The organism is Cellulomonas sp. JZ18 (assembly GCF_009720485.1).
Lineage (GTDB): Bacteria > Actinomycetota > Actinomycetes > Actinomycetales > Cellulomonadaceae > Cellulomonas.
This window is the reverse complement of the sequence record NZ_CP045245.1, coordinates 169,867-400,552: the sequence shown is the minus strand read 5'-3', so window position 1 is coordinate 400,552 and position 230,686 is coordinate 169,867. Positions and strand designations below refer to the sequence as shown.

At 75.6% G+C, this 230,686-nt stretch carries 191 protein-coding genes, 2 tRNA genes, 1 other RNA gene, 10 pseudogenes and 2 riboswitches (1 of these 206 cut by a window edge); of the genes and pseudogenes, 95 read left to right on the top strand and 109 right to left on the bottom strand.

Annotated features, from left to right (window positions below; all coding sequences use genetic code 11):
- Positions 1-300 precede the first annotated feature (300 nt).
- From GC089_RS18700 to GC089_RS01745, 15 genes and pseudogenes are all read right to left on the bottom strand, one after another.
- Complete coding sequence (locus tag GC089_RS18700; RefSeq protein ID WP_230684993.1) at positions 301-699, bottom strand: hypothetical protein; 399 nt, start codon at positions 697-699, stop codon at positions 301-303.
- Positions 663-1,655, bottom strand: coding sequence for an FtsX-like permease family protein (locus tag GC089_RS01810; RefSeq protein WP_230684992.1), 993 nt, complete (start codon positions 1,653-1,655; stop codon positions 663-665). The genes GC089_RS18700 and GC089_RS01810 overlap by 37 nt, the downstream gene beginning before the upstream one ends.
- Positions 1,652-2,398 (bottom strand): ABC transporter ATP-binding protein, encoded by a 747-nt coding sequence (locus tag GC089_RS01805; RefSeq protein WP_230684991.1) that lies wholly within the window; start codon positions 2,396-2,398, stop codon positions 1,652-1,654. Before GC089_RS01805 ends, GC089_RS01810 begins: the two co-directional genes overlap by 4 nt.
- Positions 2,399-2,721: 323 nt before the next feature.
- Positions 2,722-2,817: signal recognition particle sRNA small type (gene ffs, locus GC089_RS01800), an RNA gene on the bottom strand.
- Positions 2,818-4,105: 1,288 nt separating this feature from the next.
- Positions 4,106-4,924 carry an AAA family ATPase gene (locus tag GC089_RS01795; protein ID WP_230684990.1) on the bottom strand — a complete coding sequence of 273 codons (819 nt, stop codon included), beginning with the start codon at positions 4,922-4,924 and terminating at the stop codon, positions 4,106-4,108.
- Positions 4,925-5,024: 100 nt separating this feature from the next.
- Positions 5,025-5,336 (bottom strand): DUF4432 family protein, encoded by a 312-nt coding sequence (locus GC089_RS19580; RefSeq protein WP_155378865.1) that lies wholly within the window; start codon positions 5,334-5,336, stop codon positions 5,025-5,027.
- Positions 5,246-6,034: a DUF4432 family protein gene (locus GC089_RS19575; RefSeq protein ID WP_155376239.1), complete on the bottom strand. Its 789-nt coding sequence runs from the start codon at positions 6,032-6,034 to the stop codon at positions 5,246-5,248. The genes GC089_RS19580 and GC089_RS19575 overlap by 91 nt, the downstream gene beginning before the upstream one ends.
- A 109-nt stretch (positions 6,035-6,143) precedes the next feature.
- Positions 6,144-6,821: pseudogene (locus GC089_RS19820) on the bottom strand (ABC transporter permease); the annotation flags it as partial.
- Between the two features lie 245 nt (positions 6,822-7,066).
- The gene (locus GC089_RS01775) at positions 7,067-8,113 is read right to left on the bottom strand and encodes an ABC transporter permease (protein ID WP_155376238.1); all 1,047 of its coding nucleotides are present in this window, start codon (positions 8,111-8,113) and stop codon (positions 7,067-7,069) included.
- On the bottom strand, positions 8,106-9,623 hold the full coding sequence (locus GC089_RS01770; RefSeq protein WP_155376237.1) for a sugar ABC transporter ATP-binding protein: 1,518 nt from the start codon (positions 9,621-9,623) through the stop codon (positions 8,106-8,108). The genes GC089_RS01775 and GC089_RS01770 overlap by 8 nt, the downstream gene beginning before the upstream one ends.
- A gap of 58 nt (positions 9,624-9,681) precedes the next feature.
- The gene (locus GC089_RS01765) at positions 9,682-10,719 is read right to left on the bottom strand and encodes a substrate-binding domain-containing protein (RefSeq protein WP_196250785.1); all 1,038 of its coding nucleotides are present in this window, start codon (positions 10,717-10,719) and stop codon (positions 9,682-9,684) included.
- Between the two features lie 60 nt (positions 10,720-10,779).
- Positions 10,780-11,529: a hypothetical protein gene (locus GC089_RS01760; RefSeq protein ID WP_155376235.1), complete on the bottom strand. Its 750-nt coding sequence runs from the start codon at positions 11,527-11,529 to the stop codon at positions 10,780-10,782.
- 128 nt (positions 11,530-11,657) lie between these two features.
- Entirely contained in the window at positions 11,658-12,704 is a 1,047-nt protein-coding gene (locus GC089_RS01755) for a LacI family DNA-binding transcriptional regulator (RefSeq protein WP_155376234.1), read from the bottom strand.
- Positions 12,705-12,861: 157 nt separating this feature from the next.
- Positions 12,862-14,025, bottom strand: coding sequence for a hypothetical protein (locus GC089_RS01750; RefSeq protein ID WP_155376233.1), 1,164 nt, complete (start codon positions 14,023-14,025; stop codon positions 12,862-12,864).
- A gap of 150 nt (positions 14,026-14,175) precedes the next feature.
- The gene (locus tag GC089_RS01745; protein WP_155376232.1) at positions 14,176-16,065 is read right to left on the bottom strand and encodes an alkaline phosphatase; all 1,890 of its coding nucleotides are present in this window, start codon (positions 16,063-16,065) and stop codon (positions 14,176-14,178) included.
- Positions 16,066-16,361: 296 nt separating this feature from the next.
- Between GC089_RS01745 and GC089_RS01740 the strand changes: the two genes are divergently transcribed.
- The 3 genes from GC089_RS01740 (at position 16,362) to GC089_RS01730 (ending at position 17,729) form a co-directional block, all read left to right on the top strand.
- A tRNA-Ser gene (locus GC089_RS01740) sits at positions 16,362-16,446 on the top strand.
- A 91-nt stretch (positions 16,447-16,537) separates the two neighbouring features.
- On the top strand, positions 16,538-17,227 hold the full coding sequence (locus GC089_RS01735; RefSeq protein WP_155376231.1) for a hypothetical protein: 690 nt from the start codon (positions 16,538-16,540) through the stop codon (positions 17,225-17,227).
- A 43-nt stretch (positions 17,228-17,270) separates the two neighbouring features.
- Complete coding sequence (locus GC089_RS01730) at positions 17,271-17,729, top strand: hypothetical protein (protein ID WP_155376230.1); 459 nt, start codon at positions 17,271-17,273, stop codon at positions 17,727-17,729.
- A gap of 43 nt (positions 17,730-17,772) precedes the next feature.
- Here the strand turns inward: GC089_RS01730 and GC089_RS01725 are convergent, their stop codons facing one another.
- On the bottom strand, positions 17,773-19,641 hold the full coding sequence (locus GC089_RS01725) for a M48 family metallopeptidase (RefSeq protein WP_155376229.1): 1,869 nt from the start codon (positions 19,639-19,641) through the stop codon (positions 17,773-17,775).
- A 151-nt stretch (positions 19,642-19,792) separates the two neighbouring features.
- On the opposite strand from GC089_RS01725, the gene GC089_RS01720 reads away from it, so the two are divergent.
- From GC089_RS01720 to GC089_RS01695, 6 genes are all read left to right on the top strand, one after another.
- Positions 19,793-20,302 carry a GNAT family N-acetyltransferase gene (locus tag GC089_RS01720; RefSeq protein ID WP_230684988.1) on the top strand — a complete coding sequence of 170 codons (510 nt, stop codon included), beginning with the start codon at positions 19,793-19,795 and terminating at the stop codon, positions 20,300-20,302.
- A gap of 169 nt (positions 20,303-20,471) precedes the next feature.
- Positions 20,472-21,119, top strand: coding sequence for an NADPH-dependent F420 reductase (locus GC089_RS01715; protein ID WP_155376227.1), 648 nt, complete (start codon positions 20,472-20,474; stop codon positions 21,117-21,119).
- Positions 21,120-21,192: 73 nt separating this feature from the next.
- Positions 21,193-21,483, top strand: coding sequence for a DUF1905 domain-containing protein (locus tag GC089_RS01710; RefSeq protein WP_155376226.1), 291 nt, complete (start codon positions 21,193-21,195; stop codon positions 21,481-21,483).
- 46 nt (positions 21,484-21,529) lie between these two features.
- Positions 21,530-22,015: a hypothetical protein gene (locus GC089_RS01705; protein WP_155376225.1), complete on the top strand. Its 486-nt coding sequence runs from the start codon at positions 21,530-21,532 to the stop codon at positions 22,013-22,015.
- A gap of 1 nt (position 22,016) precedes the next feature.
- Complete coding sequence (locus GC089_RS01700; protein WP_155376224.1) at positions 22,017-22,463, top strand: GNAT family N-acetyltransferase; 447 nt, start codon at positions 22,017-22,019, stop codon at positions 22,461-22,463.
- Between the two features lie 50 nt (positions 22,464-22,513).
- Positions 22,514-23,371: an SDR family NAD(P)-dependent oxidoreductase gene (locus tag GC089_RS01695; RefSeq protein ID WP_155376223.1), complete on the top strand. Its 858-nt coding sequence runs from the start codon at positions 22,514-22,516 to the stop codon at positions 23,369-23,371.
- 13 nt (positions 23,372-23,384) lie between these two features.
- On the opposite strand, the gene GC089_RS01690 is transcribed toward GC089_RS01695, so the two are convergent.
- Positions 23,385-24,284: a CPBP family intramembrane glutamic endopeptidase gene (locus GC089_RS01690; RefSeq protein ID WP_230684987.1), complete on the bottom strand. Its 900-nt coding sequence runs from the start codon at positions 24,282-24,284 to the stop codon at positions 23,385-23,387.
- Between the two features lie 309 nt (positions 24,285-24,593).
- Between GC089_RS01690 and GC089_RS01685 the strand changes: the two genes are divergently transcribed.
- A complete protein-coding gene (locus tag GC089_RS01685; RefSeq protein WP_155376221.1) occupies positions 24,594-25,103 on the top strand; it encodes a DUF664 domain-containing protein in 510 nt (169 codons plus the stop codon).
- Between the two features lie 57 nt (positions 25,104-25,160).
- On the opposite strand, the pseudogene GC089_RS01680 reads toward GC089_RS01685, so the two are convergent.
- Positions 25,161-26,233 (bottom strand): annotated as a pseudogene (locus tag GC089_RS01680) (P1 family peptidase).
- Positions 26,234-26,491: 258 nt separating this feature from the next.
- On the opposite strand from GC089_RS01680, the gene GC089_RS01675 reads away from it, so the two are divergent.
- The 4 genes from GC089_RS01675 (at position 26,492) to GC089_RS01660 (ending at position 28,777) form a co-directional block, all read left to right on the top strand.
- Positions 26,492-26,695 (top strand): cold-shock protein, encoded by a 204-nt coding sequence (locus tag GC089_RS01675; protein WP_136517914.1) that lies wholly within the window; start codon positions 26,492-26,494, stop codon positions 26,693-26,695.
- Between the two features lie 137 nt (positions 26,696-26,832).
- A complete protein-coding gene (locus GC089_RS01670) occupies positions 26,833-27,231 on the top strand; it encodes a PadR family transcriptional regulator (RefSeq protein WP_155376220.1) in 399 nt (132 codons plus the stop codon).
- On the top strand, positions 27,228-27,932 hold the full coding sequence (locus GC089_RS01665; RefSeq protein ID WP_155376219.1) for a hypothetical protein: 705 nt from the start codon (positions 27,228-27,230) through the stop codon (positions 27,930-27,932). The genes GC089_RS01670 and GC089_RS01665 overlap by 4 nt, the downstream gene beginning before the upstream one ends.
- A gap of 101 nt (positions 27,933-28,033) precedes the next feature.
- Positions 28,034-28,777: a hypothetical protein gene (locus tag GC089_RS01660; RefSeq protein WP_155376218.1), complete on the top strand. Its 744-nt coding sequence runs from the start codon at positions 28,034-28,036 to the stop codon at positions 28,775-28,777.
- 76 nt (positions 28,778-28,853) lie between these two features.
- Here GC089_RS01660 and GC089_RS01655 read toward each other — a convergent pair whose 3' ends face one another.
- Complete coding sequence (locus GC089_RS01655) at positions 28,854-31,457, bottom strand: rhamnogalacturonan lyase (RefSeq protein WP_196250784.1); 2,604 nt, start codon at positions 31,455-31,457, stop codon at positions 28,854-28,856.
- Between the two features lie 212 nt (positions 31,458-31,669).
- On the opposite strand from GC089_RS01655, the gene GC089_RS01650 reads away from it, so the two are divergent.
- Both GC089_RS01650 and GC089_RS01645 read left to right on the top strand, forming a co-directional pair.
- Complete coding sequence (locus tag GC089_RS01650; protein ID WP_155376217.1) at positions 31,670-31,966, top strand: type II toxin-antitoxin system VapB family antitoxin; 297 nt, start codon at positions 31,670-31,672, stop codon at positions 31,964-31,966.
- 13 nt (positions 31,967-31,979) lie between these two features.
- Positions 31,980-32,642 (top strand): LytR C-terminal domain-containing protein, encoded by a 663-nt coding sequence (locus tag GC089_RS01645; RefSeq protein ID WP_155376216.1) that lies wholly within the window; start codon positions 31,980-31,982, stop codon positions 32,640-32,642.
- A gap of 95 nt (positions 32,643-32,737) precedes the next feature.
- Here GC089_RS01645 and GC089_RS01640 read toward each other — a convergent pair whose 3' ends face one another.
- On the bottom strand, positions 32,738-34,072 hold the full coding sequence (locus GC089_RS01640) for a uracil-xanthine permease family protein (protein WP_155376215.1): 1,335 nt from the start codon (positions 34,070-34,072) through the stop codon (positions 32,738-32,740).
- A gap of 202 nt (positions 34,073-34,274) precedes the next feature.
- Here GC089_RS01640 and GC089_RS01635 point away from each other — a divergent pair, with 202 nt between their 5' ends.
- Together GC089_RS01635 and GC089_RS01630 are read left to right on the top strand one after the other, a co-directional pair.
- A complete protein-coding gene (locus GC089_RS01635) occupies positions 34,275-34,496 on the top strand; it encodes a hypothetical protein (RefSeq protein ID WP_155376214.1) in 222 nt (73 codons plus the stop codon).
- A 179-nt stretch (positions 34,497-34,675) separates the two neighbouring features.
- Complete coding sequence (locus GC089_RS01630) at positions 34,676-36,007, top strand: glycosyltransferase 87 family protein (RefSeq protein ID WP_230684986.1); 1,332 nt, start codon at positions 34,676-34,678, stop codon at positions 36,005-36,007.
- Here GC089_RS01630 and GC089_RS01625 read toward each other — a convergent pair.
- From GC089_RS01625 to GC089_RS01610, 5 genes are all read right to left on the bottom strand, one after another.
- Positions 35,933-38,032 (bottom strand): glycosyl hydrolase, encoded by a 2,100-nt coding sequence (locus GC089_RS01625; RefSeq protein WP_155376213.1) that lies wholly within the window; start codon positions 38,030-38,032, stop codon positions 35,933-35,935. The genes GC089_RS01630 and GC089_RS01625 overlap by 75 nt on opposite strands.
- On the bottom strand, positions 38,029-38,760 hold the full coding sequence (locus tag GC089_RS01620; protein WP_155376212.1) for an HlyD family efflux transporter periplasmic adaptor subunit: 732 nt from the start codon (positions 38,758-38,760) through the stop codon (positions 38,029-38,031). The genes GC089_RS01625 and GC089_RS01620 overlap by 4 nt, the downstream gene beginning before the upstream one ends.
- 35 nt (positions 38,761-38,795) lie before the next feature.
- Positions 38,796-39,320, bottom strand: a complete 525-nt coding sequence (locus GC089_RS18685) for a hypothetical protein (RefSeq protein WP_230684985.1) — start codon at positions 39,318-39,320, stop codon at positions 38,796-38,798.
- Positions 39,275-40,522: a glycosyltransferase gene (locus GC089_RS01615; RefSeq protein WP_230684984.1), complete on the bottom strand. Its 1,248-nt coding sequence runs from the start codon at positions 40,520-40,522 to the stop codon at positions 39,275-39,277. Before GC089_RS01615 ends, GC089_RS18685 begins: the two co-directional genes overlap by 46 nt.
- Before the next feature lie 430 nt (positions 40,523-40,952).
- Positions 40,953-41,897: an LLM class F420-dependent oxidoreductase gene (locus tag GC089_RS01610; protein WP_155376211.1), complete on the bottom strand. Its 945-nt coding sequence runs from the start codon at positions 41,895-41,897 to the stop codon at positions 40,953-40,955.
- Positions 41,898-41,986: 89 nt separating this feature from the next.
- Here GC089_RS01610 and GC089_RS01605 point away from each other — a divergent pair, with 89 nt between their 5' ends.
- Entirely contained in the window at positions 41,987-42,634 is a 648-nt protein-coding gene (locus GC089_RS01605) for a DUF1684 domain-containing protein (protein ID WP_155376210.1), read from the top strand.
- A gap of 44 nt (positions 42,635-42,678) precedes the next feature.
- Here the strand turns inward: GC089_RS01605 and GC089_RS18680 are convergent.
- A pseudogene (locus tag GC089_RS18680) lies at positions 42,679-43,604 on the bottom strand (Fpg/Nei family DNA glycosylase).
- Positions 43,605-43,644: 40 nt separating this feature from the next.
- Here GC089_RS18680 and GC089_RS19815 point away from each other — a divergent pair.
- The 5 genes and pseudogenes from GC089_RS19815 to aztD all read left to right on the top strand — a co-directional run bounded on the left by GC089_RS19815 (position 43,645) and on the right by aztD (position 49,287).
- Positions 43,645-44,786 (top strand): annotated as a pseudogene (locus tag GC089_RS19815) (alpha/beta hydrolase).
- A 321-nt stretch (positions 44,787-45,107) separates the two neighbouring features.
- Positions 45,108-46,130, top strand: a complete 1,023-nt coding sequence (locus GC089_RS01585; RefSeq protein ID WP_155376206.1) for a methionine ABC transporter ATP-binding protein — start codon at positions 45,108-45,110, stop codon at positions 46,128-46,130.
- A complete protein-coding gene (locus GC089_RS01580; RefSeq protein WP_155376205.1) occupies positions 46,130-46,810 on the top strand; it encodes a methionine ABC transporter permease in 681 nt (226 codons plus the stop codon). Before GC089_RS01585 ends, GC089_RS01580 begins: the two co-directional genes overlap by 1 nt.
- Before the next feature lie 80 nt (positions 46,811-46,890).
- Positions 46,891-47,733 (top strand): MetQ/NlpA family ABC transporter substrate-binding protein, encoded by an 843-nt coding sequence (locus GC089_RS01575; RefSeq protein WP_155376204.1) that lies wholly within the window; start codon positions 46,891-46,893, stop codon positions 47,731-47,733.
- A 153-nt stretch (positions 47,734-47,886) separates the two neighbouring features.
- Positions 47,887-49,287 carry a zinc metallochaperone AztD gene (gene aztD / locus GC089_RS01570; RefSeq protein WP_155376203.1) on the top strand — a complete coding sequence of 467 codons (1,401 nt, stop codon included), beginning with the start codon at positions 47,887-47,889 and terminating at the stop codon, positions 49,285-49,287.
- Between the two features lie 85 nt (positions 49,288-49,372).
- Here the strand turns inward: aztD and GC089_RS01565 are convergent, their stop codons facing one another.
- Positions 49,373-49,948 carry a hypothetical protein gene (locus GC089_RS01565; protein WP_155376202.1) on the bottom strand — a complete coding sequence of 192 codons (576 nt, stop codon included), beginning with the start codon at positions 49,946-49,948 and terminating at the stop codon, positions 49,373-49,375.
- 187 nt (positions 49,949-50,135) lie between these two features.
- Between GC089_RS01565 and GC089_RS01560 the strand changes: the two genes are divergently transcribed.
- The 3 genes from GC089_RS01560 to GC089_RS01550 all read left to right on the top strand — a co-directional run bounded on the left by GC089_RS01560 (position 50,136) and on the right by GC089_RS01550 (position 52,756).
- Positions 50,136-51,284 (top strand): glutathione-independent formaldehyde dehydrogenase, encoded by a 1,149-nt coding sequence (locus GC089_RS01560; RefSeq protein ID WP_155376201.1) that lies wholly within the window; start codon positions 50,136-50,138, stop codon positions 51,282-51,284.
- A 5-nt stretch (positions 51,285-51,289) separates the two neighbouring features.
- Positions 51,290-52,213 carry a phosphotransferase family protein gene (locus GC089_RS01555; RefSeq protein WP_196250780.1) on the top strand — a complete coding sequence of 308 codons (924 nt, stop codon included), beginning with the start codon at positions 51,290-51,292 and terminating at the stop codon, positions 52,211-52,213.
- Positions 52,214-52,306: 93 nt separating this feature from the next.
- Positions 52,307-52,756, top strand: a complete 450-nt coding sequence (locus GC089_RS01550) for an iron chaperone (RefSeq protein ID WP_155376200.1) — start codon at positions 52,307-52,309, stop codon at positions 52,754-52,756.
- A 108-nt stretch (positions 52,757-52,864) separates the two neighbouring features.
- Here the strand turns inward: GC089_RS01550 and GC089_RS01545 are convergent, their stop codons facing one another.
- From GC089_RS01545 to GC089_RS01515, 6 genes are all read right to left on the bottom strand, one after another.
- On the bottom strand, positions 52,865-53,698 hold the full coding sequence (locus GC089_RS01545; RefSeq protein ID WP_155376199.1) for an alpha/beta hydrolase: 834 nt from the start codon (positions 53,696-53,698) through the stop codon (positions 52,865-52,867).
- Positions 53,653-53,826 carry a hypothetical protein gene (locus GC089_RS01540; RefSeq protein WP_155376198.1) on the bottom strand — a complete coding sequence of 58 codons (174 nt, stop codon included), beginning with the start codon at positions 53,824-53,826 and terminating at the stop codon, positions 53,653-53,655. The genes GC089_RS01545 and GC089_RS01540 overlap by 46 nt, the downstream gene beginning before the upstream one ends.
- Before the next feature lie 119 nt (positions 53,827-53,945).
- A complete protein-coding gene (locus GC089_RS01535; RefSeq protein WP_196250779.1) occupies positions 53,946-55,055 on the bottom strand; it encodes a right-handed parallel beta-helix repeat-containing protein in 1,110 nt (369 codons plus the stop codon).
- A 100-nt stretch (positions 55,056-55,155) separates the two neighbouring features.
- Positions 55,156-56,103: an NUDIX domain-containing protein gene (locus tag GC089_RS19810; RefSeq protein ID WP_370514047.1), complete on the bottom strand. Its 948-nt coding sequence runs from the start codon at positions 56,101-56,103 to the stop codon at positions 55,156-55,158.
- Positions 56,104-56,127: 24 nt separating this feature from the next.
- Complete coding sequence (locus tag GC089_RS01520; protein WP_155376196.1) at positions 56,128-57,537, bottom strand: NAD(P)/FAD-dependent oxidoreductase; 1,410 nt, start codon at positions 57,535-57,537, stop codon at positions 56,128-56,130.
- A 101-nt stretch (positions 57,538-57,638) separates the two neighbouring features.
- Positions 57,639-57,728 (bottom strand) — tRNA-Ser (locus tag GC089_RS01515).
- A gap of 299 nt (positions 57,729-58,027) precedes the next feature.
- Between GC089_RS01515 and GC089_RS01510 the strand changes: the two genes are divergently transcribed.
- Positions 58,028-58,387, top strand: coding sequence for a hypothetical protein (locus tag GC089_RS01510; RefSeq protein ID WP_155376195.1), 360 nt, complete (start codon positions 58,028-58,030; stop codon positions 58,385-58,387).
- A gap of 18 nt (positions 58,388-58,405) precedes the next feature.
- Here the strand turns inward: GC089_RS01510 and GC089_RS01505 are convergent, their stop codons facing one another.
- From GC089_RS01505 to GC089_RS01475, 7 genes are all read right to left on the bottom strand, one after another.
- Positions 58,406-59,203 carry an SDR family NAD(P)-dependent oxidoreductase gene (locus tag GC089_RS01505; protein WP_155376194.1) on the bottom strand — a complete coding sequence of 266 codons (798 nt, stop codon included), beginning with the start codon at positions 59,201-59,203 and terminating at the stop codon, positions 58,406-58,408.
- 106 nt (positions 59,204-59,309) lie between these two features.
- Positions 59,310-59,759, bottom strand: coding sequence for a type II toxin-antitoxin system VapC family toxin (locus GC089_RS01500; protein WP_155376193.1), 450 nt, complete (start codon positions 59,757-59,759; stop codon positions 59,310-59,312).
- A 107-nt stretch (positions 59,760-59,866) separates the two neighbouring features.
- Positions 59,867-61,747, bottom strand: a complete 1,881-nt coding sequence (locus GC089_RS01495) for a collagen binding domain-containing protein (RefSeq protein ID WP_155376192.1) — start codon at positions 61,745-61,747, stop codon at positions 59,867-59,869.
- Positions 61,748-62,075: 328 nt separating this feature from the next.
- The gene (locus GC089_RS01490; RefSeq protein WP_136517891.1) at positions 62,076-62,687 is read right to left on the bottom strand and encodes an ATP/GTP-binding protein; all 612 of its coding nucleotides are present in this window, start codon (positions 62,685-62,687) and stop codon (positions 62,076-62,078) included.
- The gene (locus GC089_RS01485) at positions 62,668-63,045 is read right to left on the bottom strand and encodes a DUF742 domain-containing protein (RefSeq protein WP_136517890.1); all 378 of its coding nucleotides are present in this window, start codon (positions 63,043-63,045) and stop codon (positions 62,668-62,670) included. The genes GC089_RS01490 and GC089_RS01485 overlap by 20 nt, the downstream gene beginning before the upstream one ends.
- A gap of 10 nt (positions 63,046-63,055) precedes the next feature.
- Positions 63,056-63,505, bottom strand: coding sequence for a roadblock/LC7 domain-containing protein (locus GC089_RS01480; protein ID WP_136517889.1), 450 nt, complete (start codon positions 63,503-63,505; stop codon positions 63,056-63,058).
- A gap of 1,025 nt (positions 63,506-64,530) precedes the next feature.
- Positions 64,531-68,055, bottom strand: coding sequence for an ATP-binding protein (locus GC089_RS01475; protein ID WP_155376191.1), 3,525 nt, complete (start codon positions 68,053-68,055; stop codon positions 64,531-64,533).
- 240 nt (positions 68,056-68,295) lie between these two features.
- Here GC089_RS01475 and GC089_RS01470 point away from each other — a divergent pair, with 240 nt between their 5' ends.
- A complete protein-coding gene (locus tag GC089_RS01470) occupies positions 68,296-69,309 on the top strand; it encodes an NAD(P)H-quinone oxidoreductase (RefSeq protein ID WP_155376190.1) in 1,014 nt (337 codons plus the stop codon).
- A 50-nt stretch (positions 69,310-69,359) separates the two neighbouring features.
- On the opposite strand, the gene GC089_RS01465 is transcribed toward GC089_RS01470, so the two are convergent.
- Positions 69,360-70,592 (bottom strand): AGE family epimerase/isomerase, encoded by a 1,233-nt coding sequence (locus GC089_RS01465; RefSeq protein WP_155376189.1) that lies wholly within the window; start codon positions 70,590-70,592, stop codon positions 69,360-69,362.
- 90 nt (positions 70,593-70,682) lie between these two features.
- Here GC089_RS01465 and GC089_RS01460 point away from each other — a divergent pair, with 90 nt between their 5' ends.
- On the top strand, positions 70,683-71,276 hold the full coding sequence (locus tag GC089_RS01460) for a bacterial proteasome activator family protein (protein ID WP_230684982.1): 594 nt from the start codon (positions 70,683-70,685) through the stop codon (positions 71,274-71,276).
- Between the two features lie 84 nt (positions 71,277-71,360).
- Here GC089_RS01460 and GC089_RS01455 read toward each other — a convergent pair whose 3' ends face one another.
- The 6 genes from GC089_RS01455 to serS form a co-directional block, all read right to left on the bottom strand.
- Positions 71,361-72,242 (bottom strand): DMT family transporter, encoded by an 882-nt coding sequence (locus tag GC089_RS01455; protein WP_155376188.1) that lies wholly within the window; start codon positions 72,240-72,242, stop codon positions 71,361-71,363.
- A gap of 37 nt (positions 72,243-72,279) precedes the next feature.
- Positions 72,280-73,218: a carbohydrate ABC transporter permease gene (locus tag GC089_RS01450; RefSeq protein ID WP_155376187.1), complete on the bottom strand. Its 939-nt coding sequence runs from the start codon at positions 73,216-73,218 to the stop codon at positions 72,280-72,282.
- On the bottom strand, positions 73,215-74,204 hold the full coding sequence (locus GC089_RS01445; RefSeq protein WP_155376186.1) for a carbohydrate ABC transporter permease: 990 nt from the start codon (positions 74,202-74,204) through the stop codon (positions 73,215-73,217). The genes GC089_RS01450 and GC089_RS01445 overlap by 4 nt, the downstream gene beginning before the upstream one ends.
- Before the next feature lie 104 nt (positions 74,205-74,308).
- A complete protein-coding gene (locus GC089_RS01440) occupies positions 74,309-75,688 on the bottom strand; it encodes an ABC transporter substrate-binding protein (RefSeq protein ID WP_155376185.1) in 1,380 nt (459 codons plus the stop codon).
- 165 nt (positions 75,689-75,853) lie between these two features.
- Positions 75,854-76,651, bottom strand: coding sequence for an HAD family hydrolase (locus GC089_RS01435; RefSeq protein ID WP_155376184.1), 798 nt, complete (start codon positions 76,649-76,651; stop codon positions 75,854-75,856).
- Positions 76,648-77,946: a serine--tRNA ligase gene (gene serS, locus GC089_RS01430; protein WP_155376183.1), complete on the bottom strand. Its 1,299-nt coding sequence runs from the start codon at positions 77,944-77,946 to the stop codon at positions 76,648-76,650. Before serS ends, GC089_RS01435 begins: the two co-directional genes overlap by 4 nt.
- Before the next feature lie 262 nt (positions 77,947-78,208).
- On the opposite strand from serS, the gene GC089_RS01425 reads away from it, so the two are divergent.
- Positions 78,209-79,354, top strand: a complete 1,146-nt coding sequence (locus tag GC089_RS01425; protein ID WP_155376182.1) for a diacylglycerol kinase family protein — start codon at positions 78,209-78,211, stop codon at positions 79,352-79,354.
- Between the two features lie 43 nt (positions 79,355-79,397).
- Here the strand turns inward: GC089_RS01425 and GC089_RS01420 are convergent, their stop codons facing one another.
- Positions 79,398-80,735, bottom strand: coding sequence for an MFS transporter (locus GC089_RS01420; RefSeq protein ID WP_155376181.1), 1,338 nt, complete (start codon positions 80,733-80,735; stop codon positions 79,398-79,400).
- Positions 80,724-80,834, bottom strand: a riboswitch (TPP riboswitch). Its footprint overlaps the gene before it by 12 nt.
- Before the next feature lie 54 nt (positions 80,835-80,888).
- Positions 80,889-81,845 carry a prephenate dehydratase gene (gene pheA, locus GC089_RS01415; RefSeq protein WP_155376180.1) on the bottom strand — a complete coding sequence of 319 codons (957 nt, stop codon included), beginning with the start codon at positions 81,843-81,845 and terminating at the stop codon, positions 80,889-80,891.
- Positions 81,846-81,985: 140 nt separating this feature from the next.
- On the opposite strand from pheA, the gene GC089_RS01410 reads away from it, so the two are divergent.
- Entirely contained in the window at positions 81,986-84,211 is a 2,226-nt protein-coding gene (locus GC089_RS01410) for a hypothetical protein (protein ID WP_155376179.1), read from the top strand.
- Entirely contained in the window at positions 84,166-84,411 is a 246-nt protein-coding gene (locus tag GC089_RS18310; protein WP_196250778.1) for a hypothetical protein, read from the top strand. The genes GC089_RS01410 and GC089_RS18310 overlap by 46 nt, the downstream gene beginning before the upstream one ends.
- Here GC089_RS18310 and GC089_RS01405 read toward each other — a convergent pair.
- Positions 84,383-85,204: a glycosyltransferase family 2 protein gene (locus tag GC089_RS01405; RefSeq protein ID WP_370514046.1), complete on the bottom strand. Its 822-nt coding sequence runs from the start codon at positions 85,202-85,204 to the stop codon at positions 84,383-84,385. The two genes, GC089_RS18310 and GC089_RS01405, sit on opposite strands and share 29 nt — an antisense overlap.
- 107 nt (positions 85,205-85,311) lie before the next feature.
- Positions 85,312-86,133: a DUF5926 family protein gene (locus tag GC089_RS01400; RefSeq protein ID WP_155376178.1), complete on the bottom strand. Its 822-nt coding sequence runs from the start codon at positions 86,131-86,133 to the stop codon at positions 85,312-85,314.
- Positions 86,134-86,351: 218 nt separating this feature from the next.
- Here GC089_RS01400 and GC089_RS01395 point away from each other — a divergent pair, with 218 nt between their 5' ends.
- Together GC089_RS01395 and pgm are read left to right on the top strand one after the other, a co-directional pair.
- Positions 86,352-87,323: a diacylglycerol kinase family protein gene (locus tag GC089_RS01395; RefSeq protein ID WP_155376177.1), complete on the top strand. Its 972-nt coding sequence runs from the start codon at positions 86,352-86,354 to the stop codon at positions 87,321-87,323.
- A 378-nt stretch (positions 87,324-87,701) separates the two neighbouring features.
- Positions 87,702-89,387 carry a phosphoglucomutase (alpha-D-glucose-1,6-bisphosphate-dependent) gene (gene pgm, locus GC089_RS01390; protein ID WP_155376176.1) on the top strand — a complete coding sequence of 562 codons (1,686 nt, stop codon included), beginning with the start codon at positions 87,702-87,704 and terminating at the stop codon, positions 89,385-89,387.
- A 164-nt stretch (positions 89,388-89,551) separates the two neighbouring features.
- Here the strand turns inward: pgm and GC089_RS01385 are convergent, their stop codons facing one another.
- The 7 genes and pseudogenes from GC089_RS01385 to GC089_RS01355 form a co-directional block, all read right to left on the bottom strand.
- Complete coding sequence (locus GC089_RS01385; RefSeq protein WP_155376175.1) at positions 89,552-90,973, bottom strand: UDP-glucose/GDP-mannose dehydrogenase family protein; 1,422 nt, start codon at positions 90,971-90,973, stop codon at positions 89,552-89,554.
- A gap of 187 nt (positions 90,974-91,160) precedes the next feature.
- On the bottom strand, positions 91,161-93,122 hold the full coding sequence (locus GC089_RS01380) for a glycoside hydrolase family 26 protein (protein ID WP_230684981.1): 1,962 nt from the start codon (positions 93,120-93,122) through the stop codon (positions 91,161-91,163).
- Positions 93,115-94,680: a glycosyltransferase gene (locus GC089_RS01375; RefSeq protein WP_155376174.1), complete on the bottom strand. Its 1,566-nt coding sequence runs from the start codon at positions 94,678-94,680 to the stop codon at positions 93,115-93,117. Before GC089_RS01375 ends, GC089_RS01380 begins: the two co-directional genes overlap by 8 nt.
- Before the next feature lie 511 nt (positions 94,681-95,191).
- Positions 95,192-96,592, bottom strand: coding sequence for a UDP-glucose/GDP-mannose dehydrogenase family protein (locus GC089_RS01370; protein ID WP_155378859.1), 1,401 nt, complete (start codon positions 96,590-96,592; stop codon positions 95,192-95,194).
- 651 nt (positions 96,593-97,243) lie between these two features.
- Positions 97,244-97,639, bottom strand: a pseudogene (locus tag GC089_RS19570) (glycoside hydrolase family 26 protein); the annotation flags it as partial.
- Between the two features lie 835 nt (positions 97,640-98,474).
- Positions 98,475-99,980 carry a glycosyltransferase family 2 protein gene (locus GC089_RS01360; RefSeq protein ID WP_155376173.1) on the bottom strand — a complete coding sequence of 502 codons (1,506 nt, stop codon included), beginning with the start codon at positions 99,978-99,980 and terminating at the stop codon, positions 98,475-98,477.
- Positions 99,981-100,427: 447 nt separating this feature from the next.
- Positions 100,428-100,718: a GNAT family N-acetyltransferase gene (locus GC089_RS01355; RefSeq protein ID WP_155376172.1), complete on the bottom strand. Its 291-nt coding sequence runs from the start codon at positions 100,716-100,718 to the stop codon at positions 100,428-100,430.
- Positions 100,719-100,869: 151 nt separating this feature from the next.
- Between GC089_RS01355 and GC089_RS01350 the strand changes: the two genes are divergently transcribed.
- Positions 100,870-101,772: a hypothetical protein gene (locus tag GC089_RS01350; protein WP_155376171.1), complete on the top strand. Its 903-nt coding sequence runs from the start codon at positions 100,870-100,872 to the stop codon at positions 101,770-101,772.
- A gap of 49 nt (positions 101,773-101,821) precedes the next feature.
- Positions 101,822-103,141: an MFS transporter gene (locus tag GC089_RS01345; RefSeq protein WP_155376170.1), complete on the top strand. Its 1,320-nt coding sequence runs from the start codon at positions 101,822-101,824 to the stop codon at positions 103,139-103,141.
- A 15-nt stretch (positions 103,142-103,156) separates the two neighbouring features.
- On the opposite strand, the gene GC089_RS01340 is transcribed toward GC089_RS01345, so the two are convergent.
- Complete coding sequence (locus GC089_RS01340; protein WP_155376169.1) at positions 103,157-103,714, bottom strand: DUF2231 domain-containing protein; 558 nt, start codon at positions 103,712-103,714, stop codon at positions 103,157-103,159.
- Between the two features lie 158 nt (positions 103,715-103,872).
- Between GC089_RS01340 and GC089_RS01335 the strand changes: the two genes are divergently transcribed.
- A complete protein-coding gene (locus tag GC089_RS01335; protein WP_230684980.1) occupies positions 103,873-104,919 on the top strand; it encodes a phosphotransferase family protein in 1,047 nt (348 codons plus the stop codon).
- Between the two features lie 21 nt (positions 104,920-104,940).
- Here GC089_RS01335 and GC089_RS01330 read toward each other — a convergent pair whose 3' ends face one another.
- The 10 genes from GC089_RS01330 to GC089_RS01285 form a co-directional block, all read right to left on the bottom strand.
- Positions 104,941-105,852 (bottom strand): cation diffusion facilitator family transporter, encoded by a 912-nt coding sequence (locus GC089_RS01330; RefSeq protein WP_155376168.1) that lies wholly within the window; start codon positions 105,850-105,852, stop codon positions 104,941-104,943.
- The gene (locus GC089_RS01325; RefSeq protein WP_155376167.1) at positions 105,849-106,244 is read right to left on the bottom strand and encodes a metalloregulator ArsR/SmtB family transcription factor; all 396 of its coding nucleotides are present in this window, start codon (positions 106,242-106,244) and stop codon (positions 105,849-105,851) included. Before GC089_RS01325 ends, GC089_RS01330 begins: the two co-directional genes overlap by 4 nt.
- Before the next feature lie 140 nt (positions 106,245-106,384).
- The gene (locus GC089_RS01320) at positions 106,385-107,812 is read right to left on the bottom strand and encodes an endo-1,4-beta-xylanase (protein WP_155376166.1); all 1,428 of its coding nucleotides are present in this window, start codon (positions 107,810-107,812) and stop codon (positions 106,385-106,387) included.
- Between the two features lie 347 nt (positions 107,813-108,159).
- Complete coding sequence (locus tag GC089_RS01315) at positions 108,160-109,053, bottom strand: carbohydrate ABC transporter permease (protein ID WP_155376165.1); 894 nt, start codon at positions 109,051-109,053, stop codon at positions 108,160-108,162.
- A complete protein-coding gene (locus tag GC089_RS01310; protein ID WP_155376164.1) occupies positions 109,053-110,066 on the bottom strand; it encodes a carbohydrate ABC transporter permease in 1,014 nt (337 codons plus the stop codon). Before GC089_RS01310 ends, GC089_RS01315 begins: the two co-directional genes overlap by 1 nt.
- Before the next feature lie 14 nt (positions 110,067-110,080).
- Positions 110,081-111,379: an ABC transporter substrate-binding protein gene (locus GC089_RS01305; RefSeq protein WP_155376163.1), complete on the bottom strand. Its 1,299-nt coding sequence runs from the start codon at positions 111,377-111,379 to the stop codon at positions 110,081-110,083.
- A 163-nt stretch (positions 111,380-111,542) separates the two neighbouring features.
- Entirely contained in the window at positions 111,543-112,724 is a 1,182-nt protein-coding gene (locus tag GC089_RS01300) for a hypothetical protein (RefSeq protein WP_155376162.1), read from the bottom strand.
- 74 nt (positions 112,725-112,798) lie between these two features.
- The gene (locus GC089_RS01295; RefSeq protein WP_155376161.1) at positions 112,799-115,504 is read right to left on the bottom strand and encodes an esterase family protein; all 2,706 of its coding nucleotides are present in this window, start codon (positions 115,502-115,504) and stop codon (positions 112,799-112,801) included.
- Between the two features lie 290 nt (positions 115,505-115,794).
- Positions 115,795-116,820, bottom strand: a complete 1,026-nt coding sequence (locus GC089_RS01290; protein ID WP_155378857.1) for a LacI family DNA-binding transcriptional regulator — start codon at positions 116,818-116,820, stop codon at positions 115,795-115,797.
- Between the two features lie 110 nt (positions 116,821-116,930).
- A complete protein-coding gene (locus tag GC089_RS01285) occupies positions 116,931-118,466 on the bottom strand; it encodes a PQQ-binding-like beta-propeller repeat protein (RefSeq protein ID WP_196250777.1) in 1,536 nt (511 codons plus the stop codon).
- 58 nt (positions 118,467-118,524) lie between these two features.
- Here GC089_RS01285 and GC089_RS01280 point away from each other — a divergent pair, with 58 nt between their 5' ends.
- Positions 118,525-119,982, top strand: a complete 1,458-nt coding sequence (locus GC089_RS01280; protein WP_155376159.1) for a PQQ-binding-like beta-propeller repeat protein — start codon at positions 118,525-118,527, stop codon at positions 119,980-119,982.
- Positions 119,983-119,992: 10 nt separating this feature from the next.
- On the opposite strand, the gene GC089_RS01275 is transcribed toward GC089_RS01280, so the two are convergent.
- Both GC089_RS01275 and GC089_RS01270 read right to left on the bottom strand, forming a co-directional pair.
- Positions 119,993-121,276 (bottom strand): MFS transporter, encoded by a 1,284-nt coding sequence (locus GC089_RS01275; RefSeq protein WP_155376158.1) that lies wholly within the window; start codon positions 121,274-121,276, stop codon positions 119,993-119,995.
- Between the two features lie 66 nt (positions 121,277-121,342).
- The gene (locus GC089_RS01270; protein ID WP_155376157.1) at positions 121,343-122,410 is read right to left on the bottom strand and encodes a magnesium and cobalt transport protein CorA; all 1,068 of its coding nucleotides are present in this window, start codon (positions 122,408-122,410) and stop codon (positions 121,343-121,345) included.
- A gap of 83 nt (positions 122,411-122,493) precedes the next feature.
- On the opposite strand from GC089_RS01270, the gene GC089_RS01265 reads away from it, so the two are divergent.
- The 4 genes and pseudogenes from GC089_RS01265 to GC089_RS18660 all read left to right on the top strand — a co-directional run bounded on the left by GC089_RS01265 (position 122,494) and on the right by GC089_RS18660 (position 125,309).
- Positions 122,494-123,042 carry a gluconokinase gene (locus tag GC089_RS01265; RefSeq protein WP_230684979.1) on the top strand — a complete coding sequence of 183 codons (549 nt, stop codon included), beginning with the start codon at positions 122,494-122,496 and terminating at the stop codon, positions 123,040-123,042.
- Between the two features lie 59 nt (positions 123,043-123,101).
- Complete coding sequence (locus GC089_RS01260; RefSeq protein WP_155376156.1) at positions 123,102-123,746, top strand: hypothetical protein; 645 nt, start codon at positions 123,102-123,104, stop codon at positions 123,744-123,746.
- 103 nt (positions 123,747-123,849) lie between these two features.
- Positions 123,850-125,040: pseudogene (locus GC089_RS19805) on the top strand (PepSY-associated TM helix domain-containing protein); the annotation flags it as partial.
- Positions 125,041-125,090: 50 nt separating this feature from the next.
- Entirely contained in the window at positions 125,091-125,309 is a 219-nt protein-coding gene (locus GC089_RS18660; RefSeq protein WP_230684978.1) for a hypothetical protein, read from the top strand.
- A gap of 82 nt (positions 125,310-125,391) precedes the next feature.
- On the opposite strand, the gene GC089_RS01250 is transcribed toward GC089_RS18660, so the two are convergent.
- Positions 125,392-125,733, bottom strand: a complete 342-nt coding sequence (locus GC089_RS01250; protein WP_155376155.1) for a YtxH domain-containing protein — start codon at positions 125,731-125,733, stop codon at positions 125,392-125,394.
- A gap of 229 nt (positions 125,734-125,962) precedes the next feature.
- Here GC089_RS01250 and GC089_RS01245 point away from each other — a divergent pair, with 229 nt between their 5' ends.
- Both GC089_RS01245 and GC089_RS01240 read left to right on the top strand, forming a co-directional pair.
- A complete protein-coding gene (locus tag GC089_RS01245) occupies positions 125,963-127,372 on the top strand; it encodes an APC family permease (protein ID WP_155376154.1) in 1,410 nt (469 codons plus the stop codon).
- A gap of 6 nt (positions 127,373-127,378) precedes the next feature.
- Positions 127,379-129,094: a sodium:proton antiporter gene (locus GC089_RS01240; RefSeq protein ID WP_155376153.1), complete on the top strand. Its 1,716-nt coding sequence runs from the start codon at positions 127,379-127,381 to the stop codon at positions 129,092-129,094.
- Positions 129,095-129,124: 30 nt separating this feature from the next.
- On the opposite strand, the gene GC089_RS01235 is transcribed toward GC089_RS01240, so the two are convergent.
- The 5 genes from GC089_RS01235 to GC089_RS01215 form a co-directional block, all read right to left on the bottom strand.
- On the bottom strand, positions 129,125-129,772 hold the full coding sequence (locus GC089_RS01235; RefSeq protein ID WP_155376152.1) for a maleylpyruvate isomerase family mycothiol-dependent enzyme: 648 nt from the start codon (positions 129,770-129,772) through the stop codon (positions 129,125-129,127).
- A 49-nt stretch (positions 129,773-129,821) separates the two neighbouring features.
- Complete coding sequence (locus GC089_RS01230; protein ID WP_155376151.1) at positions 129,822-131,048, bottom strand: trans-acting enoyl reductase family protein; 1,227 nt, start codon at positions 131,046-131,048, stop codon at positions 129,822-129,824.
- A gap of 53 nt (positions 131,049-131,101) precedes the next feature.
- Entirely contained in the window at positions 131,102-131,503 is a 402-nt protein-coding gene (locus GC089_RS01225; RefSeq protein WP_155376150.1) for a type II toxin-antitoxin system VapC family toxin, read from the bottom strand.
- Positions 131,504-131,821: 318 nt separating this feature from the next.
- Positions 131,822-136,270, bottom strand: coding sequence for an ATP-dependent RNA helicase HrpA (hrpA, locus tag GC089_RS01220; RefSeq protein WP_155376149.1), 4,449 nt, complete (start codon positions 136,268-136,270; stop codon positions 131,822-131,824).
- 90 nt (positions 136,271-136,360) lie between these two features.
- Positions 136,361-136,768 (bottom strand): RidA family protein, encoded by a 408-nt coding sequence (locus GC089_RS01215; protein WP_155376148.1) that lies wholly within the window; start codon positions 136,766-136,768, stop codon positions 136,361-136,363.
- 111 nt (positions 136,769-136,879) lie between these two features.
- On the opposite strand from GC089_RS01215, the gene GC089_RS01210 reads away from it, so the two are divergent.
- Together GC089_RS01210 and GC089_RS01205 are read left to right on the top strand one after the other, a co-directional pair.
- Positions 136,880-137,251 carry a MerR family transcriptional regulator gene (locus GC089_RS01210; RefSeq protein ID WP_155376147.1) on the top strand — a complete coding sequence of 124 codons (372 nt, stop codon included), beginning with the start codon at positions 136,880-136,882 and terminating at the stop codon, positions 137,249-137,251.
- 154 nt (positions 137,252-137,405) lie between these two features.
- On the top strand, positions 137,406-137,615 hold the full coding sequence (locus GC089_RS01205) for a hypothetical protein (protein WP_155376146.1): 210 nt from the start codon (positions 137,406-137,408) through the stop codon (positions 137,613-137,615).
- Between the two features lie 4 nt (positions 137,616-137,619).
- Here GC089_RS01205 and GC089_RS01200 read toward each other — a convergent pair whose 3' ends face one another.
- The gene (locus GC089_RS01200) at positions 137,620-138,339 is read right to left on the bottom strand and encodes a DUF1361 domain-containing protein (RefSeq protein WP_155376145.1); all 720 of its coding nucleotides are present in this window, start codon (positions 138,337-138,339) and stop codon (positions 137,620-137,622) included.
- A gap of 152 nt (positions 138,340-138,491) precedes the next feature.
- Between GC089_RS01200 and GC089_RS01195 the strand changes: the two genes are divergently transcribed.
- Complete coding sequence (locus tag GC089_RS01195) at positions 138,492-138,683, top strand: hypothetical protein (protein ID WP_155376144.1); 192 nt, start codon at positions 138,492-138,494, stop codon at positions 138,681-138,683.
- An 11-nt stretch (positions 138,684-138,694) separates the two neighbouring features.
- Here GC089_RS01195 and GC089_RS01190 read toward each other — a convergent pair whose 3' ends face one another.
- Positions 138,695-139,933 (bottom strand): serine hydrolase, encoded by a 1,239-nt coding sequence (locus tag GC089_RS01190; protein ID WP_230684977.1) that lies wholly within the window; start codon positions 139,931-139,933, stop codon positions 138,695-138,697.
- Positions 139,934-140,123: 190 nt separating this feature from the next.
- Between GC089_RS01190 and GC089_RS01185 the strand changes: the two genes are divergently transcribed.
- The 6 genes from GC089_RS01185 to GC089_RS01160 all read left to right on the top strand — a co-directional run bounded on the left by GC089_RS01185 (position 140,124) and on the right by GC089_RS01160 (position 147,930).
- Positions 140,124-141,785 (top strand): ABC-F family ATP-binding cassette domain-containing protein, encoded by a 1,662-nt coding sequence (locus tag GC089_RS01185; protein ID WP_155376142.1) that lies wholly within the window; start codon positions 140,124-140,126, stop codon positions 141,783-141,785.
- A gap of 99 nt (positions 141,786-141,884) precedes the next feature.
- Entirely contained in the window at positions 141,885-142,337 is a 453-nt protein-coding gene (locus GC089_RS01180) for a hypothetical protein (RefSeq protein ID WP_155376141.1), read from the top strand.
- A gap of 20 nt (positions 142,338-142,357) precedes the next feature.
- Positions 142,358-142,864, top strand: coding sequence for an aminoacyl-tRNA deacylase (locus GC089_RS01175; protein ID WP_230684976.1), 507 nt, complete (start codon positions 142,358-142,360; stop codon positions 142,862-142,864).
- Positions 142,865-143,062: 198 nt separating this feature from the next.
- The gene (locus tag GC089_RS01170) at positions 143,063-143,416 is read left to right on the top strand and encodes an STAS domain-containing protein (protein WP_155376140.1); all 354 of its coding nucleotides are present in this window, start codon (positions 143,063-143,065) and stop codon (positions 143,414-143,416) included.
- Between the two features lie 84 nt (positions 143,417-143,500).
- Complete coding sequence (locus GC089_RS01165) at positions 143,501-144,682, top strand: exonuclease SbcCD subunit D (protein WP_155376139.1); 1,182 nt, start codon at positions 143,501-143,503, stop codon at positions 144,680-144,682.
- Positions 144,682-147,930, top strand: a complete 3,249-nt coding sequence (locus GC089_RS01160) for an AAA family ATPase (RefSeq protein WP_155376138.1) — start codon at positions 144,682-144,684, stop codon at positions 147,928-147,930. Before GC089_RS01165 ends, GC089_RS01160 begins: the two co-directional genes overlap by 1 nt.
- A 33-nt stretch (positions 147,931-147,963) precedes the next feature.
- Here GC089_RS01160 and GC089_RS01155 read toward each other — a convergent pair whose 3' ends face one another.
- Positions 147,964-148,380, bottom strand: a complete 417-nt coding sequence (locus GC089_RS01155) for a hypothetical protein (RefSeq protein WP_155376137.1) — start codon at positions 148,378-148,380, stop codon at positions 147,964-147,966.
- 175 nt (positions 148,381-148,555) lie between these two features.
- Between GC089_RS01155 and GC089_RS01150 the strand changes: the two genes are divergently transcribed.
- The 4 genes from GC089_RS01150 (at position 148,556) to GC089_RS01135 (ending at position 151,863) form a co-directional block, all read left to right on the top strand.
- Positions 148,556-149,248, top strand: a complete 693-nt coding sequence (locus GC089_RS01150; protein WP_155376136.1) for a DUF2993 domain-containing protein — start codon at positions 148,556-148,558, stop codon at positions 149,246-149,248.
- Positions 149,245-150,048 carry a M50 family metallopeptidase gene (locus tag GC089_RS01145; RefSeq protein WP_370514044.1) on the top strand — a complete coding sequence of 268 codons (804 nt, stop codon included), beginning with the start codon at positions 149,245-149,247 and terminating at the stop codon, positions 150,046-150,048. The genes GC089_RS01150 and GC089_RS01145 overlap by 4 nt, the downstream gene beginning before the upstream one ends.
- 379 nt (positions 150,049-150,427) lie before the next feature.
- Positions 150,428-151,747 carry a threonine/serine exporter ThrE family protein gene (locus tag GC089_RS01140; RefSeq protein ID WP_155376135.1) on the top strand — a complete coding sequence of 440 codons (1,320 nt, stop codon included), beginning with the start codon at positions 150,428-150,430 and terminating at the stop codon, positions 151,745-151,747.
- Positions 151,705-151,863, top strand: a complete 159-nt coding sequence (locus tag GC089_RS01135; protein WP_155376134.1) for a hypothetical protein — start codon at positions 151,705-151,707, stop codon at positions 151,861-151,863. Before GC089_RS01140 ends, GC089_RS01135 begins: the two co-directional genes overlap by 43 nt.
- Before the next feature lie 27 nt (positions 151,864-151,890).
- Here the strand turns inward: GC089_RS01135 and GC089_RS01130 are convergent, their stop codons facing one another.
- A complete protein-coding gene (locus GC089_RS01130) occupies positions 151,891-152,622 on the bottom strand; it encodes an HNH endonuclease family protein (RefSeq protein WP_155376133.1) in 732 nt (243 codons plus the stop codon).
- A 156-nt stretch (positions 152,623-152,778) separates the two neighbouring features.
- A complete protein-coding gene (locus GC089_RS01125) occupies positions 152,779-153,306 on the bottom strand; it encodes a hypothetical protein (RefSeq protein ID WP_230684975.1) in 528 nt (175 codons plus the stop codon).
- Between the two features lie 232 nt (positions 153,307-153,538).
- Between GC089_RS01125 and GC089_RS01120 the strand changes: the two genes are divergently transcribed.
- Positions 153,539-155,095, top strand: coding sequence for an amino acid permease (locus tag GC089_RS01120; protein WP_155376132.1), 1,557 nt, complete (start codon positions 153,539-153,541; stop codon positions 155,093-155,095).
- 28 nt (positions 155,096-155,123) lie between these two features.
- On the top strand, positions 155,124-155,714 hold the full coding sequence (locus tag GC089_RS01115) for a YdeI family protein (RefSeq protein ID WP_155376131.1): 591 nt from the start codon (positions 155,124-155,126) through the stop codon (positions 155,712-155,714).
- A 132-nt stretch (positions 155,715-155,846) separates the two neighbouring features.
- On the opposite strand, the gene GC089_RS01110 is transcribed toward GC089_RS01115, so the two are convergent.
- On the bottom strand, positions 155,847-156,284 hold the full coding sequence (locus GC089_RS01110; protein ID WP_155376130.1) for a nitroreductase family deazaflavin-dependent oxidoreductase: 438 nt from the start codon (positions 156,282-156,284) through the stop codon (positions 155,847-155,849).
- 134 nt (positions 156,285-156,418) lie between these two features.
- Here GC089_RS01110 and GC089_RS01105 point away from each other — a divergent pair, with 134 nt between their 5' ends.
- The 3 genes from GC089_RS01105 (at position 156,419) to GC089_RS01095 (ending at position 160,725) form a co-directional block, all read left to right on the top strand.
- On the top strand, positions 156,419-158,812 hold the full coding sequence (locus GC089_RS01105) for a glycoside hydrolase family 31 protein (RefSeq protein WP_155376129.1): 2,394 nt from the start codon (positions 156,419-156,421) through the stop codon (positions 158,810-158,812).
- Between the two features lie 212 nt (positions 158,813-159,024).
- A complete protein-coding gene (locus GC089_RS01100) occupies positions 159,025-159,297 on the top strand; it encodes a hypothetical protein (RefSeq protein WP_155376128.1) in 273 nt (90 codons plus the stop codon).
- Between the two features lie 150 nt (positions 159,298-159,447).
- Positions 159,448-160,725, top strand: a complete 1,278-nt coding sequence (locus GC089_RS01095; RefSeq protein ID WP_155378852.1) for an alpha/beta fold hydrolase — start codon at positions 159,448-159,450, stop codon at positions 160,723-160,725.
- A gap of 57 nt (positions 160,726-160,782) precedes the next feature.
- On the opposite strand, the gene GC089_RS01090 is transcribed toward GC089_RS01095, so the two are convergent.
- The 4 genes from GC089_RS01090 to GC089_RS01080 all read right to left on the bottom strand — a co-directional run bounded on the left by GC089_RS01090 (position 160,783) and on the right by GC089_RS01080 (position 168,886).
- Positions 160,783-167,049: a DUF11 domain-containing protein gene (locus GC089_RS01090; RefSeq protein ID WP_155376127.1), complete on the bottom strand. Its 6,267-nt coding sequence runs from the start codon at positions 167,047-167,049 to the stop codon at positions 160,783-160,785.
- 107 nt (positions 167,050-167,156) lie between these two features.
- On the bottom strand, positions 167,157-167,291 hold the full coding sequence (locus GC089_RS19565) for a hypothetical protein (RefSeq protein ID WP_255449033.1): 135 nt from the start codon (positions 167,289-167,291) through the stop codon (positions 167,157-167,159).
- A 70-nt stretch (positions 167,292-167,361) separates the two neighbouring features.
- Positions 167,362-167,643, bottom strand: coding sequence for a class Ib ribonucleoside-diphosphate reductase assembly flavoprotein NrdI (locus tag GC089_RS18655; RefSeq protein WP_255449032.1), 282 nt, complete (start codon positions 167,641-167,643; stop codon positions 167,362-167,364).
- A gap of 46 nt (positions 167,644-167,689) precedes the next feature.
- Positions 167,690-168,886, bottom strand: coding sequence for a cobalamin-independent methionine synthase II family protein (locus tag GC089_RS01080; protein ID WP_155376125.1), 1,197 nt, complete (start codon positions 168,884-168,886; stop codon positions 167,690-167,692).
- Positions 168,887-169,076: 190 nt separating this feature from the next.
- Here GC089_RS01080 and GC089_RS01075 point away from each other — a divergent pair, with 190 nt between their 5' ends.
- Positions 169,077-170,711, top strand: a complete 1,635-nt coding sequence (locus GC089_RS01075) for a M20/M25/M40 family metallo-hydrolase (protein WP_155376124.1) — start codon at positions 169,077-169,079, stop codon at positions 170,709-170,711.
- An 89-nt stretch (positions 170,712-170,800) separates the two neighbouring features.
- Here GC089_RS01075 and GC089_RS18305 read toward each other — a convergent pair whose 3' ends face one another.
- The 6 genes and pseudogenes from GC089_RS18305 to GC089_RS01050 form a co-directional block, all read right to left on the bottom strand.
- On the bottom strand, positions 170,801-171,055 hold the full coding sequence (locus GC089_RS18305) for a helix-turn-helix transcriptional regulator (RefSeq protein WP_196250775.1): 255 nt from the start codon (positions 171,053-171,055) through the stop codon (positions 170,801-170,803).
- Between the two features lie 2 nt (positions 171,056-171,057).
- The gene (locus GC089_RS01065) at positions 171,058-171,963 is read right to left on the bottom strand and encodes an ABC transporter permease (protein ID WP_155376122.1); all 906 of its coding nucleotides are present in this window, start codon (positions 171,961-171,963) and stop codon (positions 171,058-171,060) included.
- Positions 171,960-172,193 (bottom strand): hypothetical protein, encoded by a 234-nt coding sequence (locus GC089_RS19800; RefSeq protein ID WP_230684973.1) that lies wholly within the window; start codon positions 172,191-172,193, stop codon positions 171,960-171,962. The genes GC089_RS01065 and GC089_RS19800 overlap by 4 nt, the downstream gene beginning before the upstream one ends.
- 149 nt (positions 172,194-172,342) lie before the next feature.
- Positions 172,343-172,840, bottom strand: a pseudogene (locus tag GC089_RS19795) (ABC transporter ATP-binding protein); the annotation flags it as partial.
- A 99-nt stretch (positions 172,841-172,939) separates the two neighbouring features.
- Positions 172,940-173,353 carry a VOC family protein gene (locus GC089_RS01055; RefSeq protein WP_155376121.1) on the bottom strand — a complete coding sequence of 138 codons (414 nt, stop codon included), beginning with the start codon at positions 173,351-173,353 and terminating at the stop codon, positions 172,940-172,942.
- A gap of 885 nt (positions 173,354-174,238) precedes the next feature.
- Positions 174,239-174,889 (bottom strand): NERD domain-containing protein, encoded by a 651-nt coding sequence (locus tag GC089_RS01050; RefSeq protein ID WP_155376120.1) that lies wholly within the window; start codon positions 174,887-174,889, stop codon positions 174,239-174,241.
- Positions 174,890-175,245: 356 nt separating this feature from the next.
- On the opposite strand from GC089_RS01050, the gene GC089_RS01045 reads away from it, so the two are divergent.
- The 4 genes and pseudogenes from GC089_RS01045 (at position 175,246) to GC089_RS01030 (ending at position 179,796) form a co-directional block, all read left to right on the top strand.
- The gene (locus tag GC089_RS01045; protein WP_155376119.1) at positions 175,246-175,962 is read left to right on the top strand and encodes an alpha/beta fold hydrolase; all 717 of its coding nucleotides are present in this window, start codon (positions 175,246-175,248) and stop codon (positions 175,960-175,962) included.
- Positions 175,963-176,070: 108 nt separating this feature from the next.
- Positions 176,071-176,646, top strand: a pseudogene (locus GC089_RS01040) (hypothetical protein); the annotation flags it as partial.
- 113 nt (positions 176,647-176,759) lie between these two features.
- Entirely contained in the window at positions 176,760-177,386 is a 627-nt protein-coding gene (locus GC089_RS01035) for an MFS transporter (protein WP_155376117.1), read from the top strand.
- A 232-nt stretch (positions 177,387-177,618) separates the two neighbouring features.
- The gene (locus tag GC089_RS01030; protein ID WP_230684972.1) at positions 177,619-179,796 is read left to right on the top strand and encodes a nuclease-related domain-containing DEAD/DEAH box helicase; all 2,178 of its coding nucleotides are present in this window, start codon (positions 177,619-177,621) and stop codon (positions 179,794-179,796) included.
- Positions 179,797-179,809: 13 nt separating this feature from the next.
- Here the strand turns inward: GC089_RS01030 and GC089_RS01025 are convergent, their stop codons facing one another.
- From GC089_RS01025 to GC089_RS01010, 4 genes are all read right to left on the bottom strand, one after another.
- Positions 179,810-180,247 carry a hypothetical protein gene (locus GC089_RS01025; protein WP_155376115.1) on the bottom strand — a complete coding sequence of 146 codons (438 nt, stop codon included), beginning with the start codon at positions 180,245-180,247 and terminating at the stop codon, positions 179,810-179,812.
- A 336-nt stretch (positions 180,248-180,583) separates the two neighbouring features.
- Positions 180,584-181,003, bottom strand: coding sequence for a hypothetical protein (locus GC089_RS18300; RefSeq protein ID WP_196250774.1), 420 nt, complete (start codon positions 181,001-181,003; stop codon positions 180,584-180,586).
- A gap of 525 nt (positions 181,004-181,528) precedes the next feature.
- Positions 181,529-182,176 carry a hypothetical protein gene (locus tag GC089_RS01015; RefSeq protein WP_230684971.1) on the bottom strand — a complete coding sequence of 216 codons (648 nt, stop codon included), beginning with the start codon at positions 182,174-182,176 and terminating at the stop codon, positions 181,529-181,531.
- 233 nt (positions 182,177-182,409) lie between these two features.
- Positions 182,410-183,039 carry a DUF6318 family protein gene (locus tag GC089_RS01010; protein WP_155376113.1) on the bottom strand — a complete coding sequence of 210 codons (630 nt, stop codon included), beginning with the start codon at positions 183,037-183,039 and terminating at the stop codon, positions 182,410-182,412.
- A 66-nt stretch (positions 183,040-183,105) separates the two neighbouring features.
- A riboswitch (SAM riboswitch) is annotated at positions 183,106-183,219 on the top strand.
- A gap of 16 nt (positions 183,220-183,235) precedes the next feature.
- On the opposite strand from GC089_RS01010, the gene GC089_RS01005 reads away from it, so the two are divergent.
- A complete protein-coding gene (locus GC089_RS01005) occupies positions 183,236-183,910 on the top strand; it encodes a hypothetical protein (protein WP_155376112.1) in 675 nt (224 codons plus the stop codon).
- Between the two features lie 105 nt (positions 183,911-184,015).
- On the opposite strand, the gene GC089_RS01000 is transcribed toward GC089_RS01005, so the two are convergent.
- A complete protein-coding gene (locus tag GC089_RS01000; protein WP_155376111.1) occupies positions 184,016-184,498 on the bottom strand; it encodes a hemerythrin domain-containing protein in 483 nt (160 codons plus the stop codon).
- 150 nt (positions 184,499-184,648) lie between these two features.
- Complete coding sequence (locus GC089_RS00995) at positions 184,649-185,410, bottom strand: deoxyribonuclease IV (protein WP_230684970.1); 762 nt, start codon at positions 185,408-185,410, stop codon at positions 184,649-184,651.
- Between the two features lie 180 nt (positions 185,411-185,590).
- Here GC089_RS00995 and GC089_RS00990 point away from each other — a divergent pair, with 180 nt between their 5' ends.
- From GC089_RS00990 to GC089_RS18640, 5 genes are all read left to right on the top strand, one after another.
- Complete coding sequence (locus GC089_RS00990; protein WP_155376110.1) at positions 185,591-187,582, top strand: glycosyl hydrolase family 28-related protein; 1,992 nt, start codon at positions 185,591-185,593, stop codon at positions 187,580-187,582.
- 253 nt (positions 187,583-187,835) lie between these two features.
- Positions 187,836-188,117 carry an isoamylase early set domain-containing protein gene (locus GC089_RS00985; RefSeq protein WP_136517815.1) on the top strand — a complete coding sequence of 94 codons (282 nt, stop codon included), beginning with the start codon at positions 187,836-187,838 and terminating at the stop codon, positions 188,115-188,117.
- Between the two features lie 25 nt (positions 188,118-188,142).
- Entirely contained in the window at positions 188,143-189,168 is a 1,026-nt protein-coding gene (locus GC089_RS00980) for a hypothetical protein (RefSeq protein WP_155376109.1), read from the top strand.
- A gap of 50 nt (positions 189,169-189,218) precedes the next feature.
- Positions 189,219-189,860 carry a hypothetical protein gene (locus GC089_RS00975; RefSeq protein ID WP_155376108.1) on the top strand — a complete coding sequence of 214 codons (642 nt, stop codon included), beginning with the start codon at positions 189,219-189,221 and terminating at the stop codon, positions 189,858-189,860.
- A gap of 80 nt (positions 189,861-189,940) precedes the next feature.
- Positions 189,941-190,558, top strand: coding sequence for a DUF6318 family protein (locus tag GC089_RS18640; protein ID WP_230684969.1), 618 nt, complete (start codon positions 189,941-189,943; stop codon positions 190,556-190,558).
- A gap of 904 nt (positions 190,559-191,462) precedes the next feature.
- Here the strand turns inward: GC089_RS18640 and GC089_RS18630 are convergent.
- Together GC089_RS18630 and GC089_RS00960 are read right to left on the bottom strand one after the other, a co-directional pair.
- The gene (locus GC089_RS18630; protein ID WP_230684968.1) at positions 191,463-192,155 is read right to left on the bottom strand and encodes an excalibur calcium-binding domain-containing protein; all 693 of its coding nucleotides are present in this window, start codon (positions 192,153-192,155) and stop codon (positions 191,463-191,465) included.
- Between the two features lie 251 nt (positions 192,156-192,406).
- The gene (locus GC089_RS00960; protein WP_155376107.1) at positions 192,407-193,126 is read right to left on the bottom strand and encodes a DUF4241 domain-containing protein; all 720 of its coding nucleotides are present in this window, start codon (positions 193,124-193,126) and stop codon (positions 192,407-192,409) included.
- Between the two features lie 235 nt (positions 193,127-193,361).
- On the opposite strand from GC089_RS00960, the gene GC089_RS00955 reads away from it, so the two are divergent.
- From GC089_RS00955 to GC089_RS00935, 5 genes are all read left to right on the top strand, one after another.
- A complete protein-coding gene (locus GC089_RS00955) occupies positions 193,362-193,634 on the top strand; it encodes a type II toxin-antitoxin system Phd/YefM family antitoxin (protein ID WP_155376106.1) in 273 nt (90 codons plus the stop codon).
- 3 nt (positions 193,635-193,637) lie between these two features.
- Positions 193,638-194,030, top strand: coding sequence for a type II toxin-antitoxin system VapC family toxin (locus GC089_RS00950; protein WP_155376105.1), 393 nt, complete (start codon positions 193,638-193,640; stop codon positions 194,028-194,030).
- 219 nt (positions 194,031-194,249) lie between these two features.
- Entirely contained in the window at positions 194,250-196,145 is a 1,896-nt protein-coding gene (locus tag GC089_RS00945) for a DUF2075 domain-containing protein (RefSeq protein WP_230684967.1), read from the top strand.
- Between the two features lie 54 nt (positions 196,146-196,199).
- Positions 196,200-197,165 carry an HNH endonuclease gene (locus GC089_RS00940; protein ID WP_155376104.1) on the top strand — a complete coding sequence of 322 codons (966 nt, stop codon included), beginning with the start codon at positions 196,200-196,202 and terminating at the stop codon, positions 197,163-197,165.
- 65 nt (positions 197,166-197,230) lie between these two features.
- Positions 197,231-197,788 carry a hypothetical protein gene (locus tag GC089_RS00935; protein WP_155376103.1) on the top strand — a complete coding sequence of 186 codons (558 nt, stop codon included), beginning with the start codon at positions 197,231-197,233 and terminating at the stop codon, positions 197,786-197,788.
- A 134-nt stretch (positions 197,789-197,922) separates the two neighbouring features.
- Here the strand turns inward: GC089_RS00935 and GC089_RS00930 are convergent, their stop codons facing one another.
- From GC089_RS00930 to GC089_RS00915, 4 genes are all read right to left on the bottom strand, one after another.
- Complete coding sequence (locus GC089_RS00930) at positions 197,923-199,188, bottom strand: hypothetical protein (protein WP_155376102.1); 1,266 nt, start codon at positions 199,186-199,188, stop codon at positions 197,923-197,925.
- 312 nt (positions 199,189-199,500) lie between these two features.
- Entirely contained in the window at positions 199,501-200,061 is a 561-nt protein-coding gene (locus GC089_RS00925) for a hypothetical protein (RefSeq protein WP_155376101.1), read from the bottom strand.
- 145 nt (positions 200,062-200,206) lie between these two features.
- Positions 200,207-201,145 (bottom strand): ADP-ribosylglycohydrolase family protein, encoded by a 939-nt coding sequence (locus GC089_RS00920; protein ID WP_230684966.1) that lies wholly within the window; start codon positions 201,143-201,145, stop codon positions 200,207-200,209.
- The gene (locus GC089_RS00915) at positions 201,142-201,558 is read right to left on the bottom strand and encodes a RidA family protein (protein ID WP_155376100.1); all 417 of its coding nucleotides are present in this window, start codon (positions 201,556-201,558) and stop codon (positions 201,142-201,144) included. The genes GC089_RS00920 and GC089_RS00915 overlap by 4 nt, the downstream gene beginning before the upstream one ends.
- 153 nt (positions 201,559-201,711) lie before the next feature.
- Between GC089_RS00915 and GC089_RS00910 the strand changes: the two genes are divergently transcribed.
- Positions 201,712-201,924 carry a hypothetical protein gene (locus tag GC089_RS00910; protein ID WP_155376099.1) on the top strand — a complete coding sequence of 71 codons (213 nt, stop codon included), beginning with the start codon at positions 201,712-201,714 and terminating at the stop codon, positions 201,922-201,924.
- 89 nt (positions 201,925-202,013) lie between these two features.
- Here the strand turns inward: GC089_RS00910 and GC089_RS00905 are convergent, their stop codons facing one another.
- Positions 202,014-202,907 (bottom strand): phosphotransferase, encoded by an 894-nt coding sequence (locus tag GC089_RS00905; RefSeq protein WP_155376098.1) that lies wholly within the window; start codon positions 202,905-202,907, stop codon positions 202,014-202,016.
- A 308-nt stretch (positions 202,908-203,215) separates the two neighbouring features.
- On the opposite strand from GC089_RS00905, the gene GC089_RS00900 reads away from it, so the two are divergent.
- From GC089_RS00900 to GC089_RS00880, 5 genes are all read left to right on the top strand, one after another.
- On the top strand, positions 203,216-204,772 hold the full coding sequence (locus GC089_RS00900) for an MATE family efflux transporter (protein WP_155376097.1): 1,557 nt from the start codon (positions 203,216-203,218) through the stop codon (positions 204,770-204,772).
- A 203-nt stretch (positions 204,773-204,975) separates the two neighbouring features.
- Positions 204,976-205,425 carry a hypothetical protein gene (locus tag GC089_RS00895; protein WP_155376096.1) on the top strand — a complete coding sequence of 150 codons (450 nt, stop codon included), beginning with the start codon at positions 204,976-204,978 and terminating at the stop codon, positions 205,423-205,425.
- Between the two features lie 156 nt (positions 205,426-205,581).
- A complete protein-coding gene (locus GC089_RS00890) occupies positions 205,582-206,820 on the top strand; it encodes a globin domain-containing protein (RefSeq protein WP_155376095.1) in 1,239 nt (412 codons plus the stop codon).
- 1,123 nt (positions 206,821-207,943) lie between these two features.
- Complete coding sequence (locus tag GC089_RS00885; RefSeq protein WP_155376094.1) at positions 207,944-208,684, top strand: hypothetical protein; 741 nt, start codon at positions 207,944-207,946, stop codon at positions 208,682-208,684.
- A gap of 52 nt (positions 208,685-208,736) precedes the next feature.
- Positions 208,737-209,603, top strand: a complete 867-nt coding sequence (locus tag GC089_RS00880) for a DUF4190 domain-containing protein (protein ID WP_155376093.1) — start codon at positions 208,737-208,739, stop codon at positions 209,601-209,603.
- Positions 209,604-209,716: 113 nt separating this feature from the next.
- Here the strand turns inward: GC089_RS00880 and GC089_RS00875 are convergent, their stop codons facing one another.
- Both GC089_RS00875 and GC089_RS00870 read right to left on the bottom strand, forming a co-directional pair.
- A complete protein-coding gene (locus tag GC089_RS00875; protein ID WP_155376092.1) occupies positions 209,717-210,523 on the bottom strand; it encodes an ABC transporter permease in 807 nt (268 codons plus the stop codon).
- On the bottom strand, positions 210,520-211,482 hold the full coding sequence (locus GC089_RS00870) for an ABC transporter ATP-binding protein (RefSeq protein ID WP_155376091.1): 963 nt from the start codon (positions 211,480-211,482) through the stop codon (positions 210,520-210,522). Before GC089_RS00870 ends, GC089_RS00875 begins: the two co-directional genes overlap by 4 nt.
- Positions 211,483-211,606: 124 nt before the next feature.
- On the opposite strand from GC089_RS00870, the gene GC089_RS00865 reads away from it, so the two are divergent.
- Both GC089_RS00865 and GC089_RS00860 read left to right on the top strand, forming a co-directional pair.
- Positions 211,607-212,578 carry a TetR/AcrR family transcriptional regulator gene (locus GC089_RS00865; RefSeq protein WP_155376090.1) on the top strand — a complete coding sequence of 324 codons (972 nt, stop codon included), beginning with the start codon at positions 211,607-211,609 and terminating at the stop codon, positions 212,576-212,578.
- Between the two features lie 147 nt (positions 212,579-212,725).
- Positions 212,726-217,408: a lamin tail domain-containing protein gene (locus GC089_RS00860; protein WP_155376089.1), complete on the top strand. Its 4,683-nt coding sequence runs from the start codon at positions 212,726-212,728 to the stop codon at positions 217,406-217,408.
- Positions 217,409-217,759: 351 nt separating this feature from the next.
- Here the strand turns inward: GC089_RS00860 and GC089_RS00855 are convergent.
- Positions 217,760-218,707, bottom strand: a pseudogene (locus GC089_RS00855) (LacI family DNA-binding transcriptional regulator); the annotation flags it as partial.
- 189 nt (positions 218,708-218,896) lie between these two features.
- Between GC089_RS00855 and GC089_RS00850 the strand changes: the two are divergent.
- The 8 genes and pseudogenes from GC089_RS00850 to GC089_RS00810 form a co-directional block, all read left to right on the top strand.
- Positions 218,897-219,820 (top strand): carbohydrate ABC transporter permease, encoded by a 924-nt coding sequence (locus tag GC089_RS00850; RefSeq protein WP_230684965.1) that lies wholly within the window; start codon positions 218,897-218,899, stop codon positions 219,818-219,820.
- A gap of 3 nt (positions 219,821-219,823) precedes the next feature.
- Positions 219,824-220,771 (top strand): carbohydrate ABC transporter permease, encoded by a 948-nt coding sequence (locus GC089_RS00845; protein ID WP_155376088.1) that lies wholly within the window; start codon positions 219,824-219,826, stop codon positions 220,769-220,771.
- A gap of 56 nt (positions 220,772-220,827) precedes the next feature.
- Positions 220,828-222,159 carry an ABC transporter substrate-binding protein gene (locus GC089_RS00840; protein WP_155376087.1) on the top strand — a complete coding sequence of 444 codons (1,332 nt, stop codon included), beginning with the start codon at positions 220,828-220,830 and terminating at the stop codon, positions 222,157-222,159.
- Positions 222,160-222,346: 187 nt separating this feature from the next.
- On the top strand, positions 222,347-224,104 hold the full coding sequence (locus tag GC089_RS00835; RefSeq protein ID WP_155376086.1) for a beta-galactosidase family protein: 1,758 nt from the start codon (positions 222,347-222,349) through the stop codon (positions 224,102-224,104).
- 157 nt (positions 224,105-224,261) lie between these two features.
- On the top strand, positions 224,262-228,434 hold the full coding sequence (locus GC089_RS00830) for a glycoside hydrolase (protein ID WP_155376085.1): 4,173 nt from the start codon (positions 224,262-224,264) through the stop codon (positions 228,432-228,434).
- A gap of 1,038 nt (positions 228,435-229,472) precedes the next feature.
- Positions 229,473-229,988 carry a tripartite tricarboxylate transporter substrate binding protein gene (locus tag GC089_RS18625; RefSeq protein ID WP_230684964.1) on the top strand — a complete coding sequence of 172 codons (516 nt, stop codon included), beginning with the start codon at positions 229,473-229,475 and terminating at the stop codon, positions 229,986-229,988.
- Between the two features lie 121 nt (positions 229,989-230,109).
- Positions 230,110-230,550, top strand: a pseudogene (locus tag GC089_RS00815) (tripartite tricarboxylate transporter TctB family protein); the annotation flags it as partial.
- A gap of 16 nt (positions 230,551-230,566) precedes the next feature.
- Positions 230,567-230,686, top strand: partial view of a tripartite tricarboxylate transporter permease gene (locus GC089_RS00810; protein ID WP_155376082.1) — the start only. 1,407 nt of this gene lie beyond the right edge of the window; 120 of the gene's 1,527 nt are visible here — the first part of the coding sequence; the start codon lies at positions 230,567-230,569; the stop codon falls past the right edge of the window.

Below are 230,686 nucleotides of genomic sequence, written 5' to 3'. Positions count from 1 at the left end.
ATCCGCGGCCCCGGGACGGGCTTCACGCGCGCGATCACGGGGTCACCACAGGCCCGTCCCACCCACCGGGACGGGTCCGGACGGCGACCCGGCGCAGCGGACGGCGGACGGCGGCGCGGGCACGCCGCTCGCGCCCTGGGGTCGGGCGCGTCCGCGTCCGACGCCGGCACCCCGTCCGCACCCGCACCCGTCCGTGCCGGTGCCGCGGGCGCCCCTCCGCGCCCGCGGCACCGCGTCGGCCGGCGGGCGCCCTGCGCCCGCGGCCCCGCTCCGGACGCCCTCCGCGCCCGGCACGGCGGATCAGTCGGCGCGCACCACCGTGTCGGCCAGCACGCGTCGCAGCAGCGGCCGCGCCGACTCGGTCGCGCCCAGCACGAGCGCCGAGCCCACGGTCAGGCTGCCCAGCAGGAGCAGCAGCCCCTGCGGCGCGGTGACCGCGGCGTAGCCGAACAGCGGGAAGAACATGACGAGCGCGGCGAGCGCCGACCCCGCCGAGACGTACACCACGGGCACCAGGACCTCGCGCCGCCGCACCTGGTCGAAGAGCTCGGCCGGCACGCCCGCGAGCGTGGCCAGCGCGTACTCGCGCCGGCGGTCGAGGACCTGCGCGGCCTGCGCGATGCCGGCGGACGCGGCCGCGAGCAGGAACGCGATGCCGAGCGTCAGCAGCGCGCCCGTGAGGACGTCGCGCATCTGCATGACGATCTCCGGGTCGTCGCCCGCCCCCGCGGTGATGACCGGCACGACCGCGAGGCACCCGGCGACGAACGACGCCAGGCCGAGGCCCCGACGACCCGCCACACCGCACGCGGGTCGTCGAGCAGGCGCCGCGCGGCGAGCAGCTGGGCCGGCGTCCGCGCCCGCTTGAGCTGGATGCGACCGATCCGCCCGACGAGCCACGGCCCCACCGCGTTCATCGTCGCGAACGCCACGAGCAGCCCACCCAGCAGGAACGCGACGAGCGCGGCCCCCAGCGCGCCGCCCAGCGCGGACAGCGTCATGAACACCCCGAGCCCGACGAGCGCGACCAGCAGCCGGACGACCTTCATGCCCGGGCGCTGCACCCGCTGCGCCACGCCGAGCGGCGAGACGACGACCCGGCGCAGCGACACCATGCCGCTCAGGGCGGCGACGAGCGGCACCGCCAGCCACGTGAGCAGCAGCGCCGGCACGCCGACCCACAGGTCGCCCACCGTGAACGCCTGCCCCTGGAACGGGATGCGCGACCACACGAGCAGCAGCACGCCGTACAGCGCCGACCCCGCCACCGCGCCGGCCAGCCCCTGCAGGGCGGTCTCGACGACGGTGAGGCCGACGACCTCGCGCGGCGTCGCGCCGAGCAGGCGCAGGCTCGCCAGGCGCGCGTCGCGGCGCGAGACGCCGAGCCGTGCGGCCGCGCCGGCGAGCGTGACGACCGGCACGAGCAGGAGGATCGCGGCCGTCACCGCGAGCGTGACGTAGAACGAGCCGTACTCGCGCTGGTAGGCGTCGGCCGGGTGGGCCGCGCGCTCGACGAAGCCGATCAGCCCACCGAGGACGCTCAGCGCCAGCGCGGTCGCGACCCCGAACGCGGTGACCGCGAGCAGCGTCGTCGTGCGCCCGTCGTGGCCGCCGGCGCGCTGCAGGCGCGGCGCGAGCGCGAGCACCGGGTTCACCGGGCCACCGCCGCCCGGATCGCCTCGAGCTCGCCCTCGCGGGGGCCGACGCCGGCGCCGGTCGTGGTCCCGGCCGGCACGACCCGCCCGTCCAGCATGTCGATGCGCGCGTCGCACCACGCGGCGACCTGCGCGTCGTGCGTCACGACGACCAGCGACGCACCGACCGCACGTGTCGTCTCGACCAGCACGCGCATGACGTCGTGGCCCGTGCTCTGGTCGAGCGAGCCGGTGGGCTCGTCCGCGAACACGACGTCGGGGCGGGTGATGAGCGCGCGGGCGACCGCCACGCGCTGCGCCTGCCCGCCGGACAGCTCGCCCGGCCGGCGGCCCTCCGTGCCCGCCAGCCCCAGGGCCGCGAGCCACTGCTGCGCGGCGGTCTCGGCCTCGACGCGGGACGCACCCGTGAGCATCGCCGGCAGCGCGACGTTCTCGAGCGCGGACAGCTCCGACAGCAGCTGCCCGAACTGGAACACGAACCCGTACTGGCTGCGGCGCAGCAGGGAGCGCTCCTTCTCCGACAGGCCCTGGATCTCGCGCCCGCGCAGGGCGACGACGCCGGCGTCGGGCGTGTGGATGCCCGCGAGGCAGTGCAGCAGCGTGGACTTGCCCGACCCGGACGGGCCCATCACCGCCAGCGACGCGCCGTCGGGGATCGCGACGTCGACGCCCGCGAGCGCGGTCGTCCCGCCGAACCGCTTGATGAGCCCCGCGCGGCCAGGCGCGGGACGTCGGACGACCACGCGGACGTCGCCGGACCCGCGGACGTGGCCGCGGCACCGGCCAGCGGGGCGGGCGGCGCGCCCGGCACGGGGACGGACGTCGCGGCGGGCGGGGTGACGGGCGGAGGAGTCGCAGCGGCCATACGACGATCCTGCGCGGCGGACCCGGCCGTCGTCGTGGGTCCGAGGTCTCGGCCCGGCGCCCGGCACGTCCCACCGGGGACGGACCCCGGGGTGGACGGGGGGACGACACCGGCGCGACCGACCACCGGCGCGGGGACGACCCCGCACGGACGGGCTCCGGACGCGGTTCTCGCACCCGTGCCCGCACCCGTGCCCGGACATGCGAGGACCCCCCGCACACCCGCCAGAGCCCGCCTGCCCTTGCTGCCTTCCGGCCCTGGGGGGTTCAGCGGGATGACGCCGTACGAGGGGTCTGACACCAAGCCTAACGCAGACGGGGCGGGTGGCCGACCGCCCACCCGCCCCGGGCGCACGCGCTCCGACGTCAGCGGTCCACGTGGGGCAGGCGCTGCGTCGGCGGCCCGGCCTCGGGGCACGCCCCGAGGAGCGCCCCGTCGGCGCGGTCCCACGGCGCCCGCGCACCGGCGCGGAGGACACGCTGCGGCGGGGCGGCGCCGGTGTGGAGGGCTCGGGCGCGTCGAGGTCGTCGTCCTCGAGGAGCGGGCCGTCGACGACCATCGTGTCGTCCGCGGCGGAGGGCGGCGGCGTCGCCGACGACGCGGTGCGTCCCGAGGGCCGCACCGGCGCGGGCTCCGCCGCGGCGGGGGCCGGCGTGGCGGGGGCCGGTGCGGCGGGGGCGGGTGCGGCGGGGGCGGGTGCGGCGGGGGCGGGCGCCGCGGCAGGGGCGGGGGCGGCCTCCGCGACGGGCGCGGGCGCGACGTCCGCCGGCGCGGGTCCGGTCCCGGCGTCCCCACCGGCGGGGCCGGACCTGCCGGCGCCCCACTCGGGCCACTCCGCGAGCGCCGGGTCGTCCGCCGCGGCGCGCGCACCACCGGCGTGCGGGTCGGTCGCGGCGTCCGTCGTCGCGGGCCCCGGGGAGGTGACGCCGGGGGCGCGACCCGTCGCGGCGCCGGCGGTCGCGGTGGACGCGGTGCCGGCCGTCGCGGTGGTCGCCGTGCCGGTCGACCGGTCGCGCGTCGACCCGGCGGGCGGGGCGGCCTCGCCGTCCGGCTCGTCGTCGCGTCCCGTCGGACGCGCGTCGGACGCGCCCGGCGGCAGCAGCCACCACGCGACGCCGAGGAGCAGGCCGAACAGCGCGGTCCACGCGCCGCCGACCACCAGCATGACGGCGAGGGCGACCCGCTCGGAGCCCTCGAGCTCGAGCCCCACGACGACGCCCGCGACGATCGTGACGACGCCCCACGCCGCGGCGATCGCGGCGAGCAGGCGGACAGGACGCCGGTCGCGGCCACGGAACGCGATCAGGGCGGCGTAGGCGCCGATCGCGGCGGTCACCAGGGCCGACAGGGCGACCAGCAGCCACGTGGCACGCCCCTGGACGGCGAGCACGAGCAGCCCGACGAGCACGCTGGCGGCGGCGGGGAGCGTCAGCACGGCGATCGCGGCGCCGACGAGCGGGGCGCGCCACTGCTCGGTGGCCCACGGCTCCGGGTGCACGTACGGCTGGGCGCCGGCGGGAGGGGAGGTCTGGTCCATGCGTCCCCACGCTACCCACTCGCGCCCGGTTCGTCCGGGTCGGGCCGGTCAGTCGTCCAGCACGTGACGCAGGTACCGGCGGGGGTCGTCGAGGAAGCCGCGCCAGCGCTGCACGAGGTCCAGGTCCGCCCACTCGCTGCGGCGCAGGCCCCACTCCCCGACCTCCCAGATCACGGCGCCGGGCAGGGCCGCGAGCAACGGCGAGTGCGTGGACAGCAGCACCTGGGAACCGGTGCGGACGAGGTCGTGCAGGTGCTGCAGCAGCGCGAGGCAGCCGGTGAACGACAGGGCCGACTCGGGCTCGTCCAGGACGTACAGGCCGGGGTACATCATGCGGTCGCCGATCAGGGCGAGGAACGACTCCCCGTGCGACATCGCGTGGAACTGCGGCTCCCGCCCGTGCGACGCCGGGTTCTCCTCGAGGTACGTGTAGAAGGAGTGCATCGTCTCGGCGCGCAGGAAGAACCCGCGCCGGCCGGCGCCGACGCCCCGCAGCAGCCGCAGCTCGCGCGCGAGCCCGGACTCGGTGCGGCGGGTGCTGTGGCGCGAGCCGCGGGAGCCACCCTCGGCCCCCATGCCGTACGCGGCGGCGACCGCCTCGACCAGCGTGGACTTGCCGGCACCGTTCTCGCCGACCAGCACGGTCGCCGGCGACAGGTCCCAGCCGTCGGTCAGGACCTGCTCGACGGCGGGCACGCGGCGGTACCAGTCGTCGTGCGGACCCGGCGCGAGCTCGTCGGGCTCCGTGCCGCGGCCGGCGTCCTCGCCCGGCACGAGGTCCCGGGCGGCAGCGAGGTCCGTCGACCCGGCCTCGACCCGCCGGACCGGCAGCGCGCTGCCCATGCCCTGCCCGCTCGTCCGTCCCACGGGTCCAGCCCACCACACGCCGCCGACGCAGGGCACCGGTCAGGGCACCGGTCAGGGCACCGGTCAGGGCACCGGTCAGGGCACCGGTCACGGGCACCCGTCAGGGGCGCACGCGCACCCGCGTCCGGTAGCGCACCTGCTCGCCCGGCGCGAGCACCCGCAGCTCGCCGTCGCGCTCGGCCTCGGCGCGGCCGCCGTCCCGGGACGTCGACGGCTCGACACCGAGGACGTTGACCCCGGGCCGCGGGTCCCGCCACAGCACCAGCAGCGGCCACCCGTCGGTGTCCTGCTCGACCTCGACCGACGGACCGTCGGGTGCGGTCACGGTGACGACGGCGGTCGGGCCCGGCTGCGGGCGGCAGTACAGGACCGTCTCGGGCGCGTGCCCGTCGGGGCGAGGTCCAGCGTCCACGGCAGGGCGACCGGCTCGGCCCCGCCGCGCTCGCCGAACGGCTGCGCGGTCGCCGTGACCACCGTGCCGGGCCGCACGAGCGGGTAGCCGAGGTTCAGGTGGTGGCGGAACATGTGCCCGGCCGGCGCGTACCCCTCGTTCGTCACGACGTCCTCGACCGTGATCTCGGGGCGGTCCGTGCGGGCCACCAGGCGCCGGCGCAGGCGCAGCGGCGGGGCGCCGAGGTCGGCCTCGACGACCTCGCCGAGCACCTCGACCGCGGGGACGCCGTCCACCGTCGTCGGCCCCCAGCGCACGTGCTCGGCGGGGATGTGCCCGACGCGGCCGTGCAGCCCGTGGTGCACACCCCCGACGTCCGAGGGCATGCCCGTCGACGCGAGCCCGCAGGTGGTGAGCAGCCCGCCCCCGAACGTGCGGGTCCAGCCCGCGCCGTGCGGCTCGTACCGCGCCGAGGCGACCGGCCCACGCGCCGAGCGCCACGCGACCGGCAGACCCGGTGCGTCGGCCCAGCCCAGGTCGAGGGCGCGGTCGAGCAGCACCTCGAACGACAGGCCGCGCGGGTTGCGCACCACCAGGACGGGCGCCCCACGGCCCGGTCCGTCGTCGCGGACCAGGCGCTCGACCGACACGAGCTGCTCGGGCGCCCCGACGAGGCGGCGCTCGGCGGCCCCGTCGGTGGCGACGGCGGACGCGCTCACCCGGCCCCCGCACCTCGGCGGCCGCCGAGCGGCGCGCGCCGAGCGCGATCGCCGCGACGAGCACGGCGCCGGTGAGCACGTACTGCCAGTAGGACGCGACGGCCAGCAGGTTGAGGGCGTTCGCCAGGACCGCGAACAGCACGGAGCCGACCACGGTGCCGAACGCGGTGCCGCGCCCGCCCCGCAGCGCGGTGCCGCCGACGACGACGGCCGCGATGACGTTCATCTCGAAGCCCATCGCCATGTTGCCCTCGGCGGACGAGAGCCGGCCGGCCATGAAGACCCCGGCGAGCGCGAAGCACACGCCGGCGACGACGAACACGCCGACCTTCACGCGGTGCACGGGCAGGCCGGCGAGCTCGGCGGCCCGCTCGTTCGAGCCCACGGCGCGCAGCGTGCGCCCGAAGTACGTCCGCTGCAGCACCAGGTAGGTGACGAGCGCGAGCAGCACGAACACCAGGAACGGCACGGGCAGCCAGCCGAGCGTGCCCGTGGTGGCGGCGCGGTAGTTGCTGGACGAGATCGGCACGACGGACCCGGACGTCCAGATGAACGCGAAGCCCAGGAACAGGTACAGCGTGCCGAGGGTGGCGATGAACGGCGCGATCCGCGCGTACGTCACGAGCAGCCCGTTGACGAGGCCGAGGACGGCGCCGACGACCAGCGCGAGCCCGATCGCGGCGCCGATCGTGGTGTGCGGCAGCACGGTCGCCACCGCGATGGACGCGACCGCGATGACGCCGCCGACGGACAGGTCGAGCAGGCCCGTGGCGATCAGGAGCGTCATGCCGCAGGCCGCGAGCCCGACGAACGACGCCTGGAACAGGACGTTCGAGAGGTTGCCGGGCCCCCAGAACGACGGCCGGGCGGCGCCGACGCCGACGCACAGCACGGCGAGCACGACGACGAGGTAGTGCTGCGCGAGGAGCCGGCGCACGGTCGCGCCGAGGGACGCACCCGTGCCCTCCCCGCCGGACGCGCCGCGGCCGGGTCGGCCCGCCGCGGTGGTGCCGGTCGCGGTGTCGGTCGTGGTCACGAGAGCCTCCCTTCGAGCATCCGGCGCACGGCAGCCCGCTGCGCGCCGTCGATGCTCAGCGCGAAGACCAGCAGGCCCCCGAGCGCGACGTACTGGTAGAACGACGGGACGTTGAGCAGGTTGAGGCCGGAGTTGATCATCGACAGCAGCAGCGCGGCGACGAACGTGCCGACGACCCGCGGCCGGCCGCCGGCCATGCTCGTGCCGCCGAGGACGACGATCGCGATGGCCTGCAGCTCGAGGCCGGACGCGACCGACCCGTTGACGACGCCGAGCTGGCTGGCGAGCAGCACGCCGCCGACGCCCGCGGCGGCGCCCGACGTCAGGTAGGCCAGCAGGAGGACGCGGTCCACGCTGATGCCGGTGTCGACGGCCGCCTCGGGTGCACCGCCGACGGCGACGACGTGCTTGCCGAACCGCATCCGGTCGAGCAGGAACCACGCGCCGGCGCCGAGGAGCACCGCGGCGAGGAACGGCACGGGCACGCCGAGCACGGAGGCCGTGGCGACCGACTTGAACCCGCCGGACGCGATCATGATCGGCGCGCCGCCGGTGAACAGCAGGACGAGCCCGCGGAACACGCTCATCGTGCTGAGCGTCGCGACGAAGCCGGGCACCCGCAGCCGGGTCACGAGCAGGCCGTTGACCAGGCCGAGCACCGCACCCACGAGGACGCCGACCACGGCCCCGACCAGCGGGCCGGCGGCGTTGACGGCCGCGGCGGCCACGCACGCGGCGAGCGCCTGCGCCGAGCCGACCGACAGGTCGATCCCGCGCACGGCGATGACGAGCGTCATGCCGTAGCCGACGATCGCGAGGATCGCCGCGTTGACGAGCACGTTCGTCACGTTCGAGCCGGACGCGAAGTTCGGCACGACGGCGAGCCCGGCGACGAGCACGAGCAGGAAGGGGATGAGCACCCCGGCGTTCTGCAGCACCCGCCGGCGCGCGTCGGCACGGCGGGCCCGCTCGGCCGACCGGGCGCGCTCGTCGGCGACGAGGTCGGCCGCGGCGCTCGTCGTCGGGGCGACGGTCTCAGACATGGCTGGTCTCCTGGACGGTCTGGCCCACCGACGCACCGACGATGTTGTCCTCGGTGACGTCGCGCCCGTGCAGCTCCGCGACCTGGCGGCCGGCGAAGTACACGGCGCACCGGTCCGCGATGGCGGCGAGCTCGGGGGCGTCGGAGCTCGAGACGACGACGGCGACGCCGGCCTCCGCGAGCTCCTTGACGAGCTGGTAGATGTCGACCTTGGCGCCGATGTCGACGCCGCGGGTGGGCTCGTTGAGCAGCAGCACCGCGCAGCCGGACAGCAGCGCGCGCCCGAGCAGCACCTTCTGCTGGTTGCCGCCGGACAGGTTGCCGATGAGCTGGCGCCCGTGCGGCACCCGGATGCGCATCTGCTCGCGCAGCCGCTCGAACTGGCTGCGCTCGTCGCGCGGGACCGGCAGGAGCCGCTGCAGCAGCGGCAGGCCGCTGCGGTCGCGCGACACCATGGCGTTCTCGGTGACGTCGAGGTGGGGCAGGATGCCCTCGCCCTTGCGGTCCTCGCTGAGCATGAACACGCCGTGGCGCACGGCCTCGCGGCTCGAGCGCATCCGCACGACCCGCCCGTCGACGCGCATCTCCCCCGCGGTCGACGGCAGGTCGCCGAACAGCGCCCGCGTCAGCTCGGTGCGGCCCGACCCGACGAGACCCGCCAGGCCGACGATCTCGCCCGCGCGGACGGTCAGGTCGAACGGCTCGGCCACCCCGGGCACGCGCAGCCCGCGCACGACGAGCCGCTCCCGGCCCTCGTGCTCGGCCGCGGTGCCCCGCTCGAACGTCTGCGGCGCCCGGCCGAGCATGTGCTCGACCAGCCGCGCCTCGTCGAGCTCGGCCGTCGGCGCGTGCGCGACGAGCGACCCGTCGCGCAGCACCGCCACGTCCTGGCAGATCTCGAAGATCTCGTCGAGGTGGTGGGAGACGTAGACGACCGCCTTGCCCTGCGCGGCGATGCGCCGCACGATCCCGTGCAGCCGGGTGATCTCCGCGCCGTTCAGCGCCGCGGTCGGCTCGTCCGTGATGAGGACGTCGAACTCGCGGGACAGCGCGCGGGCGATCTCGACCATCTGCCGGTCGCCGACCGTGAGGGACGAGACCGGGCGGTCCGGGTCGAGGTCGAGGCCGAGCTCGTCGAGCAGCTCGGCGGTGCGGGCACGGGTCCGGCGCGCGTCGACGACGCCGCCGCGCGTGGTCTCGTGCCCGAGGAAGACGTTGTCGGCGACGGACAGCTGCGGCACCAGGCGGAACTCCTGGCTGACGACGCTGATGCCGGCCGCCTGGGAGTCCGCGGAGCTGCGGAAGCTGCGCTCCTCGCCGCGGACGAGCACGCGCCCGCCCGCCGGCGGCTCGATGCCGCCGAGGATGCGGATGAGCGTGCTCTTGCCCGCACCGTTCTCTCCGACGAGGCCGAGCACCTGCCCGGCGCGGAGCTCGAGGGACACGCCCGTGAGCGCCCGGACCCCCGGGTACTCCTGGACGACGTCCACGACCTGCAGCACTGCCGTCATCGACGACTCCTCGGGTGTGGGGCGGGGGCGGGGCGCACGGCCCCGCCCCCGCCGGGGGTCAGTCCTGCTCGGCGCGCGCCGCGCGGAAGTCGGCGAGGGTGTCGGCGGTGACGACCTCGACCGGGAAGAAGATCGTCTTCTCGGCGGCGTCGTCGTAGCCGGGGTCCTCGCCCTCGAGCAGCGCGAGGACGGTCTCGACCGCCTTGACGCCCTGCCCGTACGGGTCCTGCGCGACGGTCGCGCTCATGAGGCCCTGCTCGATGAGGTCGAGCGCGCCGTCGGCACCGTCGAAGCCGATGAGCATGAAGCCGTCGGCGACGGACTTGCCGGCCGTCTCCATCGCGCGCTGCGCACCGATGGCCGAGTCGTCGTTGGCCGCGTAGATCACGGACAGGTCGGGGTTCGCCGAGAGCATGTCCTGCGCCGCCGCGAAGCCGCCGTCGACCGTGTCGTTGCCGTCGAGGCTGGAGACGATCTCGAAGTTGTCGTCCTCGCTGAGCGTGTCGACGAAGCCCGCGACGCGCTCCTCGCCCACGACCGAGCCGGCGTGCAGCTCGATGACGCCGACCTTGTGCGGGCCGGGCACGTCGCCGAGCTCGTCGATGACGTGCTGCGCGGCCTGCTCGCCGCCGTTGTAGTTGTTCGACAGCACGTAGCCGTCGTAGTCGCCGGCCGTGCCGATGTCGGCGATGACGACCGGGATCTTCGCGGCGTGCGCGGCGTCGATCGTCGACGGCAGCGCGGACGGCTGCACGGGCGTGACGATGAGCCCGGAGATGCCCTGGTTGATCAGGTCGAGGCTGCCGGAGACCTGCTGCTGCTGGTCGGACTTCTGGTCCACCACGACGACGTCGACCCCGGCGGCCTCGGCCCCGGCCTCGACGCCCGCGGCGTAGGACTGCCAGTACGGGTTCTGCAGGTCGTACACCGAGTACCCGATCGTCAGCGGGTCCTTCGCCTCGAACTGCACGTCGGCGCCGGAGCCGCCCGCGGCGGACGTGCCGTCGCCGGCGGGCTCGTCGGCGCCGCTCGCGCAGGCCGAGATCAGCAGGGCGGAGGCGGCGGCGAGGCCGAGCGCCCGGGACAGGTGTCGCACGAGTGTCTCCTTTGACAGGGGTGGGGGTACGAAGGTGGTGCGGGGGTGCTGCGGGCCGCGTCAGCGGATGGCGGTGGTCAGCCGTCCGGTGTTGGCGGCCTCGGCGACGAACGCGTTGTCGTGCAGGCCGGCCCACGAGTCGAGCGGGACCGCCTTGTCGTGCGCGTGCTCCGTGGGCTCGTGGCTGTACGTCGAGACCTCGCGGACGACCAGCGGGGTGTCCGCGTCGGCCGGGCAGCGGAAGGCGTGCAGGTGCTTGCGGTGCATGACGAACTTCGGGTCGCCGGCGCGCAGGCGGACGTAGCTGGTGAGCTGCGCGTAGGACTCCTCGCGCCCGGCGGGCAGCGCCACGTCCTCGGGCCAGGGGCCGCCGGGCGCCATCGGCTGGAACGCGAGCACCGGGTCGTCACCGACGGCGACGGGCTCGGGCGCGTAGAAGACGTCCATCTCGCCCAGCACGACCTCGTAGCTCTCGGTCTTGCGCTGGTGGAAGTGCGGCGGGCAGAACTTGCCCGGGTGGACGATCATCAGCTTGTCGCAGAGCCCGGAGTACTCGGCCCAGGGCGCCCCCGCGGCGGGGAGTCCGTTGACGGCCGGCTCGTTCAGCGACTCGAAGATCACCATGAGCTCGTACGCCTCGCGCGACCACAGCCCGTTCTCGAACGCGGCGTACTGGTCCTCGCCGAACACGATGCCCGCGCTGTCGTTCACCATGTCGGGGGTGATCGGGTAGCGCAGCGCGCGGGCCAGGCTGGCCGCCTCGTTGAGCCACTCGTCGTACTCACGTCGCGTCACGTGCGTCCTGGCCACGTTGCCGTCCTCCGTCGCTCCGGTCGGCGCGCCGACCCTTTGAACCGGTTCATCTGTGAACCGGTTCAAGACTGACCCAGGGGGGCGCCGATGTCAAAACCGGCGGTTCCGGAACCGGCCTGCGACGGTCAGGGCCGAGCCGTCGCCGGCGTCCCGGTCGACGCCCGCACCACGAGCTGCGGCTGGAACTCCACGCGGTCCTCGCCGCCGTGGTCCCCCTCGCGCAGCAGCAGCTCCGCCGCCGCCACACCCATGGCGAACGACGGCTGCCGCACCGTGGTCAGCGGCGGGTTCAGGGCCGGCGCGAAGTCCGCGTCGTCGTAGCCGACGAGGGCCACGTCCTGCGGCACGCGCAGCCCCCGCTCCTGCGTCGCCAGCAGCACGCCCAGGGCGAGCATGTCGTTGACGCACATCACCGCGTCGACCCGGTGCGCGTCCAGCAGCGGCGCCACCGCCGCCCCTCCCTCCTCGACCGTCAGGTCGGTCACCTCGACCTCGACCAGGACCTCGGCCGGGTCGAGCCCGCGGCGCACCAGCGCCGCCTCGGCGCCCTCGCGCCGCTCCGCGCACCACGAGACCGAGACCGGCCCGTTGACCAGCGCGATGCGCCGGTAGCCGGCGTCGGCGAGGTGGCCCATCGCCAGACCCGCACCCAGCACGTTGTCCAGGCTCACCCAGGCACCGCCGGGCCGCGGCGTGCGCCGGTCGAGCGTGACGACGCCGAACCGCCGGTCCTCGAACGCCGCCCACTGCGACGGCCGGTCGGCGATCGGCGCGATCACGAGCCCGTCCACCCCCTGGCTCTCCAGACCGCGCAGCAGGCGGCGCTGACGCCGGGGGTCCTGGTGGGTCGAGCCGACGACCATCGTGAGGCCCGCCCGGTCGGTGACGGACTCGACCCCGCGCAGCACGGCCGCCCAGAACGGGTTGCCCACGTCCGGCACGACGACGCCGATGAGCTCCGAGCGCCGGCTGCGCAGCTGCCCCGCGGCCCGGGACGGCACGAACCCCAGCGCCCGCATGGCCTGCTCGACGCGCTCGCGCGTCTCCGCGGTGACGCGGTCCGGGTTGTTGAGCACGTTCGAGACCGTGCCGAGCGAGACGCCGGCCCGGGCCGCGACCTCGCGGACCCCGACGTACCGACCGGCACGGTCGGCGCCCGACCCCACGCTCATCCGCCGCGCCCCCGTCGTCCACGCTGTGCGCGGCACCGACACCGCCCGCCGCGAACGGATCCTACGACCCGCACCGGGTGCGACCGACCGCCCGTCGGCCCGGCACCGCCGGCACGTCCCCCTGCCGGCCCCGCGGTGCGGCGCCGCCGGGTCCGGCTCAGCGCACCGGCGCCCCGACGGTCGCGAGGGCGTCCGCCCGGGCCCGGGCCACGGCCTGCTCCACACGCGCCCCGGCCCGGCGGCGCGCCGTCCGCACGCCCAGCACGAGCGCGAGGGCGACGAGCAGGAGGGCTGCCTGCGCGTACGGCGGCGTCCACACGCTCGCGCTCGCGGCGGCCGCCGACGGCGCCACCGGCACGACGTCCTCCCCCACCACCGCGGGCTCCGCGGAGACGTCCACGCCCGCGCGCAGGACCGGCCACACGCCCGGGACCACCACCGAGCGCGCGACGGACCCGCCGGGCAGCACCTCGCGCACCGGGTCGCCGGCCGTCGACGCGGACGCACCCAGCCACGGGTCGACGGCGACCGTGGCGTCGGCGCCCAGCCGCACGTCGCCGGTGTTCTGCAGCACGTAGGACACCTCGACCGCGCCGGGGGCGAACGGGTTCCACGAGGGCACGTACCGCGTGGCGACGTCGGTGACGGCGAGCGCGGCGGCGATGTCGCCGGTGACCCGCAGGTGCAGGCGGACGCCGACGCGGGAGTCGAGCACCACGCGGGCGTCGTCGGCCCCGACGGGCGTCGCGAGCGAGGCCACCACGCCCGCGGGGTGGTCACCGGGCCGTGCGTCCGCGGGGACGGTCAGCGTGACGGGCACGACGACGGTGGCACCCGGGCCGACCTCGACCGTCGCCGGGACGTCGAGCCAGGCCCCGGCGGCCCGCGGTGCCGTGCCCGTGGGCGGCAGGTCGAAGTCGCCGGCCGGCGTCACGACGCCGTCGCCGGCCGCGAGCGCGAACGTCTGCGGCGCGTCGGTGTGGTTCGTCAGCGCCAGGTGCTCGGTCACCTGCGCGCCCGGGTCGAGCTCGTGCCGCAGGGAGACGCGCCCGTCGGGCCCCTCGGCGGACGCCGGTACGAGGGACCACGTCGTCGTCGCGGCCTCCGGCGCGTTCACGCCGCCGCGGTCGACGTCGAGCGCGGGGTCGTGGGTGGGGACGGCGGTCGGGGCGTCGGGGTCGGCGAGACCCCCGGACGCGCGGGCGGCGGCGGGGACGACGGCGGGGGCGGCGACGGCGCCGACGGCGGGGGCGGCGACGAGCGCACCCAGGAGGACGGCGGAGGCCGCGACGAGCGCGGCACGGGTACGGACGTGGGGCACGGAGGACCTTCCGGGGATCGGGGGGCCCGCGGGGCGGGGCGGGGCGACAGGGGCGGCGTGCGGTGCGGGTGGACGTGCGGGCGGTGGACGTGCGGTGCCGGTGGCGGGGACCGGACGGCCCCCGCCACCGGCGGGTGGAGCGGTGCGCGGTCAGTCGCGCGCGAAGAGGCTCACCGTGACGGTGCCGCGGTACGTGCCCGCCTTCGCGTCGACGGGCACGTCGAGGCGCAGGTCGGCGGACAGCTCGGTGCGGCCCGTGCGGCCCTCGCCCTCGGCGGTCACGAGCGCCGCCGGGGCCGCCAGGCCCGCACCGCCGTCGAGCACGCCCGCGACGTCCTCACCGGCCGCGACGCCGTCGCGCTGCGTGAGCACGACCGGGTCCCAGCCCAGGTGGCCGGCGCGCAGGCGCGCACCGTCCGACACGAGGTCGGTGGCCTGGCCGGAGACCGACCAGCCCGCGGCGTCCGTGCGCGAGTCGGTCACGGCGACGGTCGGCAGCGCCGCCTGCAGGCGCAGGCGGTCGCCGAGGTTCCTCGCCTCGCCGAGGTCGAGCGCGTCCTGGGCGACGGTCAGCGCGAGGCTGCCCGCCGGGGCCTGCTCGGGCAGCGTCGCGGTCACCTCGATGCCGTCCGTCTCCTCGCTGGGCACGTAGTCCCACAGGTCGTCGAGGAGGACGTTCGCCAGGTCGGTGTTGTCCAGGTACGCACCGCGCACCGGGTCGGTACCGGTCGCGCGGGCCGCGATCGCGTCCGCACCCGGGCCCTTGGCGTACACGGGCACGAGCTGGTTGGTGTGGTTGGTCGAGTGCCACGAGTGGCCCGCGACCTGCTCGGCGGCACCGGGGACGAGGCTCGTCCACGCCGGGTCCGCCCCCGCGCCAGCGAGGTAGCCGGTCTCGTGGTCGGACGTGACGACCACGAGGGTCTCGTCCCAGCTGCTGTTCTCCTCGACCCACTGCACGGCCGCGTCGACCGCGCGGTTGAAGTCGACGGTCTCCTCGATCGTCGTCACGTCGGAGTTCGCGTGGCCGGCCCAGTCGATCGCGCCGCCCTCGACCATGACGAAGAAGCCGTCCTCCTCGCGCTCGAGCACGTTGAGCGCGCCCTGCGTGAGCGTCGGCAGGTCGGGGACGTCGTTCATCGCGCCCGCGAACGGCGTGTCACCGACCGTCGAGCGGCCCTGCTGCAGCGTCGAGCCGACCTGCACGGCGCCGAACACGCGCTCCGGCACGTCGGTGCCGGCGGCGAGCGCCTCGAACTGCGCCTTCTCCTCGAGCAGCGTGAAGCCGGTCTGGCCGTCCTGCAGACGCTGCCAGTCGGACTGCGTGACGTAGCCGAAGCTCGGCGTCGTCAGCAGGCGGTGGCTGTCGTCGTAGTAGGGGTGGCCCGCGCCGATGACGACGTCGAGGTAGTCGGCCTCGAGGTACTCGTGCGTGACGCCGGACAGGTCGTTGCGGTTCGCGTTGTGCGCGGCGAAGCCCGCCGGCGTCGCGTGGCTGAACGGCACGGACGAGACGACGCCCGTCGCCTTGCCGAGCCGGTCGGCGCGCTGCGTGAGGTTCTCGAGCACCGTGCCGTCGGGGGCGATGCCCAGCACGCCGTTGTTCGTCTTGACGCCCGTGGCGAGCGCGGTGGCGGCGGCGGCCGAGTCGGTCGCGCCCTCCTTGATCCAGTCGAAGTCGCTCCACGCGGCCTGCGGGTCGTACTCGGCGCGCCCGCTGGCCGAGTGGTTCGACTGGCCGACCTGGACGGGGAACTGCTGGAACACCTGCGACGGCGTGCTCGGCACCGGCGTGATCGAGCCCGACGACGGGTCGACGACGACCTGGTGGTAGGTCGTGCCGTGCTGGTAGGCGCTGGCGAGGTCGACCGTGTTGTAGCCCATGCCGTCACCGATGAGGACGATGACGTTCTTCGGGGCACCGGCCGGTGCCTCGGGGTTCGCGGCCGCGCCGGTGGCGGGGACGACGACGAGGGCGGACGTGGCCAGGGTCGCGGCTGCGATCCCGGCGCGGCGGGCAGGGGTCCTGCTGCGGCGCATCTGTGGTCCTCTACGGGTCGTGGACGGCCGGGGGTGTCCCGGCCGCACACGACCCTCCCCACCGGGGTTGAACGAGTCATGACGGTCCGGTGCCGTCTGCACGACCTGTGCCCGTCGGTCCGGTTCGTCCCCTGTGCCGCCCCGCAGGGGCGAGGTCCGGCCCCGTCCGGCCCGCCCCGTCCGGCCCGCCGCTCCCGGCCCGGCCCGGCCCGCTCCTCCCGACGCGGTCCGGGTGGCCCGTCCGCTCCGCTAGACTCGTCGCGCGGCTCGTCGGTCCCGACCGGTTGCCGCCGCCAGGAGGATTCGCCTAGTGGCCTATGGCGCACGCTTGGAAAGCGTGTTGGGTTAACGCCCTCGGGGGTTCGAATCCCCCATCCTCCGCCGCACGAGGGCCCGTCACCGCGCACCGGTGACGGGCCCTCGCCGTTCCCGGCCCCTCCCGCGCCGCTCCTCCGTCCGGCAGGATGCGCGCGTGCCCGTCACCGGACCGCCCCTGCTCGGCAGGACGCAGAGCCCCGTCGGCTGGGTCGTGGGGTTCGTCCGGGCTCCCGCGGCCGACGTCCTCGAGGCGGACCTCGGCTGGCGCCGGGGCCTCGGGCAGCGGCTCGAGGTCTCGCCCCCGACGCCGTTCCCCGCGTGCCTGTCGCTCCTGGAGCCGCTCGAGGCGCCGTGGACCACGGAGCTCCTGGTCGACTGCGGCCCGTGGACCGCCTACCTCAACAACCACAAGGACGGCGGCGACCCCACCGCCGCGGCCGGGGAGCTCGCGCGGCAGCTCGGGACGCGGTGCGTGATCGCGGTGCACTCGCCGCCGCACGGCCCCGGGCACGCGTCGACGCAGATGTGGGTGCACGGGCCCGACGGGGAGCCTCCGCTCATGGCCGAGCGCACGCTCGCCGCCTCCCGCCAGGACGGCCGGTGGTCCTGGTACGAGTCCGGGCGACCCCTGCCGTTCGAGGACGTGGCCCGGTACGGCGCCCGCAGGATCCGGGACCGGTTCGACCGCGCGCTCCTCGTCGCCCACCTGCACGCGCTGGGCATCGAGGTCGACGACCCCACGTGGTTCGGCCCGGGGGTGGCCGTCCGGCAGGTCGTCCCGTGGCCGACCCGCCCCGAGAGCGTCGAGGAGGCTCTGGAGCGGCTCGAGGTCGGCAGCCGGTAGACGGTCCTGCGGGACCACGACCGTACGGACGTACCCTGACGACGTGGCGACGTTCTCCTCCGTGACCCGGCAGCACATCCTCCAGGCGATCGCGGAGCACGACTCCCGCGGCGGGGACGCGTTCCTCGCCCTGTACAACTTCGAGCCCGTCCCGGGGTACGCGCTGCTGCACGAGGGGCGCAGCTACGACGCGCGTGCGGTGCTCGGGGTGGCGCACCGGTTCGCGACGGGTCGGATGGCCACGCAGGACGACTTCCACGGCATGGACGCGGCGGTCGCGCTGCTGCGTCGCCGCGGGTTCGAGGTGAGCGAGCCGGCGTCGGCGGTGCGCGCCGCACCGGCCGCCGCCCGTCCGGCACGCACGTCCGCCCCCCGCACGCCCCGCACCACGACGCCGCGCACGTCCACCCGGGCGGCCGCCCGCGAGGAGCGGCCCGTCGCGATCTGCCCGACCTGCTTCCAGGCCCTGCCCGCGACGGGCGTCTGCGACAACTGCAGCTGACGCGCCGCGGCGGTCGGCCCGCCGCGGCGACGGTCGGCCGGGCTCAGCCCACCGGCGCGGCGGTCGGCGCGAGCCGCAGCGCCGCGTCGTGGAGCCGGTCGTCGCTGCCCTTCGCCAGCTGGTCGCTGCTCCACCGCACGCGCAGCGCGACCTGCGACCCGTCGTGCAGGGTGAACGTCACCGTCAGCGGCGTGCGCTTGTGGACCTCGGCGTGCGCGACGTCCTCGAAGGCGACGAAGCGGTGCCGGCGGGCCAGCGCGACGACCGGCGCCGACGCGAGGGCGGTGGCCATCCGCTCGCGGCCGACGCCCTTGCGCGGGTCGCACGGCAGCAGGAGGAGCCCGTTGTCGAGGTGCACGACGTCGTGCGGGGCGCCGTCGACGTCCACGGGCCCGATCCCGCCGAGCACGCGGCCACCGTGCGCGGTGCCGCGCTCGGCGACCTGCCCGACGGCGTCGGCGTCGATGCCGCACCCGGCGAGGCGGGCACGGGCCGCCGCGGCGTCACCGGCGACGGCCGCGTCGACGAGCGCGACCACGTCCGGCGGCGGGCCGTCGGGGCCGACCAGGCGGGCCGGGCCGTCCCACGAGTGCTGCCAGCGCGCGGCGCTCGCCTGCACGGCCGCGGCGCGCACGACGACGTGCAGGAGGTCGCGCAGCGGCGCGTCGCGGTGGTTGCGGTACGCGCCCGTCGGCTCGACGCGGACCTCGTCGGTGAGGGCGCGCCCCCGCCCGGCCGCGACGAGGTCGAGGACGGTGCCGAGCGTGCCCCTCGGCACCCCGGCCGCGCGTGCGGCCGTCCGGTAGACGCTGTCGGCGACCCGCTGCTGGCCGGTCGCGAGCGCACGTGCCGTGAGGGCGTCCCAGTCCAGGCGCTCGCGGTCCTCGAACTCGACGGCCCCCTCCGCGACGGCCGCGGCGGCCGCCGTGAACGTCGGCAGCAGGGCGGTCGCCGGGCGCGTGTCGACGGGGACGTCGCCGGAGGGCATGGCCTGCATCGCGTCGACGCGCGCACCCAGCGAGGGGTGGCTGTCCCACGCGGTCTGCTCGCGCGGCGGCGCCTCGGCCCGCACCGCCGCGAGCTCGTCGCCGCGGGCCGCGAGGAGCTGCACGAAGCCCTCGAAGAACCCGGGGGCGGTCGGGGCGAGGCCCTCCTGCCAGCCCGGGTCGACGTACCGCTGCAGGTAGAAGTCCCACGCGGCGTCGACGACGGGCAGCTCGCGCAGGGCGGCCTGGGCCGTCGCCCGTCCGGCGACCCGCACGGAGAGCGCGTCGGCCTCGAGCTCCTGCCGGCGGCTCACGGACGCGGAGACGAGCCCGTACAGGCGCGCGTACATCAGCAGGACCCAGCCGACCGGGCCGCCGCCGATCTCCTCGAGCGTCGCCCGCATCACCGCGCGGCCGCGGTACGCGATCGGGGCCAGCCGCGTGTGGCTGTGCGAGTAGTGCCCGAGCTCGTGCGCGAGCACGGAGCGCAGCCGGGCCACGTCCAGGCCGGCGACCAGGGGCACGCCGAGGTACAGCCGCCGGGTCCCGGCGACGAGCCCGAGCAGCCGCGCGTCCTCGGCGACGGCCGCGTTGACCACGGGCACGAGCCGGATCTCGTCGGGCGCGCGGGTGCCGGCGGCGTCCGCGAGCTCGCGGACCGTCGCCCACAGCTCGGGGGCGTCCCGCTCCGGCACGACGACGCCCGGCTCGGGTGCGGGGCGGGCCCGTGCGACCTTGACGAGCGCGGTGACGATGGCGACGGCGAGCACGAGCGCCACGAACCCGAGCTTCGTCGCGTTCGCGCCGCTGCCCGTCTGCCGCTCCCACAGCGCCCACGCCGCGACGGCGACGACGATGCCGCCCGCGACGGCGTAGAAGCCGACGAGCAGGAGGACGGACAGCGCTGCGCGCAGGGTGGTGACCATGCCGGGTCCCTTCCGCACCCGCCCACGACGGCGGCCGTGCGCGGGGAGCGTAGCGGTGCGCCACCGGGCCGCGGGCGGGTTCCGGGGACCTGTCCGCAGCGTGGACGACGACGCGACCGCCGACCCGGGCGCGCCGTGGGAGGATCCGGCGGTGACCGACGCGATCGCCCTGACCTGGTCGGCCTGGGACGACCTCACGCCGGTGCAGGCCTACGACGTCCTGCGCCTGCGCGTCGACGTGTTCGTCGTCGAGCAGCGGTGCGCCTACCCGGAGATCGACGGGCGCGACCTGGAGCCCGGCACGCAGCACCTGCTGGCCACGCGCAACGGGCGCCTCGTCGGCTACCTGCGCCTGCTGGAGGACGGGGCGACGGACTCGACGCCCGCACGCGCCCGCATCGGGCGGGTGTGCGTGGCACGGTCGGCGCGCAACGAGGGCCTCGCGTCGCGGCTCATGCGCGTCGCGGTCGCGACGGCGGGCGCGCGCGAGCAGGTGCTCGACGCGCAGGCGCACCTGGCGGGCTGGTACGCGCGGTTCGGCTTCACCGAGGCGTCGGACGTCTACTCGGAGGACGGCATCCCCCACGTCACGATGCTGCGCCCGGCCTCCGCCGCGCCGCTCGCGCCGCCGGCAGCGGGGTCGGGTACGACCCGCCCGTGAGCACGGCCGTCGCGGGCGCGACCGCCCGGGCGACGCAGCGCTGCGAGGGCCGCCCGCGGTCCGCGACGCGACGGCGCCGGGCCTCGCGCGCCGCGACGCGCGGCCCCGGGCACGACGCAGCGCGCTGACCAGGGAACACGGCGGGGCGGGCGGCGTGTTGCACGCCGACATGACGACCATCGGACTCATCGGTGCAGGCAACATCGGCTCGCAGCTCGCGCGTCTCGCGGTGCGGCACGGCTACGACGTGGTGGTGAGCAACTCCCGCGGACCGCACACGCTGGTCGACCTCGTCGCCGAGCTCGGCGACCGGGCGCGGGCGGGCACGCCCCAGGAGGCGGCGGAGGCGGGCGACCTCGTCGTCGTCACCATCCCGCTGAAGGCGATCGAGACCGTGCCGGTCGAGCCGCTCGCGGGCAAGGTCGTCATCGACACCACCAACTACTACCCGCAGCGCGACGGGCAGGTCGCGGAGCTCGACGACGAGTCGACGACGACCGCGGAGCTGCTCCAGCGGCACCTGCCGCAGTCCCACGTCGTCAAGGCGTTCAACCACATCCTCGCCGCCGAGCTGACGACGGACGGCTCCCCCGCCGGGACGCCGGGCCGCCGTGCCCTCGTCGTCGCCGCGGACGACGACGACGCCCGGGCCCGCGTCGTGGCGCTCCTGGACGAGTTCGGCTTCGACGCCGTCGAGCTCAGCCCTCTGTCCGAGGGGTGGCGCATCCAGCGCGACACCCCGGGCTACGGCGCGCGCCGCACCGCGGACGAGCTGCGCGCCGACCTCGCCGCGGCCCGCCGCTACCGGGACATGTGACGGGCCCGTCCCGACTGCTCCGCCGGGCCGGCACCCGCAGCCGGGTGTCGGTCCCAGGCGCTAGCGTCCGCCCGTGGCCGAGTTCGCGTTCGACGCCCCGTTGTTCCAGGAGAGCGCCTGGGTGTTCCTCGCGGTGCCGTTCGACGTCGCGGACGAGGTGGACGACCTGACGCGCGGCCGGCAGGGCGGGTTCGGCTCGGTGCGGGTCGAGGTGACGCTCGGCCCGACGACGTGGCGCACCTCGCTGTTCCCCGACAGGACCCGCGAGACGTTCGTGCTGCCGGTCAAGAAGGCCGTGCGCGCCGCCGCCGACGTCGGGCCGGGCGACACCGTGCCGGTCACGCTGCGGCTCGTCGACGTCTGAGGTCGTCCGGGCGGTGCGCGTCGGCGCGCCCCCGTAGCCTGGCGGGATGGAGCTCACCCTCGCCCTCGACGAGGCCCTCGTCCTCGCCCGCGCCGCCGACGTGCTGCCCACGGCCGTGCGTGACGTCCGCGGGTCCGGCAGCACCGTGCACGCGACGGTCGCGGTGCACGAGCTCCCGGGCGTGCCCGGTGCCGTGCGCATGGCCACGCGCCTGGCCGGTCCGGTCGACGTCCGCGTCGAGGACCGCGGCGTCACCGGCCGCACGTGGCGGGTGGCGGTGGTGGCGCAGCACCCGACGCTGCGCATGGACCTCTCGTCGTTCGTCACGGACGCCGTGCGCGGTCAGCTCGCGAAGCTGCCGGCGGGCGTCGCGACCGCCCGCTCGGAGGGCGGGGCCACGCTCGTCGACGTCGACCTGGACCGTCTCGGCCCGCTCGTCACGTCGTTCCTGCCCGCCGGCCGCGGCGTCGCGCCGCGCGTCGACGACGTCGCCCTCGGCGAGCGGATCCGGCTGCTCGCCTCCGTCGCCTGACGTGCGCGGGCCCGACCCGGACGGGTACGAGCTCGACGACGACCCGGCGCGCGTCGACCTCGACGTCGTGTGGGCGTTCCTCTCCCGGGAGGCGTACTGGGGGCGCGACCGCACGCGCGTGGAGGTCGAGGAGCAGGTGCGCGTCGCCTGGCGCGTGGTCGGCGCGTACGCGCCCGACGGGACGCAGGTGGGCTTCGCGCGCGCGGTGTCCGACGGCGTGCGGTTCGGGTACCTGGCGGACGTGTTCGTGGTCGACGGGCACCGCGGCCACGGGCTCGGCAAGCGCCTCGTCCGCCGCATGATCGACGAGGGCCCGGGTGCGCACATGCGCTGGACCCTGTTCACGCGCGACGCGCACGGCCTGTACGAGCGGTTCGGCTTCGCCCCGCCCGATCCCACGGCCCTGGTGCGTCCCGCACGGGTCGCGGGCGCGGGCGCGGCTCCGTAGCGTCACCAGCGCCGGCGCCGCCGCCCGGGCCCCCGTACCGAGGAGCACGCATGACCCAGGACGCGCAGCAGCCCGGACGGCGCACGGTCGTGGTCACGGGGGCGAGCGACGGGATCGGCGCCGCGGCGGCGCGCGCCCTCGCCGCACGCGGTCACGAGGTCGTCGTCGTCGGCCGGAACCCGCAGCGCACGCGGCGCGTGGCGGACGAGGTCGGCGGACCCGCGTACCTGGCGGACTTCGCGCACCTGGACCAGGTGCGCGACCTCGCCGAGCGCCTGCTCGCGGCGCACCCGCGCATCGACGTGCTGGTGAACAACGCCGGCGGCCTCTTCCCGGAGCGCGTCGTCACGGACGACGGACTCGAGACGACGTTCCAGGTCGACCACCTGGCGCCGTTCCTGCTCACGCGCCTGCTGCTCGACCGGCTCCTCGCCGCTCGGGGTGCGGTGGTGACGACGTCGAGCGGTGCCCACGCGCTGTCCCGGCTGACGGCCCACCAGGTCGGCGTCCTCGGCGGCCCCGCCGACACCCGCCGCTACGTCCCGTTCCGCGCCTACGGGGACGCCAAGCTCGCCAACGTGCTGTTCACGCGCGAGCTGCACCGCCGGTACCACCGGGCCGGCCTCGCGTCGGCGGCGGTGCACCCGGGGGGCGTCGCGACGAGCTTCGCGGGCACGTCCCGGGACCTGTCCGGCTGGTTCTACCGCTCGTCCCTGGGCACGCGGGTCCTGCGCACGCCCGAGGTGGGCGCGCGCGACCTCGTGCGCCTGGCCGACGGGAGGCCCGGGGTGGACTGGCCGTCGGGGCAGTACTGGGCCGACGGCCGCATCGCCCGGGTGAACCGCCGTGCCGACGACCCGGTGCTCGCGCGCGTGCTGTGGGAGCGCAGCGAGCACCTGGTCGGCTGACGTCCGGCCCGCGTCAGGGCGTGGACGCCACCACCCGCACGGTGCCGTCGGCGGGTCGCCGCCCGAGCTGCCCGGTCACGACGAGGACGACGGCGACGACCGCGAGGACGCCCCACGCGACCAGCCCGAGCGGCCCGACGACCGCCATGTCCGGTGTCTCGCCCACGGCGACCAGCACCGCCACGAGCCCGGCGACGGCGTTGAGCGCACCGTGCGCCACCACGGGCGGCCAGAGCGACCCGCTGCGCAGGCGCAGCCACCCGAGCAGCACGCCCCACGCGACGCACCCGCCGACCATGAGCAGCACCCCGACGACGTCGGTCCGGCCGAAGTTGTACCCGAGCAGGATCAGCGGCGCGTGCCACAGACCCCACACCGCGCCGGAGACGAGCAGGGCCGGCCACGTGCCGAGCGGCAGCAGCGCCGGCAGCAGCCACCCGCGCCAGCCGACCTCCTCGCCGAGCGCGGCGAGGCTGTTGACGAGGGCGCCGAACGGGAGGGCGACGAGCTGCGCGGCCACCAGGACCCCCACGGGCGGCAGCTGCGCCCCGGCGGGCAGCGTCCGCTCGAGCTGCGCGGCGAAGCCGGAGAAGCCGGTGAGGTCCAGGTGCACGAGGCCGAGGGCGCCGGCGAGCAGGGTCACGGCGGCCACGAGGACGATCGGCGCGACGAGCCCGACCGCGGTGAGCCCGAGCGTGCGGCGCAGCGGGCGCAGCGGCCGCACGCCGAGCGCACGCAGCCGGTCCCGGGCGGGCACCTTCTGCAGGAGCGTGACGACGAGGACCGCGGCCGCCGGGGTCCACATGACGACGACGGCGAGCAGCGCCAAGAACGGTGACGCGAGCCCGTCCCCGGTCCACAGCGGCAGCGCGACGAGCCAGGCGAGCCCGCACGCGACGAGCACGAACGTCACGACGGCGCGCCACGGCACCCGGGCCGGCCAGGGGTCGCCGCCGGCGGGGACCGCCGCGGCGGGACGGACGGCGGCGGCTCCCGCACCGTCGTCGGCGGCCGGGGGACGGGGGCGGGGACGGTCATCGGGGTCCTCCCTGGGGCGGTGCGGCACGGTGGGGCACAGGATGGTGCGGCGCGACTCCGTCTCGCGCTTGTTATAGATGTTACCAAACAGTTGTCGTCGGGGTGCACGCTCCGGGCGCCCTCCGTAGCGTCGGGGTGCGCACGGTCCCCGCGGTGGGGGACGACGACGAGCACGGGAGGCGCGATGCGCTCGGCACAGGTGCTGGCGGACGGGTTCGGACGGATCGGCGAGGAGCTGCGCGCGGCGCTCGAGGGTGCGGACGAGGCGCTCCTGACCGCACGCCCCGACCCGCGGGCGAACACGCTGGCCTGGCTCGCGTGGCACGTGGCCCGCGTCCAGGACGCGCAGGTCGCGCCCCTCGCCCGCGTCGAGGAGGTGTGGACGGCGCAGGGCTGGGCGGAGCGGTTCGCGCTCCCGTTCGACACGGGCGCGACCGGCTACGGGCAGTCCCCCGACGACGTCGGCCGCGTGCACGCACCCGCCGACCTGCTGCTCGGCTACCTCGACGCGGCGACGGCGGCGACCCTCGCGTACCTCGAGCGCCTGACCGACGACGACCTCGACGTCGTGGTCGACGAGGACTGGGACCCGCCCGTCACGCTCGGCGTGCGCCTCGTGAGCGTCCTGGCCGACGACCTGCAGCACGTCGGCCAGGCGGCCTACCTGCGCGGCCTGCTCGACCGCGCCCGCTGAGCCCGGGGCGGCGACCACGGGCGCCCGCACCGGCGCCCGGCGCGCCCGCCGACCCCGTCAGCACCAGGACGGCAGGTGCACGGCGGGCGTGCGCGCGCCTGCCGCGGAGCGCACCGCGTCCTCCACCGCGGCCTGGACGGCCGTGGCCGCCGCGGCCTGCACCGCGACGAGCGCGGCCACGCGTGCGGCACGGGCGTCGGGCAGCGTGACGGCGCCGGTCGCCAGCGCGAACACGGTGTCGCCGTCCGCGAGCGTGTGCACCGGGTCCAGCGCCCGTGCGAGGCCGTCGTGGGCGGTGCCGGCCGTGCGCGACGCCTCCGCCGGGTCGAGCACGGCGTCGGTGGCGACGACCGCGAGGGTCGTGTTGAGCGGGGCACCGGTGGCCGGACCCGCGCCGGGCGGCGGCGCCCCCGGCGTGGCCGCACCGGGCGCGTCGCCGCGCGCGCCGGGCGGCAGGGGCGTGACCCGGGGCGCACCGTCGGGCGCGAGCGGCCCGCCGGGCGGGGACGCCGGCGCGCCGAGGCCCACCGGCGCCCCGGCCGCGTTGACGACGACGAGCGCGCCGACGACGACCCCGAGCGCGGCGAGCCGGACGGACGCGGTGCCCACGCCGCCCTTCCAGCGCGCCCCCGCGAGCGCGGCGCCCGTCCCCGCCCCACCGAGCCGCGCGCGACCGGTGCACCCGGCCCCGAGGCACCGGCCGCCGCGGCGGCTGCGTACCCCATCGCGACGTCGGGGTGGTGCGTGAACACGCCGCCGCGGCCGAGGTCGAAGACGGCCGCGGCCGGCACGATCGGCACGACCTCGCCCGGCACGTCGGAGACGGGGAAACCGCGCCCCTGCTCGGCGAGCCACCGCTGCACGCCGTGCGCCGCGACCAGCCCGTAGGCGCTGCCGCCGGTGAGGGCCACGGCGTCGACCGTGGGCACGAGGGTCCGCGGGTCCAGCGCGTCGGTCTCGTGCGTGCCGGGCCCGCCGCCGCGGACGTCGACCCCGCCGACCGTGCCCGGCGGCGGCAGGACGACCGTGACGCCGGTGAGCCACCCCTCGCCCACGCGCTGCGCGTGCCCGACGCGCACGCCCGCGACGTCCGTGACCGACCCCGTCGACGCCCGTCCCCGCTCGTCCATGCGCGCCAGCCTGGCACGGGACGCCCCGCCGCCCGGCGCCGGGAACGCACCGTTCCGCCACGGGTGCTGCGATCATGACCGATTTCCCACTCGCCGCGGGGCGTCCGGGCGGCTAGGGTGGTCGCCGTAGTCGCAGTGCATCGCTTGTCGGCCCGACGGTCCTGCCGTGGGGTCTCTCGTTCTCCGGAGCGGACGACGACGCCGTGATTCACCGGTCCCGGTCGTCGGGGTCGTACCAACCCGCATGAGGAGAACACCATGCCCACTGGCATCGTGAAGTGGTTCAACGCCGAGAAGGGCTTCGGCTTCATCGCCCCCGAGGACGGCGGCGCTGACGTCTTCGTCCACTACTCGGCCATCCAGTCGAGCGGCTACCGCTCGCTCGAGGAGAACCAGCGCGTGCAGTTCGACGTGCAGCAGGGCCCGAAGGGCCCGCAGGCGTCGAACGTGCAGCCTGTCTGAGCGACACCACAGCTCATCACGAGGGCGTCCCGGCTTCGGCCGGGGCGCCCTCGTGGCGTTCCCGGGCCGCACCGCGGGCGGGACGGCGTCGCCCAGGTAGGTTGTGCGGCCATCTAGTCAGGCGTACTGTCTAGCCCGTGCCCGCCCCCCGCCCCGCAGCCGTCGCCGCGCCCGTCGCCGCGCCCGGTGACGCGCCCGCCGCCGACTGGCCCGGCGAGTGGCTCCGCGGCGTCCTCACCCTGTGCGTCCTGCGGGTCCTCGCCGACGGCGCCACGTACGGCTACGACATCGCCCAGCGGCTCGACGCCGCCGGGCTCGGCGAGGTCAAGGGCGGCACGCTCTACCCGTTGCTCGGCCGCCTGCACACCGCCGGCCTCGTCCGCGAGGAGTGGCGCCCCGGCGAGGGCGGCCCCGGGCGCAAGTACTACGAGCTCACCGACGACGGCCGCGAGCGGCTGCGCCGCGACGCCGCCGAGTGGGCCCGCTTCGCCGACCTGACCCGCACGTTCGTGACCGGCACGGAGGTGCCCCGATGAGCCACGACCTCGCCGCCCTCGCCCCGCACGTCGACGCCACGTGGCGTGACGACCTCGTCGTCGAGCTGCGCCTGCACGACGTGCCCGGGGACGCGATCGGCGCCGCCCTCGCGGAGGTCGAGGCGCACTGCCTCGACTCCGGGCAGAGCGCGCAGGAGGCCTTCGGCGACGCCCGCGCGTACGGCGCCGCGCTCGCCGCGGCCGCCGGCCGGCGCGACGACGAGCCGGTGCCGCTGCGCACCGTCGTCCCGGCGGCCGTCGAGACCCTCGGCATCGTGGCGACGACCTCCGGCGCGGTCGCGTGGCTGCGCGGCGAGCCCTCCGAGGTGCACCTGGCTGCGCTCGTCGTCCTGCTCGCGGTCGGGGCGGGGATGGTGGCGATCACCCGGTGGCCCACGCCCGTGCTGCGGTACCTGCTCGAGGGCTCGGTCTGGCGGATCGTCCTCGCCTCCCTTCTCGTCCCCGGCACCAGCGTCGCGGCGGCGCTGCTCGCTCCCGAGGTGGCCGTCGAGCTGCCGGCCGCGCCGCTGGCCGTGCTGGGGCTCGCGCTCCTCGTCACCGGGACCGTCCTCACGCTGCGGTCGCGCGCCCGGCTGCACCAGGACCCCGTCCGCTCCCCGACGGCGACGGCGCGCCCGGGCCGCGACCGTGGCAGCTGCGGGCGCTCGACCTCACGCACGTGTGGGGCGCGTGGGTGGTGACCGCCGTCCTGGTCGCCGTGCTCGGCGTGGCCCTCCCGGACTGACGCCCGCCCGCACCCCCCGCTCCCCACCAGCCCGTCGTCGCCCGCCCGGAGGTCCCGATGCCCAGCGACCCGCGCACGATCGCCCCGCACGTCGACGCCGCCTGGCGCGAGCGCCTCGTGCTCGAGCTGCGCCTGCGCGACGTGCCGGGCTCGACGATCGGCGGCGCGCTCGCCGAGGTCGAGGCGCACTGCGTCGACTCGGGGCAGGACGCGGCGACGGCCTTCGGCGACCCGGCCGCGTACGCCGCGACCCTCGCCGAGGCGGTCGCCGCACCCGTCCCGCGTCGGTGGCGGGTGCGCGCGGGGGTCGAGACGCTGGTCCAGGTCGGGGGCGTGGTCGCCACGACGTGGGCGCTGCCGCCGTGGCTGCGCGGCGAGGCGCTGTCGCTCACCGCGGGCTTCGCGACGACCGTGCTGGTCCTGACGGCCCTCGCGGTGGCGGCGGCCGTCGCCCCCGGTCCGCTGCTGCGCTCCGGCCGTCGCCTGCGCGCATGGCAGTCGTTCCTCGTGGGGCTCGCCCCCGTGGCCGTCGTGGCGGCCGCGACCCTGCTCCTGCCGGAGGAGGCGCTGCGCGTGCCGCCCGCACCGTTCGCGGTCGTCGGGCTCGTCCTGCTGGCCGCCGGATCGCTGGCGTTGCTGTCCCAGGGACGGGGCGTCGACCTGCTCACCGCGCCGGGGCGGGACGCGGCGCAGGCGGCGGCCGACGAGCGCCGGTCCCGGCGCCTGCGGCGCAGCGCCGCGCTCGTCGTGCCCGCGCTGACCCTCGCCGCGGTCGCGATGCTCGCGGCGCTGCCGCGCTGACGCCCCCCGCGCGCGGCCGGACGCGACGGGGCCCGGCCGCGGTCGTGCCGCGGCCGGGCCCCGTGACCGGCTCCGGTCAGCGCAGCGCCGCGGTGATCCGCTCGACGTGCGTGACCAGCGTGGTGCGTGCGACCGGGGTGGCCGACGACCACCGGGTGTCCTTCATGCGCTCGAGCCGCTTCGCCCACGCGTCGAGCACCGCGACGACGACCCGCGTCTGCCCGCGGTCCGCCGCGTGGTCGGCCACCTCGACCGCGGCCAGCCCCTCGAGCACCGCGACCCCGCGCAGGTCACCGGACGCGACGAGCCGGCGGAACGTGTCGCGCAGCGCGTCGACGCTGCCCGGCAGCCACGCCTCGGCCACCGGCACGGTGGTCATGTCGGTGTCGGAGGCGAGGTAGAAGCCCGGGTAGGACGGCTGGTTGTACGTCGTCTGCTGGCGTGCGACCTCGGCCCGGTACTGCGGGTCGTGCATGAGCGTGACGAGCCCGCGGTCGGTGACCTCGGTCGACGTGTGGACGCGGATCGCGGACGAGTCGGCGGTCCGCACGAGCAGCTCCTCGCGCCAGTCGCCGAGCACGTCGGCCACCAGGGACGGGTTGCCCTTGGTGCCGTTGTTCGTGCGCGTGCCCTCGGCGGTGAGGAGCGTGCCGCGCGCCGCGTCGTCGATGGTCGGGGTCTGCTCGCCCGAGCCGTTGACGAGCTGCGTCGTGCCGTCGGCGGCCCAGCGGATCGACTGGTTCGTGCCGTAGATCGTCGGCTGGAGGACGCGCCCGTCGGCCGAGTAGAGGCCGGACGCGTCGGTCCCGCCGGGCAGGCTCGCCCACGCCTCGAGCCCCGGCACGTCGGGGCGCACGTCCCCGACCATGCCGCGGCCGGTGTCGCGGCCGGTGTAGACGCCGAACAGCGTCTCGCCCGTCGCGGCGTCGCGCATCGCCATGCCGTAGGGCGCGGAGGCGCCGCCCTCGTGCACCGTGAAGATCTCCAGCCCCGGGCGGTTCGGGTCGATGTCGGTGACGTGCATGGCGTCGCCGTGGCCGAGCCGCGCCTGCTCGCCCGGGTTCGCGGAGCCCTCCGGCATCTCGGCGAACGACGAGTACAGCAGCGAGCCGTCGTCGTCGATCGTGGCGGACCCGTAGACGACCTCGTGCCGCCCGTCGCCGTCGACGTCGGCCGCCGACAGGGAGTGGAAGCCCTGGGTCGTGATCGTGCCGAACTCCGGGTCCGTGCCGTCGCGCCCGTGCGGGCCGTCATTGAACGGGTTCGTCATGGGCGTCCAGCCCGAGTCGACGTACCAGCGCTCCTTCAGGGCCGTGCCGTCCCAGTCGTAGGCGACGAGCGTCGACCGCGTGTAGTAGCCGCGCGCGAAGATGGCGGACGGCCGCTGCCCGTCGAGGTAGGCGGCGCCGGCGAGGAACCGGTCGACGCGGTTGCCCGGCTCGATGCGGGACATCGCGTAGTCGCCCCACAGCAGGCCGTCGTCGGTGCGGCCGGGCTTGTAGTCGACCGTCTGCAGCTCGCGGCCGTCACCGCCGACGACCGTCAGGTACTCGGGGCCGTCGAGCACGAAGCCCTCGAAGTTCCGCAGCACGTTCCGGGCCGACCGGCCGGGCGCGTAGACGTCCATGAAGTAGTCCGTCAGGGCACGGGCGTCGGTGTCGGAGAGCGGGTACGCGTACTGCGGCTCGATGCCGAACGCCTCCTCGAGCGTCGCCGGCCACTGCCCGGAGACGACCTCCTCGCGCGTCGACCAGCCGCGGAACATCTCCACGACGTGCTCGTAGTAGTCGGCCCGGCTCATCCGGTAGTCGTCGGCGTGGGTGACGCCGGCGGCGACGTCGTCCGCGGGCAGGGTGACCGGGCGCGGCTGCGACGGCGTGCCGTCGGGCGCGTAGGTGGTGATGGTCGTGCCGGGCGCGGTCTTGAGCATCATCTCCGCGCGACCGTCGCCGTCGAAGTCCATGACGGGGAACTGCGTGTAGTGGGCGCCGGCGCGCACGTTCACGCCGAGGTCCACGCGCCACAGCTGCGTGCCGTCGAGCTCGTAGGCGTCGAGGTACACGTTGCCCGTGTACCCGACCTGCGAGACGTCCTTGGAGTTCGACGGGTCCCACTTCACGACGAACTCGTACTGCCCGTCGCCGTCGAGGTCGCCCACGCTCATGTCGTTGGCGGAGTACGTGTAGGCCTCGCCGGCGGGCGTGACGCCGTCGGCGGGCTTGTCCAGCGGGATGTCGTGGTGCCCCTCCCACGGCGTGACGTCGGGGCTGACGTCGACCTCGACGCCGTCGACGACCGCGGCCACGCGGTACACGGACGTCGCCGTGCCCTCGGCGTCGAGCAGGTTCGTGGCGCCCTCGACCGTGCCGATCCTCGTGCCGTCGCGGTAGACCGCGAACTGCGGGCCCGTCTGGGTGTCGGCGGTCGCCCCCGTGACCTCGGGTGCGAGCAGGCGCCAGGACACGAAGACGCCCTGGGTGGTGGCGACCGCGACCACGCCGCGGTCGAGGCGCTCGAGCTGCACGGCGTCCGTGCGGTGGCCGTGCTTCGCCGGGCTGCCGGCGGTCACGGGTGCGGCGGCGGCGGGTGCGACGGCACCGGCGAGAGCCAGTGCCGCGACGCACGCGGTCGCGGGCAGGGCGGTCAGGACGGGCACGCGTCGTCGGGTGCGCGGACTCATGGGTTCCCCTTCCGGCGGACGGGCGCCGCGGTCGTCGGTGACCGCCGGTCGGTGCGGAATGCGCTCTCCCGTCCGGTTTGATCGATTCAACGCCCTCGCGGCGACGAGGTCAACACCCCCAGGCCGTCCTGCCGGCCGTGCACGCGGGTGACGCGCGCGTCCGCGTGCCGGAGGTGCCCGGGGCGCACGAGGGCCAGCCCCTACACTCGGGGGTGATCTTCAAGGCGGTGGGCGACGCGCGCCCGTACCCGGACCACGGGCGCGTCACCCCGGCCCAGTGGGCCGACGTCCCGCCGCGGCAGGTGCGCCTGGACGAGCTCGTGACGACGAAGCGGACGCTCGACCTGGACGCCCTGCTGGCCGAGGACTCCACCTTCTACGGCGACCTGTTCGCGCACGTCGTGCAGTACAAGGGCGTGATGTACCTCGAGGACGGCCTGCACCGCGCCGTCCGTGCCGCGTTGCAGCAGCGTGCGCTCCTGCACGCGCGCGTGCTGGTGCTGAGCTGAGGCAGGGGGGCGTATGAGCGAGCAGGACCGGGCCCGGCAGGTGCGCCGGCGCCACATGCACGAGCGGCAGGCGGTGGTCTTCGGCGTGCTGCTCGCCGGGCTCGCGGTCGCGGGCGTCGGCTCCGCCGCGCTGTACACGGAGAGCATCTCGCTGCCGTTCCTCGAGCGCGGCTTCTCGGGCACCGCGGCCCCGACGTCGACGGTGGCGCCCGTCTACTGCCCGCCCGAGGGTGCGCTGCCGGTCGCGGCCGACCAGGTGCAGGTGAACGTGCTCAACGGGGCCGACCGTGCGGGCCTCGCCGCGTCGACCGCGGGCCAGCTGCGCGAGCGCGGGTTCGCGGTGCTCACCGAGGACAACGGGCCGGCGACGACGGGTGTGGGACGCATCGTCTACGGGGTGAACGGCGTCGCCGCGGCGTACACCCTGCACGCGCACCTGCCCGAGGCGCGGCTGACGTTCAGCTCACGCCCGGACGCCGTCATCGACATCGTGCTCGGCACCGACTTCGGCCAGCTCCTGCCGCCGGAGCAGGTCGGGCTCGACGCGGCGACGCCCCTCACCGGGCCCGAGGGCTGCGTGCCCTACGCCGAGCTCGCGCAGGCCGCGCAGGCCCCGGCCGCCGAGCAGCCGGCCGTCGAGCAGCCGGCCGCCGAGGAGCCCGCCGCCGAGGGCTGACCGGCGAGAACGCCGACGGACGGGGCCCGCGCCGGCACGGCGTGGACCCCGTCCGTCGTCGCGGGGGCGGCGGGAAGCCGCAGCCGGACCCCGCGTCAGTGCGACAGCTCGGACCCGCCGGGCACGGACGCCGGCGTGGCGGGCTCGTCGTGCGTGCCGCGCCACCGGGCCACGGCCCGCATGAGGTGGTACAGGCCGATCGCGGCGGCCGTGCCGAGCGCGATGCCCTCGAAGCGCAGCTCGCCCGCGGCCCACGTGTAGTTCGCGATGCCGACGATGAGCGCCACCGCCGCCGGCATGAGGTTCACGGGCGAGGAGAAGTCGACCCGGTTCTGCACCCAGATGCGCGCGCCGAGCAGGCCGATCATCCCGTAGAGCACGGTCGCGGCACCGCCGAGCACGCCGTCGGGGATCGTCGCGACGAGCGCACCGAACTTCGGCGACAGCGACAGCAGCAGCGCCGTCGCCGCCGCCACCCAGTACGCGGCGGTCGAGTAGACCCGCGAGGCGGCCATGACGCCGATGTTCTCCGCGTACGTCGTCGTGCCCGACCCGCCGCCCGTGCCGGCGAGCGTCGTCGCGAGCCCGTCCGCCACCAGCGCGCGGCCCACGTACGGGTCGAGGTCCGTGCCGGTCATCGCCGCCACCGACTTCACGTGGCCGACGTTCTCCGCCACGAGCACGAGCACGACGGGCAGGAACAGTCCGAGGACGGACGCGTCGAACGCCGGCGTGACGAACGGGGGCAGCCCCACCCACGCGGCCTCGCGGACGGGCGCCAGGTCGACCTCGCCCCGCACGAGCGCCACGGCGTACCCGACCAGCACGCCGACCAGGATCGACAGGCGCCCGAGGATGCCCCGGAAGAGCACCGTGACGAGCACGATCGCGAGCAGCGTGACGGTCGCGGTCACGGGCGCGGCGCGGAAGCCCGAGCAGCCGTCGTCGGTGCAGCTGCCCCACGCCGCCGGCGCGAGGTTGAGACCGATCAGCGCGACGATGGTGCCGGTCACGACCGGCGGCATGAGCGCGTCGATCCAGCGCGTGCCGGCCACGTGCGCCACGACGCCCACGACCGCGAGCGCCAGGCCCGTCACGAGGATGCCGCCGACGGCCACCGACTGCCCGCCCGCCGCGGTGGCGGCGCCGATCGGCGCGATGAACGCGAAGCTCGACCCGAGGTAGCTGGGCAGGCGGTTGCGCGTGAGCAGCAGGAAGAGCGCCGTGCCGAGGGCCGAGAAGAACAGGGTCGTCTGCGGCGAGAAGCCCGTGATGAGCGGGACGAGGAACGTCGCCCCGAACATCGCGACGACGTGCTGCATCCCGATGCCCACCGTGCGGCCCCAGCCGAGGCGCTCGCCGGGTGCGACCACCTCACCGGGTGCCACGGACCTGCCGTCCCCGTGCACCGTCCAGCCCCAGCCCGCCACGCGACCACGCTCCTTCGACCCGGTGCCCGGCACCGCGCGCGGCGCACCGCGCCGAGGGTAGTCCGCCCCGGGTCACCGGCGGGTCACACGTCCGGTCGTCCCGCGCCCCGCGCAAGCCCCCGGGGCCGGCGTCCTCGTCGCGCGACGGGCCGCGGGCCGTGGGACGGTGGGCACCCACGCTCCCGAGACGAAGGAGGCCGCGATGACCGTGCCCACGACGCCCGACGAGCACGACGACGCCACCACCGGCACCACCCCCGACCCGGTGCGCGGCACCGCGCCCACCGCGGAGCCCGCCCCCGACGACGTCGAGGTGGACCGGGACGACCCGACCCAGCAGCGCGGCCTGGTCCCGCCCGCCCCGGGGTCCAGCCTCTCCGGCACGCCCGTCGCCCCGCCGCCGCCCCGGGCGCAGCCGCTGTGAGCCGGAGGCCCGGCACCCGCCGACGGGTGCCGGGCCTCGTCCCCTCCGGAACGCCCTCGCGGCGCGGGGCCGTCCCGTAGCCTGACGGCGACGCCCCGTCGCTCCCGGAGGTCACCCTGCACGGCACCACCGCTCCCGCGCGCCCACGTGTCGTCACGGCGGCCGTCTGGGTCGCGTTCGTGCTGGCCCACGTCTGGCTCACCCGGCTCGGGTCGCTCGTCCTGCTGGACGAGTCGTTCGGCGACGTCGACCTGTACCGCCGCTGGATGGACGCCGGTCTGACGAGCGGCTGGTGGCCGGTCCTCGACGACGCCTGGGTCTACCCCGCGGGTGCGCTCGTGCCGCTGCTCGCGCCGACGCTCGTCGCCGGCACCGCACCCGGCGGGGCGTACGTGCTCGCGTGGTGCGTGCTCGTCACGGCGCTCGACGCGCTCGCCGTGGCGGCGCTGCTGCGGCGCCCCGGCGGGCACGTCGCCGCGGGGTGGTGGCTCGCGTTCCTCGTGCTGCTCGGGCCGGTCGCGATCGGGCGCCTCGACGGCGTGGTCGCGCCGCTGTCCGTGCTCGCGCTCCTCGCGGCGCTCTCGGCACCGCGCGTCTCGGCGGCGCTCGTCACCGCGGGCGCCTGGGTGAAGGTGTCCCCCGGTGCGGCGATCGTCCCGCTGGTCCTCGCGGCCCGCCGCCCGTGGCGCGACGTCGTGGCGCCCGCCGCCGCGGTCTGCGTGCTCGTGGTCGGCACGGTGGTCGCGCTCGGCGGCGGACGCCACGTCGCGTCGTTCGTGCTCGAGCAGGGCTCGCGCGGGCTGCAGATCGAGTCGGTGGGCGCGACGCCGTGGCTCGTGGCGGGCCTGTGGTCGCCCGACGTGCAGCGCTACCTCAACACCGAGCTCGTCACCTACGAGGTCGCCGGTCCGGGTACCCAGGGGATGGCGGACGTGCTGGGCGCGGCGCTCGTGATCGGCGTGCTGCTGGCCGCCGGGGTGCTGTGGTGGTGCCGGCGCCGGGACGGCGCGACGTTCTGGACCGACGACGCCGTGCGGGGCGACTTCGTCGTCCGCGGCGCGTTCCTCATGGCGCTCGTGCTCATCGTCGCCAACAAGGTCGGCAGCCCCCAGTTCATGACGTGGCTCGCGCCGCCGGTCGCGGTCGCCCTCGCGCTGCGCCGGCCGTGGTGGGGTCGCACGGCGCTGGCCGTGGCGGGCGTCGCCCTGGTCACGCAGGTCGTCTACCCCTGGTGGTACCTCGACGTGCTGCAGGGGCGTCCCCTGGTGACGCTGCTCCTGGCCGGGCGCAACGTGGCGCTCGTCGTCCTGCTGGTCGTGACGGTCGTGCACCTGCTGCGGCCGCCGCACGAGGAGGACGCGGCGCGCCTCGGCCGGGCACGCCCCCGGCCCACGACCGTGGAGGTCGCGGACGAGGACGGCCCGGCCGAGGACCCGTCAGGCGCCGTGGGCGGCCAGCCAGGCGAGCAGGTAGGCCCGCGAGCTCCCGTCGTCGACCGAGGTGTCGGGTAGGGCGAGTGCCTCCTGCCACGCCGCGGCCGCCTCGTCCGGGCCCGCGAGCGCCCGGTACATGAGCAGGTAGTCCCCGAACATGACGTCGTACCCGTCGGGCGCCGCCTCGTCGACGGCCGCGGTGATCGTCCCCGGCTCGACGCCGACCGCGAGGTAGTCGGACACCGGACCCATGGGGATGAGCAGGATCCCGAGCATCGCGCTCGGCTCGGGGCTGAACCACGTGGCCCAGTCGCGCTTGCCGCCCCAGTTCAGCGAGAGCACGCGGTGCTCGAACCCGTCGAGCACGGGGTCGTCCAGGTCGGGTGCGGTCCAGTACGTGCGCGCGCTCGCCGCCTCGGTCGAGGTGAGCCACGTCGCCTGGGTGAGCAGCGCGTCCTGGCCCGACGCGGCGGCCCACAGCCCGATGCCGTTCCAGGCGTTGACGGCCTCCGACGCGGACTCCTGGTTGTTGCCGTCCGCGAAGGGCGACGTGCCCGACGCCCACGCGTGGCCCGCGTAGGGGTCGAACGTGCGCAGCTGCGGCAGCGCGTCGGACGGCTGCGCGGCGGCGACGTCCTGCACGAGCAGGTCCATCACCGGGCGCAGGTCGTCCACCAGCCCCGGGTCGTCGGCGCCGAGCAGGCCGGCGGCGGACAGCAGGTAGCCGTAGTGGAAGTGGTGGTCGTTGAGCTCGTCCGAGCCGAAGGACGGCGTGCGGCCGATGACCGACCCCGCCTGCTCGTCGTAGACGAAGCACCGGGCGTCCCGCTGCGCGCACCCCTCGGGCTCGGCCCACTCCCGCAGGGCGTCCGCCGTGCGGGTGCGCAGGCCGGCCACGACGTCCTCCGCGCCGAGCGTCTCCCCGAGGACGACGAGCGTCGCCGCGCGGTAGAGGTGCTTGCCGCCGAAGTAGGTGTCCGACGCGAACGCCCCGGTCGCCGCGACGTCGGCCGCGAGCTGTTCCAGGACGGCGGCACGACGCTCCTGCGGGGCGTCGGTGAGGTCGAGGACGCCCGTCGGCTCGACCACCGGCGCGTCCGCGACGAGGTGGGACCCCGCGCAGAGCTCCAGCTCGCCGTACACGCTGCGGTACGTGCCGAGCCCGCACCCGTCCCGCTCGGGCTGGGTGCCCGTGCGGTGGTGCGGCATCAGCACGTGCGCCGTGGGGGCGCCGCCCGCGGTGAGGTACGTGAGGGTCGTGCGCGCGACCCGCTCGTCGACGCCGTAGGCGACCTCCACCCCCGTGACGGGTGCGCGCGCGGCGTCCGCGAGCACGGCCGCCGCGTCGTCGGACGCGTCGTCCGGCAGCGCGTACCAGGAGGCGGCCTCCCCCGCGTCGAGGGCGAGCCGACCGTCGGCGAGCGCACCGTCGGGCGCGGTCAGCGCCCACGTCGTGCCGTCGACGTCCGCCGTCGCCGTGCCGTCCTGCGCGGCGCCGAACCCGGCACCGGCGCCCGTCTCGACGGACGTCGCGGCGGTGAAGGACACGAACGGCGACCCGCCGGCGACCGCCACGTCGCCGAGGGGCTCCCCGGCGCCGTCGAGCAGGCGCACGGTGACCGCGACCGGGTCGGCCGCGACGACCTCGGCGGAGGCGGCACCGACGTCCACGGTGACCGCCGCGACGTGCGGGCCCAGGACCGCCCGCTCGCTCGTCACCGGCTGCGGCAGCCCCGCGGTGAAGCCGCCGCCCGCCAGCGCGAACGACAGCGGGAGCGGGAACACGGGCTGCGGCTGCGCACCGAAGACGAGACCCGAGTACCAGCGGTTGGACGGCGGGACGATCCCGTCGGCGAGCCGCACGGGCTCGACCTTGCCGTCGTCGCCGGGGGTGACGGCGGCGACGAGCGCCGCCGTGTCCACCTCCGGCGGGGCGGCGACGGCGGGGCCGTCCGGCGAGGGAGCCGGGGGCGCTCCCCGCGACCCGGTGGCCCCGCTCGGCGCCGCCCACGGCCGGACGAGGAGCAGGACCGCCGCGAGCGCGACGACGACCGCCGCGGTGCCCAGCAGCCAGGGCAGGCGCACGCGTCGGGTCGCCCTCACGGGCGCAGCCCGTCGACGTAGGACCGCACGTTGTCCGCGACCGTGCTGACGATGCCGTCGTTCTCGAGCTCCATCACGGCGACCACCGGCGTGCCGGCGCTCACGAGCCCGTTCGCGGCGCCGTCGACGAGCTCGTCGCTGCGCACCCGCACGACGGCCTGGGCGTGCCCGCCGACGGTCTGGACGTCGACCTGCTCGACCTCCCCGCGCAGGCGGGCGCGGTTCGGCAGCTCGAGGGTGACGGCGGCGCCGTCCGGCACGCGGGCGTACTCCTTGGCCGAGAGGGTGTACTCGGCCTGCACGTAGAGCGAGTCGGCGCGCTGCACGGTCGCGAGCGTCGTGGAGCCTGGCACGAAGGTGCCGCGCTCGGCGGCGACCTGCGTGACGCGGCCCGGGCCGCTGGCGTGCACGACGAGCCGGCCCTCGGCGTCGAGCGAGGTGAGCTCGGGCGGCTCGGTGACGAGCCCGTTGCGCAGCTCGTAGGCGAGGGCGGCGGAGTCGACGACGAAGAGCGGGTCGCCCTCGGCGACCTCGTCGCCGACCTGGACGAGCTGGTCGGCGACGAGCCCCGCGTACGGGGTGCCGACGGCGTAGGTCTGGCCGAGGATCTGCGCGGAGTCGCTGGTGGCGCGTCCGCGGGTGTCGTTGAGGTGGAACGTGGCGAGCCCGGCGACGACGAGCACGACGAGCGTGCCGGCGAGCAGGCGCAGGCGGCTGGCCCAGGTCATGGGAGTACCTCCGAGCAGTGGGGGTCGACGGCCGGTCAGGCGTCGACGGTGGCAGCGGGGGCGGGGACGGCGGCCGGGGCGGCCGCGGCGTCGGGTGTCCGCGAGGCGGCGCGCAGCTCCGCGCGGGCGCGCCGTCCCTCGCGCCAGGCGGTGACGACGAAGCCGCCGAGGATCAGGGTGTTGGTCGCGTTCCAGGCGAGCGCGAGCGTGACGTGCCCGCTCTCCACGCTCTTCCAGACCGCGACGAGCGTGGTGACGAGCAGGAACTGGAAGAACAGGACCTGCGGCTGCATGAACGCGAACGGCGAGCGGTAGGCGCCCTTGCGCCCGGTGACGTGCCACGCCTGCTCGCGGCGCAGGACCACGTTGAGGAGCGCCCGGACGTAGATCGGGAAGGACACGGACGCGAGCAGCAGGACCTCCCACCGGAACGACCCGAGCGTGTAGAACGCCAGCACCACCTGCATGACGTAGAAGCCCGCGTAGTACAGGAGCCACGTCAGCGGCGTGATCGTCAGGTCCATCGGGGACAGGTCGAGGTAGATCTCGAGCGGCGGCACCAGCAGCAGGAGCAGCGGTGCGATGCCGGTGAGGTAGTGGGTCGCGGTGACGGCGTACTGGATGCGCTGGTCGGTCGTGAGGTTGCGCTTCCGCGAGAACGGGTTGTGGGTGAGCATGATCTCGAACCCGCCGGTCGCCCAGCGCAGCTGCTGCTTCGTGTACGCCTCGACGGTCTCGGGGTGTCGCCGATCGCGAGCGTGGTCGGGATGTAGACCGTGCGCCAGCCCTTCTCGTGCAGCATGAGCGAGGTCCACACGTCCTCGGACTTCGAGTCGGTGTAGATGCCGCCGACCGAGTCGATCGCCGCGCGGCGGTAGATCACGTTCGTGCCGACGCAGAACGCGGCGTTGAACCGGTTCCGGCCCGGCTGCACGTAGCGGTAGAAGACCGCCTGCATGTAGCCCGCACCGCGGCTGATGATCGTGTCGTAGTTGCCGTACGTCTGCGGGGTCTGGACGAACGCGACGTCGGACGAGGCGAAGAACGGCACCGTCTCGTGCAGGAACTGGGGCAGCGGCACGAAGTCGGCGTCGAGCACCACGACGTACTCGCTGCGCGTCAGCGACAGCGCGTGGTTGATGTTGCCGGCCTTGGCCCCGCCGCTCGACAGGCGCCGCACGTAGCGGGCGCCGAGCTCGGCGGCGAGGTCGCGCACGGCGTCCGAGCGGCCGTCGTCGAGGACGTACGTGTCGTGCCTGCCCTGCATCGCGACGGCCGCGGTCACGGTGCGGCGGATCGTCTCGAGGTCCTCGCCGCAGGTCGTGACGAAGACGTCGACCGTCACGGGCGTGCCCTCGAGGTACATCTGCCAGCGGTGCGGCTGGTCCTCGACGCCCTCGCGCAGGATCTCGGCGATGTCGTACAGCCGCTCCTGCGCGTGGTGGAAGGCGAAGCCGCGCGGGTTGTGCCCGCTCGACAGGACGGTCCACATCGCCAGCAGCGCGTGGGCGACGAGCACCGTCTCGGCGACGATCACCATCGTGTAGGGCAGCCAGTCGCCGCGGTTGGCGGGGTTGAGCAGGAAGGCGGCGTACACCACGACGCCGGCGGCGGCGAGGAGCACGAGGAGCATGAGCGAGGGGCTCTGCGCGGCCTCGTTCTCGGGTGAGCGGGCGGGGCGGGGCTGGCGCCGGCCGTGCGGGCCGCGCACGTCGTCGGTGCGGCGCGGGTCGAGCAGGAGTCGGTCGAAGGTCGTGGCCACGGGTCCCCCCAGGGGTCGTCGTCATCGGCTGCGACGGCCCCGTGCGGGTGACGTCGCGGTGGCGACGGCGTCTTCGGCGTCCCGGTCGCACGCCTCGGCGACGGACCCGGGTGACCGGACGCGTCGTCTCCGCGTGATGTCGTCGACCGTAGGGACGCCCTGCGCGGGATGTCACGAGTCCGGGACGGTCCCGGCGATCCGGCACGAATCGGGCGAATCGAATCAGCAACGGGGCCGCGGCGCTGCGACCTGCGGGAACGCTCCCACGTGTCCGGCTCGTGAATTCTCCGGAGGAGTCGTCCCACGTCTTGCGATCCGGACAGGACGCCCGTCCGGTCCGGCCGCGGGGGCACGGCTCGGGGCCCCCACCGGTCGCCCCGGGGACGACGAGGGGCGGGGACCACCGGTCCCCGCCCCTCGTGCTGCGCGCTCAGCCGAGCTGCGGCGCGACCTCCTCCGCCACGAGCTGCAGGTGCTCGAGGTCGTGCAGGTCCAGGACCTGCAGGTACACCCGCTGCACGCCCTGACCCGCCAGGGTGCGCAGCCGCTCCGCGGCCTCGTCGACCGTGCCGGCGACGCCGTGCTCGCGCAGCTCGGGCACCTCGCGGCCGATCGCGGCGGCGCGCCGCGCGACCTCGGCCTCGTCCCGGCCGACGCACAGCACGAGCGCGACGGACTGCACCAGCGTCTGCGGGTCGCGCCCCTGCTCGACGCACACCTCGCGCAGGCGCGCGATGCGCCCCGGCACGTCGGCGAGCTCGGGGAACGCCTGGTTGTACTCGGTCGCGAACCGGGCCGCGAGGCGAGGCGTGCGGGTCGGGCCGTTGCCGCCGACGATCACGGGCACGCCCGCCCGGGACGGGTCGAGCGGCGACTGCTGGACCGGCTTCGGCAGCGCCGGGGAGTCCGTCAGCGTGTAGTGCTCGCCGCGGTGCTCGAACCGCTCGCCGACCGGCGTTCCCCACAGGCCGGTGACGACCTCGAGCTGCTCGGTGAGGATGCCGAAGCGCTTCTCCGGGAACGGGATGCCGTAGGCGGCGTGCTCCTCGGCGAACCAGCCGGCCCCCAGGCCCAGCTCCACGCGCCCGCCGGACATCTGGTCGACCTGCGCGACCTGGATCGCCAGCACGCCCGGGTGGCGGAACGTCGCCGACGAGACGAGCGTGCCGAGCCGGATGCGGCTCGTCTCGCGCGCGAGACCCGCGAGCGTGGTCCAGGCGTCGGTCGGGCCGGGCAGGCCGTCGCCGCCCATCGTCAGGTAGTGGTCGGAGCGGAAGAAGGCGTCGAAGCCCAGGTCCTCGGTGGCGCGGGCCACGGCGAGCAGGTCGTCGTACGTCGCACCCTGCTGGGGCTCGGTGAAGATGCGCAGGTCCATGGCGTCAGCCTCGCACGGCGGGGTGCCGCCGACGCGCGTCGCGAGCTGCCCGACGTGCCGCAGGCCGTCGGGTCGGCCAGGGTGGGTGGGTGCACGAGGCCGCCCCGCTCACCGCCGCGCTGGAGGTCGCCGACTGGCGCCGACGGGTCATCGAGACGTACGCGCAGGTGCGCGCGATCGCCCGCACCGACCCGGCGGGCGCGCACGCGGTGTGGGTGCAGCAGCGCGACGAGCTGTTCGCCACCCACCCGGCCTCCCCGCTCACACCCGACGCGCGCGCCGAGTTCGCCGGCCTCGACGTCGCCCCGTACGACCCCGCCTACCGGTTCGAAATCGCCGTGGAGCCCGCCGCCGAGCAGCGCCTCGACGTCGCGACGGGCACCGACGGCGTCGTCGGCTACAACCGGGTCGGCACGGTCGACCTGCCCGGTCTGGGCCGCGTCGCGCTGTGGTCGCTGCGCGGGTACGGCGGCGGGCTCTTCCTGCCGCTCAAGGACGCGTCGGCCGGCCGGGACGGCGGCACGTACGGCGGCGGCCGCTACCTGCTCGACACGATCAAGGGCGCCGACCTGGGGTGCGACCACGTCGGTCGGCTCGTCGTCGACCTCAACTTCGCGTACAACCCGTCGTGCGCGTACGACGCGCGCTGGGCGTGCCCCCTGGCGACGCGCTCCAACACCGTGGACGTGGACGTCCCGGTGGGCGAGCGCGCACCGTCCGGGGCGCTCGCCGCCTGAGGCCCGGGGCGCCGGGTCGGACGAGGACCGCCCGGCCGCCGCGCTCAGACCTGGCAGACGGGGCAGCGGTACAGGTTGCGCGTCGCCATCTCCTCGACGAGCACCGGGGTGCCGCACACCCGGCACGGCAGACCCGCACGCCGGTACACCCAGTGCCGCACGGCGGGGTCGTGGCGCGCGGCCTCCCGCCCCGCGGCGTCGAGGTCCTCGCGCGTGAGCATCACGCCCTCCCGGATCCCGTCGGCGAGCAGGTCGGCCCAGTCGCACCACAGGGCGCGGACGGTGTCGGCGGGCACGCGGCGGCCCGGCGTCCACGGGTCGAGGCGGGCGCGGAACAGCAGCTCGGCGCGGTAGACGTTGCCGATGCCGGCGACGACCGACTGGTCCATGAGCAGCTGGCCCACCGGCACGGCGCGCCGCGTCACCCGGCGCACCACCTCCTCGCCGGCGGCGTCCACGTCGTCCGCCGTCACCGGGTCCGGCCCGAGGCGTGCGCGCACGGCGTCCGCCTCGTCGGGCGTCAGCACCTCGCACGCGGACGGTCCGCGCAGGTCGGCGACGAACGTGTCGGTCGCGAGCCGCACCCGCACCTGGCCGACCGGCGGCGGGGGCCACGCGAGGCCGTCGGGGCGGGGTGCTCGGACTCCTCCTCGCTCACCCGCAGGCGGGTGGCGGGCCGCACGCGCGGTGCCCCCAGGCTCGCGGGGGCGTCGCCGTCGGTGAGCGGGCTGACCTGGCCGTACAGGTCCCACGCGCCGTACAGGCCGAGGTGGACGCGCAGCACGTCGCCGGAGTCGAACGGGCAGAACAGCTGCTTGCCGACCGCGGTGGCGGCGACCATCCTGCGGCCGTCGAGCCGCGCGGCACCGTCGGCGAACCGTCCCTGCGGGGAGGACACGGCGACCGGGCGGCCCACGAGGTCGAGCGTCAGCTGCCGGGCGATGCGGTGGACGGTATGACCCTCGGGCACGGCCGCCACCCTACGGGCGGGCGTCCGGGTCGGCGCGCGGATGCCGAGGAGCCGCCGGAGGGGCAGGATCGCGGCGGACGTGTGCGCGTCGGGGAGACGGGGGGCAGCGGTGGAGCCGAGCACGGCGCGGGACGGCGGGGCGACGGCGGCGACGCCCCCGGACGGCGCCCGACCCCGGCGCCGGCGCGTGCGCCGCGCGCTCGCGGGGCTCGCCGTCACGCTGCTCGTGCTCGTGCTCGCCGTCGTCGTCGCGTTCCAGGTCAGCTACTGGCCGACCACGCTGCTGCTGCGGTACCAGCCCGACCTCAACGGGACCGCCGCGCAGGAGTCGCTCGCGCGGCACGTGCCCGACGGCGTCGAGGAGGTCCTCGACGAGCAGTACCGGCCCGACGACCCCGACGGCCGCCTGGACGTCTTCCGTCCGGCGGACGCGACGGGCCCCCTGCCCGTCGTCGTGTGGGTGCACGGCGGCGCCTTCGTCGCCGGCACCAAGGACGGGACGGCGTCGTACCTGAAGATCCTCGCGTCGCACGGGTACACCACGGTCTCGGTGGAGTACACCAAGGCCCCGAGCGGCACTACCCCTACCAGGTCGAGCAGGTCGCCGACGCGATCCGCCACGTGGTCCGCCACGCCGACCGTCTGCACGTGGACCCCGGGCGGATCGTGCTGGCCGGCGACTCCGCGGGCGCGCACCTGGCGGCCCAGACCGCGCTCGCCGTCGCGGACGACGACTACGCGCGGGCGGCCGGCCTCCCCCAGGCGGTCGACCGCGCGCAGGTCCGCGGCGTCGTGCTCGCGTGCGGCGCCTACGACCTGACGCTCCCCGACTACGGCGACGGCCTCGCGGGCCGGCTGCAGCGCGACATCCTGTGGGCCTACACGGGGGAGAAGGGGTTCGAGAGCGACCCCCGCGTCGCGTTCGCCTCGCTGCCGCAGCACGTGCCCTCGACGTTCCCGCCGACGTTCGTCACGGCCGGCAACGGCGACCCGCTCGAGCCGCACTCGCACGCGCTCGCGGACGCGCTCACGACGCAGGGGGTCGACGTCGACGCCCTGTTCTTCCCGGCCGACCGGCGGCCGGAGGTGCCGCACGAGTACCAGTTCGACCTCGACGAGGAGCCGGGGCCCGAGGCGCTCGAGCGGATCCTCGCGTTCCTCGACCGCGTCACGGCCCCCTGACGCCGGCACCGGCGTCCGCTGAGCGAGACCGCTGGACGGGCACGACGTCTCGGATCGTGGGACTCTGCCCAGGTGGCCCGTGGACCCTGTGCTTCCATGACCGGCATGGCACGCCCCGACCCGACCTGCACGCGCCCGGCTCCCGCCGTGGCGTGCATGTGTCGCGGCGTCATGTGTCGGCGCTGAGCTGACCCGCGGGCCACGCCCGCCCGGCCGTCCCCCACGGCAGTCCGCGCCCCCCGGCGCCACACACCCACCGGCCGCCGGCCCCGCGGCCCCCGCGTCGCGTGACCCGCGTGCCCCGACGAAGGAACGTCCCCCGTGATCGAGCTGTCCGCCCTGCGCAAGGTGTACCCGTCCGCCGACGGGCCCGTCGTCGCGCTCGACGGCATCGACCTCGCGGTCGGCCGCGGCGTCGTGCACGGCATCGTCGGCCGCTCCGGCGCGGGCAAGTCCACGCTCATCCGCTGCCTCACCGGCCTCGAGCAGCCGACGTCCGGGACGGTGACGGTCGACGGCGTCACGCTCACGGGCCTGTCGGAGAAGCAGCTGCGGACCGCGCGCCGGAACATGGGGATGGTGTTCCAGCACGTCAACCTGCTGGACTCACGCACGGTCGCCGCCAACGTCGCCTACCCGCTCGAGGTCGCGGGCGTGCCGCGCGACCGCCGCCGTGCGCGCGTCGCCGAGCTGCTCGACCTCGTCGGGCTCGGGCACCGCGCCTCGGCGTACCCCGCGCAGCTGTCGGGCGGGCAGAAGCAGCGCATCGGCATCGCCCGCGCGCTCGCCACCGAACCGGCCGTGCTGCTGTGCGACGAGCCGACCTCCGCGCTGGACGGCGAGACGACGCGGCAGATCCTCGGCCTGGTCCGCGACCTGCGCGACCGCCTGGGCATCACGGTCGTCGTCATCACCCACGAGCCCTCGGTGGTGCGCGAGGTCTGCGACGAGGTCACGCTGCTCGAGTACGGGCGGGTCGTCCAGTCGGGGCCCCTCACGGAGGTCGTCACCGCGACCGGCTCGCCGCTGTCGCGGGCGCTCGTGCCCGTGCCGGACCTGCCGCCCGACGCCGGCCGCCACCTCGTGGAGGTCACCTACGCGACGGACGACGTCGCCACCCGGGACGCGTTCGCCGCGGTCGCCGCGCTGGGCGACGACGTCGAGGTCGTGTCCGCGACGGTCGAGCCGCTCGCCGGGCGCCGCGTCGGGCGGCTGCTCCTCGACGCGCCCCGCGGGGGCACGGACGCGGTCGTCGCACGCCTGCGCGCCGCCGGTCTCGACCCCGTCGTCACCGGGCGCGACGGAACCGGGCGTGACGGAACCGGGACGCAGGAGGTGGCCTGATGGACGGGTTCTGGACGGAGCTGACGTCGAACCGCGTCATCACGCAGATGCTCCCCGAGGCGACGGTCGAGACGCTGCAGATGGTCGGGCTGTCGGCGCTCGTGACGCTCGTCGTCGGGCTGCCGCTCGGGCTGCTGCTGCGGTCGGTCGCCCCCGACGGCCTCACGCCGAACCGCACCGTGTCCGCCGTGCTCGGCGTCGTCGTCAACGTGCTGCGCGCGCTGCCCTTCATCATCCTCGCGGTCGCGCTCATCCCGCTGACCCGCGCGATCGTGGGCACCAGCCTCGGCTGGCAGGCCGCCGTGGTCCCGCTCAGCATCGGGACCATCCCGTTCTTCGCGCGCCTGGTCGAGACCGCCGTGCGGGACGTCGCCGCCGGCAAGGTCGAGGCGGCCCGCGTGATGGGCTCGAGCACCGCGAAGGTGGTGTCGCAGGTGCTCGTGCGCGAGGCCCTGCCGTCGATCGTGTCGGCGTTCACCGTCACCGTCATCTCGCTGATCGGCTTCTCCGCGATGGTCGGCGCGATCGGCGCCGGCGGCCTCGGCTTCCTCGCGATCAGCTACGGCTTCCAGCGCTTCGACGCCACCGTGCTCTACACGTCCGTCGTCGTCATCGTCGTCCTGGTCACGCTCGTCCAGGTCGCCGGCGACGCGGTCGCGCGCCGTCTGGACCACCGGTGAGCGCGCACCCCACGGCCGGGACGTCCGGCCCGCAGACCCCGCCCTCGACCCGAGGGCGTGCACCGAGAGGAACCACCCCCATGAAGCGAACCGTCCGCACCGCAGCCGTCCTGTCCGCAGCGGCCCTGGTGATGGCCGGCTGCGCGGGCGGCGGCGGGGAGAGCGAGCCCGAGGGCGGCGCGACCGAGGCCGGGGGCACCACGACCCTCGTCGTCGGCGCCAGCCCCGTGCCGCACGCCGAGATCCTGCAGTTCGTGAAGGACGAGCTCGCGGCCGACGCGGGCATCGAGCTGGAGATCCAGGAGTTCACGGACTACGTCCTGCCGAACACGGCGCTGGCCGAGGGCGAGCTCGACGCGAACTTCTTCCAGCACCTGCCGTACTTCGAGGCGCAGGTCGAGGAGCAGGGCTTCGACTTCGACCACTTCGAGGGCGTGCACATCGAGCCCTACGGGCTGTACTCGGAGTCGGTCGAGTCGGTCGAGGACATCCCCGACGGCGGCACGATCGGCATCACGAACGACCCGGGCAACCAGGCGCGCGCGCTGGACCTGCTGGTCGAGGCCGAGCTCATCACGCTCGCCGACACCGAGGGCGACCCGACGCTGCTCGACATCGAGGACAACCCGAAGAACCTCCAGTTCGTCGAGACGGCGCCCGAGCAGCTCGTCGTGTCGCTGCAGGACGTCGACGCCGCGATCATCAACGGCAACTTCGCGCTCGAGGCGGGCCTGAACCCGGCGGAGGACGCGATCGTCCTGGAGTCGGGCGAGGACAACCCGTACGCGAACTTCCTCGCCGTGCGCTCGGAGGACAAGGAGAACGAGGCGATCGTGACCCTCGACGAGCTCCTGCACTCCGACGAGGTCCGTGCGTTCATCGAGGAGCGGTGGCCCGCGGGCGAGGTGCTCCCCGCCTTCTGACGCCGGCCGCCGTCCCCGCTCGCCTCGCACCGCGTGGGGTGACGACCGCTCCGGACGCCCGTCCCCGCAGCCGCGGGGGCGGGCGTCGTCGTTGCCGGGCGCAACCACGACGGCTTTTTGCAAACGTGTCGCAGTCTCGGTTACGGTCGTGACATGAACCACCCCGTCACCCGACCGCGCCGCGCCGGCGTGCGCCTCGCCGCCCTCGCCCTGCCGCTCGCGCTCCTCGGCGCCTGCGCCGGCGGCTCGTCCGAGCCCGCCGCCTCGTCCACCCCGTCCGCCTCCGCCGAGGCGACGGCCACGAAGACCGAGGCGGCGGCCGTCACGCCGCGCCTCGTCCTGACGTACGACGGCGGCCTGGTCGTCCTCGACGCCACCACGCTCGAGACGGTCGACACCATCGAGGCCGACGGCTTCCTGCGCGTGAACCCCGCGGGCGACGGCCGGCACGTCATGGTGTCGACGGAGGGCGGCTTCCAGGTCCTCGACGCCGGCACCTGGGCCCAGCCGCACGGCGACCACGACCACTACTGGACGTCGGACCCCGTGCTCACCGACACGGTGTTCGAGGCCGACGAGCCCGGGCACGCGGTCGTCCACGGCGACACGCTCGCGCTGTTCGCGGACGGCACCGGCGAGGTCACCGTCGTCGACCCCGCCGCGGTCGCCGAGGGCGAGGACGCCGTGGTCCGCGAGTACCGGGCCCCGTCGGCGCACCACGGCGTCGCCGTCGTGCGCACCGACGACACGATGGTCGTCTCGGACGGCACGGAGGACGAGCGCACGGGCGTGCGCCTGCTCGGCGCGGACGACACCGAGATCGCCGCGACCGACCAGTGCCCCGGCGTGCACGGCGAGGCCGTCGCCGCGAACGACGTCGTGACGGTCGGCTGCCAGGACGGCATCGTCATCGTCTCCGGCCAGTCCGTCACCAAGGTCCAGGCGCCCGACGCCTACGGCCGCATCGGCAACCAGGCCGGCCACGAGGACTCGCCGTACGTGCTGGGCGACTACAAGACGGACAAGGACGCCGAGCTCGAGCGTCCGACGCGCGTCACCATCACCGACACCGCCGCGGGCACCCTGCGCGTCGTCGACCTGCCCTCGTCGTACACGTTCCGCTCGCTCGCCCGCGGCGACGCCGGCGAGGCGCTCGTGCTGGGCACCGACGGGCAGATCCACGTGATCGACCCGGCGACCGCGACGCTCACGCGCTCGATCCCCGTGATCGACGCCTGGGAGGAGCCGATGGAGTGGCAGGAGCCGCGCCCGGCGATCCACGTCCTCGACGGCACCGCCTACGTCACCGACCCGTCGACGGACCGCGTCCTGGCGGTGGACGTCGAGACCGGTGAGGTCTGGAACGAGGTGACGCTCGACGTGACGCCGAACGAGATCACGTCCGCCCCCGGCCGCGCGCCGCACGCCCACGGCGACGAGCACGCCGGCGAGACGGCCGAGGAGCACGCCGAGCACGCGGGCGAGACCGCCGAGGAGCACGCCGAGCACGACCACGAGCACGACCACGAGCACGAGCACGGCACTGAGGGCTGACCGCCCCACCGCGTAGCGGAGCCCGCGCCCGCACCGACCCGACGGCCCCGTCCCCCGCCTGCACCGGGGGACGGGGTCGTCGCCGTCAGGGTCTCACCGCGCGCTCCCTCGCGAGGCGCTCCCACGCACGGGCCCGCAGGGCGGCCGACCACGCCGGCATCTCCGCACGGACCGGCACCCGCGGACGGGGACCGTCGCCGAGCGCGACTGCGAGGGCGACGCCCCGGTGCCGCACCTCGTGGACGTCCTCGGCCCTCACGGCCGCGTCCAGGAGCGCCTCGAGGAGCTCCGGGTCCTGGCGCTCCGAGAGGAGCACGCCGGCCGCCGTCACCGCAGCGCCCTGCACGTCTCCGAACGGGTCCCACCCCGCTCCCGGGAGGACCTCCAGCAGGGTCTCGCGCACGAGGTCGAGCCGACGCCACTGCGTGCCGAGCAGGTGCAGTGCCCAGGCGGCGACGTCCGGGTCCTCGCGCCGGCCGAGGAACCGCGCGAGCAGCGGGGCGTCGCCGGGCCGGCCGGCTCGGCCGACGACGCCCAGGAGCTGCACGAGGTGCGTCCCCGCGGCGCCGCCCTCGATCGCGGCCACCACCTGCGCCATCTCCGCCGCCGTGATGCGGCCCTCCTCGGCCTTCCGCTTCAGTCCGTCCACGTCGCGGACCACGGCCCCTCCTCCGTCCGGCGCACGGCGCCCCGGCCGTGAGGAGCGTAGCGGCGTGCCGTGCGCGACCGGGCGTCCCGGGTGCGCGTCCAGGAGCGCGGGCGCAGGGTGGGAAGGAGGGACGGCACCCGGTGCCGCTCCCGGCGCGTCGAGCGGCGCGCACCACCGACCCCGTGCCCCAGGAGGAGCCGTGCGCGCACTCGTCTACGAAGGCCCCCGCAAGGTCACCGTCCAGGACGTCCCCGACGCCCGCGTCGAGCAGCCGACCGACGCCGTCATCCGGCTCACCACCACGAACATCTGCGGCTCCGACCTGCACATGTACGAGGGCCGCACGGCCGTCGAGGGCGGCACCGTGCTCGGTCACGAGAACATGGGCGTCGTCGAGGAGGTCGGCCCGGCGGTCACCCGCATCAAGGTCGGCGACCGCGTGAGCGTGCCGTTCAACATCGCGTGCGGCACGTGCCGCAACTGCCTGCACGGGTGGACGTCGTACTGCACGCGCACCAACCCGACCGAGGGCATGGACGGCGCCGCGTACGGGTACGCCAACATGGGCCCCTACCCCGGCGGCCAGGCCGAGTACCTGCGCGTCCCGTACGCCGACGTCAACCTGCTCGAGCTGCCCGAGGGCACCGAGCACGAGGACGACTTCGCGATGCTGAGCGACATCTTCCCGACCGGATGGCACGGCACCGCGCTGGCCGGCGTGAGCCCGGGCGACGACGTCGCAGTGTTCGGCGCCGGCCCCGTCGGCCTGATGGCCGCGTACGCGGCGCTGATCCAGGGCGCGGCGCGCGTCTTCGTCGTCGACAAGGAGGCGGACCGGCTGCGCCTCGCCGAGTCGGTCGGCGCGGTCGGCGTCGACCTGTCGGCCGGCAGCCCGGTCGAGCAGATCCTGGACGCGACCCAGGGACGTGGCACCGACTGCGGCGTCGAGGCCGTCGGGTACCAGGCGCACGACCACACCGGCGAGGAGCACCCGGAGCTCGTGCTCGACAACCTCGTGCAGGTCGTGCGCAGCACCGGCGGCATCGGGGTCGTCGGCGTGTACGCACCCGAGGACCCGGGCGCCGCGACCGAGCAGGCGAAGGAGGGGCGCATCCCGTTCCAGTTCGGGCAGCTGTTCGCGAAGGGCCAGCACCTGGGCACCGGGCAGGCGCCGGTCATGCGCTACAACCGGCAGCTGCGCGACCTGATCGTCGCCGGGCGGGCGAAGCCCTCCTTCATCGTGTCGCACCACCTGGGCCTCGACGAGGGGCCGGACGCGTACGCGCACTTCGACGCGCGCGAGGACGGCTGGACGAAGGTGCTGCTGCACCCGCACGGCCGGCCCTGACGGGCGTGGGCGTCCCACCGGCCGCGGTCGCGGCGGCGCTCGACGCGCTCGCACCGGCGGTGCCCGGTCTCGTCCTCGACGACTGGGCGCCGTCGGTGCAGGGCGCGGTCGGGCACGTGGTCGGCGTGCGGGACGGCCGCGGGCGCGCGTTCGTGCTCAAGCTGTACGCGGCGGACGCCACGGACCGCGCGGCGACCGAGATCGCCGCGCTCGGGCGGCTCGCCGGCCGGTCGCAGGTGCCCGTGCCGGTCCCGCTCGCGCTCGGGCGCGTCGGCGCGGCCGACCACCTGCTCATGAGCCGGCTGCCGGGCGTGCGGTGGGCGGACCGGCGCGACGCGAGCACGGTCGCCACGTCGGCGGCGGTCTGGCGGTCCGCGGGCGAGGCGCTGCGCCACGTGCACGCCGTGCGTGGCGAGCGGTACGGCGGCCTCGTGGGCGGGGCGGGGTGGCCGGACGCGTGGTCCGCGGTGCGGGAGCGAGCGCGCGCGACGCTCGCGGAGCACGTCCGCCTCGGCGGCGATCCCGCTCTCGCCCGGGACGTCGACGCGTTCGTCGTCGCCCACCGCGACGCGCTGGCCGCCTGCCCCGGGCCCGTCCTGTGCCACCGCGACGTCACCGGCGGCAACCTGCTGGTCGACGCGGACGACCGGCCGTCGGGGCTCGTCGACTGGGAGCGCGCCGGGTGGGACGACCCGCTGGTCGACCTGGCGCAGACGGTCCGGCACGTGCGCGGCCACCGGCACGACGACGTCGACGCGCTGCTCGACGGGTACGGCGACGCCGGCCCGCGGGCCGCCGAGCGGCTGGCCGTCCACGAGGTGCTGCACGCCGTGCGCGAGCGCGCCTGGGTGGTGCACGACCGGCCGGCGGGCTGGCGGCGGTCGGCGGCCGGTCTCGACGCGTTCGTCGCGCGCGTCGTCCGCGGCTGACGTCGCGTGCAGGTGGTCAGGAACGAAGAAGTCCCAGGTCAACCCGCGTCCCTAGCATGAGGACGTCACGACGAGCCGCCCCGGGAGGACCCCATGACCGACACCCGCACCGACGCGAGCGAGACCGAGAAGGGCGCGTTCAGCGCCGAGGAGCGCGCCGCGATGAAGGAGCGCGCCGCCGAGGTGAAGAAGGCCCGGCGCGGCAGCAAGGCGGACCCGGAGCCCGAGGTCCTCGCGAAGATCGCCGAGATGCCCGAGGCCGACCGCGTGCTCGCCGAGGGCATCCACGCGCTCGTCAAGGAGCACGCCCCGCACCTGACGCCGCGCACCTGGTACGGCATGCCGGCGTACGCCAAGGACGGCAAGGTCCTCGTGTTCTTCCAGGCGGCGGAGAAGTTCGGCACCCGCTACGCGACCATCGGCTTCAACGACGTCGCCACGCTGGACGACGGCACGATGTGGCCGGTCTCGTACGCCCTCACGGCGATGACGGACGCCGAGCGCACCCGCATCGGTGAGCTCCTGCGCCGCGCCGCGGGCTGACGGGCCCTCCCCCTCCCGCCGTCCGCCCCTCCGCCCCTCGCACGACGAACCCGGGCTTCTGCACCGGAACCCGCTCGCGGACGTGCAGAAGTCCGGGTTCGTCGTGGGTCAGGCGTCGGGGTGCGACAGGAGCCAGTCGCCGATGCGCTGCGTCATCGCGCGGCCGTGCGGCGTCGTCGGCTGGTCCAGGACGCCGTGCCGGGCGCCGGGCAGGTCCTCCAGCACGACGTCGACGCCGGCCTCGGCCGCCACCCGGGCCCACTCCTCGGCCGAGAACCGCAGCACGTCGAGCTCGCACGTGAGCACGAGCGTCGGCGGCAGCCCGGTGGGGTCGCCGTTCGCCGCGAACGCGTACGGGTCGCCGATCGCGTCGCCCGCGTAGTTGGCGCAGCACGCGGCCATGAAGTCGTCCGCGAAGGCGTCGCCGGTCACGCGGCGGATGCGGGCGAGCTCCTCCGGCGGGCCGACGGGCCCCGGGTGCACCGCCGTGTAGGCGAGGACCAGCGAGCGCGGCAGCGGCTCACCGCGGTCGCGCAGGCGCAGCGTCAGCCCGGCGACGAGCGCGCCACCGGCGGACGCACCGCCGAGGTGCAGGTCGTCCGCCGCGACGCCCAGCAGGTCGGCGTGCTCCCTCGCCCACGCCCACCCCGCCGCGACGTCCTCGAGCGGCACCGGGTGCCGCACACCCCGCAGCGCCTTGCGGTAGTCGAGGGCCAGCACCCCGACGCCGCGGTGGGCGAGCGCCAGCCCCACGGCGTGGGACTCCGCCATGTCGAGCGTGCCCATCACGAACGCGCCGCCGTGCACCCACACGCACGCCGCCCGTACGGGTGCCGCGTCGGGCCCGCCGGGCCGGTACAGCCGCGCCGGCACGGGCCCGTTCGGCCCGTCGACCGTCACGTCCTCGACGTCGACGGACGCCCACTGCGGGAACGCCGCCACGACCTCCTCGGGTGAGGGACCGTCCCCCGGAACTCGTCGAGGGGCTCGAGCATCGCCAGCAGCCCGGAGAACGGCAGGAGGGGCTCCGCCGGCTGCACGTCGGGGGTGCGGATCACGTCGTCGGTCACGACCGTCATCCTCCCCGACGCGCCACCCCGGTCGGGCCCGGCGGCCGGCCGCGCCGCGCACGCTCACCCGGACGGCGCGGCGGGACCACACCTCGGCACCACGGCCGGTCCCACCGGTGTCAGGACCGGGGACGTCCCGCGCACACCACGCCGGTGCACTGCGGTTCGCGCCCGTTGCCCCACGCGACGTTGCCGCCGAGGTCCACCGCCCGGGGCGCGTGGATGCCCCACCCCGTGCTGCGCGTGGCGACGTTGTCCCGCATGCGGACCTTGGTGTCGACGACGACGGCGTCACCGTTGCGGTCGAGCACGTTCCGCTCCATCGCGATGAGTCCGATCTCCTGCAGTGTGCCGGCCGTCAGCGCGCGCACCCCGACGCCGTTGCGGGTGAAGCGGTTGTCCTGGAGGTGGGCGTTGAGCCGGAGGTCGACCGCGACGTCGTTCCGGTCGAACCGGTTGCGGAACACCTGATTGCCCTCGGACTCGTCGCGGTGCACCGACGGGTACGTCGTCCGCAGGGCCACGCCGTTGCGGACCAGCTCGCTGTCGTGCAGCCGGCTGCTTGTGCACCAGTCGAAGTGGACGGCCGTGGTGTTGCGGACCAGGCGCGTGCCCCTCACCTCGGCGTACGACTCGTCGCACAGGACGGCGGTCGCGTTGCCCTCGAAGACCGACCCGGTCACGGTCAGGCCGCTGTCGGAGCCGGCGGTCACACCCGTGCCGTTGTCGAGGAACCGCGATCCGGTGATCGTCACGCCGCTGAAGAACCAGGCGTTGACGCCCGCACCGCTGCGCCGGACGGTCGAGGACTCGAGCGTGACGCCGGCCCCGTGGAGCCCTTCCACCGCGGACCCGGCGATCCCGTCGAACGTCACGCCCCGCACCGTCGCCTGCGCCTCGTGCACCTGCAGCCCCGCCGCCCACCCCCGCACCGTTCCGCCCACGACCGAGACCGGCCCCGTGCCCGCTCCGGCGTCCACCACCAGCGCCGTCCCCTCGCCGGGCCCGCGAAGCACGTGCCCGCCGAGGTCCAGGGTGGCGCCGAGGGTCAGGACGAGCCCCGGCGTCGTCGTGCAGACGAGGTCGCGGTCGAGGACGACGGTCCCCTCGACCGACGCGCCGCAGGCGAGCGCCGGGGGCGCGGGCGGCGGCGCCGCGACGGCCGGCGGTGCGAGGACGGCGGACGCCACGACGAACGCGGTGGCGACGACGGACGACGAGACGTTCACGGTGCCCCCCCGGCTGCCCGCACCCCGGTGGGCGGGCTCACCGCGACCGTACGAGCGTCCCCGTCGTCCCGGTACGGGCGGCCCGGGTGAACGTCGCGTTTCACCCGTCGGCGTGCTCCGGCGGCCAGACGACGGCGAAGCGCTCCAGCACGATCTCGTCGTCCTCGCTCCACACGGCACCGCGGGCCGCGCACGTGCGCTGCCAGTAGCGCCGGTGCTCGCGTCGCCACGAGTCCAGCGTGCGGTCGTCCTCGCCCTCGTCGTACGCGAACCGCTCGTCGACCGCGCCGAACGTCGCGATCCGCAGGTCGGTGCTGCGCAGCACGAGCCGCGGGCGGCCCGCACCGTCGCACACGACCCAGTGGGACCCGATGCGCGGCAGCGGCTCCCCCCGGGCCGCGAACTCCGCGACGAGGTCGGCCGTCGCGCGCTTGCGCCCCGCGAGGACGACCTCGAGCAGCGCGTCGGACAGCGCGGCGGAGTCGCCGAACCGGTCGACGACGTACTCGTCGCCGGCGACACCGGGGTGCGCGGCGACGTAGTCCGCCCACATCGCGGCTGCGGCGACGCGGTCGAGGGGCGCCGGGTCGGCGGGGTCACGCACCGGGACGGGCGGGTGCGGCAGGGGCAGCCCGGCCATCCGGCGGGCGACGTCGACCAGCGGGACCCGCTCGAGCGCGTCGACGTCCGCCAGCGGCACCCACGCGGCGGCGTCGGTGGACCCGTCGACCTCCGCCGCCAGGGCGCCGCCGACGACGTGCGCGCGGTACACGAGGCAGACGCCGTGCGCGTCCACGCTCCCGCCGTCGGCCCGGTCCGCCGCGCGCACCACGTGCGAGTCGACCCCCAGGAGCCCGTCGAGCACGACGTCGTACCCGGTCTCCTCCCGGGCCTCGCGCACGGCCGCGTCGGCGGGGTCCTCCCCGGGGTCGACGCCACCCCCGGGGAGCGTCCACCGGCGCCCGGCCGTCCAGTGCGCGAGCAGCACCCGCTGCCCCTCGGCGGTCTCGTCGAGGACCACCACGTACGCCGCCACCCGTGTCTGCACCCTGGTGAGGGTAGAGGGGCCGCGTCAGCCGACGGCGTCGCGCGTCGCGGCACCGCGCAGCACCTGCGGCCGCGGCACCGGCGGCCCGTACCCGCGCAGCCGCGCCCGCAGGACGCGCGCGACCAGCGCGGGCCGGTACACCGTCAGCGGCGAGGCCATGAGGTGGTAGACCCCGGCCAGCGTCGTCTGGGCCAGGGTGTCCCCGTGCGTGCCGAGCCGGGCGAGCTCGCGCGTCCAGGCGCTCGCGAGGGCGGCGACCGGCGGGACCCGTCCGTCCGACGTCGGCAGGCGCAGGTCCTCCCCCGTCGCGATCGCCCACGGGAGGGCGCCGACGCGCACGGCACGACGCAGGAACCGCCGCGCACCGCGCGCGGTCGTCAGGTCGTCGCGCCGTGCCGCGTCCCGCAGCGCCAGGGCCTCCAGCGCCGCGACGGCCACCCCCTGCCCGTACACCGGGTCGAACGCGCACAGGGCGTCACCGACGACGACGAGCCCGCCCGGCCACGCGCGCACCCGGTCGTACCGGTGCCGCACGTTCGCGGTCTGCCGGTGGACGACGACGTCCCCCTCCGGCTCGCCCGCGTCGACGACCTCGGCGAGCGCCGGGTCGCGCAGCGCGCCGACGAACGCCCGCCAGGCACCGGGGTCGCGGGGCGGCCGCTGGTCACCCGCGCCGGCGGCCGTGACGAGCCAGCGCCCGCCCTCGACCGGCAGCGTGATGCCGCCGGGGCTGCCCGGCAGCTGCGCGATGACGACGCCCGCCGGGCCCACCGCGTCCACGGGCAGCCGCACGACGCGCGTCGCGTACCCGAGGTGGGCGTCGACCTCCTCGACGTCGGCGGCCGGCACGCCGAGCGCCGCGAGCCACGCGGGCAGCCGTGACGAGCGCCCCGACGCGTCGACGACGAGGTCGGCAGCCAGGGCGTCACCGCCCTCGACCTCCACGGACCACCGGGCACGGCCGCCGGGGTCCCCGGCGCGACGCAGCCCCGCGACGCGGAGGCCGCCTTGCACCGTCACGCCGGGCAGCCGGCAAACGCGCCCCCGCACCACGTGCTCCATGAGCGGCCGCGACGCCGAGAGCACGGGGAACTGCGAGGACTCCGGCGACCAGCCGAGCTCCCCGAGCCACGCGAGCCGGCCCGTGTCGACGGGGATCGCGCCCGCCGCCTGCAGCTCGTCGCCGAACCCGGGCAGCAGCTCCTCGATCGCGACGAGCGACCGGTAGAGCAGCGCGTGCGGCTGCCGCCCCTGCGGGACGCCGCGGCGCGCGACGGGGTCGTCCGGCAGGACGTCCCGCTCGACGACCGTCACCCGCCGCCCCGGCCGCGCGAGCGCAGCGGCGGCGAGCAGGCCCGCGAGGCTCGCGCCGACGACGACCACGTCGTCCGGCGCGTGCGCCTGCGTGCCCCCGGTGCCCCCGCGGCGGGTCATCGCCCCATCATGGCCCGCTGCCCCCGGCACGGGAACCCGCGGGGCGGGGCCGCCGGGAGCGGAGGGCGGCGGCCGCGGAGCGGAGGGCGGCGGCCGCGGAGCGGAGGGCAAGGGATTCGAACCCTTGAGCACGGGGTCACCGCGCTAACGGTTTTCAAGACCGTCGCTTTCGGCCGCTCAGCCAGCCCTCCTCGCCGGTGCGGCGCACCGGCGCGCGGCAGTCTCCCACACGCCGTGCACCGCCGGTCAGGACGGGTGCGCCGCCTCGGCTCGTCCGACCCCGTCGGCAGCAGGCGCTCGGTGGCCGGCGCGAGCAGGCGCCGGACCTCCTGCACACGGCCTCGCGTCGAGGTCGTGGTCCTCCAGCCTGCCCTCCAGCTCCCGGAGCGCCGAGCGCAGCGCCGGCCTCGGCGTGCTGGACGACCGCCGCCGGGGGCGCACTTCGGCGCCTCGGCTGTCGCGCCGTCGCGGGCGTTCCTAGCCTCGGAGGATGACGAAGCCGATCTCCCCCACGGTCCACGCCGCCCTCGACTACGGCGTCGCCGGCGCCCTGCTGACGGTGCCCCACGTGCTCGCGATGAGCACGCGCGCGAAGGTCTTCTTCGGTGCGTTCGGCACGGTCGCCACGGTGGTGAACGCACTCACGCGCACGCCGCTCGGGCTCAAGCCCGTGCTCTCGCTCAAGGCGCACCGCACGGCCGACCTGCTGTCCGACCCGCTCTACGTGCTCCTGCCGGTGGTCACCGGCATCTCGAAGGAGCCGAAGGCACGGGCGCTGTGGCTGACGACGACGGCGCTGCTCGCGGGCTCGGTCGCGCTGACGGACTGGGACGCCCCCGAGCCCGCCTGACCCCGTCGCGGCGTCGGCTCAGGGCAGGATCGCGTCGACGTACCCGCCGTCGACGCGCAGCGCGCCGCCCGTGGTCGCCGACGCCAGCGGCGAGGCGAGGTAGACGACCATGTGCGCGATCTCCTCGGGCTCGATGAGGCGCTGCAGCAGCGACTGCGGCCGGTGCCGGCGCATGAACTCGCGCTGCGCCTCGTCCCACGGCAGGTCGCGGTCGACGAGCGAGTACACGAAGTCCTCCACGCCCCCGGTGTGCGTGGGCCCGGCGATGACGGAGTTCACGGTGACGCCCGTCCCCGCCGCCTCCTTGGCGAAGCCGCGCGACACCGCGAGCAGCGCGGTCTTCGACATCCCGTAGTGGATCATCTCGGCCGGGATCACCACCGCCGAGTCGCTCGCCACGTTCAGCACCCGGCCCCAGCCCTGCGCGGTCATGCCCGGCAGGTAGGCGCGGGTGAGGCGCACGGCCGCGAGCACGTTGACCTCGAAGAAGCGCCGCCACTCGTCGTCCGTGATCTCGAGCGCCGGGCGCGCCTCGAAGATGCCGAGGTTGTTGACGAGCACGTCCACGTGCGGCACGGCGTCGCGCACCGCGGCCACGCCGTCGTCCGTCGTCACGTCCCCCGACGCGGGGACGAACGCGCCCTCCGGCACGTCGGCGCGCAGGGCGTCCAGGGCCGACTCCACCGAGGAGGCCGACCGCCCGTTCACCGCGACGCGGGCACCGGCGCGGGCCAGCCCGGCGGCGATCGCCGCCCCGATGCCCTGCGTGGAGCCCGTGACGAGGGCGGTGCGTCCGACCAGGTCGATGCGCGTCATGACGGCGACGCTAGCCAGCGTCCGGTCGCGGCGCGCGTCACCGGCCCGGCGGCCGGCCTGCCCCGCGCCGGCGGGCGTCACCGACGGGGCACGCGCCGCACGGACGTCAGGACGCCCACCACCCGTCCGGGCGGCCGGGCGTGACGACGGCCAGGCCGAGCTCCGCGGCGACCGCGGCCGTCCTCCCGTCGTACGTCGCGAGGACGCGCACGCCGGGCTCGGCGCGCGTGGCGCCGACGTGCAGAGCCGCGAACGGCGGCAACCGGTCGAGCAGCAGCGCCGCGTGCTCGACCGCGCGGTCGGACAGGCGGACCGCTCCGAGCCGGAGCTCGGCCTCCAGGGCGGCGACCCGTGCGTCGTGCCCGAGCAGGGCGCCCGTGACGCGCAGCTCGACGAGGGAGACGACGGAGACGGCCAGGCCCGCCTCGCGCGGAGCCGCCCACGCCGTCCACGCCCTGCGCTCGGGCGCGCCCGGCAGGTAGCGGGACAGCGCAGAGCCGTCGGCGTAGGCGGTGGCGCGGACGCGGCGCGGGGACGGGACCGTCCTGCCGGGCACCCGCCGAGGGGAGGGCACGAGCCCCCGCGGAGCAGGTGCCGGGTGCGCCGACGGCCGGTCCCACGCGGGGGACCGGCCGTCGGGCGCCGCAGCGGGCCCCGCCGTCGTCACGCGTCCGTTCGGCCGCGCCGGCGCAGGGCGACGAGCACGGCGCCGGCCGCGATGCCCACCGCCGCCAGGCCCGCGCCGGCGGCGAGCTCGAGACCGGTGGCCGCCAACCCGCCGGAGCGCGGCGCCCCCGCAGCGGCGCCGGTGCCCGTGGCCGCGCCGGCCACGGGACCGCCACCGGCCGTCCCGCCGGCGGTACCCGACCCACCCGGCAGGGGCTCGGCGAGGACCGTCAGGTCCGCCCAGCCGATGACCGCGCCGCCCGCGTAGGTCACGACCAGCCGGTGGGCGCCCGGCGTGGTCGCCGTCGGCACGGTCACCTGCACGGTGCCGTCGGCGGCGACCTCGTGGTAGCCGAGGCTGACCGGGCTGGATCCCAGCCACACGTGCACGACGAGGTCGGCCGTCAGGCCCGTGAGCGTCACCGTCCCGCCCGGGCGGGTCGGCGCGACGGGGCCGAGCGGTCCACGGTCCGCGTCGGTGAGCTCGTCGACCGCAGGGGCGGGCGGCAGCGCGAGGTGCGCGGGGTCGAGCACCAGCTCGACGTCGTCGACGATCGCGCCGGCCCGCACGTCGAGGACACGCGCGGTCGCGAGGCTGTTCCCGCCGGCCCACCAGTACGACCCGCCGTCGACCGAGGCGCGCACGCGGTACGCGCCCGGCGGCAGCGCCTCCGTCGCGAAGTCGAGGTCGTCCCTGTCCTCGCCGGCGAAGACCGACGTGACCACGGAGCCGTCCTCCGCGACGACGTCGACCCAGACCCCGACGTTCGCCCAGTCCTCGCCGACGATCCGGCCGCCGACGACCCCGCCCTCGCGCTGCACGAGGTCGTCGAGCGTCACGTCGGCGTCGGCAGCGACCTCGGTCCACCGCGCGTCGCGCACGTCGAGCGCGCCGCCGAGGAACTCGGGGACGACGAACGACGGGTCCGGCACCGCCAGGCCCACGGTGTAGCTCTCGGCCTCCAGCTCGCCGAAGACGTAGGTCCCCGCCTGGTCCGTGGTGGCGACGTCGACGAGCCGGAAGCGGAACGGGCCCGAACGGCCCCACAGACCCACCTGCGTGCCGACGACGGGGGTGCCCGTGGCGTCGACGACCCGCCCGGTCACCGTCGACCCCGCGACGAGGGCGACGTCGACGCCGCTGCGCGCCTGCGCGGGACTGCCCGCCATGAAGCTCACGGACCCGTACGAGTTGCCCGAGCGCTGCCACCACGCCGACGCGAGGCCCGAGCCCGCCGGCGGGACCACGCGCACCGTGTAGGTGCCGGGACGCAGCCAGCGCGCCGTCCACGTGCCGTCCTGCGCCGTCACGACCGTCTGCACGGGCTCGTCGTCGACGAGGGACCGGTAGAGCTCGACGAGGGCGCCCTCGACGCGCGCGCCGCCACCGGTGACGGTGCCGCTCACGGTGTTGTCGACGAACGTCACGCCGACGTCGGTGCGCTCCTCGCCGTCGGCGAGGGTGATCGGGGACGACGCGGTCCACGAACCGTAGGGCGTGCCGTCCCAGTAGAGCGCGTACGGCTGCGTCTCGCCGAGCAGGGTGAAACGCACCTGGTAGCTGCCCGCCGCGAGACCCTCCGCGCGCCACGTGCCGTCCGTGGCGGTCTCGGGTGCGGGGTCGCCGGGCGCAGCGTCACCGACGTGCACCTGCACGCCCGCGAGCGGCGCGCCCGTGCTGTCGGTGACGCGGCCGGACAGGGACGCCGTGCCGACCGCCGCGGCCTGCGCCGCGGGGGCGCGGTCGCCACCCGCGGCCGGCTCGGACGGGGCGGCCGGCTCCTGGGCGGTGGTCGCGTCCGCAGCAGCGGGCTCCGGCTCGGCGGCCGGTGCCGCTGCGCCGGCGGCGGGCTCCTGGACGGCGGCGGGGGCGGCCACGGCGCCGACCGCCGTGACGGGGAGCAGGAGGGCCGCGGCGAGCAGCGCGGCGGCGGACGTGCGGAGGGGCGGAGGGTCCGACGGCGGCGCGGCCCGAGGGCGGGAGGGCGGTTCACGGGGCCTTCTCAGGGGGGCGGGACGGACGACCCGGCGTCGGGGTCCGCCGGCGGCGACGGCGCCGGGAGCCCGGCGGTCGCCCGCACAGTACTGGGACGCGGGGCGCCGTGAGAGGGGTTTCCGGCGGCAGTTCGGACACGGTCCGTGACCGGACGCGCCGACGGCCGGCTCCCGGGGCGGGGAACCGGCCGTCGTGCGGTGCGGCAGGGCGTCAGCGGGAGCGCAGACGCTCCATGGCGAGCTGCACGAGCGCGATCAGCGCCTGCTTGGTCGCGGCGCGCGACCGCGCGTCGGTGTACAGCACCGGCACGTGGGCGGGGATCGCCAGGGCCTCGCGCACGTCCTCGAGCTGGTGCTTCGCGATGCCGTCGAAGCAGTTCACGCCGACGACGAACGGGATGCCGCGGCTCTCGAAGTAGTCGACGGCCGGGAAGCACTGGTCGAGGCGGTCGGTGTCGACGAGCACGACGGCACCGATGGCGCCGCGGACCAGGTCGTCCCACATGAAGAGGAAGCGGTCCTGGCCCGGCGTGCCGAACAGGTACAGCCACAGCTGGCCCGGCAGCGCGATGCGGCCGAAGTCCATGGCGACGGTCGTGGTCGTCTTGCGGTCGCTCACGCCGCCGGCGTCGTCGACGCCGACCGAGTGCTCCGTCATCGCGGCCTCGGTGTTGAGGGGCTCGATGTCGGAGATGGAACCGATGAACGTCGTCTTGCCGACGGCGAACCCGCCGGCGACGACGATCTTGACGACGGTGGGGGCAACGGCGCCCGCGGTCCCCGCCGGAGCGGCGACGGCGGCGTCAGAGGGCGGAAATGCCATTGAGAACACTCTCCAGCACGCTCAGGGACAGGGCGGGGGACTCACCGGTGTTGACCTCGACCGGCTGAGAGGTGTGCACGCGCACGTAGTTGGCGTCGGTGAGGTCGGACACGAGGATCCGGACCACTCCGAGCGGCAGGTGGAGGAGCGCCGACAGCTCGGCGACCGAGATGTACCCGGCCGACGCGTGCTGGATGATCGCGCGCTTCTCAGGCGTCAGGCCCGTGCTGGCCACGGCACCCGGCATGACCTCGACCAGCGCCTCGAGGGGCAGGTCGGAGCGAGCCGAGCGCACGCGACCGCCGGTCACGGCGTAGGGCCGGACCGTCCTGGCCTCGTACTCGACGTGTTCGCTCATCGTCGACGCCTCAGGCGACCGGGGCCCGGGTCGCGCCGTCGACGGGGAGCTGACCGCGCATCTCGGAGATGAGCTGCGGGGTCAGCGTCGCCTCCGTGCGCGAGACGAGCATCGCCATCTCGTAGCCGATGAGACCGACGTCGCAGGTCGACTCCGCGACCACGGCGAGGACGGAGCCGTTCGAGACGCTCATGAGGAACAGGAACAGGTTGTCCATCTCGATGATCGCCTGACGCACCTCCCCCGCACGCAGCTGGCGGGACGCGCCACGGGTCAGGCTCGACATGCCCGAGACGATCGCCGCGAGCTGGTCGCCGCTGGTGCGGTCGAGCTGCTCGGACATCGCCATGAGCAGACCGTCGGCCGACACCACGAGCGTGTGGCGAGTGCCGGGCACGGTCCGGACGAAGTTGTCCAGGAGCCAGCCGAAGTTGGCTGCCTCGGTGCTGAGCGCGGTCACACTTCCTCCTTCATGGTGCAGTCAGGGCCGACTGCGGGCTGGGGCGTCTCGGTGGCGCTGCCACCGGGAGTCGGGGGTCGGGTCATGCCTCACCGCCGGGATCGCCGGCGGCACGCCGCCCGCGGGACGTGCCGGTCTGGAAGCTCGAGAGGCGCGAGCGCAGCTGCTCGGCGTCACGCTGCACGGGGCGCTCCTCGGTCGGTGCCGGCGCCGGGGGGACGGCCGACGGCACACGCTTGGTGAGGCGCTCGGAGCCCGCACCCACCGCGCTCGGGCGGTAGGCCGACAGCTGGCTCAGCTCGGACAGCGCCTGCTCCTGGATGTCGGAGCGCAGCGCGAGCATCGCGGCGACCTCGTCGTCCAGCGTGCCGATCCGCGGGGCGACCGACGGCGGGACGGACGGCTGCGGCACGGTGGCCACCGGCTGGGCGGGAGCCGCCGGACGGGCGGACCACTCGGGCGGCGACCAGGACGGTGCGGGCCGCTGCTCCTGCACGGGCGCGGGGGCGGGGGCCGACCAGGAGGGCGTCTGCCGCGTGCTCTCCGCGGGCGGCGCCACGGGGGACGGGCCCCACGCGGACGACCGCACGGGCGCACCGGCGTCGGCCTGCGGCGTCTCGGGTGCCGCGTCCTCGTCCTTGCGACGGCCGAAGAACGCGCCCCACCGCCGCTTCGGACGCTCGTCCTCGCCACGCACGAGGTCCCCGAACCCGGGGGCGGGCTGCGCCGTGCCGGCCGTGGGCGCACCCGGCGCCGCGGGGGCCGCCGCCGACTGCCACGCCGGTGCGGGCGCGGGTGCCTGCGGCGCGAACGCCTGCGCGGCCGGTGCCTGCGGCTCCGGGGCGGGGGCGACCGCCTCGGCGGCCTCGACGGGCGAGAAGACCTGGGTCGGCTGCTCGACCGGCGCCTGCCACCCCTGGCTGGGACGGCTCCACGCGGGTGCCGTGGGACGCCACTCCTCCGTGGCCGGGGCGGGTGCGGCCGGGGCGGCGGGCGCCTGCCCCTGCGGCTGCGGTGCCTGCCACTCAGGGGTCGGCGCGGCGGCCGGTGCCCACGCGGGCTGCTCCTCGACGCGCGCGGCCGGACGCTCCGCCGCCGGGACGGGCGCCCACGGTGCCGGGGCCTCCTCCTCGTCCGGCTCGAGCAGGACGGGCGCGACGGACCGACGGGTCGGGAGCTCCTGCGGGGCGGGCGCGACCGCGACGGGCGCGGGCTCGGGCTCCGCCGCCGGAGCAGCCGGCTCCGGGACCACCGGGATCGCGCCCGTGTGCCAGGCGCGCGTCTCGTCGAGCGTGCGCTCGAACGGCACGTAGGGCGCGGTGTAGTCGAGACCCGGGCGGTCGGCGCTGCCGGCCCAGCCGGAGTAGCCGCTGTAGGCCGTGAACGACGACTCCTCGGGCGCCTCCTGCTCCTCGCGGGAGGGCTGGGGGTGGCCTCGCCCCACGGGGAGGACGTCGCGGACGCCGCGGCCCAGGAGCGGGACTCGTCCTCGGTGCCGGACTCCGGCGCCGCGGGAGCCCAGGGCTCCGGGTCGGACTGCGCCCAGGAGGCCGCCTCCGGCTGCGCCGGTGCCCACGGCTCCGCCTCGGCCTGGGCAGGAGCCCACGGCTCCGGCTCGGGCCGGGCGGGGGCCCACGGCTCCGCCTGCGCCTGCGCCGGTGCCCACGGCTCCGGCTGCGCGGGGCCCATGGCTCCGGCTCGGGCTGCGCGGGTGCCCACGGCTCCGCCTGCGCCTGCACCGGCGCCCACGGCTCCGCCTCGGGCTGCGCGGGGCTCCACGGCTCCGGCTCGGCCTGCACGGGCGCCCAGGGCTGGTCCTCGGCAGCCGGCGCCCAGGGGCGCTCCTGCTCGGGCTGGTGCTGCTCCGGCTGGTGCTGCTCGGGCTGGTGCTGCTCGGGCTGGTGCTGCTCGGGCTGGTGCTGCTCGGCGGGCTCCTGCGCCCAGGGCGCGATCGCGCTCGCCGCCTCCTCGGGCGCGGCCGACGTGCGCGACGGCAGCCCGCCGCGCGACGGCAGCGGCGTCGGCTCGTCGGCGGACTCCTGCCACGACGGCACGGGCCAGCCGGAACCGGCCGGCGCCGTGGGGGTCGCCTCCTCCTCGTCGGGCACGAGGCCCGGCACGTGGAAGGTCGGCGCGGCGTCCTCGTCACGCTGCGCCGGGGCGAGCGCCTCGCGGTTGCGGAACCCGGAGAACAGCCCGGCGCGCGCGGCGGGGTCGGCGGGCGCGGCCTGCGGCGCCTCGTCCTGCGCGTCGGGAGCCGCCCACGCGGACGTGGCCGCGCGCGTCCGGCTCGGCAGGCCCGTGGAGCGCGGCGCTGCCACGACCGCGGGGGCCCACTCCCCCGTGCTCGCCGAGAGCTCGGGGGCGAGGGTGGCGTCGGGCGCCTCGGGCAGGACGATGTTGTCCTCGTCGAACGTCTTGCGCGAGCGGGTCGGCAGCGCGTCGGACCCGAGCGTCGGCACCGGGATCGGCGCGTCGTCGGCCACGGGGGCCGCAGCGGCCGGGGCGGGGGCGACCGGGGTCGCGGCGCTGTCGTCCGCGCGGCGGCGCCGCGGCAGCCCCAGCGACGTCTGGCCGTCGGTCAGCTCGGTGAGGTCGACCTCGCGCACCGTCGGCGCCTCGATCGCGGCGACGGCCGCCGGGGCCGGCTCGACCGGTGCGATCGGCGTGGGGCCGAACCCGCCGACCTCGTTGGCGGAGAACAGCGTGCTCGGGAAGAGCACGAGCGCGTCGGTCCCGGTGCCCGAGGCCCGCTTGCGCAGCGTCACCTCGGCGCCGAGGCGCTGGGCGAGGCGGCCGACGACGAAGAGGCCGAGACGCTGGGCACCGAGGGCGTCGCTCGCCGAGACCGACGCGATCTTGTGGTTGGCCGCCTCGATCTCGGCGTCCGTCATGCCGAGGCCCTGGTCGGTGATGCGCACGACCACCGAGGCCCCGCTGACGCCGGTGGAGACGATGACCGGGGTCTCCGGCTCCGAGAAGACGGTCGCGTTCTCGAGCAGCTCGGCGATGAGGTGCGCGGCGGACAGCGCGTTGAACCCGAGCATGTGCGGGTCGACCTGCAGGTCGAGCTCGACCCGGTCGTACTGCTCGATCTCGGAGGACGCGGTCCGGATGACGTCGGAGAGCGGCATCGCGTCGCGCAGGCGCCGGCCGGAGTCGATGCCGGCGAGCACGAGCAGCGACTCGGCGTTGCGGCGCATCCGGGTGGCGAGGTGGTCGAGACGGAACAGGTTCGCCAGCGTGCCGGGGTCCTCCTCGGCCCGCTCGAGCGAGTCGATGAACGACAGCTGGCGGTTGAGCAGGACCTGGTCGCGGCGGGCGACGTTGACGAACATCTCCGCGATGGAGCCACGCAGGGCGGCCTGCTCCTGCGCGACGGCGACGGTCTGCGCGTTGACCGCGTTGAAGGCCTGCGCGAGGCGGCCGACCTCGTCGTTCGAGGTGACGGGGATCGGCGCGAGCGTGATCTCCGGGCCCTCGCCGGGCACGGCCACCTGCTCGACCAGGCGGGGCAGCTGCTCACGGACGTCGGCGGCCGCGCTCGTCAGGCGGCGCAGCGGGACGACGATGCCGCGGGCGACGACGGACGCGATGAGGATCGACGCCACGACACCGAGGATCGCGATCGCGATCGTGAGCAGGGCCTCGTCGCGGGCGGCCGCCACGGCCGAGCCGGCCTGCGCGTCGGCGGCCTCGAGCACGCCGTCGGTGACGGACTGCAGCATCTCGAGCTGCTCGGTCGTCTGCTCGGTCCAGGCGGCCGGGTCGATCGACGTCACGGCGGCCGTGTTGCCCTGCGTGAACAGGGCGCGCTGCGCGAGCAGCGTGGGCGTCGGGTCGCCGCTCGAGATCGCGAGGCCGTCGACGCCGAGGTTGGCGACGGCGAGGCGGGCGCGCTCGCGCGCGTTCTCCGTGCCGAGGTACAGCGCCTGGAAGTTGCGCGACGCCGCCGGGCTGTTCTCGGTGGCCTGCAGGAGCTCGACGCCGGCGACGTACTCGGTGACGAGGGCGTCGACGAGGGCGGCGCTCTCCCGGTTCGCGGTGAGGAACTGCGCCAGCTCGCGGTCCTGCAGCGCGTTCGACACGCCCTCCATGACGCGCAGCTGCCCGTCGACGATCTGCTGGAAGCCGTTCTTGATGATCGTGCGGTTCAGGCTCTGGTCGATGCGCGCGCGCAGCTGCGGCAGACCCTCGCGGAACGCGGTCTGCGTGTCCTGGAAGTCGCGCACCACGTTGTCGGGGAACTGGGTGAGGTCCAGGTCGGCCGTCACCTCGCGCACCTCGGCGAGCGCGTCGTCGGTGGCCTCGCGGGCCGGGCCGAGCTGGGTGGGGTCGGCGACGGTGAGCGAGAGCGTCCGCTCCTGCTGCAGCGCGGCGGACAGCGGGGCCATGGCGTCCAGGGCGCGGACGACGGTCTGGGTGGCGCGCGCGTAGCGCAGGTCGCGCAGGGCCTCGACGGAGATGAACGAACCGGCTGCCAGGAGGACGATCACGGGCACGGCGAGGACCGCCAGGACCTTGGCACGGATTCCGAGCCGTCGCAGCATGCTGATCCTTTCCTCCCGCCCGTCGTCGGCGCGCTGCCGCGCTCCGCCGGGCGAGCCGCGCCGGCCGTCGGGTGACTGCCGTCTGCGTCTCATCGGTACCTGGACACCGGACCATTAGCCCGGCGCAGAGTTTGCCACGGGAGTCACCCCCTCCGATACGTCGCGTACCGCGCGAAACGGGCGCGGCCGCGGCGGGCGTCCACGGGGCGGACGCGGTCGGGCGCTCCTAGGGTCGTCGGTGTGCGCGCGGTCGTGGTGACGAGGCCCGGTGGTCCGGAGGTGCTCCGGGTCGAGGAGGTGCCCGAGCCGGTCCCCGGCCCGGGCGAGCTGCTCGTCCAGGTGGTGGCGGCCGGGGTCAACCGGGCTGACCTGCTGCAACGCGAGGGTCACTACCCTCCGCCGCCGGGTGCGCCGACGTGGCCGGGCCTCGAGGTCTCGGGCGTCGTCGTGGGGGTCGGCCCGGACGTGGCGGACGCCCCCGCGGCCGGCGGCGCGGGGTCGGCGGGGCCCGGACCACGGGTCGGCGACCCGGTCGTCGCGCTCCTGGCCGGGGGAGGTTACGCCGAACGGGTGACCGTGGCCGCGTCCCACACCCTGCCGCCGCCGGACGGGGTAGCGCTGACCGACGCGGCCGCCCTCCCCGAGGCCGTGGCGACCGTGTGGTCGAACCTGCGCGCCGCCCGCCTGGCGCCCGGCGAGACGCTGCTCGTGCACGGCGGCTCGGGCGGGGTCGGCTCGGTCGCCGTCCAGCTCGGCCGGGCGCTCGGCGCCCGCGTCGTCGCGACCGCGGGCGGCGCCCAGCGGTGCGCGCGCGTCGCGGCGCTCGGGGCGGACGTCGTCGTGGACCACCGCGAGGAGGACGTCGCGCCGCGCGTGCGGGAGGCGACCGGCGGTCGCGGTGTCGACGTGGTCCTCGACGTGCTGGGCGGCCGCGCGCTCGGGACGAACGTGTCCCTGCTCGCCGAGGGGGGCCGGCTCGTCGTGATCGGGCTGCAGCAGGGACGTCGCGGGGAGCTCGACCTGTCCGCGCTCATGGCGCGGCGCGGGTCCGTCATCGGGACGACCCTGCGCGACCGGCCCGCGGCGCAGAAGGCGGCGATCATGGCCGAGGTCGCCGAGCACGTGTGGCCGCTGGTCGCCGCGGGGCGGGTGCGTCCGGTCGTGCACGCGCGGCTGCCGCTGGACCGGGCGGCCGAGGCGCACCGGCTGCTCGCCTCCGGCGAGGTCCTCGGCAAGCTCCTGCTCGAGCCCTGACGCGCGAGCCCTGACGTGCCGACGCCGGCCGGACCGCGGGCGCGGCGACCTCAGCGCAGCAGGCCGGCGGCCAGCGCGGGCGCGATCACGGGCGTCAGCGGCAGGCGGGGCACGAGCGTCGCCTGCACCGCGTGGTACAGGTCGGCCTTGCCGGCCCACACGGTGCGCGAGACGCGGTTGTCCGGCCCGAGCTCGTGCCACCACGACCCGCCCTCGCGGTCGAGCAGGTACGTGCCCACGTACTCCCACCACGTCGTGTAGAGGTCGTCGAACCGGGCGTCACCGGTCGCGGCGTGCAGCGCGGCGGCCGCCGCGACCGCCTCCGCCGCGACCCAGTGCATGCGCTCGCGCACGACCGGGCGCCCCTCCCAGTCGACCGTGTAGACGAAGCCAGGAGCGCCGTCGACCGCCCAGCCCTCGCGCACGCCCGCGTCGAACAGGGCGACCGCGTCGTCGAGCATCCACGCGGGTGCGTCGTCGCCGCGGGCGGTGAGCGCGGCGCGCGCGTGCAGCGTGAGGCGCGCCCACTCGAACCAGTGGCCGATCGTCGCGCCGTAGGGGCGGAACGGGTGTGCCGGGGTGTCGGCGTTGTACTCCAGGTCCGGCGTCCACGTGGCGTCGAAGTGCTCGGGGATGCGCCAGTCGTGGCCAGCGGCGAAGCCGTGCACGACGCGCTCGACGACGCGTACGGCCCGGTCGAGCCAGCGGCGGTCGCCCGTGACGTCGGCCGCGGCGAGGTACGCCTCGACCGTGTGCATGTTGGCGTTCACGCCGCGGTAGGGGTCGAGCTCGGTGAACGTGCGGTCCCACTGCTCGACGGCCATCCCCGCGTCGTCGTCCCAGAAGTGCCGCTCCTGCACGGCGAGCGCCGCGTCCAGCAGCTCGCGGGCACCGGGCCGGCCGGCCGCGACGGCGCTCGACGTCGCGAGCACGACGAACGCGTGCGGGTAGGCCGCCTTGTCGGCGTCCCGCGGCGTGCCGTCGCGCTCGACCTCGGCGAACCAGCCGCCGTGCTCGGCGTCCCGGAACGGCCCGGCGAGGGCGGCGAGGCCGTGGTCGACGAGGTCGGCGGACCCGGGACGACCGGCGAGGTGCGCGAGCGCGTACACGTGCGTCATGCGGCACGTGACCCACAGCTCGACGGGCCCGTCCTCGGGGCGTCCCTGCTCGTCCAGGCGCGCGAACCCGCCCGAGGCGAGCCGCGCCGCGCGCCCGAACTCCCAGAGCCGGTCGGTCTCGGCCTCGAGCCAACGGTGATGCGCCGGGGTGCTCAGCCACGCCATGCCGGCCAGCGTAGCCACGCGGTGCCGCCCGGGTGGGCGGCACGGTCTGCCCACGCTGCGCCGCCGTGGCCCCTCGGCGAGAATGCCCGGGTGGACCAGACGCAGCAGGACGAGGACCGCAGCACCGACGACGGCCGGCCCCGGGTGGTGGTCCTGCCCTCCGGCGAGGACGCGCCGGACGGCCAGGACGAGCAGGAGGGGCGGCGCGAGGACGTCGGCGGCATGGTCGAGCAGCCCGCGAAGGTCATGCGGATCGGCACGATGATCAAGCAGCTGCTCGACGAGGTGCGCTCGGCGCCGCTCGACGACGCCGCGCGCGCCCGGCTCGCGGAGATCCACGAGCGGTCGCTGCACGAGCTGGAGGAGGGGCTGTCGCCCGAGCTCGTCGACGAGCTGCGGCGCATCGCGCTGCCGTTCGGCGAGGACGCCTCCCCCTCGGACGCGGAGCTGCGGATCGCGCAGGCGCAGCTCGTCGGGTGGCTCGAGGGCCTGTTCCACGGGATCCAGACGGCGCTGGTGGCGCAGCAGATGGCCGCCCAGGCGCAGCTGACGCAGATGCGCCGGGCTCTGCCGCCCGGGGCGCGCCCGCCGGGTCCCGGGGGTCCTGGTGGGCCGTTCGGGATGCCGGCACAGCAGGGTGAGCCCGCCCACGACGCGCGCCCGACCCCCGGCCAGTACCTCTGACGCCCGTCCCGCACGTCCGGCCACGGGGCCGGGGCGCGCGGGGCCGGGGCGCGCGGGACCGGGGCGCGCGGGCCGGGTGCGCGGTCAGGGCGCGGGCGGGGACGGCGCCGCGTCGGGCGGGGTCGGGGCGTCGGCCTCCGACCGCGCCGTGAGCGCGATCGCCCCGGAGACCAGCACGAGGCCGACGACCTCGAGCCCGTGCGGCCACTGCCGCAGCACGACGGCCCCGACGACGGCGGCCGTCGCCGGCAGCAGCGCGAGCAGGACGGCGAACGTCGCGGCGCTGACCCGGCGCAGCACGACCTGCTCGAGCGCGTAGGGCACGACCGAGGAGCACACGGCGATCGCGACGACGAGCGCGGCGAGCCGCACGTCGACGAGGGCGGGACCTGCTCCCCCGGCGAGGAACGGCGCGAGGACGAGCGCGCCGGCGGTCATGGCGACGGCGAGCCCGCTCGCGCCCGGCCCGCCGGACCGGGCGACCCGTCGCCCGAGCACGATGTACGCCGCCCAGCAGGCCGCGGACACGCCGATCGCGACCAGACCGGTGACGGCGCCCGGCCCGGTGTCGAGCGTGATGCCCGCGAGCAGCGCGACGCCGACGGCGGCGACGGCGATCGCGGCCCGGTCGCGCCAGCCCCGGCCGGTGACGGCGGCGACGGCGACGGGTCCGAGGAACTCGAGCGCGACCGCGGTGCCGAGCGGCAGGTGCTCGATGGCGACGTAGAACGCGACGTTCATGAGCGCGAGCACGACCCCGAACGCGGCGGTGACCGCCAGTCGGCGCCCGCGCCACAGCTCGGCGGTGCGCCACGGCCGCCGCCACGCGAGCAGCACGAGCGCCGAGACCGCGATCCGCAGCCACGCGACGACGCCGGCCGGGAGCACCGCGAACAGCCCGACCGCGAGCGCGGCCCCGACGTACTGCGTCAGCCCGGAGACGACGAACAGCAGCGGGGCGGGCACCGCGTCAGGCTACGCGCGGTGCCCGCCCCGGCCGCCGTCAGCCCTTGACCGAGCCGGCGAGCAGCCCGCGGACGAAGTAGCGCTGCAGCGCCAGGAACACGACCAGCGGCACGACCATCGCCACGAACGCGCCGGCGGACAGCAGGTGCCACTGCGACCCGCGCGTGCCGGCGAGCTCGGCGATGCGGACCGTCAGCGGCGCGACGTCCGTGGTGCCGCCCACGAACACCAGCGCGACGAGCAGGTCGTTCCAGACCCACAGGAACTGGAAGATGCCGAACGACGCGATCGCCGGCGTGAGCAGCGGCAGCAGCACCCGGAAGAACACCGTGACGTGCCCGGCGCCGTCCACGCGGGCCGCCTCCACCAGCGAGGACGGGATGTCCTTCATGAAGTTGTGCAGCAGGTAGATCGCGAGCGGCAGCGCGAAGATCGAGTGCGACAGCCACACGACCCAGAACGACCCGGCGAGCCCCCACGAGACGTACTGCTGCAGCAGCGGCAGGAGCGTGACCTGGATCGGCACGACCTGCAGCGCGAAGACCGCGACGAACAGCACCTCGCGCCCCCGGAACGGGATCCACGCGAACGCGTACGCCGCGAGGAGCGCGAGCGAGATCGGGATGACGACCGCGGGCAGCGTGATGACGAGCGAGTTGACGAAGAACGTCGCGAAGCTCGTGGAGGAGCCGAACAGCACCTCGCTGTAGTTCTCGAGCGTGGCGGCCGGGGCGGCGAAGAACGTCCACCACCCCGACGTGCGGATGTCCGACCGCGGCCGGATCGACGTGACGAGCAGGCCGAACGTCGGCACGGTCCACAGGATCGCCAGGACGATCGCGATGCCCGACGCCCACGGGGAGCTGAGGCGGCCCTTCGCGGCGATCGCCCGCTGCTCGGCCCGCGTGAGCCGCGGGACCTTGCGGGTGTCGACCTCGGTGCGGTCGGTGAGCGTCGTCGGCGGGATGGCGGTCATCGGATCTCCTCCGCGAGCTTCAGCTGCCGCACGTTGTACGCGATGATCGGGATGACGAGCACGAAGAGGATCACCGCGAGCGCGGCACCGAGGCCCTGGTTCCGGGCCGTGAAGCTCTGCGTGTAGAACTCGTACGCGACGACCGACGTGTCGAAGTTGCCGCCGGTCATCGTCCGGACGATGTCGAAGACCTTCAGGGTCGCCATCGCGATCGTCGTCACGACGACGACGAGCGCCGGGCGGATCGACGGCACCGTGATGTAGCGGAACATGGACAGCCCGTGCAGGCCGTCGAGCCGCGCCGCCTCGACGATGTCGTCCGGGATGGCCTTGACCGCGGCGGACAGCACCGTCATCGCGAAGCCGGCCTGGATCCACACCATGACGGCGATGAGGAACAGGTTGTTCCACGGCTGGTCCTGCAGGAACTGCTGCGGCTGCATGCCCAGCCACACGAGCAGCTGGTTGAGCAGGCCGGTCTGCTGGATGTTGCCCTGGACCGGCTTGTACTCGTAGACGAACTTCCAGATGATCGACGCCCCGACGAGGGAGATCGACATCGGCAGGAAGATCAGCGTCTTCGCCAGGTACTCGAAGCGCGTGCGGTCCACGAGGACGGCGTAGACGAGGCCGAAGAACGTCGCGGCGAGCGGCACGAGCACGACCCACAGCGCGGTGTTGCGCAGGACGACCTGGAACTGCTCCTGCGTGAACGCGGTGACGTAGTTGTCGAGGCCGATGAAGTTCCGTCCACGGCCGTCGTGGAACGAGCTCCAGATGGTGCGCAGGCCGGGGTAGAAGAGGCCGAACGCGAGGAACAGCAGGGTCGGCCCGAGGAAGCCCGCGACCACCACCCACGTGGGCGTGCGCCTCAGGCGGTCGATCCCCAGCAGGATCGCGCCCATCACGACGACGAAGAGCACGATGGCGATGACCATCAGCGCCAGCTTCTCGGGCGTCGTGTCGGGTCGGAGCAACCAGTCCATGGTCATCCCCTCGTCGTGCCGGTCGTCGTCGACCGGTCAGCGGGTACGGACGCCGTGGTGGGGGCCACCGGGACCGGTGACCCCCACCACGTGGTGCGGCGACGTCAGCTCGAGGGCCAGGAGGCCTCGATGTTCGACAGCGTCGTCTGCGAGTCCTGACCCGGGCTGATCCACGAGACCATCTCGCGCCAGAACGAGCCGGCACCGACGGAGCCGGGCATCTGGTCCGAGCCGTCGAAGCGGAACGTGTACGTCTCGTCGGTCAGCAGGTCGAACGAGAGCTGGTCGATCGGCGACTGCAGCAGCTCACGGTCGAGGCCGTTGTTCGCGCTGATCCAGCCCTGGCCGGTCACCTCCGCCTTGGCGTTCGCCCACTGCGGGCTCGACAGGTACGCGTGGAAGGCCTGCACCTCCTCGCGGTCCGAGAACGCCGTCACGAACTCGCCGCCACCGAGCAGCGGCTTGTCCTCCTCCGACTCGCCCGGCAGGTAGAAGGCGTAGACGTCGCCGTCCTCGGCGACCTCCAGGCCCTCGTCCCAGTTGGCCTGGTAGAAGTTCGCGGCGCGGTGCAGGAAGCACGTCCCGTCGGGGATGCCGTTGCCGGCCTCGTTCCACGGTGCCGACGCGATGGACGCGACGTCGCCGAGGCCGCCGTTGACGTAGTCCTCGTTCTTGAGGATGCCGCCGACCGCGTCGAGGGCCTCGACGATCTGCGGGTCGTCGAAGGGGATCTCGTGGTTGACCCACTGGTCGTAGACCTCGGGGCCGGCGGTCCGCAGGACGACGTCCTCGAGCCAGTCGGTGGCCGGCCAGCCGGTGGCGTCGCCGGACTCGATGCCCGCGCACCACGGCTTGATGTCGGGGTGGTCCTCGACCATCTGGTCCGTCAGGTCGAGCAGCTCCTGCCACGTGGTCGGGACCTCGTAGCCGTTCTCCTCGAACGCGGACGGCGAGTACCAGACGAAGGACTTCACGTTGGCGCCGAGCGGGGTCGCGTAGAGCGTGCCGTCGACCGTGCCGTACTCGACCCAGCCCTCGGTGTAGTACTCGTTGGCGTTGTCGATGACGGACTGCGGCGCGGGCTGCACGGCGTCCGGGAAGTCCTGGACGAGCGAGCGCAGGAATCCGGGCTGCGGGATGTAGGCGATGTCGGGCGGGTTGCCGGCCTCGAGGCGGACGGGCAGCTGCGCCTCGAACTCACGGGAGCCCTCGTACTCGATCTCGGCGCCCGTGCACTCCTCGAACGGCTCGTACGAGGCCTCCTGCTCCTGCGCCTCGGGGTCGACGATCGAGGTGTAGACGGAGATGGTCTTGCCCTCGAGGTTCCCGTACTGCTCGTAGTCCGCGCAGTCGAACGTGGCCGCCGCGTCGTCACCGCCGCCACCGCCGCCCTCGCCGCCGTCGGAGCACGCCGTGAGCACGAGCCCGAGCCCGGCGACCGAGGCGGCCAGTGCCAGCCCGCGACGCCTCTGCATGCGCTTCATGTGACCTCCACGTCGTCGTGGTCCAGGCCCTCGGTCAGCCTGGCCTGCGACGATGCAAGTGCGTTTCAGCAAGGCTTGCAACCGCGAAACACTGACAGAGCGGTCACGATCCGGTCACGGCAGGCAGATCCGGGCATGTCGCCCGGCGCGCCGCCGGGCAGGGGCTCAGGCGAGCACGCGGCGGAGCACCGCCACGGCGCCGTCGTCGTCGATCGTGCCCGTCACCTCGTCGGCCGCCAGCCGCACCCGCTCGACGGCGTGGCCCATCGCGACCCCGCACGCCGCCCAGGCGAGCATCTCGACGTCGTTCTCGCCGTCCCCGACCGCGAGCGTGGCGAACGGCTCGACGCCGAGGTCGCGGCGGACCTCCTCGAGCGCGCTCGCCTTCGTCACGCCGCCCGGGGTCAGGTCCAGCCAGGCGCTCCAGCCGACGGCGTACGAGACCTGGTGCAGCCCGACGCGCTCCACGAGCTCGTGGAACTCCTCCGGCGTGCCGCCGGGGTTGCGGATGACGACGCGGGTCGCGGGGGTGGCGAGCAGGTCCTCGAACGGCTCGACGCGCTGCTCGCCGGTCAGCTCCCCCGGCGGGAAGGGCCGCGAGACGCGGAACCCGACGCCGAGGTCCTCGACCGCGAAGAGCACGTCGGGGATCTCCAGCGCGATCGCGCGCAGGGCCGGGGCCGGGTCGAACGTCACGGCGTGCGCGACGGCGTACCCGCCGGGCTCGTCCGGGTCGAGCCGGGCCGTCACGGCGCCGTTCGAGCCCACGACCCACCCGTGCGTGAGCCCGAGGTCCGCCGCCACGTCGGTCGCGGAGTGGATCGAGCGACCCGTCGCGAGCACGACGTGCACCCCGGCGGCGACGAGGTCGGCGACCGCCGCGCGCACGTCCGCCGAGATGACGCCGTCGTAGCTCATCAGCGTGCCGTCGACGTCGAGCGCGACCAGCCGCGTGCGGCTCACCGCGCGGCACCCCGGCGGGCGACCGGCTCCAGCACCTCCAGGCCGCCGAGGTACGGGCGCAGCCCCTCCGGCACGCGCACCGAGCCGTCGGCCTGCTGGTGGTTCTCGAGGATCGCGACGATCCAGCGCGTCGTGGCGAGCGTGCCGTTGAGCGTCGCGACCGTCCGCGTGCCGTCCTCGGTGCGCTCCCGGACGCCGAGCCGGCGGGCCTGGAACGTCGTGCAGTTGGAGGTCGACGTGACCTCCATCCAGCGCTGCTGGCTGGGCAGCCACGCCTCGCAGTCGAACTTGCGGGCCGCGCTCGACCCGAGGTCGCCGGCCGCGGTGTCGATCACGCGGTACGGCAGGTCGACCAGCGCGAGCATCTCCTTCTCCCACGCGAGGATCCGGCGGTGCTCCTCGGCGGCGTCCTCGGGGCGCGCCCACACGAAGGCCTCGACCTTGTGGAACTGGTGCACGCGGATGATGCCGCGGGTGTCCTTGCCGTACGAGCCGGCCTCGCGCCGGTAGCAGGCGCTCCAGCCGGCGTACCGCAGGGGCCCGGCCGACAGGTCGAGGATCTCGTCCTTGTGGTAGCCGGCGAGGGCGACCTCGCTCGTGCCGACCAGGTACAGGTCGTCGGCCGGCAGGTGGTAGACCTCGTCCGCGTGGGCGCCGAGGTACCCGGTGCCCGCCATGATCTCGGGCCGCACGAGCGTCGGCGTGATCATCGGCGTGAAGCCGTTGCGCAGCGCGAGATCGGTGGCCGCGGTGAGCAGCGCGAGCTCGAGCCGCGCGCCGATGCCCGTCAGGAAGTAGAAGCGCGCGCCCGACACCTTGGCGCCGCGCTCGGTGTCGATCGCGCCGAGGCCCTCACCGAGGTCGAGGTGGTCCTTCACGACGAAGTCGGGGCCGTACTCGGCGGCCAGGTCGCGAGGCGTGCCGACGTGCTCCAGGACCACGTAGTCGTCCTCGCCGCCCTCGGGCACGCCGTCCTCGACGACGTTGCCGATGCGGCGCGCGAGCTCGGCGGCACGCTCCTCAGCGGCGGCCGCGTCGGCCTGCAGCGCCTTGACGCGCTCCGCGAGCTGCTTGGTGTGCGCGAGCAGCGCCTGCTTCTCGTCCCCGGACGCCTGCGCGACCTTCTTGCCGTGCGCCTTCTGCTCGGCGCGCAGCGTCTCGAACTCCGTCAGCGCGGAGCGACGCCGGGCGTCGGCCTCGAGCACCTCGTCGACGAGGTGCGGGTCCTCACCGCGCGCCACCTGGCTGGCGCGCACGACATCGGGGTCCTCCCGCAGGAGCCGCAGATCGATCACGCGTCGACCCTACCGACCGCACGGCCACCCACCCGGCGCACGCCCACGGACCCGCCCCGCACCCGTCGCCGAGTCCGCCGCTTCCGTGCCGACTTCTCGACCCGTAGCCGTCGGACTCGCCGCAGCACCGGCGGACTCGGCGGCATGGGGCGGGGCGGGGGGGGCGGGGTGGCGGGCGGGACGGGGTGGGACGGGGGCGGGGCGGGGTGGGACGGGGGGCTCCCGGATCGCCGGAGGGTCGGGGCGCCGGTACGTTCGCGACATGTCGTGGGTGGAGTGGGTCTCGGTCGTGGCCGTCGTCCTGGCGGTGCTGGCGCTGGCCCTGGCCGGGACGGTGTTCGTGCGTCAGCGCCGGGTCCGTGAGGACGACGACCTCGTGCACGCCGAGGCCGTGCAGCACGTGGCCGAGGCGCCCCGCGAGGGGCGGCTCGTCGCGTTCGTCGCCAACCCCTCGAAGCCGGACGTGCCGGCGCTGCGGGCCGCCGTCTACAAGGCCGCGTCGGAGCGCTACCTGCCGGAGCCGGTGTGGCTCGAGACGACGGTCGAGGACCCCGGGGTCGGGCAGGCCCGCCAGGCGGTCGAGATGGGCGCCGACATCGTCATCGCGGTCGGCGGCGACGGCACGGTGCGCGCCGTCGCCGAGGCGCTGGCCGGCACGGGCGTCCCGATGGGCCTCATGCCGCTCGGCACCGGCAACCTGCTCGCGCGCAACCTCGACATCCCGCTCAACGACCCGATCGCCGCCATGGGCATCGCGATCGACGGTCAGGACAAGCCGATCGACGTCGGCTGGCTGCGCGTCCTGAAGTGGGAGTCGCAGATGGACGACGACATCGCCGAGGCGGCCGACGACATGCCCGCCGACACCGACCACCCGCGCGACCACGTCTTCCTCGTCATCGCGGGCCTCGGCTTCGACGCCCAGATGGTGGCCGACGCCGACGAGGAGCTGAAGGCGAAGGTCGGCTGGATGGCGTACTTCGTCGCCGGCGCACGCCACCTCAACGGACGCCGCCTGCGCCTGCGGGTCCGGCTCGACCAGAAGCCCGCCGAGACCGTGCGCGTGCGCAGCATGCTCATCGGCAACTGCGGCAAGCTCCCCGGCGGGATCACGCTGCTCCCGGACGCGATCATCGACGACGGCGAGCTCGACGTGGCGCTCATCGACACGCGCGGCGGCATCGCCGGGTGGGCCCAGCTCTTCGGCGAGGTCGCGCTGCAGGGCATCGGGGCGCGCAACGACCTGCCGGGCAAGATCGGCCGCATCGACCACACCCGCGCCCGCCGCGTGCACCTCGCCGCCGGCGTGCCCGAGCCCGTGCAGGTCGACGGCGACATCGTCGGGCGCGCCACCGAGGTCGAGGCGCGCGTGGACCGGCAGTCCCTGGTCGTGCGCGTCCCCGCCTGACGTCCCGCGGCGAGCCGGCACCCCCGGGTCCGGGAGGCGGGCGTCAGTCCCGCGCCATCGCCTCCCCCGGCGACGCCGCCGCCCCCACCGCCACGAGCACGCCGCCCAGGGCGAGCACCGCCGCGACGGGCGCGACGTCGCCCCACGCCTGCTGCAGCGGCGGCAGCCAGAACGGGTAGAGCGCGGGCAGCACGATGGACAGCGAGTACGCCGTGCCGTACCCGCTGGACCGCACCGCGGGCGGGAAGCGCTCGGCCAGGTGCGCGCCGATCGGCCCGTACGCCGAGACGGTGACGACCTGCAGCACGGTGACGAGCGCGACCAGCGCCGGACCCGAGGCCGGCGCGCCGAACGCGGCGAGGTACGTCGCGGGGGCCAGCACGGCCGCGCCGGCACCGAACGCGACGAGGAACCGCCGGCGGCCGACGGGCGTCGACGCGTGCCCGCTCGCGACCATCGCGACCGCCGACACCGCGGTCGCGACGAGCATCGTCAGCGTGACGGCCCGCCCGTCGAGCCCCGCGACGACGTCCAGCTGCGACGTCACCACGGCCACCGCCATGTTCGTGAACAGCCACAGCCCCGTCATGAGCACCAGCAGCCGCCACAGCCGGTGCCGCTCCGCACCGACCAGCACGGACGTCAGCGGACGGGCCGCGGGCGCCGCCGCCGCGCGCTCCGGCGTGTCCCGCACGTGCCGGCGGAAGTGCACGACCGCGACGAACGCCAGCACCGCGCCGACGACGAACGGCACGCGCCACCCCCAGGCGGCGTACCCGTCGCTGCCGAGCGCGCCGAGCAGCACGAGCACCAGGGTGGCGATGGTCGCGTTCGCCGCCGGCGACATCGCCATGACGAGCCCGCTGACGAACCCGCGCCGGCGCGGCGCCGACCACTCGATCGCGAGCGGCACCGCCGAGGTGTACCCGCCGCCGATGAGCACGCCGCTGACGAACCGCAGCGCCACCACCGCGAGGAGCACCACCTCGTGGCTCATCGCCGCGACCGGCAGCGCCGCGATGAGCAGCGTGGTGACCCCGAGACCGAGCATGCTGGCCCGGGCGACGGCGGCCCGGCCGACGCGGTCGGCGAGCGAACCGAGCAGCGCGGCGCCGAGCGGGCGGCCGACCAGCGTCGCGACGAAGACCAGCCCGGCGTACGTGACGACCGCGCGGGTGCCGTAGAGCTCCGCCGCGACCGGCGCGAGCGCGAGGACGGGCAGGAAGATGTCGAACTGGTCGACGTAGTTGCCGAGGACGCCGCCGCGCACGGCCGCGCGGGCGGGGTCGGCGGCCGCCGCGGTGCCCGCGGAGGGCGGGGCGGGCGACGTCGCGGCCTCAGCCGCGGGCTCGGTGGGCAGGACAGGACGCACGTCAGGCATGGCACTCCCTACGCCGGCATGACCCGGACAGGTTCGAACGGTCGACGGCCCGACAGCCGTCCTCTCAGCCCGCTGGTGCGGGCTCCCGTGTGGTGGTGCCGGCGATGCTAGCGGCGGGTCACGGGCGGGCCGCGACCTGTCCACGGCGGGACGTCAGACCGCGCCGCCGGAGCGCAGGCGGGCGAGCCAGGCGCGTGCCTCGACGAAGTCCTCGTCGGCGGTGCCGACGTGCACGGTCGGCGCGACCGCGTCGGCGCGCGGGTACGACCCGAGGAAGCGCACGTACGGGCAGCGCCGGTGCAGGCCCATGATCGCCTCGCCCATCCGCTCGTCCGTGATGTGCCCCTCGGCGTCGATCGAGAACGAGTACCGGCCGAGCGCGTCGCCGATGGGCCGCGACTCGATGCGCGAGAGGTTCACGCCGCGCACCGCGAACTGCTCGAGCATCGCCAGCAGCGCGCCCGCCTCGTTGTCCGGCAGGTGCACGACGAGGCTCGTCTTGTCCGCACCCGTGCGCGCCGGCACCTCGCCGGGGTGCCCGACGACCACGAACCGCGTGAGCGCCGACGGGTTGTCCGCCACGTGCTCCGCCAGCGGCGTCAGCCCGTACGTCGCGACGGCGGACGGCGGCACGAGCGCCGCGTCGAACGGCAGACCCGCGGCGTCACCGGACGCGAGCGCCTCCACCAGCAGCGCCGCGGGCGCCGTGTTGCTCGTCGCGGGCACGTGCACCGACCCCGGCAGGTGCGCCGCGATCCACCGCCGGCACTGCACCCACGCGTGCGGGTGCGCCGAGACGCGGCGCACGTCCGCGAGCGCGGTCCCGGGTGCGGCGACGAGCGTGAACTGCACCGGCACCAGCACCTCGCGCAGCACGACGAGCGGGTCGCCGGTCGCGAGCGCGTCGAGCGTCGCCGTGACGCCGCCCTCCACCGTCGACTCGATCGCCACCACGGCGTAGTCGGCGTCGCCCGCCCGGACGGCGGCGATCGCCGACCCGACGTCGGTCTGCGGCAGGTACTGCGCCGCGTCCGGGGACGCGACCCGCCGCAGCGCCTCCTCGGTGAACGTCCCCGCCGGCCCCAGGTACGCGTAGCGCGGCACGCCCATCGCCCCTCCCGCTGCTGCCCGGCGGTCGCGCCGCACCGGTCCGCGTCCGGGGCGCACCCGCGCCCCGACGGACCGCTGCACGCGTCCGCGGCCGCCCGTGCGGCCCCGGCGAGCCTAGTGCGCGCACGTAGGCTGAGGCGGTGCCCCGGTCCCTGCGCGCCCTCGTCCCCGCCCTGCTCGCGGCGCTCGCGGCGGTGCTCGTCGCGGTGCTCGGCGTCGGCGTCGCGGCACCCGCGACCGCGGTCGGCACCGACCCGGCCGGCACCGACCCGGCCGGCACCGACCCGGTCCGCGCCGCGCAGGCGCCCGTCCCGGGGCCCGTCGTCCTCGTCGGGGTCACCGGGCTGCGCTGGGACGACGTCGGCTCCCTGACCACGCCCGCGCTGTGGGAGCTGTCCCGCGGCGGGTCCGTCGGGACCGTCGCCGCCCGCTCGGTCGGGTCGCGCGCCTGCCCCGCGGACGGCTGGCTCGCGGTGTCCGCGGGTGCGCGCGCGGCGGACCTGCCCGCCGAGGACCGCACGTGCCGCACCCTGCGGGACCCCGGCGAGGCCGGCACCGTGCCGGGGTGGGACGACTACCTCGCTGCCGCCGCCGGGGAGTCCTACGGCGCGCGGCCCGGGACGCTCGGCCGCGTCCTCGCCGCCGCCGGGACGCCCGCGGTCGGCATCGGGCCCGGCGCGGCGATCGCGCTCGCGGACCCGGACGGCGTGCCCGTCGGCGAGCACCTGCGCGGGCCGTCGACACCGGCGGCGCTGCGTGCGCTCGTGCGCGAGTCGGCCGCCGGCGGCGCCGCGCTGCTGGTCGTCGACGCCGGCCAGATCCGCGACCCCGGGTACGCCACCGCACCCCGCCTGCCCTCGAGCGGCCCGACGGCCACCGCCGGGCCGGCACCGGTCGAGGAGGAGGCACCGCTCGGTGGGGCGCCCACCGTCCCCGACCTGCCGGGCTCGGAGTCCATCGTCGAGCCGTCACGCGCGCAGCAGGCCGTCTCGGTCGACGAGCGCGTCGCGGCGGTCCTCGAGGGTCTCGGCAACCGTGACGCGACCGTGCTCGTCGTGTCGCTCGCCGACTCCGGGCGGGTCGTCCTGCAGCTCGCGGCCGCCACCGGCCCGGGGCTCGACGGCACGGTCTACGACGAGAACCTGCTGGCCTCGGGCTCCACGCGCCAGGCGGGCGTCGTGCAGAGCACGGACGTGACACCGACGGTGCTCGCGCTGCTCGGCCTCGCGGACGACGCCCCCGCGCTGCCGGGCGCCAGGATCCGGCCCGTCCCCGGCCCGGACACCGGCGCGGCACGCGTCGGCGCGCTCCTCGACGCGCAGCAGGAGGCGTCCGCGGTCACGCGGGTCTCCGGCACGTTCTCCGCGCGGCTGGTGCTCTCCCAGGCCGCCCTCTTCGTCGCCGCCGCGGTCGTGCTGACGCGGCGCGCGCGCACCGGCGGTGGTGGCCCCCTGCGGCCGTCGCTGCGCGTCCTCCAGGTGGTCGCGCTCGCGCTCGGCGCTGCACCGGTCGCGTCGTTCCTCGTCGGTCTGCTGCCCTGGTGGCGGGCGGACCGGCCGGTGACCGCGTTCTGGTGGGCGCTGGTGGGGTGGGTCGCCGTCATCACCGCGCTCGCGCTGGCCGGACCGTGGCGCCGGCACGTGCTGGGCCCGGCGGGCGTCGTCGCGGGCACGACCGTCGGCGTGCTCGTCGTCGACGCCCTCACGGGCTCGAACCTCGTCATCGACGCGCCCATGGGTGCCCACCGCATCCTGGCGGCGCGGTTCTACGGGCTGAGCAACCAGGCGTTCGCGCTGATCACCGCGGCCGGCGTGCTCGTGGCCGTGGTGGTCGCCGACGCGCTGCTGCGCCGCGGCCGCCGGGGGCGGCGGTGCTCACGGTGGTGCTCGTGGGTCTGGTGCTCGCGGTGGTCGACGGCGCGCCGATGTGGGGCGCGGACTTCGGGGGCCCGCCCGCGATCCTCGTGGCGTTCACGATGCTGGCGCTCGCGGTGGCGGGGCGGCGCGTGTCCTGGCGGCTCGTGCTGGTCGTCACCGCCGCCGGCACCGCAGCGGCGCTCGGCCTGGCCTACCTGGACTGGCTGCGGCCCGTCGCCGACCAGACGCACCTCGGCCGGTTCTTCGCGACCGTGCTCGAGGGCGGCCTGTGGGACGTCCTGTGGCGCAAGCTCTCGGTCAACCTGCGCGTGCTCACCTCCTGGCGCTACCTCGTGCTGGCGATCGGGGGTGTCGCGCTCACGTGGCTCGTGCTCGCCGGACCCCGCTCCCGGCGCGGCGCGATCCTCGGCGAGGGCTCCCCGCTCGAGGGCCTGCAGCGCGCGGTGCCCCTGCTGCGGCCGGCGATCGCCGCCACCGGCGTGGCCCTGACGATCGGGTTCCTCATGAACGACTCGGGCATCGTGGTCCTCGCGCTCGGGATCGCCGTGTCGGTGCCGTGCCTGGTCGCCGCGGCGGCGCAGTGGCGGCTCGAGAACGACGCCCTCCCGCCGGTCGCCGACGGCGGGGGGACCGTGGGGGCGACCACCGCCCCCGGCACCGTCAGCCCCGCGGACGCACCTCGGGCGTGAGCGTGCGGCGCACCGACCCCGCGGCCGCCCGCGCGCGGCGCGCGTTCACGGCGATCTGCACGTCGCGGTACTGCGCCGCACGGTGCAGCTGGCCCTTGAGGTCGGTGCCCGAGGGCCGGTGCCGCAGGTCGCAGGGCACCTCGAGGACGCGGTAGCCGCGCCGCAGCAGGTCGATGGTCATGCCGACCTCGACGCCCCAGCCGCGCGCGAGCGGCGTCGCCGCCTCGAACGCCTCACGCGTGAGGCAGCGCATGCCGGACAGCGGCTGCGTGGGGGTCCAGCCGGTCATCGAGACGATCGCACGCCGGGCCGCACCGACGACGAGACCCCGACCGCCCGCGCCCGGCTGCGGCGGCAGGAGCGCGATCGCGAGGTCGGTGAGCCCCTCGAGCACCGGTGGGACGAGCGGCGCCGTGTTGACGGCGGTCTCGCCCAGGTCGCCGTCGATGAACAGCAGGGTGCGCGGCGGCCGGTCGGGGGCGTCGCGCATCGCGACGACGGCCGCACCGGTCTCCATCGCGGCGGCCTTGCCGCGGTTGTGCGAGTGCCGGACGACGACCGCGCCGGCCTCGCGCGCCACGTGCTGGGTGTTGTCCTCCGAGCCGTCGTCGACGACGAGGACGAGGTCGACGTGGGGGATCGCGCGCGCCGAGCGGACGGTCGCCGCGATGCGGCGGGACTCGTCCTTGGCGGGGATGATCACGGCCACGCGCTGCCGCTGGCGCTGCGCGCGGGGGCGGCTCCCACCGGCCGGCTCCGGGCTCCGGCCGGCCTCGCTCCCCGTCGCTGTCACGCGCCCCACCCTAGTCACGATCGGGACCGGCCCGCCTCACGACGCGGCCGGGCACCCGCGCGTCCCACCTGCGGCGCCGCGGGGCGGAGCCGCAGGTGGGGACGGGTTCAGCGGAGCGTGACCTGCCGCGCGACGAGACCTGCGCGCGCACGGCGGGCGTTCGCGTCGAGCGGGCTCGTGTCGGCCATCGCCTCCTCCAGCCGGGGCGCGAACGCGGCGAGCGGGCCCTCGACGTCCTCGGCCTCGGAGCCGCGGGCCAGCTCCCAGACGGGCACGACGATGCCGGCGGCGCGGAAGTACCCGAGGAAGCGGGCGTCCTCGAAGCCGGACTCGCGCCGGGCGTGCAGGCGCGCGAGCCCGTCGAGCACGACCTGCTCGTCCTCGGCGCGGGCCCAGCGGAGGAACTCCTTGGACCCCATGCGGCACCAGTAGGCCGAGCCGACCGACGAGATGCGGCGCGTGTCGATGATCCCCGCGTCGGCCTCCTCGATCGCGGCCTGCACCTCGGACGTCACCTCGGTGCTCGGGTCGAGCCAGTACGAGAAGCTGTCCCGGACGGTGACCTCGAACGGCACGGACAGGTCGAGCACGTCCTGCAGGCGCGGGCCGGGCGTCGGCAGGCCGATCGTCTCGACCGCGGTGCCGGGCTCGGCGTCGAGCGCCTTGAGCAGGGCGGCGGCGAGGTCGCGGCTGGCGTCGCCCGAGCTCGTGGCGGTCTGCAGCGCGAGCAGCACGGTGCCGTCGGCGCGGTGCAGGGCGGGCCAGGAGCTCGGCAGGACGGTCGTCACGACGACGTCACGGGCGCCGTGCTCGGCGGTCGTGCGGGCCGTGGCCGTGGCGGCGGGGACGAGCTCGCGCAGGGCGACCCAGTCGGGCTCCCCGGGCAGGCCCTCGAACGGGCGCAGGACGAAGGTGTCGTTGGCGGGCACGCGCCGAGGCTACCCGTCGTGGCCACGACGGACCGGGCGCACGTGCCCACGACGGACGGGACGCGGCGAGGCCACGACGGACCGGACGCGGCGTCGTCGCGACGGGACGCGCGCGGCGTCGTCACGGGGGCCGTCCACCCGCTGCCGACGCGCAGCGCGTCCCCGGGTGGATCGGGCAGGCTGGACACCTGTCCACCCCCCCGTGCCCGGGAGACCCGATGCCCGCCCGCCCGCGCCGCGGCGCCACCGCCCCCGCCGCACCCGCGCGCGCGCCGGAGGCCGTCGTCCTCGTCAACGCGCGGTCGCGGCGCGGCGCCGTCCTGCACGACCGCATCGCGCCCGCGCTCGTCGCCCGGGGCGTGCCGGTGCTCGACGTGCACGTCGTCCACGACCCGGCCGTGCTGCCCGACCTGCTCCCCCGGGTGCTGGCCGACGACCCGCCGATGCTCGTGGTCGGCAGCGGGGACGGCACGCTGGCCACGGTGGTCGACCACCTCGCGGGCCGGTCCACGGTGCTGGGCTACCTGCCGCTGGGGACGACGAACAACACGGGACGCAGCCTGGACCTGCCGTTGCGCCTGGCGGCCGCGCTCGACGTGGTCGCGCACGGGCGCACCGTGAGCGTGGACCTGGGCCGCGCGAACGGTGACTGGTTCGCCAACCTGGTGAGCGTCGGGCTCTCGTCCGAGGTCGCCGGCCGCACGCCGCACGTGCTCAAGCGCCGGCTGGGGCGGGCGGCGTACGCGGTCACGGCGGCCCGCGCGCTCGCGACGCACCGGCCGTTCGACGCCGAGGTGACCGTGGACGGCCTGACGTGGCACGTGCGCACGCACCAGCTGAACGTCGCGAACGGCCGGGTGCACGCCGGCACGCCCATCGCCACCGACGCGGGCATCGACGACCGGCTGCTCGTCGCGTACGCGCTGGGCGGCGCCCACCCGGCGTCGGTCGTCGCGGCCGCGGCGCACCAGGCGACGACGCCGTGGCGCCCGCTCGGGCACAAGGGGTACGTCACCGGGACGGAGGTCCGCGTCGTCACCGACCGCCGGCTGCGGCTCGACGTGGACGGCGAGCTGACGGGCTGGGTGGGCCCCGACGAGCCGCTCGTCGTGCACGTCGACGCCGGCGCACTGCGGGTGCGCGTGCCCCGGCGGTTCGTCCCCCGGGACCCGCTCGCGCACGAGCGCTGACGGCAGGCGCCGGCACGGCACTCAGCGCTCGCGCACGAGCGCTGACCGTCCCGGGGGCCGACCAGGCCCGCCTCGCGCGTCGCCCGACGTCCGCCTGCCCCCGTCGTCCCACGACGTGGGACCGCGCCCCGGTGACCCCGTGATCCGAGCGCCTGCGCAGCCGCCAGCGCGTCCGATCACGGGGTCGCGGTGGGCGCGTCCCAGGACGTGGGACCGGCCCGGACGGAGGCCCGGGGGAAGGGGTGACGGCGGCACGGTCCTGGACACGCCGTCGGGGCGGTGATCCGGACGTCCGCCCAGGTCGCGCCGCGCCGGCGTGCCGCGACCGACCCGCGCGACCGCGTGCGCGGCGCCCCTCCCCTACGGGAGGATCAGGACATGGACCCGCGCGCCGGAACCCCTGCCCAGCCGTCCGACCTGATCGACGTGGACGCCCTGCTCGCGGCGTACCACGACCGCGAGCCCGATCTCGACGACCCTGCGCAGCGCGTGGTCTTCGGCACGAGCGGCCACCGCGGCTCCGCCCTCGACGGCGCCTTCAACGAGGCGCACATCGTCGCCATCACCGCCGCGATCGTGGAGTACCGCCGCGGGCAGGGCACCGACGGCCCGCTGTTCATCGGCCGGGACACGCACGCGCTGTCGGAGCCGGCGTGGACGACGGCGCTCGAGGTGCTCGCCGCGGCGGGCGTCGAGGTGCACGTCGACGCCCGCGACTCCTGGACGCCGACGCCCGCGGTGTCGCTCGCGATCCTGCGCCACAACGGCGCCGGCACCTCGGAGGGCGTGCGCACCGCCGGCCCGGGCCTCGCGGACGGCATCGTCGTCACGCCGTCCCACAACCCGCCGCGCGACGGCGGCTTCAAGTACAACCCGCCGCACGGCGGGCCCGCGGGCTCCGAGGCGACGGGCTGGATCGCGGACCGCGCCAACGAGATCCTGCGCTCCGGCTGGCGCAACGTCCCGCGCGTCGGCGTCGAGCAGGCGCTCGCGGCGGAGACGACGCGCAAGCACGACTACCTGTCGTCGTACGTGGACGACCTCGCGAACGTCATCGACCTCGACGCGATCCGGGCGGCCGGCGTGCGCATCGGCGCCGACCCGCTCGGCGGCGCGTCGGTCGAGTACTGGGGCGCGATCGGCGAGCGGTACGGGCTCGACCTCACGGTCGTGAACCCGACGGTGGACCCGCGCTGGTCGTTCATGACGCTCGACTGGGACGGCAAGATCCGCATGGACTGCTCGTCGCCGTACGCGATGGCCTCCCTGCTCGAGCGGATGCGCCCCGGCGCGGGCGGCAGCGCACCGTTCGACATCGCCACGGGCAACGACGCCGACTCGGACCGCCACGGCATCGTCACGCCCGACGCGGGCCTGATGAACCCGAACCACTACCTCGCCGTCGCCATCTCCTACCTCTACGGCGGTGCGCGCCCGGGCTGGCCCGAGGGCGCCGCCATCGGCAAGACGCTCGTCTCGTCCTCGCTCATCGACCGCGTGGCCGGCGCGCTGGGCCGACGGCTGCTCGAGGTCCCGGTCGGGTTCAAGTGGTTCGTGCCGGGGCTCGTCGACGGCTCCGTCGGGTTCGGCGGCGAGGAGTCGGCGGGCGCGTCGTTCCTGCGCACGGACGGCACCGTGTGGACCACCGACAAGGACGGCATCCTGCCGGCGCTGCTCGCCTCGGAGATCCTCGCGACGACCGGGCGCAGCCCGTCCCAGCACCACGCCGAGCTCGTCGAGCGGTTCGGCGAGTCGTACTACGCCCGCGTCGACGCCGCCGCCACGCGCGAGCAGAAGGCGACGCTCGCGGCGCTGTCGGCCGAGCAGGTCACGGCGACCGAGCTCGCGGGCGAGCCGATCACCGCCCGGCTGACGGCCGCGCCGGGCAACGGTGCGGCGATCGGCGGGCTCAAGGTGACGACCGAGAACGCGTGGTTCGCCGCACGCCCGTCCGGCACGGAGGACGTCTACAAGATCTACGCCGAGTCGTTCGTCTCCCCCGAGCACCTGCAGCGGGTGCAGGAGGAGGCGAAGCAGGTCGTGGCGGACGCGCTGGGCGGCTGACCGCGTCGCCCGGGGCAACGATCCCCGGGCACACACGAGGGCCCGACCACCGGCACGTGATCGGGCCCTCGGTGCGTCACGCGCGCGCGCACGCGGACGTCGTGGCGGGTGTGCGGTCCAGCCCCGCGGGGACCGGGCTGGACCGCACCCCCGCGTCCTGGGGGTCAGGCGGCGGCGCGCCCCAGACCCGTGAAGCGCCAGCCCGCGTCACGCCAGCGCGCGGCCGAGAGCTTGCCGCGCGCGTCGATCACGCGCGGCGTGTGGGTGAGCGGCGCGAGCGCGGCGGGGTCGGCCTGCAGGAACTCGTCCCACTCGGTCAGGACGAGGACGACGTCGGCGCCCTCGACGGCCTCCTCGACACCGGTCGCGTAGGACAGCGTCGGGAACAGGCGACGGGCGGTGTCACCGGCCTCGGGGTCGTAGACCGTGACCTGCGCACCACGCAGGTGCAGCGCCGCGGCCACGTTCAGCGCCGGGCTGTCACGCACGTCGTCGGTCAGCGGCTTGAACGCCGCACCGAGCACACCGATCCGCTTGTTCAGGACCGACCCGTCGCAGGCCTCCAGCGCCAGGTCGATGACCCGCTCACGCTGACCCATGTTGATCTCGTCGACCTGCTGCAGCAGCGCCGTCGCCCGGTAGGCACCCAGCTCGTTCGCCCGGTGCATCAGCGCCCGGATGTCCTTGGGCAGGCAGCCCCCACCGAAGCCGAGACCGGCATCGAGGAACTGCCGCCCGATGCGCACGTCGTGACCCAGCGCGTCGGCCAGGACCGTCACGTCCGCACCCGCCGCCTCGCACACACCCGCGATCGCGTTGATGAACGAGATCTTCGTCGCCAGGAACGCGTTCGCGCTGACCTTGACCAGCTCCGCCGTCGGCAGGTCGGTCACCACGACCGGCGCACCCTCGCCGATCGGCGTCGCGTAGACCCGACGCAGGACCGCCTCGGCCTTGGCGGACACCCCGCCGAGCACGATGCGGTCCGGGTGCAGCGTGTCCTGCACGGCCTTGCCCTCACGCAGGAACTCCGGGTTCCACACGAGCTCGACGTCCAGGCCCGCCGGGGCCTCGGCCGCGACCAGCCCACGCAGACGCGCCGCGGTGCCCACCGGCACCGTCGACTTGCCCACGATGACCGCGTCCTTCGTCAGGTGACGGGCGATCGCCGTCGTCGCGGCCTCGACGAACCGCAGGTCCGCCGCGTGCGACGTGCGCTGCTGCGGGGTGCCCACGCACACGAAGTGCACATCACCCTGCGCCACCGCGGACGCCACGTCCGTGGTGAACCGCAGCCGACCCGTGGCCAGGTTCTTCTCCAGCAGCTCGGGCAGCCCGGGCTCGAAGAACGGGACCTTGCCCGCCTGCAGAGCGTCGACCTTGCCCTGGTCGGTGTCCACACCGACCACGTCGAAACCGAGCTCGGCCATCGCGACCGCATGCGTCGCACCGAGGTAACCGGTACCGAGAACGGTGATACGGGGGCCGTCGGGCGACGCGGCGGGCGCGTCGGCGACGGGAGCGTCGACGGGTGCGTCGACGGGACGGGCGGTCGTCAGGCGGGCGGCGGGGCGTGAGGTCGTCATGGCATGCCTCCGGGTACGGGTGGGGCGCGGGGCGCGCGAGGACGCCCCGCGTCGGTGCGAGGGGGGACGCGCCGGGCGTCCGGTGGGGTACGCGCACCCCGAGGGGGTGCGGGCACCCGGACCGCCCCGGCCGGCCGCGCGCACGGCGCGGCCGACCGGGCGGGTCGCCGTCAGACCCTGGTCGCCGTCAGGGCGTGGGTGCGGGCGTGGCGCCGGCGGGAGCGAGCGACTGCTCGTCCGTCGCCCGGAGGACCGCGACGGTCTCCGTCGGCGCCGGCGCGGGCGCCGGGGCCGGCTCCGGGTCCGGCGTGACGGCCGGTGCGGGCACCGGGGGCGTCGCGGCGGGCGGGGACGGTGTCGCGGGGGGTGTCCCGGTGGGCGTCCCGGTGGGCGTCGGGGTCGGCGGACCGAACACGGGCGCCGGTGCCGCCTCGGGAGCCGCGGGTGCGGCGTCGGCGGCAGGTGCGGCGTCCGCAGGTCCGGCGGCCGCGGCCGCCGGTGCCGGGAGCGGTGCGTACCCGAACCCGGCAGCGGGGTCGTGGATCCCCTCGACGAACGCGCGGAGCGAGTCGGCGCGGGAGTTGATGCGCCAGTCGTTCGTCACCCGCTGGCCCTGGCTGATCGTCGTCACCGTGTGGTGGAACCACGCGATGCCGATGATGTCCTGGTTCTCGGGCCTGGCCAGTGCGTCGAACAGGTCCGTGACCCACTGCGGCTTCTGGTTGCCGATCTCCGAGGCGCCGATCTCCGCGAGCAGGATCGGCTTGGACGGCGCGATCTCCCGCAGCTGCTTGAGCGACCGGTCGTAGGTGTAGGAGAAGGTCGGCGTCTGGTCCGCGCGGTACGGCGGGCGGAAGTAGCCGGACAGGCCCACCCAGTCGACGTACTCGTCGCCCGGGTACAGCGACTTCATGTACCACGACGAGTACTTGGCGTAGTCGGGCAGCGCGTTGACGATGTTCGGCGCCCAGACCCACAGGACGTACTCGTTGGCGCCCTCCTCCTCGAAGATGTCGTGCACGTGGCGCCACACCTTCACGAAGTCGCCCTTGCGGTTGCCGTTGAGCGGCCCGCCGCCCCACTCGCGCTCGCCCCACGGGTACCAGGACCCGTTCATCTCGTGGTTGAGGCGGATCGCGAGCGGCATGCCGTGGGCGGCGACGTCCCGGGCGTACTTGCGCAGGTACTCGTCGTACCTGCCGCCGAGGATCACGGGCAGCGAGTAGTCCGGGTCCACCGCCTGGTCGTTCGCCGCGAGCATCGGGCGCGACTCCCACGTGAGCAGCGGGAGCATCCCCTTCTCCCACGAGCGCGTGACGGCGTCGGGGCGGAAGTCGCCGTCCCAGCCCTGGAAGTACCCGGACATGTCCGGGACGGCCTGCACCTTGCGCGTGATGTCGTCGAACTCCGCCCAGTTGAACGGCGACTGGGTCGTGTACAGCCCGAAGTAGCGGTCCTGCGGCGTGCGCAGCTCGTCGAGCGTCGGCGTGACCGGGCGGGGCTTCGGCGGCGCCGGCGGCCGGGGCGCGGGGTTGTTGACCTGGTTGCTCAGGTCGTCGCCACGCGCCTTCTGGGCGTCGCGCTCGCGCGCCGCCTGCTCCGCCGCCCGCCGGGCCGCCTCGAGCGCGCCGACGGCGGCGGCGTGCTGCTTCTCCAGCGAGGCCTTCTGCGCCGCGCGCCGGGCGGCGGCGGCACGGTCCGCGGCCGCCTTGTCGCGGCCCCGGGCCGCGGCGGCCGCCTTCTCGGCGGCGGCCTTCTGCTTGCCGCGCTCGGCCGCCGCGGCCTTCTCGGCGGCGGCCTTCTGCCTGCCGCGCTCCTCGGCGGCCTTCGCGGCGGCCTTCTCGGCGGCCCCCTTCTCACGTCCCCGCTCGGCGGCCGCGGCGCGCTCCGCCTTGGCCTTGCCCTGCGAGCGCTCCAGGGCGGCGAGCTCGTCCTCCCGGTCCGCGAGGATCGCGCGCAGGTCCGCGTTCTCCTGCTCGAGCTGCTTCTCCAGCTCGCTCTTGGCGGTCGGCGTGGCCTCGGACGGCGAGAGCCACACGATCCCCGTGACGACGCCCAGCGCGAGCGCGACGACGAGCGCCGCGGTCCGCGCGACGAGACCGAGCCGGCCCGTCAGCGTCCACCAGTGCCTGCTCGTGCGCTCAGACATAGAACACCGCCATCACCGAGAACATCACCAGTCCGATCGCGTAGGGGACGAGAGCCAGGGGGTTCGGCCGCCGGCGCGCGGGGAGCGCACCGGCCACCTGGGCGCGCTGGCGCGCGCGGCTGCGCAGCGCGAGGCGCGCGGCGGCCGTGGACGTGCCGGCCGGGGCCGTGCCCGCCGGGGTCGTGACGGCGCCTGCGACCACGGGCGTGCCGCCGGGAGGTGTGCGGTCGACGAGGTCGACGGGTGCGTCGGCGTCGTCCACGCGCTCCAGCTCGGCCATGAGGTCGGCGTCCGGCACGGCGTGCTCGGCACCTCCCGAGTACGCCCCGGCGCGGGTGCCCCAGCCGGCGGCGTGGGCCATGCGGAAGAACCCGACGAGCCGGATCGGCATCAGGAAGAGCGTCGAGACGATGATGAACAGCGGCAGGCGGAAGAAGTCCGAGGGCTTCTCCTGCAGGTGCCGGATCTGCCGGATCGCCATGGAGAGCACCGACGAGACGATCATGAGACCGACCACCCAGGCCCAGCCCTCGAGCCGCGTCGTGCTCTCGAGGATCGCCTCGTAGAGGTTCACGCCCGTGCCGGAGACCGCGCGGTACACCCAGCCCGCGATCGTCCCGAACAGCAGGAACGGCAGCAGGATGTCGGTGATGAAGAAGATCGCCAGGACCGGCGCGTGCCCGACCATCCAGGGCAGCATCCGCAGGGTGTTGTACTGCGACCCGCGCGCCCAGCGCAGCTGCTGCTTCGCGAGCTTGCGGATCTTCAGCGGGGCGTCGGTGTAGACCAGGCTCGTGTACTGGTACACCGTCCGGTAGCCGGCCTTCAGCGTGAGGTTCGTCAGCGTCCGGTCGTCGGAGACCTCGAGGAACACCCCGAGGAACTTCTCCGTCATGAAGGCGTCCATGACCTGCATGAGGATCCGCCGGCGGAACGCGATGGTGCGGCCCGGCAGGCAGCCGACCTGCCCCAGGACGGACTGCGCCGGCATCGAGTAGAGGGCGCGCGTGTTCTCGAGCCAGTCGGCCCAGCGCGTGATCCACGAGCGCGTCGGCTCGAGGATGCGCTGGCGGGTCGTGACGCCGCCGACCGACGGGTCGGCGAACGGCTTGACCAGCTCGGCGAGCGTGCGGTCCGTCCAGACCGTGTCGGAGTCGACGAGGACGGTGATCTCGCCCCGCGACATCTGCGTCCCGATGCGCACCGCGTTGCGCTTGCCCGGGACCGGGGTGTGCGTGCGCCGCACGAGGGGCGCGAACTCGTCGCAGACCGCCTCGAGGCCGGGGTTGGCGGCGCCGTTGATGACGACGATCACCTCGTCCGGGCGCTGGTCGACGATGCGGCGCAGCACGTCGCGGAAGAGGTCGAGGGGCTCGTCCACGACGGGGACGACGACGGACGTGCTGACCTCGTAGGGGGCCGTCGCGGGGCGGTACCGCCGCGACAGCACGACCTTGAGGACCCACAGCGCCCAGACGAGGGTGGAGAAGACGGCGAAGAGGTAGATCTCGTTCTGACCCTCGAGCATGTGCCGAAGCTGGAGGATGAAGATGAACATGAGTCTCCTGGCGGGCCGGTACGGATGAGCTGGACGGCGTCATCGGCGCACAGCAGGAGCAGGGGCCGGAGGCCCGACCCAGTCCTGCGGTCGGGCCTCGAGGCCGGATCGACCGGGACCACGGCGGCACCCGGGAGCTCTCCGGGTGTCCGTGCACCGTGCGTTGCCGCCGCGCCGCTGGATGCGGCGCTGCCGGTCGGGGGTGGTGCCACCATGCCCGCGCTGCAGCACGCCGCGAAAGCCATTCCGGCAAACTTCCTGTGAACGGTCATTCTGGACATTTGTCCTGGGCAGACAGGACAAATCGGGTCAACGCGCTGGTCAGCGCCACTTCGTGACGAATGTCCAGTTCGACCGTTCTGCACCGGCGTGGGAGCGCACCCGTCTCACCAGTCGGTCGCCCCGGGAGACCCGCTCACCCGCGACCGGCATCCCGGGAAACACGAAACGCGCGGCCCGGCCCCTCGGAGACGTGAGGAGCCGGACCGCGCGTTCGCGGTCGTGCGACGGGTCAGGCGGCCGTGCGGCCCAGACCCGTGAACTGCCACCCGGCGGCGCGCCAGGCGTCCGCGGAGAGCTTGCCGCGGGCGTCGATGATCTTCGCGTGGTTCGCGATCGGCGCGAGCCGCGCCGCGTCCGCCTGCAGGAACTCGTCCCACTCGGTCAGGACGAGGACGACGTCGGCGCCCTCGACGGCCTCCTCGACACCGGTCGCGTAGGACAGCGTCGGGAACAGGCGACGGGCGGTGTCACCGGCCTCGGGGTCGTAGACCGTGACCTGCGCACCACGCAGGTGCAGCGCCGCGGCCACGTTCAGCGCCGGGCTGTCACGCACGTCGTCGGTCAGCGGCTTGAACGCCGCACCGAGCACACCGATCCGCTTGTTCAGGACCGACCCGTCGCAGGCCTCCAGCGCCAGGTCGATGACCCGCTCACGCTGACCCATGTTGATCTCGTCGACCTGCTGCAGCAGCGCCGTCGCCCGGTAGGCACCCAGCTCGTTCGCCCGGTGCATCAGCGCCCGGATGTCCTTGGGCAGGCAGCCCCCACCGAAGCCGAGACCGGCATCGAGGAACTGCCGCCCGATGCGCACGTCGTGACCCAGCGCGTCGGCCAGGACCGTCACGTCCGCACCCGCGGCCTCGCACACACCCGCGATCGCGTTGATGAACGAGATCTTCGTCGCCAGGAACGCGTTCGCGCTGACCTTGACCAGCTCCGCCGTCGGCAGGTCGGTCACCACGACCGGCGCACCCTCGGCGATCGGCGTCGCGTAGACCCGACGCAGGACCGCCTCGGCCTTGGCGGACACCCCGCCGAGCACGATGCGGTCCGGGTGCAGCGTGTCCTGCACGGCCTTGCCCTCACGCAGGAACTCCGGGTTCCACACGAGCTCGACGTCCAGGCCCGCCGGGGCCTCGGCCGCGACCAGCCCACGCAGACGCGCCGCGGTGCCGACCGGCACCGTCGACTTGCCCACGATGACCGCGTCCTTCGTCAGGTGACGGGCGATCGCCGTCGTCGCGGCCTCGACGAACCGCAGGTCCGCCGCGTGCGACGTGCGCTGCTGCGGGGTGCCCACGCACACGAAGTGCACATCACCCTGCGCCACCGCGGACGCCACGTCCGTGGTGAACCGCAGCCGACCCGTGGCCAGGTTCTTCTCCAGCAGCTCGGGCAGCCCGGGCTCGAAGAACGGGACCTTGCCCGCCTGCAGAGCGTCGACCTTGCCCTGGTCGGTGTCCACACCGACCACGTCGAAACCGAGCTCGGCCATCGCGACCGCATGCGTCGCACCGAGGTAACCGGTACCGAGAACGGTGATACGGGGGGCGTCCACCTGCGGGGCGGACGCGGTGGCCTCGGCCGCGACGGGGGCGGTCTCGGGCCGGGTGCTGCGCTGGGACTTCATCACGTGCTCCTGAGAGGTGGGGCGGGGCGTGCCGTGCAGGCCCCGCCCGGGATCAACGGGTGGCGGTCGGCGACGGGGTGGCCTGCGGGCGGGCCGGCGTCGTCGAGGTGGGCGTGGGGGTCGGGGCCGGCGTGGTGGCGGGCTCCGGCGTCGGGGCCGGCTCGGCGGGTGCCGGGACGGGCTCCGGGACGACCGCCTCGGGGCGGCCGGCGCCTCGGGGGCGGCCGGTGCGTCGGCCGGTGCGTCGGTCGGTGCGGCGAGAGCCGCGTCGAGGGCCGCCAGGGCGGCGGCCACCGGGGTGGCCCCCGGGAGGAAGCCGGCCGACGGGTCGTGGATCCCCTCGACGAACGCCGCGAGGGAGCTCGACCGCGAGGTGATGCGCCAGTCGTTCGTCACCAGCTGGCCGCCGGAGACCGTCGTCACCGCGTGGTGGAACCACGCCATGCCGATGATGTCCCCGTTCTCGGGCCGGGCGAGGGCGTCGAACAGGTCGGTGATCCACGCCGGCTTGTCGCCGCCGTACTCGGACGCACCGATCTCGGACAGGACGATCGGCTTGCCCGTGATGGCGCGGAGCTGGTCGAGCGTGCGGCCGAACGTGTAGTCGAACGTCGGCGTCTGGCCCTCGGCGTACGGCGGGCGGTAGTAGCCCGACATGCCGACCCAGTCCACGTACTCGTCACCCGGGTACAGGCTGCGCGTGTACGCGAGCGACTTGTTCGTCGCGGGCAGGTTGTTGACGATGTTCGGCGACCAGACCCAGATGACGAACGCGTTCGCGCCCTCGGCCTCGAAGATGTCGTGGACGTGCCGCCACATCTTCACGAAGTCGCCGGGCCGGTTGCCGTTGACGGGCTTGGCGTTGCTGCCCTGCTCCGCCCACGGGTACCAGTTGCCGTTCATCTCGTGGTTGAGACGGATGGCCATCGGCAGACCGTTCGCGGCGACGCCCCGGGCGTACTCGCGCAGGTAGTCGTCGAAGGCGCCGTCGATGATCCGGGGCAGCGAGTACGCCGGGTCCTCGACCTGGTTGTTGTCGGCCAGCATGGGACGCGACTCCCACGTGAGGAACGGCAGCTCGCCCTTCTCCCACGCGCGGTTGACCGCGTCGGCACGGAACGGCGAGTCCCAGCCCTGGAAGTAGCCGGCCATGTTCGGCTCGAGGCCGACCTGCCGCGCCACGTCGTCCGACTCGGCCCAGTTGAACGGCGACTGGGCCGTGTAGAGGCCGAAGTAGCGGTGGTCCGGCACCAGGAGGCTGGCCAGCGCGGGAGCCGTCGGCTTGACCGGCTTCGCCGCCTCGGCACGGGCGGCCGCGGCGGCACGAGCCGCCTCGACCTGCTTCTGCGCGACCGCGGCGCGGATGGCCGCACCCTCGGCGTCGCCACGCGCGTCGGCCAGCTGCCGCTCGAGCGCCGCCTTCTCCTTGCCGCGCTGGGCCGCGGCGGCACGCTCGGCCGCCGCCTTCTTGCGGCCCTTCTCGGCCGCGGCGGCACGCTCGGCGGCCGCCTTGTCGGCAGCGGCCGCACGCGCGGCGGCCGCCTTGTCCTGGCCGGCGGCCGCGGCTGCGGCCTTCTCGGCCTCGGCCTTGGCCTTGCCGCGCTCCGCCGCGGCGGCGCGCTCCGACTTGGCCTTGGCCTGCCAGCGCTCGACGTCCGAGAGCTGGTCGTCGCGGTCCGCGAGGATCGCGCGCAGGTCCGCGACCTCGCGCTCGAGCTCCAGCTCGGCCTCGGTCTTCGGGGTGCCGGCGGACGCGCCGGACGGGGACAGCCACACGATGCCGGTCACGGCGCCGAGGGCGAGGGCGGTCACCAGGGCGCCGAGCCGGGCGGCGAACCCGAGGCGGCCGTTGAGGCTCCACCAGTGCTTGTTCGTGCTGCGCTCAGACATAGAACACCGCCATGAGGGCGAACATCACGATCCCGATCGCGTAGGGGACGAGGGCGAGGGGGTTGTGGCGCCGGCGGGCCGGGGCCACGGTGCGGGTGCGGGCGCGGGCCGGGGCCTGCACCGCGACGCTGCCGTCACCGGCCACGGCGGTCCCGCCGGACGCGGTGCGGTCGACCAGGTCGACCGGAGCGTCCACGGACGTGCTCTCCCGCTCGAGCTGCGCCATGACGTCGTCGGCCACGGCGTCCTCCTGCCCCGCGGTGTACGCGCCGGCGCGGGTGCCCCAGCCGGCCACGTGGGCCATGCGGAAGAAGCCGATGAGCCGGATCGGCATGAGGAACATCGTCGAGACGATGATGAAGACGGGGAGGCGGAAGAAGTCCGAGGGCTTCTCCTGCAGGTGCCGGATCTGGCGGATCGCCATCGACAGCACGGACGAGACGACCATCAGGCCGATGACCCAGACCCAGCCGTTGACGCCGCTGCTCTGCAGGATCGCCTGGTAGAGGTTCACGCCCGTGCCGGACACGGCGCGGTAGACCCAGCCGGCCACCGTCCCGAAGAGCAGGAACGGCAGGATGATGTCCGTCAGGAAGAAGATCGCGAGCACCGGGGCGTGCCCGAGCATCCACGGCAGCATGCGCAGGGTGTTGTACTGCGAGCCGCGCGACCAGCGCAGCTGCTGCTTGAAGAGCTTCTTCACCTGCAGCGGGGCGTCGGTGTAGACGAGGCTCGTGTACTGGTAGACGGTGCGGTAGCCGGCCTTCAGCGTGAGGTTCGTCAGCGTGCGGTCGTCGGAGACCTCGAGGAAGACGCCGAGGAACTTCTCGTGCATGAACTTGTCCATGACCTGCATGAGGATGTGCCGGCGGAACGCGATGGTCCGGCCGGGCAGGCAGCCGATCTGGCCGAGCACCGACTGCGCGGGCATGGAGTAGAGGGCGCGGGTGTTCTCGAGCCAGTCGGCCCAGCGCGTGATCCAGGAGCGCTCGGGCTCGAGGATGCGCTGCCGGGTGGTGACGCCACCGACCGACGGGTCGGCGAACGGCTTGACCAGCTCGGGGAGGGTGCCGTCGGTCCACACGGTGTCGGAGTCGACGAGGACCGTGATCTCGCCGCGCGACATCTCGGTGCCGATCTTGACGGCGTTGCGCTTGCCGGGGATCGGCGTGTGGACGTGCTGGACGACCGGGCCGAACTCGTCGCAGACCGACTCGAGGCCGGGGTTCGGCGCGCCGTTGATGACGACGATGATCTCGTCCGGCTCCTGGTCGACGATGCGGCGCAGGACGTCGCGGAACAGGTCCAGCGGCTCGTCGACGACCGGGATCACCACGGAGGTGCTGACCTGGTACGGCGCGGTCACGGGGCGGTAGCGCCGCGACAGCACCACCTTGAGGATCCAGAGCGCCCACACGAGAGCGGAGAACACAGCGAAGAGGTAGACCTCGTTGTGCGCCTCGATCATGTGCCGCATCTGCAGGATGAAGATGAACAAGTGGATCTCCTGGAGAACCGGAGGGATCGGCTTGATCGGCTATCGGCGTCGTCGGCGCAGCCGGACACGCACGACCCCCCGTGGAGGAGGACGTACGTCTGGGCGGGGTGCGGCTGGGCCGCTGTGACCGAGGGGCGGGCCGTCGGTCCCGGTCGTCGACCGGGTCCTCTCGCACCGCCGTACCCGGGCGCCGCTGGGTGCGCACGCCGCGTCGGTGATTCGAGGATGCACCGCCCCAAAGGGTGAAGGCAAATACGTATCAGTAAATTGCCGGTAAACGGTTCAATCGGACATACGTCCACGACGCCCTGGGGCAAACCGGGTCACATCGCAGGTCAGAGGACCTGTAGGTCGGTCGTCCATGTGGTCACGCGGGTCAAGTCCGACGTGACAGAGGTCTCACGAACGGGTGAGCCTGCCCGCGCCTGGTGGGCGGTCCCGATGTGATCAGCGCCTCTTCAGCACCCCGGCGTAGTCGGGGTGGGCGTCCACCCACGAGCGGACGAAGGGGCAGACGGCGACCACGCCGCGCCCCGACGCCGAGAGCTGGTCGAGCGTCTGCCGCACGAGCGAGGAGCCGATGCCGTGCCCCTCCGCGCGCGGGTCCACCTCGGTGTGCGTGAGGACGACGTCGTCCCCCTCGACGTGGTACGCCGCGAACCCCAGCAGCTCGCCCTCCGGCGTGCGCGCCTCGAAGCGCCGCTCGTCCGGCACCTCGCTCACCACGACGTCGCTCATGCCCCGATCCTGGGGCACGGCGGCCCGTCGCGCAGGTCGAGGGTGCGTCGGCCCACCCGCCCCTGGCGACGGACCGGGTGAAGTCGAGGCAGGGCCTGGACCCGCGCACGCACCCCAGGGACGATGGCGAGGGCGAGGCAAGGGGGCGGCCATGCGCAGGTGGACCGGTGCGGTGCTCACCACGACCGCGGCGCTCGTGGGTGCGATCGCGCTCGCTCCCGTCACCGCCCCGCCCGCCACGGCCGCGCCACCGGGCGTCGCCGTGACGACGTGCACGGGCACGGCCGGCCCCGTCGTCGCGGCCGGCGACGTCGTCCTCGACGGCACGTGCAGCGTCCCCTACGTCGACGTCGGCGGGGATTTGTGGGTGCAGCCCGGCGCGTCCGTCGAGGTCCGCGGCCTCGCGCCGAGCGTCCTGGGCGAGGACGTCCTGGTGGGCAGCGGTGCCCAGCTCGTGCTCGACCGGGCCGACGTCGCGGGACGCGTCTGGCTCGACGGCGCCCGACAGCTGGCCCTGCAGGGCTCGACCGTGGGACGCAGCGTGCGCGGCACGTCCCGGCACGTGTACGCGTACCTCTCCCACGTGCACGGGGCGCTCAACGTCGCGAGCAGGCGCGGCGAGCTCGTCGGCGGGCTCTCCCTGCACGCGAGCACGGTCGGCGGCTGGGTGAACACCTACGGCGGCAATGTGTCCGTGGCGGGCGCGCACCTCGGGCGCGGGCTCACGGTCTCCTGGGCCGAGACCGTCGTCGTCTGCAGCACGCGTGTCGCCGCCGACGCGACGGTGCGGCACGCGCGGTACTGGGTGACGCTCACGGGCGTCGACGAGGAGAACCACAGCGAGTGCGGGCACGACCCCTCGCCCGTGCCCGACCAGACCGTCGTCGGCGGGAGCCTGCGGCTGCTCGACAACCGGGCCACCGAGCACCCCACCCTGGGCATCGCGGTCACGCGGACGGCTGTCGCGGGCGACCTCGAGTGCCGCGGCAACGGCGCGGTCCCCGCACTGACCGACGTGACCGTGCAGGGGCACCGCCTCGGCCAGTGCACCTGACGTCCGTGTCCGGCGGGGCACCGTCCCCACCGGGTGCGAGAGTGAGGCCATGCTCCAGCCCTACCGGGACGTCCTCGCGCGCCCTGGCGCACTCGCGTTCTCCTCGACCGGCGTCGTCGCCCGCATGCCCATGTCGATGGTCGGCATCGGCATCGTCCTCATGGTCGAGGCGCTGTACCACTCCTACGGCCTCGCGGGCCGGGTGTCGGCCGTGTTCGTCGTCGCCCAGGCCGTCTGCTCGCCGCAGATCGCCCGCCTGGTCGACCGGTACGGCCAGGCCCGCGTCATGCGGCCCGCGCTGCTCACCTCGGCCGCCGGGATCGCGCTCCTCGTCGTCGCGGCGACCCTGCGCGCGCACCCCGGCTGGCTCTACGCCGCCGCCGTGCTGTCCGGGGCGACCGTCGGGTCGTTCGGCGCGCTCGTGCGCGCACGCTGGAACCACGCGCTCGGCGACGACCCGCGGCGCGTGCACACCGCGTTCTCGCTGGAGTCCGCCCTCGACGAGCTGGTGTTCGTCGTCGGACCCGTGCTGGCCACGGTGCTGGCGACCTCGGTCGCACCGTCCGCGGGCCTGGTCGTCCCCGTCGTCGCGATGCTCCTCGGCGGGCTCGCGTTCCTCGCGCAGCGGCGCACCGAGCCGCCCGTCGCCGCGCCCGACGCCGCCGAGCAGGGCCCACGGGGCACGGTGCTCCGCTCCCCCGGCATGGTGGTCCTCGTCCTCGTCTTCGTCGCGATGGGCGCGATCTTCGGCGCCACCGACGTGTCGACCGTGGCGTTCGCCGAGGAGGTCGGGCGGCCGGCGCTGGCCGGGCCCGTGCTCGCGGTGTTCGCGCTCGGCTCGCTGGTGTCCGGGCTGCTCTACGGCGCACGGCACTGGACGTCGCCGCTGCACCGGCGGTTCGCCGTCGGCGTCATCGCGCTCGCCGTCGGGGTGTGCGCGTTCTTCCTCGCCCAGTCGCTGGCCGTGCTGGCCGTCGTCATGTTCGTCGTGGGCTTCGCGATCGCCCCGTCGATCATCAACGGCAACGCCCTCGTGCAGGGGCTCGTGCCGGCCGGCCGCCTCACCGAGGGGCTGACCTGGGTCGGCACGGCGCTGGGCGTGGGCGTCTCCGTCGGGTCGTCGGTCGCGGGCACGCGCATCGACGCGGGCGGTGCGCACGCCGGGTTCCTCGTCGTCGTCGTCGCGGGTGCCGGCGCGCTCGTCGCGACGCTGGTCGCCCTGCCGGTCCTGCGCCCGCGCGGCCGTACGCCCGGCGACGCCCCCGTCCGGCGGGTCGAGGACCTCAGCGCGAGCGCGACCGGCGGGGCGAGCGTCGCCGCGTGCGAGAACGCGTCCCAGGCGGGTCCGCGCGGCGAGACGGACGACTAGCCCGCCCCGCCCGGCTCAGTCGGCCAGCCCGCCCTCGGGGTAGCCCTGCACGAGCGTCATGTGGCCGCCGAGGTACCCGCTGACGCCCACGACGGCGCCCGCGGCGAGCACCACGGCCTTGCCGAGCCTGCGCCGGCCCTTCTTGCGCAGCAGGTACGCGCCCGCGTACATGCCGAGGCCGACGCCGTTGAGCGCGGCGTGCACGAGGCCCACGCGCTGCACGCGCCGGTTGCCGCTGAACCAGTCGGCGGCCCCGGTGAGGGCGGTCGGCAGCGCCGCGAGCACGCCGAGGCCGAGGAGCCGGTCGGCGGCCTTCTCGGCGCTGCGGCCGCCGACCAGGTCGAGGGTCGTCGCGCTGATCCACAGCCCGAGCGGCAGGTCCGTCATGAGCGGGTGCAGCGCGTGGCCGATCGGCTCGCCGTTGAGCAGGCCGCGCACGGAGTCGTTGCCCAGCACGGGCGCGTAGAAGGCCCGGGCCGCCGAGACGGCCGGGTCCAGGCCCTTCTCCTCCTCGAGCCGCAGGGTCCAGCCGAGCGCGGTGTTGTCGGTGTCGGTCGAGCGCGTGTGGGACACGGGGGCCTCCGGACGGTCGCTGCGGGACGCGGGCGCGCCTGCCGGCGCTGCGTCCAGCATGGCCGCGCCGCCCGGACCTCGCAGCGCGACCGCACTCGTCCGCGGTCGCGGGAGCGGGGCGGCGCGGCGGCGGGGGCACCGGCGCTAGGGTGCGCGCCGTGACGAGCACCGACGCCGACGCACCGCCCCTCGACCGCCTGGCGCGGGTGGTCGCGCACCTCGGCGCGGTCGTCGCGGCCGAGCGCCTCACGGGCGGGATGTTCGCGACCACCTACCGCGTGACGCTGGGCGACGGGCGCCGCGTCGTGGTCAAGACGGCACCCGTCGACGACGACCGCCTGCTCACGTACGAGCACGACCTCGTGCGCACCGAGGGCCTGGTGTACGCGCTCGCCGCGGACCGGCCCGACCTGCTCATGCCGCGCCTGCTGGCGACCGACCACAGCCGCACCGCCTTCCCCGGCGACGTCGTCGTCGCCGCCCACCTGGACGGCGTGCCGTGGGCCGACGCCGGCCTCGGCGCGCCCGCCGACGACCCGCGTGCGGCCCGCGCCGAGCGGGACCTCGGGGCGCTCATGGCCCGGCTGCACACCGTGACGGGCGAGGCGTTCGGGTACGTCGGCGCCGTGCACGCCCGCGGCGGCGCGCAGGACCCGCCGGGCACGCGCCTGCACGGCGCCACGTGGCCGGAGGCGTTCGGACGCATGCTCGACGCGCTCCTCGCGGACGCGGGCCGCTGGGGCGTCGACGTGCCCGCGCGGGAGGTGCGCGACGCCGCGGCGCGGCACCACGACGCGCTCGCCGCGGTGGTCCGGCCCGCGCTCGTGCACGGCGACCTGTGGCCCGGGAACCTCTTCGTCGACCCGGCCGACGGTGCGCTCGTCGGCGTGGTCGACGCCGAACGGGCGCTGTGGGCGGACCCGCTCGTCGAGCTCGTCGGCGCCGACCAGGTCGGGCGCGGCCCGGTCCCGGCCGGGCTGCTCTCGGGCTACGCCGCGCAGGCCGGCGCACCGCTGGACGTGACGTCCGACGCCGCGCGGGCCCGCCTGCTGCTGTACCGGCTGCACATGAGCCTCGTGCTGTGCGTGGAGGCCGTGCCCCGCCGCTACGACGCCGCCGGTGACCCGGCGTCGTTCGGGTACCTCACCCTCGCCGCACGCACCGTGCGGTGGGCGCTGGACGAGCTGGCGGCCCTCCCGGCCTAGGGCGCGGGGGCGGCCGCCGCGTCAGGCGTGCTGCGGGGCCTCGTGCGCGGCGTGGCCGACCGGCTCGAGCTGGAACGTCGAGTGGGTGGTGTCGAAGTGCTGCCCGAGGCACGCGCCGAGCGCGTCGAGCACCTCGCCGCAGCGGTTCTCGGCGAGGCACGCGTCGTCGACGACCACGTGCGCGGACAGCACGGGCACGCCGCTCGTGATGGTCCACGCGTGCAGGTCGTGCACGTCGACGACCCCCGGGACGCCCCGGATGTGCGCGCGCACGGCGGCCAGGTCGACGTCCCGCGGGGTCGACTCCAGCAGCACGTCGACCACGTCCCGCAGCAGCGACCACGCCCGCGGCACCACGAGCAGGCCGATGACGAACGAGGCGACGACGTCGGCGCGGGCCCACCCCGTCGTCGCGAGCACCACGCCGGCCACGAGCACCGCCACGGACCCGGCGAGGTCCGCGAGCACCTCGAGGTAGGCGCCGCGGACGTTGATGCTCTCGCCCCGGCCGGGTCCCAGCAGGAGCAGGCCCGCGACGTTGGCGGCCGCCCCCACCGCGGCGACGGCCAGCATCGTCCCGGACGCGACCTCGGGCGGGTCGGACCAGCGGCGGACGGCCTCGACGACGACCCACACGCCCACCCCCGCCAGCAGCAGCCCGTTCGCGAGCGCCGCGAGGACCTCCGCGCGCTGCAGGCCGAACGTGCGGCCGGCCGTCGCCGGGCGGGTCGCGAGCGCGGCCGCGACGAGGGCGATCGTGACGCCGCCGGCGTCGGTCAGCATGTGGCCCGCGTCCGCGAGGAGCGCGAGGGAGCCCGAGACGAGCCCGCCGGCGACCTGCACGGCCGCGACCACGAGCGTGAGGACGAGGACGACGGCGAGGCGCCGGCGGTGGCGTCCCGTCGCGGTGCCGTGGCGGTGCCCGGCGCTCACGCCGCGCCCTCGCCGCCGGCGCGGGCGTCGGGTCCGACGCCGAAGGCAGGGCGCACGGGGCACAGCGCGACCGCGTCCCCGCCGTGCCCGAGCAGGGCCTCGGTGGCGGCCAGCAGCGCGAGCACGTCCGCCGGGTGCGCGACCGAGAGCACGGTGGCACGCCCCTGGGGACGGGCGACGACGAGGCCGCAGTCACGCAGGCACGCGACGTGCTGCGACACCGTCGACTGCGCGAGGCTCATGTGCCGCGTCAGGTCGACCACGCGGTGCTCGCCGAGCAGCAGGTGCCGCAGGATCGCGAGGCGCGAGGGGTCGCCCAGGCACCGGAAGAGCGCGGCGGCGACGGGGACGCCGGCGTCGCCCGCCACGGCACCGTCAGACGCGGTTGTCATCGTCACCCGCCGATGATTGCGCGACGGAACCGGCCGGGACAACCCCCCGGCCGCGGACGCCGACGGGCGCGGCACCCGCAGGTGCCGCGCCCGTCGTCCGTCGCCCGGCCGTCAGGGCCGGTCGTGCACCACGCGGTCGCTCAGGACGCCGCGCAGCTGATCGACGGCCACGTCCAGTTGCCGCCGTGCTGCACGGTGAAGCCGAAGCTCACGGTCTGGCCCGCCGCGAGCGCGCCGCTGCCGCTCGGGCGCATGGTCATGACGTTGCCGGACGAGTCCCACGTCGGGGAGCCGTTCCACGTCGCGATGATGCGCTGCGGGTAGCGGACGGTCACCGTGGAGGTCCAGCTGCTGATGTCCGTGTTGGCGCGGATGGTCACCGTGCCGTTGAACCGGTCGTTCCACTTCTGGCCCTCGGAGTACGTGGCCGTGCAGCTCGCGCCGGGGTTCGGCGCGGGCGTCGTCGGGTTCGGCGCGGGCGTCGTCGGGTTCGGCGCGGGCGTCGTCGGGTTCGGCGCGGGCGTCGTCGGGTTCGGCACCGGCGTGCCGCCCTGGTTCAGCTGGTTGAGGACGCTCGTGTACGCGGCCTTCTTGTTGCCCGACCCGTCGAAGAGCAGGGGCGTGCCCGACGCGCGCCACGAGTCGGTGTCCCGCACGCCCCACACCGTGATGCCGGTGCAGCGGGCGACGGAGAGGCAGGCCTGCACGACACCCTGGTACTGCTGCGCCTGCGAGCTGCCCGACCCCTCGATGTCGAGCTCGGTGATCTGCACGTCGACGCCGAGGGCCGCGAAGTTGCGCAGCGTGACGTCGTAGTTGGACGGCACCGGGTTGCCCGAGTTGAAGTGGGCCTGGAAGCCGACGCAGTCGATCGGGACGCCGCGCGCCTTGAAGTCGCGGACCATGTTGTACACGGCCTGCGTCTTGGCGTGCTGCCAGTTGTCGGTGTTGTAGTCGTTGTAGCAGAGCTTGGCGCCCGGGTCGGCGGCGCGGGCGGCCCGGAAGGCGGCCTCGATCCAGTCGTTGCCGGTGCGCTGCAGGTTCGAGTCGCGGCGCGCACCCGACGAGCCGTCGGCGAACGCCTCGTTCACGACGTCCCAGGAGTGGATCTTGCCGCGGTAGTACGACGCGACCTGCGTGACGTGGTCGAGCATGGCGGTGCGCAGCGCGCTGCCGGACATGTTCTGCATCCAGCCCGGCTGCTGCGAGTGCCAGGCGAGCGCGTGCCCACGGACCTGCTTGCCGTTCTGGCGTGCCCAGTTGACGATGCGGTCGCCGCTGGACCAGTTGAACTGGCCGCGGCTGGGCTGCATCGCGTCCATCTTCATCTCGTTCTCGGCCGTGATCATGTTGAACTCGCGGTTCGCGATGGTCGTGTAGGTCGAGTCGTTCAGCCGGCTCGCGGCGATCGCGGTGCCGAAGTAGCGGCCGCTCTCGGCCGCGGCCGCCTGCAGCGTCGCGCCGGCGGCGAACGCCGGGACGGCGAGCGTCACGGCCAGCGTGGCGGCGGCGGCGCCGCTCACGACGCCGGTCAGGCGACGTCGCGCCCTCTGACGTGGGGTCGTCATCGAACCCTCCTCGGGGTGGTGGGACAGACCGGCGGGGACCGGCACGCCACCCTCCGACGCCTCCGCGAAGCCGGTCAACGGGTGCCGGACACCGATCGGGTTTCGGCCGGCTTTCGAACCGTTTCATCACTCCGGAGGGTGATCTCTATCGATGTAGACGCGCCTCGGCGGGTAGTCTGGCGCCGCGCCAGCGGTGCAGGTGCAACGAGTTGCCAGAGCGCCGTTCGGAACTATCGGAGCCTCGGCGCCCCGTGCGAGCCGGGTCCGGACGTGCGACGGGGCCGCACGGGACGGCCCCTCTCACCGTCCCGCACGGCCCCGCCGGCCCTCCCCCGCAGGGGCCTGCGTCAGCCCTTCACGGCACCCGTCAGCCCACCGACGATGCGCCGCTCGAAGAGGCTGAAGAACACGAGCGCCGGCAGCATCGCCAGCGACGTGAAGGCCAGCACCTTGGCGGTGTCCACGGAGTACTCCGACGCGAAGGCCTGCACCCCGAGCGGGAGCGTGAAGGCGTCCGCGTCGTTGAGGATGAACAGCGGCAGCAGGTAGCTGTTCCAGCTCGCGATGAACGCGAGGATCCCGACCGTGATGACGCCGGGCAGCGACAGCGGAAGCACCATGCGCCAGAAGAAGCCCAGGCGGCTGCACCCGTCGATCGCCGCCGCCTCCTGCAGCTCCGTGGGGATCGCCCGCAGGAACGGCACGAGGATGATGACGGTGGTCGGCAGCGCGAACGCGATCTGCGGCAGGATCACCCCGCCGAGGTCGTTCATCAGGCCCAGCGTCCGCACGAGGATGTACAGCGGCGTGATGGCCACGGTCATCGGGAACATCAGGCCCGCCGCGAACAGCGCGTACATGAGCCCCTGCCCGCGGAACCGGTAGCGGGCGAGGACGAAGCTCACCATGAGCCCGAGCGCGACGACGCCGACCGTGGTGGCCAGGGCCGCGACCGTCGAGTTCGCGACCTGCCGCCAGAACACCCCGCCGCCGAGCACGTCGAGGTAGTTGCCCGCCTGCCAGGGCGAGGGCAGGCCCGACGGGTCGGAGGTGATCTGCGCGTTGGTGCGGAACCCGCCGACCACCACGTACGCGACCGGTGCGAGCATCGCGATGATCAGCAGGGTCGCCACCGCGTACACCGCGGGGCTGCCCCAGGGCAGCGGGGCCCGGGCCCGGCGGCCCCGCAGGAGGCGGGGTGCCGGCCGCAGCGGCGGCGGGGCGAGGGACGAGGCGGCCATCAGCGCGCACCTCCCGTGAGGGCGCCCTCGGTGTCCCGGCGCAGCACGAAGCGCTGGTAGACGAGGGCGGCGACGAGCGAGATCAGGAAGAGCACGACCGCGACCGCGTTGCCGTAGCCGTAGCTGCCGGCGTTGCGGCCGTACGAGACCATGTAGGTCGCCATCGTCGAGGTGCCCGCCGTGGAGGCGATGTACTGGCCCCAGATGATGTAGACGAGGTCGAACAGCTGCAGCGAGCCGATGATCGACAGGAACGCCCAGATGCGCAGCGTCGGCCCCAGCAGCGGCAGCGTGATCCGGCGCTGCACCTGCCAGTAGGACGCGCCGTCGATCGCCGCGGCCTCGTGCAGCTCCTCCGGGATCCCCTGCAGGCCGGCGAGGAAGATGATCACGGCGAACCCGACGTACTTCCACGTGATGATCCCCATGAGGGTCCACATCGCGATGTCGGGGTCGGACAGCCACTCGTTCTCGAGCGCGCCGAGGCCGATCTTGCCCAGCAGGTCGTTGAGCGCGCCGGTGCTCTGGAGCATGAGGCTCCAGCCGGTGCCGACGACGACCTCGGAGATCACGTACGGCACGAAGATCAGGACGCGGATGAGCGACTGGCCGCGCATGCGCCGGTTGAGCAGCAGCGCGAGCAGGACCGCCGCCGGTCCCTGCAGCACGAGTGAGAGCACGACGATCGTCGCGTTGTGCCGCAGGGCGTCGTGGAACAGCGGGTCCTGCAGGATCGTGACGTAGTTCTTCAGCCCCACGAAGTCCGTCGGCACCCCGTACCCCTCCCAGCGGAAGAAGCCGTAGTACGCGGCCATGACCACGGGGAAGATCACGAAGGCGAGGAAGACGATCAGGGCGGGGCCGGACAGCGCGGCGATCTCGAGGCGCTCGGCCCAGCCGAGGCCGGGCCGACGCCGGACCGGCGGGGGCGGCACCACGGGGGTGCCGCTCCCGCCGGCCGGCAGGTCGCCGCGCGAGCCCGCGGGGGGCGAGTTCTCGCGGATGGACGTCATCGGGTCCGGTGCCCCTAGGACCGCGCCGCGGCGTCGTTGACCGCCTCGACGATGCCCGCGGCGTCGCGCTTGCCGGCGAGCATGTCGACGACGCCCACGTTGAGCGCGTTGCCGACGTTCTGGCCGTACACCGTGTCGAGCCACTGCGAGACGTACGGCGCGGCGTTGTACGCGGCGAGCACGTTCTGCAGGTAGGGCTCCTCGATGACCTTCTGCGACTCGGTGTTCACCGTGGGCGCGTTGAACGCGCGGTAGTAGTCCTCCTGCACGTCGGTGCGCGCGATGAAGTTGAGGAAGTCCGCGCACTCCTGCTCCGGCGCCTGGGCCGAGCACGAGTAGCCGTCGACCCCGCCGAGGATCGAGCCCGGCTCGCCCTCGCCGCCCGGGACCTCCGGGAACGGGAACCAGTCGAGGTCGGGCAGCGGCTGCTCGTCCGGCGTGAGGGACGCGATGACCCCGGGGTTCCACGCGCCCATGAGCTCCATGGCGGCCTGGTGGTTGGCGAGCAGACCCGCGGACGAGCCGGCGCCCTGCTGCGCGGCCGTGGTGAGGAAGCCCTCGTTGAAGGGCTCGGTGTCCGCGAAGGCCTTGAGGTTCTCCGCCGCGTCGACCCAGCACGGGTCGTCGAACGTCATGGACTCCGCGGCCGCCTCGAGCGTGTCCGGGCTGCACGCGCGCAGCGCGAAGAAGTAGTACCAGTGGGCCGCCGGCCAGGCGTCCTTGGCACCGAGCGCGACCGGCTGGATCCCCGCGGCCTTGAGCGCGGACACCGCGGCGTCCAGCTCGTCGATCGTGGTCGGCGTCGACGTGATCCCGGCCTGGGCGAACAGGTCCTTGCTGTACCAGATGCCGCCGGGCAGCACCGCGATGGGCATCGCGTACGTCTTGCCCTCGATCTGGTTCGCCTTGAACGAGCCCTCGGGGATGAGCTCCTTGGTCTCGTCCGTGATGAGGTCGCTGATGTCGAGCAGCTGGTTGGCCCGGACCATCGCGGCCATCTTGCCGCCGCCGCGCTGCAGGAAGATGTCCGGCGCGTCGCCCGAGTTGAGGGCCGTCTGGAGCTTGCCGTCGAGGTCCTCGTTCTGGATCGACTGGACCTTGATGGTGACGCCGGGGTTCTCCTCCATGAACGCGGCGACGGTGTCGTCCCAGAACTGCTTGCCGGCGCCCGTGGACGCGTTGTGCCAGAACGTCATCGAGACGTCGCCGCCGTCACCGCCGGATCCGCCGTCACCGCCGCCGCCGCACGCCGCCAGTCCGCCGGCGCACACGAGCGCCGCGGTCGAGGCCGCCAGCACCTTCCTGATGTTCATCCGAGCTGCCTTCCTACTCCTCGTCGAGTACCGGCCGGATGGCCCGAGGACGCTCCCGGGTGGCGCCGCGAGGGCGTGCGCCGCCGGCTCGTCTGCATCGTTGTAGACGAGCGTCCGGCTGCCACCGTGGCAAGGGCGAAGTGTCCGTGTCAATCGATGTAGATCACGGTTCGGTCACGCGGGGGACGACGTCGGGCCGGGGTGCCGCGGGCGGTGAGGAGGGCCGCGGGGCGGGCGGCGAGGAGGCCGGCGGGGCGGGCCGTGCCGGCGGCGTCGTGGCGGCGACCACCGCGGCGTCGATGCGGGCCTGCACGCGCCGCGCGGCACGTCGCCGCAGCGCGCGGACGGCGACGAGCAGGGCCGCGACCAGCGCGAGGAGCGCCAGCTGCGACCACGGCGGCGTCCACGCCGTCACCTCCACGGCGGTCGCCTCGAGCCGTGCGTCGACCGCGTCCTCGCCGACGACCGTCGGCGCGACGTGCACGCGCACGCCCGTGCGCAGCAGCGGCCACGCGGGCAGGTCCACCACCTCCTGCGCCGACCCGCCGGGCAGCACCTCGCGCCGGTCCGCGTCGCGGTGCGTCGCGCCGGCACCGAAGGGCCCGGAGGCGGACACGGTCCCCCGCGCGCCCAGGCGCACGTCGCCGCTGTTCACCAGCGCGTACGTCACGCGCACCGTGCCGGGGGAGAAGGGGTTCCACGACGGCTGCCACCGCGCCCGCACGTCGTCCGCCACGAGCCGGGCGGTCACCTCGCCCGCCACGCGCAGGTGCACGCGGACGCCGACCCGCGCGGCGAAGCGCACCCGGCTCGGTCCCGCGTCGACGAGCTCGGCCACGACCCCCGCCGGGTGGTCGCCCGGGCGGGCGTCGGCCGGCACCGCGATCGTCAGCGGGACCGTCACGGCGGACGCCGCCGGCACGCTCACGCGCAGGCTGCCCGGCCCCAGCCGCTCGGCGCCCTCGACGTCGCCGAGCGTGACCCACGCGCCGCCGTCACGGGGCCCCTCGTCCACCGGCAGGACGTCGAAGTCGCCGGCCGGCGACACGGTGCCGTCCCCGACGTGCACCAGGAACGTCGCCGGGGCCTCCCCGAGGTTGGCGACCGTGACGTGGTCCGCGACGGACGCCCCCGGGTCGAGGACGTGCCGCAGCGAGACCCGGCCGTCCGGTCCCTCGGCGGAGGACGGCTGCATCGTCCAGGTGACGGGCGCCGCGGGCGCGACGGGCGCCGCCGACGGCGCGACGGGTTCGGGGGCCGGGGCCGCCGCCGCCGGCGGGACGACCGCGAGCGCGACGAGCGGGACGAGCGCGGCCAGCGCGGCGCGCAGCGTGCCGGGGAGCATGGGACCTCCTGGTGGCCTGCGTGCGCGCACGGCGGCGGCCGCCGTGCGCGCACGCGTGGGGACGGCGCCCCGGGTCAGTCGACGGGGAACAGCGAGAGCGTCACCGCGCCCTCGTAGGTCCCCGGCCGGGTGTCGACGGGCACCTCGAGCCGCAGCTGGGCCCCGAGCGTCGCCGAGCCCTGCCGGCCCTCGGGCCCGGCCGTGGCCAGCCGCGCCGGCACGGCGAGGCCGTCGCCGCCGGCGAGCCGGGTGGCGCGTGCGTCCCCGGCGACCAGGCCGGCCCGCGGCGTCGTCACCCGCGGCACCCACCCGAGGTGCTCGCCCCCGAGCACCCGCGTGCCGGAGGTGAAGGTGTGCGCCTGGCCGTTGACGGCCCAGCCCCCCGCACCCGCCTGCGCGACCGACCGCGAGTCGCTCACGGTCACGTCCGGCAGCTCCCCGGTGAAGCGCAGGCGGTCGCCCGCGTTCTGCGCCGGCCCGAGGTCGACGGCCCGGTCGCCCGCCACCGTGAGCGCGAGCACCCCGCCCGCCTCCTCGGGCACGGTCGCGCGGACCGTCACGTCGCCCGTCGTCTCCCGGAAGATCCGGGGCAGGAAGTCGATCAGGTTGGCCTGCCACGTGTCGAACCCGTGCGGGCCCTGGGTGACGCCGGCGAACTCGTGCTCCACGCCGCGCTCGTCCAGCAGGCGCAGCAGGTCCATGGTCAGGCCGTAGGTGAAGTCGCTGACGTCACCGGTGTACATCCGGGCCAGGCGCGTGCCCGCGTTGACCGCGGCCGGGTCGAACTGCGGCGTGCCGAAGAACAGCCCGCCGGAGAACGCGCCGATCCACTGGAACTCGCCCGGGTGCGTGAGCCACGTGTTGAGCGTGTTCATGGCGCCCATCGAGAGCCCCGCCAGCGCCTGCCGCGCGCCGTCGGGCGCGATGTTGTACTCCGCGCGTGCCGCCGGCGCGAGGTTCTCCAGCAGCTCCGCCGGGAAGTCGGGCACGTTGCCGTTGCCCATCACGACGACCATCGGGACGATCGCCCCGTCGACGGAGTGGTTGTCGAGGATCTGCTTCGCGCGGCCGACCTCGACCCAGTCGCCCCAGCTCTGCCCGCCGCCGTGGTTGAGGTACAGCACGGGGTACGGCTCCGCGCGGTCCGCGTCGTAGCCGGGCGGCGTCCACACGTAGGCCGAGCGCTCCTCGCCGGCGACCGCGCTGTCGTACGTCAGCACGGACAGCTCCCCGCCGCGGCCCTCGGGGACGTCGGTGAGCATGCGGTCGGTCTCGCCCGGCACGAACAGCGGGCTGACCCCGGTGAGGGTGTTCACCGTGTCGGCGGGGTCCTTGTGGTCCACGCCGTCGACGACGTAGCGGTAGTAGTAGAAGCCGTCGAGCGGGCCGACCTGCACGCGCCACCGGTCGCCGACCTTCGTCATCGGCACCCGGAACCACGCGCCGTTGGGCGCCCAGTTGGCCCACACCGTCACGTCCTTCGCGTCGGCCCACTGCGTGCCGGTCTCGAAGGTGACGATGCCGTGCTCGTCGACGTGCGGGGTCGTGACCGACCCCGGCGCGGGTGGCGTGTACGGCGCGTCGAGCGGGCGGTGCCCGGCCCGCGGGCCGTGGTCGTCGACGTCCCGGAACAGGCGCCCCGCGAAGTCCCGCAGGCCCTCGCGCCACGTGTCCCACGTGCCGCCCGAGTCGGGGTCGACGCCGTCGAACTCGTGCTCGACGCCCGCCGCCGTGAGGGTGCGCAGCAGCGCGTACGTGCGGTTGAACGACGGGTCGAGCTCGTTGCCCACGTAGACGCGCAGCAGGTCGGTGCGGGCGTTGACCTCCTCCGCCGTGGCGGCGCTCAGCGACCCGTTGAGCCGGCCCGAGAACGCGCCGACGGAGCCGAACGCGCCCGGGTCCGTGCGCAGGACGCCCAGCGCCTGCGCCGCACCGTCCCCGATGCCCGCGACGGCCTGGTCGTCGCCCCGGTCGGAGACGTGGAAGGCGTCGCGCGTGGCGGTGACCACCCCGTCGAGCAGCTCGGTGCGCGCGTCGCCGCCGCCGACCTGCGCCATGACGACGACCATCGGCTCGAGCCGGCCCTCGGCGGCCAGGTTGTCCAGCACCTGCGGGGCGCGGCCCAGCTCGGCCCACTCGCGCGCCGACTGGTCGCCGTCCGCCAGCAGGTACAGCACCGGGTAGGCGTCGGCGCGCTCGTCGTCGTAGCCCGGGGGCGTCCAGACGAGGGCCTCGTGCTCGTCGTCCGTGGACGGGCTCGTCCACGTCAGCTCCTCGACGGCGCCGCCCGCGGGCACGTCGGCCATCCACTGCACCGACGGGCCGGGCACGAAGAACGTGTTCCACGTCGGGTGCGAGGTCACGGCGACGGGGCTGGTCGGCTCCTTGAAGGACGTCTTCGTCCGGTCCGCCGCGGTCGCCGTGTACTGGTAGTGGTACAGCCCCGGCGCGAGCGGGCCCACCGTGCCCTGGTAGCTCTCGCCGCTGGGGTCGAGCGCCAGGTCCGACCAGGTGCCGCTCGGCCCGATGTTCCCCTGCAGCTCGAGCACCGCGGGGCGCTCGCCCACGATCCGCTCGGCCTCGGCCTGGGGGACCGTGAACCGGTGGTACCCCTCCGGGATCACCGACACCCACGGGTCGGGCGCCGGCCCCTCCGCCGCCGCGGCGCCGGACGCGCCGCTCACCGCCGCACCCAGCACGAGTGCCGCGCCGGCCGCGGAGGCCGGCAGCAGCCGTCCGACCGTGCGTGCGCCACCGGGCCCTCCTCGAGTCATCGCCATCGATTCCTCCTCGCGTCGCCGGGCGGCGGGCGCGCGACGTCCTGGACCCTCCGGCCCGTGACGCACCGCTCTCCCCCGCCCGGCCGGTCCCGACCCGCCGGCATCTACAACGTTGCACGACGACCGCACTTCTACAACGTCGTAGAAGACGGGTCGCCCGAATCGTCGCGGTTGTCCGAGGCAGCCGTCAAGAGGTGCGATGACAGGTGGGGCGGGGGCCGGGGCCAGACCGGGCGCAGCGGACGGCAGCGCACCCTCCGAGGCGGGGCGCCGGCGGCGAGGCCGCGGCGTCAGCGGTCGCGACGGGGCGTGCTCTCGCGCTCCACGATCCGCAGGTCGGCCAGGTGCAGCACCGGCGGCGCAGGCACGTCCGGCGGGGACAGCCGCTCCTCGACCCGCCGCACGATCAGCTCGACCGCCACGTCGGCGATCTCCCGCCGGCCCGGGTCGACGGTCGTCAGCGACGGCACGGAGTAGCGCGCGTCCTCGATGTCGTCGAACCCGATCACGGCGACGTCGCGCGGGATCGCCAGGCCGCGCACCTGCAGCTCGAACATCGCCCCGATCGCCAGCGCGTCGTTGAAGGCGACGACGCCGTCCACGGGCGCCCCGGTGTCCAGCACCGCGGCCATGGCGCGCGCGCCGTTGGCCCGGTGCCAGCCGTCGTCCGCCCACCCGAGCAGGCGCTCGTCGACCTGCATGCCCCGCGCCGCCAGCGCCTCGCGGTAGCCCGTGAAGCGCAGCGCGGCCGACCCGGCGGTCTCGGCGTGCAGCATGCCGATGACCGCGATGTGCCGCCGGCCCGCGTCGAGCAGCAGGTCCGTCGCGGCACGCGAGCCCTCGACGTTGCGCATCGTCACGTGGTCCACGCGCGGGGAGAAGATCTGCTCGCCCAGCAGCACCAGCGGGTAGCCGACCTCCTCCAGCAGCGGCGCGTCGCCCTGCTCCAGCGCGGCCGGGCTGAAGACGAGCCCGTCGATGAGGCCCCGGCGCGGCTCGCGCAGCGCCGCCAGCTCGCCCTCGCGCGTGAAGCCGGTCGGCTCGATCAGCACCTGCACGCCGTGCCGGCGCGCGGCGGCCAGCACCTCGTCGGCCAGCTCGCCGAAGTACGGCTGCCCCAGCTCCGGCACCGCGAGGCCGATCATCCCGGTGCGGCCGGAGCGCAGGCTGCGCGCCGTCACGTTCAGCTCGTAGCCGAGCTCGTCGATGGCGGCGAGCACACGGCTGCGGGTGGTCTCACGGATGTACGGGTAGCCGTTGAGGACGTTCGAGACCGTCTTCACCGAGACGCCGGCGAGCCGCGCGACGTCGACCATCGTCGCCACAACGACCCCCTTCGCGACGTCGCGCCACGGCCGCGGCGGCCCGGTGCCCCGCGCCGGAGCCCCGGCAATCTACCGGACCGGTGGACGACGCCGCGCAGGCGTCAGCCGAGGACCAGGAGCTGCTCGGCGACCTGCGCGAGCAGCCGCCCGTCGGGCGTCACCGCCCAGAACACGTCGAGCGGCGCCTCCTCGCCGACCGGTGGCGGGCTGGGGTCGGGGGCGACGGCGCGCAGCCGGGGCTCGGCCGACGTCCGGTCGGGGCGGCCGGCCCACGCCGGCTCACCGTCGAACGTCCACGCGTCGACGCCGCCGGTGGTCGCGAGCATCACCACGGCCCCGTCGGTGAGCAGGTACGGGTAGGGGTCGACGAGCGGGCGGCGCGCGCGCCACCGGGTGGCGCCGTCGTCGCCGTCGAGCCGCACGACCTCGCCGGCCGTCACGCCCACGACCGTCCCGTCCACGACCATCGCCTGGGTCAGCGGTGCGTCCGCCCGCCAGACCACCGCGCCGTCGGGCCGGCGCAGCGTCACGGACAGGCTGCCGCGGCTCGTGAGCAGGACGTCGCCGAGGCTGCCGTCGTCCACCTCCACCGGGACGAGGACCTCGCCGTCGAGGTCGTCGCTGGTGCCGTCGGCACGGTGCAGCACGCCCGGTCCCTCGCCCTGCCCGCGCTCGGCGACGACGACGTCCCCGCCCGGCAGCACGAGACCGCCCGTGCCGCGCGCGTCCGGCAGACGCCGCGCGACCGACCCGTCGGACAGCCCGAGCAGCCAGGCGCCGTCGTCGGGCGTCGTCACCAGCACCGCGCCTCGCCCCACGACCGGGCCGGACCACGGCGGAGGCGCGGAGCGCGCACCCTCCAGCACCGTGCGCCAGCGCGACGCCCCGTCGTCGCCGCGGTGCTCCACGACGACCGGCCCGTCCGCGGCGCTCACCACCACCCACCCGTCGTCCACGCGCGTCGTGGACGCACCGGCGGGCAGCTCGGCGACCTGCCGGGCGCGCCCGTCGACGGGGTCGACGGCGAACAGCGTGGGGACGTCGGTCGTGCCGTCGAGGACGGCCGCGTCGTCCACCCGCGGACGCCAGGTCGAGACGCAGCCGACGAGCCCGTCCTCCACCGGGTGCCGGCGCCCCTGCCGGCTCGCGGTCACGTCCTCCTGCGAGGCCGTGCACCACACGTGCGCGAGCTCGACGTCGCCCTCGTGCCCGCGCGCCGGCAACGCCGTCCGCCAGACCTCCGCACCCGTGCCCAGGTCCACGCCGACCACCACCCCACGCGACCCGTCCTGCCCGCCCGTCACCGTGACGCCGCCCGCGCGGACGCCGTGGAGCAGCGCCATGGCCAGCACCTGCCCGGCGGCGTCGTCGGCCGTCAGCCGCCGGGCGACCGGCAGCGCGGGGTCGACGGGCCCCAGCACGCCGGGCACCGCGCGCAGCGCCGAGACCCGGGCGGCGTCGTCGGCCCGGGTCCGCAGCTCGAGGCCGACGGCGGCAGCGACGGCGACGACGAGCACGGCGGCCACCGCGGCCGTGCGGCGGGGGTGGCGGCGCCACGGCGGGCGCACGTCGTCGCGGCCGGTCGGGCCCGGCTCCGGCGGGACCTCCTCGACGAGCTCGACGTCGCGCAGCGCCATGGCGGGACGGTACCGCCGCCGGACCGGCGGGTGGGGCCGGTCGGCTAGCGTGCGGACCATGGGCGGCGAGCGGGGCACCCACGACCTGGAGCTGCTCGAGGAGGGGCCCGACGACGCGCCGGGGGCCGACCCGCCCGGGCGCCGCCGGCCCCGCCCGTGGACGCTCGTCGCGGCCGCGGCGCTGCTGCTCCTCGCGCTGGTGGTCGCCGAGCAGGTCGTCGACGCGCGTGAGCGCGCACGGCTCGACCGGGTGCTCGACGTCGCCGGGGCGGTCGCACCGCTGCCCGACGCCCTGACGGTCCGCTGGTCCCCGGACCGGTGGCTGGCACCGGCCGCGGGCCGGCAGGACCCGCGCGCGCTCGTCGCGGTGCGCACCACCGAGGACGGCGCGCAGGACGCGGTGGCGTTCGACGCCGTTCACGGCGACGTCCGCTGGCGCGTGCCCCTCGTGCCGGCGCCGGGCGAGCGGGGCGGCACGACGGTCCCCGTCGGCAGCGTCTGCGCCACCGCGGGGGCCGACCGCGTCGTGTGCCTCGGCAGCGACGCGTACCTCGTCTCGGAGGGCACGAGCAGCTTCACGACGACGACGACCACGGCGCGGGTGCTCGTGGTCGAGACGGGCACGGGCGCGGTGGTGGCGGAGCACGACGCGCGCCTCGGTGACGTGCCCGCGCACGCGATGACCCTCGCCGGCGACACGGTCGTGCTCCACGGCACCGACGCCGCCCGCGCGTCCCACGTGTGGGCGGTGGACGTCGCCGGCGGCGCCGTGCTGTGGAGCACGGCCCTGCCGGACGTCGACGTGGACGTCCTCTCCGGCGGGGTGGGGGCCCCGGGGCTCGCCGACGTCGCGACGCTGCCCGACGGCACGGTGGCGGTCCTCCTGCGCGACGGGTCCGTCCTGCTGCTCGACCCGGCGGACGGCCGTCCGCTGCGGGACCCGGTGCGCGGGACGGCACCCGCCGACGCCACGGTGCTGCCGGACGGACGTGTCGAGGTCGCCGTGCCCGACGGCGAGCACGCGGACGTCCTGCGCGCGGACCGCGACGTGCGCGTCGCCGGGCGCCTGCTGCGCGTCACCGTCGACGACGGGTCCGTGCCCGGCGTCCTGCTCGCGCAGGGCGGCGGGCGGGTGCGCGCGGTCGACGACCGCACGGGCGAGGTCCGGTGGGAGGCACCCACGCCGCTCGTCACCACCGCCGCCCTGCTCGGCGGGCGGGTCCACCTCTCGTCCGGTGACCGGCTCCTGACGCTCGACGGGCGGACCGGTGCGCCGCTGTGGGAGCACGAGCGCCCGGCAGGGGTGGTCCCCACCGGCGTCCTCACGGACGGCACGCTGCTCTACGAGCCGCAGACGGTCGCCGGCGACGTCGGCCGCCGCGTGCTCGTCGGGCTGGACCCCGCGGACGGGCGGCAGCGGCGCACGGTGACGCTGCCGCCCGACGTCGTCTCGGTGCAGCCGTGGGCGCGGCTGCTCGTCGCGGGCACGGGCGACCGCCTGCTGGTCCTGGGCTGACGCGGGCGCGTCAGGGGGTGGGGTTCCGGGCGTCGTAGTGCCAGAAGGTGCGCTGCGCGCGCACCAGCACCCACAGCAGGACGACGCACGCGACGCCGCCGGCCACCGCCGCCCAGCCCTCGCCGACCCGCGTCGACGCGGCACCGAGCGCCAGCTCGCCCAGGCGGGGGCCACCCGCCACGACGACGACGAACACGCCCTGCAGGCGCCCGCGCATGTCGTCCGGGGTGGCGGTCTGCAGGATGGTCTGGCGGAACACCGACGAGACCGTGTCGGAGGCGCCCGCGAGCGCGAGCGTGGACAGCGCGAGGACGAGCGCGACGGGCAGGACGTGGTCGGGCGACGTGCGTCCCGCCGCGACGAGGACCACGCCGAACCCGACGACCGACAGGCCCCACGCGGTGATGGCGGCGGCGATGATCCGCCCCTGCCACCGCACGCGGGCGAGCCCGCCGCTGAACAGCCCGGCGACGATCCCCCCGACCGCGATCGCGGCGGTCAGCGCGCCCGTCGTCGCCTCCCCGCCGCCCAGGTACAGGACGCCGACGGCCGGGAACAGCGCGCGCGGCATGGCCGTGACCATCGCGACGATGTCGACGAGGAACGTCATCCGGACGTTCGGCTGCGTGCCGAGGTAGCGCAGGCCGTCGACGACCGAGCCGAGGCCGAGGCGCTCGCGGCGGTTCGCGGACGGCTCGGGCGGGACGGGCGGCAGGCGCAGCAGGGCGGTGAGCGCGAACGTGAACAGCACGGCGTCGACCGCGTACGCCCACGCGTACCCGACGGACGCGACGAGCACGGCCCCGGCGAGCGGGCCCACCGTGAGCGCGGTGTTCCACCCGATGGTCTGCAGCGCGTTGGCCGCGGGCATGAGCCGCGCCTCGAGCAGCCGCGGGATGATCGCGGACCGCGCCGGGGAGTTCACGGCGCCGGCCGCCGACTGCACCGCGACCAGCGCGTACAGCAGCCCGACGTGCTCGTTGCCGAGCACCGCCTGCGCGACGAGCACGAGCACGGCGACCCAGCTGACGACCGACGCGACGAGCGCGACCGTGCGCCGGTCGTAGTGGTCGACGAGCGCGCCGCCGTACAGCCCGAACACGACGAGCGGGACGAGCGCGCACAGCCCGAGCACGCCGACGGCCAGCGTCGAGGCCGTCAGCGCGTACACCTGCAGGCCGACGGCGACGACCGTGAGCTGCGCGCCGAGGTTCGCCACCGACAGCCCGAGCCACAGCCGCCGGAACGCCGGGCTGACCCGCACGGGGGTCAGGTCGACGAGCAGGTGGCGCACCGGGCGATGCTACGGCGGGGGCGCGGCGGCACCCGCGTGGGGCGGGCGTGACGCTCGCCTCGTCGTCTACAGCCAGCCGTTGCGCCGGAGCACCCGGTGCAGCACGACGCACGTGGTGCCGATGACGACGAGCACGGCCGGGTACCCGTAGACCCAGTGCAGCTCCGGCATGTGGTCGAAGTTCATGCCGTACACGCCGGCGATCGCGGTGGGGACGAGCGCGATCGCCGCCCACGCGGAGATCTTGCGCATGTCGCCGTTCTGCCGCAGCGCGACCTCGCTCTGCCCGACCGTGACGCGCGCGGTGTTGGCCTGCAGCACGTCGCCGAGCTGGCGCTCGACGGCCTCGACCGCGTCGGCGGCGCGCAGCAGGTGGTCCTGCACGTCGCGGAAGTACGGGGCGGCGGCCTCGGGCACGTGCGGCACCTCCGCCTCCACGAGCCGCTGCAGCGGACGGCCGAGCGGCAGCACGGCGCGGCGCAGCTCGGCCGCCTCCTGCTTGAGCTTGTAGATCCGCTCCGCGTGGTTGCCCTGCCCGGGGCCGAACACGCGCGCCTCGATGTCGTCGACGTCCGTGTTGATCTCCTCGAGCGCCTGCTCGTACCCGTCGACGACGAGGTCCGCCGCCCGGTACAGCACGCCCGCCGGGCCGAACCCCGCCGCCGGGCCCTCGCCGCGGTCCATCTCGGCCCGCACCCGGCCGAGCACCTCGCCGTGGCCGTGCCGGACGGTGACGACGAACCGCGGGCCGAGGAACATCGCGATCTCGCCGACCTCGACGACCTCGTCGTGGTCGACGTACCGCACGGGCTTGAGGACGACGAACACGACGTCGTCGTACACCTCGAGCTTGGGCCGCTGGTGGGCCTTGACGGCGTCCTCGACGGCGAGGTCGGGCAGCCCGAACGCGGCGGCGACGTCCACGACGTCCTCGGCGGTGGGGTGGCGCAGGCCCAGCCAGACGAAGCCGTCCTCGCCGCGCGCGGCCGCGGCCGCCTGCGCGACGGAGAGCGGGCCGGCCTGCCGCCGCCCGTCGACGTAGAGCGCGGAGTCGACGACGACGCGGTCCGCTCCCGGTGCGCCGGGCCGAGCGGCGCCCGTGCCGTCGACCGCCTCGCTGCTGCTCGCCGCCACGCGCCCTCCTCCCGTCGCGGGCGACCGTACCCCCGTCGCCCGCAGCCGGCCCGCGCAGCCGCGGCGGGTGGCAGGGTGGGCGCGTGGACAGCGCACCCGTCGAGCACCTGGTCGTCATGGGCGTCTCCGGCACCGGCAAGTCGAGCGTCGGTCGCGGCCTCGCGGCGCGGCTGGACCGGCCGTTCGTGGAGGGGGACGACCTGCACCCGGAGCCGAACGTCGCGAAGATGAGCAGCGGCGTCGCTCTCACCGACGACGACCGGTGGCCGTGGCTGGAGGCCGTGCGGGATGCGATGACAGCGCAGGCGCGCGCCGGTCGCTCGACCGTCGTGGCCTGCTCGGCGCTGCGCCGCGTGTACCGGGCGACCCTGACCGCGGCAGAGGGGCGTGTGCGGTTCGTGCTGCTCGACGTGCCGCCGGACCTCCTGCGCCGGCGCGTGGCCGCCCGCTCGGGCCACTGGATGCCGCCGACGCTGCTGGAGTCCCAGCTCGCGCTGCTCGAGCGGCTCCAGGCCGACGAGGACGGGGTGAGCGTCGAGGTGCGCGGCGACGTCGGCGCGACCGTGGCCGACGCGCTGCGGCTGCTGGGCGTGCGGGCCGAGCGGACCGAGCCCGCGCACCGGCACCCCTAAACGGTTCGGCGTCCCTCGCACCCTGCCGCGGGCGCCGCCGCCCTCCGTACGGTGCGCGGGTGGACCCGACGGCGGGTGGTGCGCTGCGGACGGCCCGGGCGCTGCTCGTGGCCGCCACGGCGCTGTCCACCGCCGCGGCGGCCCACCTCGCGGCCGGTGGGACCGCCCCGCGCAGCGACGTCGCGGCGGCGCTCCTCGCCCTGACGACCGCCGCGCTCCTGCCCGTCAGCGGCCCCCGGACGTTCCGCGTCAGCGTGCTGGCGCCCGTCGGCGCGGTCCTCCAGGTCGTCCTCCACCACGCGTTCACCGCCGCGGCAGCGGGCACCGGGGCCGGCACCCCGGCCGTCGGCCGGGCGGGGCACCACCCCGGCACGCCCGTCGCCGTCCCCGGCGCGGCTGCGGGCCGGCAGGTCGTCCCCGTCGACGCGGAGCCCGTCCTGCACGACCTGCCGATGCTGCTCGCCCACGTCGCGGCCGCCGTCGCCACCGCCGTCGTGCTCGTCGCGACCGACCGCGCGGCACGCGCCGCCGCCGCGTGGCTGACCCGCGTCCTGCCGCTCCTCGTCCGCACGACGGCGCCCGTCGCGGCGAAGCCGCGGCCCCTCCCGGTGACGGCCCGGCCGAGACCGGCGTCGCCCGGTGCCGCACTGGGCTCCTCCGCGCGCCGCCGGGGTCCGCCCGCGCGCCTGCGCGTCGCCCCCTGACCCGCGGCACGGGTCCCCGGGGCGGCGTCCCCCTGCCCTCGTGCGCCCGTCCGCCCGCCGTCGGGTGGGCTGCGCGCACCCCTGCGCACCCCGAGGACCCGCCATGACGTCCACCCCGCCCACCGTCCTGCCCGACGAGCGCCCCGACGAGCGCCCGGCGGACCCGGCCCCACCGTCCCCCGCGCCCGCGTCCCTCTGGTCCGTGGTGCAGCCGCTGCTGCTGCGCCTGCACTTCTACGCCGGCGTCCTCGTCGGTCCCTTCCTGCTCGTCGCCGCGTTCACGGGCCTGCTCTACTCGGTCGCCCCGCAGCTCGAGGCGGTCGTGCACCGGCACGAGCTCACCGTCGACGCCGTCGGCGCCGAGCGCCTCCCGCTCGCCGAGCAGGTCGCCGCCGCGCGCGACGCCCACCCCGAGGGCACGGTCGTGCAGGTGCAGCAGGCGGCGACGCCCGAGGGCACCACGCGGGTGGTCCTCGCGGTCGACGACGTCCCCGAGGGCAAGGACCGCACCGTCTTCGTCGACCCGTACAGCGCGGAGGTCCGCGGCGCGCTCACGACGTACACGGGCTTCCTGCCCGTGCGCTGGACGCTCGACGACCTGCACCGTCACCTGCTGCTCGGCGAGCCGGGCCGCGTCTACTCCGAGACCGCGGCGTCCTGGCTGTGGGTGGTCGTGCTCGGTGGCGTCGTGATGTGGGTCGCGCGCTCCGCCCGGCGCGGCCGCCGGCGTCGGCTCGTCGTGCCCGAGCGGGTGCGCCCCGGACGGCGGCGGACCCTGTCGTGGCACGGCGTCGTGGGGATCGTCGCCGCGCTGGGGCTGCTGGCGCTGTCCGCGACGGGGCTGACGTGGTCGGCCCGCGCGGGCGCCAACGTCGGCGAGCTGCGGCAGGCGTGGGGCTGGACGACCGCGTACGTCGACCCGGCGCTGCCCGGCGGCGCGGGCGGCGGCGAGCACGACGAGCACGCGGCGCACGGGGGCGGCAGCGGCGGGCCGGACGCCGTGCTGACGGCGGGCGTCGGCGTCGACGGGGTGCTCGCGGTCGCGCTCGCGGAGGGGCTGCGCGAGCCGCTGCGCCTGGCCCCGCCGGCGGAGGCCGGGCAGGCGTGGACCGTCTCCGAGCAGGGCAGCGGCTGGCCGACCCGCGCGGACGCGGTCGCGGTCGACGGCGCGGACGGCACGGTCGTCGACCGCGTCGACTTCGCCGACCAGGACCTCGCGGCGAAGCTCGCGCACTGGGGCATCTACGCGCACATGGGCGAGCTGTTCGGCGTGGTGAACCAGGTGGTGCTCGCCGCGCTGGCCGTCGGTCTGATCACGCTCGTCGTGCTCGGCTACCGCATGTGGTGGCAGCGGCGCCCGACCCGCCAGGCGTCCGGTCCGGGCCCTGGCTGCCGCCCGGCGCGCTCCGGCGGGCGCCCCGGTGGCTGGCCGCGCTCGTGCTGGTCGTCGCCGCCGCGGTCGGCTGGTTCGTGCCGCTGTTCGGGGTGCCGCTGCTGGTGTTCCTGGCGGTCGACGTCCTGCTCGCGGCGCGGGCACGGCGGCGGGCGCGCGCGGCCACGTGACCGGCCCCCGCCGACCCCGGACGCGACCGCGGGCGGTGGGTCACCCCACCGCCCGCGGTCGTGCTGCGCGTCGTCGGACGCGTCAGAGGCGGGAGCCGTTCGGGTTGGCGTCGTCCGCGTCGACGAGCGGGCCGTCGGCGGCGGTCTGCGGGCGCGACGTCTCGCTCGTGCCCGTGTCGTCGCCCTCGCCCTTGGAGAACGCCGACTTCGCCGTGCTCACGGCCTTCTCCTTCAGCGCCCCGCCCTGGGTCTTGGCGAAGTCCGTGGCGGCGGACTCCGCCTCCTTCACGTAGCCCTGGACGCGCGGGTCCTGCCACGTCTCGGTCGCCCAGCCCTTGATCTTGTCGAACTGCTGCCGGCCGGCCCGGGTGCCCAGCAGGTACCCGACCCCCGCGCCGACGAGGAACGTGAGCTTGCCCTTCATGCGACCTCCTCGGACCGGCCGCGACGGCCGGTCGTGTCGTGGGACGTACGTGCCGTCGGGTGGCGGCGGCCTGCCCGCGCGCCGCGCACCCTGAGGTCACCGAGCGTAGGGGGGTGCGTGCCCGCCCGCCCGTCGAGCCCTCCCCGCCCTCCGGGCGCCCCGTGCGCTCGGCGGGCGGGGCGCGACGACCAGGAGGAGACTCCCCTCACCGCAGGTCAGGGAGGTCCTCATGGTCGCCACGGAGCCGCCGCCCACCGCGCTGAAGCGGACGGTGGGACGGCGGATGCTGCTCGTGTTCGTCGTCGGGGACATCCTCGGCGCCGGCATCTACGCCCTGACCGGACGCGTCGCGGGCGAGGTCGGCGGCGCCATCTGGATCCCGTTCGTCGTGGCCTTCGCGCTCGCCGCGCTCACGGCCACCGCGTACGCCGAGCTCGTCGGCCGCTTCCCGCGCGCCGCGGGCGCCGCCGTGTACGCGCAGCGGGCGTTCGGGCGGCCGTTCGTCACGTTCCTCGTCGCGTTCGCCGTCCTCATGTCCGGCATCACGAGCGCGAGCGCGGCGGCCCGGGCGTTCGGCGGGGACTACCTCGCCGAGCTCGTCACCGTGCCGACCCTCGTCGCCGCCTGGGTGTTCGTGCTGGTCATCGCCGTCGTCAACGCGATCGGGGTGGCCGAGTCGGTCCGGGTGAACCTCGTGCTCACCGCGATCGAGGTCACCGGGCTCGTCGTCATCCTCGTCATCGGGGCGCGCGCGTTCCTCGCCGGGGAGGGCGACCCGTCGCGCGCCATGACCCTGACGACCGACGGCCCCGCGTGGATGGCCGTGCTCGGGGGCACCGCCCTCGCGTTCTACGCCCTGCTCGGCTTCGAGGACTCCGTGAACCTCGCCGAGGAGTGCCGGCACCCGCGCCGCGACTTCCCGCGCGCGCTGTTCGGCGGCATCGCCATCACCGGCGTCATCTACCTCGCCGTCGCGTTCACGACGTCGATGCTCGTGGAGACCGACACGCTCGCCGGGTCGTCCGGCCCGCTGCTCGAGGTCGTCCGCGTCGCCGGGCTCGTCTTCCCGCCGTGGCTGTTCGCGCTCATCGCCCTCGTCGCGGTGTCGAACACCGCGCTCATCAACATGATCATGGCCTCCCGCGTCGTCTACGGGATGTCCCGCGAGGGGATCGTCCCCGGGTGGCTCGGCCGGGTCGGCACCCAGCGCCGCACGCCCTGGACGGCGATCGCCTTCACGACCGTCATCGCCCTGACGCTCGTCAGCACGGGCGACCTGTCCGGCCTCGCGGACACCACCGTGCTCCTGCTGCTGCTCGTGTTCGCCACCGTCAACGTGTCCGTGCTCGTGCTCCGGCGCCGCTCGCGGGCGGACGACGACGCGAAGCCCCGCGGCGACGCCGAGCGGGGGTTCCGCGCACCGACGTGGGCGCCCGTGGTCGGCACCGTCGTCTCGCTCGTGCTCGCCTCGCCGTTGACCGGTCGGGACGCCGACGTGTACGCACGCGCCGGCATCCTGCTCGCGATCGGCGTCGTGCTGTACGTGGTCAACCGCGCCTTCGTCGGCCCCGAGGGGCAGCGCGAGCGGATCGCGCTCGCGGTCGACCAGGGCGACCCCGCGGGCACGCACGAGTCCTGACGGCGCATGGACCTGCTCGTCGCGATCGTCCTCGGCGTCGTCGTCATCGTCGCGGTCACGTCGTTCGCCCCCCGCGTCGGGGTGGCCGCACCGCTGCTGCTCGTGCTCGTCGGCATCGGCGTGAGCTTCCTGCCGTTCGTGCCGCCCATCGAGGTCGAGCCCGAGCTCGTGCTCGGCGTGATCCTGCCGCCGCTGCTGTACTCCGCAGCGGCGAACGTGCCCGCGATGGACTTCCGCCGCGACCTGCGGACCATCTCGGTGTTCTCGGTGCTGCTCGTGGTGGCGTCGGCGCTCGTCGTCGGGGTCGTGCTGCACGCGCTCCTGCCGGACATCGGCCTGGCCACGGCCGTCGCCGTCGGCGCCGTCGTCAGCCCCACCGACGCCGTCGCGACGTCCATCGTCCGCAAGGCCGGGGTGTCACCGCGGATCGTCACCGTGCTCGAGGGCGAGTCGCTGCTCAACGACGCGTCCGCGCTCGTGCTGCTGCGCTCGGCGGTCGTCGCGATGGCGGCCGCGGTGTCGGTGCTCGACGTCGCGTGGGACTTCGTCGTCGCCGTCACGGTCGCGGTGCTCATCGGGTGGGTCGTGGGCCGGCTGCAGCTCGAGGTGCGGGCGCGCCTGGCGCAGGCGACGTCGAACGTCGCCATCTCGCTCGTCGCCCCCTTCGTCGCGTACCTGCCGGCCGAGCACCTCGGGGCGTCCGGCCTCGTCGCGGCCGTCACCGCCGGGCTCGTCACCGGCCACGGGGGTCCGCGCCGGCTGCGGGCCGAGGACCGCGCCGCGCAGCGGACCGTCTGGCGCACGCTCGAGCTGCTGCTCGAGAGCGCCGTCTTCCTCCTCATGGGGCTCCAGGTGTCGGGTCTCGTGCTCGACGTCCGCGAGGCGCACGGCAGCGAGGTGCTGGCCCTGGGCCTCGGCGCGCTCGTCGCGGCGGTCGTCGTGGCCGTGCGCGCCGTGTTCGCCGGCGCGTCGGTCTGGGCGCTCGCCCGGCGGGCGCGGCGGATCCCCCGGCTGCGGGCCGTCCTGACCCGCGCCCAGGACCGGCTGGAGACGCAGGCGGGGCCCACCGGTGCTGCGCGCGAGGAGGTCGAGCGCCGGCGGGGCCTGCTGCGCCGGCGCGTGCGGCGCCGCCTCGCGGACATCGACTACCTCGCCGAGCAGGCGTTCGGGCCGCGCGAGGGGGTGGTCCTCGTGTGGGCCGGCATGCGCGGTGCGGTCACGCTGGCCGCCGCGCAGTCGCTGCCGTCGGACACCCCGCAGCGGTCGCTGCTCGTCCTGGTGGCGTTCGTGGTCGCCGCGGGCACGCTGCTCGTCCAGGGGGCGACGCTGCCGTGGGTCGTGCGCCGGCTCGGGCTGGCGGACGGGCCCGCGGACGACGGCAGCGAGCGCGACGCCCTCAGCGCCGAGCTGCGGCACGCGGCGCTGCGCCGGCTCGAGGACGACGGCCTGCGCCGCCGGGACGGGACGCCGTTCCCGCGCGAGGTGGTCGAGCGGGCGCGCCTCGAGCTCGCGGCGATCGACGCGAGCGACACCGACGACGACGCGGGCCCGGTACGCGCCGACCTGCAGCAGCTGCTGCTCGTCCTGCTCGACGCCCAGCGGCAGACGCTGCTGGGGCTGCGCGACGTCGGTGCGTACTCGTCGCGGTCGCTCGACGCCGCTCTCGTGCGGGTCGACGCCGCGCAGATCGGGGTGCAGATGCGGGCGTCGGAGGGGTCCTGACGCGCGCCTGGCGGACGGTCGACGGGCGCCTCAGCGCACGCGGTCGCGCAGCGCCGCGACGCCGTCGCCGGTCAGCGCCGCGAGCCCGGCGGGCCGGCCGGTCAGGACGAGCAGCAGGTCGTGCACCGGGCCGCGGACGAGGGGCCCGGCGCCGACCGACCAGTCGACGTCCGTCGCCTCCAGGCGCAGCCCGGCGCGACGGCGCGGGCCGCCCATGAGCCGGTTCCCCGCCAGGTAGGACGCGACCGCGACGGCCACGTCGGGCGGGGTCGCGTCGGGCAGGCCCAGCGGCCGGCCGACGTCGAGCGCGTGCACGACGAGGTCCATGAGCGGGTCCAGCGGCCCGGACATCGGCATCCGCCGGTCCGAGGCGGCGCTCTCGCGCAGCTGGGCGACGAGCTGCCCGGGCGTGAAGGCGCGCGCCCGGCGGACCGCCACGTCGTGCGTCATGCGGTCGAAGGAGAACCGGGCGCGCACCGCCTCGCGCAGCACGTCCGCCCACGTCTCGCGCGTGGTCGTCGTCAGGTGCGCGGCGACGTCCCGCACGGTCCACCCGGCCGCGAGCGAGGGCGTGGCCCACGCCTCCCGGGGCAGGGCGGCGAGGGTGTCGGCCAGGCGCAGGCGGGCGTCGCGCACGGCGGCGCGCACGTCCTGCTCGGTCAGGGCGGGGGGCGTCATGGTGCTACCGACCGGCGGGGGCGGGGGAACTCGTCGGGGCCGGACGCCCTCAGCGGGGTGACGCCTCGTACGTGTGCCCCGCCGCGCGCAGACGCTCGACGAGCACGTCGCCGAGCCCCGTCGCGGGGGTGAGGGAGCCGGCCGCGTCGGGCAGGCGGTCCCCGTCGAGCGCGAGCGCGAGGGCCGACTCGCCGAGCATGACGGCCGTCGCCGCGTACCCGGGGTCGCCCTCACCGGCCGCGACCGCCCGGTAGTGCCGGCCGGTCGTCGTGACGGCGTGCACGTCCATGCGGAACCGGCCCGTGCGGCGGGTCTCCTCGTCGGGGCCCTCGCCCGGTGCCGGCAGGACGCGGTCGAGCAGGGCGCGCGTCGGCGGGAACGCCACGGCACCCGCGAACGCGGGCAGCGCGGCGGTCAGCGCGTACGCCGCGGCGGCACCGCGCGCGCCCCGGCCCGTGCCGGCGACCTCGCCGTACCGCATCGACCGCCCGTACGACCAGCCGGTCAGCGCGTTGCTGCGCCGCACGACCCGGGTGTTGAAGGACGCCATCGGCGACGCCGCCACCCAGCCGCCGTCGACCGTGCGGCCCGGTGCGGGCACGTCGGGCGGCTGCGGGACGTCCGGCTCGGCGTCGCGGTCCGGGCTGAGCGCGAACGGGTCGGCCAGCAGCCGGCGCACGCGGGCGTCGCGCGCCGCCTGCTCCGCGATGCCGCGGACCGACGCGATCGTGCCGCCGCTGACCCCGCCGCGGGCGGTCGCGACGAGCCGCACGTCCTGCAGGCAGCCGGCGCCGTCCGCGGTGACGCGCCGGTGCAGCGTGAGCACCGCGAGGTCGGACGGCACGGCGTCGTACCCGCAGGCGTGCACGAGCCGCGCGCCGGCCGCCCGTGCGACGTGGTCGTACCGGTCGACGGCGCGGCGCACGAACGGCGTCTCGCCCGTCAGGTCGGCGTAGTGGGTGCCGTTGCGCGCGCACGCGCCGACGACGGGCAGCCCGTGCCGCAGGTAGGGGCCGACCGTGCTGACGACGACGCGCGTCGAGCGCGCCATCGCGGCGAGCCGCTCCGGGTCCTGGGTGTCGGCGACGACGACCGGCCAGTCGTGCGCGGCGGCGGGCAGACCGGCCCGGACGTCCTCGACCTTCGCGCGGCTGCGGCCCGCGAGCGCGACCCGCAGCCCCGGCGGCGCGTGCTCGGCGACGTACGCCGCGAGGAGCCGCCCGACGAACCCGGTGACGCCGAAGAGGACCAGGTCGTGCTCGCGCGCGTCCGTCATCCGGCGATGCTCACCCGGTGGACGGACGGCCGCAACCGGCCGGCGGCCCCGCGTCAGGAGGGGTACAGGTCCTCGACCTCGGCGAGCGGGACGCGGCCCTCGGCGCCGGCGCGCAGCACCGGGTCGAGGGTGACGAACGCGTCGGCCTGGAGCTGGGCGACGGCGAGGTACTCGGCGTCGGAGGTGTCGGACCAGCCGAGCTCGGCGGCGATCCGCCAGGCGGTGGCGCGCGAGACCCGGTCGCCGAGCAGCCGCATCCTCGTCGTCGTCACGCCGTCGAGCAGCCGCCGGCCCTCGGCCTCGTCGAGCACGCCGGAGCGCACCGCGCGGTACAGGTACCCGAGCACGTGCGAGCGCAGCAGCGTCGGCCCGACGAGCTGGTGCTCCGCCGGGACGACCACCCCGTCCCGGGCGAGCTCGACGGCGACGAGGTGGTCGATCGCGTAACGGGTCATGCGGCCATCGTGCCCCGGCCGGCGGCGCCCGACGTCAGGCGCGGCCCGGGAGGCCGTCCCCGTACGTGCGGGGACGACTCGCGACTCACCCGCACGGGCGCCCGCGGCGACGCCCCCGCTGCTGCTCGCGTGGTGCCACATGCCGGGCACCGGTGCGGTCGACCCCGTGATCGCGCGCGTTCCCGCCCGGACCGGGCGTCAGATCACGGGGTCGACGACGACGGATCCCGACATCCGGACGGCACCGGCTCTCGTGCGGGAGCGCACCGGCGCACGCCGCCGCAGCCGCCCCGCCGGCAGCGGCGGGCGCCACGGAGGTCAGCCCAGCGCCGCGAGGGCCTTGCGGATGCGCGTCGGCGAGACCGGGACCGGCGTGCCGAGCTGCTGGGCGAACAGGCTCACCCGCAGCTCCTCGACCAGCCAGCGCACGTCGTCCAGCGCCCGCGCCCGCCCCGGGTCGGGCGCACCGGCAGCGAGCCGGGTGCGTGCCGCCCGGTACTGCTCCAGCACGTCGTGCACCTGCCACGCGAGGTCGGCGTCGCGCTGCGGGTTCTCCGCGGCCTTCGCCAGCCGGTGCCGGGCCGCGCGCAGGTAGCGCACGAGCTGCGGCAGGCGGTCGGCGCCGACCTCGGACACGAACCCGTCGTGCACGAGCGCGGCGGACTGCTCGCGCACGTCCTGCGCGGTCGACAGCAGCGCGAGGCTGCTGACGCCCCGCACGTCGCCGTCGAGCTCGCGCCACGCACCGAGCACGGTGACGAGGTCCCCGACCACCCGGTGCACGTCGTCCTCGAGACCCGCGCGCACGGCCGCCTGCAGCGCCGCGTACGCGTCGGCGTCCCGGACCTCGCGCGGCGACCGGCCACCGAGGTGGCGCGCCATGAGCCGGTCCACCGACGCGAGCTGCACGTCGGTGACCAGCGCGTCCGTCGAGGGGTACGGCGACGCCGCGAGCGCGAGCGCCTGCGTGCCCGTCCACCGGCTCGTCACGCGCGCCGGCGCCAGGCCGACGTCGAGGACGAGCAGCCGGCGCAGGCCGCGCCCCGCCGCGGCCTCGGCCGCCGTCGCGTCCGCGAGGACGCGCAGCGCCACGGACGCCCGACCGCCGGCGGTCTCCTCGACGAGCGTCGGGTACGCGCGCACGACCCCGCCGGCGGCGGACGGCGCCTCGACGACCTCCGGCAGCGGACCCGGCAGGTCCGGCCAGGTCGTCAGGCCCGTGCGCTCGATGTCCGGTGCCGTGGGCGCGCCGCGCCGGTCACCGGGACGCGGACCGGCACCCCGGCGCGCGTCCGGACCGCGCCCGTCCCGTCCGCGCGCCCCCGAGGCGGAGGCGTCGCCGTCGGCGGTCGGCCCTGCCCCCGACGCGGACGCACCGGCACCGCCGCCCGCGGCGGCCATCGCCTCCTCCATGGCCGCGCGCACCGCGCTGCGCACGGCCGACGACACCGCGTCCTGCGCGCGGCCGGCGTTGCGCCGCTGCAGCAGCACCAGGTCCTTGCCCTCGTCGACGACCCCGCCGCGCTCCCCCACGACGCGGAACGTCATCCGCAGGTGGGCGGGCAGACGGTCCTCCTCGACGGCGTCCGGCGGCACGTCGACGTCGCGCAGCGCCCGCACGGCCCGGGCGAACATCTCGCGGAACGACGGTGCCGCGTCGGCGGCGCGCACGGTGTCCTCCCAGGACGCGACGTGCTCGCTCATCCACGCGTCGACGGCACGCGCCACGTCCGGCGCGGGGACCAGCTGCACGCGCACGGCCTTGGGCAGCGCGCGGATCGTCGCGGTCAGCAGCTCGGCGCGCAGCCCCGGCACCATCCAGTCGAAGCCCTCGGGACGCACGCGCGGCAGCTGCGGCAGCGGGATGTGCACGGTCACGCCGTCGGCCTCGGTGCCCGGCTGGAACTGGTACGTCAGCGGGAACGACAGCTCGCCCTGCGGCCAGCGGGACGGGAACTGCGACTCGTCGACGGCCGTGTCGGACCCGACGAGCAGCTCGCGCGTGAACGTCAGCAGGTCGGGGTCGCGGCGGCGCGCGTCCTTCCACCACCGGTCGAAGTGCCGGGCGGAGACGACGTCGTCGGGGACGCGCTCGTCGTAGAAGTCGAACAGCACGTCGTCGTCGACGACGAGGCGGCTGCGCGTGCGCGCCTCGAGGTCGCCGACCTCGGCGAGCAGGCGCCGGTTCTCGTGGAAGAACGCGTGGTGCGTCGTCCACTCCCCCTGCACGAGCGCGTGCCGCAGGAACAGCTCGCGCGCCCCCGCCGGGTCGACCGTGCCGAGCAGGACGCGCCGCTGGGACACGATCGGCACGCCGTAGAGCAGCACCTTCTCGTTGACCATCGCCGCGCCCTGGCGGGTCGACCACGCGGGGTCGGAGTACGTGCGCTTCACCAGGTGCGCGCCGAGCTCCTCCGCCCACTCGGGCTTGATGCGCGCCGCGTCGCGCGCCCACAGGCGTGAGGTCTCGACGAGCTCGGCGGCCATCACCCACGACGGCGGCCGCCTCGCGAGGGCGGAGCCGGGGAAGATCGCGAACCGGGCGCCGCGGGCACCCAGGTACTCGTTGCGGGCGCGGCGGTCCGACGCGGCCCGGCCCTTGCCCTTCGCGTCCTTGCCGGTCGCCTGCACCTCGGTGACGAGCTGCATGCCGACCTGCGAGAGCAGCCCCGACAGCACGGCCTGGTGGATCGCGTCGCCGTCCCACGCCCAGCGCGTCCGCGTCTCGTCGGCGGTGCCGCCGGGCGTCGCCGGCTCGTCCGACGGCGGCGTGACGTCCTGCACCGGCGCACCGGCGGGGCCGCGCCGCCCCCGCCCGCCGTCCCGTCCGGCCGTCTCCGCCGCCGCGCGCGCGGCGACGACCTCGTCCGACACCGGCGTCGGCGCGCCCTTCGCCTCGATGCCGAGCGGCTTGGTGAGGTCGCGCAGCTGGGTGACGACGTCCTGCCACTCGCGCACCCGCAGGTAGTGCAGGTGCTCGGCCTTGCACATGCGGCGGAACGCCGACCCCGAGAGGACCCGCTGCTGCTCGCGCAGGTACGTCCACAGGTTCAGGTAGCTGAGCAGGTCGCTGTTCGGGTCGGCGAACCGGCGGTGCAGCTGGTCGGCCGTCTCGCGCTGCTCCGCGGGACGCTCGCGCGGGTCCTGGATGGACAGCGCGGCGGCGATGACGACGACCTCGCGCGCGACCCCGCGCCGCCCGGCCTCGACGACCATCCGCGCGAGGCGCGGGTCCACGGGGATCTGGGCGAGCGCGCGCCCGGTCTCGGTCAGGCGGGTGCGTCCCTCGCGGACGTCGAGCGCGTGCAGCTCGGTCAGCAGCGCGACGCCGTCGCGCACGGCCCGCACGTCCGGCGGGTCGACGAACGGGAAGTCGACGACCTCGTCGGGGCTGCTCACGACCCCGACCGAGATCATCTGCAGGATCACGGACGCCAGCGACGTGCGCAGGATCTCCGGCTCGGTGTACTCCGGCCGGGACGCGAAGTCCTCCTCCGAGTACAGGCGGATGGCGATGCCCGGCGAGAGGCGTCCCGAGCGCCCGGAGCGCTGGTTGGCCGACGCCTGCGAGATCGGCTCGATCGGCAGCCGCTGGACCTTCGTCGCCTTCGAGTACCGCGAGATGCGCGCGGTGCCGGGGTCGACGACGTAGGTGATGCCGGGGACGGTCAGCGACGTCTCCGCGACGTTCGTCGCGAGCACGACGCGCCGGGTGTCGTGCCGCTCGAACACGCGGCGCTGCTCGGCCGCGGACAGGCGCGCGTACAGCGGCAGCAGCTCGACGGCCTGCGGGTGCCGCGGGTCGGTCACGCGGTTGCCGAGCGCGCCGCGCAGCGCGTCCTCGGCGTCGCGGATCTCCCGCTCGCCGGACAGGAACACCAGCACGTCGCCCGGGCCCTCGGCCATGAGCTCGTCGACGGCGTCGACGATGCCCGTGACCATGTCGCGGTCCTCGGTGCCCTCGCCCGTCAGGGGCCGGTACCGGATCTCGACGGGGTACGTGCGCCCGCTGACCTCCACCACGGGGGCCGGCACGCCGTCGGGGTGCTCGTCGGTGGGCGGGCCCGCGAAGTGCCGCGCGAACCGCGCGCTGTCGATCGTCGCGGAGGTGATGACCACCTTGAGGTCGGGCCGCTGCGGCAGCAGCCGCGTGAGGTACCCGAGGATGAAGTCGATGTTGAGGCTGCGCTCGTGCGCCTCGTCGATGATGAGCGTGTCGTAGCGGCGCAGCATCGGGTCGCGCTGGATCTGCGCGAGCAGGATGCCGTCCGTCATCACCTTGACGAGCGTCTCGTCGGACGACTCGTCGGTGAACCGCACCTGGTACCCGACGACGCCGCCGAGGGGCACGCCGAGCTCGTCGGCGATGCGGTCCGCGACCGAGCGCGCCGCGATCCGGCGCGGCTGCGTGTGGCCGATCTGCCCGGCCCGGCCCCGGCCCAGCTCGAGCATGATCTTCGGCAGCTGCGTCGTCTTGCCCGAGCCCGTCTCGCCCGCGACGACGACGACCTGGTGGTCGCGGATCGCGGCGGCGATCTCGTCCCGGCGCGCCGAGACCGGCAGCTGCTCGGGGTAGACGACGGCCGGCACCTGCACCGCGGCACGCCGCTCGGCGGCCTGCGCGAGCCGCTGCTCGTCGCGCGCCCGGCGCTCCTCGCGGCGCTCGCCGTCCGGCCGCCCGCCCTCGCCCCGACCGCGGCCGCGACGGCCCCGCGGCCGGCGCGGGGCGCGCTCGTCCGTGGCGGGGGTGGGGTCCGTCGTGCTCACGACGTCCCATCCTCCCAGGCGCGGCGCGTGCACCGCGCGGTCATTGCCGCCGCCGGCCGTCGGCGGGCGCCCGCGCGGTGCCGCCCCGGCTCAGTCGAGCACCGCGGTCGCCTCCACCTCGACGAGCGCCACCGGCTCCGCGAGCGCGGCCACACCGATCCCGGTCAGCGGCGCGAGGACCGGCTGGCCGAGCCGGGCCGACGCCCGCGCGACCCCCTCGGCGAAGAGCGGCATCACCTCCGGCGTCAGGTCGACGGCGTAGACGCGCAGGCGTGCGACGTCGGCGAAGGTCGCACCGACCGACGCGAGCGCGGCGGCGACGTTGAGGTAGCACTGCTCGACCTGGGCCGCGAGGTCGCCCTCGCCGACGATCCGCCCGTCGGCGTCCCAGGCGAGCTGGCCGGCGACGGAGACGGTGCGCGCGCCGGTGGCGACGGACACCTGGCGGTACAGGTCGACGGTGACGAGAGCGTCGGGGTTCAGCAGGGACACGGGCACGTGCGCCTCCTCGGTGCGTCGTGACGGCGTCGCGGGGGGTCCGCGGGCCGGACCACCACCGTGCAGGGTTGACACTGGTGTCAACGTCAAGGCGGCGAACGGGAGGGTCGGGTGCGGATCGGGGAGGTCGCCGCGGCGACGGGGGTGTCGGCGCGGTCGCTGCGGCACTACGAGCGGCTCGGGCTCATCGCGTCCCGGCGCGAGCCGAACGGGTACCGCGACTACGACGAGGACACCGTCGTGCGCGTGCGGCAGATCCGGGGCCTGCTCGACAGCGGCATCCCGACACGCGTCATCGAGCGCATGCTCCCGTGCCTCGACGGCGGGCCGGACATCCACCCGGACGAGGCGACCCCCGAGCTGCTCGCCGGCCTCGAGCACGAGCGCGCGTCGCTCGACGCGCGCATCGCGACGCTCACGCGCAGCCGCGACGCGCTGAGCGACTACATCGCGCGGGTCTCGGTGGTGCGCGGGCCGCGCTGAGGCACCAGGCAGCGCTGCACCGGTGCGCGGTTCCCGCACGGCGGGCGCCCGAGCGTGCCCGTCGCCCCCAGCGTCTTGCCCCCTCCCGACGGGCCCCCTAGCGTCCCTCGGGACGGCTGCCGGACAGGTGGCCGACGGACACGTGGGGGGACCCGTGAAGGACGCTCGCGACGCCCGGCGGACCGGCCTGGCACTCGTCGGCCTCGGCATGCTGGCGCTCGCCGTCGCCGCGCAGCGACTGGCCGACGGGGTGTCGGGCGCGACCGTCGTCTTCGTCGTCGCGACGGTCGTCGCAGGTGTGTCGGCGACGACCGGCGGCCTCCTCGGCCTCCGTCAGGGTGTGCGCGGCAGGTCCCGCCGCTGACCCGTCACCGCCCCCGCAGTCGCTCCAGCTCGACGAGCGCCTGTACCACCGGCCCGGCGACGGTGACGTACATGACCACGAAGAACGCGCCGCCGACCAGCGTGAACCCGACGGCGTCGCGCGCCCCGCCCGGTGCCCGCAGCGCGCCGGTCACCTTGTGCACGAGCGACCCCGGGTGCAGGACGTCCCAGCTGTTCAGCCGCACGGACCGCCCGAGCCAGATGCCGAGCGCGACGAGCAGCATGAGCACGACGACCAGCGTCCGCGCCTCGGCGCCGGCCAGGGGCGCCGCGCGGTCGCCGAACCGCAGGAGCGTGTAGATCAGCTCGATCGACAGCACGTTGAGCACGGTGGTGAGCACGCCCGCCATGGCGAGGGTGAGGACCAGCAGCACGTCGTACCACTCGGGGACGCGCTCCCCCGGCCGGCGGTGGTTGAGGTTGAGCTCGGTCACGAGGTAGCCCGCGTTGGGCAGGAGCAGCAGCCACACGAGGGCGAGCACGACCGTGAGCACGACCGGGATCCACCGCGGGACGCCGAGCGCGAGCATCGGCAGCACCAGCAGGGCCGCCAGCACCAGGACGACGAGCGGGGCGACGGCCAGCACGAGGTTGAGCAGCATCGGCCGGTACAGCCGGGTCCCGAACAGCGGTGCGCGCCCGAGCACGAGCCCCACGGCGAGCACGTTCATGAGCAGGACACCGAGGATCAGGCTCGTGAGCACGTGCGCGTCCCTCCGCCGGAGGTCGGGTCCCGGCCATCCTCGCGGTGCGGGTGGCCGTCCCGCGAGCGGGCGCGCGTCGGACGCGGCCGCGGCCGGCCCGATGCCCTAGCGTCGCGGGCGGGCGCACCTGCGCCGGCGAGCGAGGGGGACGCGTGGACGACCGGCACCGGCTGCACCTCGCCCTCCTCGGCGCCGGCGTGCTGACCCTCGGCCTCGCGGGCCAGCGGCTGGCGCAGGGCGCGTCCGGCGCGCTCCTCGTCGTGCTCGTCGCGGCCGTGCTGGGCGGGGGCGCGGCGGTCGTGGTCGGGCTGCTCGGCCTGGTCTCGGCGGGCCGCGACGACTGACGGCGGGCGCGTCAGGACGCCGCGACCGCGTCCGCCACCTCCCGCAGCACCCCCACCCACGCGTCGGGCTCGACGCCGTACCGCGCCCCGAGGCGCACCACCACCACGTCCGTCACGGGGTCCACGTACACGAACTGCCCGTGGTTGCCGTGCCCGTAGAACCGGCCGTCGCGCTCGGTGTCGACCCACCAGAAGTACTGGTAGCGGGCGGCCGGGTCGGTGGTCGTGTCCGCGGCCGTCGCCTGCGCGACCCACGTGGAGGACACGACCTGCCGCCCGTCCACCGCGCCCTCGTGCGCCATCAGGTACCCCAGCCGGGCGTAGTCGAGCGCGGTCGCGTTGAACCCGCTCTCCATCTTGGCGAAGCCGTGGCGCACGCTGTCGACGCTCCAGGAGGCGTCGGCGCCCGCACCGAGCGGCTGCCACAGGACCTCGGAGGTGTACTCCGCGAGCGGACGGCCCGTCGCGCGCTCGAGCACCAGGCCGACCAGCAGCGGGTTGTAGTTGTTGTAGAGGAACGTCCGCCCCGGCTCCTGCGCGACGCGGGCGGACAGCGCGGTCGCCCGCAGGTCCGGGGAGTAGTACGTGACGCTGTCGTCGCTCCACGGCAGCCCCTGCTCCTCGTACGCCAGGCCGGAGGACATGGTCACGAGGTGGCGCAGGGTCACGTCCGCGAACCGCGGGTCGCGGTCGGCGAGCTCCGGCACGTACGCGGTCACCGGGTCGTCGAGGCTCCCGACGTCGCCGCGGTCGACCGCGATGCCGAGCACCGTCGCGAGCACCGACTTGGCGACGGAGAACGACGTCTGCAGGGTGGTGGCGGCCGACCCCGGGCCGTACTCCTCGACCAGGACGTCCGAGCCGCGCAGCACGACGAAGGCCGCGGTCCCGGTGTCCGCGAGCAGGGCGTCCAGCGTGCGGCCGTCCCGGGCGCGCACGCCGTCCAGCGCGCCGGGCGGCAGGGGCGCGTCCCGCAGGACGAGGCGGTCGTCCCCCGCGGCGACGGGGTGGGACGCGAACCGGTGCACGTCGCCCGTGTCCGCCTCCCGCCACGCGATCGCCCGCGCCGCCGCCGCGTCGTCGAGCATCACCTGGGCCCAGGCCCGGGTGCCGACGAGCGCCACCGCGACGACGACGAGCACGGACGCGAGCACGCGCAGCACACGTCCGCGCAGCAGCCGGCGCACCAGGACGACGCCGAGCACGGCGACGACCAGGGCGCCGACACCGACGAGCACGCCGACCAGCACGGGGACCTCCTCCACGGACGTCCGACAGCGTGCCACGGTCCGCCACCGCCGTCGGAGGCGGAAAAAGGTGTGCCGCTCACAGCGGGCGCGCCTACCGTCGTCGCGTGCTGATCTGACGCCTGCCCCGAGTCCCGACCCGACTCCCGCGCCCGTCGAGCGACCGCTCCGGGCGCCCGCAGGTGGTGATCGCATGACCCCCGTGCTGCGCGCACGCTCCCTCGTCCGCTCCTACGACGGCCGCACCGTGCTCGACGGCGTCGGCCTCGACGTCGACCCCGGGCACCGGCTCGGCGTCGTCGGCGAGAACGGCGTCGGCAAGTCGACCCTGCTGCGCCTGCTCGCCGGCCTCGAGGACCCCGACTCGGGCGGCGTCGTCCGGCCGCCCGACCTCGGCTTCCTCGGCCAGGAGCCGCTGCTCGACCTCACCGCGACCGTCGACGACGTCGTCGCCGCCGCGCTCGCCGGGGTGCGGGCCGTCGCCGACGCGCTCGAGCGGGCCGCGGCGGACCTCGCCGCCGACGGGCCGCAGGACGGCCGCGCCGACGACCGTGCCCAGGACCGTGCCCAGGACCGCGCCCACGACCGCGCCGAGGCCTACGCCGCCGCGCTCACCCGTGCCGAGCTCGCGGGGGTGTGGGACGCGGACCGGCGCGCCGACCTCGCGCTGGCGGGCCTCGGCCTCGGCGGCGTGGACCGCGGGCGCCCGGTGGGCACGCTGTCCGGCGGGCAGCGGTCCCGGCTCGCGCTGGCCGCGCTGCTGGTCCGGCAGCCCGCCGCCGTCCTGCTGGACGAGCCGACGAACCACCTCGACGACGACGCGGCGGAGTACCTGGCCGACGCGCTGCGCCGGCTGCCCGGTGCCGTGGTGCTCACGAGCCACGACCGGGTCTTCCTCGACGAGGTCTGCACCGGCGTGCTCGACCTCGACCCCGGGCTCACCGGGCCGGTCCTGCACGGCGGGACGTTCACCGACTACCTGCGGGCCCGGCGCGTCGCCCGCGAGCGGTGGGAGCAGCGGTACCGCGAGGAGCAGGACGAGCTGCGGGCGCTGCGGGTCGCGGTGCGCACCACGGCCCGGCGCGTGGGCCACGACCGGCCCATGGGCAACGAGGCGAAGCTGCCGTTCGACGCGAAGGGGCAGCGCGTCGAGCAGCAGGTGTCCCGCCGCGTGCGCGACGCGCGCCGCCGGCTGGAGACGCTGGAGGCCGAGCAGGTCCGGCGCCCGCCGGCCCCGCTGCGGTTCGCGATGCCCGCCCCGCGCCCGGCCCGCACGCCGGTCGTGCTGCAGGTGCGCGACGCCCGCGTGCCCGGACGGGTGCACGTGCCCGCGCTCGACGTGGGCGCGGGCACGTCGCTGCTCGTCACGGGCCCGAACGGCGCCGGCAAGTCGACGCTGCTGCACCTGCTCGCGGGCGACCTGGTCCCGGCCGGCGGGAGCGTGCGGCGCGCGGACGGGGTGGAGGTCGCGCTGCTGGAGCAGGACGTCGGCCTCACGGACGACGCGCGGACCCCGCGGGCCCTGTACGCCGCGGTCACCGCCGACCGGCCGGACGCGCCGCCGCTCGTCGAGCTCGGCCTCGTCGCACCGCGGGACGTGGACCGCCCGCTGCGGGAGCTGTCCGTCGGCCAGCGCCGGCGGGTCGTGCTCGCGCTGCTCGTCGCCCGGACGCCGCACGTGCTGCTGCTCGACGAGCCGACGAACCACGTGTCGGTCGCCCTGGCCGACGAGCTCGCCGACGCCCTGCGCACGGCGCCCGGCGCCGTGGTCGTCGCGACGCACGACCGCTGGCTGCGCCGCACGTGGCACGGGTCGCGCCTGGAGGTGCGCGACGGCGTGCTCGTGCCCGGGTGACTCGATCGGGTGGACGGGTGCGCGGCGGCGGGCCCGGCAGGGCATGCTGGGGGCCTGGGCGATTCGTCCGGATCGCCGACGCCGACGACGGGAGGGCACGTGCTCGACGCACCCTGGCCCCCGCCGCACGACGGCCCCCACCAGCCGCGGGACGCGCACGGGCCCGCCTGGTCCGACGACGTCCTGCGCCCCTCGCCCCCGCCCCCGGCCGCCGCGGCGTGGTGGCCCGCCGACGCCCCGCGCGGCGCGGCGCGACGCCACGCCGGTGAGGACGGCGGGCGCCCCGGGCCCGGCCCCCGTCCCGCCTCGACCCACCGGGGCGGGCTGCCCGAGGCGACGTGGCTGCCCGAGCCGGCCTGGATCCCGCAGCCGTCGCCCGCACCCGAGCAGCGCTGGACGCCCGAGCACGACTGGGTCGCGACGTTCGCCCGGCGCGACCCCGCCGTCGACGCCGCACCGCCCGCGCGTCGTCTCGCGCGCTGGCTCGTCGCGGGCGCCGTCGCCGTCGTCGTCGTCCCGCTCGCGGCCCTCGCGCTCGTCCTCGGGTCCTGACCCGCGGTTACCGTGGACGCGTGAGCGAGCAGGCCGTACCGGACCAGGAGCTGCGCACCGAGGGCGAGCGCCGTGCGGCGCAGGCCGTGGCCGCGGCGGGCATCCCCTACGAGCGCACCCGGCACGGGCGGGTCTCGTCGCTCGCCGAGGCGGCCGCCGCCCGCGGGATCGCGCCGCAGGACCTGCTGAAGACGCTCGTCGTGCGCCGCGGCGAGGACGACCACGTGCTCGTCCTGGTGCCGGGCGGGCGGACCATCGCGTGGCCGCGGCTGCGCGCGCTGCTCGGCGTGAACCGCGTGTCCATGCCCGACGCGGCCGCGGCGCTCGCGGCGACGGGGTACGAGCGCGGCACCATCACGCCGTTCGGCACGACCCGGCCGTGGCCGGTCGTCGCGGACGAGCGCGTCCGGGGGCACCGCGTGTCCGTCGGCGGCGGCGGGCACGGGGTGGGGTTCACGCTCGACGGCGACGACCTCGTGCGCGTCCTGGGGGCGACGGTCGCGGACGTGACCGACCCCGAGGGATGAGGCGCTGACCGGGGACGACGCCGCGGGGGCCGGTGCCGGCACGGCCGTGGCCGCCAGGTCCGTCGCCCGTGCGGGGAACGTCTGGGCGGTCCCCGGCGTTCGACGAGACGACCGAGGGGGCGAGAGGTAGCGTTGCGCCGCCGTCGAGCGGTCCAGCGACGCGCCGCCACGACGCACCGAACAGGAGAACGCACGCCCATGACGGAGCTGAGGGACGCGCCCGAGGTGGGCGACGTCGCACCCGTCCACGCGATCCGCGTCGAGGCGGAGGACGGCCGGGCCGTCGTGCGCCTGGTCGGCGAGATCGACGCCGCGCTGCGGGCCGAGGCGAGCGCCTCGATGGGGATGGCGCTCATGAGCGGCCTCCCGGTCGTCGTGGACGCCACGCAGGCGACCTTCGTGGACTCGTCCGGCGTCGCCTTCGTGCTGCAGCTGCACCTGGCCGCGTCCGAGGCCGGCATCCCGGTGACGCTGCGCGACCCGCACCGCGTGCTGCGCGAGGTGCTCGACATGGTCGGGCTGTCGGTCGTCATCCCGGACGACGAGGGCTGACGAGGGCCCACGTCACAGGCCCGGGGCGGCGGCCCCGGGCGCGGCGGGCGCGGGTGTGTCGGTGGCCGCCGTTACGTTGCCCGCATGCGGCTGCTGCACACCTCCGACTGGCACCTGGGCCGCACCCTGCACGGGGTGGACCTGCTGGACCACCAGGCGGCGTACCTGGACCACCTGGTGGAGGTCGTGCGCACCGAGGCGGTCGACGCCGTCGTCGTGGCCGGCGACGTGTACGACCGGGCCATCCCGCCGGTCGAGGCCGTGACCCTGCTGTCGGACGCGCTCGCGCGGCTCGCCGAGCACGCGACGGTCGTGGTCACCTCGGGCAACCACGACTCCGCCACCCGGCTGGGGTTCGGCGCCGCGCTCATGCGCGAGCGCGTACGGCTGCGCACGCACGTCGCGCGGCTCGCGGAGCCGGTCGTGCTGCCGGCCGACGGCGGCGACGTGCTCGTGTACGGGCTGCCCTACCTCGACCCGGACGCCGCGCGGGTCGCGCTCGGCGAGGACGGTCCGGACGGCGCGCGGGTGCCGCTCGCACGCTCCCACCAGGCGGTGACGGCGGCCGCCATGGCACGGGTGCGGGCGGACGCGGCGACCCGGAGCGGGGGCGCGCGGCCCCGGACCGTGGTGGCGGCGCACGCGTTCGTCGTGGGCGGCGAGGCGAGCGAGTCCGAGCGGGACATCCGGGTGGGCGGCGTGGACCACGTGACGGCCGACGTCTTCGCGGGCGCCGACTACGTGGCGCTGGGGCACCTGCACGGGCCGCAGGCCGTGCCCGGGCCGGACGGGACCGTGCTGCGGTACTCGGGCTCGCCGCTCGCGTACTCGTTCTCCGAGCTGCGCCACCGCAAGTCCTCCGTCCTCGTGGACCTGGGCGGGGACGCCCCCGTCACCGAGCTCGTGCCGGCACCCGTGCCGCGGCGCCTCGCCGAGGTCACGGGGACGCTCGAGGAGCTGCTGGGCGCCGCGGGCGAGCCGCACACGGACGCGTGGGTGCGGGTGACGGTCACGGACGCCGCCCGGCCGCCCGAGCTGTTCCGGCGGGTGCGCGAGCGGTTCCCGCACGCGCTCGTCGTGCACCACCGGCCCGAGAGCACCGGCCGGCCGACCGCGCGCGCGGCGCTGGTGACGTCGGCGGCCGACCCGGTCGACGTGGCGGCGGACTTCGTGACGCACGTGACCGGCGCCCCGCCCAGCGAGGCGGAGGTGCACGTGCTGCGGCGCGCGTACGAGCAGGTCCTCGCCGGCGAGCGGAGCGCCTGATGCACCTGCGCTCCCTCACGGTGCAGGCCGTCGGGCCGTTCGCCGCACGGCACACCGTCGACTTCGCCGCGCTCGGCGCCGCCGGGCTGTTCCTGCTCGAGGGGCCCACGGGCGCGGGCAAGTCGACCCTCATCGACGCCGTGGTGTTCGCGCTCTACGGCAAGGTCGCCAGCGCCGACGCGAGCGACGAGCGGCTGCGCTCGGCGTACGCCGCGCCGGACGTCGAGTCGGTCGTCGACCTCGTGTTCGAGGTGCCGTCGGGCGTCTACCGCGTGCGGCGCACGCCGGCGTACCAGCGGGCGAAGCGGCGGGGGTCCGGCACGACGACCGCCCAGGCGAGCGCGAGGCTGTGGCGGCTGCCGGCGGACGTCGACTGCACGGGCGGGCCGGACGCGCTCGACGCGGTCGGCGAGCTGGTCAGCGCGCGCCTCGACGAGGTGGGGCACGAGCTGCAGCGGGTGGTCGGGCTCGACCGCACCCAGTTCGTGCAGACGATCGTGCTGCCGCAGGGCGAGTTCGCGCGGTTCCTGCGCGCCAACCCGGAGGACCGTCGCGGCCTGCTGCAGAGGATCTTCGGCACGGCGGTGTACGAGCAGGTGCAGCAGCGTCTGGTGCACCTGCGACGTGAGGCGGAGCGGGGCGTGGAGTCGGCGCGCGGCGCGCTGCAGGCGGCGTCGGCCCAGCTCGTCGGGGCGTGCGGGCTCGACGCGACGGCGGCGCAGGAGCTGGGCGTCGCGCTGGCCGAGGCGGCCGGTGCCGCGGGCACCGGTGCGCAGGGGCCCGCGGCGCGGGTCGGGGCGGTCGTCGACGACGTGGTCGCGCGCCTGACCGCCACGGCGTCCGCGCTCGCCGCGGAGGCGTCGGCCGCCGCGGAGGCCTGCGACGCGGCGCGCCGCGCGCACGACGACGCCGTCGCGACCGCCGCCCTGCTGACGCGTCGCGCTGCCCTGCGGGCCGACCGGGACCGGCTCGAGGCCGGGCGCACCGACCACGATTCCGACGTGCTGCGGCTCGCCGCCGCCCGCGCGGCGGCCGCCGTCCGGCCGCTGCTGCTCGGCGCCGAGGACGCGGCCACGACGTGGGCCGGCGCGCGCAAGGCGCTCGTCGCGGTCGTCGACGCGGCACCGGACGACCTGCGTCCCGTGCCGGCGGTGCAGGACGCGCTCCGCGCGCCGGTCCCCACGCCGGGCGCGCTGGTGGCCGGTCGGGCCCCCACGGGGGACGACGGGTCCCGCGACGAGGGCGGGGCGCGCGACGCACTGTTCGGCGAGGACCTCGTCGTGCCGCAGGCCGGGGACCCGGCCGACGGCGGCACCGAGGCCGCGACGGGTGGCTGGCGCGCGCACGTGGCGGACGCGCGTGCCGCGGCGGCGGACGAGGCGGCGGCGCTGCGCCGGCTCGTGACGCTCGAGGAGCAGCTGGACGGGCTGCGCCGGGCCGTGCGCGGGGCCGCCGCGGCCGTCGACGACCTGCGCACCGAGGTCGCCACGCACGACGCCTGGGTCGCCGCGAGGCCGGACGCCCGCGCGGACCTCGTCGCGCGGCGCGACGCCGCCCGCGAGCACGGCGGGACCTGCGCGACGTGCGACGCGCAGGTCGCGGCGGCCGACCAGACCCTGCGCGACGTCACCGCCCTGCACGAGGCCGAGCGGGAGCACGCGCGCACGCAGGCGGTGCGGGCCGAGGCCGCGCGGCACGCGCACGCCGCGGTGAGCACGGAGGCGGCGCTGCGCACGGCACGGGTCGCCGGTCTCGCCGGTGAGCTGGCCGCCGGGCTCGGCGAGGGCGACGCCTGCCCGGTGTGCGGTGCGGTCGAGCACCCGAGCAAGGCGCCCCTCGACGCGGACCACGTCACGGCCGAGCGGGTCGCCGCCGCCGAGGAGGCCCGGGTCGCCGCCGAGCAGCGGCTCGCGGCCGCGAGCGCGGCCGAGGCGGCCGCGGCGGCGCGCGCGGCGTCCCTGCGCGAGCGCGTGGGCGACGTCGACGAGGGCACGGTGCGCGAGGCGCTCGCGGCCGCCCGCGCGGCGGCCGCCGCGGCGCGGGCCGCCGCCGCGGAGGCGGACCGCCTGGACGCGGAGCTCGACCGGTTCGACGCCGCGACGCAGGCCCGTCGCGAGCGGCGCGAGGAGCAGGCACGCCAGGTCGCCGCGGCGGAGGCGGCGCTCGACGCGCAGCGCGACGCGCTGGACCGCGCCGAGGTCGAGGTGGTCGAGGGCCGCGGCACGCACCCGACGGTCGCGGCACGGCACACCGCCCTGGCCGCCCGCGCGGACGTCGCGCAGGACCTGCTGGACGCGCTCACGGCCGAGCGCGCCGCGGCGCAGGACGCCGAGCGGCGGTACGCGGAGCTGGAGGCCGCGCTGGCCGAGCACGGCGTGCCCGACGCCCGGACGGCACGGGAGGCGTGGCTCGCGCCCGGCGCGCTCGCCGCTCTCGAGCGGGACGTGCGCCGCTGGGAGCAGGAGTCGGCGCGCGTGGCCGACGGTCTCGCGGACCCCGCCCTGCAGGAGCTGGCGGAGGACGCGACGGCGGACGTGGAGGGCGCGCGTGCCGCCGAGCGTGCCGCACGTGCCGCGGCCGACGACCTCGCCGGCCGTGCGCGGGTCGCGGGCGCGCGCGCGGACGCCGCCCGGGGCGCGGGCGACACGGTGCGGACCGCGGCCCGGGTGCTCGAGGAGCGGGCGGCCGAGGCGGTGCCGGTGGCGCGCATGGCGGGCCTGGCGGCCGGCACGGGCGGGGACAACGCGCACGCGCTCTCCCTCGCCACCTACGTCCTGGCCCGCCGCTTCGAGGACGTGGTCGACGCGGCCAACGACCGGCTGCGCGTCATGTCGGACGGCCGCTACGAGCTCGCCCGCAGCGACACCAAGGAGGACGTGCGCACGCGCACGACGGGGCTGTCCATGCGCGTGGTCGACCACCGCACCGAGCAGGCGCGCGACCCGCGCACCCTGTCCGGCGGCGAGACGTTCTACGTGTCGCTGTGCCTCGCGCTCGGCATGGCGGACGTCGTCACCGCGGAGGCGGGCGGCGTCGAGCTCGGCACGCTGTTCGTGGACGAGGGCTTCGGCACGCTCGACCCGCACGTCCTGGACCAGGTCCTCGCCGAGCTCGGCCGGCTGCGCGCCGGGGGGCGGGTGGTCGGCGTGGTGTCGCACGTCGAGGCCCTCAAGCAGTCGGTCGCGGACCGGATCGAGGTGCGGCCGACCCCCTCGGGCCCGAGCACCCTCACGGTGCTCGCGGGCTGAGGGGACGCCCCGCGGGGCGCACTCCCGTCCGCGTCACCACGTCCAGCCGCGGGAGGCGAGCTCCACCTCCTCCCGGAACCGCTCCGCCGGGTCGCCCGTGGCCGCCGGGCGCACCTCGACGCCCGCCATCCGGCACGCCTCCGCGAGCAGCTGGTCGTACGCGAGCTGCGAGGCGATGATCCGCTCGGCGCGCGCGAACGTCCGCTGGTCCTCCTCGAGGCGGCGCACGTGGTTCGCGACGACGCCCAGCCGCTCCTGCACCCGCAGCGTGCTGAACGGGTCCTCGGGCACGCGACGCTCGCGCCGCAGCCGCGCCGCCAGCCGCTCGAGCCGCCCGGCGAGGGCCGTCCGCCACCGCGGCGGCTCCTCGGCCGAGGGGATCAGCGACCAGACGGCCCACAGCAGCACCGTCGGTGCGGCGGCGCACAGCAGGAGGAGTGCCCAGGTCATCGCGCGTCCCTCGTGGTCCCCTCCAGGGTAGGCCCCGGTTGTGACCTGGACCACACCAGCGGTGGTCTCGTCCCCGAGCGCGGGTCCCGTCCGGCGGGCCCGGCCGCCGGCGGCCGACCGGCGCCCGGCGGGCGTACCCCGTACCGTGAGCGCGCGCACAGCGGACAGGAGGGTCATGGGAGCCAGGAGAGCGCTGACCGGCACGGTCGTCACGCTCGTCGTCGTCGCCGGTGCCGCCGTGGTCGCGGACCGCGTCGCCGTGGGCGTCGCCGAGGACCGCGCCGCCGACGTCGTCACCGAGCAGCTCGACGTCAGCGGAAGGCCCGAGGTGACCATCCACGGGTTCCCGTTCCTCACGCAGCTGCTCGGGCGCTCGCTCGACGACGTCGACGCCGCGGCCGACGGCATCACGCTCGAGGGCGTCGACGCGACCGACGTGCGGGTGCACGCGCGCGACGTCGGCCTGGTCGCGCCGTACACGGTCGGCGACGCGCGCGTCGAGGCGACGCTGCCGCCCGCGTCGCTCGAGCGCGTCCTCGCGGACCGCACCGGCCTCGACGTCACGCTCACCGTGGACGGCGACGCCCTGCGCGCGTCCGGCGAGGTGCTCGGCCTCGACCTGTCCGCGGCGCTCGTGCCCCGCGTCGAGGACGGCACCCTGCTCGTCGACCTCGCCGACGTCGCCCTCGGCGAGCGCAGGCTCGACGTGGCCGACCTGCCCGGCGGGCTCGGCAGGGCCGTCAGCGACGTCCCCGTGCCGGTCGAGGGCCTGCCGGACGGCGTCGTGCTGACGTCGGCCGCCGTGGTCCCCGACGGCGTGCGCGTGAGCGCCCGCGGCACCGACGTCGTCCTGCCCGAGGCGCCGTGAGCGCCGCGCACGCCGCCGGCGCGTCCCTCGTGGACGCCCTGCCGGTGCTCGCCGCCGCCGCCCCCGACGCGCCCGCCCGGCTCGCGGACTGGTGGACCCAGGTCACGACCCCGCAGCCCGCGCCCGCGCGCACGACCGTGCTCGTCGTGGGCGCGGTCGTCCTCGTCGCGCTCACCGTGCCGGGCGTGTGGCACCTGCTGCGGCACGGGCTGACGATCGTGCACGAGGCGGGGCACGCCGCCGTGGCGGTGCTCGTGGGACGCCGGCTCAGCGGCATCCGCGTGCACTCCGACACCTCCGGCCTCACCGTCTCGCGCGGGAGGCCGCGCGGTCCCGGCATGGTGGCGACGGTCGCGGCCGGCTACCCGGCGCCCGCGGTGCTCGGCGTGGCCGCCGCGTGGCTGCTCTCCCGGGGGTACGCGGTGGGCGTGCTCTGGCTGCTGCTGCTCGTCGTCGTGCTCGTGCTGCTGCAGATCCGCAACTGGTACGGGCTGTGGGCGGTGCTCGTGAGCGCGGCCGTGCTCGTCGGGGTGACGGGGTGGGCGCCGGCCGCCGTGCAGACCGTCGTGGCCGCCGCGCTCACGTGGTTCTTCCTGCTCGGCGCACCGCGCGCGGTGCTGGAGATGCAGGCCCAGCGCCGGCGGCTGCGCGGGCGGGGCGCGCGCGACCAGTCCGACGCCGGGCTGCTCGCGGGCCTCACCCGGCTGCCCGCGCTGGTGTGGGTGGGCGTGCTGCTGCTCGTGTGCGGCGCGCTGCTCGCGGTGGGCGGAGCGTGGCTGCTGGCGGCCTGGCCGGCCTGACGCCCTGACCTCCGGGCGCCCGACGCGGTCGTCTGCGGGAGGATCGGCCCATGAGCGCACCCGGGGGGCAGGCGACGGACGCGCCCGCACCGGACGCGACGCCCACGCCCACCGACGCGAGCCCGACCGCGACCCCGACGGCGACGCCGACCCCGGTCCCGACCGCCTCGCCCACGCCCACGTCCACGACGCCGGCGGCGACCGACGCGCCCACCACGAGCCCCGGACCGTCGACCGCGCCGACGACGACCACCGCGCCGGCGACGCCCACGCCGACGCCCGTCCCCACGCTCGGACCGGCCCCGTCCCCCTCCGAGCCGGCGACGGTCGTGCCCTGGTCGCGGGAGCCGGCGGTGACGACGTCGAGCCTGCCGGGCGGGTGGTCCTGGCGGCCGTGCTCGTGCTGCTGGCGACGGCCGCCGCGCTCGTGCTCCTGCACCGCCGGACACGGCGCGCGGCGGGCGGGTCCCTCGCGGCCGCGGGACCGGGCGCCGTCGGCACCGGCGGGGCCGCGGGCCCGGACACCGCCGTGACCCAGGTCCTGCCGCCGGTGCTCCCGCCCTCCCCGCCCGCACCGACGGCGGACCCCGCGGCGACGATGGACTTCCTGCTCACGATCGGCGAGGCCCTGACCGACGCGAGCGCGCCGGTCGTGCAGGTCGAGCGGACGCTCGAGCGCATCGCGGCGGTCAACGGCGTGCCCGGCGTCGCGGTCGTCGCGCTGCCCACGGCGCTCGTCGTCTCCGCACCCGGCGGCAGCACGGCCCAGACGGTCGCGTCGAGCGCCGGCAGCCGGCCCCTGCGGCTGCACCAGGTGGCGGACGTGCTCCGCGTCGCCGACGCCGCCGAGGTCGGTCGCGTCGGCCCGGCCGAGGGGACCGCCCGCATCCGGCAGGCCCTCGAGGCGGCACCGCTCTACGGCGCCGCGAGCCGCGTGCTCGGCTACGTCGCGTCGTCGGCGGGACTCGCGCTGATCCTGGGCGGCGGGGTCGTCGACGTCCTCGTGGCGGCCGTGCTCGGTGCCGGCGTCGCGGGCCTGCAGGTCGCGGCGGCACGGCTGCCGGCGGCCTACCAGGCGCTGCTCGTGCTGCTCAGCGCGTTCCTGGTGTCCACCGCCGTGTTCGCGCTCTCGCGGACCGGCCTCGACCTGTCCCCGCTCGCCCCGCTCGCGGCGCCGCTCGTGACGTTCCTGCCGGGCGCGCTGCTCACCACCGCGGCGATCGACCTCGCGACCCGCCAGATGATCGCCGGCTCCGCACGGCTCGCCGCCGGGGCGATGCAGCTGGTCCTGCTGGCGCTGGGGATCACGGCGGCGGGGGCGCTCGTCGGTGTGCCCGCGACCACGGTCGGCGCGGCGGCCGCGCAGCCGCTCGGGTGGGTGGGCCCGTGGGTCGGCGTGCTCGTGTACGGCTGCGGGGTCGTCCTGCACAACTGCGCCCCGCGCGACGCGCTGCCGTGGATCCTGCTCGTGCTGGTCGTGGCCTACGCGGGTCAGCTCGTGGGCGGGCTGCTGCTCGGCGGGGTGCCGTCGGCGTTCGTCGGGGCGTTCGCCATGACGGTCGTCGCGATGTACGCCGCGACGCGGCCGACCGGCCCGCCGACGCTCGTCGGCTTCCTGCCGGGGTTCTGGCTGCTCGTGCCCGGGCGCTGTCGCTCGTGGGCGTCACGTCGGCGCTCGCGGCGGACTCGCTCGCGCTGAGCACGGTCGTCACGGCGGGCGCCACGATGGTGACGATCTCGCTCGGTGTGCTCACGGGGATCGCCGTCGGCTCGGCGGTGGCGCGCCGCACCGGGAGCGGGGGCCCGTCGTGGTGACGCGCACGCGGGGCGGGCGACGGCCCGTCAGCCCTCCGGGACCACCGCGCAGCGGTCGATCTCGCGTGCGAGCGCGTCCTTCTCCGCACGGGTGACCCACAGGCCGTACCCGTGCTTCACGGCGACCTGGCGCAGCGCGTACACGCAGCGGTACCCCTTCTCGGGCGGCAGCCACGTCGCGGCGTCCCCGGCACCCTTCTGCTGGTTGGCACGCCCCTGGACCGCCTGCAGGTTGGCCGGGTCGTTCGCGAACCGCTCGCGCTGCTCCGGCGTCCAGGCCTGCGCGCCCTTCTGCCACGCGTCCGCGAGCGCGACGACGTGGTCGACCTGCACCTCGGACGACCGCTCGCCCCGCTCGAAGTCGATCGTCGTGCCGGTGTAGACGTCGTGCAGCGTGCCCGTCAGCACGACGCAGTCCCGCGTACCGGGCTTCGTGGTGATGTCGACGAGGTCGCGCGCGAGCACGTCGTTGCGGGTGTCGCAGCCGTTGCGGTCCGTGTCCGCCCACGCCTGCCCGAACTCCTCCCGCTCGTACCCGGTCCTCGGCGCGCGCCCCTTCACGGGAAGCTCCGCGAGCTGGGCGCGCCCCGTCGCGACGTCCGCCGCCGTCACCGGGAACCGGGCGGCCGCCCGCGCATCGAGCCACACCGGCCCGCCGAGCCCCGCCGCGACGGCGAGCACCAGCACGACCACCCAGGGCGCGCGGCTGCGCCGCCGGCGGCGCGGACGGTCGGGCAGCACGTCGAGCAGGGGGGTCACGGGCGGTGAGCATGCCGGACGGGTCCGACAACGTGCGCGACGACCCGCCGCGGCTGGGGACGACGGTCGCTCCGGCGTCCCGGCTGGCCGCGGGTCGCCGTGCTCGGGAACACCCCGCGCGTGCCGGCCGAGCGCGGTGGACGCCGACGCCCGGTCCTACTCCCCCGTGCCCACGTCCTCCGGCAGCGCCTCGTGCCCGGCGCGCCCGTGCGTGCGGTTCCGCTCCTTCAGCTGCGCCTCGTACACGTGCCGGCGCCCCGCCATGAGCTCGTCCCGCAGGCGCTGCTCGGCCTCGCGGAACCGCGCGTGGTAGCCGGCGTCGAAGTCCTCGACGACCTGGAACGTCCAGCGTCCGGCCAGCACGTTCGCACCCAGGACGTCGGCGCGGACGCGTTCGGCGAGCTCGGCGTGCCCGGCGGCCTCGAGCTTGTCGAGCGCCCGGCCCAGCTCGATGTCGCCCTGGCCGATGAGGCGGTGGAACTCGTAGAGGACGCCGCGAGCGTGCTCGATGACCTCGAGGGCGGCCGTCACGCCGCCGACGGCCTCGACGGTCGCGTCGTCCACGCCGTCGGGCGCGCGGTGCGCGTCGTCGGGACCGTCGCCCGCCGAGCGGGGGCTGCCGGCGGGGCGGCCCGCCACGTCGTCCTCGTCGAGGGGCCCGACGGACCCGTCCTGCTGCGTCATGCCGCCATGCTGCCCGCGCCCGCGGGCCCCCGCCCGCCGGACCCGGGCACGCCGCCCGCCGTCGTCGCGGACGTCCGGCACGTGGACGCCGTCGGACCGCCGGGGCCGGGGAGCGACGTCGGTTGGCCGGACGTCCCGCGGTCCGACATGCTCGTCCGCAGGTGCCGACGACGGGCCGCAGGTCCGCGGTCCCGCACGCCGTCGGCACGGCACGACGGAGGGGAACACCACCATGACCCACGACGGCACGGCGACCGGCCGCCCGGTCGGCACGGCGCCCGGCCCGCGCGGCATCCTGCGCCGCAAGTCGGTCGAGGCGTCGCTCGCCTCGATCGACGACCCGGAGCGGCAGCTGCGCCGGTCGCTCACCGCCTGGGACCTCGCCGTGCTCGGCGTGGCCGTCGCGGTCGGCGCGGGCATCTTCTCGGTCGGGGCCACCGCGGCCGCGAACTACGCCGGCCCCGGCGTCATCGTCTCGTTCGTCATCGCCTCGGTCGTCTGCGGCCTGGCCATCATGTGCTACGCCGAGTTCGCCTCGACGCTGCCGGTCGCCGGGTCGGCGTACACGTACTCCTACGCGACCATGGGCGAGCTCGTCGCGTGGATCATCGGCTGGGACCTGATCCTCGAGATGCTGCTCGCGTCGGCCGTGATCGCGAAGTTCTGGGGCGTGTACCTGTCCGACGCGTTCGGGCTGCTCGGGTTCGACCTGCCCACCACCGTCACGGTGCTGGGCGCGGAGGTGTCGTGGGCGCCGATGCTCATCGTCGCCGTGTTCACGGCGCTGCTGGCGATCGGCACGCGCCTGAGCACGCGCGTGAACAGCGTGTTCACGATCCTCAAGGTCGGCATCACGGTCTTCGTCATCGTCGCCGGCTTCTTCTACGTCAAGGCCGAGAACTGGTCGCCGTTCGTGCCGCCGTCGGAGCCCGCCGCGGCCGGCACGAGCGGTCTGCACCAGCCGCTGACCGGCTTCCTGCTCGGCTTCGAGCCCTCGACCTACGGCGTCATGGGCATCCTGTCCGGCGCCGCGCTCGTGTTCTTCGCGTTCATCGGCTTCGACGTCGTCGCGACCACCGCGGAGGAGACGAAGGACCCGCAGCGCGCCGTCCCGCGCGGCATCCTCGGCGGCCTCGTGCTCGTGACGATCCTGTACGTGCTCGTGACCGTCGTGGTCACCGGCATGGTCAGCTACACCGAGCTCGCCCAGGAGGACAGCCCGTCGCTGACCACCGCGTTCGTGCTCGTCGGCGCCGACTGGGCCGGGCGCATCATCTCCATCGGCATCCTCGTCGGCCTGACCAGCGTGCTCATGGTCCTCATGCTCGGCCTCACGCGCGTCGTCTTCGCGATGAGCCGCGACGGCCTGCTGCCGCGCGGCATGTCGAAGACCTCGCCGCGCTTCAGGACGCCGTTCTGGCTGCAGATCGGCGCGGGCGTCGTCATCGCGCTCATCGCGGGCCTGTCCCGGGTCGAGGCGCTCGAGGAGATGATCAACATCGGCACGCTGTCGGCGTTCGTGCTGGTGAGCTTCGCGGTGCCGCTGCTGCGCCGCGCGCGCCCCGACCTGAAGCGCGGCTTCCGCGTGCCGTGGTCGCCGGTGCTGCCGATCGTCTCGGGCCTGGCGTGCATCTGGCTGATGCTCAACCTGACCACCCTCACCTGGGTGCGGTTCCTCGCGTGGCTCGCCGCCGGCGTGGTCATCTACTTCGTGTACTCCTACCGGCACTCGCTGGTCGGCCGGGGCGCGTCCGCCCCCACGCTCACGCAGGACGCGGACCGGGCCTGACCCGCGGCGGCACCGAGGGGGCCACGCGGTGGCGGAGCACCGGGCGTCGGCCGGCGGTCGCGACGAGCGCCTGCTCGTCGAGACCGCCGGCGCGTGGCGTGCCTGGCTCGCCGCGCACCACGCGACGAGCCCCGGTGTGTGGGTGGTGCGCTGGAAGCCGTCGTCCGGGCGCCCGGTGCTCGACTACGAGCCGCTCGTGGAGGAGGCGCTCGCCGTCGGCTGGATCGACGGGACGCAGCGCACCGTCGACGCCGAGCGCACCGAGATGTGGTTCACGCGCCGCCGCCCCGGCAGCGGGTGGTCACGCCTGACCAAGGAGCGGCTCGCACGCGTGGAGGCGTCGGGCCGGATGACGGACGCCGGACGCGCGGTGATCGAGGCGGCGCAGGCGGACGGCTCGTGGACCATGTACGACGAGGCGGAGGCGGGCGTCGTCCCGGACGACCTCGCCGCCGCGCTGGCCGCCGACGCCGCGGCGGGCGCCGGGTGGCGCCGCCTCACGCCGGGGGTGCAGCGCGCGCAGCTGCGCTGGCTCGCGGAGGCCCGCCGCGCCGAGACCCGGGCGGGCCGGGTCGCCCGCATCGCGTCCGCCGCCGCGGGCGGCCGCAGCGCGCGCTGACCCGGGTCCCCGCTCCCTCGTCGGCCCGTGGCGCGTCCGTGGCCGGCCGGCGCGTGAAGCGTTGCGGACTCCTGGCGTCCGCAACGCTTCACGGCACCGGCACCGGCACCGGCACCGGCACCGGCACCGGCGTCAGTCGACGGGGGTGAGCACGAAGACGGGGATCTCGCGGTCCGTGCGCGTCGCGTAGTCGTCGTACGCGGGCCACGTCGCGACCGCGCGCGCCCACCACGCCGCACGCTCCTCGCCGGTCACCAGGCGCGCGTGGTAGTCGCGCCGCACGGGGCCGTCCTGCAGCTCCACGCGCGGGTGCGCGACGATGTTGTGGAACCACGTGGGGTGCTCGGGCGCGCCGCCCTTGGACGCCACGACGGCGTACTCGCCCTCGTGCTCGACGCGCATGAGCGGGATCTTGCGGAGCTTGCCGCTCGTCGCGCCGACGGTCGTCAGCACGATGACGGGGCGACCGTTCAGCGTGTTCCCCTCCGCGCCGCCGGTCCGCTCGAAGAGCTCGGCCTGCTCGCGCGCGAAGTCGTTCGGGCTGGGTGCGTACTCACCGGTGAGAGGCATGCCCGTCCCAACGCCGGCCGCAGGCCCTCCGATTCCCGACCGCACCACTGCCCCTCGGCAGGCGCCCGCGCCCGTCCACGTGCTGCACGTCGCGTGCGGGTGCGCGGGCACCGGGGCGGCGGTGGGATGGACGCATGGCGCTGCCCGTCCTGCCCTCCTCCCCCGTCGCCGACCCCGCGGCCGTCGTCCAGGGCGACCGCTGGCGCATCACGGTCCTCACCGAGGGCCTCGTCCGGCTGGAGCGCGCCGAGGACGGCGTCTTCGAGGACCGGGCGTCCACGTTCGCGCTGCACCGCGCGCTGCCCGTGCCCGAGTTCCGCGTCATGGACCAGGGCACGCACGTCGAGGTCGTCACGTCCCGGCTGCGCCTGACGTACGACACGGGGCCGTTCACGACGAGCGGCCTGTCGGTCGCCGTCCTCGGCGCGGTGACGAGCTGGCACTCGGTGTGGCGGTACGGGCAGGACGACGACGGCGCGAACCTCGGCGGGACGGCGCGCACGCTCGACGAGGCGGACGGCGCGATCCCGCTCGAGCCCGGTGTGGCCTCCCGGCACGGGTTCGCGGTGGTCGACGACTCGCGGTCGCTGCTGCTCACCGAGGACGGCTGGGTCGCCCCGCGCGACGGCAGCCGCACGGACCTGTACGTCTTCGCGTACGGGCACGACCACGCGGAGGCCGTCCGCGCGCTGTACGCGGTGTCGGGGCCGCAGCCGGTGCTGCCCCGCTGGGCGCTGGGCAACTGGTGGAGCCGCTACCACCGGTACTCCGCGCAGGAGTACCTCGACCTGCTCGCGCGGTTCCGGGCCGCCGGGCTGCCGTTCTCGGTCGCGGTGCTCGACATGGACTGGCACGTCACGGACGTCGACCCGGCGGTCGGCAGCGGCTGGACCGGGTACACCTGGGACCGGGACCTGTTCCCGGACCCCGCGGCGTTCCTCGCGGACGTCCACGCCCGCGGGCTGCGGGTCACCCTGAACGTGCACCCGGCGGACGGCGTCGGCCCGCACGAGGAGGCGTACGCGGCGATGTGCCACGCGCTGGGCCTCGACCCGGCGGCGCGCGAGCCGATCGCCTTCGACGTGGCCGACGAGGCGTTCCTCACCGCGTACCTCGAGGTGCTGCACCGCGAGCTCGAGGCCGACGGCGTCGACTTCTGGTGGATCGACTGGCAGCAGGGCGCGCACTCGCGCGTCGCGGGCGTCGACCCGCTGTGGATGCTCAACCACTTCCACTTCCTCGACTCCGGGCACGACGGACGCCGGCCGTTGACGTTCTCGCGCTACGCCGGACCGGGTTCGCACCGCTACCCGGTGGGCTTCTCGGGCGACGCGGTGGTGTCGTGGGCGTCCCTGGCCTTCCAGCCCCACTTCACCGCGACGGCCGCGAACATCGGCTACGGGTGGTGGAGCCACGACATCGGCGGGCACATGTTCGGGGCGAAGGACGACGAGCTCGCGACGCGGTGGGTCCAGCTCGGCTGCTTCTCGCCGGTGCTGCGGCTGCACTCGTCGAACAACCCCTTCATGACGAAGGAGCCGTGGGCGTACGCGCCCGAGCACGAGGCCGTGCAGACGCGGTACCTGCGGCTGCGGCACCGGCTCGTGCCCTACCTGCACACGATGAACCACCGCGCCGCACGCGAGGGCGTGCCCCTCGTGACGCCGGCGTACCACCGCTGGCCGCGGCACCGGGAGGCGTACGAGGTGCCCGGGCAGCTCGTGCTCGGCTCGCAGCTGCTGGTCGCACCGGTCACGCAGCCGCGGGACCGCGCGTCGATGACGGGTGCGGTGCGGGCGTGGCTGCCCGACGGGGTGTGGGTCGACGTCCTCGACGGCCTCGTCTACGACGGCGGGCGCGAGATGGTCCTGCACCGCGACCTGGCGGGGGTTCCCGTGCTCGCGCCGGCCGGTGCGCTCGTCCCGCTCGACGCCGCGGACGTGCCGGGCGACGACCCGGTCGAGCCCACGGCGCTCGAGGTGCTGGTCGTCGTCGGCGCGGACGGCGCGTTCACGCTCGTCGAGGACGACGGCACGGGCGACGGGCTCGACGACGCGCACGTGGCGCGCACCCCGCTGGCGTGGGACCAGGCCGGCGGTGTCCTCACCGTCGGCCCCGCGGACGGCGCCACCGCGTTCCTGCCGCCGGCCCGGACGTGGACCGCGACGTTCGTGTCGGTGGCGGACGCGGTCGCGCCGGCCGCGTCCGTCGAGGGCGCTCCGGTCGATCCCGCGGTCGCGCGCACCGCGGACGGGCACCTGCGCGTCACGGTCGCCGACGTGCCGGTGGGTGCCGTCCTGCGCCTCGGCCTCGGCCCGGCACCCGCGCTGTGCGCGAACGACGTCGCGGGGCGCGTGCACCGGCTGCTCGACGCGGCGCAGGTCGGCTACGAGCTCAAGAGCCGCCTGCTCGACGTGCTGACGTCGGACCGGCCCCTGCACGTCCGGCTCTCGCACCTGGCGGCCCTGCCCGTCCCGGCGGCGCTGCGGGAGGCGCTGGAGGAGGTCGTCCTGGCCCGCGTCCCCTGACGCCGCGTGCCGGCGGACCCGGCGGTGGGGGTCGTCCCCGTGGCCGGTGATCCGGACATTCGGTACCGTCGACGTGCTCCACGTCACACCCACGACACAGCGCGGCGCCGCGCCCGGGCCGCCCCGCGCCGGCACGGGCGCGCGTCGCACCCGTCCCGTCCAGGTCGACCTCCACGTCGTGAGCAGCACGGCGTCCACCCGATCGGAGCACCATGTCGCACCCCACGGCCGACCCCGTCGTCTCCGCAGTCCCCTACCAGGTGCTGGACGTGGGCGGGCAGCCGCCGCGTGCGCTCGGCGACTTCACCGGCACCCTGACGATGCGCGTCCACGGCGCCACCGGCGAGCACCTCGTCTGCGGGCAGGGCACCGCCGCGGACCACCACGCCGTCGTGCAGGAGAAGACCGGCGACGGCACGGGCAAGGACGTCCGCCGCTGGCGCGTGGCCGCGGACGGCGACGGCTTCGTCGCGATCTCCGGCTGACGCCGGGGCGACCGCGCACCCCGGTCCGCGAGCGCACCCCGCGTACCCGCGCGCCCTCGCACCGCGGGGGCGGCGGGCGGACGAGGCCGGGACGGGGACCAGTGCGCACCGCGGCCGCGCTCGTAGGGTGAACCGGTGAGCGAGTACGCGATGACGGGGTTCCGGGTGCGCGAGCACCGCGTCGAGGTGCCCGTCGACCGGGCCGACCCGCACCGCTTCGGCTCCCTCGAGGTGTTCGCGCGCGAGATCGTCGACCCGGAGAAGGACCGCGACGACCTGCCGCTCGTGCTGTTCCTGCAGGGCGGGCCGGGCGGCGCGGCCCCGCGGCCGATGCCCGCGGGAGGCTGGTGGTCCGCGCTGCTGCCCACCCACCGCGTGGTGCTGCTCGACCAGCGCGGCACCGGCCGCTCGGGACGCGTGGACGGGACCGACGTCGCGGCCCTCGCCGACGCCGCCACGGCCGCGGACTACCTCGCCTGCTTCCGCGCGGACGCGGTCGTCGAGGACGCGGAGGCGCTGCGGCACGCCGTGTACGGCGGGCGGCGGTGGACGACGCTCGGGCAGTCGTACGGCGGGTTCCTCACGCTGACGTACCTGTCCCGGCACCCGGAGGCGCTCGAGGCGTGCTGGGTCACGGGCGGCCTGCCGCCGGTCGGCGCGAGCGCGGAGGACGTCTACGCGGCGACCTACCCCCGGCAGGAGGCGCGCAACCGCGCGTTCGCGCGCGCCCACCCGGACGACGTCGCGCTGCTCGGCCGTCTCGCGGACCGGGTCGCGGCCGGCGGCGTCATGCTGCCCACGGGCGAGGAGCTGACGGTCGAGCGCCTGCAGACCCTGGGCATGCCGCTGGGCATGAGCACGGGCGTGGACGAGCTGCACTGGCTGCTCGACACCGCGCTCGACCGCCGCGGCGAGCCCGCGCACGGGTTCCTGGCCGAGGTGGCGCGGCGCACCGGCTTCGACGCCAACCCCCTGTACGTGGTGCTGCAGGAGGTCATCTACCACTCCGGCCCGCGCGAGCCCGGCTGGGCGGCGGCCGGCGAGCACGCGCGGCGCCCGGCGTTCGCCCCGGACGCCCGGCCGCTGCTGCTCACCGGGGAGACGGTCTTCCCGTGGATGTACGAGCAGGTGGCGGCGCTGCGCCCGTTCCGCGCCGCCGCCGAGGCGCTCGCGGCACGCGACGAGTGGCCGGAGCTCTACGACGCCGACCGCCTGGCGGCGAACGACGTGCCGGTCGCGGCGGTGCAGTACGTCGACGACCCGTACGTCGACCTCGACCTCGCGCTGCGCACCGCCGACGGGCTCGGGAACGCGCAGGTGTGGATCACGAACGAGTACCTGCACGACGGCCTGCGCGTCGCGGGCGACGTGATCCTCCCGCGGCTGCGGGACCTCACCGCGGGACGCTGGAGCGTGACGGGGCGCTGACGGGACGCTGACGGCGCCGGCCCGCGCTCACCCGGCGGGCCGGCTCCCGCGGCGGTGTCAGGCCCGGCCGCGCACCTGCCGCGCCCGCAGCAGGCCCGCCCCGGCGCCCACCGCGGCCGCCGCGAGGACCACGAGCCCCAGGACGTCCGCACCCGTGCTCGACAGCCGCCGGGACGGCGACGCCCAGCCCCTCGTCGGGGGGTCGTCCGCGCCGGCACCGGCCGCCGGCGGCGTGGCCGGCGGCGAGGTCGGCGGCGGAGCCTCCCCGACGAGGAGCCGCACCGCGGCCGCCGCGGTGTCGTTCGCCGGCTCGGGGTCGGGCTCGCCGTGCGTGGTCGTGCCGGAGAGGACGAGCGCGGCACCGGGCTCGCCGTGCACCGTGCCGACGAGCCGGTAGACGACCTGCTCACCCGGCGCGAGGTCGCCGACCGTGCAGACCAGGGAGCCGACGACGCAGTCCGCGGGCTGCGTCCGCCCGTCGGGCCACGTCACCGCCACGCCGCTGTACCCCGAGTAGCCGGCCGGCAGCTCGATCGTCGCGACGACGTCCGTCGCGAGCCCGGGGCCGTCGTTGCGGACGGTCGCGTCGAGCGCGAACGTGCCGCCCGACGCGACGGTCTGCGTCTGCGGGCCGAGCGTGATGGCGACGTCCGCGGCCGGCGGCGGCACCACCGTCCCGCACACCTGCGCCTGGTTGTCCGCGGCGTCGGGGTCCAGCGAGCCGGACCCGACGAGCGCGGCGTTGCAGAGCTCCGCCCCCGTCAGGCCGGGGTCGACGAGCAGGGTCACGAGCGCCGACGCCGACGCCCCGGGCTCGAGCGTGCCTACCGGGCAGCGCAGGAGCGTCTCGGTGTCGCCCTGCTCGGTGCTGTGCGTCTCCGGGTCCGGGCACACGGCGCCACCGTCGACCTGGGCGGAGACGTAGGTCGTCCCCGGCGGCACCGTGTCCGCGATGACGACGTTCTCCGCGTCGGACGGGCCGTCGTTCGTCACCGTCAGCCGCCACGTCGCCGGCCGCCCCGCCTGCAGGGGGTCCGGCTCGACGAGGGTCTTGACGACCCGGGTGTCGGACACGTGCTGGACGTAGACGGTCTGCGACGTCGTGTTGTTCTCGAGCGTCACCTCGGGCGTGCTCGTCCGGTTCGACGCCGTGCCGGTGTAGAAGCCCTCCGGGGTGTCCTCGGGGATGTGCATGACGACCACCGACGTGGACGCGACGCCGGGCGGCCACGGCTGCGACGGGTCCAGGGGCTCGCAGTGCAGGACGTAGGAGACGTCCTGCCAGGGCACGCTCGTCGGGTCCGCCGGGGGCGTCCTGTCCCACGTGCACGTGTTGAGCGGGACGTCCGCGCTCACGGGCACGAAGCCCGGCGGGAACGTGATGTCACCCGTGGTGCCCCACGCCGCGGACGGTCCGTTGTTGATGGTGGAGCCCGTGATCGTGATGCGGCCACCGGCGGCCGGCGTGGTCGTGCTGACCGACGACGTGATCGCCGCGTCGGCGAGGCGCTCGATGCGCACGGACGCGCTCGCGGTGTTGTTGCCGGGCTCCGGGTCGGTCGCGGGGTCCTCGCCCGCGGGGGGCCGCGACGCGACGGTGGCCCTGTTCACCACGTCCCGCACCGGCTCGAACGGCGACGTCGTGGCGACCACCCGGACGGACACGGACGCGCCGACGCCCACCGCCCCCAGCGCGCAGACGACCTCCTGCCCCGTCGCGGGGTCGCCGCCGGTCACGGTGCAGCCCGGCGACGCCGCCGCGTCGAGCGTCAGGCCCGCGGGCAGCGTGTCGGTGACGACGGCGTTCTCGACGTCCGACGGCCCGGCGTTCACCGTCGTGAGGGTGAACCCGACGGCGCCGCCGGCCTGGGACACCGGGGCGTCGGCCCGCTTGGTCAGCTGCAGGTCGGCCTGCTCGACGACGTCGACGGCGACGGACGCGGCGACCTCGGTCGGGTCTCCCGCCAGGTCCGGGGTCGGCGACGTCGCCGTCGCGGTGTTGAGGACCTGCTCGCCCTCCGCGCTGACGTCGACGACCCCGTACACGGTGACGACGACGGGCTCGGCGCTGCCCGGCCACGCGGCGACGGTGCCCAGCCGGCACGTGACCCGCACCGGGCCGACCGTGCAGGTGCCCTGCGTCGTGCTCGCGGACGTCGGCACGAACCCGGCGGGCACCGGGTCGTCGATGACCACCTGCCGCGCGTCCGCCACGCCGCCGCCCGGCACGTTCGGCACGGACACCGCGAGCCGGTACGCGAAAGGGCGGCCGGCGACGTACGCGGGGTGCCCGTCCCCGTTCGGGTTCGGCACGGTGCCGAGCGCGCTCTTCTCGACGCGCAGGTCGGTGCGCGCCGCCGTCACGGGCGTGGTCGCCGTCGCGACGTTGTTCTCGAGGTCGACGTCCGGCGTGGTCGTGAACACCTCCGTGCGGGCCGTGTAGGTGCCCGGCGCCACGTACCCGGCGAGCAGGAGGTCGAACGCGATCGCGACCTCCTCGCCGGGGGCGAGGTCGGCCCCGTCGATCGCGCAGACCAGCTCGCCGTCGTCGAGCGAGCAGGCCTCGGGCAGCGTGCTCGCGTCGACGGCCGCGTCGAGGTCGATCTCGTGCCGGAACGTCACGTCCCGTGCCAGCGACGGGCCGTCGTTGCGCAGCGTGAACGCGACCGTGCGCCGGGTGCCCGCACCGGCCACCGCGGGGTCGGGCGCCGTGACGACCATGTCCGCGACGAGCACGTCCGCCTGCGCGACCACGGTGCTCGTCGCGGTCGCCACGTCGTTCTCCGGCACCGGGTCGGGGCTCGTGCCCTGGCTCACGACCCGGGCGGTGTTGACGACCGCCGCGCCGTTCGCCAGGTCGGGTGCGAAGCGCACCGCCATGTCCACCGTGACCGTCTCGCCCGGTGCGATGTCGGCCGGCAGGCGGCACGTGACCTCCTGCCCGACGACGGTGCAGTCGGGCTCCGCGGTCGACCCGACGACGCTCGCGCCGAGGAACGTGACACCCGCGGGCAGCGTGTCGACCACGTCCGGCGGCGGCGCGACGAGCTGCTCCTCCTCCGGGGCCGGCGGGTGGTTCGTGACCGTGAGGCGGTAGACGCCGTCGGTCCCGGCCGTGACGGTCGCGGGCGCGGTCTTGCCGAGCGCGAGGTCGACGTACGGCTCGCCCCGCAGGGTCCACGTCGCCGTGTTGTTCCCGGTGGGGCCCTCGCCGGGTGCGGAGACCGTCACCGTCTCGGTGACCTCCGGCCCGCCCTCGAGGACCGTCTCGGCGGTCGTGCGCACCACGACCGTCGCCGACCCGCCCGGTGCGATCGGCCCCGGCAGCGTGCACGTCAGCAGGCCGTGGTCCGGGGCGTCCGGCTGCGGCGTCGTCACCTGGCTCGTGTCGCACGTGCCGCCCTCGGCGGTCGCGCCGTCGAAGCTCAGCACCAGCGGCACCAGGTCGCGCACCGCGACGTCCCGCGCTGCGGAGGGCCCGTCGTTGGTGACCGTGACGGTGTACTCCACGGGGCGCGGCGCCGCGCCGGGCAGCGAGGTCCGGTTCGCCCGCTTCGACACCGCGAGGTCGAACGCGCGCGTCACGGGTGTGGTCGTGGTGGCCGTGTTGTTCGCGGGCACCGGGTCGGCGTCGATGGACTGCACGCTGCCGGTGTTGACGACCTGGTCCGCGGGGAAGTCGGGCGCGACCGTCCCGGTCACGGTGACCGTCGCGGTGCCGCCCGGCTGCGTGCCCCCGCCGCTCGCGGCCGGGAACCCGCGCACGGCGCACACCACCCGCTGCCGGCCGGGTGCGGGCTCGTCCTGCCGGATCGAGCAGGTCCCCCGGTCGCTCGACACGGACGTCGCCGTCACGCCGACGGGCACGACGTCGGTGATCGTCGAGGCGCGCGCGTCCGACGGGCCCCAGTTGCCCGCCACGAGCGTCCACGTGATCGTCGAGCCCGCGACGACGCTGCCGGGTGCGGTCTTCGCCAGCCGCAGGTCGGCCTGCGGGGCCGTCGTCGTCACCTGGGCGCTCGCGCTGTTGTCGGCCGGGTCCGGGTCGGGGGTGCCGGCCGTGACGGTGGCCGTGTCGGCGACGGCGACGCCGGCCCGCAGCTCCGCGGCGAGCACGCCCTCGACCGTGACGGTGGCGGTGGCGCCCACGGCCAGCGTCGGGACGGTGCAGCGCACGCTGCCGCTCTGGGGCGGCGCGCACGTCGCACCGCCCGTGGTGCCGGTCACGGCGCCGAGCGTCAGCTGCGTCGGGTCGGCGACGGCGTCGGTGAGGACGACGTCCTGCGCGTCGGACGGGCCCGCGTTGGTGACCGTGAGCGTCGCCGTCACCGTGGCGCCCGCGGGGGCCGTCGCCGGTGACACGGACTTCGCCACGGACACGTCCGCGAGCCGCGCCACGGCGGCGGTGTCGCTCGCGACGTTCGTGGTGAGGTCGGGGTCGAACGCCGTCGTGCTCACGTCCGCGACGTTGGTGACGTCCGTCAGCGTGCTGCCGGGCGCCGTCCGGCCGTGGATCGTCACCGTGACGGGGGCGCCGACCGGCAGCGTGCCGAGCGTGCAGACGACCTCGAGCGTGCAGGTGACGCCCGGCGGCGCGTCCACCCGCTCGACCGTCACGCCCGCGACCGTGGGGTCGCGCAGCGTGGTGCCGGTCGCCGGGTTGGGCCCGGTGTTCGTCACCGTCACCGTGCTGACCACCGCCCCGCCGGCCGGGACGGGGTCGGGCGTGACGTCCTTCGTGACGACGAGGTCCGCCCGGGCGACGACGTCCACGGCGGCCGGGTTGCTCGCGTAGGTCGCGCCGATGCCGGTGGTGCCCGTGCGGTAGTCGAGGTCGGCCTGGTTCGTCACGGTGGTGCCGCCGGCCGCGTCGTCGAGCGTCACCTGGAACGTGTACGCGGTCCGGGACGTGCCGTCGTCGGTGCAGCCGGTGCCCGAGCAGGCCATCCGGCCACCGGTGGTCGCGGTCGCGCCGCCACCGAGGCGGACGCGGACCGTGCGGGTCGCGGCGTCGTACTCGCCCGCGTCGTCGCCGGGCGCGTCGGTCACGGCCCGCGTCGCCCCCGTCGCCGGCTCGACGACCGCGAGCGAGCCGGGCACGTACGTCGTGCCCGGCGGCAGCACGTCGCGCGAGACGACGTCCGTGGCCGGGTCCTGCCCGGTGTTCGCGTAGTTGAGCGTGTACTGCAGCGTGTCGCCCGGACGGGCGGGCGTGCTGCCGCCGAGGTTCGTGACGGTCTTCGAGGACGCCGTGAAGTCGGGCGCGTACAGGTTGATCGCCATGCCGACGACACCCGGGTAGTACACGTCGCCGTTGCTGCTGAACGTGAAGCGCGCGCTCGTCGCCCCGTTCGGGATCGCACCGGAGGCGCCGAGGTTCTTGATGTCGAACCCGAGCATGTTGCGGTCCGCCGGGGTGCGGCTCTGCACCGACTGGCCGGACAGCCCGTTGGCGCTGTCGAAGAAGTTGGACCCGGGCGACAGGGCGGTCGCGAGCTGGGTGTTCACGAGGCGGGTGAAGTCGCCGGTCTGGGCCAGGTCGCCCTCGTACGCGACCATCGTCAGCTGCGCGTCGACGGTGCCCGCGAGCGGCGCCCGGAAGCCGGAGACGGTGACGCTCTGCGGGTTGCGCGCACCCACCACGTCGAACCCGTCGAACACCGTGAGGTTGCGCAGCGGGATGCCGGGCGCGCTGTACACGACCGTCATGGCCCAGCCCGCGTACCGGTCCGCGCCGGTCGCCGCCTCGACGTCCGCGCCCCAGTACTCGCCGACGCCCGCCTGCTGCACGAGCGAGGTGACGTCGGCGAACCGCTGGTAGGCGCCGTAGCTCGTGCCGTTCGGCCCGAACTGGTCGCGCGCCGCCGTGCTCGCGGCGACCGTCCGGTAGGCGGTGTCGCCGGGGGCGCGCAGCGACATGCGGTCGATCGCGGCCGCGCTGCCGCCGCTGCCGCCCGCACCGGCCTGCAACCGCGCCCCCCAGTACAGCCCCGCCCACAGCACGGTCGACCCGGCGGGCAGGTCGAGGCGCGACATCGACGAGTTCCGGGTGGCGGGGTCCGCGTCCGCGTCGAGGTCGACCATCGTGTAGCCGTTGTTGTCCCGCGCGGCGCCCGCGCGCGCCGCCGCGCAGTCGCCGCCGGCCCGGCACGTCAGCAGGTTGTTGCCGACCGTGACGATCGAGCCGTTCGCGTTGGCCGAGAACTTCGCGGTGAACGGCACCGTGGGCGCCGCCGTCGCGGTCGGCACCGAGCCGACGAGCCCCCCGAGCGCGAGCACCAGCACCGCGACGACCGCGGACCACCTCGTACGCCTGTCCCCCATGACACCCCCCGATGCCAGGCCATTCTCGACACCTCGGGAGGAACCGCACCAGCCCTGGTGCGACCGGCGTCGTCCCGGCGTGGCGCGGGACGGCCCTGGACGTCCCGTCAGCTCGCGAGCACGTACACGATCGCGAACACCGCGCCGAGCACGACCACGGCTCCGAGCCACACCAGCACCCGCGCGAGCTGCCGGGTCCGCCGCTCGTCGCCCCACGGCTCGTGGTGCCCGCTGCCCCTCACGCCGCCGCCCCCGTCGTCATGCCTCCACGGTGCGCGCCCCGGCGGCCCCGCGCACCCGGGGCGCGGCGCGTCAGGACGCGTGCCGGTGCGCGAGCGCCCCGGCGAGGTCGGCGAGGACGCGCTGCGCCTGGGCGACGTCCCCGGGGGTGCCCGGGAGCTCGAGCTCGAGCAGCACCGGGCGGCCCGAGCGGGTCGCGATCTCGCGCGCCGCGTGCTGGTGGTACCGGCCGAGGCTCCGGTTGCCCGACCCCGTCACGCCGACGAGCAGCCCCCGGTTGCGCGCCGGACGAGCCCGCCGGCGGACGAGGAGGAGTGGACGGGCGTGCGGCTCGTCCCGCCCACCCCACCGCACGGCCCGGCCGCGTTGCGACGGACGTCCGTCCCGCCGCCCCCCAACGTCAGCCCAGGCGGTCGCCCGCCAGGCGGGCACCCTCCGTGAGGGACTCCAGCTTCGCCCACGCGATCTGCGGGTGGACGCGCCCGCCGAGCCCGCAGTCCGTCGACGCGACCACGTTCTGCGGGCCGACGCGCGTCGCGAACCGCTCGATCCGCTCCGCCACGAGCTCCGGGTGCTCGACGACGTTCGTCGCGTGCGAGACCACACCGGGCAGGATCACGGCGCCCGCGGGCAGCGTGACGTCGTCCCACACCCGGTACTCGTGCTCGTGCCGCACGTTCGCGGCCTCGAACGAGAACGCGCCGGCGTGCACCTCGAGCATCGTCGACACGATGTCCGCCATCGGCAGGTCGGTGGTGTGCGGGCCGTGCCAGGAGCCCCAGCACAGGTGGAAGCGGATGCGGTCCTTCGGCAGGTCGCGCAGCGCGTGGTTGAGGGCCTCGACGCGCAGCGCGGTGAACGCGAGGTAGTCGTCGAGGGACGGCTCGGGCTCGATCTGGTCCCAGTTCTCCGCCATCGACGGGTCGTCCACCTGCAGCACGAGGCCGGCGTCGAGGATCGCGCGGTACTCCTCGCGCAGCACGTCGGCCCACGCGAACAGGTAGTCGCGGTCGGTCGCGTAGTACTCGTTCGCGAGGCGGGCGGCCGAGCCCGGGGCGATCGAGGTGATGAAGCCGGTCGAGGCACCGGTGGCGTCGAGGGCGGCGCGCAGGTTCGCGACGTCCGCGGCGATGGCCGTCTGGCCCGTGTACGTCAGCGGACCCGTCGCCTTGGGGAAGTTCGCGGGAGCCTCGCCGGACATGACCCCGGAGTCCGGGTCGCGGTACGCCTGCGCGAACCGCTGCTGGTCGCGCCGGTGCAGGAACCCGGTGGTGCGCAGGTCGCCCGGGGACGACAGGCGCTGCTCGGTCGCCCAGGCCATCGACGTGTCGAGCTCGAGCCCGCCGGTGCGCTGGAACGAGTACGACCACCACGCACCGAAGTCGACCGCGCTGCTCATCGACTTCCCGTACTCGCCGTCGCCCGGGACGGTGATGCCGAGGTCCACCTGCCGCTGCACGAGCGCGACGACCTGCGCCCGCAGGAACTCGTCCCAGTCCTCGCGCCGCTCCCCCGCCGCGCGCGCGGCGTTCGCGGCGATGAGCTCGGGCGTGCGGGGCAGGGAGCCGGCGTGCGTGGTGGCGATGGGGGTGCTCACGTCGCGTGATGCTACGTCGCGCCCGCGGAGGTCCCGGACGCGGTCCGTCGTGAGGTCACGGGCGGGGACCGACAAGTCATCCGATGTCGTGACTTCTCACCCCGCGCTGCCTAGCGTGGGCCCGGCGACGTGAGCATCGCGACCGCGGCCGTCCGGCCGGGGCCACTCATCGTGGAGAAGGGGGCACCTCGTGTCAGCTCGACGTCCCACCGCCACCCTCGCCGGGGCCGCGGCCCTCGCGCTCGGGGTCACGGCACTGCTCGTCCCACCCGCCGCCGCGGCCGCGCCGGCCGCCGACCCCGCCGCCGATCCCGCCGCTGAGCTCACCACCGGGCTCACCACCGGGCTCACCGCCGAGCTCGCGCACGGGCGCCCCGGCACCCCCGACCGCTTCGCCCGGACGGTCAGCGCGCGCGCCGTCGTGCGCCACCTCGAGGCCTTCCAGCGGATCGCCGACCGCCACGACGGCAACCGCGCCGCCCTCACGTCCGGCTACGAGGCGAGCGCACGGTACGTCGAGCGCACCCTGCGCCACGCCGGGTACCGCACGTGGCGCGACCCCTTCACGTTCGAGCGCGAGGTCGTCGACGCCGCGACCCTCACGCTGCCCGACGGCTCCACGGCGGACGTCGACCAGATGGAGTACGCGCCGAGCACGCCCGAGGGCGGTCTGACCGCCGCGGTCGCGGTGCCGGACGACCCGTTCGGCTGCACCACCGAGGCCTGGGGCGACGCGGACCCGACCGGTGCGATCGCCGTCGTCAGCCGCGGCGGCGACTGCCCGTTCTCCGCGAAGGCGACGGCGGCGGAGGCGCTCGGGGCCGTGGGCGTCGTCGTCTACAACAACGCCGAGGGGCTGTTCGCGGGGACGCTCGGCGCGGAGGGCGTCGTCGCCGTCCCGGTCGTCGGGCTGTCGCAGGCCGACGGGCAGCGGCTCGTCCAGGCCGCGCAGAGCACGGCGGTCGAGGTCACCCTCGACGCCCGGGTCCACTTCGAGGAGGTCGAGAGCTTCAACGTCCTCGCCGAGACGCGGGCGGGACGCGACGACAACGTCGTCATGCTCGGCGCGCACCTCGACAGCGTCGAGGAGGGCGCGGGCATCAACGACAACGGGTCGGGCTCCGCCGCGATCCTCGAGGTCGCGGTGAAGCTGGCCAAGGAGCGGCGCCTGAACAACACCGTGCGCTTCGCGTGGTGGGGTGCCGAGGAGCTCGGGCTCGAGGGGTCGACGGCGTACGTGCGCGAGCTCGCCGAGCAGGAGGGGGAGCTCGACCGGATCGCCACGTACCTCAACTTCGACATGGTCGGGTCGCCCAACTACGTCATCGGCGTCTACGACGCGGACCAGTCGACGTACGAGGCACCCGTCGAGGTGCCGCCGGGCTCCGCCGAGACCGAGGACGTGCTCACCGGGTACTTCGACCGGATCGGTCAGCCGTGGGTCGACACCGAGTTCTCCGGGCGCTCGGACTACCAGGAGTTCATCCTCCGCGGCGTCCCGGCGTCCGGTCTGTTCACGGGCGCCGACGACATCAAGACCGAGGAGGAGGTCGCGCTCTTCGGCGGCACCGCCGGCATCCCGCACGACCCGAACTACCACTCCCCGCAGGACGACATCACGAACGTCGACCACGACGCGCTGCGGATCATGACGCGGGCCATCGCGTACGCGACGTACTCGCTCGCGCAGGACACCTCCGCGATCAACGGCGTCTCCGGCCCCGGCGACCAGGGCGGTCACGGCTGGCCGGGCAAGCCGGGCCGGCCGTGGTGGCCGAGCGGGGAGCGCAGCACGCAGCCCCTGCCGCTCGACGACGCGGCCTGACGCGACGTCCGCGACACCGGCCCGGGCCCGCCACGTCGGCGGCCCGGGCCGGGTCGCGTCGGCACGTCGTCGCGGGGGCCGGTGCCCCGTCAGGCCCCCGACGCCGCCGGTGCGCCGATCCGCGGGAACGGCGTGAGCGAGAAGACCACCTCGACCGGGACGTCGAAGAACGCGGCGATGCGCAGCGCCAGGTGCAGCGACGGCGCGTACTCGCCCCGCTCCAGGTACCCGACGGTCTGGTAGTGCACGCCGAGCGCGTCGGCGAGCTCACGCCGGCTCACGCCCCGCTCGGCGCGGAGCACGGCGATGCGGTTGTGGACGGCCTCGCCGCCCTGCTGCGCCACGCTCAGCCCGCCCGCTGCAGGTGGGCCTGCAGGCGTGCGGCCATGGCGCCCGCGGTCTCCCGCTGCGTCAGGCGGCGCAGCAGCAGCGGTGCGACGACGAGCCCCGCGACGGCCCACGCGCCGAGCACGAGCGCCGCGATCCCCGGGTGCCAGGCACCGCCGATCTCCAGCGCCTCCGCGCCGGGCGGCAGCGTCGTCGAGCGCAGCCCGTGCGCGAGCCAGTACAGCGGGAAGCCCTGGACGGCGCCCTGCGCCCACCCGGGCAGCCCGGTGGGCGGGCCGAAGACGCCGGACACGAACGCGAGCACCACCACGGGCGCGACGCCGAACGGCAGGACGCGGCTCGGGCGGCCGCACAGCGCCCCGATCACGACGCCCGCCGGCAGCACCGCGAGGGTCCCGAGCAGCAGCCACCCGACGAGCGCGGCCCAGCCGCCCGCACCCTGGTGCATCGGGTTCCCCAGCAGGAACGGCCACGGCAGCAGCAGGATCGCCAGCATGGGCACGGCACCGAGCGCCTGCCCGGTCACCATGCCGACGGTGTACGTCGTCGTGCCGCGCGGCGTCGCGCGCAGCCGCAGCACGGTCCCGTCCTCCACCTCCGTGGCCAGGCCGAACGCGGGCCCCAGGGTCATGCCGAACATGATGGTGGCGGCGAGGATGCCGGGCAGGGCGAGCTCGGGGAGCGTCAGCCCGTCGGCACCGGCGACCGGGGTGTCCCGCTGCGTCCACAGGTAGACCAGGACCGCGACGCCGATGACGGCGTTCCAGCCGACGTCCTCCGGCGAGCGGAGCATGTGGCCGAACTCGGTGACGCCGCGCCGCAGGCCCAGGCGCACGGCCCAGGTGCGCGGGCTGCCGGTGCGCGTGGCCGCGCTCGTGCGGGCGGCAGGGGTCGTGGCGCTCATCGCCGGGCCTCCGTGCGGGTCGGGGCGTCGGGCGCCGGTCGGGTCCCACCGGCCTCGTGCCGGCGGACGATCTCGAGGTACGCGTCCTCGAGGCGCGCGTGGCGGACCTCGAGGTCCTCCACGGGCTCGGGGCCCGCGAGCAGCGAGCGGCTGAAGCCGACGGGGTCGTGCGTGCTGTGCAGGTGGCGGGTGCCGCCGGACGTCCAGCGGACCTCGCTCGGGCCGGCCACCTCCCGCGCGAGCGCCTCCGGGCTGCCGTCGGCGACGATGCGCCCCCCGCGAGGACGAGGATGCGGTCCGCGACGACCTCCGCCTCCGCGAGGTCGTGCGTCGTCAGCAGGACGGTCGTGCCGTCGTCGTCGACGACCTCGTGCAGCAGCTCGTGGAACTCGCGGCGGGCCGCCGGGTCCAGGCCGGCCGTGGGCTCGTCGAGCACGAGCAGCTCCGGCCGTCCGACGAGCCCGATCGCGACGTCGAGGCGCCGCCGCTGCCCGCCGGACAGGGTGCGCACGCGCTGGGAGCCGGCGCCGGCGAGGCCGACGCGCGCGAGCAGCTCGTCGGTCGCACGCGGGCCGCGGACGTCGGCGTAGGGGCGGTACGCGGCGGCGAGCTGGTCGAGCAGCTCCCGCACGCGCCAGCGGCGGTGGTCGCGCCACGACTGCAGGACGACGCCGACGCGCGCGCGCCAGGCCTCGTCGGCCCGCTCCGGGTCCGCCCCGAGCACGCGGACCGTCCCGGCGGCGCGGCGGCGGAAGCCCTCGAGGATCTCGACGGTCGTCGTCTTGCCCGCGCCGTTGGGGCCGAGGAGGGCGACGACGAGCCCCTCGGCGACGTCGAACGAGACGCCGTCGAGCACCGCACGCCCGTCGTAGGACATGCGGAGCCCGTCGACGTGGATCGCGGGGTCGGCTGAGGTCGGCATGTAGTAGGTGTACTACATGCCGACGTAGTCTCGCTACCCCTCGTCGTTCTTGCGCTACGCCTCCGCGCCGGCGATGTTCACCATCCAGTGGGTGCCGAACCGGTCGGTGAACATGCCGAACTCGTCGCCCCACGGCGCGCGGTCCAGCGGCATCACGTTCGAGCCGCCGGCCGACAGCCCCTGGTACCAGCGCCGCAGCGTCCCGGCGTCCTCCGGCCCGCCGCTCAGCGACACCGTCACCGAGGAGTCCGACGGCAGGTCCATGTCCGGCGGCGCGTCCGACGCCATGAGCGTCAGCCCACCGGGGACGTCGAGCTGCCCGTGCATGACGCCGTCACCCGCCTCCGGCATGCCCGACTCGGCGAACGTCGAGATCGCGGGCGTGCCCCCGAGCACCGACGCGTAGAACTCGAGCGCCTCGCGGGCCTGCCCGCGGAAGCCGAGGTAGGGGTTCAGGACGATGGCCATCGGGTCCTCCGGGGTGCTCCGTGCGCACGCGGTGTGCGCTCCCCCGGTCAGACGAGCGACGACGCGCGAACTCATCGGGGTCGCGGCAGGGTGGTCCGGACGGCCCCGGCAGGACGGCTCCGGCGGCCCCGACGACGCGGGAGGCGCGGTGGCGACCGACGGCCGGCGGCTGTGGGCGATGGTGCGGCGGTACGGGCCGATGGTCGTGGCCGCCTCCGGTCAGGTGACCGCGTACCTGCGCGCGCACCCCGAGGTGGCCGTGCCCGTGCGGCAGCGGCTCGAGTCGTGGAGCGACGCCGTCCTCGCGGCGCAGCGGCGCAGGTCGCGCGAGGGGCAGGTCGCCGCGACCATCGACCTGGTCACCCGGCTCGCGGCGGACCGGCAGCCCGACGACGCCGTGCAGGCGGAGGCGTGGGACGGACGCGCCGACCGGCTCCGGCAGGCGCTCGACCTCGCGCTGGCACGGTCCGGGGCGGCGCGCCGGCAGATGCTCGAGCGCGTCGCCGCCGAGGCGGACGCGCTCGCGGCGGAGGTGTTCGACGCGCTCGTGGGCCCGGGGGCGGACGACGGTCCGGCGGGCGACGGCGTGCCGGGGCGGACGCTGCCGCAGGCGTCAGGGGCAGGCCGGGCACGGTGGCGGCGCGGGCGGCGGGCGATCGGGCCGGGCGGGGGAGCGGGCCGGGCGGCGGGGCGGAGCCCGGCGGCGTCCCGGGGCCGGGCGGCGGGCCGGCGCCGGGCGGCGTCCCGGGGCCGGACGGCGGGGCGGAGCCGGGCGACGTCACGGGGCCGGACGCGGACGGCTGACGACGGGCGGACGCGCACGCACGGCCGGCGGGCCCACCGCCGGTGCCGGGGCCGACGACGGCTCGGGGCGCCCCGCCGTGCTCAGAACCCGGGCAGCGGCGCCGCGAACGCCGTCGCCCCGGCCGCGACCGTCGTCGCCACGACCAGCAGGCGCAGGAACGCGCTGCGCGCCCGGCTGCCGGACCGCTGGCCCGCCTCCGGGTGCGTGACCGTGACCGGGCGCAGGTCGGTGCGCGCGCGGACGGCACGACGCCGGGCGGCCCGCGTCGGCGGGCGCAGCGCGGCCGTCGTCAGCATCTCCGGCGGCTGCGTCCCGCCCAGCCGCACCCCGAGGTACTGCACCAGGCCGCTGACCTCGGCCGGGGTGAGCCGCGGCGGCAGTGCGCGCAGGTGGCCCGGCAGCACCGTGCGGCCGACGAGCGTCGCGCCCGCGACCGTGACGGCGGCGTCCGACCGGTCGCCGAGGCAGAGGACGGCACGGACGGCGGTGCGGTGGCGGGGGGCGAGCAGCGCCGTCACCGCGGCCGCGGCCTCCGACGCGCGGGCGACCTGGGCGGTGCGCACCTGGTCGCCCACGCGCAGCTCGCCGTCCGTGACGCTCACGTCGCCGGCCCACGACTCGGTGTGCACGACGATGACGCCGCCGGGCCCGACGACCACGTGGTCGATGTTCGCGAGCGGACGTCCCGGCCAGTGCACGTCGTGCACCGACGTCCACCCCTCGGGCTCCATGCCCGCAGCGTGGCGGCGACGAGCCGCTCGGCCGGCACGTGCTCGAGCCACGGCTGCTGCGCCACGTGCCGGCGCTGCGCGGCGGTGCCGACGGCCGCCGTCCGCGAACCCGCCTCCGCGCACACCGGAGACGCGTTCGTCGCGCGCCGGTGCGTCTCGCGCCCGGCGCCACCCGCGGTCGTCATGCCCATGACCTCTTCATCGGACGAGGGGCTTCCTCTCGTGAGGGTGCCCAGCGTCACGCCGCCCTGCAAGCCGATACCCGGGAGCGGTCCCCGGCAGGGACCGGACGACGCCCGTCCGCGGCCGGGGACGGCCCGCCGCCGTTGTCGGTGGTCGCCCGTAACGTGCGTCACATGGACGTCATCCTGGTTCCCGGGTTCTGGCTCGACGCGTCGTCGTGGGACGCGGTCACCCCACCCCTGGTCGCCGCCGGCCACCGCGTGCACCCGGTGACGCTGCCGGGCACGGAGGACGGCGCCGACCTCGCCGCGCACGCCGCGACCGGCCTGCGGGACTGGGTCGACGCCGTCGTCGCGGTCGTCGACGGGCTCGAGGGACCGGTCGTCCTCGTGGGGCACTCGGGCGGCGGGACGGTGGTCCACGCGGTCGTCGATGCGCGGCCGGACCGCGTGGCCCGGGCCGTGTACGTCGACAGCTGGCCGACCGGGCACGGTGGCGTCATCAACGACGAGCTGCCGGTCGTGGGGCACTCCGTGCCGCTGCCCGCGTGGGAGGTGTTCGAGGACGCCGACCTGACCGACCTCGACGACGCCCTCCGCGAGCGGTTCCGCGCCGTCGCCAGGCCGGTGCCCGCACGCGTCGCGAGCGACCCGCAGCAGCTGTCCGACTCGCCCGCGCGCTACCGCGTCCCGGTCACGGTCGTCGCGTGCGAGTTCCCGTCCGCCGAGCTGCGGCAGTACCTGGAGGGCGGCGCGCCGATGTTCGCCGAGCTGGCGACCGTCGAGGACGTCACCTACGTCGACCTGCCGACCGGGCACTGGCCGCAGCTGACGCGCCCGGAGGACCTGGGCGAGGTGCTGCGGACGGAGGTCGACCGCACGGCGTCCTGACCCCGCGCACACGTCCGATCTGCCCGTACGCTCCCGTTCTCGCGCACGAGCACGTACCCTCCCCCCGGGCGTGGCGAGCGCGGCGCCGACGAGCAGGGGGAGCACAGCATGTCGGTCACGACGACGACGTCCACGCCGTGGCGCACGCGCGCGGCGGTCGGTGCGGCGTACGCGGCGCAGGGTTTCGGGTACGCGACGGTGGTCACGGCGCTGCCGGGGCTCAAGGCGCGCACGGGCATCGACGACGCCACCATCTCGGTCGTGCTGCTCCTCGGCGCGCTGCTGGCCGCCGCCGGGTCGGTGACCGCGGAGCGGGTCGCCCTGCGCTGGTCGAGCCGGGCGGCGCTCGTCACGGGGCTGCTGCTGCAGGCCGCGGGTCTGGCCCTGGTGACGAGCGCGACGTCGGTGCCGCCGCTGGTCGGCGCGTTCGTCGTGTTCGCCGTCGGCCTGGGCATGGTCGACGCGTCGACGAACATGCAGGGCGTCCTCCTGCAGCGGCTGGCCGGACGCTCGATCATGTCGACGCTCTTCGCGTGCCTGACCGCGGCGGCGATCCTGGCCGCGCTGGCGCAGGCCGCCCTGGCGAACCTCGGTGCGACGACGGGCGCGGTCGTCGCGCTGCTCGTGGCGGCGGTCGTGGCCGCGGCCGTCGCGCTGACCATCCGGAGCAGGCTCATCCCCGCGCCACCGCGGACGCCGCGGCGTCGGCGGCCTCGGCGAGCGCTGCGCCCGCCGCCTCGGCCGGGGGTCGCTCGCGTGCACCGCTGCCGCGGGCCGGCATCTGGGTGTTCGGGTCGATGGTCGCCGTCGCGTTCGTCGCGGACTCCGCGGTCAGCAGCTGGAGCACGGTCTACCTGGCCGACGACCTGGACGCCGCCGCGACGGTCGCCCCGCTCGGGTACGCCGCCTACCAGGCGGCCGTGCTGGTGTCGCGTCTCGTCGGCGACGCGCTGGTGCGCCGGGTCGGGCGCGCGAAGGTCGTCGGGGTGACCGTGCTCGTCGCCGTCGCCGGGCTGGGCCTCGTCGCGCTCGTGCCGTCGCCGGTCGCGGCCGTCGTCGGGTTCGCCCTGGCCGGTGTGGGCGTCGGCGCCCTCGTGCCGCAGGCGTTCTCGGTCGCGGGCGAGCTCGCGCCCGACCGTCTGGACGAGGTCATCGCGCGCATCAACCTCTTCAACTACGTCGGCGCGCTGCTCGGCGCCGTCGCGCTCGGCCTGCTCTCCGAGGGGCCCGGGCTCGGCCTCGCGTTCCTCGTCCCCGCGCTGCTCCTCCTGCCGGCCGTCGCGGTCTCACCCCGGTTCGGCGGCAGACCCGCCACCGGCGCGGCGGGCGCCGCGGGGGCCGCCGCCGAGTCCGTCGCACCTCCGACGACCCCGATCTCGGCGGCGGCGGAGGCGCCGGGGCCGACCGAGCGCGACCGGGGCTAGCGGCCGGACGCCCTCTTCCCGACACGCAGCGCAACCGTCACCTCAACCGAACCCGCCGACCCGCTGTCGGAGCGGCCCGAGCAGACGCCTCCGTCCCGGCCGCCCCCGGACCCGCTCCGCGCCCCCGTCCGGCGGCGTGGCGCCCCCGTGTCCGCGCCCCGCACCGTCCGGGGTGTTCGGGTGCTCGTCCCGCGCCGCGCTCATGGATCGCTCCCTGCCGGCCGATAGGGCCGTGAGCAGGGAGGACTTCCACATGCCCGCAGGGGACTCCGCCGCGAGCGAGGCGCAGCGTCAGCTGCTGCTCGCGTCGGCGCACGAGAAGGCAGCGGCGGACGCCCGTCGCGCGGCGGCCAGCTACGGCCTGGCGTCGGCGACCGAGCAGCGCACCGCGCGCGCCCTCGCACCGCTCGCGGCCGCCGGCTACCACCTGCTCGCCGACCGGCAGTGGCCGGGCAGCCGGCGGGCGCAGGTCGACATGGTCGTGATCGGGCCGGGCGGCGTGTTCGTCGTGGACACGAAGGCCTGGGCGGAGGTGTCGATCGTCGGCGACCGGATCCACCGGGGCGACGCCGACGTCACGGACGAGCTCATGGCGCTCGCCGACCTCGCCTACCGCACGGAGGGCGAGCTCGCCGAGGTGGGGCTCGCACCCGGCGAGGTGCACGCGGTCGCGGTGCTCGCGGGACGTTCCGGCGTCGACGAGCGGGTCGGTCCCGTGCGCGTGGTGGGCGAGCGCGACGTGCTGCAGCTGATCGCGCGGCACGGCCGCCGCCTGACGCAGGCGCAGGTCGACGTCGTCCTCACGCACGCGCTCGGCTGGTTCCGTCAGGTCGGCGCACCGGCCCCCGTCAGCACCACCCTGCCGGAGCCGGTGCTGCCTCCGCCGTCGGCCGCTCCCCTCGTCCCGACGCCGCGCCCCGCTCCGGACGCGGCGACGACCCCGCTGCCCGTCCCCGACGACCCGTCGACGTTCACCATCGAGCCGCTGCTCGACGAGGCGACCGTGCAGGCCGCCCTCCTCGACGGGCTCATGGCGGCGCCGGTCGAGGAGTGGATGGCGTTCCTGCACCCCGCGCAGGCGCGCGTGGTCCGGCGCTCGTTCAACGGCCCGTCCCGCATCCGCGGCGCGGCCGGCACCGGCAAGACGGTCGTCGGCCTGCACCGCGCCGCCTACCTGGCCCGCACGCGGCAGGGCCGTGTGCTCGTCACGACGTACATCCGCACCCTCCCGGACGTGCTGCGCCAGCTGCTGACGCGGCTGGCGCCCGACGTCCTCGACCGGGTGGAGTTCGCGGGCGTGCACGAGACCGCGAAGCGGATCCTCGACGAGCGCGGCGTGCAGTGCCGCATCGACGGCAAGCAGATCGCCGCCGCGTGGACCACCGCGTGGGGACGCGTCGCGGGGGGCAGCATCATCGACACCGACCGCCACGAGCAGGACTACTGGCACGACGAGGTCGTGCACGTCATCAAGGGCCGCGGCCTGACCCGCTGGGAGCAGTACGCGGACCTGCCGCGCCTGGGCCGCCGGCACCGGCTCGGCCCGCAGCAGCGGCGGGTCGTGTGGGACCTGTACCAGGCCTACGAGGCGGAGCTGCGGACCCGGGGCGTCCACGACTTCGCCGACCAGATCGCGCTGGCCGAGGCCGAGCTGCGCCGGCAGCCGCCCGCGGAGCCGTACACGGCGGTCGTCGTCGACGAGGCCCAGGACCTGTCCTGCGTGATGATCCGCATGCTGCACGCGCTCGTCGGCGACGGGCCGGACGGCCTCACGCTCGTCGGGGACGGGCAGCAGACGATCTACCCCGGCGGCTTCACCCTCGCCGAGGCGGGCGTGTCCGTCGCCGGGCGCGGCACCGTCCTCGACGTCAACTACCGCAACACCGCGGAGATCCTGCAGTTCGCGTCGACGCTGGTCGCCGACGACGAGTTCGCCGACATCGAGGGCGCCACGGCTCGCGGCGACCGCCCGACCCAGGTGCCCCGCCGCGGACCGAAGCCCGTGTACGTGCGCTGCGCCGACCCGGCCGACCGCGAGCGCCGCATGGTCGCCCGCGTCCAGGAGGTCGTGCACCAGGTCGGCACCGGGTACGGGGACGTGGGCGTGCTGTCGCTGTCGCGTCGTGGAGTCGACGAGGCGACGGCGGCGCTCACGGCGGCCGGCATCCCGGTGGTCAACCTCGAGCGGTACGACGGCGTGCCCGTCGACGCCGTCAAGGTCGGCACGATCAAGCGCGCGAAGGGCCTGGAGTTCAAGCAGGTCCTGCTCGTCGACGTGTGGGCGTCGTGGTTCACGCAGAAGCCGGAGCAGCTCGACGAGGTGGAGCGCGAGCGCCGCGAGTACCGCTTGCGCGAGATGTACGTGGCGATGACGCGGGCGCGCGACGGGCTGTGGGTGGCGTCGGTCTGACACGGGTCGGACGTCACCCCCACGAGTGCGCGAGCACCACCCAGCGACCGTCGTCCTCGCGTCGCAGCTCGAGGTACACCGTCATGACGAGCGGGGCGGCTGCCTCGAGCGTGACCGCGCCGGTCTGCACGTCCTCATGCGTGACTGTCTCGAAGCGCTCGACGTCCAGCTCGACAGTCCACGTGACCCCGTCCTCGTGCGGCCCCGCGCGCGTCCCGAGCACCGTTGTGCTCATCGTCCGCTGCGGATCGTCCGAGCTGAGACGCCACCGCTTGTACACAGCCACAGCACCCTCGCACCACCTGCTCTCCGGGGAGCACATCGGTGCCAGATGACGTTCGTCCTGGTAGGTCACGGCGTGGTCGCGCAGCGCCATGAAATGCCGACCTGCCGCGACGGCACCGCGGTGATCGTTGCGGGCCATCTCGGGCGCCGGCTCCGGCACAGCCACGACCGCATCCGAGCGCGCGGCTGGGGCCGCCACCTCGTCGGCAGGTCGTCCCGCTCCTCCCTCGCCGCCGCGCCGACCCGCGCCGCTCCCGGCCGTCTCCTCGGCAGGGTCGGATGAGGGTGCGGCAGGGCCGTCACGCAGAGCACGCGTGATGTGCCGCTCGGACGGCGCCGCCGGTGGCGCGCAGGCAGAGACGGTGAGCGCCACGAAGACGGCGAGCGCGCCAGCGAGAACGCCGCGAGGGGACTGGCGCAGGGATGGGTGGGACATGGCGAGGGGTCTCTCTTCCCGTGAGGCTGGACGTCGTCGTCCGAGGAGCGGTGGACGTGCCAACGGTCAGGTGAGCGGCGTGGAGGTCACGTCCAGGACGACCCAGCCGGTGAGCCGGTGCGCGAGCTCCATCTCGTACCGGACGGGACCACCGCCGGTCTGAGTGGTGGTCGCGCCGGTGACCTCGCTGACCCGCTGCGTCGTCAGCTCGTGCTCCGCGTCGACCCGGACGCGCCACGTGCCCCGCAAGGTCGGCTCGGCGTGGACCTGGTCGATCGCGTGGTGCGACGTCCGGCTCTCGACCGGCCTGTCCGCGGGGACAACCGACCGGAAGCCGAGTGCCTCTGCCTGCTCGGCGCACCACGCGACGTCAGGCGCGCACATCTCGGTCAACGACGCCACGTCGCGCGTCTCGACGGCGTGGTCGTACAGGTCGAGGACGTGCGCGGCGGCGAGCTGGGCGGCGTCGCCGGTGGGCGCGTTCATCGCCGGAGCCGGCACCGGCGCGTACGGAGGACTGAGGAGTTCGAGGGGGCGGCGCTCGAGCCGCCGTCGGGACGGCCGGGTGCGTCGCGCCGTGCGGCGGCTGCGTCGGACGAGGCGGTCGCGTCGGCGGGAGAGCTGTCGGCACACGCCCCGGCGAGCAGGGTGAGGGTCACGGCGGCGACGGCGACGGACGCGACGGACCGGATGGGAAGAGGCATGCGGGGAGCCTCGCGTCACGGCGTCGCCGGGCGCGGTCGGCGGGCGCTGATCCGTGGACGAGCGCCGGTAGGGCCGGGGCTGTGGACGGTTCGACACCCTGCGGACGTGCGCGCCCGCGGACGACGACGTGTCGGTCACGCGTCCGCGTGCCTCGACCCTCAGCCGACGCTGCACGGGTCTGCCCGCCGCACGAGGGAGGCCGTCCCCCAGGTGCCCTGGGAGCGCTGAGCGGCAGACGGTCACGTGTGCACGGGGGCTTCCCCCGTGGCGGTCGCGGTCAGTTGCCGCTGAGGAGCGCGGCCGGCCTCAGCGGCAGTCGGGCGGTGTCGGGACGGCGGTGCAGAGCTCGGCGACGAGCTTGCTGGTGCGCTCGACGACCTCGAACGGGGTGCTCGTGGTGGTGGTCTGCGCGGTGCCGTCGACGTCACGCCACGCGGTCGAGCCGGCGACCTGGTAGCGGCCGGACCACTCGGTGGTCAGGGTGATCCGGCGGGTGCCGAGGTCACGGTAGACGTGGAAGGTGTCGAAGGCCGGGTACGGCGAACCGGGGTCGGTGGTGACCAGGGGGCGGGTGCCGTCGCCGAAGTCGTACGTGAACCGGGTGGGCGTGGCCTCGACCGTGACCTGGTAGCCCAGCAGGTCGGTCGTCAGGGTCACCGGGGAGGGGTCGGTGTAGACGATCGTCTCCTTGTTCACCAGCACCCAGTCCGCCGCCGGCTGCACGTTGAGGACCGGCGCGGGCAGGGGCAGCCGGCGGAAGTCCTCGGCGGTGAGGACTGGAAGGATGTCAGCCCCGCAACCCCCATTGTCGATCTGCTGCCACTGCCCCCACTCGGACGTCGGCGTGGCGCGTTCGCGCCGCCACATCGGGAGCAGGACCGTGTCTTCGCCGCAGTCGTACGCGCCCGAGGGGTTCGCGCCGGGCGCGCAGCTGCCGTCGCCGTTCCCGATCACCCAGACTCCAGCTGCCTCCCGGCATGCAGCGGCACGCTGGTACTCGGCGAGCCGCACCTCAGGAGCGGCGCCCTCGTTCCGCTTCGCGAGTTGCTGCGCGCGCCAGGCCGTGAACTCGAAGTGCCCTTCTGCGCTTCCCCTGCCGTTCCATCCCTGACCTGCCCCCGAGGAGCCAGTTGCGGCGGACAACGCGACCACCACCGCCACCAGGGACACCCTCAGACCGACGCCAGTCACTCCTGCCCCGCAGGGTGCAGCCCGACCGAGTCGATTCGCCACGCCCCCTCTAGCCACGTCATGGCAAAGTCGAAGTCATACACCGCCTCGGGGTTGCTCGAGACGACCGTGCCGGCTGAGTCCAGTTCCACTCCTTCTCCCTGCTTCACGCGCAGTCGCGCCGAGTACCACTCCCTATGGGAGAGCTCTATGCCCTCGGCGCTGAGAACTTCGACCGAGGCGCCAGTCGTGCTGTTCCCGGCGTCCAGCATGCGTTGCACATCGACACGAGACTCCGAGCAGAACTCGCATGTGGGTGCCGACATCGCATCCCACTCCGTGAAGTCGCCAGTGACGTACACGTACGGGTACAGCGAGATGAAGTACGACGCCGCCGCAGCCGCGCCGTCGGCGCTCGGCGTCGCCATCGCCTCCGGACGCGTGGGCGGGACGCTGAGGTCGACCGTCGGCGAGGGGGTCGGCGTCGGACGCGCCGTCTCCGTGGCGGGCGACGGTGGCTCGGGCGTCGGCTCGGTCGGCTCGGCGCGCGTGCACCCGGTCACGAGCAGCCCGACCAGCAGCCCCGCGGACACAGCTCTGCCCCAGCGTCGTCGCCCCTGCATGCCCGGAAAGTACCGGTTGGGCACAGCCCGCACGCCAGCGCTGCCCACCCTGTGGATGCGGTGTCGGCGCCGGCGCCTACAGTCGTGCTCGATCAGGAAGCTCGGCCTCACGTCCTCCGGCGCGGCCGACTGGCAACCGCGCGAGCGCACGGTGCCCCCGGAGGAAGATCCGCCCGCGCCGCCCGGCACGGGAAGACGCTCGACCTCCGCGGGAGGACCCATGGCCGCACCGTTCGACATCGAGACGCCCCTCGGCGCACCCGAGACCGGCTGCGTGTGCGAGGAGCCCGGGCACGTGCCCGCCGCGCGGCGGGTGCGTGCCGCCGTGTCCGCGACCGGTGAGGCGTACCGGCTGGCCGGGGTGGACGGCGACGTCGTCCTCGCCGTGCGGTCCGGCGGCACCACCGTCCGCTGGTGGGTGCACGACACCGGGCCCTTCGCGGAGCACGCGGCGTCCGCAGACCCGACGGTCCGCCTGCACGACGGCGGCGTCGTCCGCGTCGGCTCGCGGTACCGCAGCGTCGCGACGGACGGCGTCGCGTCCCCGTGCGTCGAGGGTGTGGTCCGCCCGACCGGCACCCGCTACGCGTTCCTGCTCCGCGCGCTGCCGCCCGACCCGACGCTCGTCGCGGTCTTCCCGCACACGGCGTCGCTCTACCGGCTCGACCCGCCGATGCGCACGCGCTGGGGCCGGTACGACCACGTCGTCGTCCTCGCGCAGCACGACGAGCGGGGCGGGCGGACGCAGGTCTTCCCGTCGGACGCGGACGCGGTGATGTCGCCGGGCGACCTGCCCGGCAGCCACACCGGCGGCACGGACCACGTCGAGGCGCTCAACCGGGCCGGCTACGAGGTCGTGCTGGAGCCGGTGACGCCGGACCGTCCTCGCACCTGACCTCCCACCGCGTGAAGCGTTGTGGACGCCACGTGACCACAACGCTTCACGCCGAGACGCGGCGGCGGGGTGGCGGCGACGCGCAGCTCGCCGCCCCGGCCCGTCCTACGCCAGCGGGCCCAGCACCTCCTGCGGCTCGCGGTCGACGACCAGCCGCGACAGCGGCCCGAGCAGACGCTTCTCCTCGTACCGGAAGTGCGTCTCCATGATCGCCTCGATGCCGTCGAGGTGGCGGTGGAGGGTGGCCGCGTCGTGGCCCGCGTCGACGGCCTGCTGGAGCGAGCCGAGCAGCTGGGCGAGCACGCTGTGGTCGCGCGTGAGCTGGGCGAGCACGTCGGCGAGGGACGGGTCGAGCGCGAGCAGCTCGGGGAACATGACGTCGTCCTCGCGGCGGTGGTGACCGTCGAGCGCGGCGCAGAAGCCGGTGCAGAAGAGGCGCAGGTCGGCGGCGAGGCGCGGTGAGGCCGGCTGCTCGCCGGCGTCGTCGATCGCGTCGCGCGCGATCTGGAGGCTGTCACGGAGTCGGGCGTGGACGTCGCGGAGCTGACGGTCCCACGCGACGAGGCGGGAGCGGTCGTCGGAAGGCATGTGCGCACGACCGTAGGGGCGGCGCACGGGCGGACGGAAGAGCCGGCGCCCGCACCCGCGGCGCAGCAGAGCACTCTGGGCGCGACGCGCACTGCCCACCGACGCGTCCGTCCGCGCCCACGAGCACGAGCCGCCGGACGGCCCGAAGCCTCAGCCCGCGAGCGCCGCCTTCAGGAACGCCACGTCGTCCGCCTGCCCCTCGCCCGGGGTCTCGACCACCGCGTCGCACCCGGCCTCGCGCACGACGTGCGCGATGAGCTCCGGCGGGATGGTCCCGGTCGCGAAGTTGGCGTGCCGGTCGCGGCTGGACCCGTGCTCGTCCCGGGAGCTGTTCGCGTGCACGAGGTCGATGCGCCCGGTGATCGCGGTGAGCCGCTCGACGATCGTCTCGAGGTCCTCCCCCGCCGCCCATGCGTGGCACGTGTCGAGGCAGACGCCCACCTCGTACTCGCCGATCGCGTCCCAGAGCATCGCCCAGCGGTCGAGCGTGCGGGCGCAGGCGTTCTCGCCGCCGGCGGTGTTCTCGACGAGCACCGGCACGGGGAACTCGGCGCGCGCGAACGTCTTGCGCCAGTTGTCGATGCCGACCGCGATGTCGTCGCCGTCGCCGACGTGCCCGCCGTGCACGATGAGGCCCTTCGCACCGAGGTCGGCGGCCGCGGCGGCGTGCTGGGCGATCATGTTGCGGCTCGGGATGCGGATCCGGTTGTTCGTCGACGCGACGTTCACCAGGTACGGCGCGTGCGCGTAGATGCCCAGGCCGGAGTCGATCAGCGCGTCCGCGTCCGGGCGCCGCACGGGCTTCTTCCAGCCCTGCGGGTCGGCCAGGAACAGCTGCACGGCCTGCGCGTCCACCTCCGTCGCGGCGGCGATCGGGTCGTCGCCGCGCACGTGGGCGCCGATGAGCACCACAGCAGCCTCCTCACAGGGGGTCGGGGTCGCGCCAGGCTAACCCGCTCCACCGACAGCCCGCGGCCCGCCGTCCACCCGCCGGTTCCCCCGAACCGGATTTGCACGGAGTCCTGACAAATCGGTCGCGGTGTGGTGTGCTCCGGATGTCCGTTCTCGTTGCTCAAGGAAGAGGAACACTGCATGGACCCGTCCACGCACGCCCCCACCACCAGGAGAGGCCGCGCCCGCGTCCTCGCCCTCACGGCCGCCGCGCTCACCGCCGTCGCGACGGCCGGCGCCCCGTCCGCGTCGGCGGCGGCACCCGACACCCTCGCCCGCCACGGCACGTCCGACCCCACCCTGGGCGCCAACGTGCTCGTCTTCGACCCGTCGATGCCCGTCGCCGACATCCAGGCCCGCGTCGACCAGATCCACGCGCAGCAGGTCGATGCCGAGATGAGCACCGACCGGTACGCGCTGCTGTTCCTGCCCGGCGAGTACGGCACGCCGGAGCAGCCGCTGCAGATGAAGGTCGGCTACTACACCGAGGTCGCGGGCCTCGGCGGCTCGCCGTCCGACGTCGTCGTCCACGGCAAGATCGAGACCTACAACCGCTGCCTCAACCCCGACCCCGCGAACCCCAACTGCATCGCGCTGGTCAACTTCTGGCGGACGCTGTCGAACCTCACGCTCGACATCGACGGCACCGGGCAGGACGACTGCCGCCGCACCGCGAACTTCTGGGCCGTCTCGCAGGCCGTCTCGGTGCGCCGCGTCGACGTCCGCGCCGACGAGGGCGACCCCGGCTTCTCGCTCATGGACTACTGCACGGCCGGGCCGCAGTACGCGAGCGGCGGGTTCATCGCGGACTCGCGGTTCGGGGACGTGACCAACGGGTCGCAGCAGCAGTGGCTGACGCGCAACAGCGTGGTCCGCAGCTGGTCGAACGGGGTGTGGAACCAGGTGTTCTCCGGCGTCGAGGGGGCGCCGGACGACTCCGAGTTCCCGAACCCGCCGTACACGACGCTCGACGAGACGCCGCTGAGCCGCGAGAAGCCGTACCTGTACGTCGACCAGCGCGGACGCTGGCACGTCCGGGTGCCGCAGGCCCGCGAGGGCACCCGCGGCATCAGCTGGGCGGACGGCATGACCCCCGGCCGGTCGGTGCCGCTGCGCGACTTCCACGTCGCGAAGCCGGGCGACAGGATCCAGACGATCAACGCGCAGCTGGCCCGCGGCAAGCACCTGCTGCTGACGCCGGGCGTGTACGACGTCGCGCGCAGCATCGAGGTGAAGCGGCCGGGGACGGTCGTGCTGGGGCTCGGGCACGCGACGCTGACGTCGGCGGGCGGGGCGGTGCCGCTGCGCGTCGCGGACGTGCCGGGGGCGATCGTCGCGGGCGTGACCATCGACGCCGGGCCGCAGGAGTCGCCCGTGCTGCTGCAGGTCGGCTCCGCCCCGCGCGGGAACGGCCACGGCAACGGCCACGGGCACGGGCGCGACGGGCAGGACCTCGACCGCGGCCGGCCCGGCCACGACAAGGGCCGGCGTCTCGACCCCATCACCCTGAGCGACGTGTACTTCCGCGTCGGTGGCCCCCACCTCGGCTCCACGGACGTGGCGCTGCGGGTCGACGCCGACGACGTCCTCGTCGACCACACGTGGGTGTGGCGCGCCGACCACGGCGTCGAGGGCTTCACGGAGGGCGTCAACGGCGACACCGAGCGGTGGCGCACGAACGTCGGGCGCACGGGCGTGGTCGTCACGGGTGACGACGTCACGGCGACCGGCCTGTTCGTCGAGCACTTCCAGCAGCACAACACCGTGTGGGAGGGCGAGCGCGGACGCGTCGTGCTCTACCAGAACGAGCTGCCGTACGACCCGCCGACCCAGGCCGACTGGACCGAGCCCGACGGCACGCTCGGCTGGGCGGGGTACAAGGTCGGCGAGCGCGTCCGGGAGCACCAGCTGTGGGGCGGCGGCGTCTACGTCTTCAACCAGAACAACCCCTCGATCGTCACGGAGAACGGGTTCGAGGTGCCGCAGCGGCCGGGCGTGCGTCTCACGCACGTCATGACCGTCAACCTCAGCGCCGGGACGATCCGGCACGTGGTGAACGGGGTCGGCGGACAGGTCGACAACTCGAACACCGGCACGCCGGCGTACGTCGTGGAGTACCCGCCGCGGAGCTGATCGGGCTGCCGCTGGCGGGGTGCCGAGCCCCGTCGGTGCGACACGGAGGGCCGCGGACCGAGACGTCCGCGGCCCTCCCGTGCTCCGCCGTTAGAGTGACGCCCGGTCGCTCGAGGCAACGGGGCGTGCGAAGGCCGTGCCCACCCCCGCCACCCGCCCGTCACACGGGGGTCACCGAGCCCGCGCCGTCCCGAAACATCGAGGCGCCACCCTGCTCCCGCCACCCCAGCCGCGCCGACGTGGAGGCCCTCCCGTGCTCAAGAAGTCCCGCTCCGCCAAGACCGCCACCTGCACCCTGACGTTCGCGCTGCCGACCCCGTCGCTCGACGGGCCGGTGAGCGTCGTCGGGACGTTCAACGACTGGACGCCGGGCGTGCACGTGCTCCGCAAGCGGTCGAACGGCATGTCGAGCGCGGCCGTGACCGTGCCCGCGGGGACGACCGTGACGTTCCGGTACCTCGGCGACGGCGGCAAGTGGTTCGACGAGGTCGAGGCGGACCGCGTGACGAACGAGGGGTCGGTCGTCGCGGTCTGACGCCGTGCACGGGCAGCATGGGCCCGTGCTGCGCGAGGACCGGATCACCGGGGACACCGACTGGACGACACCGGACCCGTCCGACCTCGGGGAGCCGGACCTGCCGTCCTGCGACCCGTCCGGGGTGCTGGCCGGCGGGCACCACCCGTTCGACATCGGGCGACCCGCGGCGTCGACGTTCTACTCGACGGACGACGGGTTCACGCGGTGCGCGCCGCGGCGGGGGCTGGAGCCCGACGAGCTGGCCCGGCTGACGCCGGCGGGCGGCCGGGTGACGACGCACCGGACGGTCGCGGTCGTGCACGGCGACGACCTGGTGCGCGTGTGGCCGCACGGCGGTGCGTTCGCGTACCGGCTGGTGGTGCCGGGGGTCGGCGGGGATGCGGTCGAGGTCGGCGTGCCCGGGTCGGTGCGGCACGCGGTCGTCGTGGCGCGCGTGGTGTCGCGGGCGGCGGGCGTCCCGGTGCTGGTGACGCGCCGCGACGGCGTCCGCGAGCGCGGCCTCTGGCCGACGCACGTGCCGGTGCCGCCCGGCGAGGTCACCGACGACACCGCGTGGGTGTCCCCCGCGGCCGCCGCGTTCGTCCCGCCGGACGTCGTCGACTGCTGCTCCCCCGCCGACCCGACCCTCGGCCCGCTCGTCACCGACCCGTCCGACGTGCGCCCGGGCGTCTACTGGTCGACGAACCACGGCACGACGCGGTGCCTGCTCGAGGGGGAGCTCACGCCCGAGGAGCTGACCGGGCGCATCCCGATGGGGTACACGAACCTGCACCTCGAGGAGCGGCGTGCGGTCGTGCACGACGGCGAGGTGCTGCGGGTGTGGGCGCGGCACCGGGTCGAGCCGGTGCGCGAGCCCGGGCTGCCCGCGGCGTGGCGCGCGCCGGAGGAGTTCCGGCTGCTGGTGGCGGGCGCTGCGGGTGCGGCGGCGGTCCGGCTGACCGCCGAGCCGGACGTCGCCGCGGCCGTGCGCGCGGCGGTCGTGCTGTCGCGGCGGATGCGGGCGACGGTGGTGGTCGGGCGGGAGGTGGCGCAGTGGGCGTGGCACTGAGGGGGCGGTGGGGGTCCGGTCGGGTGGTTCGGCTGGTTCTCGCACTCGGTGTGGCGGGGCTCGCTGTCGTCGCGGGTGTCGCGCTCCTCGGCCGGGGGACGGCGGTCGGGGTCGTGGCGGGGGCCGCGCTGCTGGTCGCGGCTTTCGCCGTGGTGGCCGTGGCCGCGGGCGTTGCACGGGCGGGGGCGCGGACGGCCGCGCGGCACGCGGCTGTGCAGGCACGGCGCCGGAAGGCCGAGGTCGTCGAGGTGTGGGGCGCGGTCGGGCTGTGGGGCGCGCTGGGCGGCGAGAACGCGCGACGGGCGACCGTGCACCCGCGGAGGGCGACCGCGCTGTCGCTCGCGGTGGGCTCGGAGGGGCTGGAGCTGTGGTCGGGGGCGGCGGAGCCGGTGCTCGTGCACTCGCTGCGCTGGCCGGGGATCGAGGGGGTCGCCGCCGGGTCCGGTGCGCTGGGGCGCGGGCGGGTGCGGCCGGCGGTGGTGGTCGTGACGCGTGCGGGGAACCGGCTGGTGCTGGTGCCGGCCCGGCGGGCCGCGGGGGCGGTGCGGACGGCGTCGGAGGGCGACGCGCGCGCGCTGGCGGACCGGTTGGACGGGATGCGCGCCGCGCTCGCCGGGGTGGACGTCGAGCGGGCGCGGGAGACGCGGCGCAGCGGGCGCGAGGCCGGGCGTCGACGGCGCGCCGGGGGCTGACGGGCAGGGCCGCCCGCGCCTCGTCCACAGCCTGACGCGGCCCGGTCGGCGGGTGTCCGGTTCGCGCTAGGTTGTCCGGCATGCCTGGTCGCGGACGGACGTCGTGGCGTGCTCTGACGGCGACGAGCGCGGCCGTCGTCCTGCTGGTCGTGGGTGGGTGCAGCAGGGACGAGGGCGCCGCCCCCGAGCCCTCCCGCTCCACGGCACCGGCCGAGGAGACGCCCGCGCCGACGCCGACGCCGACCGAGGTGGCGCCGCCGGAGCAGCCCGCCGCCATGGCGGAGCCGACGACGGACGGGGCGATCGCGGCGGCGACGTATGTGCTGGCCCTGTACGACTACGCGTACGCGTCGGGCGACGCAGGGCCCTGGGACGCGATCACGCTCGACTCCTGCACCTTCTGCGTGGGCGTCGCTGAGTCGGTCTCCGAGATGGTCGCAGCGGGGCACGTCACCGTTGGGGAGCCCTTCCGCGTGGAGACGGCTCAATCTGTCGAGATCTCGGAGGACCGATGGTTCTCGGTCGACATGAACGTCGTACAACCGCCGTCGCGTGGTGTCGACCAATCCGGAGCGACGGTGAACGAAAACCCGGGAGGTCGCTTTCGCGCTGTCTTCGCGCTGAGCTGGGATCTGGGCTGGCGCGTCGACGAGATGGGGTTCGAGGCGCTCGACGAGTCGACGGCGCCGCTCCCGTGAGATCGCCGCTGACGCTCGTCGCCGCCGCCCTCCTCGTCGCCCTGACCTCGCCCCCCAGCAACGCGAGCGCGGCGGGAATCCCCGAGAGCTATAAGGACCCTCGCGCAGTCCGCGGCGCCACCGGCGCCTCGCGCTCAACTTTCGACCTCTGGGGCTCGTGGGCGCAGTCGGGTTCTGGACGTCCACCAGGTGCGGCGGGCGGGGAGATCAAGGTCGAGACCCAGCACGCCTTCACCTGCTGGGACCCCGATCTCGGCGAGACCCCCGCGCACGAGAACGGCTGGTGCCGGACCGGCGTACCGCAGACCGGCGCCCTCACGTGCGACGCCGAGCTGATCGCACCGACCTGGCGTCGCACCCAGGCCCCCGGCGAGGACTGGTCCGCGTGGGAGCGCCTCGACCAGGGCTCGTGCGGCACCGCCCTGCCGGTCCTCACCGTCGAGGACTTCCGCTCCCTGCCGATACCGGCGCCGACGCTGCGCCTGCAGCCGGACGGCGGCTGGGTGCTCATCAACAAGGAGACGATCGTCCTCACGGACGCGACGCCCGCGCCGCTGCGCACCACCCTCGCCGGCTTCGGCGTCGACGTGGAGGCCGTGCCCGTCCGGTTCACCTACGACTTCGGCGACGGCCACACCCTGGTGACCACCTCACCCGGCAGCCCCTACCCCCACCACGACACGTTCCACGAGTACGAGCAGCCCGGCACGTACGCCGTGACCCTGACGACCGAGTGGGCCGGCCGCTACCGCATCGACGGCGACCCACCTGGCGCGAGGTCACGGGCACCGCCACGACGTCGACCACGTCGGCGCCGTTCGAGGCGCAGGAGCGCAGGTCGCACCTGGTCTCGGGCCTGTGCACTGACCGCCCGAAACCGCCCGACTGCTGACGGCCGCTCGGGCTACTCGCAGCCGACCCCGTCGTCGTCGCGGTCGAGGTGCGGACCGTACCCGGGCTCGCCGCGCCGCACCGGTGCGGCGCCGGCCGCGCGTGCGGCGTCGCAGTTCCGGAACGCGCTGGTCACGCCACCGGGAGCACCACCCGTCGCGGCCCCCGACGACACAGGCGGACGGGAGGCGGCCGCGGCCTCTGCGGCAGCGAGGGCGGCCTCACGTTGCGCCACGGCAGCGACCGCGGCGTCCACCTCCCCCTGCCGCTGGGCCAAGGCGGCCTCACGGGTGGCGAGGTCGGCGGCCTGAGCAGCCACGTTCCCTGCCTCCGACGTCAGTCGCGTCACCTCCGCCTCGGCCGCCCCCAGCTGCGCGCGCAACTCGTCCGCCTCCGCCTGGAGCGCCTCGAGCTCGTCCACGAGCTCGGTGTTCTCGTCGGTCAGCCGCTCCGCGGTCGTCGTGGCCTCGTCGAGCTCGCCGGCCTGCGAGGGTGAGCCACCCGCGCCGACGGCGATCCCGACGAGCAGCGCGACCGCACCGACGAGGGGCGTCAGCCACCGCCGACGCGGCTCCGGCTCGCTGCGCCACAGCTGCCACCCCTCGGGCGGGTCGGGCCAGCCGGGGTCGGGCGACCAGCCCGCGGGCGGGCTCCAGCCCTCCGGGGGCGAGGGCCAGTTGGGGGGCGGGTTGAACACCTGGCGCATGGCTGCCGTCCTCGTCGTCGACATCCGGGTGCACCCACTGTGATCCGGTCGAGCGTCCAGGGGACAGAGTGGACGCGGGTGAGGAAGCGGGTGATTCCGGCAGGGCGCGCAGGGGACGAGGCAGGGCCTGCTGCGCCCCGCGGGGGACGACGATCGACGGCAGCCCTCCCCGGGTCCGCGCACGGGGAGGGACCATCGGGACGAGCTCGGACGACGTACGGCCGATCGGCGGCAGGACGACGGGTCCGCGGTCAGCCCTCGTCCGGCGGCGTCCCCGGCAGACCGCTCCACTCCCACGGCGTGATGCCGGTCCAGCACACGACGCTCACCACCGTCCCGTCGTCCGCGCGCCCGAGGTACACCGGGTAGCCGCCGTCGCCCCACCCCGGGGTGAACAGGACGCCGTCGACGGGGCCGTCGGCGCTCGTGCGCCGCTGCAGGCACACGACGCCGGAGGACGACTCACCTCCCGGGAAGAACGCGTCCACGTAGCCCCAGCCGTCCACCTCGACGCCCACCGGCATCCCGGCGGTCGCCAGGAACCCGCCGTCGCCGCCGTCCGTGCCGAAGAACAGGTCCCGCGCCTCCTCCCAGCGGACGGGGGCGTCGTCGCCGACGCGCACCTCGACGAACGCCACCCGGCGCCCGGAGTACTCGCTCGCCAGCACCGACAGCGCGACGGGCGCCGTGACGGTGGCGGGTGCGACCTGGACGTCGGGCGCCACCGTCGACGCGTACCCGACCTCGTAGCCGTTGCCGGCGTCGATCCGCCCGTCGACGAGCAGCAGGTCACCGGCGTCCTCGACGAGGAGGGGACCGTCCACGGGGATCTCGCCGTAGCGGTCGGGGTCGACGTGCGCGTCGGCGGGGGTCAGGACGCGTGGGCGGAGGTTGGTGCGGGAGTCGTCCGCGGGATCCGTGCCGCACGCGGTGAAGGTGGGGACGACGACGGGGAGCGGGGTGACGTCCATCGGTGAGCCCGGGGCGTCTGCTGCTCGCGACGGGACCGGCGGTCCCGTGGACCCCGCCCCCGGGGCAGGGCCGGCGCAGGCGGTCGCCGACGCCACGACCAGGGCGAGCACGGCGAGGGCGACGGTCCTGCGGGGCACAGCGCACCATCGCAGCGCGGGGCGTCGCGACCGGTCAAGGGGACGTCGGGGCGTTCACCCCGACGCCTGCCACGACCGCAGGGCTACGATGTAGCACATGGCGAGCGTCGGGATCCGCGAGCTCAAGCAGAACGCCTCCGCCGTCGTCGCACGCGTGGCGGCCGGTGAGACGGTCACCGTGACCGACCGCGGCCGGCCGGCCGCTCAGCTCACCCCGATCCCCGCGTCCCCGCTCGCCCGTCTGGTCAAGTCCGGCGCGGCCCGCCCCGCCCGTGGCGACCTCGCTGAACTGCCCGCGCCCCGGCCGGCCCGAGCCGGGCAGCCGTCGCTGTCCGACACGCTCGCCGACATGCGCGACGACGAGCGCTGACGCGTGGCCCACTACCTCGACACCTCGGCGCTGGTGAAGCTCGTCGTCGAGGAGCCCGAGACCGACGCGCTCCGGACGTGGTGGCGGCAGCACGGGACGACGCCGGTCGCCTGCGACCTCGTGCGCACGGAGCTGATGCGCGCCGTGCGCCGCGCCACACCCGAGGCCGCCGTCCAGGCGCACGCGGTGCTCGACGCGCTCGTGCTCCTGCAGGCCACTCCGCGGGTGTTCGACGTCGCCGGACGGCTGGAACCCGCCACGCTCAGGTCGCTGGACGCGATCCACCTGGCCGCCGCGCTCGAGCTCGGGGACGAGCTGGAGGGGATGGTCACGTACGACGAGCGGCTCGCGGAGGCGGCCGAGGCCTACGGGGTGGCGGTGCTGGCGCCGCGGTGATGCCGCGCAGGGCGGCAGCCGGCCACTGAGCTCGCCCCGCCGCCAAACCGATCCGGACGGGGTCGAGCCGCGGCGCTGAGACGCGCTTGGTGCGCTAGGTGCGCACCTGCGACGGCGACAGCGGTTACCTTTCCTCCGTCAGCGGATCGACGGACTTCTCCCCTAGTCGGGAAGACATGTCCCCCGCACGTTCATTCGTGCTGCCTGGGGGACGTCCACGTGCATGCGCTGCGTCGCAGTGCCATCGAACTTGCTGCCGAGGTCGATGCCGGCCCGTCCATCATCGAGGAGCACCTCGCGCGGTTCCTCCACCACGAAGGAGTCGGTGCAGCCAACGAGGGCGAGCGCCGTTCCTGGCGGTCCTCACTACCCGTCCTGGCCAACGACCTGCGCGAGGCCGGCCTCGACGGCGTCCACGTGCTGCTCGAAGCGCGCCTTCCTCTTACCAGCAAGCGCGCGGACGTCATCCTCGCCGGGGTCCACCCGCGCACCGGCCGCAACTCGTACGTCGTGCTCGAGCTCAAGCAGTGGTCCAGCGCCCGCGCCTGGCCCGAGAGCAGCGGCCTCGTGGACGTCCCCGGTGCGCCCTACCGGCCCGCGCTGCACCCGGCACTGCAGGTCGATGGCTACGTCGACTACCTCCGTGACTTCGTGCGCGTCCTCGCCGACGACGACGAGGCGGTGCGAGGCGCCGCCTACCTCCACAACGCCTCCGAGGCGAGCGTCGCCGATCTCCGACGCGCCGAGTCGGGCGCACGGTCGCCGATCTTCACGGGGAACCGCCGCGGCGAGCTCCACGACTGGTTGCGCTCACGGCTGTCGAGCGAGTCCGGGGCGCGAGCCGCAGACGACCTGCTGACCTCGCAGATCGCCCCGTCTAGGCAGCTGCTGTCGGTCGCAGCGCAGGAGGTCCGTGAGCGTGAGCACTTCGTGCTCCTCGACGAGCAGCGCGTCGCGTACGAGCTCGTCCTCGCGGAGGTGCGACGAGCGCGCGAGGCGAACCACAAGACCGCGGTGGTGATCGCGGGCGGCCCGGGAAGCGGGAAGAGCGTCATCGCACTCTCGCTGCTGGGCGAGCTGGCCCGGCAGGGTCGTACGGTGATGCACGCGACCGGCTCACGGTCCTTCACGCAGACCCTCCGCCAGGTGGCGGGCAAGGGATCCCCTCGGACGCGGAACCTCTTCGCCTACTTCAACAGCTTCATGAGCGCGGAGAAGAACGGGTTGGACGTCCTCATCCTCGACGAGGCGCACCGCCTCCGGGTCACCTCGGTCAACCGGTACACGCGTAAGGAGGTGCGCGCGGCGGCCCGTCCTCAGATCGAGGAGCTCTTCGACGCCGCCCGGGTCCCCGTCTTCCTGCTGGACCAGTTCCAGGTCGTGCGCCCCGGCGAGATGGGATCGGTACCGGAGATCGAGCAGCACGCCGCGGCTCGCGGCCTCCAGGTGCGCCACGTCGACCTAAACGCGCAGTTCCGCGCCGGCGGCAGCGACGCCTACCTCGACTGGGTCCTTCGGCTCCTCGGACTGCGCGGCGAAGGCGCAGTCGCGTGGTACGACGAGGACCGCTTCAGCGTCGAGGTCGTCGATACCCCTGAGCAGCTCGAGGAGCGCCTGCAGGCGCAGCTCGACAAGGGTCTCAATGCGCGCATGACCGCCGGCTACTGCTGGCCGTGGAGTGACCCGCGCCCGGACGGCACCCTTGTGGACGACGTCGTCATCGGCACGTGGCGACGGCCCTGGAACCTACGCGGAGACCGCTCCGTCGGTGGTGCGCCCCCTTCCGCCCTCTGGGCCACCGGCGAGGGTGGGTTCGGTCAGGTCGGGTGCGTCTACACCGCACAGGGCTTCGAGTACTCATGGAACGGAGTCATCCTCGGCCCGGACCTGGTGTGGCGGGACGGCCAGTGGGTCGCGCAGCGCGAGCACAACAAGGACCCAGACTTCCGGTCGCGGAAGTCCGTCGACGACGCGACCTTCGACCGGCTCGTGCGGCACGTCTACAAGGTGCTGCTCACCCGAGGGATGGTCGGCACCGTCCTCTACTCCGTCGATGACGAGACGCGGGAGCACCTGCGGTCGCTGGTGAACCCGTCGGCTCCCGCATCCGGGTGACGGTCGTCGAGAGGGGCGGCTCGGTGGCCGATCTCCTCAGGGGAGGTTCCAGACGTGCCGTACGACATCTCGCACTACCTCGACCTGTCGCTGCCTGACGCAGAAGCGCAGTGGCGCTCGGTCCTGGTGCGCGAGGAGGTCGGCCCAGGGGAGAACCAGGTCGACTACCTGCCCGTGGAGACCCTGCTGTGCGCGGCTGGGATGGTCGCACTCGGACACGTCAGCTACGGCAGCGGCTTGGCGACCAAGGGGCCGACACCGATCCCTGAGCTCGCGCGCCTGTTCCGACGTCGTCGCACCAGCATCACGTCCAAGATGGCCAACCTCGAAGGGGGTCGTAGCCGAGGCGGGAAGAGCGACCAACGTCTGTGGGAGGCGCTGCGTGATGACCACGGCCGGCTCTTCGAGCTGTACCGGGTCGTCCTGGCGGCCGCTCGACGGACGGGTGTCACGCCGCAGCAGCTCCCTGACTTCCTCGAGCTCGAGCACTCGGATGCGTTCGAGCTGCTGGGCCAGGACGAGATCGACGAGTCGGCTGTCGAGGTGGCGTTCCGCGAGAGGCTCGACCAGCACCGGGAAGACGGATCAGAGCGACCGTCCGAGCGGCAGGCGCTCGCTCGTGTGCGCATCGACCAGCACCGGTTCGCGAAAGCCGTGCTGATCAACTGCGGCTGGGCGTGCGTCTTCTGCGGCTTCACGCTCGAGGACGCTTCGAGACCCACGCTCCTTCGCGCCAGCCACATCAAACCGTGGCGGTCGAGCGACGACCGCGAACGGCGCGACGTCCGCAACGGCGTGGCCGCCTGCCCTACGCACGACGCCGCATTCGACGCCGGCGACCTGACGTTGAGCGACGACCTCGAGGTCGTGACCTCGGTGCGCGTGGCCTCGTCGAGCAACCCAGCGGTACGACTGATGTTCAATGCTCCATTCCTGCGCCCGCACATCGCGATGCCGGGCGGGTACGTTCCGCGCCTCGACTACCTGCACTGGCACCGGGAGCGGATCTTCCTCAGCTGATCACGTGCTCGACTTCGCCCGATCGGAGCTAGCTTCTCCGTCTGCTTCCACGGAAGCTCGGGTGCATGCCCGACCGCCACGCGCGCTTTGTGCGCAGCGCGCTGACGGGGTCCGAGGCGGACGAGATGGGCGTCGTGGACGAGCTGGCTCAGAGACTCCGGAGGCACCTGGAGGAACGGCGCGACGCGATCGACCGGGTGCACGTGCACCGCGCGTCGAGCTCAGCGGTGCAGGCCGTCGTCAGCGAGCTCGTGCGCGAGATCGGGTTCGACGAGGAGGTCGTGCTGACGCCGCAGGACGGGTTCGTGACGCGCGCCCGCCCAGACTTCGTGTTTCCGCTCGCGCAGGGCCGAGGGATCATCGCTGAGGTCGAACGCGGTGGCACGACCGCGAACAACCACGACCTGAAGGACTTCTGGAAGGTCCACATCGCCCAGGACGCGCAGCACTTGTTCCTGGTCGTGCCGGCCGCGAACTGGAACGAGGCAGGTCAGGCACGCGAGCGACCGTTCGCCCGGGTCACGCACAGGCTTGCGGCGTTCTTCGGCGACCCTCGCCGCGAGGTCGACGTGCTGAGCGCCCACGTGTTCGCGTATGGGAGCGACGCGCCCATCCCCCGTTGAGGCGCACCCTGACGTGATCCCACGGCGTTGTTTCTCCCGACTTCCACCGCCTCCCCCTGCCCGCCCTGGTCCTTAACGGCTACACCGACCGGACGACGGCTGGCACTGGGACGGCTGACCGACGCACCGCGCCGTCACGTCCCCGGGTCCAGCTGCCCCAGCACCTCCTCCACGTCGGCCACGAGCGCCTCCACCCGCGCCTCCTCGGCGGCGAGCTCCTCCCCCGCCACCCGCAGCGCCTCCGCCCGCACGGCCATCTCCGCCTCGTCCCGCACCAGCAGCCCCCGCGCCGCACCCAGCGTCGTCGACGCCGCGGCCATGGGCAGCCGCGTCCCGTCCCGCCAGGTCCACCCCAGCCGCGACCGCGCCTGCTCCCCCGGCGGCATCGCCGCGTACCGCGTCTCCTCCTGCTCGAGCATCGACCGGTACCCGTCGAGCGTCGCGACGTCCGCGGCGAGCTGCGCCCGCGCCTGCGCGTGCTCGTTCCGTCGCGCGCTCAGGGCGGACACCGCGGCGTCCGCGTCGGCGGCGAGCCGATCGAGCCGCCCCTGGAACGCCGTGCTCACCTCGACGAGCGCCGCCCGGTGCGCGACGTACCGCCCGTACAGCGCCTCCAGCCGCGGGTGCAGCCCGCCCTCGCGCCACACTTGCGAGCCGACGTACGCGAAGTGCTCCGTCGGCCGGTTCCCCTCGTACCCGCCGACGGACCCGGCGATCTGCGCGTGGATCGGGTCCGCGGGGTCGATGCCGGCGACGACGTCCCGCAGCAGCTCGGCGGCCTCGCCGCGCTCGGTCGGGGTGAGCTCGTCCCAGGCGGCGTGCAGCAGCTCGTGCGCGGTGGTCTCGACGACGAACCCGTGCAGTCGCGCGTCCGCGGGGACGTAGACGACGATCGACCCGCCGCTGACGTCCGTGCCCGACGCCGGCCGGTAGCACCCGACCGCGCCCTCGGCCCGCACCGCCCGGACGCCCGCGCCGCAGTGCCCGGCGAACTCCGCTGCGCCGAGCAGCTGCGGCCGCGCCCGGTACAGCAGCTCACGCCCCTCCTGCGTCAGGAACATCTCGTCCGCGAGCGCGGCCACCTCCGGCGTCGGCTCGGGGACGCGACCGACGACGAGCCGGTCGAGCCACGCCGCGTCGACGTGCTGGAGCGCGGGCGGCAGGACGCTGACGGCCGTCCAGGCGCACACCGCCGCCACGACGGCGATCACGGCGAGCCGCCGCACGACGCCGCGGCGCGCAGGTGCGACGGGCACGACCGGCACCGGCGTCGCCACGGGCCAGTAGTCGTACGCCCGCGACCTCGTCCCCCGCACCGGTCGGCCCGTGCGCTCGTCGAGCAGCGGCCGCGGAGCCCAGCCGCCCGCCGCTCGCGGCAGGTCGTCCCCGGGGATGCTCACGACCCACGATCGGCACCGCGCACCGGCCCGCTGAGGCGTCGCGACCCGCGCCACCCGGACGCGCGTCCGCCGCGGGTTCATCCTCCTGACTTGCGCATCGACCTCAGCGCCCGGACCACTCAGCCCGCGCGACGGCACCCCCGCCCGTCAACGGCGCGTGTGCGGCCACGTGGGTCAGTCGGCGTCGTGTGAGGTCTCTCCTCGCCCCCTCATCCTCCGACCCGCGTGCAGCACGTGACGAGGCGGAGTCACGTCGCCAGTCCGGCTCCCGTCACGCGCCGTCCGGTCCTCAGCTCACGCGCCGTCCGGTCCTCAGCGCTCCCTGCGCCGCTCGCCGCGCGTCTCCGAACGCACCGGCTCCTCGTCCTGCTCGACGTCGGCCTGCGGGCGCATGCGCGCCTGGTACGCCTTCATGCCCGAGGTGGCCTCGTCGCAGAGCGTCTGGACCTCCTGGACGAGCGCGTCGGCCTCGTCCGGCTGGCTCACCTCGTCCGGGAGGGGCGCATCCTCGGCCTCGGCCGATGCGTGCGCGGTCTCGGCCGGCGCGTCCGCAGCGGAGGGGTGGCCGGCGTCGCCTCGTCGTGCACGGATTGCGCCCACGATCCGCCGACCGAGCTCGACGGCGCCGTACGCGGCCAGCGCCCCGACGCCGACCCCGACGACGATCTTCCCGATCGTCCCGACCGTGTCGGTGTCGTGCTCGTCGTCCGAGTCCGACACGTCCCCGCCATCCGACGTGACGGTGCTCACGGACTGGAACTCGGCGTGGCCGGACAGCTGGCCGTCGCGGAACAGCAGGTTGCTCCGGCCGTCGTTCCCCGGCGTCAGGTCGTCGGAGTACTCCCGGAACCCGTACTCGCGAACGGTGCCCACGGCCAGAGGGTAGCGCCGCTGCCGAGCCGTCCGGCCGTTGTCCCGCCCCTGACCACGGGTGTCGCCGTCCGCGCGTCGGCGCGGCACCACCCACGACGGGTCGGTGCGCACCCCCGGGGACGCAGCGACCACTACGCGTGCCGCCTCACCGCGCCAGCGCCACCCCCCGCTCCGCGAGCTCCGCCACCGTCCACCCCGGCCACCCGTGCACCACGTCCCGCCACTCCTGCGGCACCCCCGACCACCCGTGCACGGCCCCCGCGAGCGCACCCGCGATCGCCGCGACGGTGTCGGTGTCGCTCCCGCCGCGCACGGCGACGTCCAGCACCGACGGCAGGTCCCGCCCGCGCACGACCGCCGACCACGCCGCCCGGAACGCCGACACGACCCACCCGTTGTCGCGGTGGAACGCGACCGGCGGCGCCGCCTCCGCCTCGTCGATCCACGTCTGCCACTGCCCGCGCCGCTCCGCGGGCAGGAGCGGGAGCCCGGCGCGCACGTCCGCGACGCCCGTCGACACCGCCCGTGCGATCGCGTCGCACCACAGCACGCACGCGTCCCCGGCGATCGGGTCGGGGTGCGTCAGGTCGCTGACGACGCGCGCCGCCTCCGCGCGACGCACCGGGTCGGACAGGTACGCCAGTGCCACCGGCGCCGTCCGCATCAACGACCCGTTGCCACCGGCCCGCCCGGTCGCGGCCAGGTGCGCACGCGCGGCGGCCGCCACGTCCGCGGCCGACGTCGACGCCGCCGTCGTCAGCACCGACCGCGTCTGCGCGCCCACGTCGGCGGCCGTCCGGGCCCACGCCGCCCAGCCGGCGGTGACGTCGTCGAGGGACGCGAGCAGGTCTGACCCGCCCTCCGCCGCGGCGAGCCCCACGGCGACCAGCACGGTCGACATCTGCGTGTCGTCGGTCCACTCCCCCGGCTCCCACGCGAACACGCCGCCACCGACCATCCCGACCGGCACGTCGTCCCCGAGCGGCGGTCCGAACTCGTACCCCGCCCCGAGCGCGTCGCCGCAGGCCTGCCCGGCGAGCACCCCGCGGACTCGGTCGACGCGCACGTCGTCCGGGCCGCTCACGCGTCCGACCCGTCCCGCACCGCCGCGACCGCCTCCAGCTCGACGAGCTGGTCGTCGTACCCGAGCACCGTCACGCCCAGCAGCGTGCTCGGCACGTCGTGGTCGCCGAACGCCTCGCGCACCACCTCCCACGCGGTGACGAGGTCGGCCTGGCGCGTCGTCGCGACGAGGACGCGCGTGCTGATGACGTCCTGGAGCCCGGCGCCGGCGTCGCGCAGGGCGACGAGGAGATTGCGGACGCACTGGGCCGCCTGCGCGGCGTGGTCGCCGACGCCGACGGTGCGGCCGTCGTCGTCGAGCGGGCACGCGCCGGCGAGGAAGACGAACCGGGCGTCGGCGGGCGCCGTCGCGGCGTACGCGTACTCGGCGACGTCGGACAGGGTGCCGGAGCGGATGAGGCGGACGGCGGTCATCGAGGTCCTCTCGCAGGTGGGTCGGGAGCAGCGTGGCACGCGGGGCCGACGACGCGGGCGGCGGTGTGGACGGCGGTGCGGACGGCGGCAGCCCGACGAGCCGTCGTCGGTCCCCGCTGGTAGACATGACCGACCGACGTCAGGAGGCCGACGATGTCCGACCCGACCACCACCCCGCCGACCGCCCTGCCCGGCGAGCAGCCCGGCGACGACGCCACCACCGCACCCGACCCCGTGCGCGGCACCGCCCCGCAGAACCAGCCGTACGACGAGGGCGACGGCCTGCCAAACCCGCCGATCACGGCGAACGGCATGCAGAGCGCGCAGACGGGCAGCGCCGGCGGCAGCGGAGGCGCGGGACTCTGACGCACGGGTGCGGCGAGCCAGCCCGCACACCACGCACCAACGCGTCCGCGCACGACGCGCAGCGCGTCCGCGCACGCCGACCAGCGCCCTCAGCGCACGACCCCCAGCGCGACCATCGCGCGCCACCCGGTCGCGATCGTCAGCTCCTCGCCCTCCCACACCGCCCACCCGGCGGCCAGCGCGAGCGCGACGCCGCGCGCCCGGGCGAGCGTCGCCGCCGACACGCCCCCGTACGCCTCGACCGCCGCCGCCAGCCCGTCCGGCGGCAGCGACAGCCAGAGGAACCCGAGGTCGGTCGCGGGATCGCCCCCGGCGACGTCGGCCCAGTCGATGATGCCGCCGAGCCGCCCGTCGTCGCTGAGCAGGTTGTACGGGTGCAGGTCGGCGTGGATCCAGGTCCGCGGCAGGTCGACGGGTGCGGCGAGCGCCTCGGCCCAGATCGCGTCGGCCACGGCCCGGTCGAGCCGCACGCCGCGCTCCGCGGCGGACGCGGCGACGAGGTCCAGCGCGGAGGCGAGCCCGGGGCCGCGCTCGGCGAGCGCCACCGACTGCTCGCGGTTCAACGGCGGCTCCACGCCCGCCGGCACCGGCACGTGGATCTCCGCGAGCGCGCGGCCGAGCGCGGGTCCGGCCTCGACGCCCAGGGGTCGCTCCGACGCCGGCACGCCCGGCAGCCACGTGACGACCGCCCACGGCCACGGGTACACCGCACCCGGCACGCCCACGCGCACCACGCGCTGCGTCGGGAACGTCCACCCGCGGCTCAGCTCGGGCACCCAGCGCAGCTCCGCCTCGAGCGAGCCGACGGACGCCGCGCGCCGCGGCAGCCGCACGGCCAGGTCGTCGCCGAGCCGGTACATCGCCATGTCCCACCCGGAGTGGCGCCGCCCGACGGGCAGCGCGGCCAGGTCCGGGTGCTGCTCGGCGAGCAGGGCGGTGACGACGTCGGCGGAGATCGGCACCTCGTCGGCCGGGGCGGTCACCGCTGACCGCCGCAGGACCGCTCGGGCAGCAGGACGACGCTCACCGACCGCACGCTAGGGCGTCCGCAGGGCCCGCGCCCACGTCTTTGCCCGGGCATCGCCCACGGCTTGCCGCGCCCCTTGCCGCACGATGGGAATCGCTTGCCCGTCGTCGCGCGATGTGACCGAGCGGACACCTCCGGGTACCGGAAAGGGCTAACGACGAGCGCCGGTCGTATCGATACGATCGAGGAGCGACAGCGACCGGCGCGAGAACGCCCGGGCGCACGCCCCCACCCGTCACTCCTCCGATTCCGGAGTCCCCTGTCATGCCCAAGGTCCTGACCGCCGGCCGTCCCTGGCGCGTCATCCTCCTGTTCGCCGTCCCCCTGCTGATCGGCAACGTCGTCCAGCAGCTCTACCACGTCGCCGACGCGATGGTCGTCGGCCGCGTCCTCGGCGTCGACGCGCTCGCCGCCGTCGGCGCGACGGGCGCCCTGACGTTCCTGCTGCTCGGCTTCACCTGGGGCATGACGAGCGGTTTCGCGATCCCGACGGCGCAGGCGTTCGGCGCCGGCGACGCCGCGGGCGTGCGCCGCTCGGTCGCGGCGGGCACGGTCCTGTCCGCCGTCGGCAGCCTCGCGCTGACGGTCGGCGCGCCCTTCGTCGCCGAGCCCGCGCTGCGCCTGCTGCAGACCCCGGAGAACCTCCTCGAGGACGCCACGACCTTCACGGTCGTCACGTTCCTCGGCGGCAGCACGCTGATGTTCTTCAACTACCTCTCGGCGATCATCCGCGCCATCGGCGACTCCCGGACGCCGCTGGTGTTCCTCACCATCAGCTGCCTGCTCAACATCGTGCTGGTGCTCGGGCTCGTCCCGGTGCTCGGCATGGGCGTCGGCGGTGCGGCCCTCGCGACGGTCGTCAGCCAGGGCGTGTCCGTCGCGCTGTGCCTCGCGTACGTGGTCAAGCGCGTGCCCGTGCTGCACGTGCACCGCGACGACTGGCGCGTGACCCGCGAGGACCTCGCCCGCCACCTGCGCATCGGCGTGCCGATGGGCTTCCAGATGTCGGTCATCGCGATCGGCACGCTCGCGGTGCAGGTGCGCCTCAACGAGCTCGGCCCCGACGCCGTCGCCGCGTACACGACGGCCGCGCGCGTCGACGGCCTCGCGGTCGCGCTGCTGCAGTCGCTCGGGCTCGCGGTCTCGACGTTCGTCGCGCAGAACCACGGCGCCGGCCGCCCCGACCGCATCCGCACAGGCGTGGTCCAGGGCGTGTGGATGTCGGTGGTCGGGTCGGTGCTGCTCGGCGCGGTCCTCGTCACAGGCGGGGCGCAGATCGTCGCGCTGTTCGTCGGCCCCGGCGAGGAGCGCGTCGTCTCGATGGCCGCGCACTTCCTGCACGTCAACGGCGCGCTGTACGCGATCCTCGGCGTGCTCTTCGTCCTGCGCGGGGCCCTGCAGGGCCTCGGGCACACGGGCGTCCCGACCGTCACGGGCGTCATCGAGCTCGTCATGCGCGTCGGCGCCGCGATCGTGCTCGGCGCGTCGTTCGGCTTCACCGGCGTCGTCTGGGCGAACCCGCTCGCGTGGCTCGGCGCGGTCGCGCTGCTCGTCCCGGCGTACCTGCGGGCGCACCGGCAGCTCGCGACCGAGCCCGTCCTGCTCGGCGGCGAGGCGCCCGACGTCCTCGTCATGGAGGGCGGCCCGCACGAGGGCTCGGCGGTCATGGACGCGGTCGTGCCGGACGTGGAGGCCGTCGGGACGCACCCGGGCCACGACCGCCGGCCGGGGCAGGACCCGGGCGAGTCGTCCGACGCGACGGCACACGCGGTGCGCGACGACCTCCCGACCCTCAGCGAGGCCGCCGGTCCCTGCCGCTGACGCCCGCCACGTCGGCGCATCCGCCGCCTGGACCGCCCGTTGACCGGCCCCCACGGCCCCGGCAGGGTCAGGTGCGCCCCCGGCCCGCAGCCGTCGACGACCGTCGGCCGGCACCCGGGGGCGCACACGTCTGCAGGGGGCTGCAGCAGCGCTGCAAGGAGGCGGACGATCACCGTCCTCGTCGGGGACGCCGAGGAGACACCATGAGCCCCGAACCGGGACGCGAGAAGCGGTACATCCCGATCAAGGTCCTCTACCTTCTCGGCGTCGTGTGGCTCGCGGCCCTGCCGCTCCTCATCGCCGTCGTCCTCACCGCGCTGCTGCCCGACGTCGGGCGCCTGCGTACCGACGGCGGAGGATGGCGCCTCCTGCACCTGCTGTGGATCTACCCGGTGTTCGCCGTCGTCACCTGGCTCCTCCTCGAACCCCTCGGCCGCCGGGCCGGGCGCGCCACCGGCCCGCTCGGCGCGACCGTCACCGAGACCGTCCTCGCCTGGGTGCTGCTGACCGCGCTGCTCCAGGTCTTCTTCGAGCACCGCGGCGGTGCAGCGATCGCGGCCGCCGTCGCCCTGGCCGCGCTGCGGCCCTTCGCCACGCTCCTCGAACGCACGGCTCCCGACGACGACACCACCGACGCGCCCCGGCCGGCCTGACCAGGAGCCCGGCACGCGTGCCGGGCCGAGGGCGCGTCGGGGGCGGTCGCGTGCCCCCGTGGCGCCGCCGCGCGCGCCGGGCGACGATGGCAGGACGGACGGGACCGGCGTCGGCCCCCGGCGCACCGGGCCCGCCCCGCGAGGAGGGGGGCCCGCATGCTGTCCGACCAGTCCCGACCGGTGATCGAGGCGACGCTGCCGGTCGTCGCCGAGCACATCGGCGAGATCGCACGGCGCTTCTACGGGCACATGTTCGGCGAGCACCCCGAGCTCCTCGACGGCCTGTTCAACCGCGGCAACCAGGCCGAGGGCACGCAGCAGGTCGCGCTCGCCGGGTCCGTCGCGGCGTTCGCCACCGCGCTGCTGCGCGACCCCGAGCAGCTGCCCGAGCGGCTGCTGTCCCGCATCGCGCACAAGCACGCGTCCCTCGGCCTGCGGCCCGACCAGTACCAGGTGGTGCACGACCACCTCTTCTGGGCGATCGGCGACGTGCTCGGCGACGCGGTGACGCCGCAGGTGGCCGCCGCGTGGGACGAGGTCTACTGGCTGATGGCGTACGCGCTGGTCCACATGGAGCGCGGCCTGTACAGCGCGCGCGGCGTGCGGCCGCAGACGGTGTGGCGCGAGTGGGAGGTCGCGGAGAAGGTCCCCGAGACCGACGACGTCGTCACGTTCCGCGTCCGCCGGCGCGACCGCCGTGCGGTCCGCACGTCGCTGCCCGGGCAGTACGTGACCGTGCGCGTCCTGATGCCCGACGGCGTCCACCAGCCCCGGCAGTACAGCCTCACCCGCGCCGACGACGGCGAGCACCGGCAGTTCTCGGTCAAGCGCGTGCGCGGCGGCGGCAAGCCCGACGGCGAGGTGTCGACCCTGCTGTGCGACACGGTGCAGGTGGGCGACACGCTGACGATGTCGGTGCCGTTCGGCGACGTGGTGCTCGACGACTCCGGGCGGCCGATCGTGTTCGTCAGCGCGGGGATCGGCATCACCCCGATGGCGGGGATGCTCTCGCACCTGGTCGCCGCCGGCTCCGACCTGCACGTCACCCTCCTGCACGCCGACGTGCGCGAGGACGCCTTCGCGCTGCGCCACCAGGTGCTCGCCGACGTGCGGGCCCTGCACGGCCACGTGCACGTCTGGTACGAGGAGTCGGACGCCGGCGACCTGCCCGTCGACGGGCGGGCGCAGGGGCGCATGGACCTGGGGCGGGTGCACCTGCGCGGGGACGCCGTGTACTACCTGTGCGGACCGCTGCCGTTCATGAAGGCCGTCCGGGCCGAGCTGCTCGCGCAGGGCGTGGCGCCGCAGGACGTGCAGCACGAGGTGTTCGGCCCCGACCTGTGGCAGGCGGACCTGCTCGGCGAGCCCGCGCCGGGCGAGGTGGCGCGGGGCTGAGGGGCCGGGCGGACGACGCCGCCGCTCCCGCCGCCGCCCGGCGTGCACCCGTCCCGCGCCGAGGCGTCGCGGCCCGCCGCTGCGTCGCCGAGTCCGGCACTCCTGCGGCGAGTCCGGCACGCGTGCGGCGAGTCCGGCGCTCGTGCGGCGAGTACGGCACTCGTACGACACCCGTACGGCGAGTACGGCACTCCTGCGGCGAGTCCGGCACTCCTAGGTGCCGGACTCGGCACCGGGGTGACGAGGTCGGCGGGCGCCGGTGCACGCCGCTCGGGGAGCTCGCGGACGCCACGCGGACGGGCGAATCGGACGGACGCCCCGTTCCTCGATACTGGGGCGCCACGACGGACCGCCGAGTCGCCGGCCACCCGTCCCACCCTCAGCGAGGAGCGCCGTCCGCGTGACCAGCCAGCAGCCCGGAGAGATCCCGCCGCCCCCGACGGTCCCGCCGCCCCCGGCCGCGCCGGCCGGTCAGGCAGACGCCGAGCCCACCACCGCGCCGGCAGCGGCGACCGGCACGAGCGGCGAGCCCGACCTCGCGCCCGCGGCCCCGTACGGCACCGCGCCGACGCTCCCCCTCGCACCCGCGCCGTCGGACGCGGCGGCAGCCCCCGCGACGTCGAGCGCGGGAGACCCGCCCGCGGCGGCACCCGAGGGCAGCGCTGCACCCGCGGCGACGGCAGGACCGACGGGCACCGGGGCACCCGCGGCCACGACGGCACCGGCACCGGCGGCGCCTCACGCCCCGTCGACGCCTGCGGTCCCGCCGGCTCCCGCCGTCCCGTCGGCTCCCGCGGTCCCGTCGGCTCCCGCAATCCCGACGGCTCCCGCGTACGGCGCCCCCGCGTCCGCCGCCCCCGCAGCGGCCGCTCCCGGCACACCGGTTCCCGTCCCGGCCGCGCCCTACGCCGCACCCCACGCCGCGCCCACCGGCGCCCCCGGCCACGGCGCCCCCGGGTACGGCGCTCCCGCGTACGGGCCCTCCGGGTACGCCGCGCCCGGGTACGCGCCCCCCGGCTCCCCCTCCCCCGGCACGTCCCCGTACGCGGTCCCCGCCCACCCGCAGCACGGCGGCCCGCACGGCTACGTCCCGCCCGGCGGCCCGAACCCGCCCGGCAAGGCGATGCCGATCACGGCCCTCGTGCTCGCGTGCGTCGCGCTGCTGCTCAGCTGGGTGCCGCTGGTGAACTACGCCGCGGGGCTGCTCGCGCTGGCCGCGGTGGTCGTCGGGGTCGTCGCGCTCGTGAAGGCCCGGCCCGGCCGCGGGATGGCGATCGCCGGGGCGGTCGTCGGTGTCGTCGCGGTCGCGTCCGTCGTGGTCTCGCACGTCGTGTACTCCCGGGCGCTCACGGAGTTCGTGCGTCAGGTCGAGGAGTCGGCGGAGGCAGCCGACGACGCGCCGTGGCCCGCCGGTCCCACCGAGGAGGACCCGTGGGGCTCCGGCAGCGAGGACGACGTCGCACCGCTGCCCGAGGAGCCGGCGCCGGTCGGCTTCGGTGAGCCGTTCGTCTACGCGGACGGTCTCGAGGTGACGGTCGCCGCGCCGACGCCGTACGAGCCGTCGCCGTACGCGAGCACCGGGGAGGGCGGCCAGCACGTGCGCTTCGCGGTGACGATCGCGAACGGCACGACCGGGGAGTACAACCCGGTCGTGTTCTTCACCTCCGTCACGTCCGCCGGCACCGCGGCGACCGAGATCATCGACTTCGGGTCCGACCTCGCCCGGGCGCCCCTCGAGCCGCTCGCCCCCGGTGAGATGGTCACGTTCGAGGTCGCGTACACGGTGGCCGACCCCGCGTCGGTCGTCATGCGCGTGGAGCCGAACGTCGTCACGCACGAGGCCTTCACCGTCGAGGCGGGCTGAGCCCGGCGCGCAGGCCCCGCACGCCCGTCGCACGCCCGGCACGAGGAGCCCCATGAGCACCGACGACGCCACGGCGGTCCGGCCCGCACCCGGTGGGACCGCGGCGCAGCGCGACCCGGGCCCGGAGCCGGGCGGCCGCGGGCTCGCCGTCGCGGCGCTCGTGACCGCGCTCGTCGCCGCCGCCCTGGGCGGCGTGCAGACGGTCGACGAGGGTGCGGCGGTCCTGGCGGGCGTGCTCGCGGTGATCGCCCTCGTGCTCGGCGCCACCGCCCTCGTCGACGCGGTGCGCGACGGGCGCCGGGGCCGGGGGACGGCCGTCACGGCGCTCGTCGTCTCCGCCCTGGCCCTCGGGCTGGTGCTCGCCACGCAGGCGGGGCTGGTGCGCGTCGAGTGGCCCACCGGCGCACCCGCCGCGACGCCGGGCGCCACCGCGGACGCGCCCGACGGGAGCGCCGTCGCGGAGCCGGGCGACGCGGCGGACCCCGACGACGGCGCGGAGGACGCGGCCGCCGCACAGGACGCGGCACCCCCGACCACGACCGTGTTCGGCGAGCCGTACGCCTACCCGGACGGGCTGAGCGTGACGGTCGACGCGCCGCGGCCGTTCGAGCCCTCGGAGAGCGCGGACGCGACCGAGAACGGCGAGCACGTCCGCGTCACGGTGACCGTCACGAACGGGACGGCCGCACCGTACGAGCCGCTGTTCTTCCGCGCCTCGGCGTCGTCCGGCGGCATCCGGGCCACGACCGTCATCGACAGCGCCGCGGACCTGGTGGGCGGCCCGCCGCTCGAGCCGGTGCCGGCCGGAGGCACCGTCTCGTTCGACCTCGGGTTCACGGTGTCCGACCCGGACGCGATGGTCGTGGAGCTCACCGCGGGCGGGGTCGGGCGACCGGACGTCACGGTCGGCGCCGGCTGAGGTCGCACGCGACGCCGGCGCCGCGGGGACGCCTCCCGCGGCGCCGTCGTCGTCCGGCCACTCACGGCCCGACGTCGGCGAACCTCTCCGTCACGTGCCCTCGTCGTGCCGCCCTACGCGCGTCGGCGCAGCGCGAGCACCGCACCGACCACCGACGCCGCGCACCACACGAGCAGCACGACGAGCGAGCGGGTCGGCAGCGTGAACGCCTCCGCCGCGAGGCCGCTGCGCACCAGCTCGGCCATCGGCTGGACCGGCAGCCACGCGTGCACGTCCTGGAGCCAGCCGGGCATGCGCTCGGCGGGGTAGCTGACGGGTGAGAACAGCAGGACGACGAACACGAGCGCCTGCGTCAGCAGCTGCGCGAGCGCCGGCGGCAGCAGGGACGCCATCGCGTACCCGACGGACGCGGCCGTGAGCGACACGAGCAGCGCCCCGGGCACGAGCCACGGCGCGGGCGACAGGTCCACGTCGAAGCGCCACACGCCGACGAGGACGCCGAGCACCATGCCGGGCAGCGCGAGCAGCGTCCACACGAGCAGGTCGGAGACGAGGAACGCGGTGCGCGGCACGGGCAGCGTGCGCAGCCAGTCGAGGCTGCCCTCCGTGCGCGACTGCGAGAGCAGCTGCGGCGTGAGCACGAGGCCGATGGTGACGAGCGTGATGGTCGGCGCACCGGTGGCCAGGTAGAGGGCGGTCGTCGGGTCGGGGTCGCCGACGAGCAGGCCGTACCCGATCACGGTCGCCACCGCCATGAACGCCTGCACGACGACCATGAGCGGCAGGAACTGCGTCTGACGGCGGAACTGCCACTGCGCGAGCAGCAGCGTCTGCCGGACGCTCTCCCGGGGCCCCGGCGGCTCGTCGGGCGCGACGGCGGGACGGACGTCGGGCGCGGTGCCCGGCCGGACGGCGCTCACGCGGCCACCTCCTCGGCACCCGTCGCGGCGTGCTCCTCGCCGACGAGCCGGACGTACACGTCCTCGAGCGACGCGGGCGTGAGCGCGTACCGCTCGAGGCGCCCGGCGTCCACCTCGGCCTGCGCCCAGGCGACCACGGCCGCGGCGTCGGCGGCCGGCACGGTCCCGGTGGCGCGCAGCCGACCGGCCCCGCCGGGGACGACCGCCGGGTGCCAGGCCACGGGACCGTCGTGCGGCAGGTCGACCTCGAGCGTGAGCGCACCCCGCAGGGACGCGGTCAGCCCGGCGGGGGTGTCGGCGGCGAGGACGACGCCGTGGTCGAGGACGGCCAGGTGGTCGACGACGCGCTCCGCCTCGCGCACGTTGTGCGTGACGAGCAGGACGGCGTGGCCGGCGTCGGCGAGGCCGCGGATCTGCCGCCACAGCAGGCGCCGCCGCACGGGGTCGACGTCGTTGGTCGGCTCGTCGAGGACGACGAGCGCCCCCGGCCGGACGGCCGTCATCGCGAAGGACGTGAGGCGCGCGACGCCGCCGGACACCTTCTCCGCGCGGGTGTCGGCCCAGTCGCCCAGGTCGAGGGCGTCGAGGAGGTCCTGCGTGCGACGGCGCACCGCGGTGCGCTCGCCGCCGCGGATCCGGCCGACGAGCTCGATCGCGAGGCGCGGCGTCAGCCCGGTGATCGGCACGTTCGCCTGCGCCTGGATGGACGCGCGCCGCCGTGCGACCTCCGGGTGCGCGACCGCGTCGACGCCGTCCAGGGTGATCGTGCCGGCGTCGGGACGGACGAGCCCGACCACCTGGTGCACGAGCGTCGTCTTGCCCGCCCCGTTGTGGCCCAGCAGGCCGACGACCTGCCCCCGCGCCACGTCGAGGTCGATCCCGTCGTTCGCCTGCACACCCGTCCGTCCGCCGTACCGCTTGCGCAGCCCGCGGACGGAGAGCAGCACGTCGGTGCTCATCCCGCCTCCTCATCCCGATGGGTACGTGCTTGACGGTATCTGGCTGTACCGCTCGGAATCAACACCCGGGTACCGGTCGGTACCAGGCCGTACCATCGGGTACGCCGACGGTTACGCTGCACCCATGCCCCGCGAGCACGAGGACCCGCTGAGCGCCGCGACCCGCGCCCTCGCGGACGCCACGGCCACGCTCAGCCGCATGCTCGGCGAGCAGGCGCGCACGGTCGTCCCGGAGGTCGGCGACGCCGTCGCGCAGTCCCTGCGGGAGGCGTCGCGCGGCCTCGCGCAGGCGTCCGAGACCGTGACGCGGACGGCCGAGAGCGCCGCGACGACCGGCCGTGGCGCCGCACGACGCGCCGAGGAGCGCGCCCGGGCCGCCGCCGAGCGCGCCGAGTCGCGGGCCCGCGCCGCCGCCGAGCGCGCCGACGCCGCCGGCGAGCGCGCCGAGTCGCGGGCCCGCGCCGCCGCCGAGCGCGCCGACGCCGCCGGCGAGCGCGCCGAGAGCCGACGCCGGCAGAAGGTGGACCGCACGCGCGCCGACCTGCTCGACGCCGCCGCGCGGGTCATCGCCGCCAAGGGGTACGAGGGTGCCTCCGTCGGCGACATCGCCGCCGAGGCGGGCTACACCAAGGGTGCGGTGTACGCGCACTTCGGCTCGAAGGAGGAGGTGTTCCTCGCCCTCGCGCGCGAGCAGCTGCACATCACCATCGAGTCGCCCGACGCGACGATCCCCGGCGTGAGCGTCGACGGCGTCGACGAGGAGGCCGTCGCCGACTGGCTGTGCGGGGCGCAGGACGACCCGCGCATCCTGCTCTCGCTGGAGTTCCTCGCCTACGGCCTGCGGCACCCGGAGGCGTCGGGCGAGCTCGCGCGGCTGCACGTCGCGTCGCACGAGGTGCTGGCCGACCAGGTCGCCGAGGTCCGGCGCGCCCGCGAGGGGGACGACGCCGAGCCGGGCACGACCCAGGAGGACCGGGACACCGCGCTCGCGGTCATCAGCGTCATGAACGTCGCCGCGCTCGAGGGGCGGCTCACGGGGTCGCCCCACCTGTCACCGCGCGCCGGCGCGCGGGTGATCGCCCGCCTGCTCTCCTGACGCGACCCGGGTGAGCCGCCGTCACCCGAACGGTCGAAACGTTCCGAGGTCGCACGGCAGCCCCGGTTCGGTCATCTCCGGTTCACCTCCGGGTCAACGGTCCTTCCTAGCCTCGCGGCGATCCCCTCACCTCGAGACAGGACGCTCATGCCCACGCACGTCCCCCGCGCGTCCGGGCCGGTGAAGGCGGTCGGGACCGCCGCCGTCGCCGCCCTCGCGCTCACCCTGCTGCCCGCCCCCGCGGGCGCCGCCCCCGCCGCGTCGTGGCCCCTCGTGGTCACGGAGATCGCGCCGGACAACGCCGGCTACGACAACTTCGAGTACGTCGAGCTCCACAACACGACCGGCGAGGACCTGCTCCTCGGCGAGGGCGGGTACCAGCTCGCCTACACGTTCGCCGACAGCGACGACCGCAGCCGCGACAAGGCCCTGTCCGTTCCCGCCGGGACCGTCGTGCCCGCCGGCGGGACGGTCGTGCTCTGGCTCCAGTACTCCTCCACCACGGTCGACACCTCCGCGTACACCGCGGAGGACTTCCGCGCGTTCTGGGCCCAGCGCGGCGGCGCCGCCCCCGACTACCCGGTCGTGCCGCTGAGCGGCCAGGCCGGCATCGCCAACGGCGGCGACCGCGGCATCCGCGTGCTGTCGCCGTCCGGGGAGGTCGTGGGCTGGTCGTTCGTCCCGGCCGGCGGCGTCGGCGTCGACCAGGTCGTGCAGTTCCGCACGCCGGCGGACGCCGCGCAGCGCTCGATGGACGTCCTCGCGACGCTCGCGCCGTCGAGCCCCGGCGTCGTCGACCCGGCGCAGCTCGAGGACCGCGCGGTCACGCCGACGCCCGAGCCGACGCCGACGACGTCCCCCACCCCCGACCCGCAGCCCACGACGACGCCCGGCCCGACCCCGACGGCCGAGCCCACCACCACGCCGACGCCGACGCCCGGCGCCGTCCCGGCCCCGCCCGCGGACTCGCGCACGGGCCTGCTGCAGGTCACCGAGCTCATGGTCGACTCGACGAACGTCGGCGGGTCCGACGGCTACGAGTACGTCGAGGTCTACAACGCGACGACGCAGCCGATCCCGTTCGCGGACCACGTGATCCGCTACCTGTACCCGAACGAGGACTACACCAACAGCAGCACCGCGCTGTGGCCGGCGACCCCGGCGGACGCGGTCGTGCCCCCCGGCGGGACGCTCGTGCTCTGGGTGAAGAACGGCGGCAACCAGGCCCTCACGCGCGCCGACTTCCGCACGTTCTGGGGCGTCGACCTGCCCGACGAGCGCATCCTCGAGATGCAGGTCGGCGGCATGGCGAACGGCAGCCCGCGCGGCGTCGAGGTCATGACGCAGACGGGGCACACGGTCAACCGCGCGTACTACAACATGGGCGGTGCCCGCGACGTCGCCGTGAACCAGGGCATCCACTACGCCGCCGACGCGGCGGACTTCTCGCGGCAGCGCCTGCTCGGCACGCGCGCACCGTCCCCGGGCACGGTCGAGGCCGACCAGACGCCGGCGACGCGCACGACCCCCGTCGCCGACACCGCCGCCCCCACCGTCACGGACGTGTCGCCCGACGCGGTCGACCCGGCCACCCCGCTGACGTTCGCGGCCGAGGTCGACGACGACCGGCAGGTCAAGCGCGTCGAGCTGCACGTGCGCTCCGACCTGGACGCGGCCGAGCGCGTGCTGTCCCTGCAGGACGACGGCTCCGGCCGGTTCGCGACGACCATCCCGGCCGTCGACCTCATCGGGAAGTCGTCCTACACCTACCGCTGGGTGGCGTCCGACGGCGTCCACCTGGTTCAGACCGACCCGGTGACGCTGCCCGTGCTGGGCGCGAGCGACGACCCCGTCCGCCTCAACGTCGCCGACGGCGACCTGCTCGCGGGCACCGCGCCCGTCTCGGTGGCGAGCGAGAGCGGCGACACCGCGGACCTCACCCTCGCGGTCGACGGCACCCCGCTCACGCCGACGGCCCCGCAGCTGGAGAAGCCGGCGGTGTTCGCGGTCGAGGTGACGGCCACGGACGCGGCCTTCCGCAACGGCATCATCCTGCCGTCGCCCACCGGTGACGCGTGCCGCGACGGCCGGGTGCTGACGATCTTCGAGCGCGGCACGTACTCGGACGTCGAGACGGTCACGGCGTCCGTCCCGCTGGACGCCGTGCGGCCCGGCGAGCCGGTGACGGTGCTCGTGTCCGCCGGCACCAAGGCGTACCCGTGCGACGACCCGAACGAGAACAACGACGACTTCACCGCGATGAACCCGCGCCTCGTGCTGCCCGACGGCCGCACGCTCGTGCCGGCCGGCTACACGGGCGGCTCGATCGCGATGGGTGACTCCGCGGGCAAGATCGGCGACTACGTCGCGACGTTCACGGTCCCCGACGACGCCTTCACGGCCGTCGGCCACGCGTGGGACACGACGACCGTCGCCGACGGCACGCACACCGTGACCGGCACGGACGGCGCCGCGACGGCGTCGGCCGACGTCGTGGTCGACAACACGGCGCCGGTCGTCGAGATCGCCGTCGAGGCGGACGAGACGTCGGACGCCGGCCTGCAGGGGACGATCCGCCTCGACGCGTCGGCCACGGACGCCACCTCGTCCGTCGCCTCCCTCACCGCGACGCTCGACGGCGAGCCCGTCACGCTGCCGCTCACCACGTCGTCGCTGCTGCTCGTCCCGGGCCGGCACGACGTCGCCGTGACCGCGACGGACGCGGCCGGCAACGCCGTCACCGAGCGCCGCACGTTCACGACGCCGCACGAGACGCCGTCGGTCGCGCTGCTCACGCCCGAGGACGGGGCGCACGTCACGGGCCCGTCCGTCGAGCTGGCCGCGCGGGTCGCCGACCCGACCGGGGACGCCCTCACGGTGTCGTTCCACGAGGCGTTCCGCTTCGCCGCCACGGACGCCGCCGTCACGGCGGCCGCCGGCACGACCCGTGACGCGGCCGCCACGTCGCGCGACGCCGCCGCCCTCACCGCGGAGCAGCGCGCCGCGCTGACCACGGTCGACGGCGCCGGTGTGCGCACCGAGGGCGGCGACGCCCTGCCGTACCAGCTGTTCGACGTGGCCGTGCCCGCGGAGGCGGGTGACGGCGCACGCGTCGTCACCACCTGGGACGGCGCCGCGGAGACCGGCGCGACGGTCGTCCTGCACGTGTGGGACGTCGCCGCGGGCGCCTGGACGGAGGTCGACCGGCACGTCGGCCGCGGGGACGGCACCGCGGAGGAGACGTTCACGCTCGCCGCGGACGTGCCCGTCGCGGGGCACGTCGCCGACGGGACGGCCCGCTTCCTCGTGCAGCACTCCGAGGGCTGGGCGGGGGAGAACCTGTCCACCCGCACCACGCCGGTCACGCCGGCCCACCCGCAGGACACGCCGCGGTCCGAGTACGACTTCACGCTCGCGTGGGAGTCGGACACGCAGTACTACAACGAGGCGTTCTACGACCACCAGCTCGCGATCCACCAGTACCTGCTGGACCGCCGCGACGAGCTGAACCTGCAGTACCTCTTCCACACCGGCGACATCGTCGACAACTGGGACCAGCCCTACCAGTGGGCCAACGCGGACGCCGCGTACCGGATGCTCGACGAGGCGGGGCTGCCGTACGGCGTCCTCGCGGGGAACCACGACGTCGGCATCTTCGACTGGGACTACACCGCGTACTCGCAGTTCTTCGGGGAGGCCCGCTTCGCCGGCAACCCCTGGTACGGCGGCTCGTACCAGGACAACCGCGGCCACTACGACCTGTTCACGGCCGGCGGCATCGACTTCGTCGTCGTCTCGATGGGCTGGGGCCCGGGCGACGCGGAGATCGCCTGGATGAACGAGACGCTCGCGCGGTTCCCGAACCGCGTCGCGATCGTCAACCTGCACGAGTACCTGCTCACGACCGGCGGCCTCGGCCCGGTGCCGCAGCGCATCCAGGACGAGGTCGTGGCGACCAACCCGAACGTCCGCATGGTGATGAGCGGGCACTACCACGACGCGTACACGCGCATCGACCGGTTCGACGACGACGGCGACGGGACGTCCGAGCGCGTCGTCACGCAGATGCTCTTCGACTACCAGGGGCTGCCGGAGGGCGGTCAGGGCTTCCTGCGCCTGCTGCACTTCGACAACGAGGGCGAGCAGATCCAGGTCCGCACGTACTCGCCGTCGCTCGGGGTCTACAACTCCGACGACCCGACCCTCGACCTCGGGGCGCAGGAGTTCACGATCTCCTACGCCGACGCGGGCATCACGCCGCGTGCGAAGGTGCTGGTCGCGGACGCGTTCCACGCCGAGGTGCGCACGGACGCGGAGCTGGCGGCGTCGACGGCGGTGACCCCCGCGACGCTCACCGCGCCGGCGTCCCCGTTCGCGGGCGACGTCTCCCTGCTGGCGGTCCCGGTCCAGCCGGGGCTCGACGGCGCGGTCGTCCGGGCCACGTGGACGCCGAGCGACGGCACGCACGGCTGGTACGTGCGGGTGGTCGACGAGCACGGCGCGGTCGCCGAGTCCGACGTCCGGACGCTCTCGTTCACGCGGGCCGTCGCCGGCGGCGGTGACGGCGGTGGCGGCGGCACCGGTGGTGGCGACGGCACCGGCGGCGCGGGCACGGGCGGCACGGGCGCCGGCTCCGGCGCGGGCGCGGGCAACGGCCCGGCCGGCGCGGGCACCGGCGGCACGGGCTCGGCCACGGGTACCGGCCGCGGCGGCTCCGGCGCGCTCGCGGTGACGGGTGCGGACGCGGGTGCGCTCGCGCTCCTCGGCGCCCTGCTCGTCGCCGCCGGTGGCGCGGCGGTCCTCGTCCGCCGACGCCTCACGGCCGGCTGACGCGGTCGGGTGGGCGACGGCACACGTCGTCGCCCACCCGCCGACACCGACCCGGACGGGACGGCCCCCCTCACGCGAGGGGCGCCGTCCCGTCCGTCGTCGTCGGGCCGACGTCGCGGCGCCGCGGCCCCACCCACCCCACGGCGACCGCACCCCTGCACGAGCAAAGGGCACTGGCACACCCGCCGAGTTCGGTACCTCGGTGCCGAGTTCGGGGGGTACAGGTCGCGAACTCGCCACCGAACCACCGAACTCGGCGGGGTGCGGGGCGTCAGCTCGGGCGCGGGGGGCCGTGCTGGTGCGGACGACCAGGGTCGTCGGGACCACCACGTGGTGGCCGGCGAGGCGGGTGCGGTCGCGGATCTGGCGCATGAGGAGCTCGACGAGCTCCGCGCCGATCGCGGTGAAGTCCTGGCGGACGGTCGTCAGCGGCGGCCAGAGGTACTCGGCCATGGGGATGTCGTCGAAACCGACGACGGACACGTCCTCCGGCACGCGCCGGCCCGCCTCGTGCAGGGCCCGGATGACGCCCGCCGCCATCTCGTCGTTCGCGCAGAACACGGCCGTGACGTCGTCCGACGTCGCGATCCGTGCCCCCACCTCGTACCCCGACGCCGCCGACCAGTCCCCGTGCCACTCCTCCGGCACCGGACGCCCGGCGGCGCGCAGGCGCGTGCGCCACGCGTCGGCGCGCACGCGTGCGGGCGTGGAGTCGAGCGGCCCACCCACGTGGTGCACGGTCGGGTGGCCGAGGTCGAGCAGGTGCTGGACGGCGAGCGACGCGCCCTCGGCCTGGTCGGTGCCGACGGCCGGGTGGTGCCCGACGAACCGGGAGTCGGAGACCACGACGGGCAGCCGCGGCGGCAGGGCCAGCGTGGCGGGGGTGGCGTCCTCGGCGCGGATGACGACGAGCCCGTCGATGGCCTGGTGGTCGAGCCGGCGGACGGCGTCGGAGACGTCGGACGACGACGGCGTGCGGACGTCCACGAGGGTGACGCTGTACCCGTGCTGGCGGGCCGCCTCGACGACGCCCTCGAACGTGCGCGACTCCCCCGTGCGGGTGAGGCGGTGCGCGATGAGCCCGATCGTCCCGAACGAGCCGGACCGCAGGGCACGCGCCGCGTGGTTGGGGCTGTACCCGAGCTGGTCCATCGCGGCCAGGACGCGCTCACGCGTCTCGGGCCGGACGTTCGTGGCGCCCGTCGAGACCCGGGAGACCGTCTGCTGCGAGACGCCGGCCAGCCGTGCCACGTCGGCGATGGACGGGCCGGGGCGACCGCGCACCGAGACCTGGGACATGGCCCGCAGCATAGCCATGGCGACGTCGCCATGGGGCTGGCCGTCACGGTCGGACGTGACGGATGGTGACGTCACCATTCCGTGACCTGCAGGAACGTCGAACCGCTTGACACGTCGCGCGGGCCAGTGGAAACGTGCCGGGTGCTGTCGATGGTGACGTCAACATCCGGCGCCACGAAGGAGTGTCCCGTGACCCAGACCGCCGTGCCCGTCGCGGCCGCCGCGCTGACCGCGCCGCGCCGCCGCCGCACCCGCGGCTCGTGGACCGGCTGGGGCTTCGTCGGCCCGTTCATGGCCGTGTTCGCCCTCGTGTTCCTCGCGCCGATCGCGTACTCGCTGTGGATCAGCCTGTTCCGCACGCAGCTCGTCGGCGGCACCACGTTCGTCGGGCTGGAGAACTACCAGCGCGCGCTCGAGGACCCGCAGTTCTGGTCCGCGCTCGGCCGGGTCACCGCGTTCCTCGCCGTGCAGGTGCCGGTCATGCTCGGCATCGCGCTGCTCGTGGCCCTCGCGCTCGACAGCGGCCGCCTCTACGGGCGCGACTTCTTCCGCATCTCGATCTTCCTGCCGTACGCCGTCCCCGCCGTCGTCGCGACGCTCATGTGGGGCTTCATGTACGGCACGCGGTTCGGCCTGGTGGGCAACATCAACGAGGCGTTCGGCGTGAGCCTCCCGAACCCGCTGTCGCCCGACCTCGTCCTCGCCGCGATCGGCAACATCGTGACCTGGGAGTTCGTCGGCTACAACATGCTGATCTTCTACTCCGCGCTGCGGACCGTCCCGACGTCGCTGTACGAGGCGGCGGAGATCGACGGCGCCGGCCAGTGGCGCGTGATCACCGCGATCAAGCTGCCCGCGATCCGCGGCGCGCTCGTCGTGGCGACGATCTTCTCGATCATCGGCAGCTTCCAGCTGTTCAACGAGCCGAGCATCCTGCAGTCCCTGGCGCCCAACGCCATCACCACGTACTTCACGCCGAACCTGTACGCGTTCTCGCTGAGCTTCTCCGGCCAGCAGTACAACTACTCGGCCACGGTCGCCCTGATCATGGGCCTCCTCACGATGGTGATCGCCTACGTCGTCCAGCTGCGCGGCATGCGCAAGGAGGCGTGAGCGATGACCACCGCGACCCCCACCACCCCCCGCTCGTCGGCCCCCCGGCTGCGCAGCACGCGCGGCGCCGGCAAGGACCGCGCCCGCACCCGCGGCCACAGCGTCGACAAGCCGCGCCGGTCCGTCCTGCTGACGGTGCTCACCGCGCTCGTCCTGCTGTACGCGCTGGTCCCGCTCGCGTGGCTCGTCGTCAACGCGACGAAGACGCAGGGCGACCTGTTCTCGTCCTTCGGCCTGTGGTTCGGCGACTCGTTCGCGCTGCTCACCAACATCGGCCAGACGCTCACGTACGACGACGGCATCTTCGTCCGCTGGTTCGCGAACACGCTGCTCTACGTGGTGCTCGGCGCCGGCGGCGCGACCGCGCTGGCGGTGCTCGGCGGGTACGGGCTGGCGAAGTTCTCGTTCCCCGGCAAGCGCGCCGTGTTCGCCGTCGTCATCGGCGCCGTGGCCGTCCCCGGCACCGCGCTGGCCGTGCCGACGTTCCTCATGTTCAGCCAGATGGGCCTGACCAACACCCCGTGGTCGGTCATCATCCCGTCGCTGATCAGCCCGTTCGGCCTCTACCTCATGTGGACGTTCGCCGCGGAGGCGATCCCCACCGAGCTCCTGGAGGCGGCGCGGATCGACGGCGCCGGCGAGGCGCGCACGTTCGCGCAGGTCTGCCTGCCGCTGCTCGCGCCCGGCATCGTCACGGTGCTGCTCTTCACGATGGTCGCGACGTGGAACAACTACTTCCTGCCGCTGATCATGCTCAAGGACCCCGACTGGTACCCGCTGACACTCGGCCTCAACGCGTGGAACGCGCAGGCCGCCACCGCGGGCGGTGAGGCGATCTTCCACCTCGTCATCACCGGGTCCGTCCTGACGATCGTCCCGCTGGTCGTCGCCTTCCTCTTCCTGCAGCGCTACTGGCAGTCCGGCCTGGCCGCCGGCTCCGTCAAGGAGTGACGGCAGGTCCGCCCCACCCCCATCCGGTTCCCGAACGACGACGTGAGAGGACTCCCATGACCCGCACCACCCGCCGCCCCGCCCGGCGCGCCACCGCCCTGCGCGGCGCCGCCGTGGTCGGCGCGCTCGCGCTGACCCTCGCCGCCTGCAGCGGCGGCGGCGGCTCCGACGCCGACCCCGAGGCCGCCGCCGAGGAGGGCGGCGAGCTCCTCGTCTGGGCCTGGGACCCGACCGTCGAGCCGATCGCCGAGGCCTACATGGAGGCCAACCCGGACGTGACGATCGAGCTCGTCAACGCCGGCACGGGCAACGACCAGTACACGGCGCTGCAGAACGCGATCAGCGCCGGCTCGGGGGTGCCCGACCTCGCGCAGATCGAGTACTACGCGCTGCCGCAGTTCGCGATCGGCGAGTCCCTCGCTGACCTGACCGAGCTCGGCGCCGACGAGCTCGAGGGCACCTACACGCCGGGCCCGTGGAACGCGGTCCAGCAGGGCGAGGGCGTCTACGGCCTCCCGCTCGACTCCGGCCCGATGGCGCTGTTCTACAACGCCGAGCTGTTCGAGCAGCACGGGATCCAGGTGCCGACGACGTGGGACGAGTACGTCGCCGCGGCGCAGGCGCTGCACGCCGCCGACCCGAACGCGTACATCACCGCCGACACCGGCGACGCCGGCTTCGCGACGTCGATGATCTGGCAGGCCGGCGGCCGCCCGTTCCAGGTCGACGGCACGGACGTGACGATCGACCTCGCGGACGAGGGCTCGCAGCGGTTCGCCGAGATGTGGCAGCAGCTCGTGTCCGCGGACCTGGTCGCGCCGATCAGCGCGTGGAGCGACGAGTGGTACCAGGGCCTGGGCAACGGGACCATCGCCACCCTCGTCACCGGTGCGTGGATGCCCGGCAACTTCGAGTCCGGCGTCGCGGAGGGCGCGGGCAAGTGGCGCGTCGCCCCGATGCCGCAGTGGGAGGCCGGCGAGTCCGTGACGGCCGAGAACGGCGGCTCCGCGATGTCGGTCATGGAGGCGTCGGAGAACAAGGCGCTCGCCTACGACTTCCTCGAGTTCGCGTCCGCCGGTGACGGCGTGCAGATCCGCATCGACGGCGGCGGCTTCCCCGCCACGGTCGCGGACCTGGAGTCCGAGGAGTACCTGGCGACGGAGTCGGAGTACTTCGGCGGCCAGAAGATCAACGAGGTGCTCTCGCAGGCCGCCGCGGACGTCTCCGAGGGCTGGCAGTACCTGCCGTACCAGGTCTACGCGAACAGCATCTTCAACGACACCGTCGGCCAGGCCTACGTCTCCGACACGACGCTCGCCGAGGGCCTGACGACGTGGCAGGAGCAGCTCGTCACCTACGGCAACGACCAGGGCTTCACGGTCGAGTGACCCGTCCCTGACGACGGACCCGGGGCGGCGGCGCACGCGTCGCCGCCCCCGGTCCGCAGCCGGGTCCCGCCGGCCCGCCCGCACCACCCCCACCGGACCGCCCGCCGACGTGGGAGGGGTACCGCCCCTCCGTCGTGGACGCGCGACCCACCGCAGCACCCGCCTGGCGACCCGAGGAGCCCTTGCCATGCCCACGTTCGAGATCGGCGAGCGGGACTTCCTGCTCGACGGCCGCCCCCACCAGGTGCTCTCGGGAGCGCTGCACTACTTCCGCGTGCACCCGGATCTGTGGGCCGACCGCATCCGCTCCGCGCGGCTCATGGGCCTGAACACGATCGAGACGTACGTGGCGTGGAACGTGCACGCGCCGACGCCCGACGTGTTCGACACGACCGGCCCGCGCGACCTCGGCCGGTTCCTCGACCTGGTCGCGGCCGAGGGCATGCACGCGATCGTGCGTCCCGGGCCGTACATCTGCGCGGAGTGGGACAACGGCGGGTTCCCCGCGTGGCTGTTCCGCATGCCCGGCGTCGGGGTGCGCCGCAACGAGCCGACGTACATGAAGGCCGTGCAGCAGTACCTCGAGCACGTGCTGCCGATCGTCGCGGAGCGCCAGGTGACGCGGGGCGGGCCGGTGATCGCCGTGCAGGTGGAGAACGAGTACGGCGCGTACGGCGACGACAAGGACTACCTGCGCGCGCTCGTCGCGATCAACCGCGCCCAGGGCATCGAGGTCCCGCTGCTCACGTGCGACCAGGCCGACGACGCGATGCTCGAGCGCGGCGGCCTGCCCGAGCTGCACCGCACGGCCACGTTCGGCTCCCGCACCGCCGAGCGGCTGGAGATCCTGCGCCGCCACCAGCCCACCGGGCCGCTCATGTGCATGGAGTTCTGGTGCGGCTGGTTCGACCACTGGGGCGCGCACCACCACACGACCGACCCGGCGCAGTCGGCGGCCGACCTCGACGCGCTGCTCGCGGCCGGCGGCTCGGTGAACGTCTACATGTTCCACGGCGGCACGAACGCCGGGTTCACGTCCGGCGCGAACGACAAGGGCGTCTACCAGCCGACCGTCACGTCGTACGACTACGACGCCCCGCTCGCGGAGGACGGCACGCGCACGGCGAAGTACGACGCGTTCCGGGAGGTGCTGGGCCGGTACACCGCGCTGCCGGCGGAGACGGCGCCGACGCGCGCGCCCGCGCCGACCGGCGTCCTGGCCGCCGGCCGGCGGACCGTCGACCTGTGGAGCGTCGTCGACGGGCTCGACGGCTGGGTGGACGCGCACGACGTCCCCACCCACGAGGAGGTCGCCGCGGCCTCCGGCTTCGTGCTGTACCGGACGTCCGTCGACCTCGCCGAGCCCGCCGTGCTCGCGTTCACCGAGGTCCGCGACCGGGCGCAGGTGTTCCTCGACGGGCGTCCCGTCGGCGTCGTCGACCGCTCCGAGCGCGGGACGTCGCTGACGCTGCCCGCCGGCGTAGGCCGCCTCGACGTGCTCGTCGAGGACCAGGGTCGCGTCAATTACGGCCCGCGGATCGGCGAGGCCAAGGGACTGGTCGGCCCGGCGCTGCTGGGCGGGCGCGAGCTCACCGGGTGGCGCGTCCTGCCGCTCGACGTCGACGCGGTCGCGGCGTCCCCCGCGCTCGCGGCCGACGCGCCCGGGTCCGCAGGCCCGGTGCCGGGGCCGTCGTTCAGCGTCTGGGAGAGCGACCTGCCGCAGGCCGACCTGTTCGTCTCGACGCGCGGCTGGGGCAAGGGCGTCGTCTGGGTCAACGGCACGTCGCTCGGCCGGTACTGGTCGAAGGGCCCGCAGACGACCCTCTACGTCCCCGCCCCCGCCGTGACCGGTCGCGGCGACCGCGTCGTCGTCCTGGAGCTGCTCGGCGGCCCGGGCGAGCTCGCGCTCGTCGACGCGCCCGACCTCGGCCACACCGAGTTCTGACCCCACCGGACCCGACGACGGGTCCGACCCACCGACCCCGACGGGCCGGCACGGGCACGTACGCAGTCCCCCGGTGCCCGTGCCGGCCCGCCGGTCCACCCCCTCACGCACCACGAGAGAGAGCACGACCCCAGGAAGAACCGAGAGAAGAGGACCGATGACGACGACGTCACGTCGCTCGACAGCGGGAGCCGCCGTGCTCGCGCTGACGGCCGGGCTCATCGCAGCACCGGCCGTGACCGCTCCCGCCGCCGCGGCGGCCGCGGTCACCGTCACCCCCAACCCCTGGTACGCCGGGGAGGAGTTCCAGGGCTGGGGCACGAGCCTGGTCTGGTTCGCGAACGCGACCGGCGGCTACCCGGAGGACGTCCGGCAGGACCTGTACGACAAGCTGTTCAGCGCCGACGGCCTGGACCTCAACATCGCCCGCTACAACATCGGCGGCGGGCACGCGTCCGACGTCGTCGACTACCTGCGCCCCGGCGGTGCGGTGCCGGGCTGGTGGAAGGCCGACCCGGACGGTGCGCTCGGCCTGTACGGCGGGGCCCCCACGACGCACGCCAACGCCGAGCGGGTGCGCGAGGCCTTCGACCCGGGCGACGACCGCTTCTACGACCTCGACGCCGACGCCGGCCAGCGGTGGTGGGTCGAGCAGCTCGCGGCGGACGACCAGATCACGCACTGGGAGACGTTCGCGAACTCGGCGCCGTGGTTCATGACGGAGAACGGGTACGTCTCCGGCGGGTTCGACGCGAACGCCGAGCAGCTGCGGCCCGACTCGGTCGACGACTTCGCGGCGTACCTGGTGCGCGTCAGCGAGGCGCTCGAGGACGCGCACGGCATCACGGTCGACACCATCGACCCGCTCAACGAGCCGAACACGAACTACTGGGGCACGACGCTCCGCGACGGCGTCCCCGTGGGCGGCCGGCAGGAGGGCATGCACGTCGGCCCCGCCCGGCAGGCGGACCTCATCGACGCGCTGGCCGAGCGCCTGCGCGCTCCCGGCACGACCACCGACGCCGTCGTCTCCGCCATGGACGAGACCAACCCCGGCACGTTCGTGCGCAACTGGGAGGCGTACGACGCGCAGACCCGGGCGAACGTCGACCAGCTCAACGTGCACACGTACGGCACGGGCGGCCGCGTGACCGTCCGCGACCTCGCGAAGGTCGAGGACAAGCCGCTGTGGATGAGCGAGGTCGAGGGCAGCTGGGTCAACGGCTGGAACCCGGCGAGCATCGTCAACGGCCTCGGCCTGGCCGGGCGCATCCACGACGACCTGCGCGAGCTGGAGTCGGACGCGTGGGTGTTCTGGCAGCCGGTCGAGGACCTGTACAACATGCAGCCCACCGGGGAGAACCTGAACTGGGGCGGCGTCTTCATCGACCTGGACTGCCGCTGGTACGGGTCGGGCGACGACGCCGTCTTCGCGTCCGAGCGGCGCGTGGAGGACGCGGGCGGCGACTTCTCGCAGGTCGAGCCGTGCCACGTCGAGACGAACACGAAGTACGACACCACCCGCAACTTCACGCACTTCATCCGCCCGGGCGACCGCGTCATCGCGACCGACTCCGCCACGACGACGGCCGCCCTCAAGGCCGACGGCACGTCGACGGCGCTCGTGCACACGAACGCGTCGGCCGAGCCGGTCACGCTGACGGTGGACCTGCGCCACTTCGGGACGGTCGCGGCGGGCGCGACGGCGACGCCGTACGTGACGACGCAGTCGCCGGAGGACCGACCGGGCGCGAACGCGCTCGTCCGGGGTGAGCCGGTGGCGGTGGACGCCGCGGCCGAGACCGTCACGCTCACGCTCCCGGCACGGTCGGTGACGTCGATCGAGCTCGACGGCGTCAGCGGCGTGGCCGAGGACGCGGCGGCGATCGCCGACGGGCACACGTACCAGCTCACCGGCGTGCAGAGCGGCAAGGCGCTCACGGCGGCGACCGGTGCCCCCACGGCGACGACCATCACGACGCCGGGCGCGACGGCCGAGGCCGCCCGCCCGCAGCTGTGGACGGCGCACGCGGTCGCGCCGGGGCGTCTCGACGGGACGAAGCGGTTCGTGCTCCAGGCGGCCGACGGGCGCGTGCTCGGCGCGACGCGGGCCGGCACGGACCTGCGGTCGGTCGCCGTCGAGGCCGCCGCGGCCGAGCCGCAGACGCGGTGGATCGTGTCCTCGACGGACGCGCGCTCCTTCGCGTTCGTCAACGAGGGCGTCGGGCAGGCGCTCGAGGTCGGCGGGCAGTCGACGGCCGAGAACGCGGGCGTCGGGGTCTACGGGTCGAACGGCGGCGCGAACCAGCGCTGGTACCCGCGCGACGTCGCGGCGACCGGGGTCTCCCCCGTGGCGCTGAGCACCACGGTCGGCGTCGCACCGGCGCTGCCCGCGACGGTCGTGCCGACGTACCGGTGGGGCACAGGCCCGGCCGCGGCGGTCGTGTGGGACGAGGTCCCCGCGTCGGCGTGGCAGCAGGCGGGGCAGGTCGCGATCACCGGGACGGCGACCGACGTGTACGGCGCGGCGCTGACCGTGACCGGGACCGTCGACGTCGGCGGGTTCACCGTCACCGACCCCGTGTCGGTCACGACGTACGAGGGCGCCACGCTCGCGCAGGTGCAGGAGGCGGCCCCCACGGTCGTGCCGGCGCGCGTCGGGGCGTCCACCGCGACGTTCGACACGGCCGTCACGTGGGACTGGACCGGCGTCACGGACGCGTCGTTCACGGCGCAGGGCGTCGTCGCCGTGCCGGGCACGGCGGAGTCGAACGAGGCCGGCGCCGCGGCGGTCCCGGCGACCCTCCACGTCGTCGTCACCGCGCGGGCCTCGGCGAACATCGTGCCGCTGCCCACGACGACGGCGAGCGCCACGTACACCGAGCCGGGCTACTCGATCGAGAACACCCGCAACGGCAACCGGACCGACAAGGCGTGGTCGAACTGGGTGGGCACCGCCCGCACGTCGGACACCCTCACGTACACGTTCCCGGCCACGGAGCTCGCCGACGCGTCGGTGTACTTCTACGCCGACGGCAGCCACCGCAGCTGGGCGCGCGAGACCGTCGTCGAGTACCGGGACGCCGCGGGCACGTGGCAGCAGGTGCCCGGGTTCACGCAGCCGGTGCCGACGCCGGCGCCGGGCGACGCGGGCGGGCCGGTGCTCACGCTCGACCTCGACGGCCTCGAGGCCACGGGCCTGCGGTTCGTGCTCACGCCGAACCCGGGCGTGCACATGATCGTGTCGGAGGTGGAGATCGGCGCCGTCGCGCCCGCCGCCGGCTCCGTCACCGACCTCGCCGCCCTGCGCACGAACGGCGTCGACGTGCCGGGCTTCGCGCCCGACGTCACGGCGTACGACGTGCAGGTGGACGGGTCGGCGTGGCCGAGCGTCGTCGCGGTGCCGGTCGACCGCGCGGCGCGTGTGCAGGTGACGCAGCCGTCCGAGGAGAACGGCGGCATCGCCACCGTGCGCGTCACGTCGGCCGACGGCTCGGAGACCGCGACGACGACCGTCACGGTGGCCCGGCGCGCGGTCGTGCGCGGGGTCACGCTCAGCGGCCTCGCGGCGGACGGGTCGGCCACGGCCGGCTCGGCGCTCACGGCGGTCGCTGACGTCGACCCGGCGGACGCCACGCTCGCGTACGTGTGGGCCGTGGACGGCGAGGTCGTGGAGGACGTCGAGGGGGCGTCCTTCACGCCGGCCGACGAGCACGTCGGCGCGGAGGTCACCGTCACGGTGACCGCCACCGCCGACGGGTTCGTCGCGTCGGCGGCGGTCGCGTCGGCGCCGGTGACGGTCGTCGACGCGGTCGACCCGGGGCAGCCGGGACAGCCCGGCCAGCCCGGCCAGCCGGGTCAGCCCGGTCAGCCCGGTCAGCCCGGTCAGCCGGGCGGGCCGAACCCGGGGCAGCCGGGTCAGCCCGGTCCGCAGGCGGGGCCGACGGTCTCCCTGTCGGCCGGCACGGTCCGCGCGGGCGGCACGGTGGACGTCACCGCGTCCGGCCTGACCGCCGGCGGCGAGGTGGCGGTCGAGCTCCGCTCGGAGCCCGTCCTGCTCGCCGTCCGCACGGCCGACGCGGCCGGCGCCCTGTCGACGCGGGTGACGGTCCCGCGCGGCACCGCGGCAGGCACGCACACCGTCGTGGTCATCGACCGCGCGACGGGTGCGACCGGCACGGCGACCCTCCGGGTCGTCGCCGCAGGCGGCGGCAGCCTCGCCGTCACGGGCGCCACCCCGTGGGCCCTGCTCACCCTCGGCCTCGGCCTCGTGGCCGCCGGCGCGGGCGTGGTCACGGTCCGTCGTCGTCAGACCGGCACCACCGCCTGACGCGACACCACCGGCCGGCACACCGGCCACCGACGCGGCCCCGGGGAGCGACCCTCCCCGGGGCCGCGGCACGTCCGCCCACCCACCGGCCCCCGCCCCCACCGCCGCCACCACCACCGCCGCCACCGCCGCCACCGCCACCGCCACCGCCACCGCCACCGCCACCGCCGAGCGCGCCACACGTCCGCCGAGCGCGCCACTCGTGTCCGGTGCGCTGGCGCGACGTCTGGCGCGCTCGACCTCCGCCCTCCTGCTGCGCGGCGGGCACGGCTCGGCGCCGCCGTCAGCCCCTTGCGACCGAGCGCAGGCGCGCTCGTGCACCACGAGTGGGGTGGAGTCTGCGCGGGCGCGGCGGGGGCGCGGGCGGGCGCGGCGGGGCACGGTCGGGCGTCGGGGTGCCGGGAGCGGCGCGGGGGGACAGGATCGGGAGCAGGCACGAGGGGGTGTTCTGCATGGCGGTCCTGCCGCACGGTGCACGCGCGCACGCGCCCCTGCCGGCGACCCGGCGCGACGACGTCGTGCAGCGTTGCGGACGCCAGGCGTCCACAACCCTGCACAGGTCGCGTCCCGGCCGGGCGGGGCGGGCGCGCCTCGTCCTCGCCGGCCTGCTCGTCGCGGTCCTCGCGCTCACCGGGTGCGGCGTCACGCGCGGGGACGACGGCGGCGAGAACCGGCGGCTGCGCATGATGATCCCCAACTCCCCCGGCGGCGGGTACGACCAGACCGGGCGGGCGGCGACCCGCGTCATGGAGGACGAGGACCTCACGGGCCGGTTCGAGGTCAGCAACGTGATCGGCGCGAGCGGGACGGTCGCGATGCAGCGGCTCGTCAACGAGCGCGGCGCGGAGGACCTGCTCATGACGATGGGCCTCGGCGTCGTGGGCGCGACGTACACCAACGGGTCGGACGCGCGCGTGAGCGAGGCGACGCCGATCGCGCAGCTCATCGAGGACCAGGAGGGGCTGCTGGTGCCCGCCGACTCCCCGTTCCGGACGGTCGACGACATGGTCGCCGCGTGGAAAGGCGGACCCCGGCAGCGTGCGGATCGGCGGCGGCTCGGGCAACGGCGGGCCGGACCACCTGTTCCCGATGCAGCTCGCGGCGGCGGTCGGCGTGGACCCGACGGAGGTCAACTACATCTCCTACGACGGCGGCGGCCCCCTCACGACCGCACTGCTCGGCGCGAAGATCGACGTCGGCACATCCGGCCTCGGGGAGTTCGAGGGGCAGATCGCCGACGGCTCGCTGCGGGTGCTCGCGGTCTCCGGCGAGGAGCGGCTCGCGGGCGTGGACGCCCCGACGCTCGTCGAGTCCGGCATCGACCTCGTCTTCACCAACTGGCGCGGCGTGCTGGCCCCGCCCGGCATCCCCGACGAGGTGCGCGACCAGCACATCGCGCTCCTGGAGGAGATGCACGCGTCGCCCGAGTGGCAGGAGGCGCTGGAGACGAACGGGTGGATCGACGCGTTCCGCACGGGCGACGAGTTCGGCGAGTTCCTGCAGGAGCAGGACGAGCGGGTCGCGGGGACGCTCGAGGAGCTGGGGCTGCTGTGAGCGCCGCCGGCACCCGCCCCGCTGCGGACGGCCCCGCTCCCGACCGCCCGCACCGGACGGCTCCCCGGCCGCGGCAGCCCGCGGCCCCGACCGCGCCCAGTACGGCCTCGCCGCGTTCCTCGCGCTCGTCGGCGTCGTGACGCTCGTCGACTCCGCCGGCCTACGTCCGGGGTTCGCCGACCAGGTCGTGCAGCCGTCGGCGTTCGGCTACGTCATCGGTGCCGCGCTCGTGCTGCTCGCCGTGCTGCTCGCGGTCGCCACGGCCCGGGGCGACCGTGCCGAGGGCGAGGCCGGCGAGGACGTCGACCTGACGCAGGGCACCGACTGGCGCACGCTCGCCGGCCTGGCGGGCGTGCTCGTCGCGACGGTCGCGCTCCTCGACCGGCTCGGCTGGGCGATCGTCGGCGCGCTGCTGTTCGCGGGTGCCGCGACGGTGCTCGGCAACCGGCACTGGGTGCGCAACCTGCTCATCGGCGCGGTGCTCTCGGTGGCGTCCTGGTACGGCTTCTACGTCGGGCTGGGCATCCCCATCCCGGCGGGCGTCCTGGACGGGGTCCTGTGATGGCGGGAGCCCTGTGATGGACGCGCTGCTCACGGGCCTCTCCCTGGCCCTCACGCCCGAGAACCTGCTGTACGCCGTGGTCGGCGTGCTGCTCGGCACCGCCGTCGGCGTCCTGCCCGGCATCGGGCCCGCGATG

Excerpts from the sequence above, each read along its gene's own strand:
- GC089_RS01355 (WP_155376172.1), bottom strand. The coding sequence starts at position 100,718 with ATGAGCGACGTCGTGGTGAGCGAGGTGCCGGACGAGCGGCGCTTCGAG.
- pgm (WP_155376176.1), top strand. The coding sequence starts at position 87,702 with ATGGACCCGCGCGCCGGAACCCCTGCCCAGCCGTCCGACCTGATCGAC.
- GC089_RS00835 (WP_155376086.1), top strand. The coding sequence starts at position 222,347 with ATGCCCACGTTCGAGATCGGCGAGCGGGACTTCCTGCTCGACGGCCGC.
- GC089_RS01385 (WP_155376175.1), bottom strand. The coding sequence starts at position 90,973 with ATGACGACCTCACGCCCCGCCGCCCGCCTGACGACCGCCCGTCCCGTC.
- GC089_RS01665 (WP_155376219.1), top strand. The coding sequence starts at position 27,228 with ATGAGCCACGACCTCGCCGCCCTCGCCCCGCACGTCGACGCCACGTGG.
- GC089_RS01675 (WP_136517914.1), top strand. The coding sequence starts at position 26,492 with ATGCCCACTGGCATCGTGAAGTGGTTCAACGCCGAGAAGGGCTTCGGC.
- GC089_RS01065 (WP_155376122.1), bottom strand. The coding sequence starts at position 171,963 with ATGAGCGCCACGACCCCTGCCGCCCGCACGAGCGCGGCCACGCGCACC.
- GC089_RS01315 (WP_155376165.1), bottom strand. The coding sequence starts at position 109,053 with ATGGCCGCCTCGTCCCTCGCCCCGCCGCCGCTGCGGCCGGCACCCCGC.
- GC089_RS18630 (WP_230684968.1), bottom strand. The coding sequence starts at position 192,155 with ATGCGCCAGGTGTTCAACCCGCCCCCCAACTGGCCCTCGCCCCCGGAG.
- GC089_RS01520 (WP_155376196.1), bottom strand. The coding sequence starts at position 57,537 with ATGACCCGCCGCGGGGGCACCGGGGGCACGCAGGCGCACGCGCCGGAC.
- GC089_RS01755 (WP_155376234.1), bottom strand. The coding sequence starts at position 12,704 with ATGAGCGTGGGGTCGGGCGCCGACCGTGCCGGTCGGTACGTCGGGGTC.
- GC089_RS00935 (WP_155376103.1), top strand. The coding sequence starts at position 197,231 with ATGCCCGACCGCCACGCGCGCTTTGTGCGCAGCGCGCTGACGGGGTCC.
- GC089_RS00960 (WP_155376107.1), bottom strand. The coding sequence starts at position 193,126 with ATGGACGTCACCCCGCTCCCCGTCGTCGTCCCCACCTTCACCGCGTGC.
- GC089_RS01635 (WP_155376214.1), top strand. The coding sequence starts at position 34,275 with ATGACCGTGCCCACGACGCCCGACGAGCACGACGACGCCACCACCGGC.
- GC089_RS01375 (WP_155376174.1), bottom strand. The coding sequence starts at position 94,680 with ATGTTCATCTTCATCCTCCAGCTTCGGCACATGCTCGAGGGTCAGAAC.
- GC089_RS01505 (WP_155376194.1), bottom strand. The coding sequence starts at position 59,203 with ATGACGCGCATCGACCTGGTCGGACGCACCGCCCTCGTCACGGGCTCC.
- GC089_RS01420 (WP_155376181.1), bottom strand. The coding sequence starts at position 80,735 with ATGCCTGACGTGCGTCCTGTCCTGCCCACCGAGCCCGCGGCTGAGGCC.
- GC089_RS00900 (WP_155376097.1), top strand. The coding sequence starts at position 203,216 with ATGCCCAAGGTCCTGACCGCCGGCCGTCCCTGGCGCGTCATCCTCCTG.
- GC089_RS01425 (WP_155376182.1), top strand. The coding sequence starts at position 78,209 with ATGTCGTGGGTGGAGTGGGTCTCGGTCGTGGCCGTCGTCCTGGCGGTG.
- GC089_RS01005 (WP_155376112.1), top strand. The coding sequence starts at position 183,236 with ATGGCCGCACCGTTCGACATCGAGACGCCCCTCGGCGCACCCGAGACC.
- GC089_RS01235 (WP_155376152.1), bottom strand. The coding sequence starts at position 129,772 with ATGACGCCCCCCGCCCTGACCGAGCAGGACGTGCGCGCCGCCGTGCGC.
- GC089_RS00885 (WP_155376094.1), top strand. The coding sequence starts at position 207,944 with ATGCCGATCACGGCCCTCGTGCTCGCGTGCGTCGCGCTGCTGCTCAGC.
- GC089_RS01150 (WP_155376136.1), top strand. The coding sequence starts at position 148,556 with ATGGGAGCCAGGAGAGCGCTGACCGGCACGGTCGTCACGCTCGTCGTC.
- GC089_RS01285 (WP_196250777.1), bottom strand. The coding sequence starts at position 118,466 with ATGGCGCTGCGCGACGTCGAGCTCGTCGAGGAGGTCCCGCCGGAGCCG.
- GC089_RS01240 (WP_155376153.1), top strand. The coding sequence starts at position 127,379 with ATGGACCTGCTCGTCGCGATCGTCCTCGGCGTCGTCGTCATCGTCGCG.
- GC089_RS01160 (WP_155376138.1), top strand. The coding sequence starts at position 144,682 with ATGCACCTGCGCTCCCTCACGGTGCAGGCCGTCGGGCCGTTCGCCGCA.
- GC089_RS01660 (WP_155376218.1), top strand. The coding sequence starts at position 28,034 with ATGCCCAGCGACCCGCGCACGATCGCCCCGCACGTCGACGCCGCCTGG.
- GC089_RS01250 (WP_155376155.1), bottom strand. The coding sequence starts at position 125,733 with ATGAAGGGCAAGCTCACGTTCCTCGTCGGCGCGGGGGTCGGGTACCTG.
- GC089_RS01510 (WP_155376195.1), top strand. The coding sequence starts at position 58,028 with ATGACGAAGCCGATCTCCCCCACGGTCCACGCCGCCCTCGACTACGGC.
- GC089_RS01380 (WP_230684981.1), bottom strand. The coding sequence starts at position 93,122 with ATGTCTGAGCGCACGAGCAGGCACTGGTGGACGCTGACGGGCCGGCTC.
- GC089_RS01155 (WP_155376137.1), bottom strand. The coding sequence starts at position 148,380 with ATGACCTGGGCACTCCTCCTGCTGTGCGCCGCCGCACCGACGGTGCTG.
- GC089_RS00990 (WP_155376110.1), top strand. The coding sequence starts at position 185,591 with ATGGACCCGTCCACGCACGCCCCCACCACCAGGAGAGGCCGCGCCCGC.
- GC089_RS01655 (WP_196250784.1), bottom strand. The coding sequence starts at position 31,457 with ATGAGTCCGCGCACCCGACGACGCGTGCCCGTCCTGACCGCCCTGCCC.
- GC089_RS01490 (WP_136517891.1), bottom strand. The coding sequence starts at position 62,687 with ATGGCATTTCCGCCCTCTGACGCCGCCGTCGCCGCTCCGGCGGGGACC.
- GC089_RS01770 (WP_155376237.1), bottom strand. The coding sequence starts at position 9,623 with ATGACGGCAGTGCTGCAGGTCGTGGACGTCGTCCAGGAGTACCCGGGG.
- GC089_RS01000 (WP_155376111.1), bottom strand. The coding sequence starts at position 184,498 with ATGCCTTCCGACGACCGCTCCCGCCTCGTCGCGTGGGACCGTCAGCTC.
- GC089_RS01550 (WP_155376200.1), top strand. The coding sequence starts at position 52,307 with ATGACCGACACCCGCACCGACGCGAGCGAGACCGAGAAGGGCGCGTTC.
- GC089_RS01295 (WP_155376161.1), bottom strand. The coding sequence starts at position 115,504 with ATGGCGATGACTCGAGGAGGGCCCGGTGGCGCACGCACGGTCGGACGG.
- GC089_RS00870 (WP_155376091.1), bottom strand. The coding sequence starts at position 211,482 with ATGAGCACCGACGTGCTGCTCTCCGTCCGCGGGCTGCGCAAGCGGTAC.
- GC089_RS00840 (WP_155376087.1), top strand. The coding sequence starts at position 220,828 with ATGACCCGCACCACCCGCCGCCCCGCCCGGCGCGCCACCGCCCTGCGC.
- GC089_RS01185 (WP_155376142.1), top strand. The coding sequence starts at position 140,124 with ATGACCCCCGTGCTGCGCGCACGCTCCCTCGTCCGCTCCTACGACGGC.
- GC089_RS01125 (WP_230684975.1), bottom strand. The coding sequence starts at position 153,306 with ATGACGCAGCAGGACGGGTCCGTCGGGCCCCTCGACGAGGACGACGTG.
- GC089_RS18700 (WP_230684993.1), bottom strand. The coding sequence starts at position 699 with ATGCAGATGCGCGACGTCCTCACGGGCGCGCTGCTGACGCTCGGCATC.
- GC089_RS00860 (WP_155376089.1), top strand. The coding sequence starts at position 212,726 with ATGCCCACGCACGTCCCCCGCGCGTCCGGGCCGGTGAAGGCGGTCGGG.
- pheA (WP_155376180.1), bottom strand. The coding sequence starts at position 81,845 with ATGGGCGTGCCGCGCTACGCGTACCTGGGGCCGGCGGGGACGTTCACC.
- GC089_RS01345 (WP_155376170.1), top strand. The coding sequence starts at position 101,822 with ATGCTCCAGCCCTACCGGGACGTCCTCGCGCGCCCTGGCGCACTCGCG.
- GC089_RS01090 (WP_155376127.1), bottom strand. The coding sequence starts at position 167,049 with ATGGGGGACAGGCGTACGAGGTGGTCCGCGGTCGTCGCGGTGCTGGTG.
- GC089_RS01230 (WP_155376151.1), bottom strand. The coding sequence starts at position 131,048 with ATGACGGACGCGCGCGAGCACGACCTGGTCCTCTTCGGCGTCACCGGG.
- GC089_RS00845 (WP_155376088.1), top strand. The coding sequence starts at position 219,824 with ATGACCACCGCGACCCCCACCACCCCCCGCTCGTCGGCCCCCCGGCTG.
- GC089_RS01165 (WP_155376139.1), top strand. The coding sequence starts at position 143,501 with ATGCGGCTGCTGCACACCTCCGACTGGCACCTGGGCCGCACCCTGCAC.
- GC089_RS01610 (WP_155376211.1), bottom strand. The coding sequence starts at position 41,897 with ATGGACCTGCGCATCTTCACCGAGCCCCAGCAGGGTGCGACGTACGAC.
- GC089_RS00910 (WP_155376099.1), top strand. The coding sequence starts at position 201,712 with ATGTCCGACCCGACCACCACCCCGCCGACCGCCCTGCCCGGCGAGCAG.
- GC089_RS01325 (WP_155376167.1), bottom strand. The coding sequence starts at position 106,244 with ATGACAACCGCGTCTGACGGTGCCGTGGCGGGCGACGCCGGCGTCCCC.
- GC089_RS01105 (WP_155376129.1), top strand. The coding sequence starts at position 156,419 with ATGGCGCTGCCCGTCCTGCCCTCCTCCCCCGTCGCCGACCCCGCGGCC.
- GC089_RS01725 (WP_155376229.1), bottom strand. The coding sequence starts at position 19,641 with ATGGTCACCACCCTGCGCGCAGCGCTGTCCGTCCTCCTGCTCGTCGGC.
- GC089_RS01350 (WP_155376171.1), top strand. The coding sequence starts at position 100,870 with ATGCGCAGGTGGACCGGTGCGGTGCTCACCACGACCGCGGCGCTCGTG.
- GC089_RS01580 (WP_155376205.1), top strand. The coding sequence starts at position 46,130 with ATGGACGGGTTCTGGACGGAGCTGACGTCGAACCGCGTCATCACGCAG.
- GC089_RS18300 (WP_196250774.1), bottom strand. The coding sequence starts at position 181,003 with ATGAACGCGCCCACCGGCGACGCCGCCCAGCTCGCCGCCGCGCACGTC.
- GC089_RS01620 (WP_155376212.1), bottom strand. The coding sequence starts at position 38,760 with ATGACCTGGGCCAGCCGCCTGCGCCTGCTCGCCGGCACGCTCGTCGTG.
- GC089_RS01100 (WP_155376128.1), top strand. The coding sequence starts at position 159,025 with ATGTCGCACCCCACGGCCGACCCCGTCGTCTCCGCAGTCCCCTACCAG.
- GC089_RS01685 (WP_155376221.1), top strand. The coding sequence starts at position 24,594 with ATGCGCTCGGCACAGGTGCTGGCGGACGGGTTCGGACGGATCGGCGAG.
- GC089_RS01575 (WP_155376204.1), top strand. The coding sequence starts at position 46,891 with ATGAAGCGAACCGTCCGCACCGCAGCCGTCCTGTCCGCAGCGGCCCTG.
- GC089_RS00895 (WP_155376096.1), top strand. The coding sequence starts at position 204,976 with ATGAGCCCCGAACCGGGACGCGAGAAGCGGTACATCCCGATCAAGGTC.
- GC089_RS01450 (WP_155376187.1), bottom strand. The coding sequence starts at position 73,218 with ATGACCGCCATCCCGCCGACGACGCTCACCGACCGCACCGAGGTCGAC.
- GC089_RS01095 (WP_155378852.1), top strand. The coding sequence starts at position 159,448 with ATGACGGGGTTCCGGGTGCGCGAGCACCGCGTCGAGGTGCCCGTCGAC.
- GC089_RS01705 (WP_155376225.1), top strand. The coding sequence starts at position 21,530 with ATGGAGCTCACCCTCGCCCTCGACGAGGCCCTCGTCCTCGCCCGCGCC.
- GC089_RS01225 (WP_155376150.1), bottom strand. The coding sequence starts at position 131,503 with ATGACCCGTTACGCGATCGACCACCTCGTCGCCGTCGAGCTCGCCCGG.
- GC089_RS01645 (WP_155376216.1), top strand. The coding sequence starts at position 31,980 with ATGAGCGAGCAGGACCGGGCCCGGCAGGTGCGCCGGCGCCACATGCAC.
- GC089_RS01310 (WP_155376164.1), bottom strand. The coding sequence starts at position 110,066 with ATGACGTCCATCCGCGAGAACTCGCCCCCCGCGGGCTCGCGCGGCGAC.
- GC089_RS01110 (WP_155376130.1), bottom strand. The coding sequence starts at position 156,284 with ATGCCTCTCACCGGTGAGTACGCACCCAGCCCGAACGACTTCGCGCGC.
- GC089_RS00915 (WP_155376100.1), bottom strand. The coding sequence starts at position 201,558 with ATGACCGCCGTCCGCCTCATCCGCTCCGGCACCCTGTCCGACGTCGCC.
- GC089_RS01485 (WP_136517890.1), bottom strand. The coding sequence starts at position 63,045 with ATGAGCGAACACGTCGAGTACGAGGCCAGGACGGTCCGGCCCTACGCC.
- GC089_RS01370 (WP_155378859.1), bottom strand. The coding sequence starts at position 96,592 with ATGAAGTCCCAGCGCAGCACCCGGCCCGAGACCGCCCCCGTCGCGGCC.
- GC089_RS01715 (WP_155376227.1), top strand. The coding sequence starts at position 20,472 with ATGACGACCATCGGACTCATCGGTGCAGGCAACATCGGCTCGCAGCTC.
- GC089_RS01445 (WP_155376186.1), bottom strand. The coding sequence starts at position 74,204 with ATGGACTGGTTGCTCCGACCCGACACGACGCCCGAGAAGCTGGCGCTG.
- GC089_RS01035 (WP_155376117.1), top strand. The coding sequence starts at position 176,760 with ATGGTCGCCGTCGCGTTCGTCGCGGACTCCGCGGTCAGCAGCTGGAGC.
- GC089_RS01305 (WP_155376163.1), bottom strand. The coding sequence starts at position 111,379 with ATGAACATCAGGAAGGTGCTGGCGGCCTCGACCGCGGCGCTCGTGTGC.
- GC089_RS01745 (WP_155376232.1), bottom strand. The coding sequence starts at position 16,065 with ATGCGCCGCAGCAGGACCCCTGCCCGCCGCGCCGGGATCGCAGCCGCG.
- GC089_RS01395 (WP_155376177.1), top strand. The coding sequence starts at position 86,352 with ATGCCCGCCCGCCCGCGCCGCGGCGCCACCGCCCCCGCCGCACCCGCG.
- GC089_RS01120 (WP_155376132.1), top strand. The coding sequence starts at position 153,539 with ATGACCCACGACGGCACGGCGACCGGCCGCCCGGTCGGCACGGCGCCC.
- GC089_RS01050 (WP_155376120.1), bottom strand. The coding sequence starts at position 174,889 with ATGGAGCCCGAGGGGTGGACGTCGGTGCACGACGTGCACTGGCCGGGA.
- GC089_RS01440 (WP_155376185.1), bottom strand. The coding sequence starts at position 75,688 with ATGAAGCGCATGCAGAGGCGTCGCGGGCTGGCACTGGCCGCCTCGGTC.
- GC089_RS01300 (WP_155376162.1), bottom strand. The coding sequence starts at position 112,724 with ATGCTCCCCGGCACGCTGCGCGCCGCGCTGGCCGCGCTCGTCCCGCTC.
- GC089_RS01465 (WP_155376189.1), bottom strand. The coding sequence starts at position 70,592 with ATGGCGTGGCTGAGCACCCCGGCGCATCACCGTTGGCTCGAGGCCGAG.
- GC089_RS01055 (WP_155376121.1), bottom strand. The coding sequence starts at position 173,353 with ATGGCCATCGTCCTGAACCCCTACCTCGGCTTCCGCGGGCAGGCCCGC.
- GC089_RS01280 (WP_155376159.1), top strand. The coding sequence starts at position 118,525 with ATGGGCGGCGAGCGGGGCACCCACGACCTGGAGCTGCTCGAGGAGGGG.
- GC089_RS01475 (WP_155376191.1), bottom strand. The coding sequence starts at position 68,055 with ATGCTGCGACGGCTCGGAATCCGTGCCAAGGTCCTGGCGGTCCTCGCC.
- GC089_RS01290 (WP_155378857.1), bottom strand. The coding sequence starts at position 116,820 with ATGGTCGACGTCGCGCGGCTCGCCGGCGTCTCGGTGAAGACGGTCTCG.
- GC089_RS18640 (WP_230684969.1), top strand. The coding sequence starts at position 189,941 with ATGCCTGGTCGCGGACGGACGTCGTGGCGTGCTCTGACGGCGACGAGC.
- GC089_RS00955 (WP_155376106.1), top strand. The coding sequence starts at position 193,362 with ATGGCGAGCGTCGGGATCCGCGAGCTCAAGCAGAACGCCTCCGCCGTC.
- aztD (WP_155376203.1), top strand. The coding sequence starts at position 47,887 with ATGAACCACCCCGTCACCCGACCGCGCCGCGCCGGCGTGCGCCTCGCC.
- GC089_RS00830 (WP_155376085.1), top strand. The coding sequence starts at position 224,262 with ATGACGACGACGTCACGTCGCTCGACAGCGGGAGCCGCCGTGCTCGCG.
- GC089_RS01045 (WP_155376119.1), top strand. The coding sequence starts at position 175,246 with ATGGACGTCATCCTGGTTCCCGGGTTCTGGCTCGACGCGTCGTCGTGG.
- GC089_RS01170 (WP_155376140.1), top strand. The coding sequence starts at position 143,063 with ATGACGGAGCTGAGGGACGCGCCCGAGGTGGGCGACGTCGCACCCGTC.
- GC089_RS01775 (WP_155376238.1), bottom strand. The coding sequence starts at position 8,113 with ATGTCTGAGACCGTCGCCCCGACGACGAGCGCCGCGGCCGACCTCGTC.
- GC089_RS01245 (WP_155376154.1), top strand. The coding sequence starts at position 125,963 with ATGGTCGCCACGGAGCCGCCGCCCACCGCGCTGAAGCGGACGGTGGGA.
- GC089_RS00865 (WP_155376090.1), top strand. The coding sequence starts at position 211,607 with ATGCCCCGCGAGCACGAGGACCCGCTGAGCGCCGCGACCCGCGCCCTC.
- GC089_RS00890 (WP_155376095.1), top strand. The coding sequence starts at position 205,582 with ATGCTGTCCGACCAGTCCCGACCGGTGATCGAGGCGACGCTGCCGGTC.
- GC089_RS01320 (WP_155376166.1), bottom strand. The coding sequence starts at position 107,812 with ATGACGACCCCACGTCAGAGGGCGCGACGTCGCCTGACCGGCGTCGTG.
- GC089_RS01695 (WP_155376223.1), top strand. The coding sequence starts at position 22,514 with ATGACCCAGGACGCGCAGCAGCCCGGACGGCGCACGGTCGTGGTCACG.
- GC089_RS00880 (WP_155376093.1), top strand. The coding sequence starts at position 208,737 with ATGAGCACCGACGACGCCACGGCGGTCCGGCCCGCACCCGGTGGGACC.